General features: G+C 66.3%; 185 protein-coding genes, 1 tRNA gene and 3 pseudogenes (1 of these 189 cut by a window edge). 94 read left to right on the top strand and 95 right to left on the bottom strand.

Annotated features, from left to right (window positions below):
* A protein-coding gene (queG, locus tag ASF94_RS11600) for a tRNA epoxyqueuosine(34) reductase QueG (RefSeq protein WP_056666151.1) crosses the window boundary here: on the top strand, positions 1-659 show its 3' portion. The gene continues 403 nt to the left of window position 1, outside the view; 659 of the gene's 1,062 nt are visible here — the last part of the coding sequence; the start codon falls outside the window, past its left edge; its stop codon occupies positions 657-659.
* 70 nt (positions 660-729) lie between these two features.
* Here queG and ASF94_RS11595 read toward each other — a convergent pair whose 3' ends face one another.
* Positions 730-1,641 (bottom strand): AEC family transporter, encoded by a 912-nt coding sequence (locus ASF94_RS11595; protein ID WP_056666148.1) that lies wholly within the window; start codon positions 1,639-1,641, stop codon positions 730-732.
* A gap of 181 nt (positions 1,642-1,822) precedes the next feature.
* On the opposite strand from ASF94_RS11595, the gene ASF94_RS11590 reads away from it, so the two are divergent.
* The 4 genes from ASF94_RS11590 (at position 1,823) to ASF94_RS11575 (ending at position 6,063) form a co-directional block, all read left to right on the top strand.
* Positions 1,823-2,785, top strand: a complete 963-nt coding sequence (locus ASF94_RS11590) for a tripartite tricarboxylate transporter substrate binding protein BugE (RefSeq protein WP_056666145.1) — start codon at positions 1,823-1,825, stop codon at positions 2,783-2,785.
* Positions 2,786-2,860: 75 nt separating this feature from the next.
* Positions 2,861-3,760: a site-specific tyrosine recombinase XerD gene (gene xerD / locus ASF94_RS11585; RefSeq protein ID WP_056666142.1), complete on the top strand. Its 900-nt coding sequence runs from the start codon at positions 2,861-2,863 to the stop codon at positions 3,758-3,760.
* 180 nt (positions 3,761-3,940) lie between these two features.
* A complete protein-coding gene (locus ASF94_RS11580) occupies positions 3,941-4,918 on the top strand; it encodes a tripartite tricarboxylate transporter substrate binding protein (RefSeq protein WP_056666139.1) in 978 nt (325 codons plus the stop codon).
* Positions 4,919-5,079: 161 nt separating this feature from the next.
* Complete coding sequence (locus ASF94_RS11575) at positions 5,080-6,063, top strand: tripartite tricarboxylate transporter substrate binding protein (protein WP_056666136.1); 984 nt, start codon at positions 5,080-5,082, stop codon at positions 6,061-6,063.
* 156 nt (positions 6,064-6,219) lie between these two features.
* Here the strand turns inward: ASF94_RS11575 and ASF94_RS11570 are convergent, their stop codons facing one another.
* From ASF94_RS11570 to ASF94_RS11560, 3 genes are all read right to left on the bottom strand, one after another.
* Positions 6,220-7,530, bottom strand: a complete 1,311-nt coding sequence (locus ASF94_RS11570) for an EAL and HDOD domain-containing protein (RefSeq protein WP_056666134.1) — start codon at positions 7,528-7,530, stop codon at positions 6,220-6,222.
* Between the two features lie 121 nt (positions 7,531-7,651).
* A complete protein-coding gene (locus tag ASF94_RS11565) occupies positions 7,652-8,929 on the bottom strand; it encodes an EAL and HDOD domain-containing protein (protein ID WP_056666130.1) in 1,278 nt (425 codons plus the stop codon).
* Positions 8,930-9,094: 165 nt separating this feature from the next.
* Positions 9,095-9,898, bottom strand: a complete 804-nt coding sequence (locus ASF94_RS11560; protein ID WP_056666127.1) for a ferritin-like domain-containing protein — start codon at positions 9,896-9,898, stop codon at positions 9,095-9,097.
* Between the two features lie 362 nt (positions 9,899-10,260).
* On the opposite strand from ASF94_RS11560, the gene ASF94_RS11555 reads away from it, so the two are divergent.
* On the top strand, positions 10,261-10,785 hold the full coding sequence (locus ASF94_RS11555; RefSeq protein ID WP_056666118.1) for a gamma carbonic anhydrase family protein: 525 nt from the start codon (positions 10,261-10,263) through the stop codon (positions 10,783-10,785).
* Positions 10,786-10,882: 97 nt separating this feature from the next.
* Positions 10,883-11,872 carry an Hsp33 family molecular chaperone HslO gene (locus ASF94_RS11550; protein WP_056666114.1) on the top strand — a complete coding sequence of 330 codons (990 nt, stop codon included), beginning with the start codon at positions 10,883-10,885 and terminating at the stop codon, positions 11,870-11,872.
* Between the two features lie 69 nt (positions 11,873-11,941).
* Here the strand turns inward: ASF94_RS11550 and ASF94_RS11545 are convergent, their stop codons facing one another.
* From ASF94_RS11545 to ASF94_RS11520, 6 genes are all read right to left on the bottom strand, one after another.
* Positions 11,942-12,553, bottom strand: coding sequence for a hypothetical protein (locus ASF94_RS11545; RefSeq protein ID WP_056666111.1), 612 nt, complete (start codon positions 12,551-12,553; stop codon positions 11,942-11,944).
* A gap of 185 nt (positions 12,554-12,738) precedes the next feature.
* Complete coding sequence (locus ASF94_RS11540; protein WP_056666108.1) at positions 12,739-13,023, bottom strand: septum formation initiator family protein; 285 nt, start codon at positions 13,021-13,023, stop codon at positions 12,739-12,741.
* A gap of 193 nt (positions 13,024-13,216) precedes the next feature.
* Positions 13,217-14,503, bottom strand: a complete 1,287-nt coding sequence (gene eno, locus ASF94_RS11535; protein WP_056666101.1) for a phosphopyruvate hydratase — start codon at positions 14,501-14,503, stop codon at positions 13,217-13,219.
* 125 nt (positions 14,504-14,628) lie between these two features.
* Complete coding sequence (locus ASF94_RS11530) at positions 14,629-14,919, bottom strand: DUF1330 domain-containing protein (protein WP_056666098.1); 291 nt, start codon at positions 14,917-14,919, stop codon at positions 14,629-14,631.
* A 66-nt stretch (positions 14,920-14,985) separates the two neighbouring features.
* Positions 14,986-15,843 carry a 3-deoxy-8-phosphooctulonate synthase gene (kdsA, locus tag ASF94_RS11525; protein ID WP_056666095.1) on the bottom strand — a complete coding sequence of 286 codons (858 nt, stop codon included), beginning with the start codon at positions 15,841-15,843 and terminating at the stop codon, positions 14,986-14,988.
* A gap of 20 nt (positions 15,844-15,863) precedes the next feature.
* Positions 15,864-17,567 carry a CTP synthase gene (locus tag ASF94_RS11520; protein WP_056666094.1) on the bottom strand — a complete coding sequence of 568 codons (1,704 nt, stop codon included), beginning with the start codon at positions 17,565-17,567 and terminating at the stop codon, positions 15,864-15,866.
* Between the two features lie 103 nt (positions 17,568-17,670).
* On the opposite strand from ASF94_RS11520, the gene coaBC reads away from it, so the two are divergent.
* The 4 genes from coaBC to ASF94_RS11505 all read left to right on the top strand — a co-directional run bounded on the left by coaBC (position 17,671) and on the right by ASF94_RS11505 (position 20,453).
* The gene (gene coaBC, locus ASF94_RS11515) at positions 17,671-18,891 is read left to right on the top strand and encodes a bifunctional phosphopantothenoylcysteine decarboxylase/phosphopantothenate--cysteine ligase CoaBC (protein WP_056666091.1); all 1,221 of its coding nucleotides are present in this window, start codon (positions 17,671-17,673) and stop codon (positions 18,889-18,891) included.
* 66 nt (positions 18,892-18,957) lie between these two features.
* The gene (locus ASF94_RS21295; protein ID WP_156382513.1) at positions 18,958-19,230 is read left to right on the top strand and encodes a hypothetical protein; all 273 of its coding nucleotides are present in this window, start codon (positions 18,958-18,960) and stop codon (positions 19,228-19,230) included.
* An 11-nt stretch (positions 19,231-19,241) separates the two neighbouring features.
* Positions 19,242-19,691: a dUTP diphosphatase gene (dut, locus tag ASF94_RS11510; RefSeq protein ID WP_056666086.1), complete on the top strand. Its 450-nt coding sequence runs from the start codon at positions 19,242-19,244 to the stop codon at positions 19,689-19,691.
* A gap of 252 nt (positions 19,692-19,943) precedes the next feature.
* Entirely contained in the window at positions 19,944-20,453 is a 510-nt protein-coding gene (locus ASF94_RS11505; protein WP_056666082.1) for a glycine zipper 2TM domain-containing protein, read from the top strand.
* 149 nt (positions 20,454-20,602) lie between these two features.
* Here the strand turns inward: ASF94_RS11505 and ASF94_RS11500 are convergent, their stop codons facing one another.
* Positions 20,603-21,124, bottom strand: a complete 522-nt coding sequence (locus tag ASF94_RS11500) for a peptidylprolyl isomerase (protein ID WP_056666079.1) — start codon at positions 21,122-21,124, stop codon at positions 20,603-20,605.
* Between the two features lie 52 nt (positions 21,125-21,176).
* Between ASF94_RS11500 and ASF94_RS11495 the strand changes: the two genes are divergently transcribed.
* The 3 genes from ASF94_RS11495 (at position 21,177) to ASF94_RS20855 (ending at position 23,436) form a co-directional block, all read left to right on the top strand.
* A complete protein-coding gene (locus tag ASF94_RS11495) occupies positions 21,177-22,307 on the top strand; it encodes a cupin domain-containing protein (protein ID WP_056666078.1) in 1,131 nt (376 codons plus the stop codon).
* Positions 22,308-22,323: 16 nt separating this feature from the next.
* Entirely contained in the window at positions 22,324-22,848 is a 525-nt protein-coding gene (locus ASF94_RS11490; protein ID WP_056666074.1) for a hypothetical protein, read from the top strand.
* 339 nt (positions 22,849-23,187) lie between these two features.
* A complete protein-coding gene (locus tag ASF94_RS20855) occupies positions 23,188-23,436 on the top strand; it encodes a hypothetical protein (protein WP_082493207.1) in 249 nt (82 codons plus the stop codon).
* Between the two features lie 175 nt (positions 23,437-23,611).
* Here the strand turns inward: ASF94_RS20855 and ASF94_RS11485 are convergent, their stop codons facing one another.
* The 6 genes from ASF94_RS11485 to ASF94_RS11460 form a co-directional block, all read right to left on the bottom strand.
* Positions 23,612-24,406 carry an MBL fold metallo-hydrolase gene (locus tag ASF94_RS11485; protein WP_056666072.1) on the bottom strand — a complete coding sequence of 265 codons (795 nt, stop codon included), beginning with the start codon at positions 24,404-24,406 and terminating at the stop codon, positions 23,612-23,614.
* A gap of 11 nt (positions 24,407-24,417) precedes the next feature.
* Positions 24,418-25,506, bottom strand: coding sequence for an outer membrane protein assembly factor BamC (bamC, locus tag ASF94_RS11480; RefSeq protein WP_056666071.1), 1,089 nt, complete (start codon positions 25,504-25,506; stop codon positions 24,418-24,420).
* A gap of 62 nt (positions 25,507-25,568) precedes the next feature.
* Positions 25,569-26,465 (bottom strand): 4-hydroxy-tetrahydrodipicolinate synthase, encoded by an 897-nt coding sequence (gene dapA / locus ASF94_RS11475; protein WP_056666068.1) that lies wholly within the window; start codon positions 26,463-26,465, stop codon positions 25,569-25,571.
* A 34-nt stretch (positions 26,466-26,499) separates the two neighbouring features.
* The gene (locus ASF94_RS11470) at positions 26,500-27,141 is read right to left on the bottom strand and encodes a bifunctional 2-polyprenyl-6-hydroxyphenol methylase/3-demethylubiquinol 3-O-methyltransferase UbiG (protein WP_056666065.1); all 642 of its coding nucleotides are present in this window, start codon (positions 27,139-27,141) and stop codon (positions 26,500-26,502) included.
* 74 nt (positions 27,142-27,215) lie between these two features.
* Positions 27,216-27,386: a hypothetical protein gene (locus ASF94_RS11465; protein WP_156382512.1), complete on the bottom strand. Its 171-nt coding sequence runs from the start codon at positions 27,384-27,386 to the stop codon at positions 27,216-27,218.
* A 26-nt stretch (positions 27,387-27,412) separates the two neighbouring features.
* Complete coding sequence (locus ASF94_RS11460) at positions 27,413-28,639, bottom strand: MFS transporter (protein WP_056666059.1); 1,227 nt, start codon at positions 28,637-28,639, stop codon at positions 27,413-27,415.
* Positions 28,640-28,803: 164 nt separating this feature from the next.
* Here ASF94_RS11460 and ASF94_RS11455 point away from each other — a divergent pair, with 164 nt between their 5' ends.
* The 4 genes from ASF94_RS11455 to ASF94_RS11440 all read left to right on the top strand — a co-directional run bounded on the left by ASF94_RS11455 (position 28,804) and on the right by ASF94_RS11440 (position 36,298).
* Positions 28,804-30,789, top strand: a complete 1,986-nt coding sequence (locus ASF94_RS11455; RefSeq protein ID WP_056666057.1) for a DNA topoisomerase IV subunit B — start codon at positions 28,804-28,806, stop codon at positions 30,787-30,789.
* A 164-nt stretch (positions 30,790-30,953) separates the two neighbouring features.
* Positions 30,954-31,712, top strand: a complete 759-nt coding sequence (locus ASF94_RS11450) for a lytic transglycosylase domain-containing protein (protein ID WP_056667186.1) — start codon at positions 30,954-30,956, stop codon at positions 31,710-31,712.
* A gap of 129 nt (positions 31,713-31,841) precedes the next feature.
* A complete protein-coding gene (gene parC, locus ASF94_RS11445) occupies positions 31,842-34,199 on the top strand; it encodes a DNA topoisomerase IV subunit A (RefSeq protein ID WP_056666054.1) in 2,358 nt (785 codons plus the stop codon).
* 236 nt (positions 34,200-34,435) lie between these two features.
* Positions 34,436-36,298, top strand: coding sequence for a methyl-accepting chemotaxis protein (locus ASF94_RS11440; RefSeq protein ID WP_056666051.1), 1,863 nt, complete (start codon positions 34,436-34,438; stop codon positions 36,296-36,298).
* A gap of 138 nt (positions 36,299-36,436) precedes the next feature.
* Here ASF94_RS11440 and pdxY read toward each other — a convergent pair whose 3' ends face one another.
* Together pdxY and ASF94_RS11430 are read right to left on the bottom strand one after the other, a co-directional pair.
* Positions 36,437-37,324, bottom strand: a complete 888-nt coding sequence (pdxY, locus tag ASF94_RS11435; RefSeq protein ID WP_056666048.1) for a pyridoxal kinase PdxY — start codon at positions 37,322-37,324, stop codon at positions 36,437-36,439.
* 43 nt (positions 37,325-37,367) lie between these two features.
* Positions 37,368-37,826, bottom strand: coding sequence for a RidA family protein (locus tag ASF94_RS11430; protein ID WP_056666047.1), 459 nt, complete (start codon positions 37,824-37,826; stop codon positions 37,368-37,370).
* Between the two features lie 107 nt (positions 37,827-37,933).
* On the opposite strand from ASF94_RS11430, the gene ASF94_RS11425 reads away from it, so the two are divergent.
* From ASF94_RS11425 to ASF94_RS21290, 4 genes are all read left to right on the top strand, one after another.
* Positions 37,934-38,893 (top strand): ComEC/Rec2 family competence protein, encoded by a 960-nt coding sequence (locus ASF94_RS11425; protein WP_056666044.1) that lies wholly within the window; start codon positions 37,934-37,936, stop codon positions 38,891-38,893.
* A 296-nt stretch (positions 38,894-39,189) separates the two neighbouring features.
* Positions 39,190-41,325 carry a GTPase gene (locus tag ASF94_RS20850; RefSeq protein ID WP_082493204.1) on the top strand — a complete coding sequence of 712 codons (2,136 nt, stop codon included), beginning with the start codon at positions 39,190-39,192 and terminating at the stop codon, positions 41,323-41,325.
* Positions 41,291-42,997, top strand: coding sequence for a GTPase domain-containing protein (locus ASF94_RS11420; RefSeq protein ID WP_056666041.1), 1,707 nt, complete (start codon positions 41,291-41,293; stop codon positions 42,995-42,997). The genes ASF94_RS20850 and ASF94_RS11420 overlap by 35 nt, the downstream gene beginning before the upstream one ends.
* Positions 42,998-43,252: 255 nt before the next feature.
* Positions 43,253-44,677 (top strand): hypothetical protein, encoded by a 1,425-nt coding sequence (locus tag ASF94_RS21290; protein WP_156382511.1) that lies wholly within the window; start codon positions 43,253-43,255, stop codon positions 44,675-44,677.
* A gap of 111 nt (positions 44,678-44,788) precedes the next feature.
* On the opposite strand, the gene ASF94_RS21285 is transcribed toward ASF94_RS21290, so the two are convergent.
* The 8 genes from ASF94_RS21285 to ASF94_RS20840 all read right to left on the bottom strand — a co-directional run bounded on the left by ASF94_RS21285 (position 44,789) and on the right by ASF94_RS20840 (position 54,288).
* A complete protein-coding gene (locus ASF94_RS21285; protein ID WP_156382510.1) occupies positions 44,789-45,175 on the bottom strand; it encodes a hypothetical protein in 387 nt (128 codons plus the stop codon).
* A 53-nt stretch (positions 45,176-45,228) separates the two neighbouring features.
* Complete coding sequence (locus ASF94_RS20845) at positions 45,229-48,402, bottom strand: UvrD-helicase domain-containing protein (protein WP_162244640.1); 3,174 nt, start codon at positions 48,400-48,402, stop codon at positions 45,229-45,231.
* Positions 48,402-51,020, bottom strand: a complete 2,619-nt coding sequence (locus ASF94_RS11415; protein WP_056666039.1) for a PD-(D/E)XK nuclease family protein — start codon at positions 51,018-51,020, stop codon at positions 48,402-48,404. The genes ASF94_RS20845 and ASF94_RS11415 overlap by 1 nt, the downstream gene beginning before the upstream one ends.
* Positions 51,021-51,178: 158 nt before the next feature.
* The gene (locus ASF94_RS21585; RefSeq protein ID WP_156382509.1) at positions 51,179-51,355 is read right to left on the bottom strand and encodes a hypothetical protein; all 177 of its coding nucleotides are present in this window, start codon (positions 51,353-51,355) and stop codon (positions 51,179-51,181) included.
* A 17-nt stretch (positions 51,356-51,372) separates the two neighbouring features.
* Positions 51,373-51,651: a hypothetical protein gene (locus ASF94_RS11410; RefSeq protein ID WP_056666037.1), complete on the bottom strand. Its 279-nt coding sequence runs from the start codon at positions 51,649-51,651 to the stop codon at positions 51,373-51,375.
* Between the two features lie 71 nt (positions 51,652-51,722).
* Positions 51,723-52,715 (bottom strand): YafY family protein, encoded by a 993-nt coding sequence (locus ASF94_RS11405; protein WP_056666034.1) that lies wholly within the window; start codon positions 52,713-52,715, stop codon positions 51,723-51,725.
* Positions 52,716-52,987: 272 nt separating this feature from the next.
* Positions 52,988-53,200, bottom strand: a complete 213-nt coding sequence (locus ASF94_RS11400) for a hypothetical protein (protein ID WP_056666031.1) — start codon at positions 53,198-53,200, stop codon at positions 52,988-52,990.
* The gene (locus ASF94_RS20840) at positions 53,197-54,288 is read right to left on the bottom strand and encodes a transposase (RefSeq protein WP_082493201.1); all 1,092 of its coding nucleotides are present in this window, start codon (positions 54,286-54,288) and stop codon (positions 53,197-53,199) included. Before ASF94_RS20840 ends, ASF94_RS11400 begins: the two co-directional genes overlap by 4 nt.
* A gap of 134 nt (positions 54,289-54,422) precedes the next feature.
* Here ASF94_RS20840 and ASF94_RS21275 point away from each other — a divergent pair, with 134 nt between their 5' ends.
* On the top strand, positions 54,423-54,857 hold the full coding sequence (locus tag ASF94_RS21275) for a hypothetical protein (protein WP_156382508.1): 435 nt from the start codon (positions 54,423-54,425) through the stop codon (positions 54,855-54,857).
* On the opposite strand, the gene ASF94_RS21800 is transcribed toward ASF94_RS21275, so the two are convergent.
* The 5 genes and pseudogenes from ASF94_RS21800 to ASF94_RS11385 all read right to left on the bottom strand — a co-directional run bounded on the left by ASF94_RS21800 (position 54,838) and on the right by ASF94_RS11385 (position 60,959).
* The gene (locus ASF94_RS21800; protein WP_235505342.1) at positions 54,838-55,407 is read right to left on the bottom strand and encodes a hypothetical protein; all 570 of its coding nucleotides are present in this window, start codon (positions 55,405-55,407) and stop codon (positions 54,838-54,840) included. The two genes, ASF94_RS21275 and ASF94_RS21800, sit on opposite strands and share 20 nt — an antisense overlap.
* A gap of 255 nt (positions 55,408-55,662) precedes the next feature.
* Positions 55,663-56,106, bottom strand: a pseudogene (locus ASF94_RS22010) (TniQ family protein); the annotation flags it as partial.
* Between the two features lie 2 nt (positions 56,107-56,108).
* On the bottom strand, positions 56,109-57,806 hold the full coding sequence (locus tag ASF94_RS11395; protein ID WP_056666029.1) for an AAA family ATPase: 1,698 nt from the start codon (positions 57,804-57,806) through the stop codon (positions 56,109-56,111).
* Positions 57,803-60,112: a DDE-type integrase/transposase/recombinase gene (locus ASF94_RS11390; protein WP_156382507.1), complete on the bottom strand. Its 2,310-nt coding sequence runs from the start codon at positions 60,110-60,112 to the stop codon at positions 57,803-57,805. The genes ASF94_RS11395 and ASF94_RS11390 overlap by 4 nt, the downstream gene beginning before the upstream one ends.
* A gap of 1 nt (position 60,113) precedes the next feature.
* Positions 60,114-60,959 (bottom strand): TnsA endonuclease N-terminal domain-containing protein, encoded by an 846-nt coding sequence (locus tag ASF94_RS11385; RefSeq protein WP_082493198.1) that lies wholly within the window; start codon positions 60,957-60,959, stop codon positions 60,114-60,116.
* Positions 60,960-61,229: 270 nt separating this feature from the next.
* Between ASF94_RS11385 and ASF94_RS11380 the strand changes: the two genes are divergently transcribed.
* Positions 61,230-61,544, top strand: a complete 315-nt coding sequence (locus ASF94_RS11380) for a DUF6471 domain-containing protein (protein WP_235505341.1) — start codon at positions 61,230-61,232, stop codon at positions 61,542-61,544.
* Positions 61,545-62,024: 480 nt separating this feature from the next.
* Here ASF94_RS11380 and ASF94_RS21795 read toward each other — a convergent pair whose 3' ends face one another.
* The 7 genes from ASF94_RS21795 to ASF94_RS20815 form a co-directional block, all read right to left on the bottom strand.
* Positions 62,025-62,384 carry a CrcB family protein gene (locus ASF94_RS21795; RefSeq protein WP_369818664.1) on the bottom strand — a complete coding sequence of 120 codons (360 nt, stop codon included), beginning with the start codon at positions 62,382-62,384 and terminating at the stop codon, positions 62,025-62,027.
* A gap of 1,035 nt (positions 62,385-63,419) precedes the next feature.
* Positions 63,420-67,172: an SNF2-related protein gene (locus ASF94_RS11375; RefSeq protein WP_056666019.1), complete on the bottom strand. Its 3,753-nt coding sequence runs from the start codon at positions 67,170-67,172 to the stop codon at positions 63,420-63,422.
* 9 nt (positions 67,173-67,181) lie between these two features.
* Positions 67,182-68,876 carry an EH signature domain-containing protein gene (locus ASF94_RS11370; protein WP_082493195.1) on the bottom strand — a complete coding sequence of 565 codons (1,695 nt, stop codon included), beginning with the start codon at positions 68,874-68,876 and terminating at the stop codon, positions 67,182-67,184.
* Positions 68,873-69,583, bottom strand: a complete 711-nt coding sequence (locus ASF94_RS11365; RefSeq protein WP_056666013.1) for an OmpA family protein — start codon at positions 69,581-69,583, stop codon at positions 68,873-68,875. The genes ASF94_RS11370 and ASF94_RS11365 overlap by 4 nt, the downstream gene beginning before the upstream one ends.
* A gap of 3 nt (positions 69,584-69,586) precedes the next feature.
* Complete coding sequence (gene zorA, locus ASF94_RS11360) at positions 69,587-71,644, bottom strand: anti-phage ZorAB system protein ZorA (RefSeq protein WP_056666010.1); 2,058 nt, start codon at positions 71,642-71,644, stop codon at positions 69,587-69,589.
* The gene (locus ASF94_RS20820; protein WP_082493264.1) at positions 71,641-71,844 is read right to left on the bottom strand and encodes a hypothetical protein; all 204 of its coding nucleotides are present in this window, start codon (positions 71,842-71,844) and stop codon (positions 71,641-71,643) included. The genes zorA and ASF94_RS20820 overlap by 4 nt, the downstream gene beginning before the upstream one ends.
* Positions 71,845-71,924: 80 nt before the next feature.
* A complete protein-coding gene (locus ASF94_RS20815) occupies positions 71,925-72,755 on the bottom strand; it encodes a YafY family protein (RefSeq protein WP_235505340.1) in 831 nt (276 codons plus the stop codon).
* Between the two features lie 232 nt (positions 72,756-72,987).
* On the opposite strand from ASF94_RS20815, the gene ASF94_RS11355 reads away from it, so the two are divergent.
* From ASF94_RS11355 to ASF94_RS21270, 5 genes are read left to right on the top strand one after another with little or no spacing between them, the layout of a single operon-like run.
* Positions 72,988-74,451 carry a DUF3375 domain-containing protein gene (locus ASF94_RS11355; protein ID WP_056666007.1) on the top strand — a complete coding sequence of 488 codons (1,464 nt, stop codon included), beginning with the start codon at positions 72,988-72,990 and terminating at the stop codon, positions 74,449-74,451.
* Positions 74,435-75,163, top strand: coding sequence for a DUF4194 domain-containing protein (locus tag ASF94_RS11350; RefSeq protein WP_235505339.1), 729 nt, complete (start codon positions 74,435-74,437; stop codon positions 75,161-75,163). Before ASF94_RS11355 ends, ASF94_RS11350 begins: the two co-directional genes overlap by 17 nt.
* The gene (locus tag ASF94_RS11345; protein WP_056666003.1) at positions 75,160-78,516 is read left to right on the top strand and encodes an ATP-binding protein; all 3,357 of its coding nucleotides are present in this window, start codon (positions 75,160-75,162) and stop codon (positions 78,514-78,516) included. Before ASF94_RS11350 ends, ASF94_RS11345 begins: the two co-directional genes overlap by 4 nt.
* Complete coding sequence (locus tag ASF94_RS11340) at positions 78,491-79,732, top strand: Wadjet anti-phage system protein JetD domain-containing protein (RefSeq protein ID WP_082493192.1); 1,242 nt, start codon at positions 78,491-78,493, stop codon at positions 79,730-79,732. Before ASF94_RS11345 ends, ASF94_RS11340 begins: the two co-directional genes overlap by 26 nt.
* A 25-nt stretch (positions 79,733-79,757) precedes the next feature.
* Positions 79,758-80,702 carry a hypothetical protein gene (locus ASF94_RS21270; RefSeq protein ID WP_156382506.1) on the top strand — a complete coding sequence of 315 codons (945 nt, stop codon included), beginning with the start codon at positions 79,758-79,760 and terminating at the stop codon, positions 80,700-80,702.
* A gap of 196 nt (positions 80,703-80,898) precedes the next feature.
* Here the strand turns inward: ASF94_RS21270 and ASF94_RS11335 are convergent, their stop codons facing one another.
* The 4 genes from ASF94_RS11335 to ASF94_RS11320 form a co-directional block, all read right to left on the bottom strand.
* The gene (locus ASF94_RS11335) at positions 80,899-82,821 is read right to left on the bottom strand and encodes a UvrD-helicase domain-containing protein (protein WP_056666000.1); all 1,923 of its coding nucleotides are present in this window, start codon (positions 82,819-82,821) and stop codon (positions 80,899-80,901) included.
* Complete coding sequence (locus ASF94_RS11330) at positions 82,818-85,034, bottom strand: AAA family ATPase (RefSeq protein ID WP_200933065.1); 2,217 nt, start codon at positions 85,032-85,034, stop codon at positions 82,818-82,820. The genes ASF94_RS11335 and ASF94_RS11330 overlap by 4 nt, the downstream gene beginning before the upstream one ends.
* 166 nt (positions 85,035-85,200) lie before the next feature.
* Positions 85,201-85,716, bottom strand: coding sequence for an HAD domain-containing protein (locus ASF94_RS11325; protein WP_056665997.1), 516 nt, complete (start codon positions 85,714-85,716; stop codon positions 85,201-85,203).
* A gap of 8 nt (positions 85,717-85,724) precedes the next feature.
* Entirely contained in the window at positions 85,725-86,513 is a 789-nt protein-coding gene (locus ASF94_RS11320; RefSeq protein WP_056665994.1) for a hypothetical protein, read from the bottom strand.
* A gap of 593 nt (positions 86,514-87,106) precedes the next feature.
* Here ASF94_RS11320 and ASF94_RS11315 point away from each other — a divergent pair.
* The 4 genes and pseudogenes from ASF94_RS11315 (at position 87,107) to ASF94_RS11300 (ending at position 92,279) form a co-directional block, all read left to right on the top strand.
* Complete coding sequence (locus ASF94_RS11315) at positions 87,107-87,472, top strand: helix-turn-helix domain-containing protein (protein ID WP_162244638.1); 366 nt, start codon at positions 87,107-87,109, stop codon at positions 87,470-87,472.
* A 399-nt stretch (positions 87,473-87,871) separates the two neighbouring features.
* A pseudogene (locus ASF94_RS11310) lies at positions 87,872-89,572 on the top strand (DNA internalization-related competence protein ComEC/Rec2); the annotation flags it as partial.
* A gap of 186 nt (positions 89,573-89,758) precedes the next feature.
* Positions 89,759-91,309: a circularly permuted type 2 ATP-grasp protein gene (locus tag ASF94_RS11305; RefSeq protein ID WP_056665987.1), complete on the top strand. Its 1,551-nt coding sequence runs from the start codon at positions 89,759-89,761 to the stop codon at positions 91,307-91,309.
* A 1-nt stretch (position 91,310) separates the two neighbouring features.
* Positions 91,311-92,279 (top strand): alpha-E domain-containing protein, encoded by a 969-nt coding sequence (locus ASF94_RS11300; protein WP_056665984.1) that lies wholly within the window; start codon positions 91,311-91,313, stop codon positions 92,277-92,279.
* A gap of 100 nt (positions 92,280-92,379) precedes the next feature.
* Here the strand turns inward: ASF94_RS11300 and ASF94_RS11295 are convergent, their stop codons facing one another.
* From ASF94_RS11295 to ASF94_RS11285, 3 genes are all read right to left on the bottom strand, one after another.
* Positions 92,380-92,778, bottom strand: a complete 399-nt coding sequence (locus ASF94_RS11295) for a hypothetical protein (RefSeq protein WP_056665978.1) — start codon at positions 92,776-92,778, stop codon at positions 92,380-92,382.
* Positions 92,779-93,020: 242 nt separating this feature from the next.
* Positions 93,021-93,365 (bottom strand): VF530 family DNA-binding protein, encoded by a 345-nt coding sequence (locus tag ASF94_RS20810; protein WP_082493190.1) that lies wholly within the window; start codon positions 93,363-93,365, stop codon positions 93,021-93,023.
* 223 nt (positions 93,366-93,588) lie between these two features.
* A complete protein-coding gene (locus ASF94_RS11285; protein ID WP_056665972.1) occupies positions 93,589-94,524 on the bottom strand; it encodes a LysR family transcriptional regulator in 936 nt (311 codons plus the stop codon).
* Between the two features lie 165 nt (positions 94,525-94,689).
* On the opposite strand from ASF94_RS11285, the gene ASF94_RS11280 reads away from it, so the two are divergent.
* From ASF94_RS11280 to ASF94_RS11265, 4 genes are all read left to right on the top strand, one after another.
* Positions 94,690-95,559, top strand: coding sequence for an alpha/beta hydrolase (locus ASF94_RS11280; protein WP_056665969.1), 870 nt, complete (start codon positions 94,690-94,692; stop codon positions 95,557-95,559).
* 260 nt (positions 95,560-95,819) lie between these two features.
* Positions 95,820-97,130 carry an efflux RND transporter periplasmic adaptor subunit gene (locus ASF94_RS11275; protein WP_082493189.1) on the top strand — a complete coding sequence of 437 codons (1,311 nt, stop codon included), beginning with the start codon at positions 95,820-95,822 and terminating at the stop codon, positions 97,128-97,130.
* 30 nt (positions 97,131-97,160) lie between these two features.
* Positions 97,161-100,400 (top strand): efflux RND transporter permease subunit, encoded by a 3,240-nt coding sequence (locus ASF94_RS11270; RefSeq protein ID WP_056665963.1) that lies wholly within the window; start codon positions 97,161-97,163, stop codon positions 100,398-100,400.
* 62 nt (positions 100,401-100,462) lie between these two features.
* Positions 100,463-101,983, top strand: a complete 1,521-nt coding sequence (locus ASF94_RS11265; protein ID WP_082493187.1) for an efflux transporter outer membrane subunit — start codon at positions 100,463-100,465, stop codon at positions 101,981-101,983.
* A gap of 90 nt (positions 101,984-102,073) precedes the next feature.
* On the opposite strand, the gene ASF94_RS11260 is transcribed toward ASF94_RS11265, so the two are convergent.
* Entirely contained in the window at positions 102,074-104,236 is a 2,163-nt protein-coding gene (locus ASF94_RS11260) for a TonB-dependent siderophore receptor (RefSeq protein ID WP_056665960.1), read from the bottom strand.
* 375 nt (positions 104,237-104,611) lie between these two features.
* Here ASF94_RS11260 and ASF94_RS11255 point away from each other — a divergent pair, with 375 nt between their 5' ends.
* The 3 genes from ASF94_RS11255 to ASF94_RS11245 all read left to right on the top strand — a co-directional run bounded on the left by ASF94_RS11255 (position 104,612) and on the right by ASF94_RS11245 (position 109,163).
* Complete coding sequence (locus ASF94_RS11255; RefSeq protein WP_056665957.1) at positions 104,612-106,051, top strand: NAD-dependent succinate-semialdehyde dehydrogenase; 1,440 nt, start codon at positions 104,612-104,614, stop codon at positions 106,049-106,051.
* Between the two features lie 147 nt (positions 106,052-106,198).
* Positions 106,199-106,828, top strand: a complete 630-nt coding sequence (locus ASF94_RS11250) for a LysE family translocator (protein WP_056665954.1) — start codon at positions 106,199-106,201, stop codon at positions 106,826-106,828.
* A gap of 139 nt (positions 106,829-106,967) precedes the next feature.
* A complete protein-coding gene (locus ASF94_RS11245; RefSeq protein WP_082493262.1) occupies positions 106,968-109,163 on the top strand; it encodes a TonB-dependent siderophore receptor in 2,196 nt (731 codons plus the stop codon).
* A 50-nt stretch (positions 109,164-109,213) separates the two neighbouring features.
* Here the strand turns inward: ASF94_RS11245 and ASF94_RS11240 are convergent, their stop codons facing one another.
* On the bottom strand, positions 109,214-110,119 hold the full coding sequence (locus ASF94_RS11240; RefSeq protein WP_056665951.1) for a LysR family transcriptional regulator: 906 nt from the start codon (positions 110,117-110,119) through the stop codon (positions 109,214-109,216).
* A gap of 73 nt (positions 110,120-110,192) precedes the next feature.
* Here ASF94_RS11240 and ASF94_RS11235 point away from each other — a divergent pair, with 73 nt between their 5' ends.
* The gene (locus tag ASF94_RS11235) at positions 110,193-111,236 is read left to right on the top strand and encodes a sodium-dependent bicarbonate transport family permease (RefSeq protein ID WP_056665948.1); all 1,044 of its coding nucleotides are present in this window, start codon (positions 110,193-110,195) and stop codon (positions 111,234-111,236) included.
* A 149-nt stretch (positions 111,237-111,385) separates the two neighbouring features.
* Here ASF94_RS11235 and ASF94_RS11230 read toward each other — a convergent pair whose 3' ends face one another.
* The gene (locus tag ASF94_RS11230) at positions 111,386-112,108 is read right to left on the bottom strand and encodes a DUF4198 domain-containing protein (RefSeq protein ID WP_056665945.1); all 723 of its coding nucleotides are present in this window, start codon (positions 112,106-112,108) and stop codon (positions 111,386-111,388) included.
* A 375-nt stretch (positions 112,109-112,483) separates the two neighbouring features.
* On the opposite strand from ASF94_RS11230, the gene ASF94_RS11225 reads away from it, so the two are divergent.
* Positions 112,484-112,924 carry a DUF4174 domain-containing protein gene (locus ASF94_RS11225; protein ID WP_082493185.1) on the top strand — a complete coding sequence of 147 codons (441 nt, stop codon included), beginning with the start codon at positions 112,484-112,486 and terminating at the stop codon, positions 112,922-112,924.
* A gap of 86 nt (positions 112,925-113,010) precedes the next feature.
* Here the strand turns inward: ASF94_RS11225 and ASF94_RS11220 are convergent, their stop codons facing one another.
* The 4 genes from ASF94_RS11220 to ASF94_RS11205 all read right to left on the bottom strand — a co-directional run bounded on the left by ASF94_RS11220 (position 113,011) and on the right by ASF94_RS11205 (position 117,391).
* Positions 113,011-114,141 (bottom strand): BLUF domain-containing protein, encoded by a 1,131-nt coding sequence (locus ASF94_RS11220; protein ID WP_056665942.1) that lies wholly within the window; start codon positions 114,139-114,141, stop codon positions 113,011-113,013.
* A 76-nt stretch (positions 114,142-114,217) separates the two neighbouring features.
* Complete coding sequence (locus ASF94_RS11215) at positions 114,218-115,123, bottom strand: sulfurtransferase (RefSeq protein ID WP_056665939.1); 906 nt, start codon at positions 115,121-115,123, stop codon at positions 114,218-114,220.
* Between the two features lie 126 nt (positions 115,124-115,249).
* Entirely contained in the window at positions 115,250-116,161 is a 912-nt protein-coding gene (locus ASF94_RS11210) for a DMT family transporter (RefSeq protein WP_056665937.1), read from the bottom strand.
* 90 nt (positions 116,162-116,251) lie between these two features.
* Positions 116,252-117,391 (bottom strand): aromatic ring-hydroxylating dioxygenase subunit alpha, encoded by a 1,140-nt coding sequence (locus tag ASF94_RS11205; RefSeq protein ID WP_056665934.1) that lies wholly within the window; start codon positions 117,389-117,391, stop codon positions 116,252-116,254.
* A gap of 309 nt (positions 117,392-117,700) precedes the next feature.
* Here ASF94_RS11205 and xseB point away from each other — a divergent pair, with 309 nt between their 5' ends.
* The 4 genes from xseB to ASF94_RS11185 all read left to right on the top strand — a co-directional run bounded on the left by xseB (position 117,701) and on the right by ASF94_RS11185 (position 122,162).
* On the top strand, positions 117,701-117,952 hold the full coding sequence (xseB, locus tag ASF94_RS11200) for an exodeoxyribonuclease VII small subunit (protein WP_056667174.1): 252 nt from the start codon (positions 117,701-117,703) through the stop codon (positions 117,950-117,952).
* An 11-nt stretch (positions 117,953-117,963) separates the two neighbouring features.
* Entirely contained in the window at positions 117,964-118,881 is a 918-nt protein-coding gene (locus ASF94_RS11195; protein ID WP_056667171.1) for a polyprenyl synthetase family protein, read from the top strand.
* 112 nt (positions 118,882-118,993) lie between these two features.
* On the top strand, positions 118,994-120,871 hold the full coding sequence (gene dxs, locus ASF94_RS11190) for a 1-deoxy-D-xylulose-5-phosphate synthase (RefSeq protein WP_056665931.1): 1,878 nt from the start codon (positions 118,994-118,996) through the stop codon (positions 120,869-120,871).
* Between the two features lie 211 nt (positions 120,872-121,082).
* Positions 121,083-122,162, top strand: coding sequence for a TRAP transporter substrate-binding protein (locus tag ASF94_RS11185; protein ID WP_056665928.1), 1,080 nt, complete (start codon positions 121,083-121,085; stop codon positions 122,160-122,162).
* 103 nt (positions 122,163-122,265) lie between these two features.
* On the opposite strand, the gene ASF94_RS11180 is transcribed toward ASF94_RS11185, so the two are convergent.
* The 5 genes from ASF94_RS11180 to ASF94_RS11160 form a co-directional block, all read right to left on the bottom strand.
* Entirely contained in the window at positions 122,266-124,194 is a 1,929-nt protein-coding gene (locus tag ASF94_RS11180; RefSeq protein ID WP_056665925.1) for a BCCT family transporter, read from the bottom strand.
* Between the two features lie 364 nt (positions 124,195-124,558).
* Positions 124,559-125,086, bottom strand: a complete 528-nt coding sequence (locus ASF94_RS11175) for a hypothetical protein (RefSeq protein WP_235505337.1) — start codon at positions 125,084-125,086, stop codon at positions 124,559-124,561.
* Positions 125,083-126,594 (bottom strand): TRAP transporter large permease subunit, encoded by a 1,512-nt coding sequence (locus ASF94_RS11170; protein ID WP_056665922.1) that lies wholly within the window; start codon positions 126,592-126,594, stop codon positions 125,083-125,085. The genes ASF94_RS11175 and ASF94_RS11170 overlap by 4 nt, the downstream gene beginning before the upstream one ends.
* A 70-nt stretch (positions 126,595-126,664) precedes the next feature.
* A complete protein-coding gene (locus ASF94_RS11165; protein WP_056665919.1) occupies positions 126,665-127,204 on the bottom strand; it encodes a TRAP transporter small permease subunit in 540 nt (179 codons plus the stop codon).
* A 258-nt stretch (positions 127,205-127,462) separates the two neighbouring features.
* Positions 127,463-128,644, bottom strand: a complete 1,182-nt coding sequence (locus ASF94_RS11160; protein WP_056665916.1) for a substrate-binding domain-containing protein — start codon at positions 128,642-128,644, stop codon at positions 127,463-127,465.
* Between the two features lie 52 nt (positions 128,645-128,696).
* On the opposite strand from ASF94_RS11160, the gene ASF94_RS11155 reads away from it, so the two are divergent.
* From ASF94_RS11155 to ASF94_RS11145, 3 genes are read left to right on the top strand one after another with little or no spacing between them, the layout of a single operon-like run.
* Entirely contained in the window at positions 128,697-129,434 is a 738-nt protein-coding gene (locus ASF94_RS11155) for an ABC transporter permease (RefSeq protein WP_056665913.1), read from the top strand.
* The gene (locus ASF94_RS11150) at positions 129,431-130,204 is read left to right on the top strand and encodes an ATP-binding cassette domain-containing protein (RefSeq protein WP_056665909.1); all 774 of its coding nucleotides are present in this window, start codon (positions 129,431-129,433) and stop codon (positions 130,202-130,204) included. The genes ASF94_RS11155 and ASF94_RS11150 overlap by 4 nt, the downstream gene beginning before the upstream one ends.
* Positions 130,201-131,040 (top strand): extracellular solute-binding protein, encoded by an 840-nt coding sequence (locus ASF94_RS11145; protein ID WP_056665906.1) that lies wholly within the window; start codon positions 130,201-130,203, stop codon positions 131,038-131,040. Before ASF94_RS11150 ends, ASF94_RS11145 begins: the two co-directional genes overlap by 4 nt.
* Positions 131,041-131,069: 29 nt before the next feature.
* Here the strand turns inward: ASF94_RS11145 and ASF94_RS11140 are convergent, their stop codons facing one another.
* From ASF94_RS11140 to modA, 8 genes are all read right to left on the bottom strand, one after another.
* Positions 131,070-132,821 carry a bifunctional protein-serine/threonine kinase/phosphatase gene (locus ASF94_RS11140; RefSeq protein ID WP_056665903.1) on the bottom strand — a complete coding sequence of 584 codons (1,752 nt, stop codon included), beginning with the start codon at positions 132,819-132,821 and terminating at the stop codon, positions 131,070-131,072.
* Positions 132,822-132,841: 20 nt separating this feature from the next.
* Entirely contained in the window at positions 132,842-133,654 is an 813-nt protein-coding gene (locus tag ASF94_RS11135; protein WP_056665900.1) for a formate/nitrite transporter family protein, read from the bottom strand.
* A gap of 64 nt (positions 133,655-133,718) precedes the next feature.
* Positions 133,719-134,060, bottom strand: a complete 342-nt coding sequence (gene nirD, locus ASF94_RS11130) for a nitrite reductase small subunit NirD (RefSeq protein WP_056667165.1) — start codon at positions 134,058-134,060, stop codon at positions 133,719-133,721.
* 59 nt (positions 134,061-134,119) lie between these two features.
* Positions 134,120-136,651, bottom strand: a complete 2,532-nt coding sequence (gene nirB, locus ASF94_RS11125; protein WP_056665897.1) for a nitrite reductase large subunit NirB — start codon at positions 136,649-136,651, stop codon at positions 134,120-134,122.
* Positions 136,652-137,598: 947 nt separating this feature from the next.
* Entirely contained in the window at positions 137,599-140,133 is a 2,535-nt protein-coding gene (locus tag ASF94_RS11120) for a DUF11 domain-containing protein (RefSeq protein WP_082493183.1), read from the bottom strand.
* A 609-nt stretch (positions 140,134-140,742) separates the two neighbouring features.
* Positions 140,743-141,837, bottom strand: a complete 1,095-nt coding sequence (gene modC, locus ASF94_RS11115) for a molybdenum ABC transporter ATP-binding protein (protein WP_200933063.1) — start codon at positions 141,835-141,837, stop codon at positions 140,743-140,745.
* Positions 141,834-142,511: a molybdate ABC transporter permease subunit gene (gene modB, locus ASF94_RS11110; protein ID WP_056665888.1), complete on the bottom strand. Its 678-nt coding sequence runs from the start codon at positions 142,509-142,511 to the stop codon at positions 141,834-141,836. Before modB ends, modC begins: the two co-directional genes overlap by 4 nt.
* A 36-nt stretch (positions 142,512-142,547) precedes the next feature.
* Positions 142,548-143,321 (bottom strand): molybdate ABC transporter substrate-binding protein, encoded by a 774-nt coding sequence (gene modA / locus ASF94_RS11105; protein ID WP_056665885.1) that lies wholly within the window; start codon positions 143,319-143,321, stop codon positions 142,548-142,550.
* Positions 143,322-143,483: 162 nt separating this feature from the next.
* Between modA and ASF94_RS11100 the strand changes: the two genes are divergently transcribed.
* The 7 genes from ASF94_RS11100 (at position 143,484) to ASF94_RS11070 (ending at position 150,588) form a co-directional block, all read left to right on the top strand.
* Positions 143,484-144,302, top strand: coding sequence for a TOBE domain-containing protein (locus ASF94_RS11100; protein ID WP_056665882.1), 819 nt, complete (start codon positions 143,484-143,486; stop codon positions 144,300-144,302).
* A 124-nt stretch (positions 144,303-144,426) separates the two neighbouring features.
* Positions 144,427-145,197, top strand: a complete 771-nt coding sequence (locus ASF94_RS11095) for an ABC transporter ATP-binding protein (protein WP_056665879.1) — start codon at positions 144,427-144,429, stop codon at positions 145,195-145,197.
* Positions 145,197-145,928 carry an ABC transporter ATP-binding protein gene (locus ASF94_RS11090; protein WP_056665876.1) on the top strand — a complete coding sequence of 244 codons (732 nt, stop codon included), beginning with the start codon at positions 145,197-145,199 and terminating at the stop codon, positions 145,926-145,928. Before ASF94_RS11095 ends, ASF94_RS11090 begins: the two co-directional genes overlap by 1 nt.
* A gap of 55 nt (positions 145,929-145,983) precedes the next feature.
* Positions 145,984-147,180 (top strand): ABC transporter substrate-binding protein, encoded by a 1,197-nt coding sequence (locus ASF94_RS11085; RefSeq protein WP_056665874.1) that lies wholly within the window; start codon positions 145,984-145,986, stop codon positions 147,178-147,180.
* 109 nt (positions 147,181-147,289) lie between these two features.
* Positions 147,290-148,498 carry an ABC transporter substrate-binding protein gene (locus ASF94_RS11080; protein ID WP_056665871.1) on the top strand — a complete coding sequence of 403 codons (1,209 nt, stop codon included), beginning with the start codon at positions 147,290-147,292 and terminating at the stop codon, positions 148,496-148,498.
* Between the two features lie 169 nt (positions 148,499-148,667).
* Positions 148,668-149,552 carry a branched-chain amino acid ABC transporter permease gene (locus ASF94_RS11075; RefSeq protein WP_056665868.1) on the top strand — a complete coding sequence of 295 codons (885 nt, stop codon included), beginning with the start codon at positions 148,668-148,670 and terminating at the stop codon, positions 149,550-149,552.
* Between the two features lie 19 nt (positions 149,553-149,571).
* Positions 149,572-150,588, top strand: coding sequence for a branched-chain amino acid ABC transporter permease (locus ASF94_RS11070; RefSeq protein WP_056665865.1), 1,017 nt, complete (start codon positions 149,572-149,574; stop codon positions 150,586-150,588).
* 168 nt (positions 150,589-150,756) lie between these two features.
* On the opposite strand, the gene ASF94_RS11065 is transcribed toward ASF94_RS11070, so the two are convergent.
* From ASF94_RS11065 to ASF94_RS11035, 7 genes are all read right to left on the bottom strand, one after another.
* Entirely contained in the window at positions 150,757-151,929 is a 1,173-nt protein-coding gene (locus ASF94_RS11065; RefSeq protein WP_082493182.1) for a carotenoid 1,2-hydratase, read from the bottom strand.
* Positions 151,930-151,940: 11 nt separating this feature from the next.
* The gene (locus ASF94_RS11060) at positions 151,941-152,996 is read right to left on the bottom strand and encodes a PLP-dependent cysteine synthase family protein (RefSeq protein ID WP_056665862.1); all 1,056 of its coding nucleotides are present in this window, start codon (positions 152,994-152,996) and stop codon (positions 151,941-151,943) included.
* Positions 152,997-153,132: 136 nt separating this feature from the next.
* Positions 153,133-155,919, bottom strand: a complete 2,787-nt coding sequence (locus ASF94_RS11055; protein ID WP_056665859.1) for an ABC transporter permease — start codon at positions 155,917-155,919, stop codon at positions 153,133-153,135.
* A 65-nt stretch (positions 155,920-155,984) separates the two neighbouring features.
* Complete coding sequence (locus tag ASF94_RS11050) at positions 155,985-156,686, bottom strand: ABC transporter ATP-binding protein (protein WP_056665856.1); 702 nt, start codon at positions 156,684-156,686, stop codon at positions 155,985-155,987.
* The gene (gene miaA, locus ASF94_RS11045) at positions 156,683-157,678 is read right to left on the bottom strand and encodes a tRNA (adenosine(37)-N6)-dimethylallyltransferase MiaA (protein ID WP_056665854.1); all 996 of its coding nucleotides are present in this window, start codon (positions 157,676-157,678) and stop codon (positions 156,683-156,685) included. The genes ASF94_RS11050 and miaA overlap by 4 nt, the downstream gene beginning before the upstream one ends.
* Positions 157,665-158,912 (bottom strand): multidrug effflux MFS transporter, encoded by a 1,248-nt coding sequence (locus ASF94_RS11040; protein ID WP_056665851.1) that lies wholly within the window; start codon positions 158,910-158,912, stop codon positions 157,665-157,667. Before ASF94_RS11040 ends, miaA begins: the two co-directional genes overlap by 14 nt.
* Positions 158,913-159,094: 182 nt before the next feature.
* Positions 159,095-159,988, bottom strand: coding sequence for an alpha/beta hydrolase (locus tag ASF94_RS11035; protein ID WP_056667159.1), 894 nt, complete (start codon positions 159,986-159,988; stop codon positions 159,095-159,097).
* A 292-nt stretch (positions 159,989-160,280) separates the two neighbouring features.
* On the opposite strand from ASF94_RS11035, the gene ASF94_RS11030 reads away from it, so the two are divergent.
* Positions 160,281-161,222, top strand: a complete 942-nt coding sequence (locus ASF94_RS11030) for a 2-hydroxyacid dehydrogenase (protein ID WP_082493181.1) — start codon at positions 160,281-160,283, stop codon at positions 161,220-161,222.
* 163 nt (positions 161,223-161,385) lie between these two features.
* Here the strand turns inward: ASF94_RS11030 and ASF94_RS11025 are convergent, their stop codons facing one another.
* On the bottom strand, positions 161,386-161,697 hold the full coding sequence (locus ASF94_RS11025) for a hypothetical protein (RefSeq protein ID WP_235505336.1): 312 nt from the start codon (positions 161,695-161,697) through the stop codon (positions 161,386-161,388).
* Between the two features lie 121 nt (positions 161,698-161,818).
* On the opposite strand from ASF94_RS11025, the gene ASF94_RS11020 reads away from it, so the two are divergent.
* The 23 genes from ASF94_RS11020 (at position 161,819) to ASF94_RS10910 (ending at position 183,838) form a co-directional block, all read left to right on the top strand.
* Complete coding sequence (locus tag ASF94_RS11020; RefSeq protein WP_056665850.1) at positions 161,819-162,976, top strand: pyridoxal phosphate-dependent aminotransferase; 1,158 nt, start codon at positions 161,819-161,821, stop codon at positions 162,974-162,976.
* A gap of 142 nt (positions 162,977-163,118) precedes the next feature.
* Positions 163,119-163,385 (top strand): 30S ribosomal protein S15, encoded by a 267-nt coding sequence (gene rpsO / locus ASF94_RS11015; protein ID WP_056665847.1) that lies wholly within the window; start codon positions 163,119-163,121, stop codon positions 163,383-163,385.
* A 217-nt stretch (positions 163,386-163,602) separates the two neighbouring features.
* Positions 163,603-165,831 carry a polyribonucleotide nucleotidyltransferase gene (pnp, locus tag ASF94_RS11010; RefSeq protein ID WP_056665845.1) on the top strand — a complete coding sequence of 743 codons (2,229 nt, stop codon included), beginning with the start codon at positions 163,603-163,605 and terminating at the stop codon, positions 165,829-165,831.
* Positions 165,832-165,910: 79 nt separating this feature from the next.
* Positions 165,911-166,915: an NAD(P)H-quinone oxidoreductase gene (locus tag ASF94_RS11005; RefSeq protein ID WP_056665843.1), complete on the top strand. Its 1,005-nt coding sequence runs from the start codon at positions 165,911-165,913 to the stop codon at positions 166,913-166,915.
* Positions 166,912-167,658 carry a triose-phosphate isomerase gene (tpiA, locus tag ASF94_RS11000; protein ID WP_056667151.1) on the top strand — a complete coding sequence of 249 codons (747 nt, stop codon included), beginning with the start codon at positions 166,912-166,914 and terminating at the stop codon, positions 167,656-167,658. Before ASF94_RS11005 ends, tpiA begins: the two co-directional genes overlap by 4 nt.
* Positions 167,659-167,698: 40 nt before the next feature.
* Positions 167,699-168,082: a preprotein translocase subunit SecG gene (secG, locus tag ASF94_RS10995; protein WP_056665839.1), complete on the top strand. Its 384-nt coding sequence runs from the start codon at positions 167,699-167,701 to the stop codon at positions 168,080-168,082.
* A 115-nt stretch (positions 168,083-168,197) separates the two neighbouring features.
* Positions 168,198-168,282: transfer RNA gene (locus ASF94_RS10990), tRNA-Leu, on the top strand.
* 73 nt (positions 168,283-168,355) lie between these two features.
* A complete protein-coding gene (locus ASF94_RS10985) occupies positions 168,356-168,715 on the top strand; it encodes an NADH-quinone oxidoreductase subunit A (RefSeq protein WP_056665836.1) in 360 nt (119 codons plus the stop codon).
* A 24-nt stretch (positions 168,716-168,739) separates the two neighbouring features.
* The gene (locus ASF94_RS10980) at positions 168,740-169,219 is read left to right on the top strand and encodes an NADH-quinone oxidoreductase subunit B family protein (RefSeq protein WP_007849129.1); all 480 of its coding nucleotides are present in this window, start codon (positions 168,740-168,742) and stop codon (positions 169,217-169,219) included.
* A gap of 10 nt (positions 169,220-169,229) precedes the next feature.
* Entirely contained in the window at positions 169,230-169,838 is a 609-nt protein-coding gene (locus ASF94_RS10975; protein ID WP_056665833.1) for an NADH-quinone oxidoreductase subunit C, read from the top strand.
* A 26-nt stretch (positions 169,839-169,864) separates the two neighbouring features.
* The gene (locus tag ASF94_RS10970; protein ID WP_056665831.1) at positions 169,865-171,118 is read left to right on the top strand and encodes an NADH-quinone oxidoreductase subunit D; all 1,254 of its coding nucleotides are present in this window, start codon (positions 169,865-169,867) and stop codon (positions 171,116-171,118) included.
* Positions 171,115-171,630 carry an NADH-quinone oxidoreductase subunit NuoE gene (gene nuoE, locus ASF94_RS10965; RefSeq protein ID WP_056665828.1) on the top strand — a complete coding sequence of 172 codons (516 nt, stop codon included), beginning with the start codon at positions 171,115-171,117 and terminating at the stop codon, positions 171,628-171,630. Before ASF94_RS10970 ends, nuoE begins: the two co-directional genes overlap by 4 nt.
* Positions 171,627-172,982, top strand: a complete 1,356-nt coding sequence (nuoF, locus tag ASF94_RS10960; protein WP_056665826.1) for an NADH-quinone oxidoreductase subunit NuoF — start codon at positions 171,627-171,629, stop codon at positions 172,980-172,982. The genes nuoE and nuoF overlap by 4 nt, the downstream gene beginning before the upstream one ends.
* A gap of 14 nt (positions 172,983-172,996) precedes the next feature.
* On the top strand, positions 172,997-175,141 hold the full coding sequence (nuoG, locus tag ASF94_RS10955) for an NADH-quinone oxidoreductase subunit NuoG (protein WP_056665824.1): 2,145 nt from the start codon (positions 172,997-172,999) through the stop codon (positions 175,139-175,141).
* Positions 175,138-176,214: an NADH-quinone oxidoreductase subunit NuoH gene (nuoH, locus tag ASF94_RS10950; RefSeq protein WP_056665820.1), complete on the top strand. Its 1,077-nt coding sequence runs from the start codon at positions 175,138-175,140 to the stop codon at positions 176,212-176,214. Before nuoG ends, nuoH begins: the two co-directional genes overlap by 4 nt.
* Before the next feature lie 12 nt (positions 176,215-176,226).
* Positions 176,227-176,739, top strand: a complete 513-nt coding sequence (nuoI, locus tag ASF94_RS10945; protein WP_056665818.1) for an NADH-quinone oxidoreductase subunit NuoI — start codon at positions 176,227-176,229, stop codon at positions 176,737-176,739.
* A gap of 40 nt (positions 176,740-176,779) precedes the next feature.
* Positions 176,780-177,448 (top strand): NADH-quinone oxidoreductase subunit J, encoded by a 669-nt coding sequence (locus ASF94_RS10940; RefSeq protein WP_056665815.1) that lies wholly within the window; start codon positions 176,780-176,782, stop codon positions 177,446-177,448.
* A complete protein-coding gene (gene nuoK / locus ASF94_RS10935) occupies positions 177,445-177,753 on the top strand; it encodes an NADH-quinone oxidoreductase subunit NuoK (protein ID WP_056665810.1) in 309 nt (102 codons plus the stop codon). Before ASF94_RS10940 ends, nuoK begins: the two co-directional genes overlap by 4 nt.
* Positions 177,754-177,784: 31 nt before the next feature.
* A complete protein-coding gene (gene nuoL / locus ASF94_RS10930) occupies positions 177,785-179,830 on the top strand; it encodes an NADH-quinone oxidoreductase subunit L (protein ID WP_200933062.1) in 2,046 nt (681 codons plus the stop codon).
* Between the two features lie 13 nt (positions 179,831-179,843).
* Positions 179,844-181,319, top strand: coding sequence for an NADH-quinone oxidoreductase subunit M (locus ASF94_RS10925; protein WP_056665804.1), 1,476 nt, complete (start codon positions 179,844-179,846; stop codon positions 181,317-181,319).
* A gap of 28 nt (positions 181,320-181,347) precedes the next feature.
* Entirely contained in the window at positions 181,348-182,841 is a 1,494-nt protein-coding gene (gene nuoN, locus ASF94_RS10920) for an NADH-quinone oxidoreductase subunit NuoN (protein ID WP_056665801.1), read from the top strand.
* A 73-nt stretch (positions 182,842-182,914) separates the two neighbouring features.
* A complete protein-coding gene (locus ASF94_RS10915; RefSeq protein WP_056665799.1) occupies positions 182,915-183,253 on the top strand; it encodes a DUF2818 family protein in 339 nt (112 codons plus the stop codon).
* A gap of 42 nt (positions 183,254-183,295) precedes the next feature.
* Positions 183,296-183,838 carry a DUF1178 family protein gene (locus ASF94_RS10910; RefSeq protein WP_056665797.1) on the top strand — a complete coding sequence of 181 codons (543 nt, stop codon included), beginning with the start codon at positions 183,296-183,298 and terminating at the stop codon, positions 183,836-183,838.
* Positions 183,839-183,986: 148 nt separating this feature from the next.
* Here ASF94_RS10910 and ASF94_RS21790 read toward each other — a convergent pair whose 3' ends face one another.
* Together ASF94_RS21790 and ASF94_RS10900 are read right to left on the bottom strand one after the other, a co-directional pair.
* A complete protein-coding gene (locus ASF94_RS21790) occupies positions 183,987-185,978 on the bottom strand; it encodes an ABC transporter transmembrane domain-containing protein (RefSeq protein WP_056665794.1) in 1,992 nt (663 codons plus the stop codon).
* 3 nt (positions 185,979-185,981) lie between these two features.
* Complete coding sequence (locus tag ASF94_RS10900) at positions 185,982-186,353, bottom strand: hypothetical protein (protein ID WP_056667148.1); 372 nt, start codon at positions 186,351-186,353, stop codon at positions 185,982-185,984.
* 164 nt (positions 186,354-186,517) lie between these two features.
* Between ASF94_RS10900 and ASF94_RS10895 the strand changes: the two genes are divergently transcribed.
* Positions 186,518-187,153, top strand: coding sequence for an ATP-binding cassette domain-containing protein (locus ASF94_RS10895; RefSeq protein ID WP_056665792.1), 636 nt, complete (start codon positions 186,518-186,520; stop codon positions 187,151-187,153).
* Positions 187,154-187,306: 153 nt separating this feature from the next.
* On the top strand, positions 187,307-187,939 hold the full coding sequence (locus ASF94_RS10890) for a LysE family translocator (RefSeq protein ID WP_056665789.1): 633 nt from the start codon (positions 187,307-187,309) through the stop codon (positions 187,937-187,939).
* A gap of 126 nt (positions 187,940-188,065) precedes the next feature.
* Here the strand turns inward: ASF94_RS10890 and gdhA are convergent, their stop codons facing one another.
* Positions 188,066-189,409, bottom strand: a complete 1,344-nt coding sequence (gene gdhA, locus ASF94_RS10885; RefSeq protein WP_056665786.1) for an NADP-specific glutamate dehydrogenase — start codon at positions 189,407-189,409, stop codon at positions 188,066-188,068.
* 310 nt (positions 189,410-189,719) lie between these two features.
* Between gdhA and ASF94_RS10880 the strand changes: the two genes are divergently transcribed.
* Positions 189,720-190,886: a glycerophosphodiester phosphodiesterase gene (locus ASF94_RS10880; RefSeq protein ID WP_056665782.1), complete on the top strand. Its 1,167-nt coding sequence runs from the start codon at positions 189,720-189,722 to the stop codon at positions 190,884-190,886.
* 257 nt (positions 190,887-191,143) lie between these two features.
* Here ASF94_RS10880 and mutL read toward each other — a convergent pair whose 3' ends face one another.
* From mutL to ASF94_RS10865, 3 genes are all read right to left on the bottom strand, one after another.
* Positions 191,144-193,186: a DNA mismatch repair endonuclease MutL gene (gene mutL / locus ASF94_RS10875; protein WP_200933061.1), complete on the bottom strand. Its 2,043-nt coding sequence runs from the start codon at positions 193,184-193,186 to the stop codon at positions 191,144-191,146.
* 10 nt (positions 193,187-193,196) lie between these two features.
* Positions 193,197-195,017, bottom strand: coding sequence for a phosphodiesterase (locus tag ASF94_RS10870; RefSeq protein WP_156382537.1), 1,821 nt, complete (start codon positions 195,015-195,017; stop codon positions 193,197-193,199).
* A 403-nt stretch (positions 195,018-195,420) separates the two neighbouring features.
* Positions 195,421-196,443, bottom strand: coding sequence for a porin (locus tag ASF94_RS10865; protein WP_056665777.1), 1,023 nt, complete (start codon positions 196,441-196,443; stop codon positions 195,421-195,423).
* 292 nt (positions 196,444-196,735) lie between these two features.
* Here ASF94_RS10865 and ASF94_RS10860 point away from each other — a divergent pair, with 292 nt between their 5' ends.
* Together ASF94_RS10860 and ASF94_RS10855 are read left to right on the top strand one after the other, a co-directional pair.
* Positions 196,736-197,386 (top strand): Crp/Fnr family transcriptional regulator, encoded by a 651-nt coding sequence (locus tag ASF94_RS10860; protein ID WP_056665774.1) that lies wholly within the window; start codon positions 196,736-196,738, stop codon positions 197,384-197,386.
* A gap of 204 nt (positions 197,387-197,590) precedes the next feature.
* Positions 197,591-199,744, top strand: coding sequence for a diguanylate cyclase domain-containing protein (locus ASF94_RS10855; protein ID WP_082493179.1), 2,154 nt, complete (start codon positions 197,591-197,593; stop codon positions 199,742-199,744).
* 101 nt (positions 199,745-199,845) lie between these two features.
* Here the strand turns inward: ASF94_RS10855 and ASF94_RS10850 are convergent, their stop codons facing one another.
* The gene (locus ASF94_RS10850) at positions 199,846-201,015 is read right to left on the bottom strand and encodes a PQQ-dependent sugar dehydrogenase (RefSeq protein WP_235505335.1); all 1,170 of its coding nucleotides are present in this window, start codon (positions 201,013-201,015) and stop codon (positions 199,846-199,848) included.
* Between the two features lie 35 nt (positions 201,016-201,050).
* Between ASF94_RS10850 and ASF94_RS10845 the strand changes: the two genes are divergently transcribed.
* A complete protein-coding gene (locus tag ASF94_RS10845) occupies positions 201,051-201,527 on the top strand; it encodes a hypothetical protein (protein ID WP_056665771.1) in 477 nt (158 codons plus the stop codon).
* A gap of 151 nt (positions 201,528-201,678) precedes the next feature.
* Here the strand turns inward: ASF94_RS10845 and xdhB are convergent, their stop codons facing one another.
* The gene (xdhB, locus tag ASF94_RS10840) at positions 201,679-204,087 is read right to left on the bottom strand and encodes a xanthine dehydrogenase molybdopterin binding subunit (RefSeq protein WP_056665769.1); all 2,409 of its coding nucleotides are present in this window, start codon (positions 204,085-204,087) and stop codon (positions 201,679-201,681) included.
* The gene (xdhA, locus tag ASF94_RS10835) at positions 204,084-205,676 is read right to left on the bottom strand and encodes a xanthine dehydrogenase small subunit (RefSeq protein ID WP_056665766.1); all 1,593 of its coding nucleotides are present in this window, start codon (positions 205,674-205,676) and stop codon (positions 204,084-204,086) included. Before xdhA ends, xdhB begins: the two co-directional genes overlap by 4 nt.
* Before the next feature lie 293 nt (positions 205,677-205,969).
* Between xdhA and ASF94_RS10830 the strand changes: the two genes are divergently transcribed.
* The 5 genes from ASF94_RS10830 to ASF94_RS10810 all read left to right on the top strand — a co-directional run bounded on the left by ASF94_RS10830 (position 205,970) and on the right by ASF94_RS10810 (position 211,804).
* Entirely contained in the window at positions 205,970-206,902 is a 933-nt protein-coding gene (locus tag ASF94_RS10830; RefSeq protein WP_056665762.1) for a LysR family transcriptional regulator, read from the top strand.
* Between the two features lie 80 nt (positions 206,903-206,982).
* Positions 206,983-208,581 (top strand): ABC transporter ATP-binding protein, encoded by a 1,599-nt coding sequence (locus ASF94_RS10825; protein WP_056665759.1) that lies wholly within the window; start codon positions 206,983-206,985, stop codon positions 208,579-208,581.
* On the top strand, positions 208,574-209,653 hold the full coding sequence (locus tag ASF94_RS10820; RefSeq protein WP_056665756.1) for an ABC transporter permease: 1,080 nt from the start codon (positions 208,574-208,576) through the stop codon (positions 209,651-209,653). The genes ASF94_RS10825 and ASF94_RS10820 overlap by 8 nt, the downstream gene beginning before the upstream one ends.
* The gene (locus tag ASF94_RS10815; RefSeq protein ID WP_056665754.1) at positions 209,653-210,573 is read left to right on the top strand and encodes an ABC transporter permease; all 921 of its coding nucleotides are present in this window, start codon (positions 209,653-209,655) and stop codon (positions 210,571-210,573) included. The genes ASF94_RS10820 and ASF94_RS10815 overlap by 1 nt, the downstream gene beginning before the upstream one ends.
* Before the next feature lie 64 nt (positions 210,574-210,637).
* The gene (locus ASF94_RS10810) at positions 210,638-211,804 is read left to right on the top strand and encodes a BMP family ABC transporter substrate-binding protein (RefSeq protein ID WP_056665751.1); all 1,167 of its coding nucleotides are present in this window, start codon (positions 210,638-210,640) and stop codon (positions 211,802-211,804) included.
* A 220-nt stretch (positions 211,805-212,024) separates the two neighbouring features.
* Here the strand turns inward: ASF94_RS10810 and ASF94_RS10805 are convergent, their stop codons facing one another.
* From ASF94_RS10805 to ASF94_RS10765, 9 genes and pseudogenes are all read right to left on the bottom strand, one after another.
* Positions 212,025-213,110 carry an asparaginase gene (locus tag ASF94_RS10805; RefSeq protein ID WP_082493178.1) on the bottom strand — a complete coding sequence of 362 codons (1,086 nt, stop codon included), beginning with the start codon at positions 213,108-213,110 and terminating at the stop codon, positions 212,025-212,027.
* Positions 213,111-213,164: 54 nt separating this feature from the next.
* On the bottom strand, positions 213,165-214,634 hold the full coding sequence (locus ASF94_RS10800) for an amidohydrolase family protein (protein ID WP_056665748.1): 1,470 nt from the start codon (positions 214,632-214,634) through the stop codon (positions 213,165-213,167).
* A complete protein-coding gene (locus tag ASF94_RS10795) occupies positions 214,634-215,620 on the bottom strand; it encodes a tripartite tricarboxylate transporter substrate binding protein (protein ID WP_056665745.1) in 987 nt (328 codons plus the stop codon). Before ASF94_RS10795 ends, ASF94_RS10800 begins: the two co-directional genes overlap by 1 nt.
* Positions 215,621-215,663: 43 nt before the next feature.
* Positions 215,664-216,614, bottom strand: coding sequence for an N-carbamoyl-D-amino-acid hydrolase (locus tag ASF94_RS10790; protein WP_056667133.1), 951 nt, complete (start codon positions 216,612-216,614; stop codon positions 215,664-215,666).
* A 223-nt stretch (positions 216,615-216,837) separates the two neighbouring features.
* Positions 216,838-217,761, bottom strand: coding sequence for a LysR family transcriptional regulator (locus ASF94_RS10785; RefSeq protein WP_056665742.1), 924 nt, complete (start codon positions 217,759-217,761; stop codon positions 216,838-216,840).
* 68 nt (positions 217,762-217,829) lie between these two features.
* On the bottom strand, positions 217,830-219,140 hold the full coding sequence (locus tag ASF94_RS10780) for an FAD-binding oxidoreductase (protein ID WP_056665740.1): 1,311 nt from the start codon (positions 219,138-219,140) through the stop codon (positions 217,830-217,832).
* A complete protein-coding gene (locus ASF94_RS10775; protein WP_056665737.1) occupies positions 219,137-219,883 on the bottom strand; it encodes an amino acid ABC transporter ATP-binding protein in 747 nt (248 codons plus the stop codon). Before ASF94_RS10775 ends, ASF94_RS10780 begins: the two co-directional genes overlap by 4 nt.
* Positions 219,880-220,543: pseudogene (gene ehuD / locus ASF94_RS10770) on the bottom strand (ectoine/hydroxyectoine ABC transporter permease subunit EhuD). Before ehuD ends, ASF94_RS10775 begins: the two are co-directional and overlap by 4 nt.
* Positions 220,544-220,547: 4 nt before the next feature.
* Positions 220,548-221,258 (bottom strand): ABC transporter substrate-binding protein, encoded by a 711-nt coding sequence (locus ASF94_RS10765; protein WP_235505360.1) that lies wholly within the window; start codon positions 221,256-221,258, stop codon positions 220,548-220,550.
* Positions 221,259-221,541: 283 nt separating this feature from the next.
* Between ASF94_RS10765 and ASF94_RS10760 the strand changes: the two genes are divergently transcribed.
* Together ASF94_RS10760 and ASF94_RS10755 are read left to right on the top strand one after the other, a co-directional pair.
* Positions 221,542-222,336: an IclR family transcriptional regulator gene (locus tag ASF94_RS10760; RefSeq protein WP_056665730.1), complete on the top strand. Its 795-nt coding sequence runs from the start codon at positions 221,542-221,544 to the stop codon at positions 222,334-222,336.
* Between the two features lie 147 nt (positions 222,337-222,483).
* Complete coding sequence (locus ASF94_RS10755; RefSeq protein ID WP_056665727.1) at positions 222,484-223,536, top strand: adenosine deaminase; 1,053 nt, start codon at positions 222,484-222,486, stop codon at positions 223,534-223,536.
* A 201-nt stretch (positions 223,537-223,737) separates the two neighbouring features.
* On the opposite strand, the gene ASF94_RS22005 is transcribed toward ASF94_RS10755, so the two are convergent.
* Complete coding sequence (locus tag ASF94_RS22005) at positions 223,738-224,970, bottom strand: glyoxalase superfamily protein (RefSeq protein ID WP_369818661.1); 1,233 nt, start codon at positions 224,968-224,970, stop codon at positions 223,738-223,740.
* Positions 224,971-225,236: 266 nt separating this feature from the next.
* On the opposite strand from ASF94_RS22005, the gene ASF94_RS10745 reads away from it, so the two are divergent.
* Positions 225,237-227,753: a penicillin acylase family protein gene (locus tag ASF94_RS10745; RefSeq protein WP_056665725.1), complete on the top strand. Its 2,517-nt coding sequence runs from the start codon at positions 225,237-225,239 to the stop codon at positions 227,751-227,753.
* 412 nt (positions 227,754-228,165) lie between these two features.
* Here the strand turns inward: ASF94_RS10745 and ASF94_RS10740 are convergent, their stop codons facing one another.
* Positions 228,166-229,116, bottom strand: a complete 951-nt coding sequence (locus tag ASF94_RS10740) for an IS5 family transposase (RefSeq protein WP_056665723.1) — start codon at positions 229,114-229,116, stop codon at positions 228,166-228,168.
* 410 nt (positions 229,117-229,526) lie between these two features.
* Positions 229,527-230,618: an IS5 family transposase gene (locus ASF94_RS10735; RefSeq protein WP_056667130.1), complete on the bottom strand. Its 1,092-nt coding sequence runs from the start codon at positions 230,616-230,618 to the stop codon at positions 229,527-229,529.
* Between the last annotated feature and the right edge of the window lie 68 nt (positions 230,619-230,686).

Here is a 230,686-nt window from a genome sequence, read left to right as displayed (position 1 = left end):
TGTTCACCGATTCGGCGCCGGTGCTGGAAGCGGAGCTGGCCAGCCGCAGCGGGCAGGGCTGGCGCGGCAAGCACACGCTGGTGCTCAACCGCGAGGCGGGCTCGATGTTCTTTCTGGGCGAGATCTATGTCGATATGGCGCTGGCCCCCAGCGCGCCCGTCACGGCGCACTGCGGCAGCTGCCAGGCCTGCATCGACGTGTGCCCCACGCAGGCCATCGTGGCGCCGCACCGGGTCGATGCGCGGCGCTGCATTTCGTATCTGACCATCGAGCATGCGGGTGCCATTCCCGAGGCGCTGCGTCCGCTGATGGGCAACCGCATCTACGGCTGTGACGACTGCCAGCTGGTCTGCCCCTGGAACAAGTTCGCGCAGGCCAGCCGGCTCCCCGATTTCGATGCGCGGGCCGGGCTGGCAGGCCAGCAGCTGGTGCATCTGTTCGGCTGGGACGAAGCCACGTTTCTGCGCCTGACCGAGGGCGGCCCGATCCGGCGCATCGGCCACGAACGCTGGCTGCGCAACGTGGCCGTGGCTCTGGGCAATGCGTTGCGGCAGACCGGCGACGCCGGCATCCGCGCAGCGCTGGGCACACGCGTGGACGACCCCAGTGCCCTGGTGCGCGAGCACGTCGCGTGGGCGCTGAAGCAGGAATTGCAGTGAAAAAGGGCCTGGGCGCTTGCAGATAGAGGTTTTTTTGCTATAAATAATATAGCATCAGCGACCAGGGCGGCTAGAGCCGCCGCAGCACCCCCAGCGCGAATGGCAGGCTGGCCATGCCCAGCACGGTCGACAGGGTCACCAGCCCCGCCACGTACGGCCCGTTGTAGCCCATGCGCGCCGCCAGCACGTAGCAGGTCGATGCCGTGGGCAGGGCCGAGAACGCCAGCAGCACGGTGGTCTGCACGGCGTCCAGCCCCAGCAGCCGCGCCAGGCACCAGGCCAGCAGGGGCAGCACCAGATGGCGGACCATCAGCACCGACACGGCCAGCAGCTTGCCGCGCGCGAGGGTGCCGAACTGCATGCCGGCGCCCGCGGCCATCAGGCCCAGCGCCAGCGACGAAGCGCTGATGCGGCTGACGGTGGGCTCGATCCAGCCCGGAATCCGAAAGCCCAGCAGGTTGGCCACCAGGCCGGTGGCGGTGGCGACGATCAGCGGGTTGCGCACCAGCTCGCGCAGGAAGCCGGTCTGCGCGCCGCGCGCCATCGGCCACACGGCGGCCACGTTGAAGAGCGGCACGCACACGCCGATCAGCACCGCGATCAGCAGCAGGCCCTGGGGCCCTGCCAACCGGTCGGCCAGCGCCAGGGCGATGAAGGAATTGAAGCGGAAGGCGACCTGCGCGCTGGCGGCGTGGTCGCGCGGATCGATGCGGCCGCGCAGGCCGGGCAGGCGCGGCATCAGGTACGCGAGCGCGATTCCCGCCAGGCCGACCAGCACGCCCGCCACGATCAGCCCGGATGCCTCGCCGACCTGGATGGGACTCTTCACGATGGACTGGAAGAGCAGTACCGGAAAGAGCAGGAAATAGACCAGCGTCTCCACCGGCTGCCACACCGCGCGGCCCAGCGGCGTGAACCGGCACAGCACGTACCCCAGCAAGATGAGGGAGAAATCGGGCAGCAGCAACTGGGCGTAGTTCACCCGGCAAGCATACCTGCCGCCCCTGCTTTCGAAGCCTTGCGGCACGCTGACAGTTAGCCGGGCTTCGAGGGAAACCCCTCATCGAAACCCGGCACGGCGGCCACGACGTGCGCACGGTCAACGTTTAGGATGCGGCCTCACGGTTGTCACCGGTGCTACACGAACAAAAGGATTTTTGACTATGCAACGCAGAACTTGGATCGCAGTGGCTGTGGCGCTGTCCGCCGGCACGGCCATGGCGCAGAGCTATCCCAACAAGCCCGTGCGCCTGGTGGTGCCCTTCGCTCCCGGCGGCACGACCGACATCATCGCCCGCGTGATCTCGGAGCCGCTCGGCAAGGCCCTCGGGCAGTCGGTGATCGTGGAGAACAAGCCCGGCGGCGGCGGCATCGTGGGTGCGGCGGAAACCGCCCGCGCCACGCCTGACGGCTATGCGCTCGGCATCGCCACGGTGTCGTCGACGGCCGCCAACCCGGCCATCAACCCCAAGACGCCGTACAACCCGCTGACCGACTTCACGCCGATCATCAACATCGCGGCCACGCCGAACATCATCGCGGTCAACCCCAGCTTCCCCGCCAAGGACTACAAGGCGTTCGTGGCCGAGCTGAAGAAGTCGCCGGGCAAGTATTCGTATTCCTCCTCCGGCACGGGCGGCATCGGCCACCTGCAGATGGAGCTCTACAAGAGCCTGAGCGACACGTTCGTCACGCACATCCCCTACCGCGGCGCCGGTCCGGCCCTGAACGACACGGTGGCCGGCCAGGTCCCGATGATCTTCGACAACCTGCCCTCGGCGCTGCCTTTCATCAAGGAAGGCCGCCTGGTGCCCATCGTGGTGGCCGCGCCCCAGCGCGTGGCGGCGCTGCCCAACGTGCCCACCTTCAAGGAAGTGGGCCTGGAGCCGGTGAACCGCATGGCCTACTACGGCATCCTCGGCCCCAAGGGCCTGCCGAAGGAAGTGGTCGACAAGATCAACGCCGGCGTGCGCAAGGCGCTGGAAGACCCGGCCGTGCGCAAGCGCATCGAAGACACCGGCTCGATCGTCATCGCCAACACGCCCGAGCAGTTCGCCGAGCAGATCAAGGCCGAGTTCGCCATCTACAAGCAAGTCGTGCAAAAGCAGAAGCTGGCGCTGGACTGACCGCTTAAGCCCCCGCTGCCAAGCCAAGCCAGGCCGCCCCGCATACGGGGCGGCTTTTTTTTGCTATGGTTTTCCATGCTCGCCGACAGCCAGACCGCCATTGACACCTTCATCGACGCCCTGTGGCTGGAAGACGGCCTCTCGCGCAACACCCTGGCCGCCTACCGGCAGGACCTGAGGCTTTATGCCGGGTGGCTCGCAGAACGCACGCCCCCGCTGGCGCTGGACGCCACCGCCGAGGACGACCTGAGCGGCTACTTCGCCGCCCGGCACGCCGGCACCAAGGCCACGTCCGCCAACCGCCGGCTGACGGTGCTGCGCCGCTACTTCCACTGGGCGCTGCGCGAAGGGCGCATCACCGCCGACCCCACCGCCCGGCTGCAGGCGGCGCGCCAGCCGCTGCGGGTGCCCAAGACGCTGACGCAGGCCCAGGTCGAGGCCCTGCTGCATGCGCCCGACACGGCCACGCCGCTCGGCCTGCGCGACCGCGCGATGCTGGAGCTGATGTACGCGAGCGGCCTGCGCGTGACCGAGCTGGTCACGCTCAAGACCTTCCACGCCGGGCTGCAGGAGGGCGTGCTGCGCGTGCTGGGCAAGGGCGGCAAGGAGCGGCTGGTGCCGTTCGGCGAGGAAGCCGGCCGCTGGCTGGAACGCTACCTGGCCGAAGCGCGGCCTGCCATCCTGGCCGGCCAGCAGACCGACGATTTGTTCGTCACCCAGCGCGGCGCTGCCATGACGCGCGCCATGTTCTGGGTCATTGTGAAGAAGAACGCGCAGCAGGCCGGCATCGGTGCGCCGCCGTCGCCTCACACGCTGCGCCACGCCTTCGCCACGCACCTGCTCAACCACGGCGCCGACCTGCGCGTGGTGCAGCTGCTGCTGGGCCACGCCGACATCTCCACCACCACCATCTACACCCACGTCGCGCGCGAGCGGCTGAAGCAGTTGCACGCCCGGCACCATCCGCGCGGGTGAGCCGCGGCGGGCGCATCGGCGGCGCGGCGTTCGGAATCAAGTCGATGCTGGCAGCGGTCGCTGCGGAACTGGCGGATTCCTCTGCGCGGTGCGCCGCATTTCGATAATGGTGCCCGGCGCGCCCTCGGCAGCTCTTCCTCTCTTGCGCGTTTTCTTCTTCACCACCCGGAGACCCGACCCATGGCCATCACCTTCAAGCATTGGGCGGGCGCCTGCGCGCTCGCACTGTTGTCCACCGTCGCCTCGGCGCAGGCCTGGCCTGCGGCCAAGCCGATCCGGCTGATCGTGGGCTACCCGCCCGGCGGGGGCATCGACTTCGCCGCGCGCACCGTGCAGGTGCCGCTGCAGCAGGCGCTGGGCCAGCAGATCGTGATGGACTACAAGCCCGGCGCCAGCGGCATGATCGCCGCCACCGAGCTGACCCGCGCCGCGCCCGACGGCTACACGCTGCTGCTGGCCAACACCGGCCCGTTCGCCATCGCGCCCTATCTGCAGAAGAAGATGCCCTATGACCCGGTTCGCCAGTTCACCTACATCGGGCAGATCAGCCAGGGCAGCTACATCGCCGTGACGCGGCCCGACCATCCCGCCAAGGACCTGCGCGCCTGGGTGGAGTGGGCGCGCAGCCACAAGGCCGAGGCCAACTTCGCCTCCGGCGGCGCGGGCACCTCGACCCACCTGAACGGCGAGCTGATGAACCAGGCCACCGGCATGAACGTGACGCACGTTCCGTACAAGGGCAGCGCGCCCGCCATCCAGGATCTGATCGGCGGGCAGACGCAACTGCTCATCGACGCCGGCACCGTGCTGCTGCCGCAGATCCGCGGCGGCAAGCTGCGGGCCCTGGCCGTGACCGGCCCGAAGCGTGACCCGCAGCTGCCCGACGTGCCCACCGTGCGCGAACTGGGTCTGGGCGCGATGGAGTCCGTGGGCTTCCAGGGCCTGGTCGGCCCGGCCGGCATGCCGCGCGAGGTGACCGAGCGGCTGTCGCAGGAGCTGGCCCGCGTGCTGGCCCAGCCGGACGTGCAGGCCAAGTTCGTCGCTGCGGGCGCCGAAGTGCATTCGCTGGGCTCGGCCGATTTCGCGGCCTTCGTGAAGGGCGACAACGAGAAGTGGTCGCGCCTGATCCGCGACCGACAATTGCAACTGGCCGATTGACCTGCGGCTACTCCCCTTGCGCGCCGGGCAGCGGACTGTCCGGCGCGCCGCCGCCCCGCGCAGAGCCGACCCCGTCGCGCGCCGCCCTCAACAGGCGGCCCAGCCCAGCCCCGCTGCGCCAGCTGCGTTTCTTTTTTTGTTCTGACTCACCAAGGTATCGCATGTCTCCCATCTCCCGCCGCCTGGCGCTCTGCATTTCCGGCCTGACGGCCGCAGCGGCCTGCTGGCCCGCACTCGCGCAAACCGCCTGGCCGGCCAAGCCGATCCGCATCGTGGTGGCCTACCCGGCCGGCGGTGTGAGCGACGTGGTCGCCCGCGCGCTCGGCGACAAGCTCGCGGCCCAGTTGAACACCCCTGTGGTGGTGGACAACAAGGCCGGTGCGGGTGGCAGCATCGGCATGGACGCCGTCGCCAAGGCCGCGCCGGACGGCTACACGCTGGGCTTCTCCGCCATCAGCCCGCTGGTGCTGAACCCGCATCTGGGCAAGTCGCCGTTCGACCCGGTGCGGGACATCGCGCCGGTCGCGAGCGTCATGTATTCGCCGGTGCTGCTGATGGGCACCTCGGCCACGCAGGCGAAGGACTTCCGCCAGCTGATGGCGGCGGCCAAGGCTCGCCCGGGCGAAGTACGGTGGGCCACGTCGGGGCTGGCATCGCTCGGCCACATCATGCTCGAGCAGATCATGCTGGCCAGCCAGGCGCAGATCACGCACGTGCCCTACAAGGGCGGCGGCCAGCAGCTCAACGACGCCCTGAGCGGGCAGTTCGAGGTACTGTCCACCAACGCGGGGCCGGCCGTCATGCAGCAGATGAAGGCAGGCAAGCTGCACGCCCTGGCGGTGGGTGCGCCACGCCGCCTGGAGACGCTTCCTGAGGTGCCCACCCTGGCCGAGCTGGGCTTTCCCGCCGCCAACCTCACCTCGCTCTTCGGCATCTTCGCGCCGGCACAGACTCCGGCGCCGGTGCTGGAGCGGCTCAACGCGGAGATCAACAAGGCGCTGGCCCAGCCCGACCTGCGCGCGCGGCTGGAGGCTTCGGACAACGTGCCCACCGGCGGCAAGGCCGCCGACTTCGCGCGCCAGATCGCGGCGGAATCGGAGAGCAACCTGAAGGTGATCCGGGCGGCGAACATTCGCGCGCAGTAAGGCCTTCGGCCAGCGGCGTCTGGGCGGAAAAATCAGGGTCGAAAAGGCCGTGGGCGCTTGAACAGCAAGCGCTTAGTGCTCATGAATCGATAGCAAAAAAGGCGCCTGCTGCTGCCCAGCCCATCTGATGGGCCGGTAGGCCGGAGCCTGCTGCCATCACTCCGCCGTCAGGCTTTCGGCCCAGGTCAGTGCCTGCAGGTGGGCCCAGTTGATCTGGCGGTTGGACAGGTGCAGCGTCTCGGCCGCACGGGCAAAGGCCACGTCGTCGCCGCTCTCGCAGGCCTTCGTCAGCTCCAGGAAGGGCGCGAAGACGCCCGTGTTGTGCAGCAGCGCATCGGTCACCGGCTGCGGCAGGGCGACGGTCTCCAACGCCTTTTCCAGCGGCACGCCCAGCATGGTGTCCAGCAGCGAGAACACGCCCACGACGAACGCGTTGTCGCATTCCTCGGGCGGCAGCAGCTCGGCGGCCAGCAGCTCCATCAACCGGCCGCGCACCACGGCAGTCTGGCCCACTGCGGGGGGCGATCCGCCCGCGCGCGAGGTGGTCATCAGCAGCGCCGCCCAGCGGAACAGCTTCTTGAGTCCCAGGATCATCACGGCGTGGCGGAAGGACGTGATCTCGCACGACAGCCCGAAACCCGAGGAATTGATGAAGCGCAGCAGGTTGAAGGACAGGGTCGGGTCCTTCTTGAGCAGGTCTTCGATCTCGGACGTCGATGCCTGCCGGCGCACCAGGTTGATGAGCTGCAGGATGGTGGCTTGCGACGGGCGGATGGTCTGCGCCTTGACCAGTGCGGGGTGGGCGAACCAGTAGCCCTGGAACAGCTTCACGCCCAGCCCGGCCATGCGCTCGTGCTGTTCGGCGGTCTCCACCTTCTCGGCGACCAGCGTCGCCTGCGTATGGGTGCGTGCGAACTTCACCAGCGGCTCCGACATTTCGGGCCGGAAGGCCTGGATGTCGAGCTTGATGAACGCGGCCAGGGGCAGCCATTGCGCGTAGGCGCGGCGCAGCACCTTCTGATTGAACGCCAGCCGGAAGCCGCGGGCGCGCAGCGCCTCCAGTGCCGGAATGCGGCCTTCGATCTCCTCGGGGGTGGCCGTGTCCGGCAAGGTGGGCACTTCGAGCACCACCTTTTCCGGGTGGATCAGCTCCAGGTGGCCGCCGGCCAAACTTTCATGCGTGCAGTTGATGAACACCGTCTTGCGGCCCACCAGCGCTTCGGTGCCGGCATAGGAGAGGGCGTTGAAGAGCAGGGCGGCGTCGCTGGCGGCGGTGTGCGCGTTCAGGGCGGTGGAGCGGTCGAACAGCTCGTAGCCGTAGACGGCACGGTTCTCGTCCAGGATGGCCTGCCGTGCGATGACGATATGTTCGCCCGCTTCGTCGGCAGCGATGACGTCCGCTGGCTCCAGCCCGGCAGGTGCGGTGGGCTGGAAGTCGGCAGAAGGAGAGGAAAGGGGGCTCGACATGGCGTAGGCGGCTGGCAGTATGAGTGAGCCACATTCTAGGAGCAGCGGGCTCGTTCCCATGTCGTCCGGTACGCCGTTCCGGCGGCTCCCTGCGCTGCGCGGCGCGCAAGCCGCAGCCGGATCAGCCTTCGTCGCCCAGATGGTCGGCCCAGGCCAGCGCCTGCAGGTGCGCCCAGTTGATCTGCTGGCTGGTCAGGCCCAGCTGCTGCGCGGCCTGGTCGAACGCGGCGTCGTCGTGCGACTCGCACGCTTCGGCCAGGATGAGCAGCTGGCCCAGCGTGCCGGTGCGTTGCAGCAGCGCTTCGGCCACCGGCTGCGGAACATGCAGCAGGCCCACGGCCGATGCCAGCGGCATGCCCAGCATGGCGTCCAGCAGCGAGAAGATGCCGACGACGAAGGCCTGGTCGGCTTCTTCGGCGGGCAGGATCTCCAGCGCCAGCAGCTCCATCAGGCGGCCCCGCACCACCGCCGTCTGGCCCACCGCCGAAGGGGGCCCGCCGCTGCGCGAGGCCGTGAGCAGCAGCGCCGCCCAGCGGAACAGCTTCTTCAGCCCCATCAGCATGACGGCCTGGCGGAACGACGTGATCTCGCGCGCCAGTCCGAAGCCGGTGGAATTGATGAGGCGCATCAGGTTGAAGGCCAGGCCCGCATCCTTTTTCAGCACTTCCTCGATCTCGTCCGTGCTGGCCTGGTTGCGCACCAGGTTGATGAGCTGGACGATGCTGTGCTGCCCGGGGTTGAGCAGCTTGGCCTCGACCAGCGCCGGCCGGGAGAACCAGAAGCCCTGGAACAGCTGCACGCCCTTGCTGGCCGCCATTTCGTACTGCTGGGCGGTTTCCACCTTCTCGGCGATCAGTTCGGCGTGGGACTGGCGGCCCGCATAGTTGATCAGCACCGCCAGCTGGTCCGGCGCCAGCACCGACAGGTCGAGCTTGATGTAGTCGGCCAGCGGCAGCCAGGGCGCGTAGGCCGACTGCAGCACCGTGTGATTGAAGGCGAGATGAAAGCCCCGTTCCCGCAGCTCGGTCAGGATGGGCAGGCGGGTGGATACCTCTTCCGCCGCGGCGTGGCCCAGCGGGGGAATCTCCAGCACCACCTTCTCCGGGTCCACCAGCTCCAGGTGGCCGCCCGCAAGGCTTTCATGCGTGCAGTTCACGAAGATGAGCTTCTTGCCGACCAGGTCCTCGGTGCCTGCATGCGAGAGCGCGGTGAACACCAGGATGACGTCGCTGGCCGCCGTATGGTCCACCGCAGCGCGTGAGCGGTTGAACAGCTCATAGCCGATCACGGCCTGCTGGTCGTTCACGATGGCCTGCCGAGCAATCATCGCCCCGGTCGTGGAGCCATGGGCGGCAGGGGAGGGAGGCGCGGCTGCGGCGGAGGGCTGGATGGTGGGCATGGACGATGTGGGGAAGGCGCCGCGGCCCGCAGCGTGGTGCGGCACCACGCGGGCAGGGCGACTCGGAGTGTCGACGCATTGTAGAAAAGAACCGCATGCCGGCCCAGCAGGGAGACGCCCCACCGCCGGCGCGCAAAGACGGCGGCTCGGCCGGGCAACACCGGACTAGCCGTTTTGCAGCCAGCCCATTTCCACGTCGCTGAAGCCCGCCGCCCGGCGCGCCGCCGCGTTGAAGGGCGGTTTCAGGCGGGGCGCCTCGTACTGGCGCACCAGCACGCCGTAGTGCGTTACGGGATCGATGCTGTCACGGTCGCACACGAATCGATACCAGTGGTTACCAATCGCCACATGGCCGATCTCCTCCCGCAGGATCACGTCGAGGATGGCGACGGCGGCGAGGGCATCCGGCGTACCCACCTGCCGCAGCTTCTTCTGGATCTGCGGCGTCGCGTCCAGCCCGCGGGCCTCCAGCGTGCGCGGCACCAGTGCCATCCGGGCGACGATGTCGTGCGCCGTCTTCTCGCACATGGTCCACAAGCCCTGGTGGGCAGGAAAGTCGCCGTAGCCGTGGCCGAGTGTCTGCAGATGGGCCTGCAGCAGCCGGAAATGCCGGGCTTCCTCGGCGGCGACCTGCAGCCAGTCACGGTAATAGGCCGGTGGCATGCCCGGAAAGCGCCAGACGGCGTCGAGCGCCAGATTGATCGCGTTGAATTCGATGTGCGCGATGGCATGCATCAGCACGGCCCGCCCGGGCAGGGTGGCCGGGGACCTGCGCGCCATTTCCGTGTGGCGGCGCAGCTCGGGCCGCGCCGGGCGGCCGGGCAGGTCCACGTCCGGCGGTGCGTCCAGCCGCGCATCTGCTGCTATGGGAAACGTAGCTGCCTGCGCATGCAGTTCGAGCGCTGCGGTCGTTTTTTGTTCAGGGTCTGCAATGCACAAGACCTGCAGGGCACGTTGGCGAAGCTCCATCCCTACAATTCTAGGCAGCCTCTGCGCGGATCGAGCGGCGAAGGAGGACCGGCAGCGGCATTGCGGCGGCACCGGGCGGCGGCCCGGCGATGCGTGTGCCTGTGCCGCGGGAGGGTGCATCGCAACCTTGCAGGCTGCCCGATTCCGTGGGCGCCGGGCGGCGCCATCGCACGGCCCCGCACGGCCCCGACATGGCGGTGCGGGCCGGCATGTCGGCCGCGCGCTTGCCGGCGACGCGGCTGGCGGAGCACACTGTCGGCACGCTACGGCCGGGCAGGGCGGTTCCGCATCCGTGCGGGCGCGCTTTCCCGCGTCCACCGTTTTTTCTGTCTTTCACCGACCCACATCACAGGAGACTCCCGATGGCAATCTACGAACTCGATGGCATGACCCCGCAACTGGCGGAGTCTTCCTGGGTGGCGGACAGCGCGGAGGTCATGGGCAACGTGCATCTAGCGGAAGACACCAGCATCTGGTTCGGGGCGGTACTGCGCGGAGACAACGACCCGATCACCATCGGCGCAGGCACCAACGTGCAGGACGGCAGCGTGCTGCATTCCGACTTCGGCCAGCCGCTGACGCTGGGCGAGCGGGTCACCGTGGGTCACAAGGTGATGCTGCACGGCTGCACCGTGGGCGACGAATCGCTGATCGGTATCGGTGCGGTGGTCTTGAATGGCGCGCGCATCGGCCGCAACTGTCTGGTCGGTGCGGGCGCGCTCGTCACGGAAGGCAAAGAATTTCCGGATGGCTCGATGATCATCGGCAGCCCGGCCAAGGCCGTGCGGCAGTTGACGCCCGAGCAGATCGAAGGCCTGCGCCGCAGTGCAGAAGGCTATGTCGAGAACGCCCGCCGTTTCCGCGCGGGCCTGCACCGCATCGGGTGAAGACGGCGGCTCGCCGGGGCGTGCGGCCCTGGCCGGTCCGCAGTTCCGCTTCTCCTCTCCTTTCCTTTCCTCTCTTTTTTCTCCAGGAAGTCCCAGGGTGTCTGAACTCCACAAGTTTCTTTTCGATGGCCTGCCCGTGCGCGGCATGCTGGTGCGGTTGACCGATGCGTGGACGGACATCCTCGCGCGCCGTGCGAACAACACCACCACCGGCCCGTACCCGGCGCCGGTGCGCGATCTGCTCGGCGAGATGGCGGCTGCGGCCGTGTTGATGCAGTCCAACATCAAGTTCAACGGCGCCCTGGTGCTGCAGGTGTTCGGCGACGGGCCCGTGAAGCTGGCCGTGGCCGAGGTGCAGTCCGACCTCAGCCTGCGCGCCACCGCGTCGGTCCCCGGCGAGATCGATGACTCAGCGAAGCTGTCCGACCTGGTGAACGTGGGCGGCGGCGGGCGTTGCGCCATCACGCTCGACCCGAAGAACCGGCTGCCCGGCCAGCAGGCCTACCAGGGCGTGGTGCCGCTGCATGGCGACCACCACGAGAAGCTCGACAAGCTCAGCGACGTGCTGCAGCACTACATGCTCCAGTCGGAGCAGCTGGATACCACGCTGGTCCTGGCGGCCGACGGCAACGTGGCGGCCGGCCTGCTGATCCAGCGCATGCCGATCAAGGGCGAGGGCAACCTGGCTGCGGAGATGAGCCACCGCGAGAACGAAGACCAGATCGGCCACAACGAGGACTACAACCGCATCGCCACGCTGGCCGCCAGCCTGACCCGCGACGAGCTGCTGACCCTGGACACCGACACCATCCTGCGTCGCCTCTTCTGGGAAGAGAAGCTGCTGCGCTTCGTGCCGCAGCAGGGGGTGGACGGCCCGCGTTTCGCCTGCACCTGCAGCCGCGAACGCGTGAGCAACATGCTGCGCAGCCTGGGCACCGAAGAGGTGGAGAGCATCATCGCCGAGCGAGGCGACATCGAGGTGGCCTGCGAGTTCTGTGGCCAGCAGTACCACTACGACGCGGTGGATGCGGCGCAGATCTTCACCGGAGCGGGGCAATTGCCGCCGGGGACGGACGCGGTTCAGTAAAGCCTTCGAGGGGCGCCGGCGGCTGAGGCGCCGGCCGCCGCAGGCGTAAGCAGTGCTCGCAGCGGGGCGCTACCGCGCCGCCAGCAGCTGCTGGAACAGCTGGTGTTCGCATTCCGGATCGCTGCACTTCTCGCAGCCGTAGGCGCGCATGCGGGCACGGCGTTCGCGGGCCTGGGCCCCGGCCGCCGAGTTGGGCGCTGCGGGTGGGGAGGGTGGCAGCGCCTGCCCGGCATGCTGCGGGCCGGTGCCGCACAGGGACTGCATCGCTGCCAGCGCCTGCAGCCGCCGCGCCTGGGGATCACCGTACAGCACCTGGTACGCAATGCCGGCTTCGCTCAAGGCCTGGCGCAACCGGGCCTGCAGGGCTTCCATGCTGGCTTGCTGCCCAGGCCCCGCTGCCGCGTTCCCTGTGCCACCCGGAACCGCCAGCACATCCTCCAGGCCGCAGAGCAGCGTCAGCTGGTAGGTCTGCGCATGCGTGCCTGCCGCTTCATCGATCGGACTGCTGGCGGCATGCCCAAGGGGTGGCTCTGGCTGCCGGCATGCAGCCAGCAGGGTCGGCTGGCCATCGACGCTCCATGCGGCCATCGCCGCCCTGTCCGCGCGCGCCTCGGTACCCGCTGCCATGGCGCCGTCGATAGGCCATGGGCAGATGCCGGCAAGATCGTGGGCCAGGGCCATGGCCTCCGCCGGGCAGGCAGAAAGCACGGCGACCCTGAGGGGGGTGGCCACTTGCCTGGCTGGCGGCGTCATGGGGAGGTCGGCATGCGCCCGATCGGGCGATGCGGTTCGTGCGGTGACTGCATGTCGTGGGGCCTGCGGCCTGGAGTCCGTGGGCTGCGCCGGGGCAGCCGGTGCCGACGGCATCAGCGACGCGGGCTGGTGATCTGCACGTAGATCTCGTTGGGCTTGACCATGCCCAGCTCGCTGCGCGCCTTCTCCTCGACCATGTCCAGCCCCTCTCGCAGGTCGTGCACCTCGGAGGCGAGCAGCTCATTGGCCTGGCGGGCCTGGGCATTGGCGGCCTTCTGGGCGGCGATCTTGTCCTGCATCTCCTGCACGTGGGCGATGCTGCCGCGGCCCGTCCACAGCTGTGCGTGCACGCCGGCCAGCAGCAGCAGCAGGACGAGAGGAACGATGCGCTGCGTCATGCGCGGGCCTCGGGCGCGATGCGCCACGGGGTCGGCAGGGCCGCCCGGCGGCGAAACCCGCAGCCTGCCGTCGCACGGCCCGAAGCCGCTGCGGGTGCGGCCGCGCCGCGCGCATGCGCGCGGCGCGGGGCTTCGCCCGCGACAGGGGCCTGAAGGGCGGCAGGAAAAACAGCCCGCATGGCGCCGGAAGTGCTCAACGCAGGTTGTAGAACGCAGCGCGGCCGGGGTAGTGGGCGATGTCGCCCAGGTCTTCCTCGATGCGCAGCAGTTGGTTGTACTTGGCGATCCGGTCCGAGCGCGACAGCGAGCCCGTCTTGATCTGGCCGGCGTTGGTGCCCACGGCGATGTCGGCAATGGTGGAGTCTTCGGTTTCGCCCGAGCGGTGCGAGATCACGGCGGTGTAGCCGGCGCGCTTGGCCATCTCGATGGCGGCGAAGGTCTCGGTCAGCGTGCCGATCTGGTTGATCTTGATCAGGATCGAGTTGCCGATGCCCTTGTCGATGCCTTCCTTCAGGATCTTGGTGTTGGTGACGAACAGGTCGTCGCCCACCAGCTGCACGTTCTTGCCCAGGCGCTCGGTCAGGTGCTTCCAGCCGTCCCAGTCGCCTTCGGCCATGCCGTCCTCGATGGAGATGATGGGGTACTTGTCCACCCAGTTGGCCAGCATGTCGGTCCATTGCTGGGCCGTCAGGCGGATGCCGCCTTCGCCTTCCAGCACGTAGTGGCCGTCCTTGTAGAACTCGCTCGCGGCGCAGTCCAGGCCCAGGGCGATCTGCTCGCCTGCGGTGTAGCCGGCGGCGTCGATGGCCTGCAGGATCAGCTGGATGGCCGCTTCGTGGTTCTCGACGCTGGGTGCGAAGCCGCCCTCGTCGCCCACGGCGGTGCTCATGCCCTTGTCGTTGATGATCTTCTTGAGGGCGTGGAACACCTCGGCGCCCCAGCGCATGGCTTCGCGGAAGCTCGGCGCGCCGACGGGGATGATCATGAATTCCTGCAGGTCCAGGCTGTTGTTGGCGTGCGCGCCGCCGTTGATGACGTTCATCATCGGCACGGGCAGCTGCATGCCGCCCATGCCGCCGAGGTAGCGGTAGAGCGGCAGGCCGGATTCCTCGGCGGCGGCGCGGGCCACGGCCATGGAGACGGCCAGCATGGCGTTGGCGCCCAGGCGGCCCTTGTTGTCGGTGCCGTCCAGGTCGATCAGGGTCTTGTCCAGGAAGGCCTGCTCGGAGGCGTCCAGGCCCAGCACGGCTTCGGAGATCTCGGTGTTGATGTGCTCGACGGCCTTGAGCACGCCCTTGCCCAGGTAGCGGCTCTTGTCGCCGTCGCGCAGCTCGATGGCTTCACGGCTGCCCGTGGACGCGCCCGAGGGCACGGCGGCGCGGCCCATCACGCCCGATTCGAGCAGCACGTCGCATTCGACGGTGGGGTTGCCACGGCTGTCCAGCACTTCGCGGCCGACGATATCAACAATCGCACTCATGGGTTTCCTTCAGGGAGAGTTTCAAAACCGGGTGGCCAGGGCGATCCTTGGAGTCGAATCGGCCTCAAGCGCTTGATTCATCTGGGCACTGCGCTATTAAATTAATAGCAAAGGCAGGGAGGCGTTCACAGGCCTTCGACGCACACCATGCGCATCACGGCGGCGCCTTCGCGGGCCGCCTTGGCCTTCTGGTATTCGGGCGTGGCGTAGAAGGCCTGGGCGGCCTCGAACGAAGGGAACTTCAGCACCACCATGCGGCCAGGGTTCCAGTCGCCTTCCAGCACCTCGACCTTGCCGCCGCGCACGCACACCTCGGCACCATGCACCTGCATGGCGTGGGTGCTCCACTTCTTGTACTCCTCGTACTGCTCGGGCTGGGTGACGTTGACGCTGGCGATGACGTATCCGCTGGGCATGTGCTGGTCTCCGGTGGTCGTGTGAGGGTTCGTTGTGCGTGACTGCGCGCCTGCGCAGCGGGCCGTTCAGGCCTCGAAGTGGTCTTCCAGAAAGCCGTTCTGCTTGGTGACCGCGTCCAGCGCCACCAGGTTCTCCAGCAGCGCCTTCATGTGCCTGAGGGGCACGGCGTTGGGGCCGTCCGACCAAGCCTCTGCCGGCCGGGGGTGCGTTTCCATGAACAGGCCCGCCACGCCCACGGCCACGCCGGCGCGCGCCAGCACCGGCACCATGTCGCGCGCACCACCGCTGGTCGCGCCCTGGCCGCCGGGCTTCTGGACCGAATGGGTCACGTCGAACACCACGGGCGCGCCGGACTTGCGCATCTCGGCCAGGCTGGTCATGTCGGCCACCAGGTTGTTGTAGCCGAAGCTCACGCCCCGCTCGCAGGCCAGGAACCGGTCGGGCGACAGGCCGGCCTCTTCGGCTGCTGCACGGGCCTTGTCGATGACGTTCTTCATGTCCCAGGGCGCGAGGAACTGGCCCTTCTTGATGTTCACCGGCTTGCCCGACTGCGCCACGGCGCGGATGAAGTCGGTCTGGCGGCAGAGGAACGCCGGCGTCTGCAGCACATCGACCACGCTGGCCACCTCGGCCACGTGGGAGGCGTCGTGCACGTCGGTCAGGATGGGCAGCTGCAGCTGGCGGCGGACCTCGTCCAGGATCTTCAGGCCCGCTTCCAGGCCCACGCCGCGCTTGCTGGTGCCCGACGAACGGTTGGCCTTGTCGAACGAGCCCTTGTAGATCAGCGGGATGCCCAGGGGCGCGCAGATCCCCTTGAGCTGGCCGGCGACGTCGAGTGACATCTGCTGGCCCTCGATGGAGCAGGTTCCCGCGATCAGGAAAAAGCGTTGGCCGAGGCCGACGTCGAAACCGCACAGTTGCATGGCTGGTGTCTCCCGCCCTGTCAGAGGGCTGCAGGCGCTGCCGCTGCGGCGGCGGTGGCCGAAGCCAGAGCCGGGGCGCGGGCCGCCTGGTGCTCGACCGCCGCCTTGATGAAGGCGTTGAACAGCGGGTGGCCGTTCCAGGGGGTCGACTTGAACTCGGGGTGGAACTGCACGCCGATGTACCACGGGTGCACGCTCTGCGGCAGCTCGACGATCTCGGTGAGCTGTTCGCGCTGCGTGAGCGCCGAGATCACGAGGCCCGCCTTGCGCAGCTGGTCCAGGTAGTTCACGTTGGCTTCGTAACGGTGGCGATGGCGCTCGGTCACCACGTTGCCGTAGATCTGGTGGGCCAGCGTGCCGGGGGCCACGTCGGAGCTTTGCGCGCCCAGGCGCATGGTGCCGCCCAGGTCGGAATTGGCGTCGCGCTTCTTGATCGTACCGTCCTCGTCCTTCCACTCGGTGATAAGGGCGATGACGGGGTGCGGCGTGGCGGCTTCGAATTCGGTGCTGTTGGCGTCCTTCAGGCCGGCCATGTTGCGGGCGTATTCGATGGTGGCCACCTGCATCCCCAGGCAGATGCCCAGGTAGGGCACCTTGTGCTCACGGGCGAATTGCGCGGTGCTGATCTTGCCTTCCACGCCCCGCGCGCCGAAGCCGCCCGGCACCAGGATGGCGTCGTACTTCTCCAGCTTCCCGGCGGCGTCGGCCGCGCCGATGGTCTCGGAATCGATGTGCTCGATCTTGACGCGCACATGGTTCTTCATGCCGGCGTGGCGCAGCGCCTCGTTCACCGACTTGTAGCTGTCGGACAGATCGACGTACTTGCCGACCATGGCGATGGTGACCTCGCCCTGCGGATGCGTCGTTTCATAGACCAACTGGTCCCAGCGCTTCAGGCTGGTGGGCGGCGTGTTCAGGCGCAGCTTGTCGCAGATCAGGCCGTCCAGGCCCTGCTCGTGCAGCATGCGGGGCACCTTGTAGATGGTGTCCACGTCCCACATGCTGATCACGCCCCATTCGGCCACGTTGGTGAAGAGCGAGATCTTGGCGCGTTCCTCGTCGGGAATGCGGCGGTCGGCGCGGCACAGCAGCGCGTCGGGCTGGATGCCGATCTTGCGCAGCTCCTGCACGGTGTGCTGCGTGGGCTTGGTTTTCAGTTCGCCGGCAGCGGCGATCCAGGGCAGGTAAGTGAGGTGGACGAAGGCCGCGTTGTTGGGGCCCAGCTTCAGGCTCAGCTGGCGCACGGCTTCGAGGAACGGCAGCGACTCGATGTCGCCCACGGTGCCACCGATCTCGACGATGGCCACATCGACCGCGTCGTCGGTGCCGACGCCGGCGCCGCGCTTGATGTATTCCTGGATCTCGTTGGTGACGTGCGGGATCACCTGCACCGTCTTGCCGAGATAGTCGCCACGGCGTTCCTTCTCCAGCACCGACTGGTAGATCCGGCCGGTGGTGAAGTTGTTGGTCTTTTTCATGCGCGTTTCGATGAAACGCTCATAGTGGCCGAGGTCGAGGTCGGTTTCGGCACCGTCGTCGGTGACGAACACTTCACCGTGCTGGAACGGGGACATGGTGCCCGGGTCCACGTTGATGTACGGGTCGAGCTTGATGAGGGTGACTTTGAGGCCGCGCGATTCGAGGATCGCAGCAAGGGAGGCTGAGGCGATTCCCTTGCCCAGGGAAGACACCACACCGCCGGTGACGAAGACAAATTTGGTCATGTCTTTTTTGGTGGTGGGAAATTGGGATTATAGAGGGCGGCCAGGAGTCTCCCTGTGGCTCGGCAGGCCGCTGGCAGCTCACCCGTCTGCTAAATTGCGCTCCATGACTGAGCTTGCTGGCAAACACATCGTTCTCGGCCTGAGTGGGGGCGTGGCCTGCTACAAGGCGGCCGAGCTGACCCGGCTGCTCATCAAGGCCGGCGCGAGCGTGCAGGTGGTGATGACCGAGGCCGCCGGCCAGTTCATCACTGCCGTGACCATGCAGGCGCTGAGCGGTCGCACGGTGTACGGCTCGCAGTGGGATGCGCGCGAGCCCAACAACATGCCGCACATCAACCTGAGCCGCGAGGCCGATGCGATTCTGATCGCGCCCTGCAGCGCCGACTTCATCGCCCGCCTGGTGCAGGGCCGGTCCGACGAACTGCTGAGCCTGCTGTGCCTGGCGCGGCCTGCCGACCGGGTGCCCCTGCTGCTGGCCCCGGCCATGAACCGCGAGATGTGGGCGCACCCGGCCACGCAGCGCAATCTGGCGCAGGTGGCGGCCGACGGCGCCACGGTGCTGGGCGTGGGCACGGGCGACCAGGCCTGTGGAGAAACCGGTGACGGCCGCATGCTGGAGCCGTCCGAGATCATGGACGAGCTGTCGGCGTTCTTCACCCCGAAGCGGCTCGCCGGCCAGCGGGTGCTGGTCACCGCTGGCCCCACCTTCGAGGCCATCGACCCGGTACGCGGCATCACGAATCTCTCCAGCGGCAAGATGGGCTTTGCCATCGCCCGCGCCGCGCGCGAGGCCGGGGCGGAGGTCACGCTGGTGTCCGGGCCGGTGCATCTGCCCACGCCGCGCGGCGTGCGGCGCATCCCGGTGCAGTCCGCCCAGGAAATGCTGCAGGCGGTGGTCGGCCAAACGCAGGACGCTACCGTCTTCATAGCGACTGCCGCAGTGGCCGACTGGCGTCCGGCGCAGCCGAGCGGGCAGAAGATCAAGAAAGACGGCTCGGGCGCCGTGCCCGCTCTGGCCTTCGTGGAGAACGAAGACATCCTGGCCACCGTGGCCCGGTCGGAGCGCGCCCGGTCCAAGGCCCTGTTCTGCGTGGGTTTCGCTGCGGAGAGCGAGAACCTGCTGGAACACGCCAGCGCCAAGCGGCTGCGCAAGGGCGTGCCGCTACTGGTCGGCAACATCGGCCCGGCCACCTTCGGGCAGGACGACAACGCGCTGGTGTTGATCGACGATCACGGCCACCGCACGCTGCCCCGGGCCTCCAAGCACGCCCTGGCGCGCGAACTGGTGGCCGACATCGCCGCTCGCCTTGCGGCACCCCGCTGATCGCGGCCCAGGTCTCCCGTCCTGCGGCCGGCGGCCTGCTCGAAAATCACCCGTTCCGGAGCCCCCATGCTTCCCCATCCCTCTCGCATCGATGCAGACACGCCGCCGGATGGCGACTTCGCCAGCTATGTCGAACGCCTGACCCGCCAGCCTGCGCCGGCGCGCCCGCCGGGCGACGCGGCCGTGCGGGGTGCGCAGAAGCCGCCGGGCGCCGTCCGGCCGTTGCCGCGCCCGCCCGGCGCTGCGGCAAGGCCTTCGCCGGCTGCGCCAGCATCGTTCTGGCAGCGCGTCTGGCATGCGCTGCAACAGGCCGCCGCAGCATCATCAAAAAGAAAGTAAGTGGTTATTCCGTGAAGATCGACGTCAAGATTCTCGACCCCCGCATGGCAGAGCAACTGCCGGCCTATGCCACCCCGGGCAGTGCCGGCCTGGACCTGCGCGCCTGCATCGATGCGCCGCTGACGCTGGAGGCGAACGCGTGGCAGCTGGTGCCCACCGGCATCGCCATCCACCTGCAGGACCCGGGCTATGCCGCGCTGATCCTGCCGCGCTCGGGGCTGGGCCACAAGCACGGCATCGTGCTGGGCAATCTGGTCGGGCTGATCGACAGCGACTACCAGGGCCAGCTCATGGTGAGCGCGTGGAACCGCAGCGACACGGCCTTCACGCTGCAGCCCATGGAGCGGTTGGCGCAACTGGTCATCGTCCCCGTGGTGCAGGCGCAATTCAATGTGGTGAGCGACTTCGGGGCTGCGTCGGCGCGGGGCGAGGGCGGCTACGGCTCCACCGGCAAACAGTAGCAGCCGCAGGGGCGCGGGCTGGTGTGCCCCAGCGGGCGGATCACCGCCACCTGATGGCAGTCCTCATGGCGGCCCTCGTGGCGGCCCTCATGGCGGCACCGCTTCGCTGTCAGCGCAGGACTGACGTGCCGGTCTGGCTTCGACCGGCACGCCACAAAGAATTCCACCCGCATCGTTGCAAGTGTGTGCAATGGTGCAATCGGTCAACGTTCCGGCGCCGCCGGCCATTGCATCGACAAAGGAGTTCTAACCATGCGTTCTTCCACCCGTCTCGCTTCCCTGGCTGCTTCCATTGTCGTTGCAGGCTCGCTGGCTGCATGCGCCCAGCAACCCCGCTACAACGACTATCCGTCGCAGCCCGTCTACAGCAATGCGCCGGTGTCCAACAACCAGTACGGCAACCAATACGGAAACCAGTACGGCAACGAATTCGGCACCGTGGCCCAGATCGAAACGCTGCGCGACAAGCCCCGCACCAGCGGCGCCGGCGCCGTGCTGGGCGCAGTGGTAGGCGGCGTGCTGGGCAACCAGATCGGCGGCGGCAGCGGCCGTGCGGCAGCCACCGTGCTGGGCGCGGTGGGTGGCGGCGTGGCCGGCAATGCCATCGAAGGCCGCGGCGGCAACAATGGGGCAGTCGAAGGCTATCGTCTGGTCATCAACCTGGACCAGGGCGGCCAGCGTATCTACGAAGTCGCCTCGCCCGGCGATCTGCGCACCGGCGACCGCGTTCGTCTCAATGGCGGCCAAATTTCCCGCATGTGACCTTCCGCATGTGACCTACCGCGTGTGACGCCTGGGGCTGCCTTCTCTCCGTGGACGGCAGAGCCCTCAACAAAAAACGGGCCCGAGAGGCCCGTTTTGCATTGTTGCGCCAGCCGTCGCTGACGGCTCGCCTTCCCGATCCGGAACGGTCAATGGAGCGTGTCGCCCGATCCGGTCGGCTGGATGCGGAAGAAGCCGGTGCCGGCCGTGCCGCGTTCCAGTTCCTCATCGGTTGCCTCGCGAACGCCCTGCACCACCAGATGCAGCCGCAGCGCGATGCCGGCCAGCGGATGGTTGCCGTCGAGCACGATGTGCTCCGGGTAGATCTGCGCCACCGTGTAGAGCGCGTCGCGCGGCGCTTCGGGGTTCGTGCCCGCGGGCAAGGCGGCTCCTTCGAACGTCATGCCTTCCTCGATGTCCGCCGGGAACAGCGTGCGGGGCTCGAGGAACAGCAGCTGCTCCTGGTAATCACCGAAGGCCTCCTCCGGCTCCAGGTGCAGGTCGAGTTTCGCGCCCGTCGAATGGCCTTGCAGGGCTTCTTCCACGCGCTCCAGCAGGTCGTCGCCACCCACCAGGAACTCCACCGGCTCGTCGAGGACGTCCAGTTCTTCGCCCAGCGTGTCTTTCAAGACCCAGGTCAGGGCGACCACACATTGTTGTTTGATTTCCATAGGAGAATTGTCGCAGCTTGACCACCGCCGTGAACACGGCCGCTTCGATCCCATGGATGTCCATTCGCCCCTGCCCCTGCTTGGAGGCCTCACGCCCGCGCAATTCATGCGCACCCACTGGCACAAGAAGCCTCTGCTGGTGCGACAGGCCGTGCCCGGCTTCGCGCCCACGGTCAGTCGCGCCGACCTGTTTGCGCTGGCCGGCGACGAAGGCGTGGAATCGCGCCTGGTGCAGCAAAAGGACGGCCAATGGCGGCTGCGCCACGGACCTTTCGCCCGCCGCTCGCTGCCGTCGTTGCAGGCCCCTGACTGGACCCTGCTGGTGCAGGGCGCGGACCTGCATGACGACGCCACGCACGCTTTGCTGCAGCAGTTCCGCTTCGTGCCCGAGGCGCGGCTGGACGACCTCATGATTAGCTACGCCAGCAACGGCGGCGGCGTCGGGCCACACTTCGACAGCTACGACGTGTTCTTGCTGCAGGCGCACGGCCGACGCCGCTGGCGCATCGGGCGGCAGAAGGACCTGACGCTGCGCGAAGGCATTCCGCTCAAGGTGCTGGAGCACTTCGAGCCGGAAGAGGAATTCGTGCTCGAGCCCGGCGACATGCTGTATCTGCCTCCCCGGTGGGCCCACGACGGTGTGGCCGAAGGCGAATGCATGACGTATTCGATCGGCTTCCGATCACCGCGCCGCGCCGACATCGCCCAGAGCATTCTGCTGCGACTGGCCGACGAGGCTACCGACGACGACGACACGCCCATCTACCGCGATCCGAAGCAGGAGGCTGTGGCGCTGCCGGGCGCCATTCCTGCTGCGCTGCAGGAGTTCGCGCGCGATGCGGTGCGCCGGGCCCTGGCCGATCCGCTGTCGGTGGAGCGTGCGCTCGGCGAATGGCTGACCGAGCCCAAGTCCAACGTGTGGTTCGACCCCGCGCCCGCCAGTGGCCTGCTGGAGGGCGTTGCGCTCGACCGGCGCACGCGCATGATGTATGACGACAAACACGTGTACATCAACGGCGAGAGTTACCGCGCCGCCGGCCGCGACGCCACGCTGATGCGCCGGCTGGCCGACGAGCGAGGCCTCACCGCGAAGGACCTGGCGCGGGCGAGCGACGATGCCCTTGAGCTGCTGTCATCCTGGTGCGACAGCGGCTGGGCGCACGCCCGGGCGCCGCAGGACTGACCAGGCCAATGCACCGATGAGCGACGATCCACGGGCTGCTGCATCGGGCTCCTTGACCGGCCTGGCCGAAGGGCGCTTCACCGGTCGGGAAGAATTTCGCCAACGGGTGCGCGATGCGTTGGCATGCGCCGCGCGCGAAGGCTGGCGCGAGATCATCGTCAGTGACACGGACTTCCACGACTGGCCCCTCGGCGAACGGGCGGTAGCGGAGTCGCTGCAGACCTGGTCGAAGTCGGGCCACAGCTTCACCATGCTGGCGGCCGACTTCGGCCCGGTGATGCGCCAGCACGCGCGTTTCGTGCAGTGGCGAAGCACCTGGGGCCACATCGTCACGGCGCGCAAGGCAGGTACCGCGCAGGCGCAGGAGGTGCCCAGCATGCTCTGGTCGCCCGGCTGGCATCTCCACCGGCTCGACCGGGAGCGATGCGTGGGCCTTTGCGGGCACCAGCCCGAGCGGCGCGCGCTGCTGCGAGAGGCGCTGAACGAATGGCTGGTGCGCCGCAGCGGGCCCGGCTTTCCGGCCACGACGCTGGGACTGTGAGCCGTCAGGGGCGTGCCTCCTGCCATGTGTCTCGGAGGGGCCCTGGGTCCGCTGCAGATCCTGGCAATCGCCGGTCCAGTGCTGCGGTTTGCGCCTGGTGGCTTGCACTCGCATGGGTCCGCAGCGCACACGGCCGCTCCCATTCCTGCAGCGGTTCCCCCTGATGGAAGCCCCGTCAGTGTTAGTCAGTATTGACGAAATTCCCTATAATTTACTGTTGGCATCAAATACCGCACGCGCTCTTTTTTTTGGTGCGCGCTGCCGGCCAACCGGACCGCTGCAAGAGTCGGACGTGGTGTCCATTCAAAAGAATCCCGTTTGTCCAAGAGGAAACCTGAAATGAAGAATTCCGTCGTTCTGGCCGCTTTGATCGCTGCTGCTGCCCTGTCCGCCTGCGGCAAGAAGGAAGAAGCTGCTCCTGCACCAGCTCCTGCCGTGGCACCGGCTCCTGTGGTGACGCCTGCTGCTTCCGCTCCCGTGGCTCCTGCCTCGGCTGCCGTGACGCCTGCCGCTCCTGCTTCCGACGCCGCCAAGGCTGCTGCCGACGCAGCTGCCGCTGCCGCGACCGGCGCTTCGGCTGCCAAATAAGCGACCAGATTCCGCGCCGGGTTCCCACCCGGCGCCGACTCCGAGCCCCGCACGACGTGTCGGGGCTTTTTTTTGCCTGCTGCCTTAACGCTGGTGGTTGTTTCTGGCAGATGGAACGGCCTGCTCGACCTCTGTGCCAGCGGCGCACGGCCCAAGGCACATGGCAGCCGGCCCTTCAGCCGACGTCGATCCAGCCGGTTCCTTCGCGGGGGTGTGCCACGTCGATGGCTTCTAGCGGCCAGCCCAGGGCATCGGCCAGTGCTGCGCGCGCCAGATCGGGATGGTTGTTCTGCGCGCTGAGGTGGGCCGCCACCACGCGGCGCAAGCCGGTGTGGCGCACGGTGCGCAATATGTCTGCCGACACCTGGTTCGGCAGATGGCCGAAGCGGCCGCTGATGCGGCGCTTGAGGAAGGCAGGGTAGGCGGATGCCTGCAGCATGTCCGGATCGTGGTTCGACTCCAGCAGCAGCGCATGGCAGTCGCGCAACTGCTCCAGCACATGCTCCGAGGCGTGTCCCAGGTCGGTCAGCAGGCCGACGTGGGTGGCGCCATCGCTGCAGCGCAGGTGCAGGGGTTCGCGGGCATCGTGCGGAACGGTGAAGGGGCGGGCCTCGAACGCGCCCAGGTCGATGGCCTCGCCGTCGCGGGCGATGCGCAGCAGGCCGTCGAAGTCGGGCGCGCCCAGGGCTTCATGCGTGCCCTGGCTCATCCACACCGGCACGCGGTGGCGCAGCACCAGTTTCTGGACGCAGCCGATGTGGTCGGAATGCTCGTGGGTGATGAAGACTGCGTCGAGCTGCGCGGGCGTGATGCCCGCCGCGGCCAGCTTGCCTTCCAGGATGCGGATGCCGAGTCCGCAGTCCATCAGCAGGCGGCGCCGCGGGCCGCCACCGCCCAGGCCGTCGCTGCCGCCTTCGATCAGCGTGGCATTGCCGGTGCTGCCGCTGGCCAGGTTGCGAAACCGCAGCACCGATCTGGGGCTTACTTCAGGTCGTCCGCCAGCACGCGCACGATGCGCTGGGCGTTGTCGGACGATTCGGGCGCGCCGGCAGCGTTGAGTACGGAAACCGTGCTCTTGTTGCCTTCGCTGCGCACCACGATGCGGTACTTGAGCGGCGGCACCGCGTCGGGCGAGCGGTTGAAGAGCTTGCCGAAGAAGCCGGGCTCCTTCTTGTCGGTGGGCGCCACGTAGCGGACGAAATAGACGCCCTGGCTGCGGTCGCGGTCTTCCACGGTGAAGCCGGTGCGGTCCAGCGACAGGCCGACGCGGCGCCATGCGCGGTCGAACGGCTCGTCGATCTGCACGGCCGGGGCGCCACCGACGTTGGCGATGCGGGCAACCGGCACCACTTGTGCGGGTGCGGCAGCGACGGCGCGGGATTGCTCCTCGCTCACGCCGAGCTTGACCATGATGCGGCGCAGGAACTCGGTTTCCAGCTCGGGATCGGCCGGGCGCGGTTGCCACACGGTCGTGTCCTTCTGGGTGTTGGAATACACCTCGATCATGCCGCGGTGGCTGACGAAGATCTCCGTCGTGCCGTTGGCCCCGCGCTCCAGGCGGGTGCGGAACTTGTCACGCTCGCCGGTGGAATACACCGAGTCGAAGATCTTGCCGATGGTCGAGCGGATGATGTCCTGCGGCAGCTTGGCGCGGTTCTCGGCCCAGTCCGTTTCCAGCAGGCCCAGGTTGGCCTGCTCGGTGGTGTAGACGAAGCCGTTTTCCAGCCAGAAGTCGCGCACCGGCTCCCACAGCTGGTCGGCCGGGCGGTTGACGACCAGCCAGCGCTGGTTACCGTCGCGCTCGATGCGCACGTCGCCGATGGTCTGCGGCGCGGCGTTGGCCTTGCCCACGGGGCGCTGGGCCTGGCCTGCCTCGAAAGCGGCGGCCGACACGGAGCCACCGGGCACGACGTAGCGGGAGTCGGTGGAGAGCTGGCGCAGATCGGGTGGCACCTCCAGCGTCGCGCCCTTGGTGGCGCTCTTGTAGTCGATCTTGTCGTTCTCCAGAACGGAGCAGGCGGACAGGGCCATGGCGAGGCCGAGCAGGCCCAGGCGGGTGGTAGCGTTCACGCGGAAATCCTCAGGTGATCTGGAAGTGCCGAAGCGGCAGGTTCGTGCTGCGGCGGACCGGATTAAAGCAGACCGCCGGCGCGCAGGGCGCCTTCGACGACGGCTTCGTTGGACGTGCCGAGCGGCGTCATCGGCAGGCGCAGCGTGCCGCCGCAGCGGCCCATGCGTTGCAGGGCCCACTTGACCGGGATGGGGTTGGCTTCGACGAACAGGTGCTTGTGCACGGGCATCAGCTGGCGCTGGATCTCCATGGCGCGGCGCGCATCGCCCGCCAGGGCGGCCACGCACAGCTCATGCATCAGGCGGGGTGCGACGTTGGCCGTCACGCTGATGTTGCCCTGGCCGCCGCAGAGCATCAGCGCCACGGCGGTCGGGTCGTCGCCCGAATAGACGGCGAAGCCCTGGGGCACGTCGCGGATCAGCCACTGGGCACGCTCGATGTTGCCGGTGGCTTCCTTGATGCCGATGATGCCGGGCACCTGCGCCAGGCGCAGCACGGTGTCGTGCAGCATGTCCGCGACGGTGCGGCCGGGCACGTTGTAGAGCACAATGGGCAGGTCGCCCACGGCTTCGGCGATCGCCTTGAAGTGCTGGTACTGGCCCTCTTGCGTGGGCTTGTTGTAGTAGGGCACGACCTGCAGCTGCGTGTCGGCGCCCACCTTCTTGGCGAAGCGCGCGAGCTCGATGGCTTCCGCCGTGGAATTGGCGCCGCAGCCGGCCATGATCGGCACGCGGCCGGCAGCCTGCTCGACGGCCACGCGGATGATCTCGCAGTGCTCTTCGACGTTCACGGTGGGCGATTCGCCCGTGGTGCCCACGACGCCGATGCAGTCGGTGCCCTCCGCGACATGCCAGTCGATCAGTTGGCGCAGGGTGGGGTAGTCCACGCTGCCGTCCTCGTGCATGGGAGTGACGAGGGCGACGATGCTGCCGGTGAGAGGAGCGCTGGAAAGGGTCATGTCCGCGTGGTGAAACGGTAAAAGAGCATTCTAACTAGGGATGATTCGATGCAACGCGCACCCCGGGGGCGGGCGTTGACGCTGCCGCTGCGGGCGCGAGCGCATGGCGCGCCGGAACGCTGCCCGGCAGTTCCCGCACGGCGGCGATACGCTGGACGAATCGCTCGGGCGCCGGCAGCCAGCCGTCTTCGAACGCCACGATACGTAGACCCTGGCAGACGGCCAGCAGTTCCCCGGGCGCGAGCAGAAAGTCCGGCCGCGAAGGACGGCCGACCGTCTCGTTGCCGGCGGCGAAGGTCTCATACAGCAGCACGCCGCCGGGCGCCACGCTGGCGACCAGCGTGGGCAGCAGCGGGCGCCAGAGGTAGTGGGTGACCACGACCGCGCCGAACTCGCGGCCGGTGAAGGGCCAGGGGCCGGATTCGATGTCGGCACAGACGGTTTCGACCGCCGGGGCTCCTGCGGGCGACCCAGCGCCCGATGCGGGGGACGTCAGCAGCGCCAGCTCCTCCAGTGCCTCGGCGGACCGGTCCACGCCGGTCACCGCATGGCCGAGTCCGTGCAGCCAGCGCACATGGCGGCCCCGTCCGCAGGCCACGTCCAGCACGCTGCTGCGCGCTGGCAGCAGGTGCGACCAGCGCCGGATCCAGTCGGAAGGAGGTTCGCTGCCGTGCATTGTCATGCTATTAAAATGATAGCTATCGGCCCTTGCATTCAGGGCGCAAACAGGTGTTTTGATTCAAAATTCGCTCAGAAGCACGACCAGACCTGGTCGGCCATCATCACCACGAAGTCGGGCTGGGTGTAGAGCAGGAACACCACCGCCAGCAGGGCGGCGCCCGCCGCCCACGCCAGGCCGGTGGCCCAGCGGCCGGCACGGCGGCGGCGCCCGGGGTGGGTGGAAGCGGCAGGGGAGGGCATGGCGGGGCGCAGGCGGTTGGCCGGCTTCAAGCCGGCTGCGGCTGACGGCTGATGGCGGTCTCGCGCACCGGCAGGTTGACCAGGCCGGCGAACACGCCGAGGGCGATGGAGAGATACCACACCACGTCATAGCTGCCCGTGCGGTCATACAGGTAGCCGCCCAGCCACACGCCCAGGAAGCTGCCGATCTGGTGGCTGAAGAACACGAAGCCGCTCAGCATCGACAGATGCTGCACGCCGAAGATCTGCGCCACCGTGGCGTTGGTCACCGGCACGGTGGAGAGCCACAGCGCGCCCATCACGGCCGAGAAGATGTAGACCGACATGGGCGTGAGCGGCGCCAGCAGGAAGATGCTTATGGCCACCGCCCGCGCGAAGTAGATGAAGGCCAGGATGTAGCGCTTGGGCATGCGCTGGCCCAGCGTGCCGGCGATGTAGGTGCCGAAGATGTTGAAGAGCCCGATCAGCGCCAGCGCGTAGCTGGCCACCTGGGGCGACAGGCCGTGGTCCTTCAGGTAGCTGGGCATGTGCACGCCGATGAACACCACCTGGAAGCCGCAGACGAAGTAGCCGGCCGTCAGCAGCAGGAAGCTCGGGTGGTGCAGCGCTTCGGACACGGCGTGGCCGATGGACTGCTTGCGCGGCGCCGGGGCAGCACCGCGAGCGGCGGGCCCGAAGCCCGGCTCGCGCAGGCCGAAGGCGAGCGGCACGATCAGCAGCACCATCAGCGACAGCGCCAGCAGCGCGGTCTGCCAGCCCAGCTGCGCGATCAGCTGGCCCTCGACCGGCACCATCAGGAACTGGCCGAACGAGCCTGCCGCCGCCGCCACACCCATGGCCCAGGAGCGTCGCTCCGGCGCGATCTGCCGCCCGAGCACGCCGTAGATCACGGCATAGGTCGTGCCCGCCTGGGCTGCACCGATCAGCACGCCCGCCGTCAGCGCGAAAGAGAGCGGCGTGGGCGACAGCGCCATGCCGGCCAGGCCCGCGGCATACAGCACCGCTCCGCCCATCAGCACGCGGAAGGCGCCGAACCGGTCGGCCGCCATGCCGGCGAAGATGCCGAAAACACCCCAGGCGATGTTCTGCACCGCGATCGCCAGGGCGAAGGTCTGCCGCGTCCAGCCCATCTCCTGCGTGATGGGCTGCAGCCACAGGCCGAAGCCGTGGCGGATGCCCATCGACAGCGTGACGATGGCGGCCCCGCACAGCAGCACCTGTGCCATGGACAGTTTTCTTGTTTCTTGATGCATCTGGCGAATGTAGCCAAATCCGCCCGTGGGCGCTGGTGCCCACCCGTCAGGGAACGGCCCGGGGGCGTCGCGTGGGAGACGCAGGCTGGATCGCCCGGGGCGTTCGGCGGGGCAATGTGGACAGCAGTGGGCTGTGGTTATATCCAGCACTACAATCCGCCGCCATGGCAGTCAAACCCGCATCCTCCTCCGCAAGCAGCGAATATTCCGAAGGCTCGATCCGCGTCCTCAAGGGCCTGGAGCCCGTCAAGCAGCGCCCGGGCATGTACACCCGCACCGACAACCCGCTGCACATCATCCAGGAAGTGCTGGACAACGCGGCCGACGAGGCGTTGGCCGGCCACGGCAAGAAGATCAAGGTCACGCTGCATGCCGACGGCTCGGTCAGCGTGGAAGACGACGGCCGGGGCATTCCCTTCGGCCTGCACCCGGAAGAGAAGGCGCCGGTGATCGAGCTGGTGTTCACCCGCCTGCATGCGGGCGGCAAGTTCGACAAGGGCAAGGGCGGCGCCTACAGCTTCTCGGGCGGCCTGCACGGCGTGGGCGTTTCGGTGACCAACGCGCTGGCCCTGCGGCTGGAGGCCTACACCCACCGTGAGGGGAAGATCGCGCAACTGGTGTTCCAGGGCGGCGATGTGACCGAGCCGCTGACCTCGCGCCCTCTGGCGGCTGGCGAGCGCAAGCAGGGCACCACGGTGCGCGTGTGGCCCGACCCCAAGTATTTCGAGACCGCCGCGCTGCCCATGGGCGAGCTCACCCACCTGCTGCGCAGCAAGGCCGTGCTGATGCCCGGCGTGACCGTGACGCTGGTCAACGAGAAGTCGAAGGAAACCCAGACCTGGCAATACAAGGGCGGCCTGCGCGACTACCTGGCGCAGACGCTGCACGCCGACCCGGTGATCCCGCTTTTCGAAGGCGAGGGCTTTGCCGACCGCCACAGCGAGAGCTTTGCCGAGGGCGAGGGCGCGTCGTGGTGCGTGGGCTTCACCGACGAGGGCGCGCCGGTGCGCGAGAGCTACGTCAACCTGATTCCCACCAGCGCGGGCGGCACGCACGACGCCGGTCTGCGCGATGGGCTTTTCAACGCGGTCAAGAGCTTCATCGAGCTGCATTCGCTGTTGCCGAAGGGCGTGAAGCTGCTGCCCGAGGACGTGTTCGCCCGCGCCAGCTACGTGCTGTCGGCCAAGGTGCTGGATCCGCAGTTCCAGGGCCAGGTGAAGGAAAAACTCAATTCGCGCGACGCGGTGCGGCTGGTGTCCAGCTTCGTGCGTCCGGCGCTGGAGCTGTGGCTGCACCAGCACGTCGAATACGGCAAGAAGCTGGCGGAACTCGCCATCAAGGCGGCGCAGACGCGCCAGAAGGCCGGCCAGAAGGTCGAGAAGAAGAAGGGCTCCGGCGTGGCCGTGCTGCCCGGCAAGCTCACCGACTGCGAGAGCCGCGACCTGTCGCACAACGAAGTCTTCCTGGTGGAGGGCGATTCCGCCGGCGGCAGCGCCAAGATGGGCCGCGACAAGGAATGCCAGGCCGTGCTGCCGCTGCGCGGCAAGGTGCTCAACACCTGGGAGGTGGACCGCGACCGCCTGTTCGCCAACAACGAGATCCACGACATCTCGGTGGCGCTGGGCGTCGATCCGCACGGCCCGGGCGACACCCCCGACCTGTCCGGCCTGCGCTACGGCAAGGTCTGCATCCTCTCGGATGCCGACGTGGACGGCTCGCACATCCAGGTGCTGCTGCTCACCCTGTTTTTCCGCCACTTCCCCAAGCTCATCGAAGCCGGCCACATCTACGTCGCCCGGCCGCCGCTCTTCCGGGTGGACGTGCCCGCGCGCGGCAAGAAGCCGGCCTCCAAGGTGTATGCGCTGGATGAGGGCGAGCTCGAAGCCATCCTCGACAAATGCGCCAAGGACGGCGTGGCGCGCGAGAAGTGCCAGATCAGCCGCTTCAAGGGCCTGGGCGAGATGAACGCCGAGCAGTTGTGGGAGACCACCCTCAATCCCGACACGCGCCGCCTGCTGCCAGTGCAGCTGGGTGCGCTGGACTTCGCGGCCACGGCCAGCCTCATCACCAAGCTGATGGGCAAGGGCGAGGCGGCCGCACGGCGCGAGCTGATGGAGCTGCACGGCGACGCCGTGGACGTGGACATCTGATGAGCCGACACCTTCGCGCGGCGCTGCACGCCCTGACCCCGCTGCTGCCGCTGATGCCGTTGCGCCGCGCGCCTGGCGCAGCGCGCAGCCGGGAGCGCGGCGGCCCGGCTGCCTGCGCGGAGTTTCGAAGCGTTTTTGGCCTCCGGCGCTTGATCTGCCTGGGCATGGTGCTATGGTTTTCGCAGCAGCCGGCGCATGCCGATCTGTGGGCGCATGTCGATGAACGGGGCGTGACGCACTTCGCGGCCGAGCGCATCGACGAGCGCTACACGCTGTATTTCCTTGGCGATGTGTTCGATTCCACCATCGACGGCAACGCCGCCGGCACCGGCATCGTTCCGCCCGGCACCGCGCCCGAGGCCACGGCGGCGGGCGCGCGGCGGCTGGCGTATTTCGACATCGCCCCCGAGGTCAAGCGCGTCAAGCACCACCTGCGAGCGTCCGCCACCCAGCAGGGGCTCGACTACGAACTGCTGCAGGCCGTGATCGCCACCGAATCGGGTTTCGATGCGCAGGCGGTGTCGCCGCGCGGTGCCGTGGGGCTGATGCAGGTCATGCCGGCCACGGCCCAGCGCTTCGGGGTCGCCGGCGCGCCACGCCGCTCGGTGCAGCAGCAGCTGACCGACCCCGGCACCAACGTGGCTGCCGGCGCGCGCTACTTGCGGCACCTGCTCGACCTGTTCGAGGGTCGGCTCGACCTGGCCCTGGCGGCCTACAACGCCGGCGAGGGTGCCGTGCGCCGCGCGGGCGACCGCATTCCGGCCTACCGTGAAACCCAGAACTACGTGAAGAGCGTGATGGGGCTGTATGCCCTGCTCAAGCCCGTCGCAACGCTCCCGCCGGCCGCGCGCGCTGCCAGCGGCCGCGTGCGCATGGAACTCGCCAGCCCCGGCGGCGGTGCCGCAGCGCCCGACCCCCGCTGACCGGTGGGAGGGCGGGCCGGCAGCAGCGGCACCCCCGCAGCAGCCTCCGCCGCCCACCGCGTCTCAGCCACCGCGCCCCCGCTTTTCCTTTTACTTTTCCCTCATCTTCCTGCCTCCTGATTCCGACGCATGAGCGACAACGACCAATCCACCCTCGACCTTTCGCAGCCCGCACCCGACGACGGCCAGAGCCTGGCCGGCTACGCCCAGCGCGCCTATCTGGAATATGCGCTCTCCGTGGTCAAGGGCCGTGCGCTGCCCGACGTCTGCGACGGCATGAAGCCGGTGCAGCGGCGCATTCTTTTCGCCATGGAACGCATGGGCCTGGCCTACAGCGGCCCCAACCGCAACACCGCCGCCAAGCCGGTGAAAAGCGCCCGCGTTGTGGGCGACGTGCTGGGCCGCTTCCACCCGCACGGCGACCAGTCGGCCTACGACGCACTGGTGCGGCTGGCGCAGGATTTCAGCCAGCGCTATCCGCTGATCGACGGCCAGGGCAACTTCGGCAGCCGCGACGGCGACGGCGCGGCGGCCATGCGCTACACGGAAGCGCGGCTCACCCGCATCGCCGGCCTGCTGCTCGACGAGATCGACCAGGGCACGGTCGATTTCGTGCCCAACTACGACGGCTCGACCGAGGAGCCGCGCCAGCTGCCGTCGCGCCTGCCGTTCGCGGTGCTCAATGGCGCCAGCGGCATCGCGGTGGGCCTGGCCACCGAGATCCCCAGCCACAACCTGCGCGAGGTGGCCGACGCCTGCGTGGCGCTGGTCAAGAACCCCAAGCTCAGCGACGAAGAGCTGTTCGCCCTGATCCCCGGGCCCGACTACCCGGGCGGCGGCCAGATCATCAGCAGCACGGGCGACATCCAGGATGCCTACCGCACCGGGCGCGGCAGCCTGAAGGTGCGTGCGCGCTGGAAGATCGAAGACCTGGCGCGCGGCCAGTGGCAGCTGGTGGTCACCGAGCTGCCGCCGGGCGTCTCGACCCAGAAGGTGCTAGAAGAGATCGAGGAACTCACCAACCCCAAGGTCAAGGCGGGCAAGAAGGCGCTCGGCGCCGAACAGGTGCAGCTCAAGGCCACGCTGCTGGGCGTGCTGGACGTGGTGCGCGACGAGTCCAGCAAGGACGCGCCGGTGCGACTGGTGTTCGAGCCCAAGACGGGCCGCGTGCCGCAGCAGGAGCTGATCACCGCGCTGCTGGCGCACACCAGCCTGGAAACCTCGGCCCCCATCAACCTGACCATGGTGGGGCTGGACGGCAAGCCCATGCAGAAATCGCTGCGGCGCATGCTGCAGGAATGGGTGGATTTCCGCCAGCAAACCATCACGCGGCGCAGCCGGCACCGGCTCGACAAGGTGCTGGACCGCATCCACATCCTGGAGGGGCGGCAGACGGTGCTGCTCAACATCGACGAGGTGATCGCCATCATCCGCGCGGCCGAGGAGCCCAAGGCCGCGCTCATCGCCCGCTTCAACCTGTCCGACCGCCAGGCCGAGGACATCCTGGAAATCCGCCTGCGCCAGCTGGCGCGGCTGGAGGCCATCAAGATCGAGCAGGAATTGAAGGAGCTGCGCGAGGAGCAGGGCAAGCTCCAAGACATCCTGGACAACCCCGCCTCCCTGCGCCGCTTGATGGCCCGCGAGATCGAGTCGGATGCCAAGCAGTTCGCCGACGCGCGCCGCACCCTCATCCAGGCCGAGAAGAAGGCCGTCGCCGAGGTCAAGGTGGTGGACGAGCCGGTCACGGTGGTCGTCTCGCAGAAGGGCTGGGTGCGCGCACGCCAGGGGCATGGGCACGCTGCGGGCAGCTTCGCCTTCAAGTCGGGCGACGGGCTCTATTCCACGTTCGAGTGCCGCACCGTGGACACCCTCATCGTCTTCGGCAGCAATGGGCGCGTCTATTCGGTGGCGGTGGCGCAGCTGCCGGGCGCGCGCGGCGACGGCCAGCCCATCACCACGCTGATCGAGCTGGAAAGCGGCACGCAGCCGCTGCACTACTTCGCGGGCCCGGCCGGCGCGGCGCTGCTGCTGGCCAGCTCCGGCGGCTACGGTTTCATCGCGGCGGTGGAACACATGACGGCGCGCAACCGCAGCGGCAAGGCCTTCGTCACGCTGGCCGAGGGCGAGCAGCTGTGCAAGCCTTCGCACGCGGCCTTCACCAGCGGCGGGCAAGCGCTGGCGCCCGCAACGCACGTATGCTGTGCCTCCACCGGCGGGCGCATCCTGACCTTCGAGATCACCGAGCTCAAGCAGATGGCCAACGGTGGCCGGGGCCTGATGCTGATCGACCTGGACGACAAGGACACGCTGGCCGGCGCGGCGGCCTACACCCGCAGCGTGCGCATCTCGGGCGTGGGACGCGGCGGCAAGGAGCGGGACGAGACGCTGGAGATCCGCAGCCTCAACAACGCCCGCTTCCCTCGCGGGCGCAAGGGCAAGGCGGCCGACCTGGGCTTCAAGCCGAACGCCGTGCAGCGCGTAGAGTGAGCGCGGCGGGCGCCTGGCCGCAGCCCGGCACGCGCAATGAAGCAAGGCCGCCCGTCGCTGGCGGCTTTTTCTTGTCCGGCTGCTGCGTGGCTGCGGCTCGGGATGGGGGACCTGGGCTGGAGACTTGGTAAAAACGCCGACTGGCGTTTCGGTGGGTATCCAAGCACCATGCGGTCGTACCCCGTGAATCGATGTCCTTGCCGTTGCGTGCCGCTGTTTCCCCAGGAGCTCACCCTATGAAAGACTTGAAGATTTCCACCCGGCTCGCACTGGGGTTCGCGCTGATCCTGCTCGTCATGTTCCTGATGAACATGCTCGGGCTGACCAACATGGGCGCCATGGTCCGGGCCGTGAAGGGCGTCGGCTCGGAAGCGGTCGTGAAGGAGCGCCTGATCAGCGACTGGGCGCGCAACATCCACACCAGCGTGCAGCGGACCAAGGCCGTGGCAGTCAGTGCGGACGAGGCGCTGAGCGAACGGTTCGCCGAAGAGGCGGCGGCGTCCTCGCGCCAGTCGGGCGAGCTGCTCAAGCGTATCGATGCGCTGCTGCAGAGCGACGAGGAAAAGGCGCTGATGGCCGACATCCAGAAGACGCGCGCCGCCTACCTCGCCTCCCGTGACGCCCTCTACAAGGCCAAGCGCGAAGGCCGGCTCGACGAGGCCCAGCGCCTCTTCACGCAGGACTTCCAGCCGCTGACGATGCGCTACCTGCAGAGCGTGCAGCAGCTGCTCGATCTGCAGCGCAGCCACATCGACACGGCGCTCTGGCAGGTGGAATCCGGCTACCTGCAGACCCGCACCGCCGTGATCCTGTTCACCGTGCTGGCCGTCGCCCTGGGTGCCGCGATCGCCTACTGGATCACCCGTGGCATCACCCGGCCGCTGGGCGAGGCGGTGCGCGTGGCGCGCGCCGTGGCGGCCAACGACCTGACCAGCGCCATCGCCGTGACGACGCGCGACGAAACCGGCCAGTTGCTGGAAGCGCTGCGCCAGATGAACGACAACCTGGCACAGATCACCGGCCGGGTGCGCCAGGGCGCGGACAGCATCGCCGGCGCCGCTGGCGAGATCGATGCGGGCAACCAGGACCTGTCGGCCCGCACCGAGCGCCAGGCCAGCTCGCTGCAGCAGACGGCCGCGTCCATCGAACAGCTGACCAGCGCCGTGCGCCAGAACGCCGACAGCGCCCGCCAGGCCAACCAGCTCGCGGCCCAGGCCTCGCAGGTGGCGGGTGAGGGCGGCCAGGTCGTCGCCGGCGTGGTGCAGACCATGGGCGCCATCGATGCCTCCTCGCGCCGCATCGCCGACATCATCGGCGTGATCGACGGCATCGCCTTCCAGACCAACATCCTGGCGCTGAACGCGGCCGTGGAAGCCGCCCGCGCGGGCGAGCAGGGCCGGGGTTTCGCCGTCGTCGCGGGCGAGGTGCGGGCGCTGGCCGGGCGCAGCGCCGAAGCCGCGAAGGACATCAAGGCGCTGATCGGCGATTCGGTGGCCCGCGTGGACGAAGGCTCGCAACAGGTCGCCGAGGCCGGCCGCACCATGGAATCGGTGGTGGACAGCATCCGGCGCGTGGCTGACATCATGGGCGAGATCAGCGCCGCGAGCGCGGAGCAGAGCACCGGCATCGAGCAGGTCAGTCAGGCCATCGGGCAGATGGACCAGGTGACGCAGCAGAACGCGGCGCTGGTCGAGGAAGCCGCCGCAGCGGCCGGCTCGCTCAAGTCGCAGGCCGCAATGCTCTCCGAGCTGATGGCCGCTTTCCGGCTGCGGGATGGCGCCACGCAAGGCAAGCCGCCGGCCGTAGCGGCCGCAGCGGCCGCAGCGGCCGCCGCGCCGACGCCTCGGTCGGCCGCGCCCGTGCCGGCGCCCGCCGGGGTGCTGCAGGCCCCTGCAAGACCCGCGGCCCCGGTGCCATCGCGCGCAGCCGCCGTGGCGAAGCCGCAGGCGCGCACCGCGCCGGCGCTGGCAGGGCGGCCTGCACCGGCCCGCGCGGCGGTGCCTCGCGCTGCCACATCGTCACCATCGCCGGCCTCGCCGCCGCCGGCCGCCGCTGCGCGCAAGTCCAGCCAGAGCGACGACGATTGGGAAACCTTCTGACGCAACGCGGGACGTGACGGCCCGAAGGGCAGGGGACCGTGGGCCGCACTGGCGACTGCATGCACGGGCGGTGCGTCGGCCGGCGCCCGCGCATGCCGGGACTGCCCGCCGTGCCCCGCTGCGCCCGTGCGCTGCCCGCTACACCGCCTCGGCGCTGAATCTGTCCACCGGCGCTGCGATCTGCGCCTGGCAGGCCACCAGCGGCAGGTCGCGCTGGCCCGGGGAAGTGCGCGACACCAGTGCGTAGAGGCTGCTCACTGCGCCCGCCACTGCGTCCGGCGTTGGCTTTCCGCGCAGCAGGTGGCCCAGCAGCACGGCGGAAAACACGTCGCCCATGCCGTTGGGCAGCGGCTGCAGATCGACGTATGGCGTCTTCACCAGCCAGGCCGCATCGGCGGTGACGGCCAGCGTGGCCAGGCGATCGGCCGGCAGGTCCGGCGTGCGCAGGCTGGTCACCACGACCAGCGAGGGGCCCGTGCCGGGCGCAGCGCCCAGCAGGCTGCGGGCGGCGGCGATGGCCTCCGGCACCGACGCCAGCGGCGCGCCGTGCAGCAGTTCGAATTCGTAGTGATTGGGCGTGATGATGCTGGCCTGGGCGAGTGCCCGCCGCCGCAGGAACTCGGGAATGCCGGGGCGAACGAACAGGCCCCGGCCCACGTCGCCCATCACCGGGTCGCACAGGTAGTGCAGCCCGGGTCGGGCGGCGCGAATTTCCTGCACCGCCGCCAGGATCGCCTCGCCCACGCCGGCATCGCCCAGGTAGCCGGACAGCACCGCCGTGCAGCGCGCCAGCACGCCGCGCGCGCGCAGCCCGTCCAGCACGTCGGCGATGTGCGCGGGGGTGAACACCTGGCCCTTGAACTCGCCATAGCCCGTATGGTTCGAGAACTGCACCGTGTGCACCGCCACCGGCTGGATGCCCAGCAGCTGCAGCGGCAGCATGGCCGCGTCGTTGCCCACGTGCCCGAAGGCGACGTGCGACTGGATGGACAGGACCAGGGGAGTTTCGGTGGAGGGCGCAGTCATGGGCGTGGGCGTAGGCGTCCGGGGTCCGGCGTTCGGCGGGCCCTCAGGCCAGCTCGGCGATCAGTTCGATCTCGACGCAGGCGCCCATCGGGATCTGCGCCACGCCGAAGGCGCTGCGGGCGTGCACGCCCTTGTCGCCGAACACCTGGCCCAGCAATTCGCTGGCGCCATTGGTGACCAGATGCTGTTCGGTGAAGTCGCCGGTGGAATTGACCAGGCTCATCACCTTCACGATGCGTGCCACGCGGTTCAGGTCGCCCCCGGTGGCGGCATGCAGCGTGCCCAGCAGATCGATGGCCACCGCCCGTGCGGCTGCCTTGCCTTCCTCGGTGGCGATGTCGCGGCCGAACTGCGCGGCCCAGGGCTTGCCGTCCTTGCGGGCGATGTGGCCGGACAGGAAGACCAGGTTGCCGGTCTGCACATAGGGCACATAGGCGGCCGCGGGCACGGAGACCGGCGGCAGGGTGATCTGGAGTTCTTTCAGCTTGTCGTAAACGCTCATGGCAGTCCTTTCGGTGAGGGCAGATGGGTTGAATGCGGAACCTGCGCAAGTGTTACATAGCCAGGCCGGCGGTCCGGCATCGGCAGGTGCTGCCTTAGCATGCTGGCATGCCCGCCCATGGTCCCGTGCATGCCAGCGTTCGCCCCCCCGTTCCATCGGCCGGGCGGGCGCCCTGGCTGCTGCCCTCGCTGCTGCTGGGTGTCATCGCGGGCACGGCCTTGCAGCTGCAGCAGACCGCGTTGTGGCCTGCCTGGGGCTATGCGGCCCTGGCGGCCGGATCGCTGCTGGCGGGCGGTGTGCTCGGCGGGCGGCGGCGCGCCCATGGGCTGCGGCATGCCGGGGCGCTGGTGCTCGGTGCCGGCCTGGTGTTCGCCCTCTGCGGCCTGCGCGCGGGCGGGTTCCTGGCGCACGCGCTGGACCCGGCGCTGGAAGGTCGTGACGTGCGCATCACGGCCCTGGTGGCGGCCATGCCCCAGCCGCTCGAAGGTGCGCTGCGCCTGCCGCTCGAAGTCGAGTCCGCCCAGCTGAACGGCGCTGCGGTGCGGGTGCCGGAGCGGATCGACGTCTCCTGGTACTTCGGCCCGTTCATGCGGGACGGGGGTGCCGGCTCGCTGGCCGGGGCCGTGGCGGAGCTGCAGAGGCCGCCGCCGCCCACGGTGCGTGCGGGCGAACGCTGGGAGCTGACCGTGCGCCTGAAGGCGCCGCACGGTGCGCGCAACCCGCACGGCTTCGACTACGAACTGACGCTCTGGGAGCAGGGCGTGCAGGCCACAGGCTATGTGCGCGCCGGCCCGCGCGACGCACCGCCGCGGCTGCTGGCAGCCACCGCCCGCCATCCCGTCGAGCAGGCCCGCCAGCGGGTGCGCGACGCCATCCTGCAGCGTCTGGCCGGCCCTGCGGCAGCAGCCTCGCAGACAGGCGACGCGGACCGCGCCGCCCAGCGTGCGGCCGGCGTGGTGGCCGCGCTGGTCACGGGCGACCAGCGCGCCATCGACCGGTGGAGACCGACAATCAAGTTCTACTCGGAGCTTCTCTCTAGAGCCTGCTTTTTGGCGCTGGCTGCCTGACAATTAGTTCTACTTTGGTGCGTGGTCCTGCCTCCGCAGAATTTACAAAGGAGTTCTACGCTAGCGGCGACTTGTCGGCTACTTGGATAGGCTAGGTATTCGGCGGATAACCGTTACACGGGTGCGGACAATAGTCAACAGCTCACGCTCAACAGCGGTTGCCTACAACGGGCGATGGCGTGAGCGAAGCTGGCTAAGTAGCATTGTATTGACCATAAGAGCAGCCAACGTGGGCTATTCTTCCAAAGAAGAAGTCAGCCTGCTAAGGTGTCCAGATAACTACAACGACCAGGGAAATGTCGAACTTTAAGAAGTACCTTGCTTCATTGGAGCGCTGTAGAGAGATTGCCCGCCTAGAGCATCAGTTTGTCACGCATGCCTTCAGAGGCTGCGATAAGGTGGTAGAGAGGCTAGAACACGCCTATGCCACAGTCGTCAAGCGAGTTCCCAAGGAGGGCAATGCCGGGGCTAGCGCAAGCCTCGCGCAGCTACAAGACACGCTGAAGAGCTCGTATACCACCATGCGTGCGGCACGGCTTATAAATCTACAAGCAAAAGTTGAACAGAACGACTACTTCAATGTGATGTTGTTCGGTCGGACAATGTCAGGAAAGAGCACCCTTCGCGAGGCTCTGACTGGCGGCGATGGCTCCACCATCGGCACGGGCGCGCAACGGACAACACTTGATGTCAAACACTACGAGTGGAACGAGCTTAGGGTCGTAGACACACCCGGGTTCGGAGCCGTTGAAGGTGACGAGGACACCAAAAAGGCAAGAGAGACGCTTGAGCGAGTTGACCTTGTTCTTTTTCTTCTGAGCAGTGACAGCATCCAGGAGTGTGCATTTAACGAGCTGAAGCACATAGCGGAGCGGAATACGCCGCTTATCTTCGTGCTGAATATGAAGAAGAACCTGGAAAGCGAAGGGAATCGCCGCCGCGCGTTGAGGTCGCCAGAAAAGGTCATTTACAAGCCTGACGAGATTCAAGGACATGAGGAGCGACTTCGGTTCTTGGCGGGGGAGGCGGGCCTAAACCCTTCGCAAGTACGTGTCATCCCAATTCATGCCCAAGCCGCGTTTCTCGGCACGCAAGCCTCAGGCCTTGAGTCTGAGGAGCTCCGAGAACTCGGAAGGCTTGACCAGCTACTCGGCACCATCTGCCAAGATGTCCAGGCAAATGGACCGATTCGGCGCATACAAAGCTTCTTGGACTCAGCCTTGCTGCACGTGGTCCAACAGCTAGCACTCTTCACCGCTCAGCGCGACAGGCTTGAAAAGCTGAAACCCGAATGTGAATCGGGTGCAGAGCGAATCGCTACGTGGCGCAGGCAGCTATCAACCTCGGCCCCGAAAAAGGTTCGAGCATCCGTAGACGCAATTTACAAGGAGCTTGAAGATTCGATTCCTGACTTCGTAGATGCGAATGCTGAAAGAAGCGATGTTGCTGACCTATGGAAGGTGCATGTCAATCGGCTCAATGTACAAAAGAGAATCGAGGCTACGGCTCAATCTTTGGCTATGGAAGTGAAGGAGGGACTCCAGAGTTTCTCTGACGAGATGCATGAAGGTTTGGAATTTTCTGCATCTCATGAAAATTCCCCGGAGGTGAAGGGCTTCGATGAGTGGGACTACAAGCGCATAAACGGCTGGACTTCGGCAATCGTTGGTGGGCTTGGCGCTATTGCTTTCGCCATGTCGTGGAACCCTATCGGGTGGGCTGCCGCAGGCATTTCACTTGCGTTCTCTTTTTTTGGCTACCTTTCGGATAGTAGAACTTCAAAGCTAAGTGCAGCTAAACGGAAGATGGAGGAACGACTTCGTGAGAGCGTGGAGGAGACGAAGAAAGGGTGCCGAAAGGCCCTATCCGCATGGATTCTATCGGACCTTCTAGATGGCATGGTCGGATTTGCGGAGCGTCGGCTAAATGCCATTTTAGAGGGAATTCGAGAATTCGAAAATGCGCTTGAAGAAGCTCAGTATCAAATCGATGAAGTTCAAGCGGATATTAACCTTCGCTTGCTACAGCGTGTTGCGACGGTGATATCGGGGCGGAACAACTCACTTCCGCCGGCTCGCAGGCTCGTTCGAACGCCGGGCTATGCAAGCTACTTACTCACGACCGAGCGCTTCCGGGACGTTGAGTTGCTTAGGCGGATGGGCTCAGTCTTGAACGAGCGCATTGAGGTAATCCAGGAAACTTCGAAGCAAGACGTTTTAATGTATTTGTTTCGGGGGCTCGTTCAATACGTCGAAGTCAAGAGTATCAAGGAGGCGGTGCTCTACGCCCCCGCTGCGAACATTGGAAAAATCACAGGAAACCGCGGTCGACGGATTCGTCTCGCCGCAGCACTCACCGCTTGTCAATTAAAGATTCAGGCAATCAAGGGAGATACGCATGCAGGACTTCATCTACAACCAACTCAAGGCTAAAGCCGCTGAGCTCGAAAAGGCTTGCCGTCTTCAGGTTGACCCAAATTACGTTTGCAATAACTCTGAAGAGTCGAAGTTGAGGATTGCATTTGTCGGGCAATACAATGCCGGGAAGTCATCCTTGGTGAAGATGCTCACTGGCATAGAAAGCATTGCCATCGGCGCTAACGTTACCACAGATAGCTCCAGAGACTACAACTACAAGGGCCTTCATATCGTAGATACGCCCGGAATTCGAGCGGGCTACAGTGTTGCACATGATGAAGCGGCCTTCACAGCGATTGCGAAAGCCGACCTGCTCGTCTTTGTTATCACTAATGAATTGTTCGACGAAGTTCTCAAGGTCGAGTTTAAGAGGTTGTGCTTCGAACTTCATCGTGAGAAGGAGATTCTTCTTGTTATTAACAAGTCTCAGAACGATGCTGGCACTAAACAAACCAAACTCGATGGTATCGCTTCGGTTCTTCAGCCGCTTATTCCTGAAAGCTTTCCCATCATTTTCACCGACGCAGCGTCCTACTTCGAAGCTCTTGACGAAGACGATGAGGGGGAGAAATGGGAACTGCTTGAGCTTTCAAATCGCAGCGGCCTGATGGCAGCTATTGACAACTTCTCCGCAGAACGTGGTCTCTACGCGCGCCTGACAACCCCGCTGCAGGGAGCTTTGGAGGACCTACAAACCGCTCTTGAGAAATTGCAGCCAACAAGTCCCCTTGAAGGCGGCGCCATTTCATTGATGAGGCAAGTAAAGCGTCTACTCCTAGAAAGTCGTCGCAGCTTTGAAAAGAGCGCTACGGCCATCATCGAAACCACGCACAGCAAGATTATTCGAGAGGGGTCCGCGTTGGCCTCGCTCGTCGGCGGTTCCGCCGACGACTTCGAGCGCACGCAGGCCAGTGCGGCTGCAACTTGCAAACGTGCTGGCGATGACGCTAATACTGCAATCTCGGACCAGCTACAGGCGGATTTGAAAGACCTTGAAGATAATCTTGAAGTGCTTGCTAAATCCCCTATGGCCAAGCGAGTCATGGAGGCTTTGGGTGTGGTTGATTCTGATAACTATGCCTCCATGAAGGACTCAGGCCTTATCTCTCACAGTCCAGTTAACGACAAGCCTTTCGATGCTGCTTTCGGGAAGAGCATCACAGAGAACGCGCAGAAGGGTCTCGCCCTTATAGCGAAGAGCGCTGTCGGAAACTCTGCCAAGGAAGGGCTAAAGGGCGTCTCTGGCAGCGCGCTACACGAGACCGTTAAGAAAGTTGGGGAGCTAGTCGGTTACAAATTTAAAGCTTGGGAAGCAGTAAAGATTGCCGACTACATCGGGAAGGGGGCGAAGTTCTTAGGTCCGGTTATGGCCATCGCCGGCATAGGAATGCAGTTCTATTCTGACCGTCAGGAGGTAAACGCAGAAGGGAAGATGGTCGAGGCACGACGAGAGATTCGCCATGGCTTCTTAGCCTATGCTGAGGCTACGAAATCAAACCTTCAGTCTGCCGTCACGGAGTACCTTAAGACTGGGTACGACGTTCATATTGATTCAGTAGAAGTTGAGCTCAACGCCATTCTTCAGAGAGATGCGAGCCAGTCTCTTGAGAAGCAGGGGCTGGTGGACCGCATAAACAGCGTGACCGATTTCTTAAATGAGGTTCGAGAGAAGACACCTTGGAGGTGACTTTCTTGGACCAAGTAATTGGATTTGGCATAAAGCGGCTGCTCGGTCTAGTTCTCTGTAAATCTCGTCCTGAAGCTAGTTGCCGAGACGATGAGTCCGACTGAGCGCGCCTGAGGAGAGCCGGGAGGCGGGAACGGGCACCAGCTTTGGAGTTCACGTAGTGCTTCTGCTAGATTTTAATCATTTTTGGGGAGTATGCTTTGGAACGTCCCCGCTCTTGGAAAAAGGTTCATTGTGCCTCCAGCATCACCAAGGTTGAAAAAGACACTCCTCAAGCCGTTAAACAAAGGAAATGCTCTCCGGTACTACGTTCCTGCTGCCAAGAACACCAAGCCGGCGCCGCCTGTGCCGACGACGGGGGCTAAGAAGACCGTCAAGGCGTTCCAGTTTTTTAAAACCAAATTCAAAGAGGTCCGGCGGTCTCCATTCGGACCGATGTTTCCCCTGCCAGCTCGTAAAGTGGTACGGGACATTGAAGTAATTCAGGCAGCTCTAGAGTGCGGCTATGGAAAGCGTGTTGACTGGACTGCGATGCTTGTCCTGAATTCTAAGGAAGCACAAGAGCTGACTAACTATCTCGTTGCTCGTCTTGGGATGCTCCTCGCGTGCATTCGAGTGGATGGCAAAGATGCTCGAGCGTTGAGAGAGTTTTACAAGAAAATGGAAAGCTCGGAGAAGACCGCCATTTCTTTTCTCGCCGGCAGCATTGGGGCGTACATTGCTGCTCGGCTGTGGCTCAAAGCTGCGGGAGAGCGGATGGAAGCTTTTCTCCATGTTGGCATCTACACCAAGTCCATTGCAGGCAATGCTAGCCTTGTCAGCTATTTCTCGGCAGCTAACAAATGGCCAGACTACTTGGTTAAGTCCGCATCGGGGCAGTGGCATGTGTTTGAGAGCAAGGGCGGTGCTAAGCGAAGTCGCTGGCAGCGTCTCGCGGAGGGCTTGCATCAGCTTCAAGGAATGCCCCACATTGGGTGGGCGGGACAACCCGCAGTTCCCGCAACTTCAGTTGTCTGCGTGCATACGAGCGTCGATGCCGGAAAAGATATGCAGCTAACCGTTGTTGACCCCCCGCCCGACGATAACCTCCCCTCGGAGCGACAGCCCTTGGAAATCATCGCACCGGTAGCAACGTTGATGAAGTTTCTTGAAGCCGTTCAGCAGTTTCGCTCGCTTACAGATACTGCACTGGATAGTCAGGTGGACGGCAGTGATGTTTGGGTCGAGCAAGATAGCCGGCAATTCCAAGGTGTTCGCGTTGGTTTACCTCGAAAATTTCTCGTGTATGAAGAGAAAATCCGGGTACAACTAGGTTTGTTTATTGCAGTACGTGACGCGTTGGAGGCGGAGGATTCTGGTTCGGAACGGTTCAACGTCGCGTTAGACCGTCGACTTTCGGGGGCTGTGAAAGTCTCGCGTGGAACCCCGGAGAGAGATAATGTCGAGGCACTGGTTCTTCTTTCGAGGGACCGGGCGGCTATTCTAGATTCTGTGTGCAATATGCTTGGATTGGACCGATTGGCCGAGGATGTAAGGGAAATCGTCAAGGAAGCGGCAGAGACTTATTTTGAAGATGATGAGAATGCGGTGCTGACCACAGGCGGTCTTCGATTGCAATCCGCAGGATGGCGGGACAGCAGTCGTGAGCTAGACCAAAAGGGCGAGCGTCCGCGAGCTTAGAAAACCAGTTCAATACGGCGTATTAGCGAATACCAGCGCTGTAATGCAAGGGGGTATTGGAGCGCTTAAACCGCTGCCTCCTTAGGACTAGGAAGTCGGCACTAGCTTTGATTAGCCGCTAAGTGGGATTGCGTCCCCCTCGAGCGGCTGCGGCTCAGCCATGCATTCTGGTCGGATGACTGCACTCGGTCCGTGAATGTGTTTGGTATCACCCCGGTCAAACTTAATTTGCATCCGGAACTGGCCTAGCTTTCCCTCGGAGTAGAGGCTCTCAATGACACCCGCGCCAAATAGGCGGTGGACAAAACGGGAGCCAACCCCCAAATCACTTTCCCCGACCAAACTGAGGCTAACGTCTTGAACGGAAAAACCGGGCTCTTTCAGACGAGCTTGGGCCCTCGCCAGTTCTGCCGCGGCGGCTTCGGAGTCCGCAGCTACTTGGACATGAACGGTTCTTGTCTGAACCAATTGAACCTTGGCGTTGAAGTACTTGGTCATCAAAGCGATTCCCTTAAGTTGGTCAGGGTGCGGGGCGCGGCTATCGGGAAACTTCAAGCGAGGCGCAATGCACGAGCAGCGACCGGAAGGTATAGCCACTGCTCCGCTACCGGCGTCCCCGTGGCAACAACCAGAGCCTGCGCATATGCAGCGAGTTGAGGGCCGTGTGCCTGAACCAGTTGCTCATTCCGGTCGGCACTACCGGGGTTGGATTTGTGGTCGACAAGAATCCATCCATTGGCAGACTGCACCAGCAAGTCGATACGGCCCCTCACGCGCGTTCCATCTGGGCGATTCGCTTCAATCGGAACCTCGACGAAGGTAGGGCATCCTGGCCACCGCTCGGCGCACCACGTACGGAAGGCGTTGAGCTGAGCGACAACTGCGGCGTTGTCGACGGTGTTGCCTACGCCCCAATTGCTGAGAATGCTGCTGACATCGGCCTGCTTCACCGCTCCTCGTGCACCAGCCCGAGCGATGCAGTGATGGACTGCTGTCCCCAGGTCGGCCATGTCCGGTTTTCCCGTCAGCGCAATACGAATGCCGACGTCTGCGGTCTCCGCAATGGTGAACTGCCCGCCAACGGCACTACTCGGGCGATACCACAGGGGCGCTGCGGATGCGAGAGGCCGCCGCGTAAACCAATGACGGTCTTGCGGTGCTCGCGCTGGCGGCTCGGTTGCGCATTCGTCTTTGTTCCAGTCCTTGGATGTTCGTGAGCACCGCTGGCCATCAGCAAGCACCACCTCCTCGGTCGGGCCAAACAAAATCTGACTTGCGCCCGGTACCTCATCCACCCAACTGCGTACTGGCCCGGATTTCCTGGCGATGGACACCAGGACGTTCACATCTCTGGCACGGGTCAAGCCGACATAGAGCAGGCGCTTGTTTTCCACCTCGGCGTCTTTTTGCATGGAGACCCCGGTCGCACTTGCTTCCGCGTTGGCAACTGCTTGTGGGGCAGCTCGCTTACCCCAAGTCTTCGGCCAGCAGTGAATGAAGCGATTGCCCAGTGGCATCTGCGGGTCAAAGGCACCTTCAGTTCGCGCACGCACATTCCAAAGCGCACTTCTGGCGGTCTCGCCAAGCGCGGAAAGCACAACGACCGGCCATTCCAAGCCCTTGGACCCATGGTAGGTGAGGACCGTGACTGCGTTGTCTGCTGTCGCGGCCCGGCCATCGTCCTCCGCTTCCGCGGCTGCATCGAGCCACCTGAGCAGTCCACTGACCGTCGCAGGTCGCTTGGCCGCGATGCATTCGTCTTCGTAGGCTTTGCCGAGTTCCACCAGTGCTTCAACGTTGGCCAATCGGTTGTGGGCCTCATGCGGAGAGTTAGACCATTGGGCGACAAGCTGTGCAACGTGCGACTCTGAAGCGGACAGGCGTAGAGCTTCCAAAGGTGTCAAGGATGTGAAGGCCGAGCGCAGTTCTTCGAGACGTGCAAGTAGTGGATGTGCTGATTCACCGTGCGTCTTCCATTCATGAGCTTTGACATCGGGCTGCCCGAGGTAGTTGAGGCGGTCCGCCAGCCATGCGTCTACCGGGATGCCGTCTGCCAACGTCAGCACCAGAGCGGATGCAACCGTGTCACTGACGTCATGCATGCGGCGCAGACACGCCAAGACAAAGATGGCCTCCGCTGTTCCCAGCAGGCCGGCGCGAGGACTTGCGGAAGGGATGCCCCACTGGGTGAGAGAAGTGACTGCCAAGTCCACTTGGTCGTGTTTTCGGCAAAGGACCCCGATGTCACCTGGTTGGACTGCCCGAAGAGTTTTGGTCGCCTTGTCTTCCACCTGTATCCCGGAACCAAGTAGCTCCGCTACGGCTTGGCCCAATGCCAGGTAGTCCGTGCCGTTCTTGCTGCTCTCAAAGTTCCAGTTCAAAAGCGACGGCTGGTTGGGGAGGTCCTTGCGGTCGGGTTGCAGCTGAACGTCCTGAGGTGTCAGGTCCGGCAGGAAGGCGCCGCCGAACACTGCATTCGTGAGCGAGACCAAGGCTGGGGTCGACCGTCGCGAGGTAGTCAGGGGGGCACCAATAGTGCCGCCCCAACCCGGAATCGCTCCGATGATTCCAGAGATAAGGCTGGCATCGGTTCCGCGAAAGCCGTAAATCGCTTGCTTGGGGTCGCCAACCCAGATTGAACGCTTGGCCAGCTTGGCGAATTCCACGAACAGAGCAAGCTGGAGAGGGCTTGTGTCCTGGAATTCATCGACCATCACCAGGTCGAGTTCGTCAGCCAATATCTCACGGACGCTTGCGTTTTCTCGAATCGCGCGCAGCAACAGCACTTCCTGGTCACTGAAATCTACGGCGCCCAAGGTCTTCTTGGCCTCCGCATAGGCATCCAGGGCATCCGCTGCTAGATTGAATACTAGCTCCAGATACCGCCGCACGTCGGCGTGGAAGGCCGGATGGGATTCGTGCGCCTGAGCTGCAGCTTTCACGGGCTCTAGAAAGTGCTTCACCTTGGCACCGGCGTCGATACCCGCTGCACCAATCCAATCGGGCCACGACCATCGGTCTTCGCGGAACGCTCGCTCGAACTTCTGCAAGTCACCCAGCCCATCTTGGAGGTTCTTGGCCACTTTGGCGCCAGCCGCGACTTGCGCATCAACATAGGCGGCTACCTCTTGGCGTGCGGTTGCCACTGCTGCGGCTAAAACCGCCGTCGGGTCGCCACCAGCGGTCGGCGCAGGCCAGTTCGCAAGCATTTGGTCTGCGTTGCTTGGCCCCATCGTCCGCAGCACTGCGGGCGCAACGTCGTTGTCCAGGGCCGCCTTGACCACATCCTTGACGGTCTTGGCCCAGTCTTCCTGTTCGATTCCAAATCTACGCGTGAGCTGAACAAACTCGGACTGGCCCACAGGGGCCAGAGTCTCAGCAAGTGATGTTTCGAGCAGCCGTTTCGTCTGCCCTTCGCTGAGAACAGTCTGGTCAGGGGACAGCCCCAACTCAAAGCAAAACTGCTTGAGCATCTGGCCGCAGACACTGTTCACTGTTCCCAGCCGGGCTTGTCCGATAGCCGTGGCAAGGTCAACACGGCCTTTCTCCAGCAACCATGACCGAGCGCGTTCGCGCAGCTCCGTGGCGGCCTTCACCGTAAACGTCGTTGCCAAAATGGCATGGGGCCGGGCAGCACCGGACTCGAGGGCCTGAGCGAGGGTCTCAGTCAACTTGTAGGTCTTGCCGCTACCGGCGCCCGCGCTCACAAATTCGATGTTGTTCATCACTCCCATCCTCCCAGCAACACAAGGTAGTCCCGGTCCCATTGGCTGGGGCCTTTTACCGGCAGCGTGCCCTCGGGACCGTTGTAATCGTCAGCCGGCCCATGCGGAACGACTTCAATTTGCCCTGCGGTGAACTGGCCAGTTCTCCAGGACCAGGTCGCTTTTGCCCGGTCGAGCAGTGTGGCGACCGTAACGTCCTCGGGAGGAGGTGTGAATTGCGCCTGCGGGAAGAGGCCCGAATGCGAGATGAACAGCGCACCGCTTTCCAGGATGAAGAATCCCAGTGCCGCAGGTGCAGTTCCGGTCTTCTGCTCGACCAAGCTGGAGTACAGGGCCAGCTGGAGGTGGCCGCCCTCGCGCAGCATCCGAGCGTAGTGGTTGTCTCCGCGCCACTTCATGTCGAGCGCGACAACTTTGTTGGCAGGTAGTTCGACCAGAAGGTCAATTTTGCCGGTCAACGGGACTGGTCCGAGTACGCCATCGAATTCGGCCTCGGCTTGAACGCGGACTGCCTTGGCTGCACGCAGATGGTTCAAGAGTGAGCAAATAGCGCCTTCGCAGGTCATCTGGAAGCGCTGCAGTCTGATGCCAGCGCCTTGCATCAAGAGAACGGCACCTTCTGTGCGGAGAAGCTCATCGGCCTGAGCACGGAACCAGTCCTTGGCTTGCTGATTCGTCCAGTCCAAGACATCGGCTTGCGCAAAGAGCTTGTCGAAGACGCGGTGGGCGAGGATGCCGAGAAGGCGGTTGTCTTCTTCGACTGCAAGAATGGACGTTGGGTTCAACCGGGCAATCCGCTTGAGTGCGAAGAGAGCGGGCGCGTTGAACAACTCGTTGAGTGCCGTGTAAGACTGTGGATTGGTGGACAGCTTCAGCGGCTCGGGTAGTTGGATATGCCGTTGTACTTCCGGAAATTGGAGCGATGCCACCTGCTCGGTCAGGCTTCCGACAAGCTGGCTGCCACATGCAGTATCGAGGTCCAGGGCCTGCGCTTCAAAGTCTGGGATGAGTTGTTGAAGGAGTTGTCGTACCGGATGGACTTCCCGACCTGGAGGGGGCGACACCATCACAAAGCGCTTGCGGGCGGCCAACAGAGGACGTAGCCATTGCATTGCCAGGGCCGACAACTGCTTGACGGGGTCCCGCAGCTCGACGCCCAGCTCCTTCAATGCTTGGACTTCAGCGCTTGACCAAGGGAGCTGCTGCACCAGCATTGGAGTCGAAGGCATCCACCAGATAACCTCGTCAGCCGGCTCGATACAAGCTGCCGCACTGTTCGCAGAGCGCAGGCAGCCAACCTGTGAAACCGCGCCAGGGTTAGATGCGCCTTTTGGCGTTGCATGGGCCACAAGCTGTTCAATTTGCCTGGGCATCAGTGTCGCGACGCCTTGTCGGGAAAGTTCGCAGAGGCTGTCGAAAACAGCTGCGCACTGGCGATGCGCAGGTGCGAACGTGGCCGCTATCGAGGGGTCGCCAGATAACCTGCGGCGCATAGCTTCTTTGAGCCTGTCGACTCGCGCGAGCAGTGCATCCAAGGGCGCACCCTGATGGCGTGGCCAGCGTTCGCTTTCAAGCCAGAACTCGATATCGACCACCAGAGCTGCGCCATCTTTGTCCGCCGCAATCTTGTTCTTGGCCTCTACCCATGCTGCTCCCCCAATCCCCGGTTGTTCCGCGACGGCTTTCGCGAGCGTAGCGCGCACCTTGCGGCTAAACGGTCCAACTGGATGGGTTAGGAAGTCGACCAGGCGGCCGACGTCGAGAGGTGCCCAGCACATCTCTAAGGCCAGACTCAGGGCCTGTAGAGCCGGTCGAAGCTGGCTAGGGTTCTCAAAGCCACAATTGACTCCGCCGGTGGCGACCAAGGTGGTGTCGAGCGAGTCCCCATGGTTTTCCGCGAGAACCAGCCGGTCGACCGGGTGGGCTGCAGCGTGCGCACTGAGCCAGTGCTCAGCTGTCGAAAAAGAGAGTGTTCGAATGAGCTGCACGCTGCCGTCCGCAATGGGGGACATCTTGCTTGGTGGCTCTTGTCCCGACATGACGAGCATCGCTTTTTCCTGCAGGGCTCGCAATGCTCCTTCTCCATGAGGAACTGCAGGGTTGGCTTTCACATCTGGCAAGCACGACAGCACTCTGCGCCACAGGAGAGGAAACTCCTCGAGTGGGTCAACAAGTGAGACAGAGGTAATCGGGTTGGGGCCTGTCGCCTTGAGCGCCTGTTCAACCAACAACAGCCGGGTGGCTTCACCCGGTGGCATGTCCAAGGCGGTCGTTTCGACCATGGCCAGTTCTTGAAGCCGAGCAGGATGAGACGCCTGCGCTGTTCCCTGCCACCCCCCAAGAAGCCACTCATCGCGCCAGGACAGGAGCTTTACCGCTGTGCCAACGCTGTCGACTTTCATCGAGGCGCTGTAAAAGCGGGTTCCGTTGTCATGGCGCTGCAGATGCCCCATATAGACCGCCACACGCTGTGCTGCCGCGACCTCGGGTCTAGCCAAGCCAAGGTACGTTTCCAGCAATGACAGAAAGCCGAGTCGCCCAACAACAGGTGCGTTGAAGGAGCTCTGCGGCGAAGGGCCCTGTCGGGCATCAAGGTTCAAACCGAAGGTGACATGCATGGCGCGTGAAGCAAGTAGCGCAAGCACATCGGAGGATGCGCCTACGCGGTCTAAGCAAGGGGCAACATCAGCAAGTTCCGTATTCCACTCCCCGGAGCGTTAACCCGGCTGGTCTGATGAAAGGCGAACGCTGCCCGGTCTCCCGAGCAGCGTGTTGGCTACTTGTGCTCCTTGCGAACGCCCTTGAAGGGCTCGCCGTCCTTCTTTTGGTCCATGAAGCGGCCGTTGCCGGTGTCGCGCTTGGTCCAGGTCTGGTTGGTGGGATTGAACACCTGCGAACGGTCGCGTACAGCGCCGCGGCGGGCGTTGTCTCCAACGGGGTCGTTTTTGGCCATTTCAGTCTCCTGTGTGGTTACGCGTTGAGGGAATGGGTCCAGCCAGGGAGCCCGCTGCGAGAAAGGAAGTCCACCAGGGGCGGGCTTCCGAAGAACTGCAGCCGTCCGCCGGACATAAAGGCGAGGGCTGCCTGGTCGACGCGGAGGTTCGCACCCCGCGCTTTGGCCGTCAGTTGGGCCAGCAACTGGGAGTTGTCGTCCCGGGAGCCAGAGGACGAGCGGGCATCGAAGACGGCGAAGTTAATCCAGCCGCCGTTCTGTGCACGCTCCCGAATATGAGCGAAATTCACTTTCATCTTGCACTCCTAGCCCGGAAAACGTCGAGCATGGAGAGCATTCTTGCGAGCGCACTGGTTCAAATAACGACCTACTGAACAGCTGCGGGAAGATTTTTCGATGCTGCCGCGCACAATGCGGCATGCAGGCGCTGTCGTAGCTCAGGAGGCTCCAGAATTTCCACCTCCGGACTATGGCGTAGGAGGTCCATCAGCAGCTCTTGGTCGTTGGAGTATGGAATCTCAAGAATGTAGCTGCCGTCCTCAAGGAGCTCGCTTGACTGGTCGTGGTGCCAAGTCTCCTTGCTGACCCATTGAGCTCGCTCTGGGGTGAACTTCAAGCGTGCGCGGTGAGTCGCTTGGCCGGCAAAGATGCCGTAGCCGCTGCGGAAGTGCTCCTGCATCTCGTCCTGGCTGACTTCCTGCGCGGGCTCATCCACAACGCGGACGTCGGCAACGGCTTCCAGTGCAAAAGACCTGAGAGCATTGCGGGTGTGGCACCACGCGTCCAACATCCAGTTTTCGCGGTAGTGCACCAGCTGTTGAGGAGAAATGGTGCGCTCCGTGTGCTCTTTGCGGTCACGGTTCAGGTACCGCAGATGCAAGCGCTTGCTGTCCAGCAAGGCGCCCGCTATGAGTTGGAAGTGCTTGGATTCAACCTTCCTGGGTGCGAAATGGATGAGCTTGAGCTTGCGTTCAATGGGTTTGGCCGACTTTGTGCCCTCAGCAAGCAGGCCGCGGAATCGGGATTTCAGAGGGCCAACGTGTTCGTCCAGCAGGCCCGGCTGAACGCCCTCCACCAGATGAAGCATTGTCAGCAGAGCAAAGACCTCGGATGAGTTGAACCAAACGCCAGGAAGTTCGAACTGGCCGCCATCGGCCAACTCATCACGGATGACCCAGCCGCGCTGGCTGCGGTCCCAGTCAAGGGGGCACCCGAGTCGGTCTCGCAGGAAATCGAGGTCACGTTTCACAGAGGCTTTCGAGACCTCCAGCTCTGTCAGGAACGTATCCATCGGCACGGCACCATGCCGACGGATGAGGCGCACAATTTTGGTTATACGCTCGATGCTGACCTTCGACATGACTCCCCTTCAAGTGGTTTGCCCGGTGCGGGCTTGAAGGAAAAGCTCCCTTCTCACCAACTTCCAAGCGGTATCTCGATGCTCCTTTGAGGCATGAACTGCGTCGTACGATACATCTTAGCCAAAATTGCAACACTTATACACAATGGTTTATATGGGGCAGGCCCCGACCTGCAAAAGTAAATTTGCGGGTATGGCAGGGCTGGGCGCCGCTACTGACAGCTTTTTCAATTGCGGCCGTTACCGGCTTTCTGCGTCCGGTTGGCCCCGGCCTATTTGCGCGGCGCCGCCTGTTCGGAAATGCTTGTCGGGCTTGAGAAATGCCGAACCATCCGGCCCAATCTCGTAGCCTGCACGAGCAAGCTGAAGACGACCATGACGTAGGTGACACCCAGGACCATGTCGCGGCCCCGGAATTCAGGCAGCGAAAGCGCCAATGTGATGGAGATGCCGCCACGCAGCCCACCCCATGTCAGGATTTTCACGGCATGCGGGCTGACGCGTCGAAAGCGCCGCAACAGCCATCGGAGTCGGCACAGCACGTCAAAGCCGCCTCATATTTTTCTGCAGGTGTTCGCAGCTTCGTAAGATGCTCCACTACTAGAGCAAGTCGTCCGTCTGCTCGCCATCTGGCTAAGGCGCCCATGATGGTTTTCTGTGGAGCGCCATTCGAGGCAGCTATGTCATGCCAAGTAATGGTTGTGGACAGTCTCTGAAGAATGCAATTCAACAGTACTCGATTATTGCAACTGTCGTAACGGCGGCCATTGGTTGACCTCACAAGAATTGGTTGAACTGCACACCACTCCTCGTCAGATAGTGCTCGGCCTAGGCCAGAGGTAGTTTCTTCTGTTGCAAACTCTTTAAGCGCTCTTGTGTGGGTCAACGTAGTGAAGGAGCGCGTGTGACCTAAGGCAAAGTCAGCGGGGTCCTCGAGGGCTTCAAATTTGACTAGGCGTAGCGCCGTGACATAACGACAGCTCCCAACCCGATGATGACCACTGGCAAATGTTGCCATCGCATTGGGCAGCTCGAAATGCAAATGTCCTGCCTTCGCCGCGTAGTAAACGCTTGCCCAAGAGCGGCGTGCCGAGGGGAAACAAAAGAACCAAGAGAGGGGCCCCATGATGTCGCTCTCACGGGTTCTCTGAATCTTTCCTAGATTTCCATGTGTCTGCACATAGTAAGGGCTTCCTTTTGCAGCAAGGAAACAGATGTCGTCCAAGGATTGTGCTTTGAACAACTGGGGCAAGAGAGTTTTATTCGGCCGCACGAACGCTCGCAAAAGTGCTAAGGCTGGAATGACCAGCCGTGACCGCTCTAACTGTAGTGACCAAACGGAATGTCTTGGTTCGCGGCGCAGCTTCTGACCGAAAGCTTCTGCATATTCACAGAATGACGCCACCTGCAAATCTCGAAGGTTGAACGTAATTTGCCGAGCGTAGGTCTGGGCCTCGGGTAGACCTCGGTGGCCCAGGTCTGCAAGCTCAATCGACTGCTCGCCGCTTTCACCGCTGCTTGCAAGTGCCAGTGCCTTGCCATTCTTCCAATCAATGCCTGTGACTAGTTCCATGTCGCACTCCTTCTGTGGAATGTGTAGGAACCAAGACGTCGGATTTCGTTATAAGTCCAGTCTTAATAATCAGCGGTAATCTGCATCGCAGGATAGGTGCCTATACAAGAATTTAACCTATAGGTAGAAGCACAATGTCCCGCTATCTTTCCGCCTGCGTAGCAGTAGGCCTGACCGCATTCGTTTCTTTCGCCACGCATGCTCAGCCCGCCCAGAGTCCTCGCCAGTGTGTTTCCAAGCTGGCGACAACAAGCAGCGCATTTTTGCGCGCGGCAGGGACGCCTCCCTCGCTGGTGGTCGTGTCCAAAAATCTTGATTCCGCTTTTAAATATATGCAAGCGGCAGAATCTCTGGCGCGCTTGCTGCCGCCAAACTCAAAGAGCGCATTCGTCACTGACGAATCAGTGGTTTCCGCTAACTGGGATTCAATGGTGAGGGTCCGACATGAAATAGATGAGTGCGAGAAATGGGCAAAGCAGGTGTATGCTGAATTTTCCAGCAACGTTCGCGAAGAAATCTATGCGTCGGCGAAGGAGCGAGTGACCCAGCTCATTCCTCGAGCGGACTAGGTGGAGTATTGGCAGATTTCGCAGTAGACGAAGACCTATTGTGCGACCGATATGTGTAAACGAACGGTTTCTGTCGTCCCTCCTGGATTGCTAACAGCTTCTTTGCATGAGCTTCTCTGCCACCCGTCTTCCTCTGCGAGGCTTCCGACTTTTTAAAGGTTGCAATCTGCTCCAGCGTGAGAGGAAATGACGCCCTGTGATGCCGGAAGATTTGCCATTTTCCCGTGTCTTCCAGCAGGCTCTTGACAGTCACTATTTTCTTGCGTTGGATGGCTGCATCTGCCCGCTTTTTGATGGCTGTGGCAAGCCATCGGTCAACCCTCGCTGAATCGATAGGGGTCTTTCCCGGCTTTCGATAGGAGAACGAGGAGTTGGCGGACTGGTGGTGCGTGAAGAACGCTGACAAAAGAATATGTTTGGCAGGGGCAAAGGGAACACGACATCGCTCTCGAACCATCAGCGCGGGCCAGGCTCTCTCAATGGCGTTGTACCCGCATCCCGCATCTGAAAGATACTCAGCACCGAACGCCTCCTGTAGCTCGAATGCCATGCGTGTGCCTGCGACGAGACCACTGGGCAACGTCAGCTTCAGGGAAGTTGCTCGCGTACGGTAGTCGCTGAGCCATTTGTTATGGTGTGTCCAGGGGCCGTCGCAAATGGCGGCCGATGTCCGCGCGACTTGGTGGAGCAATGCCAAAGAACAGCTTGGAGACTCAGCGTGCCCTTGCTGTCGGTGCGGCAACGGCATTGACAAATTCTGAGCCAAAGTTGTTGGGCGCCTCATCGTGCCATGCAGCGGGTGCCCATGCTTGAGGCACATCCGGACGCCTGGTAGGCAGTGGGTGCGATGCCAATAACTTTCTCCCTTTTCGAGGAGCTCCTCCCGCGCACACCGAGGACAGTATCGAAACTCCGGGAGACCATGGGTCACTGACTTCACCAAGGAAGCTGTTGAGCCTTGGTCGGCTGTGCAGCCAATAAGAAGCTTTTTCTCAAGACGGTGCACCTCTGCCGTGGGCATGAAAGCCACGGCGTACGGAAAAACGGTGTGACCCCAGAGCAGTGTCTTGGCGTCGGTGCGAGTTTGGATTGCGAGGTCCGGCAGATTGGTGGGCAGAAACATTGAATAGTTGCTCCTGCCCGGTGTGCCTAGAAGATGTATGACCAACCGCTTCGGTGCCAGGCCATTGTGAATGACGGCCCGCGCCAGAACACTTCCAATGAGCTCGTCTGGATAGGGCGTCGGCAAGCTCAGGCAGCCCAAAGTGCATCCTCGGGTTCTCGTACGAGTTGCAGCGCGAACAACTGCTCAACGATAGAGGTGCGCTCTGTTGCGGCGCGCACGATTGCATGGCGGAAGTCGTCCGGACGATGTTCGATGCCCGGGAACGAAGGAATCGAGACCTGTGTCGAGTCGACTTTGGACGAAGCTTTGGGCTTGGAGTTTCCCTTTTTGACAGGTGCAGCCTTCTTCGCCAACTGCGCTGCTGCGTCGAACATGTTCCTCGCGGTGCCGTCTCGTTCAACCTCGACCGCCAACACCTTCGCGTCTTCAACCGGCATGCCCAACGCCGTGCCAGCATTGACAAGCCGCAACTGGAAGTCAGGAGACCCGGGGCGTGCAGAGGCGGCGCGGATACGGGTGAGCCGCTGCCGGCGTTCCAAGCCTTCCATGAGAGTTTCGACGTGCAGGGATTTCACGTCTTCGAACATCATCAAGGCTTCGCGGTCGTCATTGCGCAGGGCGGTGACCATCGGATGCACCAGCGTGAACTGGCTTTCATAGACGGACAAGACAAGCTGAACGCTCAGCGTGTCGAGGTCATCCAGAATAGCGCGGGCCTGAACGACGATAAACAGTTTGATGGCAAGGTCGATGATGCCCTGAGTGCAATCGTAGAAGGCATCGAGCAATTCAGGGGTGAGCCGGTGTGGCGTACTCATCCAGCAGTACCTCCATAGGCATTCCATGAAGTAAACCCACTCACCGTTGACTTCGACAAGCTGCATCGTCGTCTCGTCATGGACGACGTCATAGCGGGGCAGAGGTGCCCAGTTGCCCAGCCCCATACCCAGGCTTCTCCGTGCTTGTCGCATGTCCAAGCCCAACACTTTCTCCGCCTTTGGGGTACCGATGTAGAGGACCGGATTCCTCGATTTGTTGGCCAAGGTTGTGAGCTCGGTCATGACGACCTGGTCTGACTGACCTCGGGTATTGGCGGCGTTTTGCACCTCGTCCGGAATGAGGAGACCGACACAGTGCTTATTCAGCAGGATGCGAACGGATGTTTGTAGCGCCGCATCTGTGGCTCGCCCTTTCTTGAGGTAGTCCTCAATGTACGTGTTGTCGGGGATGAGCTCGGCAATGGCATGGATGATGGCTGATAGCAAGGCCTTCACGCCCTTGCCGTCCTTCGACATTTCAAAGTGCAGCCACGTAATCTGGTAGAGGTCCAGGTCCGGGTGATAGATGACTTGTGGGTATCTAGCCAAGCATCGCTGGATGGTGGTTGTCTTTCCCATACCAGACACGCCGATGATGGACGCCGAAAGCTTAGGCGCCACCGTGTCGTAGCTTTGTCGAAACTCCCTTGGCTTCTGGGCATCGTCGTGGATTTCTTGATAGATGCTCACGTGCTCGGGAGACATCGGACGTCGGCCGATGTAGCCCTCGCGCAGCATGTTGTCCAGCGTAAGCGCCAGTTCAACATGGGAGGTGAGCGGAACCATGACGTTGCTCAGGCTGAGCAATTCCCGCAGGCGGTCGTGGCGGGCCCATTGACGCGAGGATTCATCGAACTTCGGAAGGAATTCCAGCGATTCGATGACTTGCTCCTCGCTGAGTGGTAGCGGCAGCGCTTCAATGAGCTTGTTGCCAGAATAGCGTGCTTGCTTCTGCGGTTTGTAATTGGCGAGTTGGACGTGAGGTGGCAAATACGACTGCGTCATAGGACTCCTTGCATGCGCTGGCGAAGCTCGGCCATGCGCGCAGCCAGCGGTGGCTTGTGCGGACTGTTGGTGGCTGCGATGGTTGGCGTGCCTGGCTGCTCGTCGTTCGAGGACTTGGCCTGTTGTGCTTGCTTGATGTGTATGACTTGGGCCGTCGGTCTTGCCGCCTCCGCGGGTTGAGGCGCAGTCCGTGGGTCTTCCGTGATGGCTGCCTGCGTGGTGGAGATGTCGACCAGAGTGGCGCGTTCGCCCTTGAGTTCTTCCGCGCGGGCAGGTGCAACGTCTTTACGACGGCTAGAGCGCGATACACCCTTTGTGATGGACTTCATCTCCGTCACCGCTGCATCAATGACGGGCTTCGTCAATCTGTGGAAATCGTATTGCGCCTGCCGCTTCACCTCGACAGCGTCCGCCGTGAGTTCCTCCACGTCGTGGAAGTGCTGAGCCACCTCCTTAAAACTCATGCCTTCGAACTTGACACTATCCTTGGTCAGCTGCGCAACGAAGGACTCGCCACTGCCATTCGGGGAATAGAGGATGATTTCATCGACGAGCCGATAGTCGAACGCGACCTGGATAGGCATGCGCTTTTTCCGACCTTGAACGAGCCAGCCACGTTCTCTTGCCTCGGGGCAAGAAAAGAACATCTTCTTGAATGAGACACCGTTCGCTGTGACCACTGCTTCTCCTCGTGGGAGCAATTCCTCTCTCACCTTTTCGAAGTTCATGCGGTCGAGTGAGCCCATGCGGCGCTGGACGCTGTGTTCAAAGAGCTCGCGAGGAATCGGACGCTGACGGTCCGTCACCTGGTCGTCGGTCAACGGGTAGCCCTTTTGCATCGTCTTGTTGTGCGCGATGATGGCTGCGACGATGGTGGACGTGAACTCGGCGATGTTCAAAGCGACGTCTTTGTCGACATTGATGCTGCGGCGCTTGCGAGCTTCCGCATCTGGGGCGTACCCGGGCGTATCCGGCGCAATGATGGTGTGCATCATCTTGAAGCCACATTCAACAAGTGGCTTCCAATCTGGCCGCAGGCCTGGAACATTTGAGATGGTGCTGCGCAGAGACATTCCGATTCTGCGGGCCTCTGTGCTGACAAGCTCTCCTTGGTCCGCAAGGAACATTTCCGGCAAGACCCCGTGAGCCGGCCAATCCGCAGGGTCGTAGGGCAACCCGAGGCGCTCGCAAAGCGCCTCCTTGTCTTCGCCAATACTCAGAATGGCCTGCATGGCCGCGGTGTAGCAGGCGTTCTCAAAACCAAGGTAGTAGCCAACAATGAGTCGGCTGTGGCGGTCGATGATGAGGTACAGCGTCGGTTTGCCCACGATTTTCAACCTGTCCTTTGTCGAGACTAGCTTCACGTCAACGATGGTGGCGTCGAATTCGTAGATGTGGCCGGCACCATGGCACTCAATCTGAATGGACCCTTCAGTCGCACGGTCTTCTTGAGCAAACCGTTTTTCGCCCTTGCGTCGGGAAAGTCGAACGTGCAAGGGGTAATTGGTTTTCAGGAAGCGAGACAACTGTCGGTAGCTCGGGCACTCCCGCTCGGGACGTAGACATTCATCCCCGTTGCCATCAATGAATGTGTATCGTGTTTCATGGAGGTACTGAAGGGTCGCCGTCAACGTACGCTGCGTTCCTTCCTCGAAGTAGTACGCCTCGAGGGCCTCCCGCATGTTGTCCAGGTCATGTTGTTCCAACTGATAGGGCTGCAATGCAGCTTCTCCGGCGTCTACCAGGTCACCCTTTGCTTTGCGCTTGCGCCCACGCTTTGCAGTACCGACGACATCGAGGCGCCCGCACAAGCTGTACTTGCCGAAGAGCGCGTCCTGCGTTTGGCCTCCTTGCCACCAGTCGCGCAGGTCTTTCAGCATTGTCTTGGGTGTGCCACCCCCTGCCTGCTTTGAGCGCTGGATGAGCAGCGCATGCCTTGTCGTCGGGTTGAGGATGGCAGGATTGTCGACAAGAGGTGAAATGCGCTCGTATGCCCTCAGGCTGAGCGCGATGCTCGCAGCCGACGGAGCGCGCCGGAAGGCTTTTGTTTTTGGCTGGAACAGGTCAGAGGATTCGCGACGGTTGGCCGCCGGTTCGACGGCGTGTGCCTCGTACTCTGCAGACAACTGGTCAAGGCGCACTTCGAACGGGAGGGCCAATGGTTCTGTGAGATGGATGAGCCAGGCGCGTCCTATCAAGGCGCACGTTGAATTTTTAGCCTTGCCCACGACTTCAATATGGAGGATGCGATAGAGACTTCCATCCTTGGACGCTACGACATCGTTTCTGAGGTATGTGACACCCATATCAAGCTCCTCCCACTGCGCGAAGGCGTCCGGGGACAGCGGACAACTGAAAACTCGCAAGGGGCGCGCGCTCCGGGCGCGGATTGTTGAGGTCCATTGACAACGCGCGGTTGGCCAGCAGCATGCGTGCTACACGCATGCCTGTTCCTGCATCGACGCTGCAGCGCCTGTCGTAGTTCGTGCAATAGTCCACCAGTGAGCCGGAAAAGCTGGTCGCTGCGAGGTCTTGCACCATGCGCGACTGATGCTCTTCATAGAAGCCGGGGTAAGCCTCAGCCGCGTCTGGTTCGAGTTGAGCCTTCCGAATCCACAGAAGGTTTCTCACTTTGGCATGCGGCAGGCGCTCCTTGATGATGAGGTCGTAGGAAAGCCCCATTCCCGAGCAGATGGCATGTTCGATTTCAAGGCGCGCCACCACCTCTGGAGTGAGCGCTTTCTGCTCTTTGACGCTGTAAGCCTTCAAGACTTCTTGGCCATCGACAATTCTTGTGACCAGGAAGTCGAGTGTCATGACGCACGGAACGTTAGTGCCCGGGTAGTACGGATGCGGCACACCAATTTCGTGAGCGATTTCCAGCGAAATGTCGCGGTCGAGCGGGAACTGTTCACGGATGTCGGCGTTGTCCAGGCGCCATTCCAGCATCGCGAAGGTTTCGTTCTCACCGTCCGAAAGTAGGTCGTGGTTGCGGCCTGTTCGGTAGCTGTAGGGCGCATGCGTACGCCCTCGCGAATGGAAGTCCGTGATACGAACCCAGGGTTGATATGAGGCTCGGCGACCACTGCCGCGTCCTTCGTTCTGGAGCTCAGCGATGCGTTTTTCGCTCCATTTCCTGATACCGCGGCTCATCGGCGTTCTTCGATAGAACTACAAAAATGCGGCTGTGACGGGGTAGGAGGGAAAGGGCGATGCATAAGGTCTACTTCAATTGAGGAACTACGGGCCAAGCGAACGTCGCTTCGATGCATGGCCAAGGCGCATGCATGTTGTGTAGCTCTCAAGATGCGTGAATTTCTTTGGAGGTATCGCAATAGGTGTTTTCAACTTTCAATCGATGATTATGTATCGTATACGATGCATTTTATGCAGAAGACATCATAGACAAGAAAAATGCATCGAATGCAAGGAAAAAGCATTGATGCCGATGTACGGGTGCGGCCGAAGTCAGCGGTGGACAAAGAGTGGGAGGCCGAGGCCAAGCAACTGCTCAAGGCCGAACTCGCCCGCCAGGGGGTGACCTACCGTGAGCTGGTCAGCAAGTTGGAGGTCCTTGGAATCAAGGACGATGAAAAGGCCATCGGTAACCGCATCAGTCGGGGCAAGTTCACGCTGGTGTTCTTCCTGCAGTGCATGCGAGCCATAGGCGTGCAGCAGGTTGACCTACGTGACCGGACTAAGCGAGCAGACATCGGAGGCAGCCGCACCCCTTGGTGACGGCAGATAGCGGGTATCCGGATTAACGTGTGGAAAATTGCGGGCAGCTACCGGACGAGGCTTCCCGCAGAGCTAATCGTTTAGAAGACTTTGAACTCCCTGATTGACGCCCTGCACTGCAGGGCGTTTCTTTTGGTCATTCGAAGATGGCCAACTCAGGAGACTCAGGCCCGCTCGCGCGCAACCAGGGGTGCGCTTGTCGGGGGTAGACAGTAGCCGGGCGCACATGTGCGCACTCCACTGCCGCTTTGATGTGGCCTCCCTCTGTTCATTTAGCTACTCGCGAGTGCGGATATAGAGAAGCGTCTTGATGTTCGAATTGACGCAAGGTTAACTCCAGTCAAACCGCGGTTTGGACGCAAGGTCCGTTATTGGAAAGCCTAGAACGATGACAGCTACAGGGGCCTGTGAGGCTCCGATTCATTGGAGCCTGCAGGGACGATGTCGAGCATCTAGGATAAATCGAGCAATCTACACGGTTCATTGACCAATCCAAAGGTGACTTGCAATGAACACCAAACGCTTAACCCAGGTGCTTGACGAACCGGCCTTGACCGGACCTCGGACCAGTGAGCCTAGGCTACCGGCCCCCTTGTTCACCGTGTGACGCAAAGGCCCAGCATCAGCGCTGCGACACCCAGCATGACCGACGCCGAGGGCGTAGCCAACTGCTGCCAGCGTCGCCCCTCGTTCGTGCAGCAGCACGATTTCCAGCGCAAAGGTCGAGAACGTTGTAAATCCACCGATGATGCCCGTCGCCAGGAACAGCCGAAGTTCCGGGGCCAAGCCGGTGTACCGCACGAAAAAACCGGTGATGGCGCCTATCAGAAACGAGCCCACCACATTGATACAAAACGTGCCGAATGGTCAGCCCTGCGCGGCCCATTGCACTGCGGCCATGTTGACCGCGTGACGCGCCATAGTGCCCAGGCCACCGCCCGGAAAGACGAAGAGAGAGTTCAAGATGTGCCTCCACAGAAATCAAGAAGAGGCGCAAGAGCCTGCTGCAGGCTGGAGATGGATGCTTGCAGCGACAGGCGCAACGCGCGCATGCAGCAAGAGCCATCGGCCCCGTGAAGGGCGGTTGTCGGGAAGCTCCATACCATCAGGGCAACAGCATAGCAGGCGGGCATATGGGCTGCCATGGGAGGGCCCAGTGGCCTGGAAGGCCGATTCGGCGTGTGCGGTACGCCTGGGCGTTCTGCACATATTTATAGCGCGTTAGAGGTCTGCGCTGACAGTAGGTGTTGTTGTCCCGGGTTGACCTTTCCGTGATTTGTGACCATATGAGGATACAATAAAGCATGATTTGTGTGTATATATAGATATGACAAAGGCATCGAATGCTGTTAAACATCTACCTCAATCAACGCTTGAAGTCCTTCGCAAGCTCGGAACAAACTTGGCTATTGCTAGGCTGCGAAGGAAGGAGTCGCTTCGTGTTTGGGCGCAACGACTAGGTGTTACCGTCTTGACTCTCAGGCGGCTTGAGGCAGGTGACCCAACGGTTAGTCTTGGCATCCTTGCAACCGCGTTATGGCTTATCAATCAAGACCATGAGCTCGGTCGATTGGGTGCACCTGAGCATGACTTGGGGGCGTTGGAACTCGACGTCAGAGAGGCAATCGAATTGGGTAAAGCAAGGGCTCGGGCTGCGGATGCCCGACTTAACGCTTCTTGAACTCCCAAGTCCAGTGACTCAATTGGCGTCCGACCACGTAGGCTGCGGAATGGTTGGTTTCACGCACCAGAAATGGCGCGCTCACACCGTGGAGGGGTTTGGGGGCCGATTCTTGACCAGCGTGGTGGACCGGGGCATTCAAGCGGGGCTGGCAGGATTTCTGGCACTAGGTCAGAAATCGCAGGGCTTCATGGCTATTGATTCGAGGGGATATCGGACCACTCGGAATAGAGCATTCTCTCAACCTCCAGCATGGTCACTGTGTGACGGCCCAGGAGCTCCGCCAAATGAGTTTGGTCCAGCAGTTCTACGGAATTCAACGCAGCATTTTCATGAGCTTGCCTATTGAAGAACTGGTTGGTAATGCAAACCTTGTCGAAGTCCACCATTGGATGCCGCCGCCGGTAGAAGGCTTCTCCGGTCACCACTTCCTTCACGGCATCCCAGTTCAGTGAGGTGCCTTGGTTTCCACTGGTTTTGGCTTGTATCAATTTCCCCTTGGACGACGCCAGCGCGACGACGTCCACCCCGTTGTCTGCGGCGCCTGGAGTGCGATAGCAGTCGTATCCTTGCTTCATCCATAGAACACCAGTGAGACACTCGAAGTGCTGCCAGCTCATGCGCAGCGCCATATCCAGGGTGACACGCTCATCAATATCCAAACTATCGGCGACGGGAACGACATCCGCAATATTAAAGTCGCCAGGGTTCACATCGCCGGAGCCATTGAGCATGTCTTCGGCTAGACCACGTTTGTAGGTGAGTAGCCGGTCCAGTTTTACATCAAAAGTTGTGAAGTCTTCAGCCCAGACGACAGGGTAGTAGACATAAACGTCTTTCTTTTGTCCGATGCGGTATGCCCGGTCGGTGGCTTGGTCCTCTTTGGCTGGGTTCCAAGTCCGGGTGTAGTGGACCACGTGGTTCGCTGCCTGGATGTTCACTCCGAAGCCAACGGCCACTGGAGAAAGGACGAGGACACCGAATCCGGGCGCTTCTTGGAAGGCCTTGATGCGTTTTTGTCGGCTGGCGGTATGACTGGCCGAGGCGCTTGTGTCGCCATTGATGATGTCTGGTTTGAGACCGAACTCAGCCTCAATGTAGTGCTGTAAGAGTCTCTGAATCTCCCGGAACTCACAGAATACGATAGCCTTTTCTTGCTTCTTCTGTACTTGGCGTAGCTGCGCCAACAGCCAATCCAGCTTGGGAGCCTTTTCTCGGTACTGCTTGGTCGGCTCTGGCTTGAAGACATTCAGACCGTGCGGCCGCGGGTCGGTACAGACAAGGCGCAGGTAGTGCAGCAACCCCAGATGGTTTTTGAAAGGCGTGGGGTGGTCTGGGTCGCCACGTTTCTTGAAACTGTCGATGGCTTTGGCGTACAGGTTGCGCTGCGTGCTGGACAGCGACAGCTTGCGGCAGTCCTCGACAACAATCTTCTTGGGCAGTTCAGTTGCCACGTCCGCTTTCATCCGCCGCAGAATCTGCGGAGCAATGCGATTCCGTAGTTCCTCAACGCGGGCCTTCTCTTCATCCGTCTTGGCCTCAATTGGCTTGCGGTAGCGTTGCCCGAAGTCGTTGAGAGCACCGAGTAGGCCGGGCTGAACGAAGTCGAACAGGCACCACATGTCGGCAAGCGTGTTCTCCACGGGAGTCCCCGTACAGGCAATCTTGAAGGCCACGTTCTGCTTCTTCGCGGTTCGGGTAACCATTGCCGCAGGGTTCTTGATGCGCTGAGCCTCATCGCAGACCATCAATGACCACTTCTGCGCAGCGAACGAAAACTCTAGGTCACGCAGGGTTTCGTAGGTGGTTAGAACCACCTTGGCATCACCAACCCAGTTTGGTCGCAGGAACTTCACGAGCCCGTCGTCGGTCTGCAGTCGCTGCTCTACCTGGGCGCGCGGCACCCGCAAAGGCGCCAGTGCATCACCGTAGGCGGTCAGCAGCGGAAGTGAGCCTTCCCGGAAGAACTTGCGAGCTTCCTCTGCCCAGTTCTCCAGCAGAGACACAGGAGCGACCACGAGCATGGGCTCAATAGAAGGTTCTTTCTCAATGAGGTATGCCATCAAGGCAAGCAATTGGAAGGTCTTGCCCAGGCCCATGTCATCGGCAAGGACCGCACCGCGCACCTGGTAGTCGGTCTGGAGGCTGAACAAATGTTGCATCCAGGCCAGGCCATCCCGCTGATGCTTCATAAGGGGGTATTCTGCGCGAATCGCCTTCGGAACTTTGGGTTCGGACGGTACGGACTCCAGCGCATCACGACGGAGTTCTTCGTACTCCAGTGCTTGAATATTTGCTCGCAATACGAGCTGCTTTTTCTGCGCGCTTGGCGGTGGTGGCGGCAGTGTTGGGGGCGGGGCAGTCCTATTCTCGAGGTCTTTGAAGACTTCCTTGAACGTTTTGACGATGGCTGTCGCCTCATCCAGCGGAATATCCTGAGGCAGCCAAGACGCCTTTACGGTCGATGCCCCGGATTGCTGAGCCGCAGCTATCGCGTTCTCCAACCGGTCAATGGCCGCCTTGTTTGTCGGAACGGCTACTGGCTCCCCACCGTCTGCCGGTTGGTAAACGACGACGGGTAGTACGTTCTCGGGGAACCATCCTTCCCCTTCGTCCTTCTTCGTGATGTAAGGGGAGTAGTACGGCTTCTCGACACCGATGCCTTCCACGCGTGAGCTGTAGCCACTGAGGTCATGGACTTGGGCATACGAGACCAGGGTGGGCGGGGCGCTCCGCCGGGCGAGCGCTTCTTTCAGTTCTTCGAGATGGCGCTGAGTGTCGCCTTGCACCTCAAGGTCATATCCATGCCAGGCGACGAGCTGGTAGTTGCGGGTAAGCGCGGTGTGAAGGGTTCGAACGAACACGTCGAGTTGAGCATCGTCCAGCCATTCTGTCTGGGATGTCGTCGGACCGCTGGTGTTGGCTGTTTCGATGAGCAAGCCCACCTGCAGGGGGTACCCCGAAGCGTCACGCTCAAAAACGGGGGTGAATCGCTCGTATGCGAGTCCAGCGTCTTCACGGGCCTGCTCGAACTGAGACTCGACGATGACATCGACTGCGTCATCGCCCAACGTGGCGTATGGGTTGACCAGGAAGGCCTGGGCTCGGCTGCCTGCGACTCGCCGGCCGGGTAGTCGCTTGATTTCTTGCAAAACGGTGCGGACCTTGGGGGCCACCAGAATCTGGATGATTCCTTCCGGCGTGACGATGTCATAGCGGTCTCGAACGTCCTTGCTGCGGTCGAACGCGTCCAGCCAATTCGAAGGGGCTCCCTCGAATCCAGGCTCTATCTCCACCACATGGTCATCGTCGACCACATCAGAGCGCCGCAGCCCTATCTCCAGCTTTTCTGGGGTCAGCACCACTGACCGATAAAGAAAATCGTCGAGTTGCGCACCTGCTTGAAGTGCGAGCTTTCGGATGCCGCCCCAAGCTTGGCGATGTGCGATATCGGTGCGCTCTGAGGCCGGGCGTCGAGCAAAGGCAACAACCGCTTTGAACAGCTCCCACTGCTTGGGTTGCATCAATTCCGAGCAGTCTTCGCGCGCCATCAGCGGGCCTGTGAGCTCCCAGTCCTGGGGCGCTCCATCACGGTCTCGCCAACCTGCGAGAGCGATGGAGAAGTTTCCGTCGGTCAACGAGTTGCTGCTTTGGAGTACAGGTCGCGCCTTCGTGAAAGGAGGCGTCGACAGGACTTCGGGAAGCGAGGCATAGGCGGCATCGGCGATGGCGGCGTACAACGCATCCCATCCCAGAAGAAAACCATCTTCGACTTCGACCGCAAGGCCATCGTCGGCCAACTGAGTAAGGAACCCGCCAACCATGGGGTCGCGCAGGTGTACGCCGCCACCATGTCCGGGGCCACGAGCGATGACCAGGCCGGTCGGCGACCAGCGACGCGCCCATTCGGACGGAGGTGCTGCGTTCTTCTTGAATAACTGGAACATGTGTTCTTCTTATCTCCACCAGCCCTTGCCAGCCTTGTGTTGGAAGCCCCAGGTGGACAGAATTTCGGAGACCTGTCGGTCGGAGTCATCTGTAAGGACCCAGAGGCTGCCGCCCTTGGGCGTTCTGTCTTCGATGCGCAAACCAAGTCGATGGGACAGTTTGTTCAAAGCAAACCGGTTGTAGTGCCGGGGGACCTCCGCGCCTGCGCCTTCAGCAGCAGGTTGCTCTCGGAGCGGTGGGAGGTCTTCTGGAGTTCGAGTGGAATAGGGTTGTGAGGGCCGAGCTACGCGCGTCGCAGCGGTCTGGGGCTTGATGCCGAACTCCTCGCGCAACTTGGCGTCGAACATCTGTTCCCACTTGGACCAGCCGTTGATGCCATCTTGGTGGCTGAGCCACAGGATGCTGCGGTTCTTCTGTTTGAGCGAATTGTGGTCGTACTGCGGCAGGCGTAGCGGCTCAGCCGTGTCGAATGGAACGGTCCTGCGGGCGTCGTACCCGTACAGGGCGTTACCCATGCCACTGAACTCGACGGCGACCAGGTCGCCCATCCGCATGATGAAGGCGTTGTTGCTACCCGATGCATCGAGATGACAAATGAGCCCATCCATCTTCTTGCGCAGAGCAACAAAGTCCCGGTCTCGGGCATTCCTCGCCGTCGACCCAAGGGCGAATTCGATGTTGTCGATGGCCTTGACGTAGCGCTTCCAGAACTCCATGCGACGGCGGTCACCCAGGCCATCTTCAGCCAGTTTGGTGAAGAAGGTCTCGATGAACTCCAGTTTGAGCCAATCGGAGACCATGGACCGTGCTTCGGGCACGACGCCACCCCAACGGGTTTCATTGGAGGGGAGCCATGGATTTCCCCACCAAAGCACTGACCAGTCCCGCAGGTTCTGCTGCAGATGCATGCCGGGGACTTTCACGTACCTGTCTAGCAGCATGACGAGACCACGGTCTCGCAGCACATCGTTGTTTGCGAGGAGCTCCAGCATCCGGGGCAGCAGGCCTTTGAACTGGCTATCGCTCAGCTGCGTCGCTCCGCGGATTTGGGCGAGAACAAGTTCGCGCAAGAACCAGGAAGCCTTGGCGATGCCCAGTTCTGCGCAGAGATGGTCAATAGCACTGGCATCGCCCCGCAGCAACTCATCGATATAGGGAGCGCAGGGGCTCTCCCCGAACAGTTGCCTGTTGCCGGTAGCGGTGGCTACCCAGCCTGGATTGATGTGCTGGTCTTTGATGAGGCCGTTCTTGTCGTGCAGATATTCGCGCAGCAGCTTCCAGTTGTTGCGGGCCGTCGCGCGTACGTTGTCCCCGAACGCGTCGTAAGTGAAGTAGCTTTTAGCCAACCCCTGATAGCAGCGACGGAAGGCGCTCGGACGCTCGGACCAGTTATCGACTCCACTCAGCACCGCCTCCAGCCGAGGGCGGTCCTCCAGGACACAAGGCCCACTCGGCTTGTGCGGTAGGCAGAGCCCCCCAGATAGCAAGTAGGCGTCTCGGAAAGATGCGATTTCTTGGCTGTGCCAGAACCTTCTCACAGCATCAAGTTGCTGTTCTTCGGACGGGGGCTGCCGGGCAGGTCCCTTGGCGTTGTCTCGTATTCTTACTAGTACGCCGTCGATTTCGGTGGAAACCGCCAGCGCGCGTGAGCCTTCCTCGGTCCCGGTCCGTAGCAGCGAAGCCAGATGGTCGAGTGGGCTCATCGCAGGGCGCACTCTCCGAAGTTTCCGGACTCGACCGGCGCCGGCGCTCGGTGCTCGTTGATGCCCAGGAACTCCATCCGCATTTCTACCCGGCGGCTTTCTTCGTCGGTTTCCTTGGCCGCATTGAAGGAGTAGCCACCGACGAGAAAGAGGCTTCGGACGTCCTCCTTCTGCGGAGCCGACAGAACGTTAGTGCCGCTGGTCGCAAACATCGTGCACAGAACCCGTTGGCTGCGTTGCAGGCTGAGATTCAAGTTACTCAGATAGGAACCCGTTTTGTCCGTGTACCCTTCAACAACAACGCGCTTGAGCACGCGTTTGCCCAGGTCTTCATTGGCCAATGTGAGGATTTCCGGCACGAACTGTCTCAGGACGCTCTCCTGGTCCGACGTCAGCGTGGATTTACCGAAGGCAAACCGGGCGCGGTCGCCGAAGTCGATGACGCGACGCTCCTTGTCGACCTTGATGCCGTCATAGCGTTTCGCCGCTTCCGTGAACCGTTCGAGGATGCGCTCGATGTCCTTGCGATGCTGTTCTTCCGCCTTCTCGCGTTCGGTCACGTTCTTCGTCACGGCGAGCAGTGCAACGCCCATCACCACGAGGAACAAGACCATCAGCGCAGTCATGAGGTCCGCGAAGGAAATCCAAAATGGCTTCTCCGCCTCATCCCGGCCGCCGCGTTTGATGACAAGCTTGGCCCCTACCATGGCTTACACCCGCGCTGGTTTCATGTTGCCCATGGAGGCAAGCGTCACCTCCAGCTCTTGCACACCGGAGGACAGGAGGCCGACGGCTGCACCGAGCTTGTTGTGGAACTCTGTGTTGGCTTTCTCCAGGGTGCGCCGAACTTCAGTGGCGAAGGTCGTATGGGCTTCGCCGAGCACCCTGCTGACACCTTCCAAATATTCATCGGCCTGCTTCTGAGCGGTTCCCAATCGGGTCGCCGAACTCTCGATGCGTGCGAGGATGTCGGTTGTGAGAGAGGCCTCTTTCCTGGCGAGCTCGACGGTTTCTCGCAGTTCGGCGACCAATTGACCGACTGCATCACGTTGGACGCGATAGTCACGCAAGAGGTCTTGCAAAGTGGAGGCCCCGGCTGTAAGTGCACCAGATGTTTCGGCGAGCTTGGCAGTGACGCTTGCCGCTTGTCCGAGCACGCCGGTGACACGCTCGCCCGCCGCGGCGAAGTTTCGAGAGGCAGCTCCCAGTTGCTCAGCACCGGCATTCATTTTGTCGACCGAGGTGCTGGTGGTTTGGGTGAGGACCGCGACGTTCTGGGCCATCTGCGTGGACGCCACGCCGATTTCCTTGATGGCGGCCTCGACCGACTCGGACATGCTGTTGACGGCACTGGTTGTGCGGTCCGCCATGACTTGCTCACGAGCACGATTGCTTTCGAACACCGCAGCCTGGGAGTCGTTCAACGTGGCAAGCATGCCCGCCACCTGGGTTCCGATGGTTTCCAGTGTGGCCTGAAGCTTGGTGTTCGTCTCTGACTGCGACGATGCAACGAGTTGCCGAATTTGCTCGATGAAAGCCGCGGACTGGGCGTTCATCGCTTCTTGCCGTGCCTCCATCTTCTCAATCGCCTGGGCCATTCGCTCGGCCATCGTGTCCGTGGAACGGCGGCTGGATTCTTCAATGTTGGCGACGAGCGTCTGCAGGGTTCCGACGGCGTCCTGGATGCTCTTGGCTGTCTGCTGATTGAGGTCGCTCAGACCGCTAATCTGTCCACCGAACAGGTCATTCAAGCGCTGGCTGAAGCTGGCCATGACGTCCTGAAGCATGCGTGCAGCCGTAGCGCTTTGGTCGCCGCTCGCGGCCTTGACAGTGCTGGCGATGTCTTGCAGAGGACCTTGGAGACTCTGTTGGATGCTCTCTGCAATGGTGGCACCCAGTGCCTTGTTGTCTTCCCTGGACGCGTCGACTTGCTCTTTCGAGGTCTGGGTCAGGCGGTCGACCAGCTGCAATTGGGCGTCTTTCGATGCCGTGATTTGAGCGGAGGTCAGCTCTCGAAGCAGTTCACCCAGCTCCTTGACCAAGGCGTCTTTGAGAATCTTGGACTGGCTGGCGGAGTCCTCGGAGGCGCGTACGAGGCGCGACAGGTATTCCTCCCCTGCACCAGAGTCGAAGCTCGCATCGATGTCATGAGCGATTTCCTCGGTACGGCGATAGAGGGAGGCCAGGAGCAGTTTCTCGATGAACGTCACGAGCATTGCTGCGGCAATGGCTGCGGCCGAGACAAGAAACGCCTCACCCACGAGGTGCATGAGCGACTGCAAGCTATCCCGAACGGTGGCAGCGTTCTCGCTGACCTGGAACTGGCGCAGGCCTTCGATAAGCCCGCTGAAGGTGCCGATGATGCCGATGCCGGTGAACAGGCCAGGGAGGTGCTTGAAGAACTCCGTGCGAAGCCGGCTGTCGACTACGAACTGGCTGTTGAAGTACAACTCGGCGGGCGCTGTTGCACGGGTTGCGATGACGGTGAGTTGGCCATCGCGTTCCTCGCGCTGGATGTGCAAGGAGTCTTGGTACTCCTTCCAGAGGTGCGCCAGCCGCCGGTCTCGCGCAAAGACCTTCTTGAACTCCGAGGCGGAGTTCTTGGAGTCAAAACGCTGGATGTCCTTCTGGATAGCCCTCAGCCGATTCCAGTGGAGGACGCCCGGAACGAGAAAGACCGTCAGGAAGACCAAGATGAGGAATGCCAGCACGGCTCCCGTAGCCAGGACGGGCGTTGGAGCTGTCGCGAGAATGGATTGCAAGTTCACTTAGTCGGCCCTTCCACCGGCGTTCCGTTGACAGCCTTGAGTTCGGGAGCCTCGATGCCATGCGCATCGCAGTACTGGAACAAGAGCATCTCCAGCATGTTGGTTTGGGAGCGTCGTTCCCGTGCTGCTGCGGCTTCTAGCAACGCTTTGAAGCGCGCGGACACGCGAAAACTTACGGAGACGTTCTTTCCCTCGGACATGGTGGGCTCTTCCCGGCTGTATAGAGCTCCACCATACATGTATCCAATGGTTTCTGGAAGTGGTAAAAGCTGGGAAATTGCTATGTCTGTCGAACGAATCCTGGCATCAAGGCTTCGACTTCCGCACGGTTCCTAAGCGCGATTTGTTGTGCCTCGGGCTTGGCGGATTCAGCCAGTTCAAGCCGAAGGTGACGTAGCGCATAGAAGAGAAATGCTCGCCGGCAATGGAACTCCACCTGTCCATCTTCCATGCCGAAGTCGAGCTCAATTGCGCGCTTGTGGGATTCAGATAGTTTGGGGTGAGGAATCAGAACCAACGGGACGATGGTGTGCCATTCCGAGTCTTCTGCCGGATTGGCTATGCCTGGCTCGGTGCCAGTGACTTCGAGCATGCGTGCGATGACGAAGTCGCGAAACTCCTTGCGCGTATGACAGAACGCGCGCGCGTGCCAGCGAAACCCATCATGGGCTAGGGCATGCGGCGCAATTGTGCGCAAGGTCGGCTGTGGACGGGTCATGGACTGGTATTGCACGCGGATAGCCGTCCCTTCCCTGATGGCGCGCAATAGCGCGAGCAGAACGTCGGTCCGAAAATTCCGACTGGGTGCCGGTACGGTTGCCACTGGAGGGGCCCAGGCCAGAAAGCTGCTTTGTTCAGCCCGCAGTCCTGCGCTGTTTTCCAGGAGTTCGTTCAGAAAGCGACTCGCATCGCTGGAGGGATAGAGGGGCTGGAATTCAGGAGGCGCCGTGTAGACCCGAGAACTGCGGTCATACACGAGATTGCCTGGCGCCAGGCTGGTGTACTTGGCGATGTCCAGCGACGCTTGAGGTACGGATATACCGAAAAACTCCATGAGGTCGCTACGGTTGAGTCGGCCGTCCCAGCGCAGTCGGAAGTCTATGAATTCCAAGCGGCGGTCCTGGCTCCACCGGCCAGAGGAGCGACCGGGGGCTTGTTCCGCTTTGGTTGGCGGCTTGGCATCTGGCTGTGTCATCCCTCGAATTGTCTCATGGGTACAAAAACTAGACGAGAATAAAAAATAGACGCGAATAGTAAATAGATGTATGCTGGCGGCATTGGACATCAACCTTGGAGGTCTCTGTGGGAGAAGTCAGCAGGTTTGACGTTGCCAGGGACGTGGCATGAAAGCTCTACGCGGCGCGGCCGCCCTTCGTAATCTTCGTGAGCAACCCTTGTGGCGCCTGTTGGCCGCCAACAAGGGGCCGGTCGTGATTGCCATGTTGCAGTCCCTGTTCGTGGAATCCGGGCAAACGCTTCCAAGTTCGGTGCTTCATGAACGCTTGACCCGGGACATCGAAGCGCTGCGGGCTGTTGGGGAGGAGCTTCCGCAAACGCCGCAGGCATATGTCGCAGAGTGGCTCAGTCAGGGGTGGTTGACGCGTCGATTTCCTGCGGGGGCTTCCGAAGAGGAGTACGAGCTGTCGGCTGACGCGCTGACGGCACTGCGCTTTGTGACAGGGCTTTTGAAGCCTCGTACCACTGCGACGGAGAGCCGGCTGTCCGTCGTGATTCACCAGCTGTCACGGCTGGCGGAGGAGACCGATACCAATCCGCAATCGCGCCTGGCAGCCCTGCGTGCCGAGCGCGACCGCATTGACCGGGCGATTGCCGAGGTCGAACGCGGTGGGGTCAAAGCGCTTGCCCCGGACCGCGCAGTGGAACGGGCGCGCGAAGTCATCGCCTTGGCACAAGAACTCGCGGCCGACTTCCGAAGCGTTCGTGATGAATTCGAGAGGTTGAACAGAGGTCTTCGTCAGAGCTTGATGGAAAACGAAGGGAGCCGTGGTGATGTGCTGGAGCAGCTCTTTGCCGGAGTAGACCTCATTGGTGAAAGCGATGCTGGCAGAACTTTCCATGCGTTCTGGCGGCTGCTGACGGACAGCGAGCAGGCCGCGACGCTCCGCGAGTCGTTGGATGAGGTGACTGGTCGGCCCTTCGCGCGACAGCTAGAGTCGCAGGAGCGCAAATTCTTGTTGGGACTGACGGGGGCCTTGTTGAACGAAGGACGAGGGGTGCACGATGTCCTGCAGCATTTCGCGCGTAGCCTCAAAAGCTTTGTCCAGAGCCGGGAATTCCTGGAGCACCGCCGGCTACATGGCCTCCTCAAAGCGGCGACGCAGGCTGCGCTGAGCGCCAAGGACGACGTGCGGCCAAACGAACAGCTGGGCTTCGAACTCATGCAGTCCAGCAGCCGCATCAGGTCGGTGTCCCAGTGGGCGCTGTTTGACCCTGCGGAGCGCGTGACCGACTCCTCGATGCAGGCGGCCGAGCCGTCCGAACTGGACCTCGAAACGGTGAGCGAGCTGGTTCGGCAATCGGAAATCGACTTTCGAACGCTCAAAGCCCATGTGCGGGCCATCTTGGAGCGGCAGTCTCAGGTGTCTATCGCACAGGTCCTTGCTGAGTACCCCGCGGAACAGGGTTTGGGAAGTGTTGTTGGCTATGTCGCCCTGGGCTCAAAGCATGGGGAAGTGACCGACGGTACAGAACTGGTGGTCTGGGAAGGGGACGACGAGGTGCAGCGCCGCGCCAAGGTTCCCACTATTTATTTCATGAGGGAGCGCTATCTTGAACTCGTTGACTGACGCGATGGATGAGTCCTTCGCAGACGATGCGGCGGCAGTTTCTGCTGCTACCGAAGCTGCGACCTTCCAAGGGGATACGGGGGCATTGCCCATCGACACCCGACGGGTCCTGGTTCAACTCCTTCTCGGTCCCTCGGTAGACGCCCGGCGCCAGTCGAAGCTCTGGCCAGTCCTGCTGCGCGACGAGGTCGCCATCCGTTCGCGCATGCATGACCTCTTCCTTGAAGTCGTCATCGACCATGAGCAGAAGGTTGCCTTCACGAGGCAAGTCGTCTCTGAAGACCTGGATGTTCCTATCTTGTTGCGCAAGGCTTCGCTCACATTCCTGGAAACGGCGCTGCTGCTTTTCCTGCGGCAGCGGCTGACACAGGCCGATGCGCAGGGCGAGCGGGCGGTCGTGTCGCGCGAAGACATGCATGAACATCTGGCGGTGTTCGAGAAGGAGAACAACCCCGACCACGCCAAGTTCGCACGACAGGTCGTCAATGCGGTCGACAAGGCGAAGAAGTTGAGCCTGCTGCAGTCCATACGCGGGTCGGGGGAGCGCTACGAGGTCTCGCCAACACTCAAGCTCCTGTTCTCCGCCGAGGAAATTCAGGAGCTCACGCGCACGTATGCCACTTTGGCTGTCTCCCCTGGCAGAGTCGGTTCCAACGTGGAAGCTGATGGTGATGACGATGAACAGCCCGCAGATGAGGAGGAAGCCCAATGAACCCGTTTGCTCAAGCCGACCTGCTTGGCGGCAGCAGTGACCAATTCCGTCTCGCGCGGATTCAAACGTTCAACTGGGGAACGTTCTCAAATGTCTTCGACTTTCCCATTCCGAAAGAAGGCTATCTTTTTGTCGGCCCATCGGGTTCCGGCAAGTCGACGGTCCTGGATGCGCATGCTGCACTGCTGACGCCTCCGAAATGGGTGGACTTCAACGTTGCGGCGCGCGAGGCCGAGCGCAATGGCCGGGACCGCAGCGTCATGACGTACCTTCGAGGGGCTTGGGCGCAGCAGACCGGCGAGGCCGGTGAATATGTGTCGCAGTACCTGCGTAGCGGCACGACGTGGTCGGCCATCGCGGAAACCTACCGTGATGAACTGGGGCGTGTGGTGGTGCTTGCCCAAGTTCTGTGGGTGAAGGGAAACTCGACCGCCCCGGGTGATGCCAAGCGTGTGTACCTGACGCTTGAACGGGAGTTTGATGTTCAGGAACTGGAGTTCTTCGCGAAGAACGAGTTCGATGCTCGACGTTTCAAGCACGACTTGCCTGATGCAAAGGTGCATACGGAGTTCAGCGCCTACCAGGAGCGTTTTCGCCGGCTGCTGGGCATCGAGAACGAGCGTGCATTGCGCTTGCTGCACAAGACGCAGTCCGCCAAGAACTTGGGCGACCTCAACGTGTTCTTGCGGGACTTCATGTTGGATGAGCCCGAAACCTTCGGCATCGCCGCGAGCCTGGTCAATGAATTCGGTGAGCTCAACGAGGCGCACCAGGAGGTTGTTGCTGCACGCAAGCAAATTCAGACGCTGGTCCCGGCCCGTGAAGAACATGGGGAACTGGACCGGACAAAGTTTGAAAGCAATGGCTTGCTGGCCATACAGACCGCCATTGACCAATATCGAGAACACCGCCGCAAGCTTCTTCTCGATGAGCGCATTGCCGAACTCGAAGTGGACAGGGAGGGGTCGAGGCAGGAGGCGTTGCGCCTCGCGTCCATTGTCGAAAACGAGTTCCAGAAGCTGACGGACCTTCAACGGCAGAAGCTCAACATGGGGGCCGACGTCCTGGTCCGGCTCGAAGATGACATCAAGGCCGCTGAACTTGAAAAGCCCATCCGTATCGGTAAGCGCGACCAGGCCGCAGCGGCATGCGAAGCCATGGGCTGGGCTGTCCCGGATTCCGTGGTGTGGTTTGTTCAGCGTGTCGAAGCCGCCAAGCAGCGGGTGTTGAAGGCCCGCGACTTGAAGAACGAGGTCGAGGAACGGAAAGACGGTGTCAAGGATGAGTTGCGTAGGGCAAATGAGGGCTTCCTGAAGGTCGTCGCTGAGGTGAAGGCGCTTGAGCGCCAGAAATCGAACTTGCCGGCACGGCTGGTCGACCTGCGCGAGCGCATGGCTCGGGACCTGTCGATTCCCGAAGAGAAGCTGCCGTTTGTCGGCGAACTGGTCGAGGTGCGAGCCGAGGAAACGGCGTGGCGTGGTGCCATCGAGCGTGTCCTGGGTGGTTTTGCGCGGTCCATCCTCGTGGACGAGAAGCACTACTCTGCAGTGTCGGCTTATCTGAATGAGCGGAACATCGGTGAACGGCTGGTGTACTTCCGAACCATACCCCAGACCTCGGGGCGGTCCCCTGGACCCAATTCCTTGGTGCGCAAGCTCAACATGGCATCAGGTAGTTTCGGGGACTGGGTCCGGGAGGAGCTCAAGCATTCCTTCGACTTCGAGTGCGCCGACACCCTGCAGGCGTTCCGCAATGCTTCGCGTGCGGTCACCCGGGAGGGGCAGGTCAAGCACAGCACGATGCGGCATGAGAAGAATGACCGCCACTCGGTCAACGACCGAAATCAGTGGGTCTTGGGGTTCGACAACAAGGAAAAGCTGGCACTCTTCAAGCAGCAGGCTGCGGAAATCGGCGGTCGCATCAGTGAGTTGGAAGAGACCGTTCGCAAGATTGGGAAAGAGGAGGAAACCCAGCAAGCGCAGATGCTGCACTGCCAGAACTTGTCCAACCTGACTTGGAACGATGTGGATGTTGGGTCGCTGTTGACGCGCATCAACGACCTGACCAGCCGGTTGAAGGCTGAGCGTGAGGCTCGTCCGGACCTTGCAGCGCTGAATGACAGCATCGGGAAGCAAGAAGGCGTGCATTCCCTGGCTGTTGGTAAGAAGAACACGGAAGATAGCAAAGGGCAATCCATTGCCGCAGACATCAACCGTTTGAAAGGGAAGCTGGAAGAGCTTGCCCGGCTGTGGCCGACTTCAGACCGCCCGCCTGCGTTCGCCGAGCAGATTGGTGTCCGGTACGAGGCCACGGAGAAAGTGGTCACTTTGGAGAGTCTCGACCATGTGACCAACTTGGTTGAGCGCGGCCTGAACGCGGAACTCCGGGCACTGGAAAGCCGGTTGTCAGACCTTCGCAACTCAATCGTGCAGCGTTTTGCGGAGTTCAATAGGCTGTGGCCTGCGCTGGCTGGCGGCCTGGATGCCACGCTCGAGAGCGCCGAGGACTATCTGGCGAAGCTCAAGCGGTTGGAGGACGACAACCTGCCAGCGTTCGAGGACCGGTTCTTCAGTCTTTTGCGGGAGCAGAGCGACCAGAACCTCACGCTGCTCACCACGAAGCTGGACGAGGAGCGCTCGGCCATTCGGTCGCGCATGGAGCTCGTCAATGAAAGCCTGCAGACGGCGCCATTCAATCCGGGGACCCACCTCGTCATCGAGACGACGGACAAGGCTATCGAGGATGTGCGCCTGTTCCGGGCGAGCCTCAAGGAATCGCTCAGCCACTCGTTCTCTAACGACCGCGACCTGGCCGAGGAGCGCTTCAAGGCGTTGGCAGCCCTCGTAAAGCGCTTGGCGAGCCAGGAAACGGTAGACAAGAACTGGCGGAGTCTTGTGCTCGACGTGCGGCAACACGTGGAGTTCGTTGCCCGGGAGTTGGACGAGGCCGACCTGGAGGTTGAGGTCTACCGTAGTGGGGCCGGCAAGTCTGGTGGTCAGCGTCAAAAGCTGGCTGCAACCTGTTTGGCCGCAGCGCTTCGATACCAGCTTGGCGGCCAGGACAGGGCACTTCCCCGCTATTCCACCGTGGTGCTGGATGAGGCGTTCGACAAGGCGGATGCGGAGTTCACGGCCATGGCCATGAATATCTTCAAGACCTTCGGGTTCCAGATGATTGTGGCGACGCCGTTGAAGTCGGTGATGACGCTGGAGCCGTTCATCGGCGGCGCATGCTTTGTGCACATCAAGGACCGTAAGAAGTCGGCGGTCATTCCAATCGAATACGACAGTGAGTCTCATCGACTGAAACTGAGCCAGGACGTGCGCAATGTCGAAGAAGCTACTGTCTCCTGAAGCCGCACGCGATTTCCTGATTCGTCGCTTCAACAACCAGCATCAGAACTGGCTGGCCGGAGAAGGAGCCTGGCCGCTGGTCGTGACGCTGGGTGTCCCAACCGACAAGGACATCGCGGAGGACGCTTCTGCGGTCAGGGCGTGGGCGGCCGCTTGGCAGTCGCGGACTGGTCCAGGGGAGGTTCTGTTCGAAGAACGTCAGTTTGCGAGGTTCGGAAGGCACCGGCTCCCCAGTCGGCTGAGCTTTGAAAGCGCTGCCGTCGTGGCGGATGCGGTCGGTCAGTCCAGGCGTTGGGAACTTGCCTGCGAGCGATATCAACGCCTGTCGAGGCTGTGGCCGGTGCTTGCGCAGGGCAATGCCTTGGCTTCTCGATTCGATGTGCTTGCGGACTATTCTGCCGAGGACTTTGAACGCTTGGTGGGGCTGCTGGCGTGGTTGAACGCGAATCCGGCGTCGGGCCTGTATCTACGGCAACTTCCGGTGGAGGGGCTGGATACAAAGTGGTTGGAGAAGCGCACGGGGCTCGTGGCAGGTCTTCTTCGCGCGATACGCGGGACTGGAGATGAGGGCGGTGACTTTCATGCGTTGGTTGGCCTCAAGAAGCCTGCTCATCGAGTGCGCATCCGATTGCTCTGTCCGACGCTGCGCAGCCTCGTCGGGGGTCTGGGGGACATTGAGGCTCCGGTAGGGGAGCTTGGCAGATTGCCCATTTCTCCGGCAGCTGTCGTGATTGTCGAGAACCTCGAAACAGGGCTGGCGCTTCCAGATGTCGCGAACACCGTGCTCGTCATGAAGCTCGGAAATGCGGTGAGCGCTTTGGGAGCGCTTCCCTGGTTGCAGAGTGCTGACGTGGTCTATTGGGGAGATATCGACTCCCATGGCTTTGCAATCCTGGACCGCGCCCGCAAGGCTGCTCCTCAAATTCGGTCCGTTCTGATGGACGAAGCAACGCTTTTGGCACATCGGTCACTCTGGGTTCAAGAGTCGGCGTTGTGTGCCAATGGGGCTTTCGAAAGACTGACTGCAGAGGAAAAGTCTATCTATGAGCACTTGCGGGCTGGCACCTGGGGTGGTCGTGTGCGACTTGAGCAGGAGCGGTTGGAGTGGTGCGCCGCGCTGGCTACGTTGATGGAGGCAATCTCCGGACGCCAGCGTGAAGTCCGGGAGCCATTGGCCTCGGTTCCATCGCAACGAACGAAGATACAGACCGTCTGAATAAAACTAGCGGCTAGACCTTTGCATGAACACTTTGACCCTTGGCCCTGGCGCCACACTCATCTCCCGGGACTTTCATCCGCATGACGCCGACGAGCCTGTCGTACGCGATGTCACCGAAAGCGCGGTGGAGTATCTTTTTGAACCAGTAACACTACACCCGGACCTGAAGCTTGGCGATGTCTTCAAATTGTTCGAGGCATGCCCGGAATTGCATGCGGCTTTCCGCAGGAATTGGTCCATGAACCTTTGCGAGGAAGCACGGAAGGGCCCGGTGCCGCGGCAAAAACGAGGAGACCCTGCGGAAAATGCCGGTATCGAGTACATGGAACTTTATTGGTCTTGGGCGCTTGACACTGATACGAAGACTTACCATGCTGTGCATCGTCTGAACCTTCACGGCGTCGGGCGCGTTCTGGACGTGGACGACGCGACGTATGGCTACAAGGCTGGTACTCGCATCCGCTGGTCCGTGTCGCTGACACCCGTGCGTGAACTGCTGGAGCTACCTCTGCGCCTATGCGCAGAGCTCACTCTTACAGAGGATGACCTCGACGCAAAGGGTTACGGAGTTTCCATTGCAACAGTGCGATGTGCTGAGGTTTTGTTGGGGCAGGTTATTCAGGGAATATTCGATGAACTTGCGTTTCATGGCAGCCCTCAGGCACAGTTCGAAGTCATGGATGAACTCAAGGCACAGTTAGCAGAGGTGAAGGCTGGAACTGCTGCGATGACATCAGCCGATGACCTTTTCGAAGAATCCGACCGTCCAGGGTTTGACGCGCTTTTCGAGACGCTCGGTGGTGTTCGTACGACAGAGGTTAGCCGTGCAATGCGAGATATTGAGGATGACATGCCTGTCGGCGCTGCCCTGGACCGTGCGTTCGAAGGTAAGGTCGTAGTCAAGATGCAGTTCCGAGACCGCCCAGGCCGAGAATTTCGCAAGCTGTTTCGTGTTGCCGGTCGTTGAGCGACTCGCCGATGTAAGCAAAGAAGACCACGGTCGCACCGCAAGACCATGTTGAGCTGTACGAGGAGACAGCTCGGTTCCTATAAGGCAAGTCCCTCTTAATTTTTGAAGGACGGGTGTGAAAATGTAGATGAGGATTCGCAATGCCTCATTTAGACCGCCCTACGTGTGGGCGATATGCACGAAACCCAATGTGTCATGCCATTATCTCGATGTGCCAACCCTTGCCTGCAAGAGCGTCTCGTACTTTCTGTGGAACACGCCCCTCATTGGCGGCAAGACATAGTAATGTCGTTGGCCGGGACATCGCCACATAGAGGTTTCGCATTTGTGCTTGCTGAGTCTTAGGAAGTTTCTCCAGCGCTTTTGACGCTGTCCCCGCGATATACTCAAGCCCAAGAGCAACGTCGCACTTACGACTGACTCCTCCATAGGATTCAAGCACCAGGGAAGCTGAATGCGTTTCCCCTTTCATGCCAGCGACCGTTCCTAGACCAAACTGGAGAGTCCGGCCCCTGTCCGTTACATCGCATACGGTCGAGTGCGGAGTGCCTTTCGTTGGAGCCGCCTTCGATTCAATGAACACCTCCATCGCTTTGAATTCGTCGAAGGCAAGCGTATTAGGAAGGTATGGCTTGAGTTCTTCGTACAGCAGCTTAAAAAGCCCGGGACGCTGGTCGTTTGAACAGAGATGCTCGCCTGAAAGGGCCAACTCACGAGTCAGCGCATCTATTCGGCCGGTGGGTGCAAGCTCTCTGGCAGCTCTGGGTAGAGCACGACTATCCCGCAGGCCCTTCGACATGGATGCACCAGCATCACGAAGCACAAGCAACAAGGCCCTGCGTACATCGGAGACGCGCGCACTGAGTGATGTGTCCTCAAGAGTTTGACTCGTATCTCCAACAAGGCTCCAGAAGCTTTCCGAGCGCATGCCTGCGGTTGGTAGCCCGTCACCGTAGTTCGGCCAATAGTCGCGCAGATGGCGGCCAGCGTCAGCTCCCCCTTCGCCCGCCTTTCGTGCACACATCGTCTTTACTGCGCGCGAGCCAATATCCTCGTCGCTCAAGCGCTCAAGGACCATATGTCCAAAATGCGAGACGACCTTTGTCGCAGCGCTGGTGGAGTACAGCAATAGAACAGGGGCATGACTGTCGGCACCCTCACCGATTACAGCAGCACCGCTCATGCGGACGCTTCCAACCGCATGTGCAATCGCTCCACCAAACCGCTTGCTAGTGCTAATGCAACCATGATTTGGGCGAGGAAATGTCAATAATTCAACATTTTCCTCATCCGAAAGAATCTTTTGGTCGATGTCGCCGAAACGTTGCATTACGGACTTGCCGTCAAAGATGCGGTTTAGGAATGACTCTTGGTCCCACGATGTATCCTGCATCTCGTCGATGAACACCATCGGGAAGCGCCGATGCACCACGTCAACGAGGTGCGGACATGTCTGGAGCGCCAAGTCCGCAAATGCAAACATGTCTCGATGCCGAAAAACTCCTAGGCCGGTAAGTTGCGTTTTGAGATTGACAAGCGATTGATATGAGGGTGTGTGAGTCGCGGGAAGAGAACCGCTTTCTACGTTCACGTTCAGTGCGGCTGTCCTATAGAACAGCGACGTGGCGATGCCTTCACCATTGTTTTGGTTTGCCAAGTAGAAACGAAGCTTGGAAAACTGGCCAAGTTGCAATCGAGCAAGCGCTTTCTCAGCGAAGACTGCATCGTCAATGACGTCGACCTTCTGGTCCAGACTTCGCAACATTGGCATGGCGAAGAACTGATTGACGAAGCTATGTATGGTTCCTATGAAGTGAGGGTAGCTAAGCAGCTGTGCGCCTTCCGCTGTCTCCCCAAGGCGTCGAGAAATCTCGTCGCGGGCAACGTTTGTATGACTCAGTATGCAGATACCACGTCGCGCATGGGGCCACTTTTTGGCAAGCAGCAGCAATTTAGCTGCGAGTAATGATGTCTTGCCACTGCCTGGTACAGCATTGAAATCGCGAGAGCCGTTTTCTAGAAGCGCGCAGCGGCGCTCATCATCGTCGAAATTCAAGTCTTTGGTCAGCGATGCTAGCCCGGCAAGGTCCTCGAGTTGAAGGTCTACGACACTCATTTGCTTACTCCGTCGATTTCCGTCGCCGCTACCGTAACGGACGACGTTGCCGCCGAGGGCTGCGTTGCGACTACCTGTGCGGCTGCGGTGGTGGGGACTTGCGGAATCGACGGAATTGCCGAAGGTACAGATGGGGCTGTAGGTGGAGTGGGTGACAACGGCTGGGCAGGGAGGGTCGCGATAGAGGTGGCGCCAATTGGTGCTGGCGAATGGACAACTGTTGCGGCTCCGGGGACCACGAAGCCTGAGGGGACGGCTGCCGCCACACCGCCCAGCGCAGTAGGTGCAGGTTTTGCGACAGGGGCAATGGTCAGATGGTCAAAGGCAGTCTGCAGGTACGGAGGTAACTTCGTAAATAGAGCGTTGCCTTCGCCATGCGCCCCCGTGCAAACTAAATGAGCGGCATACTGTGCCGCAATAGCCTTCGAGGCCTCTTTCTCCTTGAGTGGCCGATAAATGATGGAAGCAAGCTCGTCAGGGGAGTGGCCGGCAGCATTCAGGGTGGTCCAGCTCGCTTTGGCCGCTGCGAGCGTATCGGCCTCATCCTGCTCATCAAGGCGCTCGTCGCGTGAATTGGCCTTTACGGCAAGAGAAATTGCAAGGTACATAAGCTCCGCGCACCCGTGCAAAGCCAAGTCGTACTCAAGTGTCCAGCGGTCAGATACACATACGATGGTTTTTCCACCTTCCGCACGGTCTTTCTTGTTCTGCACCAGTGTGGCAATCTCAGCGGAAGAGTAGTCCGAGTCAAAACGTTTTCCCTTGGCGGGCTTTGGCACGTAAGCCTTTGCAATGTCGGGAACGATGTCTCGGTCAGTCAAACAAACAACAGGAATAGGGATTTCTGCCCTGCTGTCTTCGCTTTGCAGAATACGGGCGTAGTGGTACAGCCCGGTGTGACCCACATTGACTATCGACACGCCGTGCTTGGAGAATGAGCGGCCACACATCTCTGCTATGGCAGGGAGCAAGATGGCTTCGGCGGGGCCCTCCACCATCATTACCCCTCGCGCAAAGAAGAGATTTGCTTTTGTGGCGTCGATGAACCGACGCAAGAAGGAGTAATCGGTACGTTTCAGCTTTGTTTTTCCCACTGCCAAAGGGAAGGCTTGAGCCTTATGTACAAGTGTCATGTCCTCGATGCGTGCAGTCGAGACCAGTGATGGGCTGTGAGTCGTCAGAATGACTTGCACTCTCTTCTCTGCTTGGCTTGCATCTGAGTGCTCTTTCAGGAGGTCCATGACTCGCTCCTGAAGCTGGGGGTGAAGATGTGCTTCAGGTTCTTCGACCAGCAGCAGTGCCAGTTCTTCGCCGTCGCGGAGTAGAACCAGTTCCGTCGCCATAAACAACGCGTTGTTGTAGCCCAGACCGCGGGCACACCGGGCATCAGGATGAATGTGAGGTCCCGGAAGTAGCGATAGCTCGAATTTCTCCAGGATTGGCGTAAGCGCGAGGTCGGGCGCAATGCGTATGCGGGACTGAAGGGCGTCGCCGGCGAACGCGAATTGGCTGAGGTAGTTGTCGTTGATGTCCTTTTCGACCCCCTTCACCACCTCGTGTTCGCCCAAGTGGTGCTGGGCAAAGGCCATAAGACCCGCCAACCGCTCTGGGATATTTTTAGGCGACGCCTCGTCGAAGTCATTCACTTCTTGTCCGGCAATGTCGTTGTGCGCCCCAAGAATTTGAGAAAGGCGCGATTGCCGGCCTGGGCGAAGCTCCGCTTCTGCGTCGCGCAATGGTCTCAAATAGGTCGCGCGCACCAGTTCTCGAACCGCGTAACCGACCTCTGGGCCAGTTCCGTTCTTTCCAGTCCGGATGACTGTGTCTACGCGAGCGCGTTTTGTCGCTTGGGGTGGGTGGTAGCGCGCTTCGAGATGAAGTATGAGCGAGCAGCTCCCATCTTTTTCCAATGTCAACCACTCGAGAACAGAGGCCTCTTGGTCAGGGCTCAGTCCACACAAGGTGGCTTCAATGGTGAGCGTTTGCGCACGGTCCGCACCACTAATGTGGAAATCCTGCTCAAAGAGCCGGACTGGCTCGTAGCTGGTGGTGAGAAGTACTTGGCGGATGGAGTCAACGATGCCGGTCTTGCCAGCATCGTTTTCACCTACCAAGATGTTGAGTCCCGGATTGAGCTCCAAATCGAGAGTAGGTGCAGACGTGCCGTCGCCAAATGCGCGATAGTTTTTCGCTCGAATACACTTCAGATACATTGCTCAGTCTCCGGGCTGACCTTGACATTAGTGACCCGTACAGCCCAGTTGGCCGTCCACGGATACTTCACTTGCATGATGCTAACGTCTTGTCGCGCCGGTTTCGGAAAAACACATCCGTGATGCGTGTGTTGAGCGATATGCCATGTTCAAAAGGCGATACAAGTCAACTGGTCAAGGCCTTGAGCAATTGAGGCACATGCACCTGGGAGAGACCCACATCAACCTCGCAGAGTACGAGCCGGCCAGACTTCTCATGACGTGACCGCCTAAGCCCTGTGCCGCTGAGCAGGTCGTCAATGATTGCGTATTTCCCGGTCCAAGCATGCCGCCGCAGCCAGGCGTCGATAGCCTCCAGCCGCGTCTGGCCGCGGAGTTGGGGCGCTTCGCCGTCAGGATGCAGGGCCTGCGACAGTTGCGCGAGCCCCGTCAGCTCGAAGAGCTGACGGGCTGCAGCGAGGTCCAGGAAGCTCAACCACGACGTCGTGAGAACCACCTGGGGCCTGGCCTCTCGCAGCACCTGCTGGAGAGCCTCGATGGCCGGGACGCTCCAGATACGTTGGTACAGGTCCGGTGGTCGGGGGGTAAGCTGCAGATGCCGACCACCGTAGGGTCTGTTCAGGCAGAGGACGTCGTCTAGGTCAAGGAACAGCAGGGGACTGTCTCTGTCGGTGTTCAGCATAACGTTCCTCAGCTCGCAATCTCCAGTAGCAAATCCGGGCGGTAGCCGTTGGACTTCTGCGCGAAGGAATAGGGGTAGCGATGGTCGGATGGTGCTCCTACAGGGTTGCAGATGACCCGGCAGTCGCGGATGCGGTAGTCGCAGGCTACGTGCACACTTCCATGGAACCAGTAGTCGACGAACGTCATGAGTGCCGTCAGTCTGGTCTGGCAGGGGGCCGCGAAGGGGTCGCCGGCTCCCTGCCGTGGAATGGATTTCGGGTGCGGGATGTGGTGGGAAATCACCACCGTGGGACCATCGAACGGTTCCGCAAGGCGCTGGCTTAGCCAGGCTACGGCGGCTTGATGACGCGCCCATAGCCCGCTGTACGTCATTGTTTTGCCGCCGTCTTGGACGGTACCGTAGCCTGTCATGGCAACTGCTATGCCGACTGACTCAGGCCCCTTGAGAAGGCTGGGGGGGCCAAAATTTGGCCACAGCGTCGTTCCCAGAAACCGGATGCCGTTGATGACTACAGCATCATTCTGTAAGACCCGGACCTTTGTGCGCGAGGAGTCCAGCTTCATCAGTGGTGCGGCCACTTCCGGCTCGAGTCCCGCGTGTTCGAGAACGCCTGGTACATACAACGTTGGCACGTCCAAAGTGCGTGCGAAGTCCATTCCTTGGAGACCGATGTCGATATCACCGGCGAGGATGAGCAGGTTCGCCTGAGGATGGACCCGAAACGGGATTTCCAAGCCCTCCGCCAGATACTCCCCGATATGAAGGTCCGAGGCCAGCTGGATGGTCGTTAGCATGGGAGGGAGTGCAGTTCTGACTTGGCCCCACGGCGCTCATAGACCAAGTCAAAGTCTCGTTCCAGATTCCGTAACTCGTGGGTCGTGACGCCGGATTCAGCTATTAGGTGGCCGGAAGCGAGGTGGTACCAGTGAGCTCCGGTGGCACGCGACCGATACGCAGCACTCAGTTCTTCGTAGGTGAGGTCTTGCTTTGCCAAGTCCCGAAATCGCAAGAAGAGCTGTACTCGGGACCAGCGGCATTCGGGCAAGCTCTTTTCGAGCCTATAGGCCTCTGCAACATCGGTCGTCAGGAACTGAACGATTTCGATGTCTTTGCGTTGGTCAACGCATGCTTCAAGGAGGAAGAATGTCCGTGAGGAAAACTGGGCGAATCGCCAGGCCTTCCGGCCGCGTTCTTTCTTCCAGGCAGGGGGCAGAACCTGCGCCCCACTGTGTGTGCGTATGAAGCTGTCCATGGAACTGTGATGAAGCCTTCGTCCTTGGGGTGCCGATGTAGACCGGCTGTAGCCCTGGAGAGAAGGCGTAGACTTAAAGTGGATGCATCATAAAGGATGCTTCATTTTATGTGCTTCATAAAATAGATGTCTTTTATGAAGTTCCTTAAAAGTGGCATGTGCTCAACACTGCTGGTCATGAGGAAAGATTTGACCGAGCAGGAGGCAGAGTGGGCGGTTGCCGTGGGGCTCGTCCTGCGCAAAGCAAGAAAGCAGGCGAACTTCGTGCAGGAGGAACTTGCCTACAAGTCGGGGATGGGCCGGTTGACCATGCAGCGCATCGAGTACGGTGCGACAAGCCCGAATTTGGTGACACTGGTACGACTCTGCGGAGCGTTGAACATCCCGCCGTCGACGTTGCTCTTGGAGGCCGAGAAGTTGATGCAGCAGCCTGAGCTGCTTCGCGAGGCTATCGCGGCAAGGGAGGCGGAACTACCTGCTGCACGTTCTGGCAGCAAGTAGCGGGAGTCCTTTGGGCGAGCGGGGGCCGTAGCGCCTTGGCGATTGTCTGGTCTAGGTGCTACACGACTTGCAGGACAGAAGTCGCGACTTGAGGTTGAACAAAGGCCAGAGTAAGACAATTTGTTCAAGGTCGGACTTGAGCGTAGGAGCTATTGTCGAAACAGGCAGAAAAGCGTGGATTCCTTCCGAGCCGCGTCAACTTCTGGCCCAAGGCTCGAGTAGACGTGGCCCCCAACGGGTGCCCTGAGGTGCGGGGATGCTTATCGCTTCCTTCGAGAGTAGAACCTTTTGTCTTGGCCTGCTGGCAGGGTTTCTATGCTTTGGCGTAGGACCTATTGATGAAAAGTCGCTGAAGTAGAACCTATTGTTCAGGAGTAGGACTTGTTTGTCCTTTTCCACCGTGCCGACTGGGATGTCTTCCGCGCGACCGGCGTGGCCCATCTGATGAGCATCTCGGGCCTGCACATCACCCTGTTCGCCTGGCTGGCCGCGCGGGTGGTGGGCGCGGGCTGGCGGCGGTCCGGGCGGCTGTGCCTGGCGGTGCCGGCGCCCACCGCCGCGCTGGCCTGCGGCGTGCTGCTGGCCGCCGGCTACGCGCTTTTCAGCGGCTGGGGCGTGCCGGCCCAGCGCACGGTGTGCATGCTCGCCGTGGTGGCGCTGCTGCGGCTGTCGGGCCGCCGCTGGCCCTGGCCGCAGGTGTGGCTGCTGGCCTGCGCCGCCGTGCTGCTGCTGGACCCCTGGGCGCTGCTGCAGGCGGGCTTCTGGCTGAGCTTCGTTGCGGTGGCGGTGCTTTTTGCCAGCAGTGCCGGGGTGGATAGCGCCGCCGATACCAGCGCGTGGGGGCGATCGGTCTCCCTGCTGCGCGAGCAGTGGGTGGTGACGCTGGCGCTCACGCCGCTCAGCTTGCTGCTCTTCGGGCAGGTGTCGGTCGTGGGGCTGCTGGCCAACCTGGTCGCCATTCCGTGGACCACGCTGGTCGTCACGCCGCTGGCGCTGGGCGGGGTGCTGTGGGCGCCGCTCTGGGACGCCGCCGCCTGGGCGGTGCGGCCCCTGTCCGCCGGACTGCAGTGGCTGGCGGGCTGGCCTGGGGCGCAGGTTTCCCTGGCCATCGCGTCGCTCTGGGCCGGCGCCGCCGCCGTGGCGGGCGGCACCTTCCTGGCGCTGCGTCTGCCGTGGATGGTGCGGCTGCTGGGCCTGCCGCTGCTGCTGCCCGCGTTGTGGTGGGTGCCGCCGCGGCCGGCGCCGGGCCACTTCGACCTGCTGGCTGCCGATGTGGGGCAGGGCCAGGCGGTGATCGTGCGCACGGCCCGCCACGCGCTGCTGTACGACGCCGGGCCGCGCTACCACCAGGACAGCGATGCCGGTGACCGCGTGCTGGTGCCGCTGCTGCGCGCCACGGGCGAGCGGCTGGACCGGCTGGTGTTGAGCCACCGCGACGTCGACCACACCGGCGGCGCGGCGGCGCTGCTGGGGCAGCAGCCGCAGGCCGATGTGCGCGGCTCGGTCGAGGCAGGCCACCCGCTGCACCAGGTGCGGCCCATCGGCCGGTGTGTGGCGGGCGAGGGATGGGACTGGGACGGCGTGCAATTCCAGTGGCTGCATCCGCCGCCTGACGACGATCTGGCCCGAGGCAAGCCCAACACCCACAGCTGCGTCCTGCGCATCGACGCCGCCTCTTCTGCGAACGCCCGGGAAGCGGGCGGCGGTCACCGGGCAGGCGCCTCTGCCTTGCTGGCGGGAGACATCGAGCGCGCCCAGGAAGCGGCCCTCGTCGCCAGTGGTGCGCCGCTGCGGGCCGACGTGCTGCTGGTGCCCCACCACGGCAGCCGCACGTCGTCGAGCCCGGCGTTCCTGCAGGCCGTGGCCCCGCGAACGGCCTGGGTGCAGGCGGGCTACCGCAACCGCTTCGGGCACCCGGCGCGCGATGTGGCAGCCCGCTATGCCGCCGAAGGCATCGAACTGGTGCGCACCGACCTGTGCGGTGCCATCTCTTGGTCTTCCGTGCGGCGGGAGCAGGTCGGATGCGAGCGTGACCGCACACGGCGGTACTGGCACCACGCTTCGCCCGAGGTGTTCCGCACGGAACGTGGATCGGAATAGGTCCGGCCCAGCTATCGAAATTTCCTGGCCATCGCGTCTGGCAATCACCCGGGCGGCGGCAGCAGCAGGGTGGATCGAGGCGCTCCGGGCTTCTCTCCTACAGGGTCTCGACGCAACTTCTCGCGAACTTCTTGCCAATCGCAGGCGCACAACTTGCTATGCTGGATGCAGGAGGCACCGCTTTTTATGCAGAAGTTCGACGAGATGTATGCGTCGCTCCCGTTCCAGGGCAGCGACGTGCGAGAGCATTACAAGCGCTACAGCCAATGGCTGGGCAAGCAGGCAGAAGAAGCGATGCAGGCGCGACGCGCCGAGGCTGAAATGATCTTTCGCCGCGTGGGCATCACCTTCGCGGTGTACGGCGCCAAGGACGAGGGCGGCGCCGGCACCGAGCGCTTGATCCCGTTCGATCTCATCCCGCGCATCATTCCCGCGCACGAATGGGCGCGCATGCAGCAGGGCCTGGTGCAGCGGGTGACGGCGCTCAACCGCTTCATCCACGACGTCTATCACGGCCAGGAAATCATCCGCGCCGGCATCGTCCCGTCCGACCTCATCATGCGCAACGCGCAGTTCCGTCCCGAGATGGTCGGCGTCGACGTGCCCCGCGACCTGTACGCCCACATCGCCGGCATCGACATCGTGCGCGCGGCCGACGCCAACGGCGACGGCGTCTACTACGTGCTGGAAGACAACCTGCGCGTCCCCTCCGGCGTGTCGTACATGCTGGAGAACCGCAAGATGATGATGCGGCTCTTTCCCGAGCTGTTCTCGCTGCACAAGGTCGCCCCCGTCGCCCACTATCCGGATCTGCTGCTCGACACCCTGCGTGCCAGCGCCCCGGCCGGCGCGGCCGAGCCCACGGTGGCGGTGCTGACGCCCGGCATGTACAACAGCGCCTACTTCGAACATGCCTTCCTGGCCCAGCAGATGGGCGTGGAACTGGTCGAGGGCCAGGATCTGGTGGTCAAGGACAACTTCGTCTACATGCGCACCACGCGCGGCCTGCAGCGGGTGGACGTGATCTACCGCCGCGTGGACGACGACTTCCTCGACCCGCAGGTGTTCCGCCCCACCTCCACCCTGGGCTGCGCGGGGCTGATGAACGCCTACCGCGCGGGCAACGTGGCGATATGCAACGCGGTGGGCACGGGCATCGCGGACGACAAGTCCGTCTACCCCTACGTCCCCGAGATGATCCGTTTCTACCTGGGCGAAGAACCCATCCTGGCCAACGTGCCGACCTGGATGTGCCGCAAGGAGGACGACCTGAAGTACGTGCTGGACCATCTGCACGAACTGGTGGTGAAGGAAGTGCACGGCGCCGGCGGCTACGGCATGCTGATCGGCCCGGCCGCGAGCAAGGCCGAGATCGAGGAATTTCGCGCCGCCCTGGTCGCCAACCCGGCCGGCTACATCGCGCAGCCCACGCTGTCGCTTTCGAGCTGCCCCACCTATGTCGAGTCGGGCATCGCCCCGCGCCACATCGACCTGCGGCCCTTCGTGCTGTCGGGCCAGAAGGTGCAGATGGCGGCCGGCGGGCTGACCCGCGTGGCGCTGAAGGAAGGCTCGCTGGTCGTCAATTCGTCGCAGGGCGGCGGCACCAAGGACACCTGGGTGCTGGGCGAGGACAGCACCGCGCCACCCGTCCCTTTCCCTGCGCCGGCGCAGACCATCGGCGGCATGACCCAGACCCAGACCATGGGCGGCATGACGCAAACCTTGGGAGGAGTCTGAGATGCTGAGTCGCACTGCCGATCATCTATTCTGGATGTCTCGATATACGGAGAGAGCAGAGAACACCGCCCGGATGCTAAACGTCAACTACGAGACGTCCTTGCTGCCGCAATCCGCCGCCGTCTCCGAAGAAGGCTGGCAAGGTCTGCTGTCGATCAGCGAGCTGATGCCCGCCTACACCGCCAAGCATGGCGAGGTCACTGCGGCAGGGGTGCTCAACTTCATGGTGCACGACGGCACCAACCCGTCGTCGATCGTCTCGTGCATCCGCGCGGCGCGCGAGAACGCACGGGCGGTGCGCGGTGCGCTCACCACCGAGGTATGGGAAACGCAGAACCAGACCTGGCTCGAACTGAGCCGGCAGCTGGACGGCGGCGTGTTCGAGCGCGATCCGGCGCAGTTCTTCGAGTGGGTGAAATACCGCTCGCACCTGTCGCGCGGCGTCACACTGGGCACCATGCTGCAGGACGAGGCCTTCCACTTCCTGCGCATGGGCACGTTCCTGGAGCGGGCCGACAACACGGCCAGGCTCCTCGACGTGAAGTTCCACGCGGTGCAGAGCGACTTCCACGGCTCGGTGCAGAACCCGCGGCGCGCCACGCCGGAGTTCGACTTCTATCACTGGAGCGCGATCCTGCGCAGCGTGTCGGCGTTCGAGGTGTACCGCAAGGCCTACCGCGACGTCATCACGCCGGAGCGGGTGGCCGACCTGCTCATCCTGCGCCGCGACATGCCGCGCTCGCTGCATGCCAGCCTGCACGAAGTGGCGGAGAACCTGGCGGTCGTGTCCAACGACCAGTCGGGCGAAACGCAGCGCAAGGCAGGGCGGTTGCTGGCCGACCTGCGCTACGGGCGCATCGACGAGATCCTGGCGACGGGCCTGCATGCCTATCTCACGCAGTTCCTCGACCGCGTGAACGAGCTGGGGGCTGGCATCAGCCGTGATTTCCTGGTGCCGGTGCCGCACTGAGGCCCCTGCGTCGCAGGGCGCGGCGCACTCCTGGTTCCTGCATCCGCGCCGCCCCGCCCGGATGGGCCGGGGCCGGGGCCGGGGCCTGTCCTGGCCTGGCTCAGCGATCGATGCCCCGCTGCCCGCAGCCGGCTGCGCTGGCGGGCCGCTGCGAAGTGGCGGCGCGAGGCGGCAGACCGTATGAATTCAACATCGCGGCGTCCAGCTCGCCCGAGGCCCGCGCGCACTCCAGTTCGGCGATCACCTGGGCGCGGCTGAGGCCGGCAGTGGGCGAGGCCGCAGCGATGGCCGGGGCTCGCTCGCCGGCCGACGTGGCGGACCCGGCCGCCGTCTCCGGCGCAGGCAGCGGCTGTTGCGCCCATGCGCTGGTCGTGCCAGCCGACACGGTCAGCAGCATCATCAGCAGCGCGGCTGCGGCAAACGCTGATCGCGGCGCGAGGCGCCGGCCGGCGGCAGCGGCGGATGGGAACTTCGGGAACGAGGGGAAGATGGCGTGCATGAAGGCTCTCCGGTAGGACAGGGCGGCGCGGGATGGCCGCCCGTGAAGTCACTGTGCCGGTGCCCTGGGGCCGAATCCAGCGGGCTGAGACGAGCGGTGCTCTGGCGCCCGTCAGCCGCTGTTGGCAGGCGCGAAACGATCAGCAAAGCCGTTCAGTTCCCGCAGCGCACGGTCGTTGCAGCCCGCTGCCACTGAGCCACACGCCAGTGCGAAGGCGGCGCCTTCGATGGCCTGCGCCAGAGTCAGCGCAGGCCCTGGCGGCGTTGCTCTCGCAGCATGAAGAGGTACAGGCTTTCGACCTTCTCGCGCGCCCAGGGCGTCTTGCGCAGGAACTTCAGGCTCGACGACACGCTGGGGTCGCTCTGGAAGCAGCGCACCGGAATCTGTTCCGCCAGGCCGCGCCAGCCGAAATGCCGCTCCAGCGCCACCACCATCGCTTCCAGCGTGATGCCGTGCAACGGGTCCTTGGAGCGCGCAGGGGCGGCAGGCGGAGCTGGCGGATCTGGCGGGGTCGCGGGCGGGGTGGCGGGCGCAGGGTGCGCCGGCGGTTCGGAGACCGATGGCGGCAGGGTCGGGTCGTCGTTCATGGCGAGCGAGCATACGCGCTACCGCCATTCCCGCCGTCATTGTGAAGAAAATGGCCTTTTGCACCCGTGCGGAAAGGGTCTGTAGCTATAAAAAGTATAGCATTGCGATCCGGGCTGGGCCCTCCTGCGCTCGTGCGGCCCGGGCCACGGCCAGCAGCGCAAGCGCCCACCCCTGGCTCACGCGGCGCGCTCCATGCGCGTCGCAGCGCTGCGGCGCGCTGCGCTAGGACGAGCCCGCAGGCGCCTGCAGCAGCCTGTCGCCCGCAAACAGCTCGGCCGCCCAGTCGACGAAGGCCCGCACCTTGGCGCTGAGGTGGCGGTTGGGCGGGTACACCACGTACACCGGCAGCAGAGGTTGCGTCCATTCCGGCAGCACGCGCACCAGCCGGCCTTCGGCGATCGGCTGCTCGGCCTGGAAGGTGGTGATCTGGCCCACGCCCTGCCCGGCCTGCAAGGCGCTCACGTAGGCGTTGCTGTCGTTCACCGCCAGCTGCGAAGGGCCGGTCAGTTCCAGCACTTCGCCGTCCTTGTGGAAGTCGAGCGGATAGCGCCGGCCGGACACCGGCGAGAAATAGATCACGCTGCGATGCAGGCCTTCGCCGCGCTCCAGATCCAGCGGGTGCTGGGGCGTGCCGTGCCGCGCCAGATACGCGGGTGACGCCACGGTGATGAATTCGAGGTTGCCGATGCGCCGCGCCACCAGGGATTGGTCGGCCAGCTCGCCCCCGCGGATCACGCAGTCCACGTTGTCGCCGATCAGATCGACGGTGCGGTCGCTCACCCCCAGGTCGATCTGGATGTCGGGGAAGCGCTCCTGAAACTGCGCCAGGCGCGGAATGATGAGCAGCCGGGCGACCGACGATCCCACATCCACGCGCAGCCGGCCGCGCGGGCTGGAACGGGCCTGCCCCATGCTGGCCTCGATGTCGTCGAAATCGGCCAGCAGCCGCACTGTGCGGTCGTAATAGGCGGCGCCGTCGGCGGTGACGGTGACGCGCCGGGTGGTGCGGTTGAGCAGCTTCACGCGCAGTCGTGCTTCCAGCGCCTGGACATGCTTGGTCACGCTGGCTTTGGGCAGTTGCAGCGAATCGGCCGCGCGCGTGAACGTGCCGGCTTCCACCACTCGCGCGAAGATGCGCATGGCCTGGATCTGATCCATGGCGGTTCCTTCCTCATCCCTGATCAGGGTGGAAGAATTCTCACATGCAGCGTGGCCGCGCATTGTTCCGCGTTTGGAAACAGAGCAACGCCGTTTCGCGGGTTTATCGCGCCTGCCGCTGCCGCTACATTGCTCATCACCCGGCCTTTCTGTCAGGTTGCCCACATGCCTTCTTCTTCGACCACCGCTCCATCGCCCGCCCACCCGCCGCTGCCCGCCTGCACCGACGCCACCATTGAGGTGGCCCGCGGCCGGCAGGTCGGTGTGCGGGTGTACGGCAAGAAGCCGAAGACCCGGGCGGGCAGCCAGCCGGGCGCGGCGCTGCCGCTGGTGGTGCACTTCCATGGCGGCGCGTTCGTGTCGGGCGACCTGGACAACGGCGGCACCGTCGCCACGCTGTTGCAGGGCGCGGGTGCGCTGGTGGTGTCGGTGGCCTATCCGCTCGCGCCGTTCCCGGAGCCGCTGGAGACGGGCTATGCCGTGCTGCAGTGGGCTTTCAAGCACCGCACGCGGCTGGCAGGCTCCGGCGCGCCGGTGTACCTGGCGGGCGAGGAAGCCGGCGGCAACCTGGCGGCCGGCGTCGGGCTGATGGCGCGCGACCAGTCGCACCCGCCGATCGCCGGGCAGATCCTGCTGTCGCCCATGCTCGACCCCTGCGTGGGCACGCCCTCGGTGCGTGCCGCCACGGGCGATTCCACGGCCTGCAAATGGTCGGTGGGTTGGACGAAATTCCTGAGCTGCACGCGCGATGCCGAGCATCCCTATGCGGTGCCCGCCGCCGCCCAGCGGCTGGCCGGCCTGCCACCCACGCTGGTGCTGGTGGGCAGCGACGACCCGATGCGCGACGAAGCCCTGGCCTACGCCGCACGGCTCGAAGCTGCCGGCCAGCCCGTCACCCGCCACATCTTCAACCAGGCCGCCGAGTGGCCCGAGGCCCTGCTGCAGCAAGGTGCCGGCACCTGCCCCTGCGCCCCCGAGGTGCAAGCGCAATTGCGCCAGTTCTTCGAGGCGACGCGATGTCGGCCACCGCTGTGAGCCCGTAGCCCTTGCGGCGCTGCGCGCCAGACCCACCGTACGGCGGCGCTGCCGCCGGCCACCGATTTGTCGCCCGCATGCCCCCCGCCGACGCTTGACCTCGACCCTGGTTGAGGTCTGAGACTACCCCCGCCTGCTGAACGCGAGGCGGTCCACCCCCCGTTTGTTTTTTCCGGCGCCGATGCGCCGGAGGGCACCGCTTTGCCCGCGTTCTGTTCTCGCATCGATTGCACGGATCTGGATCACAAGGAGGAATCACCATGACACACCCATCTCATCCCTCGCAGCCGGCTTCGGAAGCCGCTGGCGCGCCGCAAGCGTCATCCGCAGCGGCCCCCGTTCCTGCGACCACGCGCCGCTGGTGGACCGCCGCGGGTGCCGCCGTGGCGCTGGCCGCCGCAGGCGGTGCCGTCTTCGGGCTCGGCACGTCGCACGCCGAAGCGCCGGCAGCCGCCAGTCCGCCACCTGCCGTGCCGGTGTCGGTGGCGGCGGTGGTGCAGCAGGAGGTGTCACTGTGGGACGAGTTCTCCGGGCGACTGGAAGCCGTCCAGCGGGTGGACGTGCGCCCGCGCGTGGCGGGCGCCTTGCAGTCCGTGCATTTCCGCGAAGGCGCGCTGGTCCGGCAGGGAGACCTGCTGTTCACCGTGGACCCGGCGCCTTTCGTCGCCGAGGTGGACCGCGCTGCCGCGCAGGTCGCCGCAGCGCAGGCCCGCGTGTCGTACACCCGCAGCGAAATGGAGCGCGCCACCCGCCTCTGGGAAGAGCGGGCCATCGCCCAGCGCGAGCATGACGAGCGCATGAACGCTCAGCGCGAGGCCGATGCCAACCTGCACGCCGCCCAGGCCGCGCTGCAGGCCGCGCGCCTGAACCTGGGCTACACCCAGGTGCGCGCGCCGGTCTCGGGGCGCGTGGGCCGCATCGAGGTCACCCAGGGCAATCTGGTGGCCGCAGGCGCCGGCGCGCCGGTGCTCACCACGCTGGTGTCGGTGAGCCCCATCTACGCCAGCTTCGACACCGACGAACAGATCGTCGCCCGCGCGCTCGACGGCCTGCGCAGCGGCCAGAGCGCCCGCGCGCAGATCGAACGCATTCCCGTGCAGATGGGCACCGGCACGGCCGGCAGCACGCCGCACACCGGCCACCTGCAGCTCATCGACAACCAGGTGGACGCGCGCAGTGGCACGGTGCGCGTGCGTGCCGTGTTCGACAACGCCGATGGCGCGCTCATGCCGGGCCAGTTCGCCCGCATCCGCATGGGCCAGGCCAGGAGCGCGCAGGCCGTGCTGATCAACGAACGCGCCGTCGGCACGGACCAGAGCAAGAAGTTCGTGATGGTGGTGGGCGAGGGCAACAAGGCCGAATACCGCGAGGTGCAGCTGGGCGCGCCGGTGGATGGCCTGCGTGTCGTCACCTCGGGCCTGAAGGCCGGCGAGCGCATCGTCGTCAACGGCCTGCAGCGCGTGCGCCCCGGGGCCGCCATCGCCCCGCAGGACGTGCCCATGGCCACCAAGGCCGAGTTGGCGGGCGAGGGCCGTCAGGCGCGGACGCCGAACCAGCAGCCCGCGGCCTGATCGCGTGCCTGGAAGAAAGACAGGAACATCATGAACCTTTCCCGATTTTTCATCGACCGCCCCATCTTCGCCGGGGTGCTGTCGGTGCTCATCTTCCTGGCGGGGCTGATCGCCCTGCGCGCGCTGCCCATCTCGGAATACCCCGAGGTGGCGCCGCCCTCCGTGGTGGTGCGCGCCACCTATCCCGGCGCCAATCCGAAGGTGATCGCCGAGACCGTGGCGACGCCGCTGGAGGAATCGATCAACGGCGTGGAGGGCATGCTCTACATGGGCAGCCAGGCCACGACCGACGGCGTGATGACGCTCACCGTGACCTTCGCGCTCGGCACCGACCCCGACAAGGCGCAGCAGCTGGTGCAGAACCGCGTCTCGCAGGCCGAGCCGCGCCTGCCCGAGGAAGTGCGCCGCCTGGGCATCACCACCGTCAAGAGCGCGCCGGACCTGACCATGGTCGTGCACATGGTCTCGCCCAACGGCCGCTACGACATCGACTACCTGCGCAACTACGCCGTGCTGAACGTCAAGGACCGGCTGGCGCGCATTCCCGGCGTCGGACAGGTGCAGATCTTCGGCGGCGGCGACTATTCGATGCGCGCCTGGCTCGACCCGCAGAAGGTCGCGCAGCGGGGCCTGTCGGCCGCCGACGTGGTGGCCGCCATCCGCGGCCAGAACGTGCAGGCCGCAGCCGGCGTCGTCGGGCAGTCGCCCGGCCTGCGGGGCGTGGACATGCAGCTGTCGATCAACGCGCAGGGGCGCCTGGCGACGGTGGAGGAATTCGGCGACATCATCGTCAAGACGGGCGCTGACGGCGCGGTGACGCGGCTGCGCGACGTGGCCCGGCTGGAGCTGGGTGCGGCCGACTATTCGCTGCGCTCGCTGCTCAACAACGACCCGGCCGTGGGCATGGGCGTGTTCCAGGCGCCGGGCTCCAACGCGCTCGACATCTCGTCCAACGTACGCGCCACCATGGCCGAGCTGCAAAAGCACATGCCCGAGGGCGTGGAATTCCGCATCGCCTACGACCCCACGCAGTTCGTGCGCGCCTCCATCCATTCGGTGATCCAGACGCTGCTGGAAGCCATCGCGCTGGTGGTGGTCGTGGTGATCCTGTTCCTGCAGACCTGGCGCGCCTCCATCATTCCGCTGCTCGCGGTGCCGGTGTCGGTGGTGGGCACGTTCGCCGTGCTGCACCTGCTGGGCTTCTCGATCAACGCGCTGTCGCTCTTCGGGCTGGTGCTGGCCATCGGCATCGTGGTGGACGACGCGATCGTGGTGGTGGAGAACGTCGAGCGCAACATCGAAGCGGGCCTGTCGCCGCGCGAGGCCACCTACCAGGCCATGCGCGAGGTGAGCGGCCCCATCATCGCCATCGCGCTGGTGCTGGTGGCCGTGTTCGTGCCGCTGGCCTTCATCAGCGGCCTCACGGGGCAGTTCTACCGGCAGTTCGCGGTCACCATCGCCATCTCCACGGTGATCTCGGCGATCAATTCGCTGACCCTGTCGCCGGCACTGAGCGCACTGCTGCTCAAGGGCCACCACGAGCCCAAGGACGCCCTGACGCGCGGCATGGACCGCGTGCTGGGCGGGTTCTTCCGCCGCTTCAACCGCGTGTTCCACCGGGGCTCGCAGGCCTACAGCGGCGGCGTGCAGCGCGTCATCGGGCGCAAGGCGCTCATGCTGGTTGTCTACGCTGCGCTGGTGTTCGTCACCTGGGGGCTGTTCAAGGCCGTCCCCGGGGGCTTCGTGCCCGCGCAGGACAAGCAGTACCTGGTGGGCTTCGCGCAGCTGCCGGACGGCGCTACGCTGGACCGCACGGACGACGTGATCCGCCGCATGGGCGAGATCGTGAAGAAGAACCCCAACGTGGAAGACGCCATCGCCTTCCCGGGGCTGTCGATCAACGGCTTCACCAACAGCTCCAACTCGGGCATCGTCTTCGTCACGCTCAAGCCCTTTGCCGAGCGCCAGCGCGCCGACCAGAGCGGCGGCGCCGTCGCAGGCCAGCTGAACCAGGCCTTCGGCAGCATCGAGGAGGCGTTCATCGCCATGTTCCCGCCTCCGCCGGTGGCCGGGCTGGGCACCACGGGCGGCTTCAAGCTGCAGATCGAAGACCGCGCCTCGCTGGGGTACGAGGCCATGGACGCGGCGGTGAAGGCCTTCATGGCCAAGGCCTACCAGACGCCCGAGCTGGCCGGCCTCTTCACCAGCTGGCAGGTCAACGTGCCGCAGCTCTACGCGAACATCGACCGCACCAAGGCGCGCCAGCTGGGCGTGCCGGTGACCGACATCTTCGAGACGCTGCAGATCTACCTGGGCAGCCTCTACGCCAACGACTTCAACCAGTTCGGCCGCACCTACAGCGTGCGCGTGCAGGCCGACGCGGCCTACCGTGCGCGGGCCGAAGACGTGGGCCTGCTCAAGGTGCGCTCGACCACGGGCGAGATGGTGCCGTTGTCGGCGCTGATGAAGATCGAGAACAGCTTCGGCCCCGAGCGCGCCATGCGCTACAACGGCTTTCTGGCCGCCGACGTGAACGGCGGGCCCGCGCCCGGCTATTCCTCGGGCCAGGCCCAGGCCGCCATCGAACGCATCGCCGCCGAGAGCCTGCCGCAGGGCATCGGCTTCGAGTGGACCGAACTCACCTACCAGGAGATCCTGGCCGGCAACTCCGCCGTGCTGGTGTTCCCCATCGCCATCCTGCTGGTGTTCCTGGTGCTGGCCGCGCAGTACGAGAGCCTGACCTTGCCCATCGCCATCATCCTGATCGTTCCCATGGGCCTGCTGGCCGCCATGGCGGGCGTTTGGCTGACCGGCGGCGACAACAACGTGTTCACGCAGATCGGGCTCATCGTGCTGGTGGGGCTGTCGGCCAAGAACGCCATCCTGATCGTGGAGTTCGCGCGCGAACTGGAGTTCGCCGGCCGCACGCCGGTGCAGGCCGCCATCGAGGCGAGCCGCCTGCGGCTGCGGCCCATCCTGATGACTTCGCTGGCATTCGTGATGGGCGTGCTGCCGCTGGTGCTGTCCACGGGCGCGGGTGCCGAAATGCGCAGCGCCATGGGCGTGGCGGTGTTCGCCGGAATGATCGGGGTGACGGCCTTCGGCCTCTTTCTCACGCCGGTGTTCTACGTGGTGCTGCGCCGCATGGCCGGCAACCGGCCGCTGCAGCAGCACGGCAGCCACGCGGCGCCGATCAGCCCGCCCGACGCCGGCAGCCTGGGCGCCAACGCCCAGCCGGTGCTGGCCGCACCGCGCGGCCAGCACGAATGAACCGCCGCCAGCCAAGCAAACCGACCAAGCAAGGACCTTTGACCATGTCTGCTGATTCCCTGATGGCTTCCTTCGACAGTTCTACCGTCCACGTGCGCCGGGCGGTGCGGCTGCTGCCGCTCGCCGCAGCCCTGGTGCTGGCCGGCTGCATGGGCACGCCCACCCTGCCGCATCCCGCGCACGCCGGTGTGGCCGTGCCCACCCGCTTCAGCACGGAAAGAACCTCGCCTCTCTGGACGACGGCCGCGCCCGCTGAAGCGCAACCGCGCGGCGCCTGGTGGCAGAGCTTCGCCGACCCGGTGATGAATGACCTGGTGGAGCGCGCCGGCACCGGCAACACCAGCCTGCAGGAAGCAGCTGCGCGCCTGGCCGAAGCCCGCGCGCTGCTGCGTTCCGCCGACGCCAACCGGGCACCCCAGGTGGGCGCATCGACGGGCGTGGCCCGGCAGGCAGGCGCGAACACCGCTTCCGGCGGACCGGTGCCCGCCACCCTGGCCACCGCGAGCCTGAATGTCTCGTATGAGCTCGACCTGTTCGGCCGCCTGTCGCAAGCCAGCGACGCGGCGCGGCTGGACGCGCAGGCACGCGACGCCCTGCTGCAGAGCACCCGGCTGATGGTGCAGGCCGACGTGGCGCAGACCTATCTGCAACTGCGCGCGGTGCAGGCCGAGCGCGCCCTGGTGCAGGAAAGCCTGGAGGCCTACCAGGGCACGCTGCGCCTCACGCAGCGGCGCTATCAGGCGGGCGACGTGGCCGAGCTGGACCTGGCCCGGGTGCAGACCGAAGTGGCGGCGACCGAATCCGAGGCGCTGGCGCTGGAACGGCAGCAGGTGCTGCTGCGCAATGCGCTGGCCGTGCTGCTGGGCGAGGTCGCCACCGGCTTCACCGTGCCCGCTCCGGCAGACGGCGGCGCCGTGCTGCCGGTCATCCCGGCCGGCGTGCCGGGCACGGTGCTGGCGCGCCGGCCCGACGTGTCGGCGGCGCAGGCGGCGGTGCTGGCTGCGCAGGCCCGCGTGGGCGTGGCGCAGGCAGCCTGGTTCCCGGCCGTCACGCTCACTGGCAACGGCGGCTTCGCGTCGCCCGAGCTGGGCGATCTCTTCAAGTGGTCGGCCCGGTCGTGGGGCATCGGCGCGCTGCTGTCGCTGCCGATCTTCGACGGCGGCCAGCGGGCCGCGCAGGAAGAGGGCGCCCGCGCCCGGCTGGAGGGGGCGATGGCCGCGCACAAGGGCCAGGTGCTGACCGCGTTCCGCGAAGTGGAGGACCAGCTGGGCGCCCTGCGCCTGCTGGCGGGCCAGGCCGAAGCGCAGGAGCGGGCCGTGCAGTCGGCCCGGCGCGCCACGCAGCTGTCCGACTCGCGCTACCGCAACGGCCTGGTCAGCCAGCTGGAACTGCTGGACGCCCGCCGCAGCGAGCTGCGCAACCGCCGGCAGGCGCTGCAGGTACGCACCGCGCAGCAGACGGCGACGGTCGGCCTGGTCCGCGCGCTGGGAGGGGGCTGGGGCGAAAGCGACATCGGTGCGCTGACGTCCGCCGAACCGGTCGTCTGCGGCGGCTTGTTGACGGCAGCCGCACCGGTTCGGTGACGCTGCGCGGAAAGGCTGCACCGGCCGCCTGGGGCCGGCGTTCGCCCGAATCGCCCCGCCAGCCGCGTGGCAACCTGGCGAGGCGCTCGCTCAGAAGCGGTACGTTCCCGTCAGCGTGACGGTGCGCCGCTGGCCGTAGAAGCAGTCACCGCGCGCCAGGCACTGCGTGATCTGCACCTTGTCGGTCAGGTTGGTCACGTTCAGCGCCAGCCGCCAGTCGCCTGCGTCGTAGGCCGCCAGGGCATCGGCGAGCAACGCCGAGGGCGTCGTGATGGCGCTGGTGCCACTCCACTGCGAGCCGGTGTAGCGCAGGCCCGCGCCCACCGACCAGCCGCCGCGGCCTTGGCTGGCGAAGCGGTGCATCAGCCAGCTGGACGCCGTGTGCCGGGGCACGCTGGCCACCGGGTCGCCCTGGTCGCCCGCATTGCTCCGGGAGATCACGGCGTCCGTGTACGCATAGCCCACGGTCCAGTCCCAGTGGCGGGCCAGACTGGCCGTCATCTCGGTCTCGAATCCCTTGGTCTTCACTTCGCCGATCTGCAGGCTGTTGAGCGGGTTGCCGGGGTCGGTGGTCTTGCGGTTCTTCTCGCGCAGCTGGTAGATGGACGCGAAGGCCGAGATTCCCTGGTCTGCGGGCTGCCACTTCACGCCCGCTTCCCACTGCTCGCCGCGCTGCGGCTTGAACGGGGTGCCGTAGAAGTCGGCCCCGCCGAGCGGCTGGAACGATTCGGAGTAGCCCACATAGGGCGCCCAGCCGCCGTCCAGCTGGTAGGTCACTCCGGCGCGCTTGGTCCAGGCCTTGTCGTCGCCGGCGGCGGCAGGTCGGCCCTGCGTCTCGCTCTTGGCCTGGTCGTGGCGCAGGCCCACGGTGGCCGTGAGCCGACCCCACTTGATCTGGTCTTGCGCGTAGAAGCCCAGCTGCCGCTGCTGCACGTCGGGCTGGCGGACGAGGGCCGTGTCGGGTGGCTCGGCGAAGTTGCCGTAGACGGGCGCATACACGTCGATGGACGGTGCCAGCGCGCGCCAGGTGCGCTGGCCCCAGTGGTTGCGCTGCACATCCATGCCTGCCAGCACGGTGTGCTCGGCATCGCCCGAGCGCAGCTTGCCTTCGAGCTGGGTGTCCACCAGCAGCATGCGCGAGCTGCCCATCGTCCAGGAAGCGTCGCGCACCACGGTGCGGCCGTCGGCGTTGAACACCGGCCTCGCAGGGCGGCCGCGCGCTGCGTTGGCAGCGAAGCTGGTGTAGAGCGTGCGGTAGTCCACCTCTCCCAGGCTGCGACGCAGGTTCTGCCGCAGCGTCCAATCGTTGCCCAGCTGGTGGCTGAACAGATAGCCCCAGGTGGTGCTCTCGGAGTCGTAGCGGTCCCAGCCGGGCTCGCTGATGAAGGTGGACGTGGGGATCTGGCCGTAGCGGCTCGGCAGCTGCGTGCCCTGCCAAGGGAAGAAGCCGATGAGCGAGCCGCTTTGGTCCTTCTGGTGGGTGAGCTGCAGCGTGAGCGACGTGGCGGCGCTGGGCCGCCAGGTCAGCGTGGGGGCGAAGACCCGGCGGTCGTCGCTCACATGGTCCACCTGCGTGTCGCTGTCGCGGCCTATCGCCACCAGGCGGTAGAGCCACTGGCCGTCTTCCGTGAGCTTGCCGGTCAGGTCGGTGGCGATCTGCTTGCGGCCATGGCTGCCGACCTGTACCTGCACTTCGCGCAGGGTCTCGGCCTGTGGGCGCTTGGAGGTGAGGTTGAGCACGCCGCCTACGCTGCCCTGCCCGTACAGCACCGACGAGGGTCCGCGCAGGAACTCCACCCGCTCCAGCGTGTATGGGTCCGGGCGCGTGTCGTTCCAGTAGCCGACGAAGCGCACCATGCCGTCCAGATACTGCGTCACGTCGCCGCCACGGGCCTTGAAGGTGTCCTGCCGGCTGTCGAAGTAGTTGGACACGACACCCGCTGAGTAGGCGGTCGCCTGGCGCAGCGTCTGCACGCCCTGCGCTTCCATCTGGTCGCGCGTGATGACGCTGATGGCCTGCGGGGTTTCGATGATCGGCGTGTCGGTCTTGGTGGCCGACAGTGCGCGTTTGGCGACGAAGCCGCTGACAGGCGCGGTCGGGTTTTCGGCCTCTGCGTTGGCATTGACCGTGACGGGCGCGAGCGTGGCGGCGGGCGCCGGGGCCGGGGACTGGGCGCGTGCCGGCGCAGCGGCGTGGGCCAGCAGCGCGGCTGCGGCGATGGCGTGGGGTGGGGGCAGTCGCTTGAAGCGCATGGAAGCCTTTCCGTCGATGAAGGGGGCACCGTGTGGCGGAGTTGGCTTCCCGGATGCGCGGACGGCAGCGGGTGGCTGGGACAGGGGCGCGGTACCGGGCGACTGCGAGGCAGTGGCGCCGGACGGCCAGTCGGGCATTCTAGATGCCATCGAGAACCATTCTTATCTTGCTGCGGCGGCGCGGCGGCTCGGCGAGGCCGGTGCACACCCGATGGCACAAGGTTGTCATGGACGAGCCTGCAGGACTGCGGCAGCCGACCTATAGTGCTTGGTTGCTGCCGCGCCCACCGGCCTGCGGGCCTGGGTGCCCCTACCGGGCCAGCGGCGTCGGAAGTGCAACCGCATCCCCTTCAAACCCTGCTAGGAGCTATTTGAATGACCTATCCCAACACGCAACTCTTCATCGCCGGCCAGTGGCAGGACGCCGCAGACGGCAAGACGATCGCCGTGCACAACCCGTCCACGGGCCAGGAGATCGGCCGGGTCGCGCATGCCGGCCGTGCCGACCTGGACCGCGCGCTGGAAGCGGCGCAGAAGGGTTTCGAGGCCTGGCGCGACCTGCCCGCCATCGAGCGTGCCAAGATCATGCGCCGCGCCGCCGGCCTGATGCGTGAACGCGCCGAGGCCATCGGCCGCATCCTGACGCAGGAGCAGGGCAAGCCGCTGGCCGAAGCCAAGGTCGAGGCCATGGCGGCGGCCGACATCATCGAATGGTTCGCCGACGAAGGCATGCGCATCTATGGCCGCATCGTGCCCTCGCGCGGCAACCTGAACGTGCGCCAGCTGGTGCTGAAGGACCCGGTGGGCCCGGTGGCCGCGTTCACGCCCTGGAACTTCCCCATCAACCAGGTGGTGCGCAAGCTGGGCGCCGCGCTGGGTGCGGGTTGTTCCATCCTCGTCAAGGCGCCGGAAGAGACCCCGGCCAGCCCGGCCGAGTTGATCCGTGCCTTCGCCGATGCGGGCGTACCGGCCGGCACCGTGGGCCTGATCTACGGCGATCCGGCCGAAATCTCCAGCTACCTCATTCCGCACCCCATCATCCGCAAGGTCACGTTCACCGGCTCCACCGCCGTGGGCAAGCAGCTGGCTGCGCTGGCGGGCAAGCACATGAAGCGCGTGACGATGGAGCTGGGCGGCCACGCGCCCGTGATCGTCGCGGACGACGCCGACGTCGAGCTGGCGGTGAAGGCCTCCGGCGGCGCCAAGTTCCGCAACGCCGGACAGGTCTGCATCTCGCCCACGCGCTTTCTGGTGCACGAGAGCATCCGCAAGGATTTCGTCGCAGCGCTCACCCGCCATGCGCAGAGCCTGAAGGTAGGCGATGGCCTGGCGGACGGCACGCAGATGGGCCCGCTGGCCAATCCCCGCCGCGTGACTGCCATGGCCGAGCTGATGGAGGACGCGGTGAAAAACGGCGCCGAGGTCACCGCCGGTGGCGAGCGCATCGGCAGCGAGGGCAACTACTTCCAGCCCACGGTGCTGGACAACGTGCCCCTCAGCGCCCGCATCTTCAATGAAGAGCCCTTCGGCCCCGTGGCTGCCGTGCGCGGTTTCGAGAAGATCGAAGACGCCATTGCCGAAGCCAACCGCCTGCCGTACGGCCTGGCGGGCTACGCCTTCACCCGCTCGCTCAAGCACGCCCACCTGCTGTCGCAACGGGTGGAAGTGGGCATGCTCTGGATCAACCAGCCGGCCACGCCTTCGGCAGAACTGCCTTTCGGCGGCCTGAAGGATTCGGGCTATGGCTCGGAAGGCGGACCCGAAGCCATCGAAGCGCATCTGAACACCCGCGCGGTGTCGATCACCAACGTGTGACGCAGGCCCGGCCGGCTGCCCGCGAGGGCAGGCGGGGCCAGGTCCAGGGGCTGCGCCGGAGGGCGCGGCCTTTTTCGTTTCTGGGGGCGCCAGCCGGTCCGGCATGCAGCGGGCGGGGCGGGCGGTTGGACTGCGTATCATCCGCCGATGCTCACCGCTGCCCAACTCCTCGGCTTTCTCGTCGCTGCCATTTTGATCACCGCCACGCCGGGCCCGGACAACCTCATGGTGCTGGGCATGGGCATGTCGCGCGGCCGCCGCCAGGGCATCGCTTTCGGGCTGGGCTGCGGGCTCGGCTGCCTGAGCCACACGCTGCTGGCGGTGGTGGGGGTGAGCGCGCTGGTCGCCGCATCCCCGGTGGCCTTCACCGCCCTCAAGTGGGTGGGCGGCGCCTACCTGATCTGGCTCGGCATCCAGGCGCTGCGCAGCACCGGCACCGGCGGCGTCGCTGCCACCCACGCAGCTCCTGCGCAGTCGCTGCTCAGCCTGTTCTTCAAGGGCATGTTCGCCAACGCCATCAATCCCAAGGTGGTGCTGTTCTTCCTGTCGTTCCTGCCGCAGTTCGTCGTGCCGGCGCAGGGCCAGGTGGCGCTGCAGTTGGGCTTGCTGGGCCTGGCGTTCACCGTGCAGGCCGCGCTGCTGTTCGGACTGCTGGGGTACTTCGCCGGCTCCATCGGCGCATGGCTGAGCCGCCGCCCGCGCGCCGGCCTCTGGCTCGACCGCATTGCCGGCGCGGTGTTCGTCGGGCTGGGGCTGAAGATGCTGAGCGGACGCTGACGCCGCAGCCGCGGCGACCCTGCGATCCCGGCGGCCCGGCGGCCCCCGCTGGGGGTCACCACGTGGAATTTGCCCAACCAGCTCGTTACGCAGGGTAACTTGTCATGATAATTGGAGTGATTCCCATTTACCAATGACCATGAACGATCGCAGTCTCCCCCGCTCCACCGGCCTCGCCCTGTCCCCTGTGGCCCACTTCATCCGCCACGCCCTGGCCACCAGCCTGGTCGCTGCGACTGCCGGGGCCGTGGCGCAACCGGCAGTCAACAAGACGCTCTCCCAGGTGGAGGTGACCGACCAGGCCGAGGCCATCGGCGGGTTGCAGAAGACGTATTCGGGCGGGCAGCTGGCCCGGGGCGGCGACCTCGGGCTGCTCGGCCGGGTCGATCTGATGGACGTGCCCTTCAGCACCACCAACTACACCTCCGAGCTGATCGAGAACCAGCAGGCGCAGAGCGTGTCGGACGTGGTGATGAACGATGCGTCGGTGCGCCCGCTGGCGGCACGGGGCGGCTTCGGTGACGAATTTCAGATCCGCGGCCTCACCATGCCCAACGGCGACCTGGCGATCAACGGCCTGTACGGCCTTGCCCCGTCCACGCGCATTCCGCTGGAAATGATCGAGCGTGTGGAAGTGCTGAAGGGCCCCGGTGCGCTCACCAGCGGCGTGGGCCCGAACGGCAGCGTGGGCGGCAGCATCAACACCGTGCTCAAGCGGGCGGGAGACGCGCCCCTGACGCGCCTGACCACCACCTACATGAGCAAAGCCAACTTCGCCGCCCACCTGGACGTGGGCCGCCGCTTCGGCGAAGACAACGAGTGGGGCGTGCGCGTCAACGGCCTGGTGCGCGGAGGCGAGGGCACCATCGACGGTGGCAAGCAGAACCTGAACCTGGGCTCCATCGCGCTGGACTATGCCGGTGTCCGCACCCGCTGGTCGCTCGACGCCACCGCGACGCGCGGGCAGACCGACGACTTCCGCAACCACATCACCTTGCCGACGACTGGCGGCATTCCGGCCGTGCCCGACACGCGCACGGCCCTGTATCCGAACACCGAGCTGAAGGACAACTTCAAGCTGGTGACCTCGCGCCTGGAGCATGACATCAGCAGCAGCACCACGGTGTACGGCAGCGTGGGCTGGTCCAAGCTCGACTACCGGCAGGACTTTCCGGGCGGCTCAGGCCTGGACGCCAACGGCAACTTCACGGTGCGCAATGCCTGGTACGACCAGTACACCGACTCCAAGGCCGCCGACGTGGGGCTGCGCACCCGCTTCGTCACCGGCCCCGTCAAGCACACCGTGGCCCTGGGGCTGAACTACATGGAGCAGGAGACCGGCTACTTCTATGCCACCGGCGGAAGCGCGCGCTCCAGCCTCTACAACCCGGTGCCGGCTCCGGCGATGACGGGTGTGCGCGGCGAACCCGCCAAGAGCGTGGAGAACCACCAGCACAGCATCGCCATCGCCGACACGCTGGGCCTGCTGAACGACAGCCTGCTGGTGACCGTGGGCCTGCGCCGCCAGACGATGGACTACGAGGGTTTCAGCGTGGCGAACGGGGCCTCCACCAGCCAGTACAAGGCGAGCAGCACCACGCCGCTGGCCGGCGTGGTGTTCAAGCCCGCGAAGAACACGTCGATCTATGCCAACTACACGTCCGGCCTGTCGCGGGGCAGCAAGGTGTCCGAAACGGCCACCCCTGCCTATGACAACGCGGGCGAAACCATTCCGCCCTTCAAGTCCAGGCAGGTGGAGTTGGGCGTGAAGGTGGATTGGGGCCGCATCACCACGCAGGCCGCCATCTACCAGATCAAGCGGCCAAGCGCCTATACCTCCGTCTCGACCATCGACCCGAGCCTGAACCACTATGGCTTCGATGGCGAGCAGCGCAACCGCGGCCTGGAGCTGACGGCATACGGCGAGGTACAGCGCGGCCTGCGCCTGATGGCGAGCGTGGCCTTCAACCAAGCCAAGCTGACCCGCACCCAGAATGGCGTGAACCAGGGCAACACGGCGACCGGCGTGCCCAAGGTGAACTACAACCTGGGCGTGGATTGGGACACCCCGTGGCTGCAGGGCCTGAGCTTCAATGGCCGCGTGGTCAGTTCGTCGGCCGTGTACCGCGACATCGCCAACACGCTGCGCACGCCTTCCTGGACACGGCTGGACCTGGGCGCGCGCTACGCGACCAAGCTGTCCGGCAAGCCGGTGGTGTTCCGTGCCAACCTTGAAAACGCCTCTGACAAGGCCTACTGGATCACGGGCCTCAACAGCTATTCCACCACCGGCCTGCCGCGCACGCTGACCGTGTCGGCGCAGTTCGACTTCTAGGCTCGGCGGGTGCAGCGCGCGGCCGGTGGCCAGCCGCCGCCCGCGCTGCATCAGGAGTGCACTTCCCAGTCCCGCGCCTGTTCCAGCAGCTGACGCAGAAAGTTCTCTGCGATGGGCGACAGGCGCTTGCCCTGCGGCCACAGCACGTACCACGACGACGGCACCGGCATGTGCTCGGCCCGCAGGATCGCCACGCCCTCGCTGGCCGGATCGGCCGCCAGGGCGTGGCGCGACACCAACCCCAGGCCCATGCGCGCAGCCACCGATTGCTTGATGGCTTCGTTGCTGCCCAGCTCCAGCCGCACGCGCGGCGCGAAGCCCAGCGCCTTGAAATGCTCGTCGGTCGCCAGCCGTGTGCCCGAGCCGGTCTCGCGCAGGATGAACGGCTCCTTCAACAACTGCTCCGGCCGCACCCGGCGGCGCGTGGCCAAGGGGTGGTCGTGCGCGGCGATCACCACCAGCGGATTGCCCAGCAGCACCTGCCGGTCGTGCGGCACGTTGCGCGGCGGGATGGAAAGGATGTAGAGATCGTCCTCATTGGCCAGCAGGCGCTGCACCACGCCGTCGCGGTTCAGCACCTGCAGCGAGACGTCCACCGCAGGGTGTTCGGCGCAGAAGCGCCCCAGCATGCGCGGTATGAAGTATTTGGCCGTGCTGGCCAGCGCGATGCGCAATCGACCCTGGCTGACGCCCTTCAGAGCGGCCACGCGCTGCTCCAGCGTTTCCCATTCGGCGGCGATGGCCCGCGCGGTCTGCGCGGCGGCCTCGCCCGCCTGGGTCAGGTGCAGGCGCTTGCCGACGCGTTCGTAGAGCGGCAGGCCGATGGCGTCGGCCAGCTCCTTGAGCTGCATCGACGCGGTCGGCTGGGTCACATGGCAGTGGTGGGCGGCCCCGGTGACGGAGCCGGTTTCGGCCAGGGCCAGCATCAGCTGCATCTGACGAAAAGTGGCATGCATAGAGGAATCTCGATGAAGAGGATCGATAGTATCGATTTTCCAAGATCGGCTCGGCAGCCTAGCATCGCGGCCCATGAACCACCTCCTCGATCCCGCGATTCTTTTCTTCGTGCTCGGCCTCGCGGCCGGGCTGCTGCGCTCCAATCTGGAGGTCCCCGCGCCGCTGTCGCGCTTCCTGTCGCTCTACCTGCTGATGGCGCTGGGTCTCAAGGGCGGCTTCGCGCTGGCCCAGTCGGGCTGGACGGCGCAGGTCTCCGCTGCGATGGGCTGTGCGCTGGTGCTGGCCATTGCCGTGCCCGCCATCGCCTGGGTCGTGCTGCGGCGGCTGCTGCCCCCCTTCGACGCGGCTGCGGTGGCCGCCACGTACGGCAGCGTCAGCGCCGTGACCTTCGTGACAGCGGCCCATCTGCTGGAGCAGCAGGGCACCCCGGCCGGCGGCTACATGGCGGCGGCCATGGCGCTGATGGAGTCGCCCGCCATCGTGCTGGCCGTGGTGATGGCGCAGTGGCTGCGGCAGCCGGCAACGGCCCCGGCGACGTCGTTCGCGGCCCTGCCCGCGGGTGGCCAAGCCGTGCTGGCCAGTGCGGGTGCTGCCCATGCGCCGACGGGCGGCGGGCAGCGGCTCGGCACCGTGCTGCGTGAAGCCCTGACGGACGGCGGCGCCGTGCTGCTGCTCGGTGCGTTGCTGGTGGGGATCATCACGGGCGAGCGTGGCGAAGCCGCCATGCACCCCTTCACCGTCGATCTGTTCAAGGGCCTGCTCGCGTTCTTCCTGCTCGACATGGGGCTGCTCACGGCCCGCAACCTGGCCGGCCTGGGCGGGCTGGGCGCGCAACGCCTGCCGCTGGCGCTGTTTGCTGTCGTGGGCCCGGTGGTGCACGGGTTGCTGGCCCTGGCCCTCGCCTGGATCGCCGGGCTCGCCGTGCCCGAAGCCACGCTGCTGGCCGTGCTGGGCGCAAGCGCCTCGTATATCGCCGTGCCGGCCGTGTTGCGCCACGCCATGCCCGAAGCGCGGCCGGCGCTCTATGTGGGCCTGTCGCTGGGCATCACCTTCCCGTTCAATCTCGTGTTGGGAATACCGCTCTACGGCGCGCTGGCGCAGTGGTGGCTGGGTTAGGCAAACCCCGGCGGTCGGTAAGCCGATGCCCGGCGCCGTGGGACCGCAGGGCGGGGCAGCGCCGGCGGGGGCCAGCGGCGCGGCGAAGGGCATGCCGCTGACTGCCGCTGACTGCCGCTGACTGCCGCTGACTGCGGCGGGCAGCGTGGTCAGTGCTTGTGCGGGGCCGGCAGGGCTGGCGATTCCATGCCGTCGGCCTGGGCGAAGGTCAGTGTGGTGATGTAGCTGGTCTCCCCGAACTTGGCGCCATTGCGCTCGCCGGCCGTGGGGTCGGAATGCTTCACTTCGGCGACGTACTGTCCTTTCCAGGGCAGGGCGAACTGCACCGTGCCATCGGCGCCGGTTTGCGCTTCACGCGCCCAGCCGGACGGCGCCACCAGCGTCACCTGCGTCTTGGGCAGCGGCTGGCCGTTGAAGACCACGCGCAGCTCGCCCGCCCGGCCCGTGGGCACCACGTCGAGGGGCGCGGTGGCGGCCACGGGCTTGCCCAGGCCTGCCACCCAGCGTGCGGCAGGGCGCCACAGCAGCGCCGGCTTGCCGCCCTTGCTGCGGTCGATGAGCGGGTACGGCGCTTCGGCGAACAACGTGTCGCCAGCGCCAGCGCCCGCTGGCAGCTGGTAGACGAAGGCATTGGCCGTGCGCTGACCGGAAACCTGTTGCGTCTGGCCCGCGCTTTGTTGCGCGAGCACTGGCACCCCTTCGAACTTGTCGAGCGAGCCCGGAGAGGTTTCGCGCAGGTTGTCGGCGTACTCCCCGAAGTGCAGCTGTGCCTGGGTGCCGCTGGCCTCGATCCACACCTGATGGGCCTGGGCGGTGCCGGCGAGCGCAGCGAGCACCAGTCCGGAAAAGAGCGGGTGGAAGTGTCGGGTCATGAGGAAAACTCCAAGGTTGAGAATCGAGAGATTCGATGATTGCTATTGAAAAGATAGCAAATGAAGCCCGTCGAATGGGCGATGCAGCCCAATCGAGGCACGAAAAGGGCCCTCTGGCCCGGGGTGGGCCAGTGGCGCTGGCAGCAGCCCTCAGGAGCTGTGCGGCAGCAGGCATGACGGGTCCGCCCGCTGTCTCCACGCCGGCAGAGCAAGCTGGTGCATTCTAGCGGTTGAGAATAAATCTCATTCTGGAATTTGGGGAATTACCTCCTTGCGATGGCACGGTGCCGTGATGGGCAACGCCCGCTGCCCGTGTGGCAACGTTCGCGCTGCCGTCCGACGCGCTGCGCCACCGCCGGCGCCGACACTCCCGTGATGAGCCCCACCTTCATGACCCACGCCGCCATGGCCTTTGGCTTGGCACTGCCTGCGGCCTCCGCCGTCGCCGACGCCAACCCGCTGGTTGCCGAGCGCTGGAAGACCCGGCCGGTCGTGGTCGTGGTGCCCACGGCGGGCGATGCGTTGCTCCAGCGGGTGCATGCTGCGTTGCAGGAGCCTGCCATGCGCGAGGGTTTTCGCGAGCGCGACATGGCGCTCTACACGGTGGTGGCCGGGCAGGGCCGTCGCAATGGCAAGGACTTGCCGGCGAGCAGCACCACCGCCTTGCTGGCGGCGCTGGATCTTCCGCCCGAAGGGCCGGCGACGTTCGTGCTGGTCGGCAAGGATGGCGGCGTGAAGATGAAGGAGGGCGCCGACGTGGACCTGCGCGCCGTCTTTGCCGAGATCGACCGCATGCCGATGCGCCAGCAGCGCTGAAGCCGCGGCCCGCCGCGCGGTGACCTGCGCACAAGCGCATCGCACTCTTGGCGTGTGCAGCGCCGGTCAGTGGGCGGCGCTGACCGTCATGCGGCCTGCGGCGTGCCCGGCCAGGGCTGGGACAGGTCGATGTCCAGCACGATGCGGGGCCTGGCAGGGGGCCTGGCCTGCATGGCCGCAAGCCGCGACTGCATGGCTTCCCAGATGGGGCCGCCCGCCAGCACCGAACCGGCCGTTTCGGACGCCTTGAGCCCGGCATCACGGGCCAGCGCGTGCAGGTTGTCCGACAGCTCGGGACGGCCCGGTGGGGTGATGAACAGCACCTCCGGCCCGGCCTGCCGCACCATCGGGTGGGACAGCGCGCGGGCGACGAAGTCGGTGTCGCTGCCGTGGCCGCTGCGGCGCATCAGGAACACCATCAGATCGACGTTGCGCAGCAGGGGCGACGCGAGGGTCGAGCCCAGCAGGTTCTCGCTGATGCCTACGAGCCGAACGGCGCCGGCCTGGGGATCGGCGACGTCGGCATAGTCCAGCGGAAAGGTGTCGGCGTCGCGGCCGGTGTCGGAGATCTTCAGCGAGCAGGCCGGCGTGCCGAAACGTTCGGTCAGGTGGCTGAAGATGGGGTGGAACCACAGCACCGAGTTGCTGAACACGGCGGCCTGCTTGACCGCGCCCGCGCCCCCTGAGGCACCGGAAGCGCTTGAAGCGCTTGAAGCGCCTGCCGGCGCAGCGCCGGCTGGGCCGGCGGGCATGCCCCCGGGTCCGCCTCCGGGTGACGGCTCCGATGGGGCCGCGGCGCGGCGCGGCATGCGGTTGGGCGTGAGGAAGTAGCGGAACGCATCGGTCACGGCGGCCAGCCGCTGCGCGGCGAGGAAGCCCCGGATGGTCGCCAGGCGCTCGCTGGTCTGGCTGGCCGTGGAAGGCGATGACTGCACCAGCGCCACGCTCCACTGGGCATGGCTGCGCTCGGCGATCCGCTGGTTGAAGAGCACCGTGGGCCTGTCGTGGTTCCAGAAGGCGGTCGTGCGGGCCAGCAGACCGCGCAGGGCGGCGTCTTCGCCTTCGATGAAATGCAGGAAATACCCGTCCGCCACCGCCAGCAGGCCGGTCACGTCGTTGCGCCGGGCGTAGTCGGCGCAGGTGGCCAGCAAGCTCTCCGGCGGCACCGCCAGGTCGCCGTTGCGGCGGGCGGGGCCGAAATAGCAGACGGCGCGCATGGAGCTTCGGCGGGCGGGTTGGATTGGGGGCGTAGGGCGGTCTGCGGGCGGCTTGGCTACGGTCGGGGCGGCCGCTTCAGCCGCGCTCCACCGGGCGGCTGGCATCGCTGCACCATTCGCTCCAGCTGCCGGCAAAAAGGCCGCTGGTGCCCAGGCCGGCGACTTCCATCGCCAGCAGATTGGGAACCGCGCTGACGCCGCTGCCGCACTGATGCACCACGCTGTGCGCCGGCCGGCCCTGCAGCAGGGCGTCGAATTCGGCGCGCAGCTGGTCGGCCGGCTTGAAGCGGCCGTCCGGCCCCAGGTTCTGGGCGAACGGGCGGTTGAGCGCTCCGGGGATATGGCCCGCGACGGGGTCGAGCGGCTCCACCTCGCCGCGAAAGCGCGGCGTGGCACGCGCATCGACGATGGTCTGGCCGGGCTGGCCCAGCCGGGCCTGCACCTGCTCGGCGGTGACCAGTTCGCGCAGCGGCGTGCCGAGGCGGAAGTTGGACTGGAAGTGCGCCGGCTCCTCGCCGCTCGCCACCGGCAGGCCGGCGGCCTGCCAGGCCTGCAGGCCGCCGTCCAGCACCGCGACCGCGTCGTGGCCGGCCCACTTGAGCATCCACCAGAGCCGGCCGCAGTAGTTGGCGCCGTTGCGGTCATACACCACGGCCTGCATGTCGTTGGCAAAGCCGATGCTGGAAAGCCAGCTGGCGAACCGCTCGCGGTGGGGCAGGGGGTGGCGGCCCCCGGAGGCAGGCTCGTCGCCTTCGGCGGCCACGATCACGCCGCCGGCGCCGGGGGCGCCGTGCTTCGCGCTCAGGTCGCGGTCGAGATCGGCATGGACGGCACCCGGGATGTGCGCTTCGAGGTACTGCACGCTGCCGGACGATGGGTGCATCAGGTCGAAGCTGCAGTCGAAGACCATGCGCGGTCGGCCACTGTCCATCAGCGCCTGCAGTTCAGGAACGGAAATCAGCGTGGTGTAGGCAGAAGACATGGCGGATCAACGGTGAGGAGTGACCCGAACATTGTGTCACCCGCACGGCTTCGCACATGCCGGACGACGCCGACTGTGGGGCCTGCGCGCGCGTGCGCGCTCCCCGGGCCCAGTCGCGGAATGGGGTCAGTGCTCTTCGGCCGGGGCACCCGGTGCAGCGCGCGCCCGCAGGGCGGTGGCGACGATGCCACTGACGACGATCAGCGCCATGCCCAGCCAGCCGATGGGTGGGATCACGTCGCCGAAGAGCGCGATGCTGAAGAAGGCCGCGAAAACGATGCCGGAGTACTGGAGGTTGGCGACAATCAGGGTGCCACGCGGCGTGGCGGCGCGCGCATAGGCCCGTGTCATGCAGAGCTGGCCGGCGGCGGCCAGCACGCCGATGGGCAGCAGCCAGAGTGCGGGCCAGCCCGGCCAGGTCGAGGTGCCCGTCACCAGCAGGGCCGCGCCGCCCGCCACTGCCGAGCCGACGGCGAAGTAGAAGACGGTGCGGGTCTCGGGCTCGCCCAGGCGCGACAGGGCCATGACCTGCATGTACGCGAATGCCGCCGTCAGGCCCGACAGCAGGCCCACCATGCCGGCGAACCCCTGGTTGTCGCCGATGCTGGGGCGCAGCATCATGACCACGCCGGCAAAGCCCGCCAGCACCGTGAGCACCAGCGTGGCCTGCAGCGGCGGGCGGGGCTGGGCACCGCTGGGACGCCAGGTCAGCAGCGCGCCGCCCACCAGGAAGGCCGCGATCCAGACGCTGCTCATGTAGTTGAGCGTCATGGCCGTGGCCAGCGGCAGGTGCGCGATGGCATAGAACCACGAGCCCAGCGAGGTCACGCCGATCAGGCTGCGCCAGGCATGCATGCCCGGATAGCGCGTGCCCAGCGAAACCCGCTGCGTACGGGCCAGCCCCCAGAGGATCGCCATGCCGATCAGGCCGCGGTAGAAGACCAGCTCGGCCGAGTTGAAGTGCGCCGATGCGAACTTCACGCACACGCCCATGCTGGCAAAGATGAAAGCGGCCAGAACCATCCAGAGGGCGTGCATGGGCAGAGCGTCGTGTCTAGGAATGAAAAAAGCCGCCAGCGCCTGAAATACCAGCGCTGGCAGCTATGCTTTTGGTAGCGGTGGGCAGGATCACCGCTGAGGTATGGCGTCGCCCATCTGCGCGCGGTACCACTCGTGGAAGTGCTGCATGCCGTCTTCCATCGGGCTCTGGTAGGGGCCGACCTCGTTGTCGCCGCGCTCGTACAGAGCCCTTCGGCCTGCGTCCATGCGCTCGCCGATCTCGTCGTCCTCGATGCAGGTCTCCATATAGGCGGCCTGCTGCGCCTCGACGAATTCACGCTCGAAGGCGGTGATCTCCTCGGGGTAGTAGAACTCCACCATGTTCAGCGTCTTGGTGGGGCTGACCGGATGCAGCGTGGAGACGGTGAGCACGTGCGGGTACCACTCCACCATGATGTGCGGGTAGTAGGTCAGCCAGATCGCACCGCGCTCGGGCAGCTTGCCTTCGCGGTAGTTCAACAGCACTTCGTGCCACTTCCTGTACACGTCGGAGCCGGGCTTGCCGAAGGTGGAAGCCACGCCCACGGTCTGCACCGAATAGTGCTTGCCGAACTCCCAGTTCAGGTCTTCGCAGGTGACGAAGTTGCCCAGGCCGGGGTGGAACGGGCCGACGTGGTAGTCCTCCAGGTAGACCTCGATGAAGGTCTTCCAGTTGTAGTTGCACTCGTGCAGTTCCACCCGGTCGAGCGTGAAGCCTTCGAACGACAGCTCGCCCAGCGGGCCCATCCGGCCCAGGTCGGCCTGGATGTCGCGGCCGTTGTCCTCGAACAGCAGGCCGTTCCACTCGCGCAGGCCGTAGTTGTTGAGGTTCAGGCACGGGTCGTGCGAGAAATGCGGCGCGCCCAGCAGTTCGCCCGAGGGGGCGTAGGTCCAGCGGTGCAGCGGGCAGACGATGTTGCCGCCCGCGTGGCCCTTGCCCTGGCCCTGCAGCGTGCCGCGTCCCTTGAGCATCACGGCCTGCCGGTGGCGGCAGACGTTGGAGATCAGCTCGACCCCGCCCTGGGCATTGCGTACCAGCGCCCGGCCCTCCTTTTCCTGGGGCAGCGCATGGTAGTCACCGGGATGGGGCACGGACAGCTGGTGCCCCACGTAGCGGGGGCCGCGCTGGAAGACGGTCTCCAGCTCGCGCTGGAAGAGCGTTTCGTCGAAGTAGCTTGAAACTGGTAGTTGGCTTGCGGCCTGCTGCAGTTGAAGACTTAAATCAGACATGAAGACCTGACCTAAAGACTCCCCACAGGGAGGTGCGGGTGCGCACGTGGAAAAAACGAAACCGGCCGAGCAAAACACCCACAGCCGGTTCGATGGAAGGAATGGGATTGTAGCCGGTGGGGTTATTTCCGCCCGACGGGTATGTGTATTGCACCAGGGGTTGGCGGTGGCCGTGGCGCGCGGGCGCGGCGCGGGCCGCAGCCCGTGGCCGGGGTGTCGCCACGGCGCGCGCCGCTGCGGGGCGGCCCACGATGCAACGCCTAGAATCGCAGCTTTTTGACAGTGCGCCGCCAGGCCGCGCCCACCCCCATGCCCAAGGCCTCCGCCACCACCGTCCAGCCCGCCCCTCCTGCCGAACCCGTCAGCTACGAAGCTGCGCTGGAGGAGCTGGAGCAGCTCGTGGGCCGCATCGAGTCGGGCCAGCTGCCGCTCGACCAGATGCTGGCCGGCTACCAGCGGGGCGCCGCCCTGCTGGAATTCTGCCGGGGCCGGCTGGAGGCGGTGCAGGACCAGATCAAGGTGCTGGACGAAGGCACGCTGCAGCCGTGGACGCAGGAATGAGCGGCGGCCCGATGACCAACACCTCAGCCGCCAGCACCTCGGCACCCGCTTTCGACCTCGAGCGCTGGGCCACGGCCCAGCTGCAGCGTGTGGAAGCGGCGCTGTCGCAGTGGGTTCGTGCCGACGCGCCGGCCGGCCTGGGCACCGCCATGCGCTACGCCGTGCTGGACGGGGGCAAGCGCCTGCGTCCGCTGCTGGTGCTGGCCGCCAGCGACGCGGCTGGCGGGCTGCCCGAGGCGGCCCTGCGCGCGGCCTGCTCGGTGGAACTGATCCACGCCTATTCCCTGGTGCACGACGACATGCCCTGCATGGACAACGACGTGCTGCGCCGGGGCAAGCCCACCGTGCACGTGCAGTTCGGCGAGGCGCCGGCCCTGCTGGCCGGCGACGCGCTGCAGGCCCTGGCTTTTGAATTGCTGACCCCGGAAGAAGGCGTGCCGCCCGCCATGCAGGCGCGGCTGTGCCGGCTGCTGGCGCGCGCCGCCGGCGCGGACGGCATGGCCGGGGGCCAGGCCATCGACCTGGCCAGCGTCGGCGTCGGCCTGGACGAAGCCCAGTTGCGCCGCATGCACCGCCTCAAGACCGGTGCGCTGCTGCAGGCCAGCGTGGCCATGGGCGCGGCCTGCGCGGATGCGGCGCCCGATGTCACCGAGCCGCTGCTGCGCTACGGCGCCGCCATCGGGCTGGCCTTCCAGGTGGTGGACGATATCCTCGACGTCACCGCCGATTCGGCCACGTTGGGCAAGACCGCCGGCAAGGACGCGGCGAGCGACAAGCCCACCTACGTCTCGCTGCTGGGACTGGACCGGGCCCGGGCGCATGCGGACGAACTGCTGGCCGAAGCGCACGCCGCCCTGCAAGATAGCGGCCTGCCCGACACCCGCGCCCTGGCCGCACTGGCGGGCATGGTGGTCAACCGGTCGCACTGATCGCGGCCCGGGCCACCGGGCGAACACCCGGCGCCCTGGCGTCTGGATTTTGAATCGAATCGGCCGCTGGCGCTCATCCATCAAGCGCTGGCTGCTATTAAAAAAGTAGCGTATGCCCACGAACTCCTATCCCCTGCTGCAGACGGTGAACGACCCCGCGGACCTGCGCCGCCTGTCGCGTGCCGAGCTCAAGGAGCTGGCCTCCGAGCTGCGCGCCTTCGTGCTGCACAGCGTGTCGCAGACCGGCGGCCACCTCAGCTCCAACCTGGGCACGGTGGAACTGACGGTGGCGCTGCATGCGGTGTTCGACACGCCGCGCGACCGGCTGGTGTGGGATGTGGGCCACCAGACCTATCCGCACAAGATCCTGACCGGCCGGCGTGACCGCATGGGCTCGCTGCGGCAGATGGGCGGCCTGTCGGGCTTCCCGCAGCGGGCCGAGAGCGAGTACGACACCTTCGGCACGGCGCATTCCAGCACCAGCATCTCGGCAGCGCTGGGCATGGCGCTGGCGGCCAACCAGCGCGGCGAAGACCGCCGGGCGGTCGCCATCATCGGCGACGGCGCGATGACGGCGGGCATGGCGTTCGAGGCGCTGAACAACGCGGGCGTGGCCGACGCCAACCTGCTGGTCATCCTGAACGACAACGACATGAGCATCAGCCCGCCGGTGGGCGCGCTCAACCGCTATCTGGCGCAGCTGATGAGCGGCCAGTTCTACGCCAAGGCGCGCGATGTGGGCAAAAGCGTGCTGAAGAACGCGCCGCCTCTGCTGGAGCTGGCCAAGCGCCTGGAGCAGCAGGCCAAGGGCATGGTGGTGCCTGCCACGCTGTTCGAGAAGTTCGGCTTCAACTACATCGGTCCCATCGATGGGCACGACCTGGATTCGCTCATTCCCACGCTGGAGAACATCAAGGGCCTGAAGGGCCCGCAGTTCCTGCACGTGGTGACCAAGAAGGGCCAGGGCTACAAGCTGGCCGAGGCCGACCCGGTGGCCTACCACGGCCCGGGCAAGTTCGACCCCAGCGTCGGCATCGTCAAGCCCGCCACGCCAGCCAAGCAGACCTTCACGCAGGTCTTCGGCCAGTGGCTGTGCGACATGGCGGAAAAGGACGACCGCCTGGTGGGCATCACGCCCGCCATGCGCGAGGGCTCCGGCATGGTCGAGTTCGAGCGGCGCTTTCCCGGCCGTTATTACGACGTGGGCATCGCCGAACAGCACGCCGTCACCTTCGCCGCCGGCATGGCCTGCGAGGGCGTCAAGCCGGTGGTGGCCATCTATTCCACCTTCCTGCAGCGCGGCTATGACCAGCTCATCCACGACGTGGCCCTGCAGAAGCTGCCGGTGGTGTTCGCGCTCGACCGCGCGGGCCTGGTGGGCGCGGACGGCGCCACGCATGCCGGCGCCTACGACATCCCCTTCGTGCGCTGCATTCCGCACATGAGCATGGCCTGCCCGGCCGACGAGCGCGAGTGCCGCCAGCTGCTCACCACCGCTTTCGAGCAGGACCATCCCGTCGCCGTGCGCTATCCGCGCGGCAGCGGCGCCGGCGTGGCACCGCTCGCCAGCCTGGAGGGCCTGCCGTTCGGCCGCGGCGAGGTGCGCCGCACGGGCGGTGGCAGCGCGCCCCGGCGCATCGCCATCCTGGCGTTCGGCACGCTGCTCTATCCGGCGCTGCAGGCCGCCGAGGCGCTGGACGCCACGGTCGCCAACATGCGCTGGGCCAAGCCGCTGGACACGGCCTTGCTGCTGGAGCTGGCCGCCAGCCACGACGCGCTGGTGACGGTGGAAGAGGGCGCCATCATGGGCGGCGCCGGCAGCGCGGTCGGCGAGGCGCTGAACGCCGCGGGCCTCGCCGTGCCGCTGCTGCAGCTGGGCCTGGCCGATGTGTTCATCGAACACGGCGACCCCGCCGCCCTGCTGGCGTTGCAGGGACTGGATGCCGCCGGCATCGAGGCGTCCATCCGCGCGCGATTCCTGCCCGGTTGATCGCGACGCGGGGCGGCAGTGCGCGCGCCCGATGCGAGAAGGCTTGCAGAAAGCTGAATCCGGCACGGCCGGGGCGGGGCGGCGCGGGAAAACCCCCAACGGTGCGTGAGAAGGCGCTTCCTACAATCGTTTCCGGCTGAAACAGCCAGGGGCGAGCGCAATGCCTGCAAGGCCGGCCGCCCCGGTTTCGCAATCACATCGGAGATCTTCCATGGACCGTCGTTCCATCCTCAAGCACGCGGGCGTTGCCGGCGTACTCGCCGCCGGGGCCGCCCCGGCCGTGCACGCGCAGGCCACCATCCGCTGGCGCCTGGCGTCGAGCTTTCCCAAGTCGCTGGACACCATCTACGGCACGGCCGAAGTGTTCTCCAAGAAGGTCAGCGAATGCACGGGCGGCAAGTTCCAGATCTCGGTGCATGCCGGTGGCGAGCTGATGCCCGCTTTCGGCGTGGTCGACGGCGTGCAGAGCGCCTCGGTCGAAATGGCGCACACGGCCCCCTACTATTTCTATGGCAAGGACCCGACGTTCTGCCTGGGCTGCGCAGTGCCCTTCGGCCTGAACGCCCGCCAGATGAACGCCTGGATGTACGAAGGCAACGGCTTGAAGCTGATGCGTGAGTTCTATGCCAAGTACAACATCATCAACTTCCCGGGCGGCAACACCGGCGCGCAGATGGGCGGCTGGTTCCGCAAGGAAATCAAGTCGGTCGCCGATCTGAAGGGCCTGAAGTTCCGCACCAATCCGTTCGCTGGCCGCGTGCTGGAACCGTTCGGCGTGATCCCGCAATCCATTCCCGGGGCCGACCTGTACCCCGCGCTGGAAAAGGGCACCATCGACGCGCTGGAATGGGTTGGCCCGTACGACGACCAGAAGCTGGGCTTCAACAAGGTCGCGCCGTTCTACTACTACCCCGGCTGGTGGGAAGGCGGCCCGCAGCTGGACTTCTACATCAACACCAAGGCCTGGGAAGGCCTGCCCGCCGAGTACAAGGCCGTGGTGGAAGCCGCAGCCTCGCACGCCAACATCTCCATGCTGGCCAAGTACGACGCCCGCAACCCGGTGGCCATCAAGCAACTGGTGGGTTCCGGCACCAAGCTGCGCCCCTTCACGCAGGACGTGATGAACGCCGCGTTCAAGTCGGCCCAGCAGATCTATGCCGACCTGAACAACAGCAACCCCGAGTGGAAGAAGATCTACCCCGACTACTCGAAATTCCTGGCCGACCAGAACGCCTGGTTCCGCTTCACCGAAGGCACCTTCGACCGCTTCATGCAGGCGCAGAAGCTGTAAGGTCTGCTGCAGCCACCGAAAACCAAGCCCGCTTCGGCGGGCTTTTTCCATGGGCGCTCTGGCCGGTGCGGCCGGCCATGCGCTGTCGCGCACGGCCGCGGGTTCAGGGGATGCGGCGCGCCGCGCGGAACCGGCCGTAGCGCACCAGGAAGTCGTGGATGAGCTGCTCCTGCGTGAACCCGGTCACGTCGTGGGCCGACTCGGCATCGGTCGTGCGGGCCACGGCGCGGAAGTGCCGGCGCGCAGTGTCGCTCTTGCCGTCGGCCCAGGCGAAACTCGGCATGCGGTAGTCGCGCTCGCGCACGAGGAACTCGAACGGGCCACGCTCGCCGTGCTGCACCACCAGCGACACCCGGCTGTCGGACTGCTCCACGGCAGCCTCCAGCCCCCGCTCGCGCACCTGGGCGGCCACCGCCTCCAGTGCCGGGGCGGCGGTGTCCTTCAGGTAGCCCAGGATCTCGGCGCGCGGGTGGTAGCGCACGATGGAGTCCAGCCGCTGCTCCCAGGTCATGCCGGCGTCGTCGTCTTCGGTCGCCACGATCGGCAGCCCGCCGGGCATGGCGTTCTCCGTCTGCAGAGCGCGCAGCAGGCCGTAGCACATCAGGATCATGACGATCACGAACGGCAGGGCGCTGGCGATGGCGGCCGTCTGCAGTGCCTGCAGGCCGCCGGTCGCGAGCAGCACGGCGGCCACCACGCCGGCCGTGACCGCCCAGAAGATCCGCTGCCACACGGGCGACGGCGTTTCCGCACCGGAGGTGATCATGTCGATCACCAGCGCGCCCGAGTCCGCCGAGGTCACGAAGAACAGCATGACCAACAGCGTGGCAAGGCCTGACGAGATGGTGGCCCAGGGCAGATGCTCCAGCATGGCGAAGAGCGCCACCGAGATGTTCTCGTCGACCACCCGGGCGATGGGCGCCACGCCGGTCATCTCCATCTGCAGCGCGGTGTTGCCGAACACGGTCATCCAGAGGAAGGTGAACAGCACCGGCACCAGCAGCACGCCGGAGATGAACTGGCGGATCGTGCGGCCCCGCGAGATGCGCGCGATGAACATGCCCACAAAGGGCGACCAGGCGATCCACCAGCCCCAGTAGAACAGCGTCCATTCGCCGAACCAGGGGTTGGGCTCGTAGGCATAGAGGGAGAAGGTTCGCGGGATCACGTCGCCGAGGTAGGCGCCGATGTTCTGCACGAAGGCCTTGAGCAGGAACACGGTGGAGCCCGTGACCAGCACGAACAGCAGCAGGGCCAGGGCGATGCCGATGTTCAGCTCGCTGAGCCGGCGGATGCCCTTGTCGAGCCCGGACACGACCGAGCCGGTGGCCATGGCCGTGATGACGGCGATCAGCGCGACCTGCACCCAGAGCGATGACGGAATCCCGAAGAGATAGCTGAAGCCGGCGTTCACCTGCAGCACCCCCAGCCCCAGCGAGGTGGCGATGCCGAACATCGTGCCCAGCACGGCGAAGATGTCCACCGCGTGGCCGATGGGGCCGTTGATGCGCTTGCCGATCAGCGGATAGAGGGCCGAGCGGATGGTGAGCGGCAGGCCACGGCGGAAGGAAAAGTAGGCCAGGGCCAGGCCGACCACGATGTAGATCGCCCAGGCATGCAGGCCCCAGTGGAAGAAGGTGAGCGTCATGGCCCGGCGCGCCGCCAGCACGGTGCCGCCTTCGCCCGTGGGGGGCGACGTGAAATGCTGGATGGGCTCGGCCACGCCGAAGAAGATGATGCCGATGCCCATGCCGGCGCTGAACAGCATGGCGAACCACGACGCATAGTTGTATTCGGGCTCGGAGTCGTCGGGGCCGAGCTTGATGTCGCCGTAGCGGCTGCCCATCAGGAACAGGGCGAAGAACAGGAACCCGGCAGTACTGGCCACGTAGAGCCAGCTGAAGTCGGCCACGATGTAGGCCTGGATGGTGTTGAACACCTGGGCCGCGTTCTGCGTGAACACCGCGCCGTACACCGCGAAGGCCAGCACCAGCGCGGCCGAGAGGTAGAACACGGGCGGATTGATCTGCATCCGTGGCGGGCGGGTCGCTGGGGTGGAAGGATCGGAGGGCGGTGCTGGAGTGGACATGGTCGGATCGATCCGTGCGAGGGGGAGAGGACAGACGTCTGCTCGGCGAAAGCGCGTGCTGCGCGCAGGCTGGCACAGTCTGGTGACCAGACGGACGCTGCGGCAGGGGGGCGCGGATCTGCTGGAAACCACAGCCGCGCCTGACCTTCGCAACGACCGCCTGCCAGGCGGTGCCTGCTTGGGCGCAGGAGGGGCTATTACGCCATCGTCAGGGCGGGGTTCCAGCCAGCGGTGGATAAGGCCTGCTGTAGGAGGAATGCCCGTTCGCGCGTTCCGGACTGCGGGTGGGGCGGCCGGGCCGCCGATGTCAGCGCGGTGTGGGAGGGGTGGGAGGGGTGGGAGGGGCGGGAGGGGTGGGCACCATGCCCTGCCGCACCACGGCGTGGCCGAACGCCACGAGCAGCGCCGGGTCGGCCGAGTGGATCCAGGTGATGCTGCCGCCACGGCGGCGCAGCAGCATGCGGGGCGCGATGATGGCCTGAACCCAGGGCCAGTGCACGATCTTGAAGGTGGCGACGTCCGAGGCGTGCACCTCCTTGTCCCAGAGCCAGGTCTGCACGACGGTGTCGCCCGCCAGGCGCGTGCGGCTGAACACCATCCACCAGCCGACCCAGCCGATCACCACGGCCGCCAGCCCGAAGGTGGAAAGAGCGGTGAAGTTCCAGTCGGCCTCGCTCAGCGTGGGCAGCGACCAGGCCGCCAGCGCCGCGAGGCTGGCGACGATCAGCACCGCCAGGGCCCGCACCAGCGGCGGAAAGGCGGCGCTTTCCATCGCCGGGGGCGCGGTCGGCGCTGCGGAGCCGGTCACGGCATCGTGGGCGGCGTCCGTGTTCACTGCGGGGTGCTGGCCGCGCCTTCAGGCGCCGCGGCAGGAGCATTGCCGAAGGGGTTTTCCATGTCGATGGTGCCTTCCTGCTGCGGCTGGCTGTCCGCAGGCATTTCCAGCTGCACCTTGTCCACGTCCACGACGACTTCCTTGTCGAGGAACACGGTCACGGTCTGCGGGAAGAAGATCACGATCGCCACCAGCAGCACCTGCATGACCACCCAGGGGATGGAGCCCATGTAGATGTCGCTCGACTTGACCGGCCTGTCGATGCGCTTTTCCTTGAAGAGCGTGTCCGAGATGCCGCGCAGGTAGAACAGGGCGAAGCCGAAGGGCGGGTGCATGAAGCTGGTCTGCATGTTCACGCACAGCAGCACGCCGAACCACACTAGGTCGATGCCCAGCTTGTGGGCGACCGGGCCGAGCAGCGGCAGGATGATGAAGGCGATCTCGAAGAAGTCGAGGAAGAACGCTAGGAAGAAGATGAAGATGTTCACCACGATCAGGAAGCCGATCTGGCCGCCCGGCAGGTCGGTGAGCATGTGCTCGATCCAGATCGCGCCGTCCACGCCCTGGAACACCAGCGAGAAGACGCGCGAGCCGATCAGGATGAACACCACCATGGCCGTGAGGCGCATCGTGCCGTCCATGGCCTCCTTGATGAGCTTCCAGCTCAGCCGCTTGTGGATGGCCGCGAGGATCAGCGAGCCCACGGCGCCCATGGCGCCGGCCTCGGTGGGCGTGGCGATGGCGTGGTCCATGAACGGCAGGCCGCCCATCGAGCCCAGCACCGCGAAGATCAGGATGGCGGAAGGGATGATGCCGCGCAGGCACTTGCCCCAGAGGGCCCAGCCATGCAGCGTGCGCGCCGTCTTGGGCAGGCCGGGCACGAAGTCGGGGCGGAAGCGGCCCAGGATGAAGGTGTAGATCGCGAAGATCAGCACCTGCAGGATGGCCGGGCCCCAGGCGCCCTTGTACATGTCTCCCACCGAGCGGCCGAGCTGGTCGGCCATGACGATCAGCACCAGCGAGGGCGGCACCAGCTGCGTGATGGTGCCCGAGGCCGCCAGCACGCCGGTGGCGTAACGCATGTTGTAGCCGTAGCGCATCATCACGGGCAGCGAGATCATGGCCATGGCGATCACCTGGCCGGCGACGGTGCCGGTGATGGCGCCCAGGATGAAGCCCACGATGATGACCGAGTAGCCCAGCCCGCCGCGCACGGGGCCGAAGAGCTGGCCCATCGAGTCGAGCATGTCTTCGGCCAGGCCGCATTTCTCGAGCACCGCGCCCATCAGCGTGAAGAACGGAATGGCCAGCAGCAGGTCGTTCGACAGGATGCCGAACATGTTGATCGGCAGGTTGGCCATGAAGTTGGCCGGGAACCAGCCCATCTCGATGGCGAAGAAGCCGCAGAACAGACCCAGCGCCGACAGCGAGAAGGCGACCGGGAAGCCGATCAGCATGATCGCGATGAGCCCCGCGAACATGATCGGGGCGAAATTTTCCATGTGCATGCTGAAATCTCTTGCGCTGAGGAATCGGGTGGGCGAGGAGTGGGGTCGATGCGGGCCGCGGCAGAGCGGCTTACTGCACCGGCTTTTCGTAGTGGGTGGTCATCGTGAGGTCGCCGGTCAGCACCGCCACGCGCTTGATGATCTCCGCCACGCCCTGCAGGAACATCGCGCCGAAGCCCAGGGGCAGCAGCAGCCCGGCGGGCCAGCGGATGAGCCCGCCGATGTTGCCGGACATCTCCTGCGTGACGAACATGTTCCAGAAGAACGGCACCGTGAGCCAGGTCAGCAGGCCCATCACCGGCAGCAGGAAGAAGATGAGGCCGAACAGGTCGATCAGCACTTGCCCGCGCGCGCGCAGCTTGCCGTAGATGATGTCCACGCGCACGTGTTCGTTGAGCTTGAGCACCACCGGCGCGCCCAGCATGACCGTGGTGCCGAACAGGTACCACTGGATCTCGAGCCAGGCGTTGGAACTCAGGTCGAGCCCGTAGCGCACGACGGCATTGGTGGCCGAGATGAGCGCGGCGGCCAGCACGGCCCAGCCGGCCAGTTTGCTGAGCTTGGTGGAGAACCAGTCGATGCCCAACGCCAGTTTGAGAAGCCCTGACATGGTGTGCGTCCTGTAGAGAAATGGGGTGGCGGGCCGGCGTCTGGCAGGCCCGTGGTGCGGGGTCGGGCGATTACAGCGCATCCTAAGGCTCGCCTCCTTAAAAAAGGCTGACGCAATAGGCTGGGGTTTTCCATAGGTAACGGCCCCGGCGTCGGGGTTTTCGCGGGGGGTGCAGCCGCCGCGTGCAGGCCGCGTGCAGGCCGTGCGCACGCCGCTCGTGCGACGGTGGCGGCGGGGCGCCGCGGCGTGCGCCCGGCGCTACTGCGCCCCGGCGGACGGCACGCGCCGGCGCCGCGCCGCCGGGAAGTTCCACCAGGGCAGCACGCGGCTCATGGACAGCACCTCGCCGCAGCGCATGGGCGCGTAGCCGGGCATGGCGGCCATGCGCTCCTGCCAGGCGGGCGTCTGCAGCAGCTCGCGCAGCGCCCGCGTGGCGGGCTGCTCCAGCGACGACTTCAGGCAGGCGAGGTGGTAGCACTCGTGCACCAGGGGCACGAAGTCCAGCCCGCGCGCCCGCGCAGCCAGCTCGATGCCCATGCCCGCGTCGGCCGCGCCCGAGGCGATGGCCTGCGCCAGCGCGCCGTGCGAGGGCTCGATGCGGCCGCTGCCGGCCGCGTCGATGTCGCCGGGCTGCAGGCCCGCCTGGGTCAGCAGGTCGCCCAGCAGCACGCGGGTGCCGGTGCCGATGGGCCGGTGGATGAAGCGCGCGCCGGTGCGTGCCACGTCGGCCAGCGATTGCAGGCCCAGCGGGTTGCCGCGCGCCACGATCAACCCCTGCGTGCGGCGGGCGAAGCCGATCACCTTGTGCAGGCCCGGCTGCAGCAGCGGCTGGTAGGTGCGCGCCGCCAGCGAATCGGCGGCCGGCTGCTCCAGCGTGTGGAAGCCGGCGATCGTGCATCGGCCCTCGTTGAGCGCGCGGATGGCATCCACGCTGCCGGTGAAGCGGATGTCCAGATGCAGCCCGCCGCCCGCCGCGTGGCCGGCGGCATCGTCGCCGCCGGACGCGGGCGCCGCCGACGCATGCGCCGCCGCGTGCGCGCGCAGCACCGACAGCGCATCGTCGTGGCTGGCGTAGAGCGTGAGCACGTGGCTGCGGTCGTCGAAGGCCACGGCGAAGGCGCGCTCCAGGTCGGCGCGCAGGGCTTCGATCTGCGGGGCGAGCCGGGCCTGCGCCTGGCGCTCGGCCCAGAGCAGCTTGGTGCCGAATTCGCTGAGCTGCGCCGATTGGCCCTTGCCCCAGATGATGAGCTCGCCGCCCAGCTCGTCCTCCCAGCGCTTGAGCGCGCCCCACACATGGCGGTACGACAGCGCCAGCGACCGGGCGGCGGCGGAGATGGAGCCGTGCTGTGCCACGGCCTGCAGCGTGTCGAGCAACGGGTTGCGGATGAGCGCGTCGCCCGCGTCGCGGCTGAGCGTGTAGTGGAACTGGACCCTATGCACGAGTTTTCATATCGCTGGACATTGATGTGCTGCATACGATAGCCCACAACCCATGTCCACGATGACCCAGAGCGCGGCCACGGCGCTCGATCTCCTGACCTCCGCAGATGCCGCCCTGTGGACCATCGTCGCCCGCTCCCTCGCCGTGAGCGCGACGGCCTGCGCGCTGGCGTGCGGCGCCGGCCTGGTGCTGGGCGCCTGGCTGGGCGTGGCGCGCTTCGCCGGGCGCGGCGCCGTCCTGGCGGTGCTGAACACGCTGCTCGCCGTGCCATCGGTGGTGGTGGGGCTGGCGGTCTATCTGCTGCTGTCGCGCAGCGGGCCGCTGGGCAGCTGGGGCTGGCTCTTTTCCTTCAAGGCGATGGTGCTGGCGCAGACCATCCTGGTGCTGCCCGTGGTGACGGCGCTGACCCGGCAGCTGGTGGAGGACGCCGATCGCGCCCATGGCGAGCAGTTGCAGTCGCTGGGTGCAGGCCCCTTGCTGCGCAGCCTGCTGCTGGCCTGGGACGAACGCTACGCCCTGCTCACCGTGCTGATCGCGGCCTTCGGCCGTGCCATTTCCGAAGTGGGCGCGGTGATGATCGTGGGCGGCAACATCGACGGCTTCACCCGCGTCATGACCACCGCCATCGCGCTGGAGACCAGCAAGGGCGACCTGCCCCTCGCGCTGGCGCTCGGCTTCGTGCTGCTGGCCGTGGTGCTGGCGTTGAACGTGTGCATCGCGCTGCTGCGCCGCTGGCGTGAACGGGTCGATGGCGCGGCGGCGGGCCCCGCCATCGGGGTGGCTGCATGAGCGCGCGCCGGGTCGACGAAGCCCTGCCCGCGACCCGTACCGGCGAGGCATGCGCCCAGGCGCCCCTGTTCGAGCTGCAGCGCGTCGATGTGCGGTACGGCCGCGTGCAGGCGCTGTCCGCCGTCGACTTGCGCGTGGTGCCCGGCGAGCGCCTGGCGCTGGTGGGCGCGAACGGCAGCGGCAAGAGCACCTTGCTGCGCGTGCTCAACGGCCTGGCCGTGCACACCGCCGGCCAGCTGGTGCGCGATGCCGCCAGCCGTCAGGCGATGCTGTTCCAGCGGCCTTTCATGCTGCGCGCCAGCGCCTTGAACAACGTGGCGCTGGGCTTGTGGCTGGGTGGCGTGCCGTGGCAGGCGGCGCGGCTGCAGGCGCTGGGCGCGCTGCGCCGCGTCGGCCTGCTGGACGCCGCGGCGCAGAACGCCCGCACGCTCTCCGGCGGGCAGCAGCAGCGCCTGGCGCTGGCCCGTGCCTGGGCCCGCCGCCCCGACGTGCTGCTGCTCGACGAGCCCACCGCCAGTCTGGACCCGCATGCCAAGCGCGAGGTGGAAACGCTGATGGCCGACTTCGCAGCCGGCCACGGCGCGGGCGGCCCGGCGCATCCCGTCACCATGGTGTTCAGCAGCCACAACCTGGGGCAGGTCAAGCGCCTGGCCAGCCGCGTGGTGTACCTGGAGCACGGCCGCGTCATGGCCGACTTGCCGGTACACGACTTCTTTCATGGGCCGCTGCCGGAGGCGGCCCGCCTGTTCGTCAAAGGAGAAATGGTATGAATCGAAGCCTGAATTTGAAGTCTTTTCGGCCTGCGGCGCTTGTCAATAAAGGGCTTGCAGCTATTATTTTAATAGCATTTGTCGGCGGGGCATCGGCACAGTCCATCACCATGGCGTCCACCACGTCCACGGAGCAGTCGGGTCTCTTCAGCCACCTGCTGCCGGCTTTCAAGCAGGCCAGCGGGCTGGACGTGAAGGTGGTGGCGGTGGGCACCGGCCAGGCGCTGGACATGGCGCGGCGCGGCGATGCCGACGTGCTCTTCGTGCACGACCAGGCGGCCGAGCAGAAATTCCTCGCCGACGGCTGGGCCACCCAGCGCTACCCGGTCATGTACAACGACTTCGTGCTGATCGGCCCGCCCGCCGACCCGGCCGGCACGCGCGGCAAGGACATCGTCGCCGCCTTGGGCAAGATCGCTGCAGCGAATGCCGAATTCATCTCGCGCGGCGACAAGAGCGGCACGCACGCGGCCGAACTGCGCTACTGGAAGATGGCGGTGGGCGAGGGCGGCAAGGGGGGCGCCTACAAGGAATGCGGCTGCGGCATGGGGCCGGCGCTCAACATCGCAGCCTCCAGCGGCGCCTATGTGCTGGCCGACCGGGGCACCTGGCTCAACTTCAAGAACCGCGCCGCGCTGGCGGTGCTGGTCGAAGGCGACACCCGGCTCTTCAACCAGTACGGCGTGATGGTGGTCAACCCTGCCCGCCATCCGCACGTGAAGGCGGGCGATGCGCAGAAGTTCGTGGACTGGGTGATCTCGCCGTCGGGCCAGACCACCATCGCGCAATACAAGGTGGGCGGCGAGCAGCTCTTCTTCCCGAACGCCAAGCCCTGAGCGCGCGGGCCGCCGGGCCAACCGCTGGCTCAACGGCCCAGCGCCTGCCATCCCGGCACATACCAGCCCAGCACGGCCACCAGCAACAGCGCCAGCAGCAGGCTCAGGCCCTGCCAGAACCGCACCGGGTCGCGTTCGATGAGCGGCGTGCTGCGGCGGCGCCCGAATGACCGGGCGGGCGAGCGCAGGTCGTGTGCCAGTTCCGAGGCGGCTTCCTGCCGCCGCAGCGGGTCCGGATCCAAGGCCTTGGACAGCACGCCGTCCACCCACTCGGGCAGGTCGGGCCGCAGATGGCGAACGGGCGTGTAGCGCAGCCGCCGTACGTCCTGGGGCGTGCGCACGCGGGAGGCGTTCAGGCCGTAGGGCAACTGGCCCGTCAGCATCTGGTAGGCGATGGCCGCCAGCGCGAACATGTCGGACTGCGGGCTGCCGCCACGGCCCAGCAGGTATTCGGGCGCCATGTACTGCAGCGTGCCGGGGGGCTGTGCGGCGGTTTCGCTGGTGGCGCTTTCCGCCAGGCCGGCCACATGGGTCGCGGCCAGGTCGATCAGCCGTACCGTGCCGTGGGCGTCGATCATCACGTTGTCCGGCCGCAGGTCCTGGTGCAGCATCTCGCGGCTGTGCAGTGCATGCAGGCCCAGCGCCATCTGCTCGACCAGCGCCCGCACGGCGGCCAGCGCGGGCCGGGGGTGGTCCACCATCCACTGCGACAGGGTCTGGCCCTCGATGTACTCCAGCGCCACGAAGAGGTGGCTGCGCGGCCGCTCGCCGGCCCAGGCTTTCACGACATGGGGGCTGTCGATGCGCCGCGCCACCCATTCTTCCAGCACGAAGGCGTCCAGATAGGCCGGCTGTTCGCGCAGGTCGACCGACGGGGTCTTCAACACCACCGCCTGGCCGCTCGCATCGTCGGTGGCCAGGTGCACGTGGCTGCGCGCGCTCACCTGCAGCGCGCGCACGATGGTGAAGCCCTCGAAGCGGTCGCGCGGGGCCAGCAGCGGGGGCAGAGCCAGGCGTTCGCGCGCGGCATGCGGCAAGGGCGCGTCGGCTGCGGGCAGCGCCTCCACCCGCAGCAGCTGCACGGTGGCGTCGTCCGTGCCGCCGCGTTCCCGGGACAGGGTCGCCAGCGCGGCGGCTGCCGCATCGAAATCGTGCGCATGGGCGCGCAGCGCAGCATGCACGTCGGCGGCTTCCAGTCCTTCGTAGGCGCCATCGGTCGCCAGCAAGTAGATGTCGCCCGCTTCGGCATCCCAGTGGCGGTAGTCGATCTCGACATGCGCGCCGATGCCCAGGGCACGGCCCAGGTACGACTCTGCGGACGAGACGCGCACCCGGTGGTCGTCGGTCAGCTGCTCCAGCGCCTGCGGGTGCAGGCGGTAGGCGCGGGCGTCGCCCACATGCAGCAAGTGCGCCTGCCGCCCCTTGAGGATGAGCGCGGTGAAGGTGCAGACATGGCCGCGGTCCTTGTCGAACCGTCCCTCGCCGCGTTGCGTCTGCGCGTGCAGCCACGAGTTGGTTGCGTTCAGCACGCGCTGCGCCGCGCGCCGTACCGACCAGGCTTCGGAAGTGGCGTAGTAGTCGTCCAGGAACGACCGAACCGCCGCCTGCGCCGCGACCTGGCTCACGGCGCTGGAGCTGATGCCGTCGGCCAGCGCCAGGGCGATGCCCTTGCTGGCGAGCAGGTGCCCGGTCGGCAGCAGCGCGCCGTGGAAGTCCTGGTTGGCACCGTGCGCCCCCGCCAGCGAGTGCTGGCCGAGCGTCACGCGCAGGCCGTGGGCCATGGCGTTGCAGGCGCCTGGGTTCAGTTCACGCGGCGCTTGGGCGCGGTCTTGTAGTGGGTCGAGTAGAGCGCGGCGCCGACGAAGGTCAGGCCCCCCACCAGGTTGCCCAGCACGGTCGGGATCTCGTTCCAGATCAGGTAGTCCATGAACGTGAACTGGCCGCCCAGCATCAGGCCGATGGGAAAGAGGAACATGTTCACGATGGAGTGTTCGAAGCCCATGTAGAAGAACACCATGACCGGCATCCACATGCCGATGGCCTTGCCCGAGACGGTGGTGGACATCATGGCCGCCACCACGCCGGTAGAGACCATCCAGTTGCACAGCACGCCCCGGATGAAGAGCGTCAGCATGCCCGCCGCGCCGTGCGCCGCGTAGCCCACCGTGCGGCCTTCGCCGATGTGGCCGATCTTCTGGCCGATGGCGTTGGGTGCCTCGGAGAAACCGAAGGTGAAGATGATGGCCATGAACACGGCCACCGTGAACGCGCCGGCGAAGTTGCCGCAGAACACCAGCCCCCAGTTGCGCAGCACGCCGGCCCAGGTGGCGCCCGGGCGCTTGTCGAAGACGGCCAGCGGCGCCAGCGTGAAGACGCCGGTGAGCAGATCGAACCCCAGCAGGTACAGCATGATGAAGCCGACCGGGAACAGCATGGCGCCCACCAGCGCGTTGCCGGTGTTCACGGTGACCGACACGGCGAAGGCCGCGGCCAGCGCCAGGATGGCGCCCGCCATGTAGGAGCGGATCAGGGTGTCGCGCGTGGACATCAGCAGCTTGGATTCGCCGGAGTCCACCATCTTGGTGACGAATTCGGAGGGAGCGAGGTAGGCCATGGTGTGTGCAGTCGAAGGTTCGATGAAATCTTGGATGGGGTGGGTCGCTGGCGGCTGCAGCGGTTCAGCGGGACAGCGCGAGCAGCACCCGCTCGCCCTCGATGCGCACGGTGTGCGCCCGCACCGAGTTCTGCGGTGCTTCCACGCATTCGCCCGTGCGCAGGTCGAAGTGGTTCTTGTAGAGCGGCGACGCCACCACGACGCGGTCGCCCAGGCTGCCGACGAGCCCGCGAGAGAGCACGCTGGCGCCGGACTGCGGATCGACGTTGTCGATGGCGTGGAACTGCCCCTGGCCCACGCGGAAGACTGCGACATGGCGGCCCTCCACCAAGGCGCAGACCCCGGTGGCGGGAACGATGTCGCTGACGGCGCAGATGTCGTGGAAGTGAGAGGTTTCGGTGCTCATGGCGGCGTGGCTGTCGGTGGCGATGTCGATGGCTTCGTGCAATGCGGCGGTCGAGAGCGTCATGCGGCCGCCTCCGCTTCGGCCACGGCGGGACCGCGTTCGTCGGCGCGGGCCGGGCGGATCTGGCCGCGCTCGTTCACGAACACGATGTGCTCGTCCGGCTGGCTGCTGTTGACGAAGGTGCGGAAGCGCTGGCGCACGGCGGGGTCGGTCACGGCGGTCTTCCATTCGCACTGGTAGGTGTCGACCACATGCTGCATCTGGGCCTCCAGTTCGGCAGCCAGGCCCAGCGTGTCGTTCACCACCACGCCCTTCAGGTAGTCCAGCCCGCCCTCCAGGTTGTCGCGCCAGGTGCTGGTGCGCTGCAGGCGGTCGGCCGTGCGCACGTAGAACATCAGGAAGCGGTCCACCAGCTGCACCAGCTGCTCCTTGGACAGGTCGGACGCCAGCAGCTCGGCGTGGCGCGGCTTCATGCCGCCGTTGCCGCAGACGTAGAGGTTCCAGCCCTTCTCGGTGGCGATGATGCCCACGTCCTTGCCCTGCGCCTCGGCGCATTCGCGGGTACAGCCCGAGACGCCGAACTTGATCTTGTGCGGTGCGCGCAGGCCCTTGTAGCGGTTCTCCAGCTCCACGGCCAGCCCCACGCTGTCGCCCACGCCGTAACGGCACCAGGTCGATCCGACGCAGCTCTTCACGGTGCGCAGCGACTTGCCGTAGGCGTGGCCCGACTCGAAGCCGGCGGCGATGAGTTCTTCCCAGATCAGCGGCAGTTGCTCGACGCGTGCGCCGAACAGGTCCACGCGCTGGCCGCCCGTCACCTTGGTGTAGAGGCCGTACTTCTTGGCCACCTGGCCCACGGCGATCAGGCCGTCGGGCGTGACTTCGCCGCCCGCCATGCGCGGCACGACGGAATAGGTGCCGTCCTTCTGGATGTTGCCGAGGAAGTAGTCGTTGCTGTCCTGCAGGCTGGCGAGTTGGGGCTTCAGCACGAACTCGTTCCAGACCGACGCGAAGATGTTGGCCGCGACCGGCTTGCACACGTCGCAGCCCAGGCCACGGCCATGCCGGGCCAGCAGGTCGTCGAAGGTCTTGATCTCGCCCACGCGAACGAGGTGGAAGAGTTCCTGGCGCGAATACGGGAAGTGCTCGCACAGGTGGTTGTTCACCGCCATGCCGCGTTTGGCCATCTCGGCCTTCATCACCTGGGTGACCAGCGGCACGCAGCCGCCGCAGGTGGCGCCGGCCTTGGTGCAGGCCTTCATCTCGGCGATGGTGCAGGCGCCGTCGCCCACGGCCGAGCAGATCTGGCCCTTGCTCACGTTGTTGCACGAGCAGATCTGGGCGGTGTCGGGCAGCGCCTCCACGCCCAGGCCCGGCTTGGCCTTGCCGTCGCTGGAAGGGAGGATCAGGAATTCGGGCTCGTCGGGCAGGGCAATGCCGTTGAGCGCCATCTGCAGCAGCGTGCCGTACTCGTCGGCATTGCCCACCAGCACGGCGCCCAGCAGCGTCTTGCCGTCTTCGCTCACCACGATCTTCTTGTAGATCTGCTTGCGCTCGTCGATGTACTGGTAGCTGCGGCAGTGCGGCGTCTTGCCTTGCGCGTCGCCGATGCTGGCCACGTCCACGCCCATCAGCTTGAGCTTGGTGCTCATGTCGGCGCCGGCAAAGGCCGCATCGCCCTGGCCGGCGATGTGGCGCGCCACCACGCGGGCCATGTCGTAGCCCGGTGCCACCAGGCCGAAGAGCTGTTCGTTCCACGACGCGCATTCGCCGATGGCGTAGATGTCGCGGTCGCTGCTGCGGCAGTGGTCGTCCACCGCCACGCCGCCGCGCGGCCCCAGGGCCAGCGCACACTGGCGGGCCAGCTCGTCACGCGGGCGGATACCGGCGGAGAACACGATCATGTCGGTCTCCAGATGGGTGCCGTCGGCAAACACCATGCGGTGGCGCGCCATGGCGCCGTCGGTGATCTCCACCGTGTTGCGGCTGGTGTGCACGTGCACGCCCAGCGCCTCGATCTTGCTGCGCAGCACCCGGCCGCCGCCGTCGTCCACCTGAACGGTCATCAGCCGCGGCGCGAACTCGACCACATGCGTCTCCAGGCCCAGGTCGCGCAGCGCCTTGGCGCATTCCAGGCCCAGCAGGCCGCCGCCCACCACCACGCCGGTCTTGGAATGGGCGCCGCTGGCCTGCATGCCTTCCAGGTCTTCGATGGTGCGGTAGACGAAGCAATGCGGCCGGTCCCGCCCCGGCACCTGCGGCACGAACGGCACCGAGCCGGTGGCCAGGATCAGCTTGTCGTAGTGCAGCACCTCGCCGTCCAGCGTGGTGACGGTGTTGTTGCGCCGCTCGATGGAGGCGGCCCGTGCGGCGAGCCGCAGCGTGAAGCCGCTGCGCTCGAAGAAGCCAGGCTCCACCACCGACAGCTGGTCCGCCGTCTTGCCGGAGAAGAATTCGGACAGGTGCACCCGGTCGTAGGCCGGACGCCGCTCTTCGCACAGCACAGTCACCTCTGCGGCAACCTTCAACTGCTCCAGTTCTTCCAGGAGCTTGTGGCCGACCATGCCATGGCCTACAACGATGATTTTCATGGGTTGATCCTGCAATTCCACGGCGGGCGGGGGAGTGCAGGTCTGCGTGCCGCGCATCGATGAGTGGATGCGGCGCGTGACATGGGCCCCCGCGAGACGCGGGCGTAAGTCGGTTGGGAACGGCCGATGGCGGGTGCGGCTGGGCTGCCGCAAGGCCATCGGGTTCCGCCGTCGTTGGCGGAGGCTGTTGAGCCGGCGGCGGCACTGCCGCAGGCGTCGTCGTGGACTGAGCACGATCCGTGCCTGGGCTTCGGTGCCGCAGTCCCAGCGTAGGTCAGGCAGAGCGCGCCCCAGTCCGGGGCGCAGAGTGCAGCAATGCACCAATTGGGGGTGCGGCGTGCCCTGTCGCCGCAGCGTGCCGGTGACGCCGCGTTGCGCCCCGCAGTGCTGTGTCGTCCGTCCTACCGACAACGATGTGGCTCGCTGCAGTCGGTGCCTCGCCCCGCAGGGAAGCCGGCCTGCCCGCTGGCGCACGGTTTCTGCGGGGCAGCATCCTCACGTGGGCGTCGTGACCCTGACCTGGGGGAATGGCGCGCCCGAAGTCGCTTTCGGTGACGCGGCTTGCAGGGTGGACTGCAGAGCGACTGTGTCGTTCACAAAGGGCTTCGGGTCAGATCGCGTAAATGGGGCCGGTGTGCCCCAAGCGGGTCTCACCGGCGCGGTCCATCATGGTGCAAAGCGCTCCCCCGGCGCGGGCCAGGGGGTGTACGGAAAACAGAGGGGCGTGCTTGTGGGGCCGGTGCGACGGGCTTGGCGCGTTCTTTCCCAACGTCTCCGCCCGCGGCACCCGTCAGGCGATTCCACGATGCCTGTGCCCGACCCGAGGAGAAGCCCCACGGCAGCCGGTCGGGCTCAGGTGCCACGGGGGAAGCTGCGCTTGCTTCTCCCCGGGCACCGCGCTTTAGGGCCTTGCGGGCCTACCGCAAGGCAGGCGAGCTGCCCGGAACTCAGCTGTCCTTGCGCGCGTTGCGGCGGCGGGCAAAGAAAGCGCCCAGCGCACCGAGCGCACCCGACGCGATCAGCAGGCCAGTGCCCTCCAGTGCAGGGACTTGCTTGATATCGGTCGGAACCCGTGCGGTCAGGGTCGCCGTGGCTTGCTTGCCGGTGCCGGAGTAGGTGGAAGTCGACTCGAAACCGACCTTCGCGGTGTTGGTCACCGTTTGCCCATCCGTCACCTTGTCGGACAACTTTCCGGACACCGTGAACACCACCGTGGCACCGGCAGCCATCGCACCTCGGTTGACTGCCTGGATGCTGCCGGTCCCGCTGGCCGCAGGACATCCGGCCCCAGCGCAGGTCCAGCTGACGTTGGTGATGTCGGCGGGTACGGTGTCTTCGAACCGGACGTTGCCGGCAGGAACTTCGAAGGCCGAGCGGTTGGTGTAGGTGATTTTGTAAGACACGTCAGAGCCACGTTCGGCCGGCGTGGGGCTCTGCAAGGTCTTGGCCACGTCCATATCGGCAGTCACCCGCGCAGTCACGGTGGCGGTGGATTGCTTCTCGGCGCCAGAGTAGGAGGAAGTGGGTTCGAAGCTGACCTTTGCGGTGTTGGCAATGGTCTGCCCATCCGTCACGTTCCGGGACAACTGGCCGGACACCGTGAACACCACGGTGCCACCGGCAGCTATCGGGCCAGCGTTGACTGTCTGGATGCTGCCGTTTCCGCTGGCGGCAGGGCACCCCGTCCCGGCGCAGGTCCAGCCGACGTTCGTGATCTCGGCGGGTACGGTGTCTTCGAACCGGATGTTGCCCGCAGGCATTTCGAAGCCCGAGCGGTTGGTGTAGGTGATTCTGAAAGAGACATTGGAGCCACGCGCGGCCGGGGTCGGGCTTTGCAAGGTCTTGGCCACGTCCATCTCGGCAGTTACCCGCGCAGTCACGGTGGCGGTGGATTGCTTCTCGGTGCCAGAGTAGGAGGAAGCGGGTTCGAAGCTGACCTTTGCGGTATTGGCGATGGTCTGCCCATCCGTCACGTTCCTGGACAACTGGCCGGACACCGTGAACACCACGGTGCCACCGGCAGCTATCGGGCCAGCGTTGACTCTCTGGATGCTGCCGTTTCCGCTGGCGGCAGGGCACCCCGTCCCGGCGCAAGTCCAGCTGACGTTCGTGATCTCTGCGGGTACGGCGTCTTCGAACCGGATGTTGCCCGCAGGCATTTCGAAGGCCGAGCGGTTGGTGTAGGTGATCTCAAAAGACACATTGGAGCCACGCGCGGCCGGGGTGGGGGTCTGCAAGGTCTTGGCCACGTCCATATCGGCAGTCACCTGCGTGGAGAAGCTGACGCTGGATTCCTTCTCGGGGCCGGAGTAGGGCGAATTGGGTACGAAGCTGACCTTCGCGGTATTTGTGATCGTTTGCCCATCCGCCACGTTCCGGGACAGCCGCCCGGTAATGTCGAAGCGGATAAGTTCACCGGCCTGCAGGGAGCCCTGGTTGACTCCCTGGATGTTGCCGTTTCCGCTGGGGGCAGGGCACGCGTTCCCGCTACACGTCCAACTGACGTTCTCGATCTCCGCAGGCACGATATCCTCATACTGGATGTTCCCTGCAGTGATCTCGAAGTTCGAGACGTTGGCGTAGCTGACGGAGTAAGACACGGTCGAGCCACGCGCGGCCGGGTCGGAGGACGTCAACCGCTTGGCCACGTCAACTTCGGTCAGTACGTCCAGCACCTGACCCCGCACCTCGTGGACATTGGTGTCAAGCCCGGTCGCTGAACCGAAACCCACGCGGACGTTGTTGGGAGCCGCGTAGGGGAAGGACACGTTGTCGAACATCTTGGTGGCCACGCCGTTGCGGATCAACGTGACCGTGATGTTGTAGCCCACCGTAGCCGGCTGTAACGACACCTGCACCTTGGTGGCCGCAGGGCGGGCGGTGGCCCGGGGAAAGTCGATGCCGGAGGCGTATTTCTTGGTGGCAACCATCGGGTAGTTGCTGCCCTCCGGCCCGCGGATCACGACGCTGTCGACGTACTGGGAACGGGTGTTTGCTTGGTCATTGAATCTGCAGACCTTCACGTCTCGGTCGTAAGGGCCTGAAAAGTTGCCGTATTCATCCAGACCGATGGCCAGGTAGGCCCCGGAACCTCCGCAGTAACCCAGCGAGCCTCCGCTCCGCGCGCCGGCCATGTCCTTGTCGGCGTCGTACAGGAAAGCCACGAGGCCGTCGGCGCCGGTTCCGCCCCAGGACACGTATTCGAATTCGAAATACACCGGTACGTTGGAGGCCAAGGCCTGCGACGATCCGGTCAGCAGTGCCCGGCCGGTCTGGCTGGTGGCCAAGGGATTGAGCCGAAGCCAACCTTGTCCTTCGGGATCGATATTGGGTGCCGTCAGCCGCGAATTGCCCGTGATGGTCCAATTCGGAGCGGTGCTGTTGTTGAAACCTTCGCGAACGGCTGAATGCCCGATCGACGCGGTTAGCGCCAGGGAGAGAGCGCCGAGCTTGATTAATCGGCGTAGTGAAAATTGGAACATTCGATTCCTCGGTGGTTGACGCTGCGTGCGGGAGGGGCGTTGGTCATAGCGACAAACTCACCGAAAATTTTATTGAGTAACTTTATCTATCGTTAGTGAACAATTGTTAACTGGAGATATTTCTTCGCCGTGCTGTGGGTGGGGGATCTCACGGCTGAAAGCGAATTTTTTGTCAATGGGAAAAATGCGAATTCACTGCCTGATCGTGTGGCTATTGGTTGTGGGATAAGGATTTTTAAAGTGACCAGTCAGGCACATGAAAACCAGGCGCTGAAACAAAAACGCGATAAAGCAATAAGGCTAAGAAGCGATAAAGAGATATTGAGATAAAGACATAACCAAGGGCCGGCGAGGCAGGAGCCAGGGATGACGGCATGGAAGTGGAGAAGCCGAAGAGCGAAGCAGCCTGGGCCTGTAGCCGCCCCGGCAGTGGCACGGCGCAACCGCGATTCCTGGGTGGTTGGAACGGGCTGCATCCGCCGCCCAGTCGCCTGCGCTCGTGGTTCGCCCTGAACCCCAGACGGGGCCTCAGGGCTGGTCGCCCGGTGTCGTGTGCAGGCGCCTGCCGGGCTTCTCCCCTGGGGCCGAACCTGCGTCAGCACACCGCGCTCAGCCCAGTACCGCCACACCCTTCACCTGCGCCCACAGCGTTCGCCCGGGCGCCAGCTCCAACGTACGCGCGGAGCGGAGCGTGATCCGGGCCAGCAGCGATGTGCCTGAAGCGTCGAGCGCCACCATCACCTGGCCCGGGCCGTCCTCCTGCAACGCGGTGACCCGAACCGCCACGGCATTCAGGATGCTGCTGCCCTGCGGCAGGGCCAGCGCCAGGCTGACGTCGCGGGCCTGCACCCTCAGCCGAAGCGACTGGCCGGGCTGCCGGTGCCCTGCCGAGGCAAACTGCAGCTGCCCGCCTGAAAAGCCCACGGTGATCAGCTGGTCTGTGGCGTCGTGCGACAGCACCGTGCCGGCGACCACGGTCGCCGCTGTGTCGCCGTGGGCCAGCGGCAGGTCCAGCCGTGCCAGCAGGTCGGCCGTGGGCCCGGCGGCTTCTACCCTTCCGGCGCGCAGCAGCACCAGGTGGGCCGCCAGCCGGGCCACTTCATCCTGCGCATGGCTGACATAGATCACGGGAATGTCGAGCCCGCGCTGCAATGCCTCCAGGTACGGCATCACTTCGGCTTTGCGCTGGGCGTCCAGGGCGGCCAGCGGTTCGTCCATCAGCAGCACGCGTGGGCTGGCGGCAAGGGCCCGCGCGATGGCAACGCGCTGCCGCTCGCCACCCGACAGGGTCTCTGGCCGGCGCTCCATCAGGGCACCGATCCCGAGCAGCGCAACGGCCTGGTCCAGCGCGACGGCGCGGCGCGCCGCAGGCAGCCGGCGCAGGCCGTAGTCGATGTTGCCGCGCACGGTCAGGTGCGGAAAGAGGCTGGCTTCCTGGAAGACGTAGCCCAGGCCGCGCCGGTGGGTGGGCAGCCAGAGGCCACGGGCATCGTCCTGCCACACTTCGCCATTGACCACGACGAGGCCCTGCGCCCGGTCCAGCCCGGCCAGGGATCGCAGGCAGCTGGTCTTGCCGCAACCCGACGGGCCGAACAGCGCAGTGATGCCGCGACCGGGCAGCGCCAGCGTCACGTCCAGCGTGAAGTCGGCGCGCTCAAGCCGTAGCTGCGCATCGATCGAGGGGGCCGCCTGCGATGGACTCATGGGCTTTTGCGCTCCGGCTGCCACCATTGCAGCGCCAGCAGCACGGTGAACGAGAACGCCACCATGCCACCGGCCAGCCAGTGGGCCTGCGCATATTCAAGGGCTTCGACATGGTCGTAGATCTGCACCGACACCACCCGTGTGACACCGGGGATGTTGCCCCCCAGCATCAACACGACGCCGAACTCGCCCACGGTGTGCGCAAAGCTCAGGATGCCGGCGGTGATGAAGCCCGGCCGGGCCAGCGGCAGCACGATGGTGAAGAACCGGTCCACCGGGCCTGCACCGAGGGTGGCCGCCACCTCCAGCGGGCGTGCGCCCAGCGTTTCGAAGGCCCGTTGCAGGGGTTGCACGGCAAAAGGCAGCGAGTAGGCCACCGAGCCCACGACCAGCCCCGCGAAGGTGAACGGCAGGGTGCCCAGGCCCATCGACTGGGTGAGCGCGCCCAGCGGCCCCGCCGGCCCCATCAGGACCAGCAGGTAGAAGCCCAATACCGTGGGGGGCAGCACCAGCGGCAACGCCACCACCGCCGATATCGGACCGCGCCAGCGCGACCGGGTGTGGGCCAGCCACCACGCGAGCGGGGTGCACAGTACCAGCAGCAGCGCGGTCGTCAGGCCCGCCAGCTTCAGCGTCAGGCCGATGGCCGTCCAGCCTTCAGCCGACAGGTGCATGTGCAGGCATGTGAGGGAGGGTGAGCGGCCGCCCGCTCAGAAGGCGTACCCATAGGCGCGGATCACCGCTCGCGCGGGCTCCGAGCGCAGGTAGCCCAGCAACGCGCGGGCCGCGGCATGGCCCTGGCCCTTGTTCAGCAGCACCGCGTCCTGGCGGATCGGCTCGTGCATGTCGGCCGGCACCTGCCACGCCGAGCCGCGTGCGATACGGCCGTTCTCCATCACTTGCGACAGCGCCACGAAACCGAGCGGCGCATTGCCGGTGGCGACGAACTGGTAGGTCTGCGCGATGTTCTCGCCCGTGACCCAGCGGGGTTTGAGCCGGTCGGCGATGCTCATCTTCTCCAGCGTCTGCTGGGCCGCCTTTCCGTACGGCGCGAGCTTCGGGTTGGCGACCGCCAGATGGGCGAAGTCGCCGGTGCGCAGAACCTGGCCCTGTGCGTCGACGTAGCCGGGCTGGGCACTCCAGAGCACCAGCCGGCCCACGGCATAGGTGAAGCGCGAACCCGCCACCGCGCGGCCCTCCTGCTCCAGCCGCTGGGGCGTGGTGTCGTCGGCGGCCAGCAGCACATGGAAGGGCGCGCCGTGGGTGATCTGCGCATAGAACTTGCCGGTGGCGCCCGAAGACAGCGTGACCTGGTGGCCGCTTTCGCGCTCGAAGGCCGCAGCGATCTGCTGCATGGGCGCGATGAAGTTCGCCGCGACCGCGACCGATACCTCGTCCGCATCGGCAGGTGCCGAGAGACAGGCGAGCAGCGCCAGGCCGAGGAGGCCGGAGCGGGCTGTGGAGGGCGGGGGAGCAAAGTGCATGGCTGGCCTGTCGCTATTCCAATGATGAATAGCGAAGTATAGCCAGCGTGCTTTTCGCCAGCGGTTGTGCGCCAGCGGCTGTGCGCCGGGAGACGGTGCCGCCGGGCGACCGGCCGACCGGCCGACCGGGCGACCGGGGGCTGGCAGCGGCATGATCGGGCCATGCAAGAACCACGACTGGCTTTCTCCGAAGCACTCGGCCACGGCATGACCGACCGGCGCATCGACATCCTGCGCCATATCGGCGAGGGCGGCTCCATCTCGCAGGCCGCGCGGCAGGTGGGCGTGAGCTACAAGGCTGCCTGGCAGGCGGTGGACACGCTCACCAACCTGGCGGGTGTGCCCTTGGTCGAGAAGGTGGTGGGCGGATCGGGCGGTGGCGGTGCGCGGCTGACCGATGCGGGCCGCCAGCTGCTGGCCGCAGCCGAGGCGGTGGAGCAGGCCCGGCGAACGGCGCTCGCCCAGGTCGGCTCCGGCCTCCCGCAGGGCAGCCAGGCCGTCGCCCGGCTGGCCGTGCGCACCAGCATGCGCAACCAGTGGCCCTGCGTGGTGGCGTCGATCGAGCGCCACGGCCCGCTGGTGCTGGTGCAGTTGGCGGGCGATGGGCCCGCCAGCCAGGCGCTGGTCGCCCGGGCGCGCATCACGCGCGAGAGCGCCGAGCTGCTGGGCCTGGTGCCCGGCTTGCCGGTGCAGGCCTTGTGCAAGGCCACCGCCGTGCGGGTGGCCGGTGCGGGCGCGGCGGTGGTGCCCGGGGCCAATGCCTGGCCGGGCCGGGTGACGCGCGTGTCTCGCGGCACGGCAGGCGACGAGGTTTCCGCGCAGCTCGACGCAGGCGTGCAGATGGTCGGCTTCGCGCCGCCGGGCAGCGGCCTGCGCAGCCGGGCGCGGGTGGTGTTGCAGGCCGACGAGGCCGCGATGGTGCTGGCCGTGGGGCCTGCGGCGCCGACTGACAGGGTTGGCCCGCATAGCGTTTCTACATAGGCATTTGCCCCATGTCGCGGGCTTGCAGCCCCGACTTACGATGCGCTGCAACATTCCTTCGGGGACTGCGCCCGGGCCCTGCGCCAGGCCGCGGTCACCCCCACCACGGAGCCGCCCCAAGCGCATGAGCGACGTCATTCTCGAAACCCACAGCCTGACCAAAGAGTTCAAGGGCTTTACGGCAGTCAGCGATGTCAACCTGGCCGTGCGGCGGGGTTCGATCCACGCGCTGATCGGGCCCAACGGCGCGGGCAAGACCACCTGCTTCAACCTGCTGACCAAGTTCCTCGAACCCACGTCCGGCACCATCCTCTTCAACGGCCACGACATTACGCGCGAACACCCCGCGCAGATCGCGCGGCGCGGCGTGATCCGCTCGTTCCAGATCTCGGCCGTCTTCCCGCACCTGACGCTGATGGAAAACGTGCGCCTGGGCCTGCAGCGCCAGCTGGGCACCTCGTTCCATTTCTGGCGCAGCGCCAGCACCCTCAGGCAGCTGGACGACCGGGCGATGCAGCTGCTGGCCGAAGTCGGGCTGGAAGACCTGGCCGGCGAGATGACCGTGAACCTGCCCTACGGCCGCAAGCGCGCGCTGGAGATCGCCACCACGCTGGCGATGGAGCCCGAGCTGATGCTGCTCGACGAGCCCACCCAGGGCATGGGCCACGAAGACGTGGACCGTGTCACGCAGCTCATCAAGAAGGTGTCGGCGGGGCGCACCATTCTGATGGTCGAACACAACATGAAAGTCATCTCCACCATCGCCGACTGCATCACGGTGCTGCAGCGCGGCGCCGTGCTGGCAGAAGGTCCGTATGAAGAAGTCTCCCGCAATCCGCAGGTGATGGAAGCCTACATGGGTACCACCGACGGCCAGCTGCAAGGAGCGCACTGATGGCCGCCCCGCGAACCTCTGCCGGCCAGCCCGCCCTGGAAATCCGCAACCTCGAAGCCTGGTATGGCGAGTCGCACGTGCTGCACGGCGTCGACATCGTCGTGCAGCCGGGCGAAGTCGTCACCCTGCTGGGCCGCAACGGCGCCGGCCGCACGTCCACCATGCGGGCGGTGATGGGCCTGACCGGCGCACGCAAGGGCTCGGTGAAGATCGGCGGCGTCGAGACCATCGGCATGCCTACCCACCGCATCGCCCACCTGGGCGTGGGCTACTGCCCGGAAGAGCGCGGCATCTTCTCCAGCCTCTCGTGCGAAGAGAACCTGCTGCTGCCGCCGGTGCTGAAGACCGGCACGCCGGGCATGCCGGTCGAAGAGATCTACGCCATGTTCCCCAACCTGGCCGAGCGCCGCCACAGCCAGGGCACCCGCCTGTCGGGCGGCGAGCAGCAGATGCTGGCCGTGGCGCGCATCCTGCGCACCGGCGCCAAGCTGCTGCTGCTGGACGAGATTTCCGAAGGCCTGGCGCCGGTCATCGTGCAGGCCCTGGCCCGCATGATCATCACGCTGCGCCAGAAGGGCTACACGGTGGTGATGGTGGAGCAGAACTTCCGCTTCGCCGCGCCGCTGGCCGACCGCTTCTACGTCATGGAGCACGGCCGGATCGCCCTGCAGTTCGGCGCGTCCGAGCTGGAAGCGCGCATGCCGGTGCTGAACGAGCTGCTCGGCGTCTGAGCCCGGCGGCCGCGTCATTGATCGAGATACCCCCCGTTCCACAGGAGACAACCCCATGAAGGCACAACTTACCCCACTGGCCCTGGCCCTCGGCATCCTGGGTCTGGCAGCTTCCGGCGCGCAGGCGCAAGACAAGGTCAAGATCGGCTTCATCACCGACATGTCGAGCCTCTATGCCGACGTGGAAGGCAAGAACGGCGCCGTCGCCATCCAGATGGCCATCGATGACTTCGGCGGCAAGGTGCTGGGCATGCCCGTCGAACTCGTCACGGCCGACCACCAGAACAAGGCCGACATCGCCGCCAGCAAAGCCCGCGAGTGGATCGACACGCAGAACCTGACCATGCTGTTCGGCGGAACCAACTCGGGCACGGGCCTGGCCATGGCCAAGGTCGCGCAGGAGAAAAAGCGCGTCTTCGTGGTCAACGGCGCCGGTACCTCGGCCCTGACCAACGAACAGTGCAGCCCCTACACCGTGCACTACGCCTACGACACCGTGGCCCTGGCCAAGGGCACCGGCGGCGCGGTGGTGCAGCAGGGCGGCAAGGACTGGTTCTTCCTGACGGCCGACTACGCCTTCGGCGCGGCGCTGGAAGCCGATACCGCCAAGGTGGTGAAGGAAAAGGGCGGCCGTGTGGTCGGCAGCGTGAAGCACCCGATCAACGCATCGGACTTCTCCTCCTTCCTGCTGCAGGCGCAGAACTCCAAGGCGCAGATCCTGGGCCTGGCCAACGCGGGTGGCGACACCATCAACGCCATCAAGGCCGCCAAGGAATTCGGCATCAACAAGACGATGAAGATGGCGGGCCTGCTGGTGTTCCTCACCGACATCCACAGCCTGGGCCTGAAGAACACCGAGGGCCTGCTGCTGACCACCAGCTGGGACTGGAACCTGGACGACAAGACGCGCGAGTTCGGCCGCAAGTTCTTCGCCAAGACCAAACGCATGCCCACCGACATCCAGGCGGCCGACTACTCCGCCACCATGACCTACCTGAAGGCCGTCGATGCCGCCAAGACGGTCGATGCCGACAAGGTGATGGAAAAGCTGAAGTCCATGCCGATCAACGACTTCTACGCCAAGGGCAGCATCCGCCCCGACGGCCGCTTCGCCCACGACATGTACCTGATGCAGGTCAAGTCGCAGGCCGAATCCAAGGAGCCATGGGACTACTACAAGGTCGTCGCCAAGCTGCCGGCCGACCAGGTCTGGACCACCAAGGCCGAGAGCAAGTGCGCGCTCTGGAAGTAATCCGGGCCGCCACAGAGTAGGCCGTCAAAGAGCAGGCCGGCCGGCGGCATCGCCGGCTGGGCCCCGCGTCGTTCCATCACACCCACCACAAGGCAGGAGACAAGACACCATGCAGAACCCACGCAACCGGCAGTTCAAGCAATTGGCCCTCGCGGCCGCCCTGGGCCTGGCCGCAGCCGGCGCAGCCCAGGCGCAGGACAAGGTGAAGATCGGTTTCATCACCGACATGTCGAGCCTCTATGCCGACGTGGAGGGCAAGAACGGTGCCGTCGCCATCCAGATGGCCATCGACGACTTCGGCGGCAAGGTGCTGGGCATGCCGATCGAACTGCTGACGGCCGACCACCAGAACAAGGCGGACATCGCCGCCAGCAAGGCGCGCGAGTGGATCGACACGCAGGGCCTGACCATGGTCTTCGGCGGCACCAACTCGGGCACCGCGCTGGCCACGGCCAAGGTCGCGCAGGAGAAGAAGCGCGTCTACATCAACAACGGCGCGGCCACGTCGGCCCTGACCAACGAGCAGTGCAGCCCCTACACCGTGCACTACGCCTACGACACCGTCGCGCTGGCCAAGGGCACGGGCGCGGCCATCGTCGACAGCGGCGGCAAGAGCTGGTTCTTCCTGACCGCCGACTACGCCTTCGGCCATGCGCTGGAGGCCGACACCAGCGCGGTGGTGAAGGAGAAGGGCGGCACGGTCGTGGGCTCGGTACGCCACCCGCTCAATGCGTCGGACTTCTCCTCCTTCCTGCTGCAGGCGCAGAACTCCAAGGCCCAGGTGCTGGGCCTGGCCAACGCCGGCGGCGACACGGTCAACTCCATCAAGGCCGCCAAGGAATTCGGCATCGGCAAGAGCATGAAGCTCGCCGGCCTGCTGATCTTCTTCAGCGACATCCACAGCCTGGGCCTGCGCAACACCGAAGGCCTGCAGTTCACCACCAGCTGGTACTGGGACATGAACGACGAGACGCGCAAGTTCGCCGACCGCTTCATGGAAAAGACCAAGCGCCGCCCGACCGAGATCCAGGCGGCCGACTACTCGGCCACCATGAACTACCTGAAGGCGGTGGAAGCCGCCAAGTCCATCGAGGCCGACAAGGTCATGGAAACCTGGCGCGGCATGAAGATGAACGACTTCTTCAGCTCCGGCACGCTGCGCGCCGACGGCCGGTACGTCCACGACATGTACCTGATGCAGGTCAAGTCGCCCAGCGAGTCCAAGGGCGCGTGGGACTACTACAAGCTCATCAAGAAGCTGCCGGGCGAACAGGTCTTCACCACCAAGGCCGAAAGCAAGTGCGCACTGTGGAAGTGAACGCGGCTGGCAGCGCCTGCCAGCGGGGCGCGCGCACGGGCTGCCGTGCGGCACCTCGCCGGCGCGGCGCCTGCCGCCGCTGATGCCTCCGCTGCCAGCGCCCCGCGCTGCCTCGCTCTCCGTTTCGCCCACCTGACCTGACCTCTCTCCTCACCACGCGCGTCACCCCATGGAAATCTTCGGTGTCTCCCTGCCGGCCTTGCTGAGCCAGCTCCTGCTGGGGCTGGTCAACGGCTCGTTCTACGCCATCCTCAGCCTGGGGCTGGCGGTGATCTTCGGCCTGCTCAACGTGATCAACTTCGCGCACGGAGCGCTGTTCATGCTGGGCGCCTTGCTCACCTGGATGGGCATGACCTACCTGGGGCTGAACTACTGGGTGATGCTGGTGGCGGCGCCCCTGGTGGTGGGGCTGCTGGGCGTGGTCATCGAGCGGCTGCTGCTGCGCTGGATCTACAAGCTCGACCATCTCTACGGCCTGCTGCTCACCCTCGGGCTCACGCTGCTGATCGAAGGCGTGTTCCGCTCCATCTACGGCGTCTCCGGCCTGGGCTACGACACGCCCGAGCTGCTGGAAGGTGCCACCAACCTCGGCTTCATGATCCTGCCCAACTACCGCGCCTGGGTGGTGGTGGCCTCCATCGTGGTGTGCGTTGCCACCTGGTACGTCATCGAGAAGACCAAGCTCGGCGCCTACCTGCGCGCCGGCACCGAGAACCCGCGCCTGGTCGAAGCCTTCGGCATCAACGTGCCGGTGATGATCACGCTCACCTACGCCTTCGGCGCGGCGCTGGCCGCCTTCGCCGGTGTGCTGGCGGCGCCCGTCTACCAGGTCACGCCGCTCATGGGCCAGAACCTCATCATCGTGGTGTTCGCGGTGGTGGTGATCGGCGGCATGGGCTCGATCATGGGCTCCATCCTCACCGGCCTCGGCCTGGGTGTGATCGAGGGGTTCACCAAGGTCTTCTATCCGGAGGCGTCTTCCACCGTGGTGTTCGTCATCATGGTCATCGTCCTGCTCATCCGTCCCGCCGGCCTCTTCGGCAAAGAGAAGTGAAAAGAACAGAGGCCATCGCATGAACCAAAAGAACCTCACCACCATCGGCTACGGCCTGCTGCTCGTCGGCCTCGTGGCCGCCCCCTTCTTCGGCGCGTACCCCGTCTTCGTGATGAAGCTCATGTGCTTCGCGCTGTTCGCATCCGCCTTCAACCTGCTGCTGGGCTACACGGGCATGCTGTCTTTCGGGCATGCCGCCTTCCTGGGCGGCTCCGCCTACGTCACCGGCCACGTGGTCAAGGCCTGGGGCGCCACGCCGGAGCTGGGCCTGCTGGCGGGCCTGCTGTCCGGCGCGCTGCTGGGCCTGGTGATGGGCTTCTTCGCCATCCGCCGCCAGGGCATCTACTCCACGATGATCACCCTGGCGCTGGCGCAGATGCTGTTCTTCGCCTGCCTGCAGGCGCCCTTCACGGGCGGCGAGGACGGCCTGCAGGGCGTGCCGCGCGGCAAGCTCTTCGGCGTGATCGACCTGGCCAGCGACCTGACCATGTATTACGTGGCGCTGGTGGTCGTGGTCGTGGCCTTCCTGGTCATCGTGCGCACCATCCACTCGCCCTTCGGCCAGGTGCTCAAGGGCATCAAGGAAAACGAGCCGCGCGCCATTTCGCTGGGCTACGACACCAACCGCTTTAAGCTGCTGGCCTTCGTCATCTCGGCGGCCATCGCCGGCCTGGCCGGTGCGCTCAAGACGCTGGTGCTGGGTTTTGCCACGCTGTCCGACGTGCACTGGTCGTCGTCCGGCCACGTGGTGCTGATGACGCTGGTGGGGGGCTTGGGCACGCTCAGCGGCCCGCTGGTGGGCTCGGCCGTGGTGGTGCTGCTGGAAAACAAGATCGGCGAGCTGGGCAACCTGCTGGCTGCGCTCAGCGGGGTCGAATGGTTCCGCACGCTGGGCGAGTCGGTCACCATCGTCACCGGGCTGATCTTCGTGGTCTGCGTGCTGGCCTTCCGCCGCGGCATCATGGGCGAGATCATCGCGTGGCTGGACCGCCGCCGTGCGGCCCGCAGCCAGCGGCCCGGGCCGGGGGCGCACTGACCGCGTCACCCTGAATTCAGGGTCAAAAAGGCCTCTGGCGCTTGATGTGACTGGGTATGTTGCTATAAAAAACATAGCATAGAAGGCGCTGCGGCAAGGCCCCGCAGGCGCCGGACGGCTGTCTCGAACGCCTTCCGCCTGGGCGCAATGCCTTCGCGGATGGGCAGTTCAACCCAGTTCCAGCCGCCGCGCGTAGCCCGTCATCTCCAGGTAGCCCTGGCCGACCGCATGGCCGCTGGCGTCCGACAGCCGGCTCAGGCCCTCCCAGTACACGGCCCCGGTGGAACCCCGGCTGTCCAGTTCCTGGTCGTCCAGCACTGCCTGCACGGTGAAGCGCCCGCGCGGCGTGGCCACCTGCCATTCGACCGGATAGCGTGCGCCGGTCACGCCGCTTTGCCAGTGGCGCAGCGGCGTGAAGCTCACGTCGCCTGCGCCGAAGACCGTGGGCGCTGCATCCCCCGCCGCCCGCCACGAACCGCCGGCCCAGAGCGCGCTGCCGTCGGCACGCCGCAGCCGGAAGGCCGTGAGCGCGGCGCCGCTCTGAAGGTTCATGCCGATCCAGTCCCAGCCTACGGCGTCGGGATGCATCAGCGCCTCGCTCCATTCATGGTCGAGCCAGGCGCTGCGGTCCTGCGGCGCACTGCGCTCGTCCACCGCCATGCGCCGGCCGTCCAGCGTGATGTGTCCGCCCACCGCCAGCTGCGGCTGGCTGTAGTAGTGGCTCGCCTGCGAAGGCTCGGGCCCCTTGCGCGACAGGCCGGCGCTGCCTTGCAGCAGCAGCGGCTGGGTGGTGTCGAACGTCAGGTCCAGCGCGAACTGCGCGCCCTGCACGCGGGCGGTGTAGCGGCTGGTGCCCGGCGCGCTGCCATCCGCACGCACCAGCGACCAGTCGCGCAGCCGCACGTCGGTGTCCCGCTCCGCCGCCTCGGCAATGCCGAAGCCGGTCCGGGCGATGCGCTGGTCGTGGTGCAGCTTGCGGCCCTGCACATCGGTCAGTGCCGCATGCCCGAACACCAGCTGCCGCGCGGCAAAGGCGGACTGCATGCCCTGCGCCGCATCCACGCGCGAGCGGAAGAACGTCACCTGGAAACCCCAGCGCCGCCCGCCCGCCAAGGCCTGGCCGGTGATGTACCACCACTCCGTGCGCAGATCCGGGTGGCTGCCGTGGTCGCGCGGGAAGGCCAGCGGCCGCGGTGCCAAGGCCCAGGCGTTCCGCAACGGCTGCATCCAGCCCGTCGCGCTGCCGCCCGCACCCAGCGCGGCCAGCAGCCAGCGTCGCCGGTCGGTCCCGGCGGGCGTTGCACCGGGCAGGTGCTTGGGCAGCAAGAATGGGCCAGGCATCGCCAGACGCCTCAGGCCAGCAGGGCCTGCACGCGCGCACCCGCTGCCGCGCAGCAGCCCATGCGCGCCTGCACCCAGGCCTCGTCGTAATACGTCGGCAGGTAGCGCTCGCCGGAATCGCACAGCAGCGACAGGATCGAGCCTGCCCGCCCCTCTTCGCGCATCTCGCGCGCCAGCCGCAGCATCGCCAAGAAATTGGTGCCCGTGGACGGGCCCACGCGCCGCCCCAGCAGCTGCGACAGCGCGCGCATGGCGGCGATCGAATCGTCGTCCGCCACTTCTTCCATGCGGTCCACCAGCGTGCGGATGAAGCTCGGCTCCACCCGGGGCCGGCCGATGCCCTCGATGCGCGAGCCCGGCGCGGTCAGGGTGTCCACGCCCGTGCGGTGGTAGGCACTGAACACCGAGCCCGCCGGGTCGGCCACGCACACCTGCGTGGCGTGGCGCTGGTAGCGCACATAGCGGCCGATGGTCGCGCTGGTGCCACCGGTGCCTGCACCGACGACGATCCAGCGCGGCACGGCATGCCGCTCATGCGCCATCTGCGTGAACATGCTCTCGGCGATGTTGTTGTTGCCCCGCCAGTCGGTCGCGCGCTCGGCATAGGTGAACTGGTCCATGTAGTGACCCCCCGTCTCCGCCGCCACGGCGCGAGCCGCCTCGTACACCTCGCCTGCACTGTCCACGAAGTGGCAGCGCCCGCCGTAGAACTCGATCAGCGCGATCTTCTCGGCCGAGGTGCTGCGCGGCATCACCGCGACGAAGGGCAGCCCCAGCAGGCGGGCGAAGTAGGCTTCGCTCACCGCCGTGGAGCCGCTCGACGACTCCACAATGGTCGAGCCCTCGTTGATCCAGCCATTGCACAGCGCATAGAGGAACAGCGAGCGCGCCAGCCGGTGCTTGAGGCTGCCGGTGGGGTGGGTGGATTCGTCCTTCAGGTACAGGTCGATGCCGGCAGCGGCGTAACCGGGCAGGGGCAGCGGGATCAGGTGCGTGTCGGCGCTGCGGTGGTAGTCGGCTTCGATGCGGGCGATGGCGCAGGGGAGCCACGGGCTGGATGAGGTCATGCGTGGATTGTCGTGCGGGGCGATGGGTTGCACCGGGTGCGTCGCCGGGAATCGTCATTCCCGGGCACGCACCCCCATCGGTGCCCTGGGGACTGTCGTGCGTGGGGGCGGCGGCTGCAGCGTTCCTGCGGCACGGCTACCAATCTTCCTTCACGGCCATCACCGCATCCTTGCCCGCAGCGGCCCGGCCGGCCAGCCAGGCGGTCACCGTACCCGCCATCACCACCGCGGCCGCCAATGCCAGCAACCGTTCTGCCGGCAGCCGCATCTCCATCGTCCAGTGAAAGCTCTGCGGATTCACCACATGCACCAGCACCAGGGACACGGCCAGGCCCAGCAGGGTGCCGGCCACGGCGCCGATGGCCGTCCAGGCGGCGCCTTCGCCCGCCACCACGGCCAGCACCTGCCTGCGAGTCAGGCCCAGGTGGGCCAGCAGTCCGAACTCCTTGCGCCGCGCCAGCACCTGCGCGCTGAAGCTGGCGGCCACGCCGAAGAGGCCGATGCCGATGGCCACGGCCTGCAGCCAGTAGGTGACGGCAAAGCTGCGGTCGAAGATGCCGAGGGACCGTTCGCGGATGGTGGCGGCAGAGCTGAATTCGAGTGCAGCATGGCCCTCTGCCGCGTCCGCCGCTGCACTGCCGGCAGGGCGTCGATCAGCGGCGGCGGAATCGGGCTGCCGCGCCAACGCCGTGATCGCGTCCCGCAACGCCGCCTCGCTGGCGCCAGGCGACGGCCAGAGGGCCAGGTCGGTGGTGCGCGCGTCGCCCGTCAGCCGGATGAAGTCGGCCCGGTCGAGCGTGACCGCGCCGAACTGGCGCACATAGTCGCGCCACACGCCTGCTATGAAAAATGGAGCTGCCTGTGCTGAATCCACCTGCGCCAACGGCCTGAAAGCCTTGGAAAGCGCAGGCCAGTCCATGCCGGGCTGCACGCCGTAGAGCTGCACGATGGCCTCGCTCACGTAGACCCCCACGCGCCCGGCGGGCACGGGCAGGGCGGCGCCGACCAGCGGCAGGGCCTGCGCCGCATCGGCGCCCGTGCCCAGGCCCTGGCGGGCCAGCAGCGCGACGGCCGGACGGGTCGGCTCCAGCAGCAGGCTGGCCACGCGCAGCGGCTGCACGCGCTCCACGCCGGGCAGTCGGGCGACGGACTCGGCAAAGCCGGCGGGGAAGGTCGCCGTGGCGTCGTCGCCCGCCGAGCCGGGGCTGGCGAGGCGCACATAGAGCGGCGCGGGCAGCACGGCGTCCAGCCATTCGATCACCGAGCCGCGAAAGCTTGACACCATCACCGTCAGCGCGACGGCCAGGCTGAGGGATGCGACCACGCCGCCCACGGCGACGGCGGCGGTGCCACGCATGCGGCGGGCACGCTCCAGCGCCAGCAGCGGCAGCGGGTGGCTGAACGCGCGGCGCTGCACCAGCGGCTGCAGGGCGTCGAGCAGCACTTGCACCGTCCACGGCAGCAGGGCGATGCCGCCCACCAGCAGCAGGCCCACGGCGGCATAGGCGGCCAGCGGCATGCCGAAGACCGGGGGCGCATAGGCCAGCACCGCCGCGCCGCCGATCAGCCCCAGGCCGATGGCGCCGCCCCGGCCGCCCGGACTGCCCTGGCCGCCCAGGCCCTTGAGCGTCTGCGCGGGCGGCAGCTGCTGCGCCTGCCGCGCCGGCCACCAGCCGCCGGCCAGCGCGGCGGCCACGCCCAGCGCGCCGTACACGGCAGCGGCCGTGGCGCTCCACTGCAGCGTGGGCTGCACGCCCGCAAAATAGCCGCCGCCCAGGTCGCCGCCCAGCACCCGCAATGCCAGGGCGGCCAGCCCCGTGCCCAGCGCCAGGCCGCATACGCTGCCCAAGACGCCCAGCGCGGCCGACTCGGTCAGCACCAGCGCCAGCCGCTGGCGCGGTGTGGCGCCCAGCACGGCCAGCAGGGCGAACTGCGGCGCGCGCTGCGCCACGCTGAGGGCCAGCACCGAGAACACGAGGAACGCGCCGGTGAAGAGCGCCACCAGCGCCAGCACGGTCAGGTTGACGCGATAGGCGCGCGACAGGTTGCTCACCCGCTGCGCGGCGTCGCCCGGCTCGGCCACGACCACGCCGGCCGGCCATCCAGGGAGGGCCTGCAGCTCCCGCTCCACCGCGCTGCGCTGCGCGCCGGGGCGCAGTTGCAGGTCGATGCGGCTGAGCTGTCCGCCGCGCCCGAACAGGTCTTGCGCGGCGCCGATGTCCATCACCGCCAGCGGCGCGCCGGCGGCTGCGACCGTGCCGGCCACCTGCACGGTGTAGGTCTGCAGGCCGGCTTGCAGCGTGAGTGTGTGCAATGGGCGCGGCGCAGTGGCCGGGTCGGGGCCCGCAGGCGCGGTGGCGGGATCGGCCAGGCCCAGCGCCTGCAGCGCGGCGGCATTCAGGAAGACGGTGGCTGGCGACAGCATGGCGAGCCGTGGCGCGTCGGCGGCGGGGCGCGGCATCAGGGCCGGGGCCACGGCGGGCAGCGTGAGTGCGTCCGCCCCGACGATGCGCAGCGTGACCGGGGTGACCGGGGCCACCGGGGTGACAGGGGTGACAGGGGTGACCGGGCCGGTCGCCTGGCCCTGGGCGCCATCGCCCGGGCGCCTCCGGACTGACTGCGCGCCCTGCACGGCCTGCACGGTCAGCTCCAGCCAGGGGCTGGCCAGCGCCACCTGCGGGTGCGCGGCGGCGGTGGCGTAGAGCGCCTCGGACAGCGGGCCCTGGGCGGCGCGCAGTTCCAGGTCGGGCTGGCCGTTGACCGTCCGCACGGCCTGGGAAAATTCGTCCAGTGCCGACGCGTTGATGACGTGTACCGCGAAGCCCAGCGCCACGCCCAGCATCACTGCGACCACGGCGGCGGCGCTGCGCCAGGGGTGGTGGCGCAGCTCACGCCAGGAGAAAGTGCGCAGCAGGGCAAGCATGCGGTCATTGTGACCGGCCGGCGCGGTGCGAACGGGCAGGGCCGCGGGATGGCCGCCGCCGCTTGTCAGGCGCGCGGTTCGACCGATGCGCCGTCAGCGCTCAAACGCAGCACCCGGTCGGCCAGCGCGGCGGCCGTTTGCGAATGCGTCACCAGCACCAGCGCCGCGCCTTGCTCGCGGGTCTGCGCCAGCAGCAGCTCCATGACGCGCGCGGCGGTGCCCGGGTCCAGGTTGCCGGTGGGCTCGTCGGCCAGCAGCAGGGCGGGGCGGTGTACCAGCGCGCGGGCGATGGCCACGCGCTGCAGCTGCCCGCCGCTCAGTTGCTGCGGCAGGCGCGACCCGAGGCCTTGCAGGCCGACGGCGTCCAGCATCTGGCCCACGCGGGCGGGGTCGTCCTGGCCGAGCAGCATCAGCGGCAGGGCCACGTTCTGGGCCACGTCCAGGTGCGGCAGCACATGGAAGGCCTGGAACACGAAGCCCACCTGCCGGCGCCGCCACAGCGCGCGCCGGGTGTCGTCCAGCAGGCTCAGGTCGGTGTCGCCCTGGAGGATGCGGCCCTCGTCCCAGGTGTCCAGCCCCGCCAGGCAGTTGAGCAGCGTGGATTTGCCCACGCCCGAATCGCCCACGATGGCGACGAACTCGCCGCGCTGCACCTGCAGATCGACCTGGCGGAAGACGGATGCGTCGCCATAGCGTTTGCCCAGGCCGCTCACGCGGAGGACGGGGGTGCCGGCAGGATCGCGCGGCAGGGGGGCGGCACCGGTCATGTCGCGGGCCCTTCCGCGAGCAGCGCCCGCACCCGGCGCACCAGCGTGGCCGTGGCGTCGGGCGCATCGCAGGCCACGGCCTGGCGCTGCGGCATGCTGCGCAGCCAGGTGATCTGCCGCTTGGCCAACTGCCGGGTGGCGGCCACGCCGCGTTCGCGCAGGTCGGCGGCGGGCAGCTGTCCGGTGGCGGCTTCCACGTCCAGCGCCTCCCAGGCCTGGCGGTAGCCCACGCAGCGCATCGACGGCAGGTCGGGGTGCAGGTCGCCACGGGCGCGCAGACCGCGCACCTCGTCGATGAAACCGGCCTGCAGCATGGCGTCGAAGCGCTGGGCGATGCGGGCATGGAGCCAGGCGCGGTCCTCCGGTTCCAAGGAAAAGAGCGTGATCGCGCCCGATCCGTCTGGGCCTGTTGCTATCTTTTTGGTAGTGTGAAAGTGCGAAAGCGGCAGGCCCGAGACATGCCACACCTCCAATGCGCGCTGGATGCGCTGGCTGTCGGCCGGTGCCAGGCGGGCCGCGGTGGCAGGGTCGACGCGGGCCAGCTCGGCATGCATGCCGGGCCAGCCGATCTCGGCGGCCTGGGCTTCCAGCCGGGCGCGCACGGCGGGGTCGGCGGGCGGCATGTCGTCGATGCCGTCGATGAGCGCCTTGAAGTACAGCATGGTGCCGCCCACCAGCAGCGGCAGGGCGCCGCGGGCGCGGATCTCGCCGATCAGGCGCTGCGCGTCGGCCACGAATTCGGCCGCGCTGTAGGCCTGCAGCGGGTCGCGGATGTCGATCAGGTGGTGCGGCACGCTGGCCTGTTCGGCGGTGCTGGGCTTGGCGGTGCCGATGTCCATGCCGCGATAGACCAGCGCCGAATCGACGCTGATGATCTCCACCGGCAGGGCGGGTGCCAGCGCCTGGGCGATGGCGAGCGCGCCGGCCGTCTTGCCCGAGGCGGTGGGGCCGGCGAGGGCGAGGGCGGGGAGCGTGGCGTCAGCGCGCTGCATGCAGGCCTCCGGCGAAGCGCGGCACCAGCGTCCACGCGATGGCGGCCAGCAGCGCCGCCCAGAAGGCAATGCCCTGCACCAGCGGCCAGACGCTGCCGCCCGGTTGTGCGCCCAGCCAGGCGCCCACCCCGAAGGCGGCCAGCATCATCATGAAACCATTGAGTGCCGAGGCCACGCCCGCGGCCTGCGGGAACGGCCCCACGGCGCCGCTCTGTCCGCAGGGCTGGTGGATGCCGTGGCCCAGCATGAAGAGATAGAACGGCAGCAGCAGCGCCCAGGGCGACGGCCAGCCCGCCAGCGCGTAGAGCAGCAGTCCGCAGCCGCCGGCGGCGCTCAGCGCCCCGGCCAGTGCCACGGTGCGCACCAGCCCCAGGCGCGCCAGCAGCCGCCGGCACAGCAGCGTGCCCAGCAAGTAGGCCAGCGCGGTGGAGAGCAGCGCCATGCCATAGGCCGTGCGGGACAGCCCCAGCACGTCGATGAAGGCAAACGACGAGGCCGCCAGAAAGGTGAACAGCCCGCCGTAGCTGGCGGTGGTCAGCAGCGAGAACGCCCAGAACGTGGGCGTGCCGAGAACGTGGGCCCAGGTGCGGGCCAGGGTTAGCGGATGCAGCGCGCGCGGGTTGCGCCGCTGCAGGGTCTCGGGCAGGCGCAGCGCGATCAGGGCGAGCGTGCCGATGGCATAGACGGTCAGCACCAGCAGCGCGGCGCGCCAGCCCAGCCATTCGGTCAACAGGCCGCCCAGCGGCGCGCACAGGCAGGCGACCAGGCCCAGCCCGGTCAGCGCCTTCGACATGGCGCGGGCGCCGGCCAGCGGCGCGTAAAGGTCGCGCACGATGGCGCGGGCGCACATCACCACCGCGCCCATGGCCGCGCCCTGCGCGGTGCGCCAGACCACCAGCAGGTCCATGGAGGGCGCGAAGGCGCTGCCCACCGAAGCGACCGTGTAGGCCGCCAGACCGGCCAGCAGAACGGGACGGCGGCCGAACCGGTCCGACAGCGGCCCCCACACCAGCTGCGAGATGCCGAAGGCCAGCAGCAGCGCGCTCAAGGTGAGGTGGGCGGAGGAGACGCTCGCGCCCAGGCTGCGCGTGAGCGCGGGCAGGGCGGGCAGGTACAGGTCGGTGGTGACGGGCTGAATGCTCAGCAGCAGGGCCAGCACGACGACGGCCAGGCCGGGTGACAGGGCCGTGCTCGGCAAGGGCTCCGACCCGGGGGCGGCGGAGGATGCGGACATGGTGCGGTCGAGGGTAACAGAGAGCGGCGCAGCGGGAGAGCACGGGAGCGCCGGCCCCTGGCGGCAGCACGCGCCGCCGAGGGCGGGCCACGGCACCGGCCCGCCGCGCCAACCGCCTGGCGACCGGTCAACCACCTGCCAGCTCAGTCAGGCGGTCAGCCGACCCGCCCGAAGCCCTCTGCTCAGATGTGCTGCGTGGGCACCGAAGCCGTCTGCTGCGCGCCGCTGTCGCCGCCGCCGGGCAGGCGCAGCTTGAACAAGTCGGCCAACGCCTCGCGGTACTGATCCTGGCCCAGGTCGTTCGTGTTGTGGTGCGTGCCGCCTTCCACGATCACGAAACGCTTGGGCTCCTGCGCCGCCTCGTAGAGCTTGCGGCCCAGGGACGGCAGGATCAGCCGGTCGTCGCTGCCATGCACCACCAGCAGGGGGGAGCCGATGTGCGCCACCTTCTGTGCCGACTCGAAGCGCTGGGTGATCAGCCCCGAGATCGGCAGCCAGCCCCACTTGAAGGTGCTCACCACCTCGGCGATGTTGGTGAAGGTGCCTTCGACGATGGTGCCTTTCTCGTCGGGCACCTGCGCAGCCAGGTCGATGGCGATGGCACCGCCCAGCGAGTGGCCGAAGATGTAGCGGTCGCTGCGCGGCGCCTTGTCGGCCAGCCAGCGCCAGGCGGCGTGGGCGTCTTCCAGCGCGGTGGATTCCGAGGGCAGGCCCGCGCTGCTGCGGCCGAAGCCGCGGTAGTCCACCGCCAGCACCGAGAAGCCCATCTCGTTCATGCGTCGGATGCGCGGCGCCGAGCCGGTGACGTTCCAGCGGGCGCCGTGCAGGTACAGCAGCACCGGCGCGTCGGCCTGCTCGGCCGGCATCCAGAGGCCGTGCAGCTTCTCGGCGCGTGCCGTCACGGTGGACTGGAAATCGATCCACACGTCCTGCATGCCATCGGTCATCTGCATGCCGCCCCAGGCCCGGTCGCTGGGCTGGAAGATCCATTCACGCTGCTTGGTGTCGAGCGTGGCGCAGCCCGCCGTGACAGCCATGGCCAATGCGAGGCAGGAAAAAACGGACCAGCGTTTCATCATGGATGGGACAGAGTGGGGAAGCGGTGGAAAGTTCAGCTAACGGCTGTGGACGTTGCGCGGATGACAGCCCGGATGCGCTCGGGGGGAACGATTCGGCGTGGAAAGCCGCCCTGGGCGCGCCCGGGGCGCCTGCGGAAAGGGCCGAGCAAGTTTCGTGCATGGTTACCATCGACACCATGGGGGTTCCACCGCATGCCCCGCATCTGGTTTCTGGACTTTTTGGGCTGTAGCGCCCACCAGGTCTTGGCGCTATGCTATAAAAAGCATAGCAAATTATGGAGTTGATGTTGTGACCGATCCGAAGATTCCCCTGCTCGTCATCCACACCCTGTCGCCGGGCCATCAGGCGCAGATCGCCGAGCGTTACGACCTGCACTACGCCCCGACGGCGGCGGAGCGCACCGCCGCCATCGCCACGCAGGGCGAGCGCTTTCGCGCAGTGCTGACGATCGGCTCCACCGGCCTCACCGGCCAGGAGATGGCGGCCATGCCGTCGCTGGAACTGGTGTGCGCGCTGGGCGCGGGCTTTGAAAACATCGACGTGGAGGCGGCGCGCGCACGGGGCATCACCGTGGCGACCGGCGCCGGCACCAATGACGATTGCGTCGCCGACCATGCTTTCGGCCTGCTGCTCGGCGTCGTCCGCGGCCTGCGCCCGCTGGACCGGCTGGTCCGTGAGGGCGTCTGGCGCACGGCGATCCCGCTGCCGCCCAACGTCTCGGGCAAGCGGCTGGGCATCTTCGGCCTGGGTGCCATCGGCCAGAAGATCGCGCGCCGCGCCGCGGGGTTCGACATGCCCGTGGGCTACCACAACCGCCAGCCGCGCCCGGGCGTGGAACACCGCTACTTTGACAGCCTGGAAGCCCTGGCCGACTGGTGCGACGTGCTGGTCTGCGCCACGCCGGGTGGCGCTGCTACGCGCCACCGCATCAATGCCGGCGTGCTGAATGCGCTGGGCGCGCAGGGGTACCTCGTCAACATCTCCCGCGGCAGCGTGGTGGACACCGACGCCCTCGCGGCCGCGCTGCGCGAGCACCGCATCGCCGGCGCAGGGCTGGATGTGTATGAAAGCGAGCCGGCGCCGCCCGAGGCGCTGACCGGGCTGGACAACGTCCTGCTGACCCCGCACGTGGCCGGCTGGTCGCCCGAGGCGGTGCAGAGCAGCGTCGATCAATTCCTGGCCAACGCCGACGGGCACTTCTCCGGCCGTGGCGTGGTCGCGCCGGCCTGAGGGCCTGAGGGCCTGAGGGCGGGCTGAGCCGGCGGGCATGCACGTTCCACGCGTCTGCCGACCGATCGCTGGCCCATCGCTGACCCATCACTGACCGAGAGCGGCCGACCGAACGGGCGATGGGGCGGCGACGGGGCAGCGACAGGGCGGCTGACGGGGGGCGTCAGGGCTGCGCGTAGCCCCGGCACGCCCCCGCATTGGGCAGGCCCCGGCATTCGCGCAGCAACCGGCGGTCGCGCTCGGCGCTGCTCTCGCCCGAATGGTTCTGCGAAGGCTGGATGCGCACACCGCCTTGCTTCGCTGCCTTGGCGGCCTTAGGCGCCCGGGGCGCCCTGGGTGTCCTGGCGGCCCGTTCCTCCTGGGCGGCGCTGCGGGCTGCTGATGGGGCCGCTGCCGTCGCGTCGGCAGGGGCCCAGCCCGGCAGCGCGATGAACGCAGCCAGGGCGACCGTGTGGAGCAGTGGGTTTCGGGTCATGATCGTTTTCTTCCTCCCTCGCTGCAATATAGGCGGTGCCCGCACAGCCGCGCAGGTTGGCGTGAGCGTTTGACCTTCCGCTACATTCCCGGGCTTCCCTCCGTTCTCATTCGTTCGATCCATGCGCGCCACCCTCGCCACCCTGCAGGAATCCCGTATCCGTGAAGTTGCCAACGCCGGCATGGGCCGCAGCGACGTGCTGCCCTTCTGGTTCGGCGAAAGCGACGAAACCACGCCGCAGGTCATCCGCGATGCCGCAGTCGCATCGTTGCAGCGCGGCGAAACCTTCTACTCCCACAACCTGGGCCTGGCTGAGCTGCGCGAACAGGTCGCCGCCTATGCCAGCCGGCTGCACGGCGCCGTGGGCATGGACCGCATCGCCATCACCTCGGGCGGCGTGAATGCGCTCATGCTGGCCATGCAGGCGCTGCTCGATGCGGGCGACGAAGTGGTTGCGGTCACCCCGGTCTGGCCCAATCTGACGGCCCAACCCCTGGTGATGGGCGCGCGCCTGCGCTGCGTGCCGCTCATTCCGCAGGCCGACGGCGCCTGGGCGCTGGACATGGCTGCACTGCTGGCCGCCATCACTCCAGCCACCCGCCTGCTGGTGCTGAATGCACCCAACAACCCGACCGGCTGGACGCTGTCGGCCGAAGAACAGCGCACCCTCCTGCAGCACTGCCGCGGCACGGGCACCTGGATCCTGGCCGATGAGGTCTACGAACGCCTCTATTACGAGCCGACGCCCAACGCCTGCGCTCCCAGCTTCCTCGACATCGCCACGCCGGACGACCGGCTGGTGGTGGTGCAAAGCTTTTCCAAGAGCTTCCTCATGACGGGCTGGCGCCTGGGCTGGCTGGTGATGCCGCCGACGCTCACACCCCAGATGGGCAAGCTGGTGGAGTTCAACACTTCCTGCGTCAGCGTCTTCACCCAGCGCGCCGGCCTGGCCGCGCTCGCGCACGAGGCCGACATCACGCCCCGCGTGGTGGCCCACCTGCGCAACTGCCGCGACACGCTGGTGCCGCTTCTGCAGGCGCTGCCCGGGGTTTCCGTCGCGCCGGCCAAGGGCGGCATGTACGCGTTCTTCCGGCTGGAAGGCCAGGCCGACTCGCTGGCGCTGGCCAAGCGGCTGGTGGCCGAAGCCGGCCTGGGCCTGGCGCCGGGCGTGGCTTTCGCCGATGAAGCCGAGGGCTGGCTGCGCTGGTGCTTCGCCTCGCAGGACACGGGCCGCCTGGTGGAAGGGGTGGGGCGCCTGAAAAAATGGCTCGGGTTATAATCGGCCGGTTTTGCATGGTGCAAGACGCACGCCGGTGGCCGTTCCAGCCGCCAGCGCAAGTAAACCGGGGGTGCCAGCCGCCACTGCGATTCGCTCTTTCAGGTGCGAATCGGGCGGCCCGCCTCCATACAAAGGAAATCCAATGATCGCATCCTCCGTCAAGGCCGAAGTCGTCAAGGCCAACGCCCGCGCCGCCAACGACACCGGCAGCCCAGAAGTGCAAGTCGCACTGCTGACCGCCCGTATCAACGAGCTGACCCCCCACTTCAAGCAACACGCCAAGGACCACCACGGTCGCCGCGGCCTGCTGCGCATGGTGAGCCGCCGCCGCAAGCTGCTGGACTACCTGAAGGCCAAGGACGCTGACCGTTACACGGCGCTGATCGCCAAGCTGGGTCTGCGCAAGTAAGCGCATACGCATGCCGAAACGCCTGGGTTAGCACGCTAGCTCAGGCGTTTTTTACTTCGGAGTCGCCATAAGCAGAGCGAAGCTGTGTCATTCCAATGGTCCTGGGTTCCGTGCCCGGGCCCCAGGCCCACTGGAATGGCATCGTGTTCTGATTTGGTCTCCGGCCCTTGCTGGCTCTACGCAGCCAGCTATCAAAACCGAAGCATAGGAAATACGCATGACCATCTTCAACAAAGTCACCAAGTCCTTCCAGTGGGGCGACAAGACCGTCGTCATGGAAACCGGCGAAATCGCCCGCCAGGCCAACGGCGCCGTGCTGGTCGAGATCGACGGCACCGTCATCCTCGCCACCGTGGCAGCCTCCAAGTCGGCCAAGCCCGGCCAGGACTTCTTCCCGCTGACCGTGGACTACATCGAGAAGACCTACGCCGCCGGCAAGATCCCCGGCAGCTTCTTCAAGCGTGAAGCCAAGCCCAGCGAACACGAAACCCTGACCAGCCGCCTGATCGACCGCCCGATCCGCCCGCTGTTCCCCGAAGGCTTCCTGAACGAAGTGCACGTGGTGATCCACACCGTGTCGCTCAACCCTGAAGTCGATGCCGACATCGCCGCCATGATCGGCGTGAGCGCTGCGCTGGCCATCTCCGGCATCCCGTTCGCCGGCCCCATCGGCGCCGCGCGCGTGGGCTACATCAACGGCGAATACGTGCTGAACCCGGGCCAGACCGCCCGCAAGAATTCGCAGATGGACCTGGTCGTCGCCGGCACCGAAGCGGCCGTGTTGATGGTCGAATCCGAAGCCCAGCAACTCAGCGAAGAAATCATGCTGGGTGGCGTGGTGTTCGGCCACGAGCAAGCCAACATCGCCATCAACGCCATCCATGAACTGGTGCGCGACGCCGGCAAGCCCGTGTGGGACTGGCAAGCGCCCGCCGAAGACGAAGCCTTCGTCGCCAAGGTCAAGGGCCTGGCCGAAGAAAAGCTGCGCGCCGTCTACCAGATCCGCAGCAAGCAGGCCCGCACGCAAGCCCTGCGCGAAGCCAACGCCAGCGTGATGGCCGCGCTGAAGGAAAGCGGCGAGCCGTTCGATGCCGGCAAGGTGGGTGACCTGCTGTTCGCCATCGAATCGAAGATCGTCCGCAGCCAGATCCTGGCCGGCGAGCCCCGCATCGACGGCCGCGACACCCGCACCGTGCGCCCCATCGAGATCCGCAACTCCGTGCTGCCCCGCACGCACGGCTCGGCCCTGTTCACGCGCGGCGAAACCCAGGCGCTGGTGATCTCCACGCTGGGCACCGAGCGCGACGCGCAGCGCATCGACGCGCTGGCCGGCGAGTTCGAAGACCGCTTCATGTTCCACTACAACATGCCTCCCTTTGCCACCGGCGAAGTGGGCCGCATGGGTTCCACCAAGCGCCGCGAAATCGGCCACGGTCGCCTGGCCAAGCGCGCGCTCGTCGCCGTGCTGCCGACGAAGGAAGAATTCCCCTACACCATCCGCGTGGTGTCGGAAATCACCGAATCGAACGGCTCCTCGTCCATGGCTTCGGTCTGCGGCGGCTGCCTGTCGATGATGGACGCCGGCGTGCCGATGAAGGCCCACGTGGCCGGCATCGCCATGGGCCTGATCAAGGAAGACAACCGCTTCGCCGTGCTGACCGACATCCTGGGCGATGAAGATCACCTGGGCGACATGGACTTCAAGGTGGCCGGCACCACCACCGGCATCACCGCGCTGCAGATGGACATCAAGATCCAGGGCATCACCAAGGAAATCATGCAGGTCGCCCTGGCCCAGGCCAAGGAAGCGCGCATGCACATCCTGGGCAAGATGCAGGAAGCCATGGGCGAAGCCAAGACCGAAGTGTCCGATTTCGCGCCCAAGCTCTACACGATGAAGATCAACCCCGAGAAGATCCGTGACGTGATCGGCAAGGGTGGATCCGTGATCCGCGCACTGACCGAAGAAACCGGCTGCCAGATCAACATCGACGAAGACGGCACCATCACCATCGCCGCCACCGACGGCGACAAGGCCGAAGCCGCGAAGAAGCGCATCGAGCAGATCACGGCCGAAGTCGAGATCGGCAAGATCTACGAAGGCCCGATCGTCAAGATCCTGGACTTCGGCGCGCTGATCAACCTGCTGCCCGGCAAGGACGGCCTGCTGCACATCAGCCAGATCGCCCACGAGCGCGTGGAAAAGGTCACCGACTACCTGACCGAAGGCCAGATCGTCAAGGTCAAGGTGCTGGAGACGGACGAGAAGGGTCGCGTCAAGCTGTCCATGAAGGCGCTGCTGGACCGCCCCGCAGGCGACCAGGGCGGCCGTCCCGAGCGTGCCGAGCGCCAGGACCGCGGCGAGCGCCGTGATGGCGGCCGTGCCGAGGCGCAGCAGCAGCAACACGCCGCGCCAGGCGCCGACAGCGGCCAGTTCAACGGCTGATTGCTCCTGAAATGATGGCATCCGGCGCTTGTTTGACAAGCGCCGGAGCTGTTTTTCGATCCTCTACAAGGTCATCCCGATGAACCGAGTCATGCGCGCCGTGGAAATCACGGCTTTCGGTCCGCCTGAAGGACTGAAACTGGGCGAGCGGCCCGTGCCTACGCCGGGTCCGGGCGAGCTGCTGATCCGCGTGGCGGCCAGCGGCATCAATCGCCCGGACGTGCTGCAGCGCAAGGGCCACTACGCACCGCCGCCGGGCAGTTCGGACCTTCCCGGTCTGGAAGTGGCCGGTGTGGTCGAGGGCGGCGAAGCCGAGACGCTGGCGCAAGCCGGCCTGCGCATCGGCGACCGCGTCTGCGCGCTGCTGGCGGGCGGCGGCTATGCCGAGTGGTGCGTGGCGCCGGTCGAGCAGTGCCTGCCCGTGCCTGCCAACCTGAGCGACGTCGAGGCGGCATCGCTGCCGGAAACGTTCTTCACCGTGTGGAGCAACGTCTTCGACCGCGGCCGCCTGCAGGCGGGCGAGGTGCTGCTCATCCAGGGCGGCAGCAGCGGCATCGGGGTGACGGCCATCCAGCTTGCGCGGGCGCGTGGCGCCACGGTGGTGGTGACCGCCGGCAGCGACGACAAATGCGCCGCTTGCCTGGCGCTGGGCGCCCACCATGCCATCAATTACAAGACGCACGACTTCGTCGCCGAGATCCAGCGCATCACGCAGGGCCGCGGCGTCGACGTGATCCTGGACATGGTGGCGGGCGACTATGTCCAGCGCGAGGTGGAATGCCTGGCCGAAGACGGCCGGCTGGTCATCATCGCTGTGCAGGGTGGCGTGAAGGCCGAGTTCAACGCCAGCCTGGTGCTGCGCAAGCGGCTCACCATCACCGGATCGACACTGCGTCCCCGCTCGGTGGAATTCAAGGGTGCGATCGCCCGCGCGCTGCGCAAGGAAGTCTGGCCGCTGCTCGAATCCGGTGCCGTGCGCCCCGTGATCCACAGCACGCTGGACGCTGGCGATGCCGCGCAGGCCCACACCTTGATGGAATCGAATCAACACATCGGCAAGATTGTCTTGACGTGGACCGCATGAAAAAGAAGCTCATTGCCGGCAATTGGAAGATGAACGGCGGCCTCGCCGCGAACGAGGCCCTGCTGAAGGCGTTGCGCGACGGGCTGGCATCGCAGCCGGGCTGCGACGTGGCGGTGGCGGTTCCGGCGGCGTATCTGGCGCAGGTGCAGTCGCTGACGGCAGGGTCCGGCATCGCCTTGGCGGCGCAGGATGTGTCGGAGCACGAGTCAGGTGCCTTCACGGGAGAGATCTCGGCAGCCATGCTGCGCGACTTCGGCGCGCGCTATGCACTGGTGGGCCATTCGGAGCGCCGTCAGTACCACGGCGAAACCGACGCGGTCGTGGCGGCCAAGGCCCAGCGTGCCCTGGCAGCGGGCATCACGCCCATCGTCTGCGTGGGCGAAACGCTGGCCGAGCGCGAAGCAGGGCAGACCGAGGCGGTCGTCAAGCGGCAGCTGGCCGCCGTGATCCACGTCAACGGGCACTGCATCAGCGAGATCCTCGTGGCGTACGAGCCGGTCTGGGCCATCGGCACGGGCCGCACGGCCACGCCGGCGCAGGCCCAGGAAGTGCACGCCGTGCTGCGCGCGCAGCTGGCTGCCGCCACCGACAAGGCGGACCGCATTCCGCTGCTGTACGGCGGCAGCATGAACGCGGCCAACGCCGCCCAGCTGCTGGCTGAACACGACATCGACGGTGGGCTGGTGGGCGGAGCCTCGCTCAAGGCCCCCGATTTTCTGCAAATCATTGCTGCAGCGCGCTGAAGTCCGGCGCCGTCTGCTATCAAAACAGGAGTATTGAAGAATGAATGTATTGGTCAACGTCATCCTCGCCATCCAGATGCTCACGGCGCTGGGCATGATCGGGCTCATCCTGATCCAGCACGGCAAGGGCGCCGACATGGGCGCGGCTTTCGGCAGCGGCGGCTCGGGCAGCCTGTTCGGCGCCAGCGGCAGTGCCAACTTCCTGTCGCGCACCACCTCGGTGCTGGCTGCGGTTTTCTTCGTCTCCACGCTGGCGCTGGCGTATTTCAGCAACGCGCGTCCCGCCACCACGGGCAGCGTGCTGGAAGGCGGCCCTGCCGCTGCCGTGCCCGCAGGTGCCCGTCCAGCAGCGTCGGCGCCTTCGGCCGTGCCTGCCGTACCGGCCACGCCCGCGTCTGGCGCAGGCCAGATTCCGACCAAATAATCTGCTTTCCGTGAACTCTTGTCACTGAGGTAAGGGAATTTCCGGAGTAGAATCACGGATTGCCTGGACAAGCCAAAACCGAAAGGTTCCTCATGCCATCCAGGTGCATACATCAGCCGTCGTGGTGAAATTGGTAGACACGCTATCTTGAGGGGGTAGTGGCGAAAGCTGTGCGAGTTCGAGTCTCGCCGACGGCACCAATCAAAAGGCCCCCTCGCATGCTCTGCAACGGAGTGTGTGTGGGGAGTCCTCAGCGGTGAGCAAATCCTCCAGATGAACCTCGATCAGTACCTCCCCGTTCTTCTGTTCATTTTGGTCGGCATCGGCGTAGGCGCCGTCCCGCTGATCCTGGGCTATGTGCTCGGCCCCAATCGCCCCGATGCGGCGAAAAACTCCCCCTACGAATGCGGCTTCGAAGCTTTCGAAGACGCCCGCATGAAGTTCGACGTCCGGTACTACCTCGTCGCCATCCTCTTCATTCTTTTCGATCTGGAAATCGCATTCCTCTTCCCATGGGCCGTCGCCCTGCACGATGTGGGTTTGACGGGATTCATCGCCGTGGTGATCTTTCTGGCCATCCTCGTCGTGGGCTTCGCTTACGAATGGAAAAAGGGTGCGCTGGATTGGGAATGAACGGCCAGAACAAAGGACAACACGATGATTGAAGGCGTGATGAAGGAAGGCTTCATCACCACGAGCTACGACTCCGTGGTGAACTGGGCCAAGACCGGCTCGCTGTGGCCCATGACCTTTGGTCTGGCCTGCTGCGCTGTCGAGATGATGCACGCGGCCGCTGCGCGTTACGACATCGGCCGCTTCGGTGCCGAAGTGTTCCGTGCCAGCCCCCGCCAGTCCGACCTGATGATCGTGGCCGGCACGCTGTGCAACAAGATGGCGCCGGCGCTGCGCAAGGTGTACGACCAGATGTCCGAGCCCCGCTGGGTGCTCTCCATGGGTTCCTGCGCCAACGGCGGCGGCTACTACCACTACAGCTACTCGGTGGTGCGCGGCTGCGACCGCATCGTGCCGGTCGACGTCTACGTGCCGGGCTGCCCGCCCACGGCCGAAGCGCTGATCTACGGGATCATCCAGCTGCAGCAGAAGATCCGCCGCACCAACACCATCGCGCGCGTCTGAGGGCTCGAACATGACTGCTATTGCCATTCGCCCCGAAGTGCTTCGGGATGTGATCGCTGGCGCCCTGGGCGACAAGCTGCGTTCGATCACCGTCCAGCTGGAAGAAGTGACCGCCGTGGTTTCCGCGGCCGATTACCTGGCCGCCATGCAGATCCTGCGCGACGCGCCCGGCTGCCAGTTCGAGCAGCTGGTCGATCTGTGCGGCGTGGACTATTCCGCCTACCGCGAAGTCGGTGTGGAAGGTGCGCGCTACGGCGTGGTGTCGCACCTGCTGTCGGTCAGCCTGAACCAGCGCGTGCGCGTCAAGGTGTTCTGCCCCGATGACGACCTGCCGGTGGTCCCCTCGGTGGCCGACCTGTGGAACTCCGCCAACTGGTATGAGCGCGAGGCGTTCGACCTCTACGGCATCGTGTTCGACGGCCACAACGACCTGCGCCGCATCCTGACCGACTACGGTTTCATCGGCCACCCGTTCCGCAAGGACTTCCCGCTGACGGGTCACGTCGAGATGCGCTACGACGCCGACCAGCGCCGCGTGGTGTACGAGCCCGTGACCATCGAGCCGCGCGAGGTAACGCCGCGCATCATCCGCGAAGACAATTACGGAGGCCTGCATTGAGGCGCTCTGGCGCCCAGTGATCCACCATGGCTGAAATCAAGAACTACTCCCTGAACTTCGGGCCCCAGCATCCGGCCGCGCACGGCGTGCTGCGCCTGGTGCTCGAGCTGGACGGCGAAGTCGTCCAGCGCGCCGACCCGCACATCGGCCTGCTGCACCGCGCCACCGAGAAGCTGGCCGAGCACAAGACCTTCATCCAGTCGCTTCCCTACATGGACCGGCTGGACTATGTCTCGATGATGTGCAACGAGCATGCGTATTGCCTGGCCATCGAGAAGCTGCTGGGCCTCGACGTGCCGCTGCGCGCGCAGTACATCCGCGTGATGTTCTCCGAGATCACCCGTCTGCTGAACCACCTGATGTGGCTGGGTTCGCACGGCAACGATTGCGGCAGCTCCACGATCCTGATCTACACCTTCCGCGAGCGCGAAGACCTGTTCGACATCTACGAAGCGGTGTCGGGCGCGCGCATGCACGCGGCCTACTTCCGTCCGGGCGGCGTCTACCGCGACCTGCCCGACTCGATGCCGCAGTACAAGGTCAACAAGATCCGCAATGCGAAGGCCATCGACGCGCTGAACCAGAACCGCCAGGGTTCGATGCTCGACTTCATCGACGATTTCACCAAGCGCTTCCCCAAGTGCGTGGACGAATACGAAACCCTGCTGACCGACAACCGCATCTGGAAGCAGCGTACGGTGGGCATCGGCGTGGTGACGCCGGAGCGCGCGCTCAACCTGGGCATGACCGGCCCGATGCTGCGCGGTTCGGGCATCGCCTGGGATCTGCGCAAGAAGCAGCCCTACGACGCCTATGACCGCGTCGATTTCGACGTGCCGGTCGGCAAGACGGGCGACTGCTATGACCGCTACCTGGTGCGCGTGCAGGAAATGCGCGAGTCCAATCGCATCATCAAGCAGTGCGTGGACTGGCTGCGTGCCAATCCCGGCCCGGTCATCACGGACAACCACAAGGTGGCGCCGCCATCGCGTGAGTCCATGAAGTCCAACATGGAAGAGCTGATCCACCACTTCAAGCTCTTCACCGAAGGCTTCCGCGTGCCCGAAGGCGAGGCTTATGCCGCCGTCGAGCACCCCAAGGGCGAGTTCGGCATCTATCTGGTGAGCGATGGTGCCAACAAGCCATACCGTTTGAAGATCCGTGCCCCGGGATTCGCCCACCTGGCGACCCTGGACGAAATGGCGCGGGGTCACATGATTGCCGACGCGGTGGCCATCATCGGCACCATGGATATCGTGTTCGGGGAGATTGATCGATGATTACCGAAGCGACCAAGGCGCGGTTCGCGCGCGAAGTGGCGAAGTACCCGCCCGAGCAGAAGCAGTCGGCCGTGATGGCCTGCCTGGCCATCGTCCAGCAGGAACAGGGCTGGGTGAGCACCGAGAGCGAAGCCGTCATCGCCGAGTACCTGGGCATGCCGCAGATCGCCGTGCACGAAGTCACGACGTTCTACAACATGTACAACCAGCAGCCGACCGGCAAGTTCAAGCTGAACGTCTGCACCAACCTGCCGTGCCAGCTGCGCGACGGCCAGAAGGCGCTGCACCACCTGGAAAAGAAGCTGGGCATCGCCATGGGCGAGACCACGCCCGATGGCCTGTTCACGCTGCAGCAATCCGAGTGCCTGGGTGCCTGCGCCGACTCCCCCGTCATGCTGGTCAACGACCGCACGATGTGCAGCTTCATGGACAACGACAAGCTCGACCAGCTGGTGGACGGACTCCGGCAGGCCGAAGGTGCGGCCCCGGGCCGCGTGGAGGAGCGCGCATGACCTCCGCCGCACAAATCCTCTCGCAGTTCCAGGCCACGGGCGTCCAGACCTGCTTCCACGACCGCCACATCGAGCCGCAGATCTACGCGGGCCTCGATGGCACGAACTGGAGCCTCAAGGACTATGAGGCGCGCGGCGGCTACCAGGCCCTGCGCAAGATCCTGGGCACCGACGGCGGCGAGCCGCTGACGCAGGACCAGGTCATCGCCACGGTCAAGGAATCGGGCCTGCGCGGCCGCGGCGGCGCCGGCTTCCCCACCGGCCTGAAGTGGAGCTTCATGCCCCGCTCGTTCCCCGGCCAGAAGTACCTCGTCTGCAATTCCGACGAGGGCGAGCCGGGCACGTGCAAGGACCGCGACATCCTGCAGTTCAACCCGCACATTGTCATCGAGGGCATGATCATCGCGGCCTATGCGATGGGCATCTCTGTGGGCTACAACTACATCCACGGCGAGATCTTCCAGACGTACGATCGTTTCGAAGAGGCGCTGGAAGAGGCGCGCGCCGCCGGCTACCTGGGCGACAAGATCCTGGGCAGCAACTACAGCTTCCAGCTGCACGCGGCCCACGGCTTCGGCGCATACATCTGCGGCGAAGAGACGGCTCTCCTCGAGTCGCTGGAAGGCAAGAAGGGCCAGCCGCGCTTCAAGCCGCCGTTCCCTGCGAGCTTCGGCCTGTACGGCAAGCCCACCACGATCAACAACACCGAAACCTTCGCGGCGGTGCCCTGGATCATCCGCAACGGCGGCGCGGCCTACCTGGCTTGCGGCAAGCCGAACAACGGCGGCACCAAGATCTTCTCGGTGTCCGGCGACGTGGAAAAGCCCGGCAACTACGAAGTGCCCATGGGCACGCCCTTCGCCAAGCTGCTCGAGCTGGCCGGCGGCGTGCGCAAGGGCCGTCAGCTGAAAGCGGTGATTCCGGGAGGCTCGTCGTCGCCCGTGCTGCCCGCGTCCATCATCATGGAATGCACGATGGACTACGACTCCATCGCCAAGGCAGGCTCCATGCTGGGCTCGGGTGCCGTCATCGTGATGGACGACTCCCGCAGCATGGTGGAAAGCCTGCTGCGCCTGTCGTACTTCTATTCGCACGAATCCTGTGGCCAGTGCACGCCCTGCCGTGAGGGCACGGGCTGGATGTGGCGCGTGATCGACCGCATCCAGCACAGCGAAGGGCGCGTGGGCGACCTGGACCTGCTGAATTCGGTGGCGGACAACATCCAGGGCCGCACGATCTGCGCCCTGGGCGATGCAGCGGCGATGCCCGTGCGCGCCATGATCAAGCACTTCCGCCCCGAGTTCGAAGCGCTGATCCGACAACAGACTCCCCAGGCGCCTGCCTCTGCCTGACCTCGAGAACGCATATGGTTGAAATCGAACTGGACGGGCAGAAGGTAGAAGTCGCCGAAGGCAGCATGGTGATGCATGCTGCCGAAAAGGCCGGCACCTACATTCCCCATTTCTGCTATCACAAGAAGCTTTCCATCGCCGCCAACTGCCGCATGTGCCTGGTGGACGTGGAGAAGGCGCCCAAGCCCATGCCCGCCTGCGCCACGCCCGTGACGCAGGGCATGATCGTGCGCACCAAGAGCGACAAGGCCATCAAGGCCCAGCAGTCGGTGATGGAGTTTCTGCTCATCAATCACCCGCTGGACTGCCCGATCTGCGATCAGGGCGGCGAATGCCAGCTGCAGGATCTGGCCGTGGGCTACGGCGGTTCTTCGTCGCGCTACGACGAAGAAAAGCGCGTGGTGTTCCACAAGGATGTCGGCCCGCTGATCTCGATGGAAGAGATGAGCCGCTGCATCCACTGCACCCGTTGCGTGCGCTTCGGCCAGGAAGTGGCCGGCGTGATGGAGCTCGGCATGATCCACCGTGGTGAACATTCCGAGATCACCACGGTCGTGGGCGACACGGTCGACTCTGAGCTGTCGGGCAACATGATCGACATCTGCCCCGTGGGCGCATTGACCAGCAAGCCGTTCCGCTACAGCGCCCGCACCTGGGAGCTGTCGCGCCGCAAGTCGGTCAGCCCGCACGACTCGACCGGTGCCAACCTGATCGTTCAGGTCAAGAACCACCGCGTGATGCGCGTCGTGCCGCTGGAAAACGAAGACGTCAACGAGTGCTGGATCGCCGACCGCGACCGCTTCTCGTACGAGGCCCTCAACAGCGACGATCGCCTGACCCGCCCCATGCTGAAGCAGGGCGGCCAATGGCAGGAAGTCGACTGGCAGACCGCTTTGGAATATGTGGCCAACGGCTTGCAGAGCGTCCGCAACGACCACGGCGCCAGCCGCATCGGTGCCCTGGTGAGCCCGCACAGCACGCTGGAAGAGCTGTACCTGGCCGGTGCGCTGGTGCGCGGCCTGGGCAGCGACAACATCGATTACCGCCTGCGCAATGCCGAGTTCACGGCGTTTGAAGGCGTGCGCTGGCTCGGAACGTCGGTGGCATCGCTGTCCACCCTGCAGTCCGTGCTGGTCGTGGGTTCCAACCTGCGCAAGGACCACCCGCTGTTCGCACAGCGCATCCGCCAGGCCGCCCGACGGGGTTGCCGTGTGGCCGCCGTCAACAGCCAGGCGTACGACTGGGCCATGCCCGTCGAGCATTCCGTGGTGGCGCCAGCCGCTGACTGGCTGGGCGCGCTCGGTGCCATCGCGGCCGCCATCGCACAGGAAAAGAACGTCGCCGCTCCCCACGTCGTGGGCGAGGTCAGCGAAGAGGCCCGCGGCATCGCCCAGGCGCTGCTGTCGGGCGAGCGCCGGGCCATCCTGTTGGGCAATGGCGCCGCGCACCACGCGCAGGCGTCCCAACTGCTCGCCATAGCGCAGTGGATCGGCACGCACACCGATGCCACGGTCGGCTACCTGACGGAGGCTGCCAACACCGTTGGCGCACAGTTCGTCGGTGCCCAACCGCAGTCGAACGGTCTCCATGCCGGCCAGATGCTCTCGGGTGGCCTGAAGGCCGCACTGCTGCTCAATACCGAGCCGGTGCACGATTCCGCCTATGGCGTCGATGCCGGCCGCGCGCTGGCGCAAGCCGAGATGGTCGTCACGCTCAGCCCGTTCAAGGCCAACATGGAATTCAGCGATGTGCTGCTGCCGATCGCGCCGTTCTCGGAAACCTCCGGCACGTTCGTGAATGCGGAAGGCCGCCTGCAGAGCTTCCATGCGGTGGTGAAGCCGCAGGGCGACGCGCGTCCAGCCTGGAAGGTGCTGCGCGTGCTCGGCAACCTGATGGGTGTGCAGGGCCTCGACTTCGAGACCTCGCAGCAAGTGCTGGCGCAGGCCACCGGCGTGGCGCCGGGTGCAGTGGCGCTCGAATCGCTGCCCGCCGAAAGCCTGAGCAACCACACCAAGGCCGCAGCGGGAGCGCCAGCCGACGCTGCAGTGCGCGAGCCGGTCGTGGCCAGCATCTACCAGCTCGATGGCCTGGTGCGCCGTGCCACGTCGCTGCAATTGACGGCCGATGCCCGGCACGCCGCTGAAGGAGTCGCAGCATGATCGACGCGCTGTACAACGGCGGGCTGCATCTGCTGCCCTACACCTGGTGGACGGCGGCAGCCTGGCCCGTGCTCTGGATCCTGCTGAAGATCGTCGCCATCGTGGCCCCGCTGATGGGCGCGGTTGCCTACCTGACGCTCTGGGAGCGCAAGCTGCTGGGCTTCATGCAGGTGCGCCATGGCCCCAACCGGGTCGGTCCGTTCGGTTTGCTGCAGCCGCTGGCTGACGGCCTGAAGCTGATGACCAAGGAAATCATCCAGCCCGCGGCCGCGAGCAAGGGTCTCTTCGTGCTCGGCCCGCTGATGGCGATCATGCCGGCGCTGGCTGCCTGGGTGGCGATTCCTTTCGGTCCCGAAACCGTGCTGGCCAACGTCAATGCGGGCCTGCTGCTGATCATGGCAATCACCTCCATCGAGGTCTACGGCGTGATCATCGCCGGCTGGGCATCGAACTCCAAGTACGCCTTCCTGGGGGCGCTGCGTGCGTCCGCCCAGATGGTGAGCTATGAAATCGCCATGGGCTTCTGCTTCCTGGTGGTGATCATGGTGTCGGGCAGCATGAACCTGATCGACGTGGTCGCGAGCCAGAGCCGCGGCACCATGGCCGGCATGGGTCTCACCTTCCTGTCCTGGAACTGGCTGCCCCTGCTGCCCATCTTCATCGTCTACCTGATCTCGGGCGTGGCCGAAACCAACCGCCACCCCTTCGACGTGGTGGAAGGCGAAGCGGAAATCGTGGCCGGCCACATGGTCGAGTACTCGGGCATGGGCTTCGCGGTGTTCTTCCTGGCCGAATACGCCAGCATGTGGCTGGTGTCGATCCTCGGCGTGCTGATGTTCATGGGCGGCTGGCTGCCACCCGTCGAGGCGCTGGGCTTCATCCCGGGCTGGATCTGGCTGGGTCTGAAGACGTTCGTGGTGGTGTCCATGTTCATCTGGATCCGCGCGACCTTCCCGCGATTCCGTTATGACCAGATCATGCGTCTGGGTTGGAAGATCTTCATTCCGGTCACCCTGGTGTGGCTGCTTATCGTGGGCGCTTGGCTGCATTCGCCCTGGAACATCTGGAACTAGGCGGGGACAACCATGACTGCTGTTGCTTCTGCATCACCTTTCTCGATCAAGGATTTCTTCAAGAGCTTCATGCTGGTGGAGCTGGTCAAGGGCATGGCGCTGACCGGCCGCTACGCCTTCCGCCGCAAGGTGACGGTGCAGTTTCCTGAAGAAAAGACGCCGCTGTCGCCGCGCTTCCGTGGCCTGCACGCGCTGCGCCGCTATGAAAACGGCGAAGAGCGCTGCATTGCCTGCAAGCTGTGCGAAGCGGTGTGCCCGGCGCTGGCCATCACCATCGAGTCCGATGTGCGCGCGGACGGATCCCGGCGCACCACGCGCTACGACATCGACCTGACCAAGTGCATCTTCTGCGGCTTCTGCGAGGAAAGCTGCCCGGTCGACTCCATCGTGGAAACCCAGATCCTGGAATACCACGGCGAAAAGCGCGGCGATCTGTACTTCACGAAGGAAATGCTGCTGGCCGTCGGCGACCGCTACGAGCCCGAGATTGCCGCAGCGAAGGCCGCGGACGCCAAGTACCGCTGAGCGGCACTGCTCCCGCCTGATCTTTACAAAGACTCGATCCATGGACGCCAAGACTGGTTTCTTCTATCTGTTCTCGGTCGTGCTGCTTTACGCGGCCTTCCGGGTCATCACTGCGCGCAATCCCGTGCACGCCGTGCTGCATCTGATCCTCGCCTTCTCCCAAGCTGCGGCCATCTGGCTGTTGCTCAAGGCCGAATTTCTCGCCATCGCGCTGGTGCTCGTCTACCTGGGCGCGGTGATGGTGCTGTTCCTGTTCGTGGTGATGATGCTGGACATCCACATCGACCAGGTCCGCCGGGGCTTCTGGCGGCACTTCCCGCTGGCCGCGTTCATCGGCGCGCTGATCGCACTGGAAATGGGCGCTGTGCTGATGTCGGGCTTCCGCGGCATGGACGAGCCCAAGGCCGTCGCCATGATGGTGGACGCGGCAGGGCAGGCCATTCCCTATTCCAACACCCGCGCACTGGGCAAGCTGCTCTATACCGAATACCTCTATCCGGTCGAGATCGCGGCAGTCATCCTGCTGGTGGCCATGATTGCCGCCATCGCGCTCACCCTGCGCCAGCGCAAGGACAACAAGACCATCAGCCCATCCGAGCAGATCCGCGTGCGCGCCAGCGACCGTGTGGCGATGGTGCAGGTGCCTGCCACGCGCAAGGCTGAAGAACCGGCACCCGTGGCCGCCGCCGTCGAGGAGAAGAAGGCATGACGTTGACCCTGGGGCACTTTCTGACGCTGGGGGCCATGCTGTTCGCCATGGCCGTGATCGGCATCTTCCTGAATCGCCGCAACCTGATCGTGCTGCTGATGGCGATCGAGCTGATGCTGCTGGCGGTGAACATGAACTTCGTGGCCTTCTCCCACTATCTGGGCGACATGCACGGCCAGGTGTTCGTGTTCTTCATCCTGACCGTGGCCGCCGCCGAGTCCGCCATCGGCCTCGCCATCCTGGTTCTGCTCTTCCGCAACAAATCCAGCATCAACGCGGAAGACCTCAACACCCTCAAGGGTTGATGGTCGCCGGACACAAGCAAGGTTCTCAAGAATGAGTCAAACCCTCTCTGCATCCATGCTCCTGGCGGTGCCCCTGGCGCCGCTGGTGGGTTCCGCGCTCGCGGGTATCTGGGGCACAGCCTTCGGCGGCAACAAGATCGGCCGCGGCGGCAGCCATACGCTGACGATCCTGGGCGTGCTGATCGCCTTCATCCTGTCGGCACTCACCTTCAACAGCGTCGTCTCCGATGGCGCGCGCTTCGACCAGTCCATCTACACCTGGATGGTGGTGGGCGGCCTGAAGATGGAAGTCGGCTTCCTCATCGACAGCATCACCGCCATGATGATGTGCGTGGTGACCTTCGTGTCGCTGATGGTGCACATCTACACCATCGGCTACATGCAGGAGGACGACGGCTACAACCGCTTCTTCTCGTACATCTCGCTGTTCACGTTCTCCATGTTGATGCTCGTCATGAGCAACAACCTGCTGCAGCTGTTCTTCGGCTGGGAGGCGGTGGGCCTGGTATCGTATCTGCTGATCGGCTTCTACTACAACCGTCCTTCCGCCATCTTCGCCAACATGAAGGCGTTCCTGGTCAACCGCGTGGGCGACTTCGGCTTCATCCTGGGCATCGGCCTGATCGCGGCCTTCACCGGCACGCTGAACTACGGCGAGATCTTCGCCAAGCTGCCTGAGCTGCAGAGCACGCTGCTGCCCGGCACGGGCTGGCTGCTGGTCACGGTGATCGCCATCTGCCTGTTCATCGGTGCCATGGGCAAATCGGCCCAGTTCCCCCTGCACGCCTGGCTGCCCGATTCGATGGAAGGCCCGACCCCTATCTCCGCGCTGATCCACGCCGCCACGATGGTGACGGCCGGCATCTTCATGGTGTCGCGCATGTCGCCGCTCTACGAGATGTCGGACGCGGCGCTCAACTTCATCCTGGTGATCGGCTCCATCACGGCGCTCTTCATGGGCGTGCTGGGCATCATCCAGAACGACATCAAGCGCGTGATCGCGTATTCCACGCTGTCGCAGCTGGGCTACATGACCGTGGCGCTGGGCGCCTCGGCCTATTCGGTGGCCGTGTTCCACCTGATGACGCACGCGTTCTTCAAGGCGCTGCTGTTCCTGGGTGCCGGCTCGGTCATCATGGGCATGCACCACAACCAGGACATCCGCTGGATGGGCGGCGTGCGCAAGTACATGCCGATCACCTGGATCACCTTCCTGCTGGGCAACCTGGCGCTGATCGGCACCCCGTTCTTCTCTGGTTTCTATTCCAAGGACGCGATCATCGAGGCGGTGCATGCCACGCACCTGCCTGGCGCCGGCTTCGCCAACTTCGCCGTCCTGGCGGGCGTGTTCATCACCGCGTTCTATTCGTTCCGGCTGTACTTCCTGGTCTTCCACGGCAAGGAGCGCTACGACCAGAACCCCGACGCGCACCATGACGACCACCATCACCACGACGACCACCACGGCCACGGCCATGGCCATGACGCCAAGCCGCACGAATCGCCGCTGGTGGTGACCGGTCCGCTGATGCTGCTCGCCATCCCGTCGGTGGTGATCGGTGCGATCGCCCTGATGCCCATGCTGTTCGGCGACTTCTTCAAGGGTGTGATCTACGTGGACGGTGCCAAGCACGGTGCCATGGCCGAGCTGGCCGAGACCATCCACGGCTGGGTGCCCATGGCCTTGCACGGCTTCACCGCTGCGCCGTTCTGGCTGGCGCTGGCCGGGGTGGTGGTGTCGTATGTCTTCTACATGGTCATGCCCGCCTGGCCCGCCGCCATCAAGTCCGCCATGCAGAAGATCGGTGTCTACCAGGCACTGGAAGGCAAATACGGCGTGGACTGGGTGTACGAGAACGTGTTCGCCCGCGGCAGCCGCGCGCTGGGCACCGGTCTCTGGAAGGGCGGCGACCAGGTACTGATCGACGGCCTGGTGGTGAACGGCTCCTGGAAGCTGGTCGGCCGCATCGCCTCGGTGGTGCGCTGGTTCCAGTCCGGCTACATCTATCACTATGCGCTGGTGATGATCCTGGGCGTGTTCGCGCTCATGACGTACTTCGTCTGGCTCAACAAGTAGGAGAACAATAAAAATGGGTTGGTTGAGTCTTGCGATCTGGGTGCCGATTGCGTTCGGCATTCTCCTGCTCGCCTTCGGGCGTGAAGAACAGGCGCCGCTGGTGCGCTGGCTGGCGCTGGTCGGCGCCCTGGTCGGCCTGGCGGTGACGGTGCCGCTCTATGTGGGTTTCGACAATGCGAGCGCCGCGGCGCAGTTCGTCGAGAAAGCCATGTGGATCGAGCGTTTCAACGTGCAGTACCACCTGGGTGTGGACGGCATCTCGTTCTGGTTCGTGCCGCTGACGGCCTTCATCACCGTGATCGTCGTGATCGCGTCGTGGGAAGCCATCACCGAGCGGGTGAACCAGTACATGGGCGCCTTCCTGATCCTCTCCGGTCTGATGATCGGCGTGTTCAGCGCACTGGACGGCATGCTGTTCTACGTGTTCTTCGAAGCCACGCTGATCCCGATGTATTTGATCATCGGTGTCTGGGGCGGGCCGAACAAGATCTACGCGGCGTTCAAGTTCTTCCTCTACACGCTGCTCGGCTCGCTGCTGATGCTGATCGCGCTGATCTACCTGTACAACCAGTCGGGTGGCAGCTTCGACATCGCCACGTGGCACCAGCTGCCGCTGTCGCGCACCGCGCAGACGCTGCTGTTCTTCGCCTTCTTCGCAGCGTTTGCGGTGAAGGTGCCGATGTGGCCGGTGCACACCTGGCTGCCCGACGTGCACGTGGAAGCGCCCACCGGCGGTTCCGCCGTGCTGGCGGCCATCATGCTGAAGCTCGGTGCCTACGGCTTCCTGCGCTTTTCCATGCCCATCGCTCCCGATGCCGCCCGCGAGTGGGCCTGGCTGATGATCGCGCTGTCGCTCGTCGCCGTGATCTACGTCGGCCTGGTCGCGCTGGTGCAGAAGGACATGAAGAAGCTGGTGGCCTATTCGTCGGTGGCCCACATGGGCTTCGTCACGCTGGGCTTCTTCATCTTCAACGACCTCGGTGTCTCCGGCGGCATCGTGCAGATGATTGCCCACGGCTTCGTGTCCGGCGCGATGTTCCTGTCGATCGGCGTGCTGTACGACCGCGTGCATTCGCGTGAGATCGCGGCCTATGGCGGCGTGGTCAACACCATGCCCAAGTTCGCCGCCTTCGCGCTGCTGTTCGCCATGGCCAATTGCGGCCTGCCGGGCACTGCCGGTTTCGTGGGCGAGTGGATGGTCATCCTGGGCGCCGTGAAGTTCAATTTCTGGGTGGGTCTGGCATCCGCCACCGCCCTCATCCTGGGCGCGGCCTACACCCTGTGGATGTACAAGCGCGTCTATCTGGGCCCCGTCGCCAACGACCATGTCCGCGAACTCAAGGACATCAACGCCCGTGAATTCCTGGTGATGGCCGTGCTGGCGATCGCGGTGCTGTACATGGGCCTGTACCCACGTCCGTTCACCGACGTCATGGACGTGTCCGTCGCGCAGTTGCTCAAGCACGTGGCGCTGTCCAAGCTCAACTGACCCACCAGACTGAACCGAGAGAGACGAGATGATTGACAACATCAGCTGGCTGGCGATCTACCCCGAGATCGTTCTTCTGGTCATGGCCTGCGTGATCGCGCTGGTGGACCTGAGCGTTACCAGCGCCCGGCGCACCGGCACCTACGTGCTCACCATGCTCACGCTGGCCGTGGTGGCCGCACTGCAGGCCATGTACGCAACCGGTGGCGGCACCTTCTACGGCTTCGGCAACATGGTCGTCAGCGACGCCATGGGCAACTGGCTCAAGTGCTTCGCGACCATCGCGATGATGGTGACCCTGGTCTATGGCCGCCCCTATGCGGCGGACCGCGGCATGCTGCGCGGCGGCGAGATGTTCACGCTGTCGATGTTCCTGCTGCTGGGCATCTTCGTGATGATCTCGGGCAACAACTTCCTGGTGATCTATCTGGGCCTGGAACTGCTCACCCTGTCCAGCTACGCGCTGGTGGCGCTGCGCCGTGACCACGCCGTCTCGACCGAAGCGGCCATGAAGTATTTCGTGCTGGGCGCGATGGCCAGCGGCTTCCTGCTCTACGGCCTGTCGATGATCTACGGTGCCACGGGCTCGCTGGACATCGGCCAGGTGTTCAAGGCGGTCAATTCCGGCCAGATCCGCCACCAGGTGCTGGTCTTCGGCCTGGTGTTCGTGGTGGCCGGCCTCGGCTTCAAGCTGGGCGCCGTTCCATTCCACATGTGGGTGCCCGACGTCTATCAGGGTGCCCCGACGGCGGTGACGCTGGTCATCGGCGGCGCACCCAAGCTGGCCGCTTTCGCCATCACCATCCGCCTGCTGGTGGACGGCCTGCTGCCCCTGGCCATCGACTGGCAGCAGATGCTGGCGGTGCTGGCGATCGGCTCGCTGCTGGTCGGCAACCTGGCCGCCATCATGCAGACCAACCTCAAGCGCATGCTGGCCTATTCGACCATCTCGCAGATGGGCTTCGTGCTGCTGGGCCTGCTGTCGGGCGTGATCAACGGCAACGTCGATGCCACGGCCGTCGAGAACGCCTACAGCTCGGCCATGTTCTACGTGGTGACCTATGTGCTGACCACGTTGGCGGCCTTCGGCGTCATCCTGCTGCTGGCGCGTGAGGGTTTCGAAAGCGAGGAAGTGGCCGACCTGTCGGGCCTCAACCAGCGCAGCCCGTTCTATGCCGGCGTGATGGCGATCTGCCTATTCTCTTTCGCGGGTCTGCCCCCGCTGGTGGGTTTCTACGCCAAGCTGGCCGTGCTGCAGGCGCTGGTGGCTTCGGGCCAGACCCTCTACATCGCCTTGGCCGTGTTCGCCGTGATCATGTCGCTGATCGGCGCCTTCTACTACCTGCGCGTCGTGAAGGTGATGTACTTCGATGCACCGCTGACCGCGACCCGCGTGTCCGCCCCGATGGACGTGCGCGTGGTGCTGGCGCTCAACGGCGCCCTGATCGTGGCGCTGGGCCTGCTGCCCGGCGGTTTGATGGCCCTCTGCGCCGACGCCGTCGTGCGCGCGCTGGCTACCTGAAGCAGGGCACGGGCGCCACGCGCCCGCCCTGTCTTCCTGATCATTTCCCTCCCCGCCGTCCGACCTCCTCGCCATGTCACAAACCGGTGCCGTCTGGCTGGTGATCGTGGCTGCCTTGCTGGCGGCGAACCTGCCTTTCGTCAACGAGCGTTGGCTGGCCGTGGGGCCCCGCGCGGCCGCTCGCAAGCCACTGGGCGGGCGGCTTGCCGAGATGGTGCTGCTGTATGCCGTGGTCGGGGGCCTGGCGCTGCTGCTCGAACGGCGCGCGGGGCAGATCGCGCCCCAGGGCTGGGAGTTCTACGCCATCACGGCCACCCTGTTCGTGACACTGGCATTTCCCGGTTTCGTCTACCGCTACCTGCTGCGCCGCCGCGATGGAGGCGACGGCGCGCCGCCCCGTTCCGCCCTCTGATCCGCCCATCCATCCACCCCTTCATCTCCTGGTCCTGATGCTTTGAAAGTCCTCGATCTGTTCTGCGAGCACGGGCATGGTTTCGAGGGATGGTTCGGCTCGGAGGACGACTATCAGTCACAGCAGCAGCGCGGTCTGGTGCAGTGCCCGCTGTGCGGCAGCAGCCAGGTGCGCAAGGGACTGAGCGCGCCCCGGCTGAACTTCGGCGCGCGGCCCGCCACAGGCAGTGCACGCCACCACGATGACGCCCAGGCTCCCGCAGCACAGGCCACCACGGCTTCGTCCCCGCAGCGGCTGCCTGCGGCGGCAGAACCTCAGCCCGCGTCCGCAGACGGCGAGGCGCACCGGCGCCTGCAGGTGCAACTGCAGGCCGCCTGGCTCAAGTTGTCGCGCGAGATCGCCGCGCGCACCGAGGATGTCGGAAGCCGCTTTGCCGACGAGGCCCGGCGCATGCACCACGGCGACATCGCCGAGCGTCCCATCCGGGGCGAAGCCACGCGCGAGCAGGCGCTGGAGCTGCTGGAGGAGGGCGTGCCCGTCATGCCGCTGGCGCTGCCCGTGGGCGCAAAGGAAACCCTGCAGTAGGCCGGCGGTGCCTGGGGAGGCCAGCGCGGCGCAAGCAGCCGCAGGGCCGGCTGCCGGGTTCGCCCATGGGGGTGTGTACGTCCCCCGGCCGACCGGCCTGGCGCTTTGCCTTCACAGCGCCGATCCCTGCCCACCCGTGCAGCTCCGCCTACGCCGGTGGCCGACCATCCCCCGCGAACTGCAGCGCCGCCAGCCGCGCGTACGCGCCGCCCTGGCGCACCAGCGCCTCGTGCCGGCCTTCCTCCACGATGCGGCCGTGCTCCAGCACCACGATCCGGTCCACGTTCTGCACGGTGGCCAGGCGGTGGGCTATCACCAGCGTCGTGCGGCGCCCGGCATGCCGGTGCATCGCGGCTTCCAGGGCGGCCTGCACCACGCGCTCGCTCTCGGCGTCCAGCGCGCTGGTGGCTTCGTCCAGCAACAGCACGGGGGCATCCTTCAGCAGCGCGCGGGCGATGGCCATGCGCTGGCGCTGCCCGCCGGACAGCCGCACCCCGCGCTCGCCCAGGAAGGTGTCGTACCCCTCGGGCAGGGCCTCGATGAAGCCGTGGGCGTAGGCCGCGCGTGCAGCGGCCTCCACCTCTGCGTCGCTCGCGTCGGGCCGGCCGTAGCGGATGTTCTCGCGGGCCGAGCGGGAGAAGATGACGGCGTCCTGCGGCACGATGCCGATCTGGCCACGCAGCGTGTGCAGCGGCAGCGTGCGGATGTCGACGCCCGTCAGCGTGATGCAGCCGCCGTCCAGCGGACCGGCGCCCACGTCGTAGAAGCGCTGCAACAGCTGGAACACGGTGCTTTTGCCGGCCCCGCTGGCACCGACCAGGGCCACCGTCTCGCCTGTGCGCAGCGCGAGGTTGAAAGACTGCAGCGCGGGCAGCCCGGGCCGTGATGGATAGGCAAAGCTGACGTTGTCGAACGCCAGAGCGATGGCACCGGCATTTTCCGAAGCAGCAGTGCGCGGCACGGCAGCACCCGGGATGGCGGGGCGTGTGTCGACGCCGCCATGCCCCGCGCCGGGCGCGATGGGCAAGGGAACCGCCGCAGGGGCGCCAGCCCCGGCCGGAGCCGTCGCAGCCGCTGCCCCGCTGGGCGCGAGCGGGCGAGCCTGCCGGTCATCCGCGGCAACCGGAGACGTGATCGCCGACTCGGTGGCGAGCAGTTCCATCAGCCGTTCGGTCGCTCCCGCCGCGCGCAGCAGGTCGCCATACACCTCGCCCAGCACGGCCACCGCCCCGGCGAGGAACATCACGTAGACGACCGTCTGGCCCAGGTTGCCGGCGCTCATGGTGCCGGCGATGACGGCCTGGGTTCCCTGGTGCAGTCCCCACAGCAGCAGCGCAGCGTTGGTGATGATGATGAAAGCCACCAGCGCGGCGCGTGCCCCGCTGCGCCGCACGGCGGCCTGGAAGGCGGTGTCGGTGGCGGCCTCGAACCGGCGCGCCTCGCGCGGCTCGGCCGTGAAGCTTTGCACCACGGGGATGGCGTTCAGCACTTCGGCCGCCATGGCGCTGGCATCGGCCACGCGGTCCTGGCTGGCGCGTGAGAGCCGGCGCACGCGCCGCCCGATCCACAGCGTGGGCAGCACCACCACGGCGATCGCCACCAGCACCAGCACCATCACGTAGGGGTGCGTCCAGACCAGCATGACCAGGGCGCCCAGGCCCAGCACGGCGTTGCGCAGCCCCATCGACAGCGACGAGCCGACAACAGTCTGCACCAGGGTAGTGTCCACCGTCAGCCGGGACAGCACTTCGCCGGTCTGGGTGGTTTCGAAGAACTCCGGGCTTTGCTGCAGCACGTGGCGGTACACCGCATTGCGCAGGTCGGCCGTGACGCGTTCGCCCAGCCAGCTGACCATGTAGAACCGGGCCGCCGAGAAAACCCCCAGCGCCATGGCCACGCCGGACAGCAGCACGAAGTGCCCGCGCAGCGCCATGGCCTGCGTGGCCTTGTCCGCGCCGACCAGGCCGCCGTCGATGAGCTGCCGCAGCGCCCAGGGAAAGGCCAGCGTGGCCAGTGCCGCCAGCACCAGGAAGACGCCGGCCAGCGCGATGCGCCCGGCATAGGGCCGCAGGAACGGCAACAGCCCCAACAGGGACCGGGGGGCGCCGCGCGCGGCTGCCGGGGCTTCGCTGCGGGCCACCGGTCAGTCCAGCCCGAAGGCCGCCTGCAGTGCTTCGGCAAACGCGCGGTTGCCGCTCAGCGACAGGGTGAACGTGTGGCGCCGGCCGGCGCGGTGCGCCACCTCCGGGCGCAGCTGGCGGGCCGCGGCGTCGTAGTGCAGGGTCTGCAGCGGCGCGCCGTCGGGCTCGCTGTGCAGGTCGTAGTCCCAGGCCCCGCCTTCTTCGATGGGGCCGCGCGGGCCGGGGAAGTCGTGCGTGGCCCAGGCCAGCATCTGCACGATCTCGGCCTGCAGCGCCAGCAGGCGGGCGTCGGTCACGCTGGCGATGGCGTCCCAGGTGCCGGTGCCTTCGTCGTCTTCGCTGTAGTCAAATTCAAGGTAGTTCAAAGAGGTCATGGGGCGGGGAGGCAGGCAGTTGCGTGCATTCTCCGGCATGGTGCAATCGGCTGCACGGCGTGCCGAAAGCACCCGGCCGCGTCCGTCTCTTGTGCGGTCCTGGTCGGAGGCCGGCCTCCCTATGAACGCTGTCCGCCATCCATCCCGCGCCTTCCATCCAAGCCATGACCCCCAGCGAAGAACCCATCATCCTGAACGTGCAAGGCTGGAGCTTTGCCTACCCCGGCCGCTCGCTGCTGCAAGGCTGGAGCGCGCAAATCCGGGCAGGCGCTTCGCTGTTGCTGGGCGGCGACGGCGCCGGCAAGACCACGCTGCTGCGCCTGCTGGCGGGCGCGCTGCCGGCCCAGGCCGGTTCGGCCCGGCTGCTTGGTCACCCGCTGCCCCTCTGGCGGTCACCTGGTGCACCACATGTCTTCTGGGTGGAACCGCGGGCCTCCGGGCTCGATGCCATCACCCCGGCACAGTGGTTCGCACAGTTGCCTGCGCTCTACCCGCGTTGGGATGGCGATGCCCTGGTCCGCCACGTGCAGGGCTTCGGCCTGCCGCCGCACCTACACAAGCCCATGGAACAGTTGTCCACCGGCTCGCAACGCAAGGTGCTCTTCGCTGCGGGCCTGGCCAGCGGCGCTGAACTCACGCTTTTCGACGAGCCGGTCGCCGGACTCGACAGGCCGTCCATCCACCACTTGCAGGACGCGCTGGCCGCCTGCGCGCATGAGGGCCAGCGGGCCCTTGTGGTGGCCCATTACGAGGCGCTGCCCGGCGTGCCTTGGCGTGACAGCTGGACGCTTCCGGATTGAACGGAGATGGGGGCGGTGTCTTGGACAGGTGCTGGTCCTAAAGCGGGGGCTGCAAGTGTGCTCGCAACGGTGGCAGCGGTGGCAGCGGTGGCTGCAGCGTGCTGCGACCGCTCTACACTCTACGAACCTTGGTTTTTTGACGCGGAACATGCAATGGATGCCGTTCTCTTTGCCCCAGTAGCCGTGGCCATCGCGCTGACACCCGGTCCCAACAATTTCTGCAGTCTCAACAACGGCATTCGTGCCGGCGTGGGCAGGGCCATGGTCGCCACCATCGGCCGAGTTGTGGCGTTCGCGATATTTCTGACGATCTCGGCAGTGGGCCTGGGTGCGATGCTGCTGGCGTCCGAAGGCGCCTTCACGGCGGTGAAATGGATGGGCGCGGCCTACCTGTTCTGGCTGGGCTGGCGTGCCTGGCGGAGTCGAGAGTTCGGCGGACTGGAACTGATCGAGGGCGTTGAACCCGTGACTACGCGGGAACCCGTCAAGCTGCGCAGCCTGATTGCGCAGGAGTTTCTGTTGGGGATCACCAACCCGAAGGCCATCATCCTGTTCGCAGCGGTCTTCCCGCAATTCATCGACCCGGCGCAGCCTGCGGCACACCAGTTCATGGTGTTGGGCTCGGTCTATCTGCTGGCGGAATTCGTGGCTACTGCGGTGTACGCCACCTGCGGCCGGCAGATCCGGCGCCTCATTCGCACACAGCGCGGCGTGGTGCGCTTGAACAAGGCGACCGGCGGGTTCTTCATGGGCGCTGGAGGGCTGTTGCTGGCAGCCAACCGCTGAACGGTACCCCCTCCCGGGCGATGACGCCAATGTGGGGAGGATTTCAGCGAGACAAGCGCCTTCAGCGGTCCATGCTCCTGATGTGTCACCAGACAGCCCAGGCGTGGCCGGCGGTGGCGCCCCAAATCAAACCACGCCCTGCGCCAGCATCGCGTCGGCCACCTTGACGAAGCCGGCGATGTTCGCGCCGTCCACGTAGCTCACGCTGCCGTCCGCGCGCTGGCCGTGCTCCACGCAGGCCGCGTGGATGCCCTGCATGATCTTCAGCAGCCGCGCATCGACTTCCTCGCGCGTCCACGCGAGGCGCGCCGCGTTCTGGCTCATCTCCAGCCCGGACGTGGCCACGCCGCCTGCGTTGCTGGCCTTGCCCGGCGCATACAGCACGCCCGCGGCTTCGAAGGCCTTGGCCGCTTCGATGGTGGACGGCATGTTGGCACCCTCGGCCACGCACAGCACGCCGTTCTCGATGAGGCGGGCGGCGTCCTCTGCCTGCAGCTCGTTCTGGGTGGCGCAGGGCAGGGCGACGTCCACCGGCACCTGCCAGGGATTGGCGCCGGCCTCGAATCGCGCGCCGATGGCTTCGGCGTAGTCGCTGGCGCGGCCGTAGCGCTGGTTCTTCACCTCCATCAGCCGGGCGAGCTTCTCGGGGGTGAAGCCGGCCTCGTCGATCACCGTGCCACCGGAGTCGGAAACGGTGACCACCTTGGCGCCCAGCTGCATCGCCTTTTCGACCGCGTACTGGGCCACGTTGCCCGAGCCCGAAACCGACACCCGCATGCCGGCCATCGACCGGCCGCGCGTCTTCAGCATTTCTTCGGCGAAGTACACCGTGCCGTAGCCGGTCGCCTCCGGGCGCACCAGCGAGCCGCCGAACGACAGGCCCTTGCCTGTGAATACGCAATCGGCCCGATTGGTCAGCTTCTTGACCATGCCGGCCATGAAGCCCACTTCGCGCCCGCCCACGCCGATGTCGCCGGCCGGCACGTCGGTATCGGCCCCCACATGGCGGTACAGCTCCGCCGCGAAGGCCTGACAGAACCGCATCACCTCGCCCTGGCTCTTGCCCTTGGGGTCGAAGTCCGACCCACCCTTGCCGCCGCCCATCGGCAGCGTGGTGAGAGCGTTCTTGAAGGTCTGCTCGAACGCGAGGAATTTGAGCACCGACAGATTGACCGAGGGGTGGAAGCGCAGACCGCCCTTGTACGGCCCGATCGCCATGCTGTGCTGGATGCGGTAGCCCCGGTTGACCTGCACGCGGCCCGCGTCGTCCGTCCAGCACACCCGGAACATGACGATGCGCTCGGGTTCCACCAGGCGCTCCAGCAGCGCCTGTTCGGCATAGCGGGGGTTCCTCGCAATGAACGGCCAGAGGCTCTCCATCACCTCGGTCACGGCCTGCAGGAATTCGGGCTGGCCCGGGTTGCGCTGAGCCACCTGTTCGAGAAACTGGCCGACGGAGTCATGGGACATGGAGAGCACTTTCTGTCAAAAAAGGGAGGAGGGAAGTTGGCAGGCAGCCGCAGGGCCGGCCTCGCGCCGCATGCCGGCGCCGCGCCGGTGGCCGCAGCTATGGCCGCCACATTATGGGTAGCTCGCCAGCCGGCATGCACCATTCAAGGGATTCCACCAGTCTGCCGGGTGCCTTCGAACCTTCTTGGTGCAGCCCCTGTGCCGATCTGGTGCTTTCCGGACTTGTGCCTGTCATCAAAGCGCAGCACAGTGCAGGCGGGCTGCACACAGTCCCGAACCTTCCTTCCTGATCCGAGAAAGAGACGACCACATGACAAGAAGAATCCTGGGAAAGACGGCCCTGGCTGCGGCCGTGGCCACGGCCCTCCTGGCGGGCTGCGGCGGTGACGACAACGACCCCACCCTTGACGGCAAGAAGGCGCTGGTGATCGGCCATCGCGGCGCCGCCGGATACCTGCCCGACCACACGCTGGAGGGCTACCGCCGCGGCATCGAAATGGGCGCCGACTTCATCGAGCCCGACCTGGTGGCCACCAAGGACGGCGTGCTGATTGCCCGCCACGAGCCCAACATCACCGGCACGACCGACGTGTCGACCCGACCGGAGTTCGCCAACCGCAAGACCAAGAAAGTCGTGGACGGCGTCACCGAAGAGGGCTGGTTCGCCTCCGACTTCACCTTGGCCGAGATCAAGACCCTGCGCGCCGTGCAGCCGCTGCCCGAGCGCGACCAGTCGTTCAACGGCCGCTTCCAGATCCCCACGCTGACCGAAGTGCTCGACCTCGCCCGCAGCGAGGGCCAGCGCCTGAACCGCAGCGTGGGCGTGTACATCGAGACCAAGCACCCGACCTACCACGCCCGCCTGGGTCTGCCGCTCGAAGACCGCCTGCTCGGCACGCTTTCGCAATATGGCTACACCGCGAAGGACTCCCCCGTCATCCTGCAGTCGTTCGAGGTGTCCAACCTGAAGTACCTGCGCAGCAAGAGCCAGGTGCGGCTGGTCCAGCTGGTGGACGCGAACGACGTCAATGCCGACGGCAGCATCGATCTGACCGCGCCGTATGACAAGCCCTACGACTTCGCGGTCGCGGGCGACCGCCGCACCTTCGCCAGCCTGCTCACCCCCGAAGGCCTGAAGGAAGTGAAGACCTATGCGGACGGCATCGGGCCATGGAAGCCCTACCTCATCCCGTCCCGCCAGGTGGACGCCAACCGCGATGGCAAGCCCGATGACCTGAACGGCGACGGCGTCATCGACGAGCGCGACCGCGTGCTGATGGAGCCCACCCGCGTGGTCGAGTACGCGCACGACGCCGGGCTGTTCGTGCACCCCTACACCTTCCGCAGCGAAGCCAAGCGCCTGACGTCCGACTACAAGGGCGACCCGAAGGCGGAATACCGCCGGTTTTTCCGGCTGGGTGTGGACGGCGTGTTCTCGGACTTCCCGGACCAGGCCAAGGCGGCGCGGGACGACTGAAGGGCATCCCCCTGGAGAGGCCTGGCTGCGTGCCTTCGGCTTGCCGGGCCGAGGCCGCGCCGCGGTGACGGCCCTTCGAGAGGCTCAGACGCAGAGAATGGGGTCGCTGACTGTCGGCCGAGAGCCGCTGAGACTGAGGCTAAGACTTGAGCAGCGAGCCTTCCGCTGCCCCCGCCCGTTCGGGCGGGGCCTGTCGAAGCCAGGTCCCGCAGCCCATCCCGGCCGAATGCCCGTCTCGGCGCATCGGCCTGGATACGTCACCGCCCCCGCAGGAACAACGCATCCAGCTCCTTCATCGACAGCTGGCGCCAGGTCGGACGGCCATGGTTGCACTGGTCGGACCGGTCGGTGGTTTCCATCTGGCGCAGCAGGGCGTTCATCTCGTCCAGCGTCAACCGGCGATTGGCACGCACCGCGCCGTGGCAGGCCATGGTGCCCAGGATCTCGTTGCGGGCGCGCTGCACCACCGTGCTGGCGTCGTGCGCCGCCAGTTCGGCCAGCACGCTGCGCGCCAGCTCGACCGGGTTGCCGTGGGCCAGCGTGGTGGGCACGGCCCGCACCGCCAGCGTGCGCGGCGAGAAGGGCGAGATCGCCAGGCCCAGCATCTCCAGCGTGCCTTCCTGCGACTCAGCCGTCGCCACCTCCTCGGGGGTGGCGGCGAAGGTCGCTGGGATCAGCAGCGGCTGGCTGGCGATGCGCGCCCCGCCATCCACCTGGGCCTTGAGCCGCTCATAGACGATGCGTTCGTGGGCGGCATGCATGTCCACCACGATCAGGCCCTGGGCGTTCTCGGCCAGGATGTAGACGCCGTGGATCTGCGCCACGGCGCGGCCCAGCGGCCAGGTGGGGGTGTCGGCGACGGAGGTGGCGGGGGCTGTGGCCGTGGCCGTTGCGGCCGCGAGGGGAGGGGCGGGCATCGCCCAGTTCATCGCCTGCGGCCGGGCCACCGGGTCGGCTCCCTGCGTGTCCCGTGGCTCGGAGGACTGCGTGGCGGCCAGGAGCGCGGCAGGTTCGGTGGCCGTCGATGGCGAGCCCCACAGCGCCTGCAGGTCGGACACCTTGTGGCCGGGTCTTTCATCAAATTTGATAGCACTCTGCACTGATGGATAAAGCGCTGAAGGCCGATTTGTTGCTTGAAAACGGCTGGCCACTGCAGCCGGGGCGCTGTCAGTGCCCGATGGCTCCGCACCGCCGTCGCCGCCCGCACCCCCAGCGGCAGCGGCAGCCGCAGCCGCCTGTGCCAAGGCCTGCGCGCGCGGCGCGGCCAGGGCGTTCTCCACCGCGTGGCGCACGGCCTGATGCACCTCGCGGCTGTCCCGGAAGCGCACCTCGATCTTGGTCGGGTGCACGTTCACGTCCACCCGCAGCGGATCGATCTCCACGTAGAGCGCATAGACGGGCTGCTTGTGGCCATGCAGCACGTCTTCGTACGCGCTGCGCGCCGCATGGGTCAGCACCTTGTCGCGCACGAAGCGGCCGTTGACGTAGCAGAACTGCTGGTCGGCGCGCGAGCGGGCGGCATCGGGCAGGCCTGCGCGGCCGGTGACGGTGACGGCGCCCGAGCGGTGCCGCACGGCCACCGATTCGGCGAGGAAGTCCTCGCCCAGCACATCGGCCAGGCGGCGGCCCAGTGCCTGCTGCAGCGCATCCGCGTCGCGGGGGCCGTCGCCCGCTGCCAGCGTGGCGCGCCATTGCTCGACCAGCTTGCCCTCATGCCAGATGGCGAAGCCCACGTCGGGCCGGGCCAGCGCATGGCGACGCACGGCCTCCACGCAGTGGGCCAGCTCGGTGGCGTCGGTCTTCAAGAACTTGCGCCGGGCAGGCGTCGAAAAGAAGAGTTCCTTCACTTCCACCGTGGTGCCGGTGCTGCGCGCCGCGGGCCGCAGCTCGCCGCTGCGCGCGTCCAGCAGGAAGGCGCTGGCCTGGTGCGCCGGGCGCGACAGCAGCGCCATTTCAGACACCGAGGCGATGGCAGCCAGCGCCTCGCCGCGAAAGCCCATGGTGGCGACCGATTCGAGGTCGTGCAGGTTGGTGATCTTGCTGGTGGCGTGCCTGCGCAGCGCGACGGGCAGCTCGTCGTGCGGAATGCCGGCGCCGTCGTCTTCCACGGCGATCAGCCGCACACCGCCGGCCAGCAGGCGCACGGTGATCTGCGTGGCGCCGGCGTCGAGCGCGTTGTCCACCAGTTCGCGCACGGCGGAGGCAGGGCGTTCGACCACTTCGCCCGCGGCGATCTGGCTGATCAGCTCGTCGGGCAGGTCGCGGATGGGGCGGCGGGGTGGGGAAAGGGGGGCGTTCACCCGGCCGATTTTAGGTGGCTGCCCTCGCCGGCGCCGCAGCGGGCATGGCGTGCAGCACCTGCGGCACCCCGCCCTTGCCGGCCAGCGCCGCAGCCATGCACGCGATCCCGCTGGGCGACAGCTTGGCGTCGTGCTTGGCGAGTGCCGCCAGGTTGGCCACTTCCTCGGCGCGCTGGATGCGGCCCGGTGCCACGCGCACCGCGCCGATGGACAACGTCGTGCAGTCGAAGAAGCGCTTCACGCCGTGGCGGTCTTCCGCCCAGATGCCGCCAGCGCGCTGCGCTTCGTCGTCGAACAGGGTGCGGGCCTCGGCAGCGAAGGCTGCCACCAGGTCGCGGCAGCGCTGCAGCCAGTTGCCGCTCTGGAAGAGAAGCATGAAGTCGTCGCCGCCCACATGGCCGACGAAGTCGCGCTGGGCGTCGCAATGCGCCACCGAGAGGCGCGCCAGCAGGCGGATCATCTGGTCGCCACGCCAGTAGCCGTAGTAGTCGTTGAACGGCTTGAAGTGATTCATGTCGGCGTAGCAGGCGACGAACTCGGTGCCGCTGTCCAGCAGCCGCTGCATGTGCAGGCTGATCGGGATGTTGCCCGGCAGGAAGGTGAGCGGGTTGGCGTGGCGTGCGGCCTCGATGCGCGCCTCCGTCACGCCCCGCACCAGCTGGTCGCCGGTGCCCAGCCCGATGTAGCGGCCGTTGTCGGTCACGATGAAGCCGTCGTTCAGGTAGCGCTGGTCCTGCGAGGTGAGGATGCCCACCAGCTGGTCGACGTCGCAGTCCAGCTCGACCACGCGCGGCGCATGGTTGGCGAAGCTGCTGCAGGGCCTGCGGCCGTGCACCTCGCGAAAGAAGAGCGTGGCGTAGTGGTTCATGAACTGCTGGCGGTTGATCAGCGCCACCGGGCGCGTGCCCTCCAGCACGGCCACCGCATGCAGTTCGGCATGGGTCTTGAAGAGCTGCGCCACCGCGTCGTTGTGGGTGTCGGGCTCCACCGTGGGGGCCTGCAGCACCAACAGGTTGCGCAAGATGCCCGGGCGCGCGTGCTGCCCCTGGTGCGGCAGCACGGCCACCCGCCGGTCCAGCAGCGTCTCCCGTGCGACGGGCTCGATGGACTCGAACGGCAACCGTGCCGGACGCCCGAGCAGGTAGCCCTGGCCGTAGGGAATGTCCAGGTCGCGCAGCGCGCGCAGCTCTTCGCGCGTCTCGATGCCCTCGGCCACCAGGGTGGTGCCGAACACTTCCGCAATGCCCTTGATGGCCTGCAGCATCTGCAGCTTTTCAGGATGCTCGGCGATGTCGCGGATGAAGTACTTGTCGATCTTCACGAAGTCCGGCTTCACCTCGGACCAGAGCCGCAGGCTCGAATGTCCGTCGCCGAAGTCGTCCAGCGCCAGGCGGGCGCCGCTGGCATGCACCTCGCGCACTGCCGCGCGCAGCGAAGCCATGTCCGAGACACGCTCATGCTCGGTGATCTCCAGCACCACCATGCGCGCGGACACGCCCAGCTCGCCCACGGTGCGGCCCAGCAGGCCCGCGCCGCACATCGCCACGCCCGACACCAGCGCATCGGCGCTGATGTTCACGAACACCCTGCCGCCCCGTCCCTCGCGGCCCCACTGCCAGAGCGCGATCACCACGCACAGCAGCTCGAAGTCCTGCAGGATGTGCTCCTGCCGGGCCATCTCCAGCAGGGCATCGGGCCGGTGCAGCGCAGTGCCTTCGGGCCCGCGGATCAGCGCCTCGTGCGCGTAGATCGAGCCCTCGGACAGATCGGCCAGCGGCTGGAACACGCAGTACAGGCCGCCGCCGCGCATCAGCCGGGCGAGCGGCCCCATCCCCTGCCGCGCCTGCGGCGACAGCAGGTCGAGAACGGAGGCGGGCGGAGGGGGCGGGGGCAGCAGCGACGCGGGCAGGGCTGCGGGTGCCGGCGCCTGAAGCGGCACGGGCACAGTCGCGGTGGCGAGTGAGGACACCATGATGACCAGATGAAACGATGGGCCACGTTAGAGTCTGGCAGTGACAGCCGCATGACACCACCGCCGCCGGCGGTGTGGCGTCCCGTGGTGCGGAAACGGCGGCGGGCGATGGCAACGGATGGCCGTGCCATGGGCGCCACGGCGTCCACGCCGCGCCGCGGCACGCGGAAAAAAAGGCACGACGGATGGCTCCGCCGCGCCTTGGGTCAGGTGTGCCGCGCCGCTGGGCGCCCTACAGGGGGCCAGCGGCGATGGGCTCCGATCAGAACCGGTGGCGGATGCCCACGCCGGCGCTGTTGCCGCTGCGCTGGTTGGTGATCTTGTCGTTCATCACCACGGCATAGACGTCGGTGCGCTTGGACAGGAAGTAGTCGTAGCCGATCGAGAACGTCTTGCGGTTCACGTCGGGCGAGGACCAGTCGGTCTTGACCCATTCGGCCAGCAGCTTGCCGTTGCCGATGGGGGCGGATGCGCCCACCTGCAGGGTCTTGCCCTTGGTGTCGGCGGTGTCGCTGATCTTCTTCTCGCCGTAGCTCAGGAAGGGCTTGACCATGCCGAAGTCGTAGGCGCCCAGCAGCATCCAGTACTTCTGGTTGTTGGCCAGCAGGGTGTTGGTGGGGTTGGCGATGTCGGTGTTTTCGTAGAAGCCAGTCAGGGTCAGCGGGCCGCCGAAGTAGAAGAAGTTGGCGCCGAAGTTGTTCTTGCCGCCCTGGCCCGGTTGCTCGCCGAACTGGTACTGCACGTTGGCCGACAGGCCGCCGAACTTGGGCGTGCTGTAGACCACCTGGTTCGACCAGCCCGTGTCGGACGGGGTCATCGCGCGCCAGCCGCTGCCGTTGAAGAGCGGCACGTCCTTGTGCAGCACCAGCGGCGAGAAGGTGAACGAATCACCGAAGGGGTTGCCCACCACCGACGGCAGGAAGTTGGGTGCCATCCAGCGGCCCAGCAGCACGGAGCCGAAGTTGCCCGACAGGCTGACGTTCGCATCGCGCGAGAAGAACGGGTCGTTGGCGAACCGGCCTTGCGTGCCGGTGTCCACCTTGATGAACGAAGTCAGCTGGAAGCTGGCCTTCAGGCCGCCGCCCAGGTCTTCCGTGCCCTTGAAGCCGATCCACGAGGTGGTCAGGCCGCCACTGTCCACCACCGAGCGGCGATTGGCGTCGCCTGCCATCTTGATCGAGCCGACGAACGCGTCGGTCAGGCCGGAGATCTCGACGGTGCTCTGCGCGTGGGCAGCCGTGCCGCACAGCAAAGCGGCTCCGAGGGCGGTCAGGGTTTTTTTCATGGTGTTTCCTGCAGGTGGATGAAAGGGGAATCGGTGGAGGCGAAAAACGAATGCCAGGCGGATGCGCGTCGGCGTCGCGACGCAAACGGTTGGAATATGCGGCAAACGTATCCAGCTGCAAAGCCGAAGCAAGGAGCGTGCCGCCGGGCTGCGCGCTTGCGTGGGACGCGGTGGCGGCTGCCTGAACGGGCGCGCCGGGCGCCGCAACGCCCCAGACGCACGACGCGGCCCCCCGCTTTCCCCTTTGACCTGGCTCAAAACGCGCCCGTAGCGGCGCCGGCACAGTGCGGGCATGTTCTCGCATGCCTCCTTCGCCCCCTTCGCCGAACCCGAGCTGATCGCCGCCGGAGAAGTGTTGCGCCAGCGCCACCAACGGCCCGCCCACGTGCTCCACCTGGACAGTGGCCGCGTGCTGCTGGGCGTGCGCGAGGACGGGCAGATGCGCCACCAGCTCGGCGTCGTCCAGGGCCCGTTCTGGCTGGACGCGGCTGCTGCGCTGCTGGGCCAGCCCTGCGCGGTGGACATGGTTGCCGACACCCGCATCTACCTGCGCCGCATGCCGATCGAGGCGTTCCAGCGCGGCGTGCAGGCGCTCTCGCCCGGCGTGCAGGGGCTGGTGCGCAGCCTGGCCAGCGGCTACTGCCGCCAGACCGAGCTGGCCGTGAGCCGGCTGGCGCAGGACGCCGAGGCGCGCTGCGCGCAGTGGCTGCTGGAGCACGCCCAGCCTGAAGGCGGAGACGGCTTGGCCGGCGCTGGCGACGCCGGCCTGCTGCGCGTCACCCTGCAGCAGCGCAAGCGACTGATTGCAGCGCAGCTGGGTATCGCGCCCGAAACCTTCTCGCGCGTGCTGCGGCAGTTGCGCGAACAGGGCCTGGTCGCCGGCACCGGCAGCGTGCTCCACCTGCCCCGGCCGCAGGCGCTGCGGGCCGTCGCCGAAGTCTGAACTGGGGGCGCGGCGCTCGGGCCACATGCCCTGCGGCGGCCGGTCCGGGGCAGGGTTTTCCTGCCCGCCATTGAGGGTTGCCCCGAACCCGGCGCGCGCGGGGCGCTGCGTATATTGGGGCACGACCACCCCGTTTTGCCCGCCTTCCATGTCCCGCGCCCCATTGCCGCTGCTCATCCAAGGTGCCTCCTGCGCGGAGGCGGCATGACACCGCCAGCGGCTGCATCCCCGGCGCTGACCGGGCTGGGACCCGACTCCTCGAACCCCTTCCTCGACTCCGTTGCGGATTCCGCCGCCGCCGACGAGCCCGCCGGCTGGCTGCTGCCCGGCGCGCTCGTCGTCAAGCTGGTGGCGGTGGCGCTGCTGGCCGTGCTGCTGGCCGGCAGCACCGCCGCCTGGCTGGTGTCGTATGCCTCCACGCAGGCGGCGATGCGCCGGCTGGTGAGCCAGCAGAACGACGAGGTGGAGGTGGTGGCCCGCCTGCTGGCCAGCAAGATCGAGCAGAGCCAGCGGGTGCTCTCCACCGTGGCCGACGGCATCGCCCCCGGCGTGCTGGAGAACGCCCAGTCGGTGGAATGGCTGGTGCAGCAGGGACTGCCGGCGGTGCGGTTCTTCGACGCCATGCAGGTGGCGCGCAAGGACGGGCAGCTCAGCGTCAACCTGCAGTCCGGCAAGCTGCAGCAGCCTGCGGCGCTGGACCCGGCCGAGCGCGACTACCTGCTGCGCACCATCGTGGAGGGCAAGCCCCTCGTCTCGGACCTGATCGGCACGGCCGCGGGCGATGCCCGCGTGATGCTCACCATGCCGCTGCGCCAGGGCGATGGCCCGGTCAGCGGTGCGGTGGCCGGCGTCCTGCGGCTGCAGTCGCAGGGGCTGCTGCCGCAGTCCATGGCCATGCCGGCGCGCGAAGAATCCCGGCTGATCGTCTTCACGCGCGAGGGCGTGATCCTGTCGCATCCGCAGCGCGAACGCGTGCTGGGCCACGTGCGTGACGAGCCGGGCCTGGCCGCCGTCTACGCCCGCTGGCAGCAGCAGGAGCAGGCCCTCAAGGGCCAGGGCTTCACCGACCGCGTGGCGGGCCATGTGGTCAGCATGGCCGGCGTGCCGCTGCCGCAGTGGATGGTCGCCCGGGTGAGCGACGCGCAGGCGCTGATGGCGCCGGCCGAGGGCGCGCAGCGCGCGGCCTGGTGGATGGCTGGCGGCGGCGTGCTGGCGGTTGCCGGGCTGGCGGCGCTGGCGATGCTGTGGATCGCCCGGCCGCTGGCGCAACTGGGCGCCCGCGCCCGGCGCATGCTGCGCGCGCAGGCAGGCGAGGCCGGCGCGGGCGACGGCTGGCCGCGTTCGCGTGGCGAGGTGGATGCGCTGGTGAGCGTCTGCACGCAGATGGCGTCGCAGCGCGCGCGGGAACAGCGCCAGGCCCACATCACGGCAGCGCGGCTGGGCACGCTGCTGGCGCATGCGCCGGTCGGCATCGTCATCACGCAGGGTGAGGTGCTGGAGGTGGCGGGCGTGCAGGCGGCGCGCATGCTGGGCTATTCGCCGGCCGAGCTGCAGGGCCTGCCGGCGCGGGCCATGCACGCCAGCCAGGGCGACTACGACCAGTGGCGCAAGCGCGTGCGGCAGGCCTTCGCGGCGCACGGCAGCTTCGACGGCGACGTACGCTTTCGCCGCAAGGAGGGCAGCTCCGTCTGGGCGCGCGTGCTGGCGTATCGCGCCGGCTCGGCCACGCCGGGGCCGGCGTCCGCCGGCACCGTGTGGCTGCTGGAGGACATCACCGCCGAGCGAGGCTCGCGCCAACTGCGCGGCTGGGCGGCCGGGCACGATCCGCTCACGCGGCTGCTGAACCGGGGCGCCTTCATGGAGCGGCTGGCCGAGCTGATGAGCGTGCGCGCCCAGGGCGGGCCCACGGCGCCCGCGCCACTGCCGGGCGCCGAGGCCGACGCGCTGGCGGTGCTGTTCATGGACCTGGACCACTTCACCGTCATCAATGACGTCGCCGGGCACGATGCCGGCGACGAGGTGCTGCGCCATGTCGCCCGGCTCATCGAAGAGCAGGTGCGCCACGTGGGCTGGGCGGCGCGGCTGGGCGGCGACGAATTCGCGGTGGTGTTGCCGGCCTGCTCGCCCTCGCGCGGCAACGAGATCGCCGAGCTCATCCGCCTGGCCATCGCCGCGTGGGAGCCTTCCTTCGGTGGCCGCAGCTTCCTCGTCAGCACCAGCGTGGGCCTGGTGGTGCTGGAAGACAGCGTCACCGGCGAGGAACACGTCAACCACCTGCTGCGTGCGGCCGACATGGCGTGCTATGAAGCCAAGCGCCGGGGCCGCAACCAGGTGCACACGATGCGGCTGCGGCCGTGATGGCTGCAGCTCCGCCGCTCGTGACGACCGGCCGCTGACCCACGCGCTCGGCGGTATGGTCCCCTGCAGCGCGGTGCTTCAGCCGCCCGGCCGGCGGCGCCTCAGTGGGGCACGACGCGCAGCACGCGGCCCGGCGCGCTGTCGGTGAGCAGGTAGAGCGCGCCCTCCGGCCCGGTGCGCACATCGCGCATTCGCTCCCCCAACTCCCGGAACAAGGTCTCCTGCGCGCCCGGCGCGCCGCCCTGCAGCGGCACGCGGCGCACCGATCGTTCCTTCAGCGCCGCCACGAAGAGGCTGCCGCGCCAGGCGGGGAACAGGGCTCCGTCGTAGTAGCTCATGCCGGCCGGCGCGATGGACGGTGTCCACTCCGCCAGCGGCGGCTGCACGCCCGGCAGCGTGCGGTAGGGCGTGATGCGCGCGCCGGTGTAGTCCACGCCGCTGGTGGTCATCGGCCAGCCGTAGTTGCCGCCGGGCACGATGCGGTTGAGTTCGTCGCCACCCTTGGAGCCGTGCTCGTGCTGGTAGAGCGTATTCAGTGCCGGCACCCAGGCCAGGCCCTGCGGGTTGCGGTGACCCAGGCTGTAGATTTCGGGCAGCACGCCGGCCCGGCCGACGAACGGGTTGTCGGCCGGCACGCTGCCGTCGCGCGTCACGCGCACGGTCTTGCCCACGTGCGAATCCATGCGCTGCGCATCGGTGCGCTCGACATTGCCGTCGCCCAGCGTGACCACCAGCGTGCCGTCGCCCAGCAGCGCCATGCGGGCGCCGAAATGCTGGTCGTGCGGCTTGGCGGGCTGCGAAGTGAAGAGCGTCCGCAGGTCCTGCAGGCGGTTGCCGTCCAGGCGCCCGCGCACCACGCGCAGGTGGTTGGCCTGGGGCGTGCCGTGCGCGAACGACAGGTAGATCCAGCCGTTGCGGGCGAAGTCCGGGTCGACCAGCACGTCGAAGAGCCCCGCCTGTCCGGCGACCAGCACGGGCGGCAGTCCCTCCACGGGCTGCGGCTGCAACAGGAGCCGGCCGTCCGCATCGCGTGCGATCACCCGCAGGCGCCCGGCCCGCTCGGTCACCAGCAGCCGGCCGTCGGGCAGGAAGGCGGCGGCCCACGGAAATTCCAGCCCGCTCGCGACCGCCTCGACCCGGTAGCCGGCGGCCTGGGCCGGCACCGGCGGCCAGCCCGCGACGAGGGCCAGCGCCGCAGTGCCGACCCAGCGCCAGGCAGTGCCCCTTCGCGGTCCGGGGTGTTGGTGGCTGCGGCGCGCGAGGGGCATCATGGCGGAAGTATCGACCAGCTCCCCGTCTCCCCGCCATGCCCCTTGTTGCCGCCGGTTTTCCTCCCGCACCCGTCGCCTGGCCACGGCGGCTCGCGGCGTTCGGCCTGGCCCTGCTGTTCGCCACTGTGTGGGGCACGCTGGTGCAGACGCAGTTCAATCTGGCGGCCGTGACCGGGCTGGGCGTGGAGCTTCCATTGGCCACGCGTGCACTCACCACGGCGCAGGATCTGGCGGGCTTCGGCCCGGTCTATGCCGGCATCGTGCTGGCCGGCTGGCTGCCCGCATTCGCGGTGGCCGCCTGGCTGTCGGCGCGAAGGCCGGCCTGGCGCACCGCGCTGTACGCGCTGGCCGCCACGGCCGGGCTCGTCGCCGCCGTCCGGATGGTCGATGCCGTGGCGCCCATGCCGGTGCTGATCTATGCCACACGCACGTGGGTGGGGCTGGGGTGCATGGCCATCGGCAGCGGACTGGGCGGGGCGCTGTTCGCGGCGTGGAGCCGGCAACGGCGCTAGGGGTGGGCGGGGCGGGCTTCGCTGGGCCGGGCAGCAGGCCGCCGGGGCGGCTGGCGCTCCAGCGCCGCAGCCGCCCTCACAGCGCAGGGTGAAGGGCGCGGGCAGGCCGACCGGAGCGGAGCGGTTCCCGTCACCGCCCCAGCCCGAAGCGTCATCCCAGCCGGCCCAATGCACGCAGCACGTTCTCTGCCGTGGCAGGGGCCTGCAGCTGCACCGGCGCGTCGCCGCCGCGCGCTGCTGCCACGGCATTGCGCAGGGCCTCGTACACGCTGATGGCCAGCATGAAGGGCGGCTCGCCCACGGCCTTGCTGCCGCCCACGTTGTCTTCGCGGTTGGCCTCGTGCCACAGGTCCACCTTGAAGCGGGCGGGAACGTCGCCGGTGGCCGGTATCTTGTACGTGCTGGGCGCGTGGGTGGACAGCACGCCCTTGTCGTTCCACACCAGCTGCTCGGTGGTGAGCCAGCCCATGCCCTGCACGAAGCCGCCCTCGATCTGGCCGATGTCGATGGCCGGGTTGATGCTGCGGCCCACGTCGTGGAGGATATCCACCGCCAGCACGCGCGATTCGCCGGTCAGCGTGTCGATGGCGACCTCGGTGCAGGCCGCGCCGTAGGCGAAGTAGTAGAAGGGCCGGCCGGTCAGCGTGGCCTTGTCGTAGTGGATCTTCGGCGTGCGGTAGAAGCCATCGCTCCAGAGCTGGATGCGGTTGGCGTAGGCCGCCTTGACCACCTCGTCCCAGTCGCGCTCCTGGGTGGGCGAGATGACGCGCCCGCCCGCGAAGCGGATGGAGCCCGCGCCGCAGCCGTCCAGCCCGCAGACGAACGCGGCCAGGTTGTCGCGCACGTGCCGCGCGGCGAACTGCGCGGCGCGGCCGTTCAGGTCGGTGCCGCTGGAGGCGGCCGTGGCGCTGGCGTTGGGCACCTTGGCCGTGTCGCTGGCGGTGACCAGCACCCGCGCCATCGGCACGCCTAGCTCGTCGGCCACGATCTGCGCCACCTTGGTGTGCAGGCCCTGGCCCATCTCGGTGCCGCCGTGGTTCACCTGCACGCTGCCGTCGGTATAGACGTGCACCAGCGCCCCGGCCTGGTTGAACAGCGTGGCAGTGAAGCTGATGCCGAACTTGACCGGCGTGAGGGCCAGGCCCCGTTTCAGCACGGGGCTGTCCGCATTCCATGCCGAAATGGCCGCCTGCCTTTGCCGGTATTGCGCCGTCTGCTCCAGTTCTGGTAGCAGGTCGTGCAGGATGTTGTCCTCCACCGGCATCTGGTAGTGGGTGACGTTGCGATCGGTGGTGCCGTAGAGGTTGGCCAGGCGCACGTCCAGCGCGTCGCGGCCCAGGGCACGGGCGATGTCGCCCAGGATGGCCTCGATGACGATCACGCCCTGCGGCCCGCCGAAGCCCCGGAAGGCCGTGTGGCTCTGCGTGTTCGTCTTGCAGCGGTACGAGGCGATCTCCACGTCTTCGAGGAAGTAGGCGTTGTCCGCGTGGAACACGGCGCGGTCGGCCACCGGCCCCGAGAGGTCGGCCGAGAAGCCGCAGTTGGCGGCCATCTGCAGCTTCAGGCCGGTGATGCGCCCATCGTCGCCATAGCCCACGTCGTATTCGTAGGCGAAGGGGTGGCGCTTGCCGGTGACCATGAAGTCGTCTTCGCGGTCCAGCCGCAGCTTGACCGGCCGGCCCAGCTTGTGCGCGGCCACCGCCGCCCACACGGCCAGGTGGCCGGCCTGCGTCTCCTTGCCGCCGAAGCCGCCGCCCATGCGCCGGCATTCGACCCGCACGGCATGGTTGTCCAGGCCCAGCGCGTGAGCCACCCAGTGCTGCACCTCGCCTGGGTGCTGGGTGCTGGAATGGATGGACCACTGCCGCTGCTCCAGCGGCACGGCATAGGCGATCTGGCCTTCCAGGTAGAAATGTTCCTGCCCGCCGACCTCGAAGGCGCCCTGCAGGCGATGCGGGGCGCGGGCCAGCGCGGCGGGCGCGTCGCCGCGCCGCACGAAGACGGGCGGCAGCACATAGCTTGCCTGCGCCAGCGCGTCCTGCACCGTCAGCACGGCGGGCAGGGGCGTGATGTCGAGCGTGACCAGGCGGGCCGCGCGGCGCGCCTGCATCACCGATTCGGCCACCACCAGGCCCACCACCTGGCCCACGTGCTGCACGGTATCGATGGCGAAGACGGGTTCGTCGTGCGCGAAGGCGGCCAGCAGCTTGTCGCCCGGCACATCGGCGGCCAGCACCACGCCGCGCACGCCGGGCAGCGACAGGGCCGCGTCGGTGCGCACCGCGTTCAGGCGGCCGTGCGCCACCGGCGACAGGATGGGCGCGGCGTAGAGCGTGCCCTTCAGCTCGGGCAGGTCGTCGATGTAATGCGCCAGGCCGGCGACCTGGGCGCGCGCGCTTTCGTGCGGGTGCGAGCGGCCCATGGCGTTTTCCTGCGCTGGTGCGCTGGCCGGAACCGGGGGCTGGGCGGCCATCGGGCCGGCAGCGCCTTGTGCGTCGGCGCGCGCGGCGACGGGGTCGTCGCCCGCGTCGCGGCTCAGGGGGGTGGCGTGGGGTTTCATGCTGCCACCTCCGGGGTGCGGGCGGGCGCGGACGCTGCCAGCAGGCCGGGGCGCTGCGCGTGCAGTTGCTCCAGCGATATCGGGTGCGCGCTGTCCTTCGCGCCTTCCGGGCTTTCGCGCCAGAAGCGCTCCATCAACGCGCCCAGCACCGTGCGGCGGTATTCGCCGCTGGCCCGCATGTCGGAGATGGGGCTGAATTCGGCCTGCAGCACGCCAGCCGCCTGCTGCAGGGTGGCGGCCGTCCACGGCTGGCCCACCAGGGCGGCTTCGGTCTGGCGCGCCCGTGCCGGCGTGGCCGCCACACCGCCCGCGCCGATGCGGGCCGCGGTCACGCGGCCGTCTGCCACCTGCAGATGCAGCACCAGGCAGACCGCGGAGATGTCGTCGTCGAAGCGTTTGGACACCTTGTAGGCCGCCAGCCGCGCACCGGCCTCAGGCAGCGGCACGTCGATGCGCACGAGCAATTCGTCGGCGGCCATCAAGTTCTGGCGGTAGCCGGTGTAGAGGTCTTCCAGCGCCAGCGTGCGTTCGCCCTGCACGCTGGCCAGCACCACCTGGGCGCCCAGCGCGATCAGCAGCGGCATCGAGTCGCCGATGGGCGAGCCGTTGGCGACGTTGCCGCCCAGCGTGCCGGAATTGCGCACCGGCAGCCCGGCGAAGCGCGTGGCGAAGCCGTGCAGCTGCGGCCAGTGGGTGCAGAGCGCCTTGAAGGCATCGGCCAGCGAGGCCGCCGCGCCGATGCGCAGCATGCCGCCTGCCTCGTCGATGCGGCGCAGCGGCGCGGCCCGGGTCACGTCCAGTACCTGCGCGAACTGGCGATGCTGCTTGGTGACCCAGAGGCCGACGTCCGTGGTGCCGGCCACGACCTGCGCGCCGGGGCAGGCGGCCCGGGCGGCCAGCAGTTCTTCGAGCGTCGTCGGGGCGATGTAGGTCGAATGGGCTTCCGGCGCCGATCCCTCCAGGGCCAGCTGCTCCAGTTTTTGTAGCAAAAGCGGGGCATCGACCTGCACGCCGGGCAGCGACTGCATCTGCTCGGCCGCATCCAGGATGGGCCGGTAGCCGGTGCAGCGGCACAGGTTGCCGGACAGCTCCTCGGCCGCCAGCGCGCGGGTGATCGTGCGTCCTTCGCACACATGGTTCTGGTACATGCCGAAGAGGCTCATCACGAAGCCGGGGGTGCAGAACCCGCACTGCGAGCCGTGGCACTGCACCAGTGCCTCCTGGGCCGGGTGCAGGGTGCCGGCGGCGGGGTCGGCGGCCGGCGTGCTGGCGCCACCGGTCGGCGCGGCCGGCTGGATCAGCGGGTCGGCCGTCAGGTCTTCGACCGTCCACAGCGCCATGCCGTCGATGGAGTGCGCCAGCCGGATGCAGCTGTTGATGGCCTGGTAGTGCACCCGGCCGTCGCGCGCCTCGCCCAGCACCACCGTGCAGGCGCCGCAGTCGCCTTCGCCGCAGCCTTCCTTGGTGCCGGTGGCGCCCAGGTCTTCGCGCAGCACCTCCAGCAGCGTGCGGTCGGGCGGCACGCCGTGCAGCACCTGGGGCTGGCCGCGGCGGATGAAGCGGATGGGGCGGGTGGGTAGGGGGGTCATGCGGGGTGGGCGCCTGGTTGTGTCGTGATGGCCATGGGTTGCGCGGGCCGGGTTCTTCGTGATTGTGGCCTGCGGCGGGCAAAAGAAAAGCACGGCGCGTGCCGGCCGTCCCGGTCGCCGCGGCCGGCGGGGTGCGAGGTGCGGACAGGTGCGGTGTACAGTCGCTGCCACCCACTTTCGACACGCCGTGACGGCCCGCCGCCGGCGCGCGCCACGCGCAGGCCCCGCCATGCTGCGGCAAACGACGCCGGGCGGCATACGCGCCGCCGTATGACAGGAATGCATCTGCCGGTATGCGAGACCAAGCCCTCTTCGACAAGATCGACCTTCATCTCATCAGGGTGTTGCATACCGTGCTAACCGAACGCAGCGTTTCCCGGGCGGCCGTCAGGCTGGGCATGCACCAGCCGGCGGTGTCGGCCGCGCTGCGCCGCCTGCGCGGGCTGGCGGGCGATCCGCTGCTGGTGCGCTCGGGCACCGGCATGCAGCCCACCGACGCGGCGCTGCGCATGGTGGCGCCGGCCGGGGCCATCCTGCGTTCCGCCGAGGCGCTCTTTTCCGACGCGCGCGGCTTCGATGCCCGCACCGCCACCCGCACCTTCCGCATCGCCGCCAGCGACTACCTCGACCCGCTCTTCCTGCCGCGCCTGGTGGCCCACATCAAGGCCGAAGCGCCGCTTTGCCCGGTCGAGGTGCTGCCCCTGTCGGCCGACGCGCACTACCACGCGCACCTGGAGCAGGGCGAGGTGGACGTGGTCATCGGCAACTGGCCCCAGCCGCCCGAAGACCTGCACATGGCGCGCCTCTTCGGCGACGAGGTGGTCTGCCTGGTGGCTGCCGGGCACCCGGCCGTGCGGCGCGGCTGGACGGCCGAGGAATGGCTGGCCGCCGAGCACATCGCGCCCACGCCGACCCACCCGGGCGCGCGCGGCGTGATCGACGCCCACCTCGACGCCCAAGGGCTCAGCCGGCGCATCGCCGCCCGCTGCGCGCATTTCAGCCTGATCCCGGACATGGTGGCATCCAGCTTGCTTGTGCTGACCACCGGCCGGCAGTTCTGCGAGCGGTTCACCGAGCGCCTGCCGCTGGCCGTGCTGCCGCCGCCGATCGCCTTTCCCCGCCTGATGTACTACCAGCTCTGGCATGCCCGTTCGCACCATTCGGCGGCGGCGCTGTGGCTGCGCGAAAGCGTCAAGGCGGTGGCTGCATCGCTACGAAAAACATAGCTGGCCGTGCCCGTTCCGCCAGCGCGGAATGCGGGTTCGGCCGCACGGATCCCCGCAGAACTTAAGCCACAATCGCCCCCATGAATCCTTCTGCTTCCACCCCCGCCACGGCCGCTGGCGCCGCCGGTGCGGCCGGCGCCGCGCCGCCGCGCCTGCAGCTCGCGGGCATCACCAAGCGCTACCCGGCAGTGGTGGCCAACAGCGGCGTGTCGCTCACCGTGCAGCCGGGCGAGGTGCATGCGGTGCTGGGCGAGAACGGCGCCGGCAAATCGACGCTGATGAAGATCATCTACGGCGCCGTGAAGCCCGACGAAGGCGCCATCCATTTCAACGGCCAGCCGGTGCACATCCGCAACCCGCAGGAAGCGCGGGCCCTGGGCATCGCCATGGTGTTCCAGCACTTCAGCCTGTTCGACACGCTGACCGTGGCCGAGAACGTGTGGCTGGGGCTGGACAAGCACCTGACGCTGGCCGAAGTCACTCAGCGCATCACCGCCACCGCGGCCGAATACGGCCTGGACATCGACCCCCAGCGCCCCGTGCACACGCTGAGCGTGGGCGAGATGCAGCGGGTGGAGATCATCCGCGCGCTGCTCACCCAGCCGCAGCTGCTAATCCTGGACGAGCCGACCTCGGTGCTGACGCCCCAGGCGGTCGAGAAGCTCTTCGTGGTGCTGCGCAAGCTGGCCAGCGAGGGCTGCAGCATCCTCTACATCAGCCACAAGCTGCATGAGATCCGCGCCCTGTGCACCGCCTGCACGGTGCTGCGCGGCGGCAAGGTGACGGGCGTGTGCAACCCGGCCGAGGAATCGAACGCTTCGCTCTCGCGCCTGATGATCGGCGCCGAGCCGCCGGCGCTCACCCACCGCCCGGCGAAGCGGGGCGACACGGTGCTGCGCGTGCAGTCCCTCTCCCTGCCGCGCACCGACGCCTTCGGCGTGGACCTGGTCGGCCTCGACTTCAAAGTGCGGGCGGGCGAGGTGGTGGGCATCGCCGGGGTGTCCGGCAACGGCCAGAAGGAACTGCTCTACGCGCTGTCCGGGGAAGACCAGCGCGCCCAGCCGGCCATGGTGCAGGTGGCGGGCCGGCCCGCCGGCCGGCTGAACCCGCGCCAGCGCCGCGCCCTGGGCCTGCACTTCGTGCCCGAGGAACGCCTGGGCCGGGGCGCCGTGCCCACCATGGGCCTGGCGCACAACCTGCTGCTGACGCGCGGCAACTGCGTGGGCGCCGGGGGCTGGCTGCGCACCGGCGCGCTGGCCGACCATGCCCGCGCCATCATCGAGCGCTTCCATGTCAAGGCGGGCGGGCCGCAGGCGGCCGCCAAGTCGCTGTCGGGCGGCAACCTGCAGAAGTTCATCGTCGGCCGCGAGATCGACGCGAACCCCAAGCTGCTGATCGTCTCGCAGCCCACCTGGGGCGTGGACGTGGGCGCTGCCGCGCAGATCCGCGGCGAGATATTGGCGCTGCGCGATGCGGGCTGCGCCGTGCTGGTGCTGAGCGAAGAACTGGACGAGCTGTTCGAGATCTGCGACCGCCTGCTGGTCGTAGCCAAGGGCCACCTGTCGCCGTCCATCGACCGGCAGGACGCCACGGTCGAGCGCATCGGCGAATGGATGAGCGGGCTGTGGGAACAGCCGCGCACATCGGCGGTGGTGGCGAAGGAGCTGGCCCATGCTTAAGCTCGAACCCCGTCCGCAGGCGTCGCGCTGGTGGACCTACGGCTCGCCGCTGCTGGCGCTGGTCGTCACGGTGCTGATCGGCGTGGCACTCTTCGCCGCGCTGGGCAAGGACCCGGTGCGCGGCCTGCAGATCTTCTTCTGGGAGCCCATCAAGTCGCCGTATGCCATCGGCGAACTGATGGTCAAGGCCACGCCGCTCTTGCTCATCGCGCTGGGGCTGGCCGTGTGCTTCCGCTCCAACGTCTGGAACATCGGCGCCGAAGGGCAGTTCGTCATCGGCGCGGTGGCGGCAGGCGGCATCGCCCTGATGGCCGACAAGACCACCGGCCCGTGGATCGTCCTGGCCATCCTCTTGGCCGGCGTGCTGGGCGGCATGTTCTGGGCCGGCATCACGGCGCTGTTGCGCGACCGGTTCAACGCCAACGAGATCCTGGTCAGCCTGATGCTGGTCTACGTCGCCACGCTGCTGCTGGGCTACCTGGTCTACGGCCCGTGGAAGGACCCGATGGGCTACAACTTCCCGCAGACCAAGACCTTCGAGCGCGTGACGCAGATCCCCCGTCTGATGCAGGGCTCGCGGCTGAGCATCGGGCTGCCGATCGCGCTGGCGGCGGCGGCGGCGCTCTGGGTGTTCCTGTTCCGCACCCGCGCCGGCTTCGCGCTGCAGGTCGGGGGGCTCGCGCCCGCGGCAGCACGCTACGCGGGCTTCTCGTCGCGGCGGGCGCTCTGGACGGCGCTGCTGATCTCCGGCGGCGCTGCCGGCCTGGCGGGCGCCCTGGAAGTGGCCGGCCCGATCGGCCAGCTCACGCCCTACGTGCCGGCCGGCTACGGTTTTGCCGCCATCATCGTCGCCTTCGTCGGGCGGCTGCATCCGGTCGGCATGGTGTTCTCGGCCATCCTGATGAGCATGTTCTACATCGGCGGAGAGCTGGCGCAGTCACGCCTGGGGCTGCCCAAGTCGCTCACCGGCGTCTTCCAGGGCCTGCTTCTATTCACGCTGCTGGCCTGCGACACGCTCATCGCCTACCGCGTCCGCTGGGTCGGCGCATCCCCCCAACCAGGAGCCCGCTGATGGAGTCCTACGCATTGCTGCTGGGCTCCACGCTCAGCGCCGGCACCGTGCTGGCCATCGCCGCGCTCGGCCTGCTGATCAACGAGAAGGCCGGCATCGTCAACCTGGGGGCCGAGGGCATGATGCTCTGCGCCGCCATCGCCGGCTTCGCCACCGTGGTGCACACCGGCAACACCTGGCTGGGCTTTGCGGCCGGCATGGCGGTGGGGGCCTTGCTGGCGGCCGTGTTCGGCGTGCTGGTGATCTGGCTGAACACCAACCAGTACGCCACCGGCCTGGCGCTCAGCCTGTTCGGCGTGGGTTTCTCGGCTTTCGCCGGCATCAGCTACGTGCAGGCCAAGCTGCCCGAGCTGCCGCGCTACGCCATTCCCGTGCTGGGCGACATTCCGCTCGCCGGGCCGGCGCTCTTTCGCCAGCACCCCCTGGTCTACCTGACGATGCTGCTGGTGGCGGCGCTGGTGTGGTTCCTCTACCGCTCGCGCGCCGGACTGGTGCTGCGCTCGGTGGGCGAATCGCCCGAATCGGCCCATGCGCTGGGCTATCCAGTGCGGCGTATCCGCCTGCTGGCGGTGATGGCGGGCGGCGCGCTCTGCGGGCTGGCGGGGGCCTACATCTCCACGGTCTACACGCCGCTCTGGGTGGAAGGCATGGTGGCAGGCCGCGGCTGGATCGCGCTGGCGCTCACCACTTTCGCCACCTGGCGGCCGGCACGGGTATTGCTGGGTGCCTATCTGTTCGGCGGCGTGACGATGCTGCAGTTCCACCTGCAGGCATCCGGCGTGCAGGTGGCCAGCCAGTTGCTCAGCATGCTGCCGTATGTGGCCACCATCGTGGTGCTGGCGCTGATCTCGCGCAACCCGGCCTGGATCCGCGCCAACATGCCGGCCTCGCTGGGCAAGCCGTTCTATGCCGGCTCATAATCCGCCGCCCCGTTTCGCCGTTTTTTGTTTCGTTTCGATTGAGATCTTCCCAGAAAGACAAGCCATGACCCAACTGACCAAACGATCCTTCCTGCAGGCCGCGACCCTGTCCGCCGTGGCTGCCGCCGCCCTGGTGGGCTGCGGCAAGAAGGAGGAGCCCGCTGCCGCGGCCCCCGCCGCCGCGCCCGCCGCCGCTGCCGCGCCCGCTGCGGCCAACACGCCGCTGAAGATCGCATTCGCCTACGTCGGCCCGGTCGGCGACGGCGGCTGGTCGTTCGCCCACGACAACGGCCGCAAGGCGCTCGAAAAGGAATTCGGCGACAAGGTCGTCACCAGCTTCGTGGAAAGCGTGCCCGAGTCCGCCGACGCCGAACGCGTGCTGCGCGACATGGCCGGCCAGGGCAACAAGCTGATCTTCGGCACCACGTTCGGCTACATGGAATCGATCCAGAAGATCGCCCCCGACTTCGCCGACGTGAAGTTCGAGCACGCCACCGGCTACAAGACCGCGGCCAACGTGCGCACCTACGACAGCCGCACCTATGAAGGCGCCTACATGGCCGGCGTGATCGCTGGCGCCATGACCAAGACCAACACGCTGGGCGTGGTGGGTTCGGTGCCGATCCCCGAGGTGATCCGCAACATCAACAGCTTCACGCTGGGCGCGCAGTCGGTCAACCCGAACATCAAGACCAAGGTCGTGTGGGTGAACGAATGGTTCAGCCCACCGAAGGAAACCGAAGCCGCCACCTCGCTGATCAACGGCGGCGCCGACGTGCTGTTCCAGAACACCGATTCGCCCGCCGTGCTGAAGACCGCGCAGGAAAAGGGCAAGCGCGCCTTCGGCTGGGACAGCGACATGACCGCCTACGGCCCCAAGGCCCACCTGGCATCGGCCATCATCAACTGGGGCCCGTACTACATCAAGGCCACCCGCGACGTGCTGGACGGCAAGTGGACCACCGGCCAGAGCTGGTGGGGCGTGAAGGAAGGCGCGATCGATCTCGTCTCCATCGCCGACGACGTGCCTGCCGACACCAAGGCCAAGGTCGAAGCCGTGAAGAACGGCCTGAAGGACGGCAGCTTCGTGATCTGGAAGGGCCCCATCGTCGGCCAGGACGGCAAGGAAGTGCTGGCCAAGGACGCCGTGGCGGACGACAAGTTCCTGGGCGGCCTGAACTTCTACGTCAAGGGCGTGGAAGGCAACGTGCCTGGCGGCGACAAGAAGTGAGGCGGTCTCCATCGCCGGCTTGATGTTGGCGATGTAGGACACGAAAGCAAAAAGGGCTGCCCGAGGGCAGCCCTTTTTCTTGGCGCAACGTACTGGCCTGCGTTCGCGCCGCCTCATACGGATTCGCCTTCAACCGTCTAACGCAAGTTGGTTCGCCTCGCCGTGCTTCAGCACTGTCTTCGGCTTCCCGCCTCGTTATCCGATGGAAGGCAAACCCGTATCAATACTCATCGAAGATGCGCTGGATCTCGCGGGGGTCGGTGGTGCGGGTCAGCGCCAGCATCAACAGGATGCGTGCCTTCTGCGGCGTATGCATCATCGACGACACGAAGCCCTCCTGCGCGAACTGGCCCACCGGCGTGACCATGCCGCTGGGAACGCGGGAGGCCACGACCACCGCCAGGCCCTTCTGCCGTGCGGCCTTCAGGCTCTCGAAAGTGGTGTTGGGCATGTTGGCATGGCCCACGCCCGCGTTCACGATGCCCCGCGCACCCAGCGCGGCGATGGCATCGACGATGGCGCCGTCCGAACCCAGCGTGGTGTAGTTGATGTCCACGCGCGGCAGCGTCTTCAGTGCGGAGACGTCGAATTCGCTGCGCACCGTGTGGCGCTTGAGCGGCTGCGCGACGAAGTAGGGCACCGCGTTCTGCATGTACCCGAGGTCGCCGCCGTCCAGGGTCCTGAAGGTGGCGACGTTGGTGGCGTTCGTCTTCGTGACGCCGAAGGCGCCGCTGATCGTATCGTTCATGGCCACCGTTACGCCTTTGTCACGCGCCTGCGGACTGGCGGCCAGTGCCACGGCATTGGCCAGGTTCAGGGGGCCGTCCGCGCTCATGCCGGTGCTGGGGCGCATCGAGCCGACCAGCACCACTGGCTTGGCGCTCTTGACGACGAGGTTCAGAAAATAGGCGGTTTCTTCCAGCGTGTCGGTGCCGTGGGTGATGACCACGCCATCCACGTCGCCCGCCGCGAGGATCTCGTTGGTGCGCCGCGCCAGCGTGAGCCAATTGTCGATGCCGAGCTTGGAACTGCCGACGTTGAAGACCTGCTCGCCGGTGATGGTGGCGAACTTCTCGATCTCCGGCACCGCCGCGACCAGGGCTTCGACGCCCACGGGCTTGAGCCCGCTGGAGAGCCCGTAGTCGGTCAGGGCCAGGCTGTTGGCGCCCCGGCTGGCGATGGTGCCGCCCGTGGCCAGGATGGCAACGTGGGGCTTGAGCGCGGCCTGCTGTGCCAGCGTCTGGCCGGCGGCCCCGAGCAGGCCGGCGGCCGTCAGCAGCGTGAAGAGAAAGCTTCTTTTGTTCATGGTGCGATGTGGTGGTGGTGGTGAAAAAACGAGGGGGGTGGTGTACGGCCCGGGTCAGCGCTCCAGCACCCGGCCCGGCCGCTGCCCCGTCGGCTGCCGGCCGTCCCAGACCTGCTGGCCGTTGACCCACACGCCCTCGATGCCGCGGCTCGCCTGCACCGGCCGGTCGAAGGTGGCCAAGTCCTGGACCTGCGCTGCGTCGAACACCACGAGGTCGGCCTTCCAGCCGGCGCGCAGCAGGCCGCGGTCGGCGAGGCCATAGTTCTCCGCGGCCATGCCGGTCATCTTGTGGACGGCCGCCTCCAGCGTCAGCAGCCCTTTTTCGCGCACCAGCCGCGACAGGACGCGCGTGAAGGTGCCCCACTGGCGCGGGTGCGGATGCGGATCGAAGGGCAGGCCGTCGGAGCCGACCATGGTGCGCGGGTGCGCCAGGATGCGCTCCACGTCGCGCTCGTCCATCAGGAAGTAGATGGCGCCCGCGGGCGCGAGCCGCTGCAGCATGGCCTCGTCGTCCAGCCCCCATTCGCGCTGCAGGTCGGCGTAGTCGCGGCCCTGGGCCGAGGGGTCGCCTTTCGACCAGGCGATGAGCGTGCGCCGTGCCAACCGCACACGGTCCAGGCGCAGCATCGTGGAGGTGGCGGGGTACGGGTGGCAATCGAGGCACACGGGCTGCAGCAGGCCGGCCCGGTCGATGCGCGCGAGCGTCTCCAGCGAGCGGCCGTGGTTGCGCTCGCCGGCCAGCTTGTGGTGCGAGAACACGACGCGGGCGCCGAGCGCTCGGCCGATGTCCAAGGCTTCTTCGATGGCTTCGTCGATGTGGTCTGCTTCGTCGCGCAGGTGGGTGGCATAGACCATGCCCGCGCGGCCGCGCATGGCCGCGCCGATGTCGATGATCTCTTGCGTGGTGGCGTGCTGCGCGGGCGGGTAGAAGGTGCCGGTGGAGAGGCCGAACGCGCCGGCTTGCAGCGCTTCTTCCAGCAGCCGCGCCATGCGCTCGCATTCCTCCGGCGTCGCGGTGCGCTGCAGGTCGTCCATCGCGCTGACGCGAAGGCTGGCGTGGCCCACCAGGGGAATCACGTTGACCGCCGCAGGCGCATCGCGCAGCGCCTGCATCCATGCATGGAAATCGGGGTAGCGGAAGAGGTCGGGCGGGCCCAGCAGGTCGAGCGGCTGGGGCAGGCTGCGGCCGGGCGGCACGGGCGCAAGGCTGATGCCGCAGTTGCCGGTCACCACCGTGGTCACGCCCTGCGAGACCTTGGGCACCATGTCGGGGTGGGCGAGCAGGTAGCCGTCGTCGTGGGTATGCGAATCGATGAAGCCGGGCGCGAGCACCCGGCCGGCGATGTCGATCACCGCGTGGGCGCCATCGACGCCGGTGCCCGACTCCAGCACGGCGGCGATCGTGTCGCCTTCGACCAGCAGGTCCGCAGCCCGGGGCGCCGCGCCGCTGCCGTCGATGAGGAGGCCGCCGCGCAGCAGCCATCGTTCGGATGCCGTCGCGTGGTGAGTGACAGGCTGGGCCATCAGTCGAGCTTCTCGATCTTGTTGCGTTCGATCACCTCGCCCCAGCGCTTCGTCTCACGGTCGATGGTGCGCTGGAAGTCGGCGGGCGTGCCGCCGGCCGGCACCGCGCCGAGCTTGGCCAGGCCCTCGCGCACGGCCGGCGTGGCCAGCGCGGCGTTGATTGCGGCGTTCAGCTTGGCGACTATCTCGGGCGGCGTGCCGTGCGGCGCCACCACGCCGCCCCAGGCCACCGTCTCGTAGCCCTTCACGCCGGACTCGTCGAGCGTGGGCACGGTCGGCAGCAGCGCGATGCGTTTGGCGCTGCTCACGGCCAGGGCGCGTACCTTGCCGGCGGCGACCAGCGGGCCCACTTCGGACGAGTTGGCGAAGAGGTAGTCGATGCGCCCGCCCATCAGGTCCTGCAGCGCGGCCGGGCCGCCGTTATAGGGCACGAAGAGCACGTCGATGGCCGCCATGCTGCGGAACAGTTCGCCGCCCATGTGGCCGGTGGTGCCCACGCCGGGCGCGCCGAACGACAGCTTGCCGGGCGCCTTGCGCGCCGTGGCGATGAGCCCGGCCACGTCCTGGATCGGGGAATCCTTGGGCACGATCAGCACGTTGTAGAGGTCGAACGCATGGGCCACCGGCACCAGGTCGCGGTCCACGTCGTATGGCAGCTTCTTGAACAGGCTGCGGTTCACGGCCAGCGTGTTCACGTTGCCGTAGCCGATGGTGTAGCCATCCGCCGGCCGGCTCTTGATCTGCAGGATGCCGATGTTGCCGGCGGCGCCGGGCCGGTTGTCGATCACCACCGGCACGCCGAGCGATTTGGAAAGCTCGTTGGTCACGAGCCGCGACAACACGTCGGGCGAGCCGCCGGCGGCCGACGGCACGACGAAGGTGATGGGCTTCTCGGGCCAGGCGGCCTGCGCGGGCAGGGAGGCTGCCGACAGGCAGGCGGCCGAGGCGAGGAGCGCGAGGGAGCGGGACAGCATGCGGTGGATCATGGTGGGCTTTCTCTGGAAGGGGAGGAGACTGCGATGGGGGGGCTCAGGGCAGCGGATCGCCCGCGCCCGTGCGCTCGACGATCAGCCGGTAGTGCTCGGGGCGGCGGTGCTTGGCGAAGTTGAAGACGTGCTCGCGGAAGTGCTCGCCGAGCGACAGGTCGGCGCGCACGCAGATCACCTCGTCCTCTTCGCTGGTGGTGCGCGCAACGATTTCGCCGCTGGGCGCGACGATGACCGAACTGCCGATCATGTGGTGCCCGTCTTCCGCGCCGCATTTGGCGGCTGCCGCGACCCAGATGCCGTTCTGGTAGGCGTTGGCCTGCAGCGAGATCAGGTGCGTGGTGGTGCGCAGGTGGGCCGGCTCGTCCCAGTGGATGTTGACCGAGGGCGTGTTGTAGCCCAGCACCACCACCTCGGCCCCCTGCAGCGCCATCACGCGGTAGGTTTCGGGCCAGCGGCGGTCGTTGCACAGGCACATGCCCATGCGCACGCCGTCGGTGTCGAACGCGCGGAAGCCCAGGTCGCCGACCTCGAAGAACTTCTTCTCCAGGTGCTGGAAGGGCGCCTCGGGCTTGTGGTCCGCATGGCCGGGCAGGTGGATCTTGCGGTAGCGGCCGCGGATGGCGCCGTCCTGCCCCACGATCACGGCCGAATTGAAGCCGCGGCCCTCATGGGTCAGCTCCGCATAGCCAAGGTAGAACCCGACGCCGAGCTGGCGCGCCACATCGAACAGCGGCTGCGTCTGCGGCCCCGGCAAGCTGCGCTCAAAGAAGCGCTCGTGCGCCTCCGCCTCCGGCATCCAGTAGCGCGGGAAGAACGTGGTCAGCGCCAGTTCGGGAAACACCACGAACCGCGCGCCGCGGCCGTGCGCCTCGCGCAGCATCGCCACCAGCCGCGCGACCACGGAGGGCCGGCTGTCGGCGAGGTGCACGGGGCCCATCTGGGCAACGGCCAAGTCGAGGAACCGGCGGGTGTTGGCGGGGCGCGATGTCATGGAAACCTTCTTCTCTTCGGTGCAGCAGGGGCGATGCAACCGATTATTCGAAGCGGTGTCCGGTGCGTCGAATGACGCTTTGTCGCGCAGGTTTAACCCGGTGTTAAACCTTCGCATCCTCCCGGTGCGTGCGGGCGCGTCCTGCACCGGCAGGGGGCGGGCTGCCCGGGCCGCACGCCACCGTGGTGCGCCCCCGCTGCCTGCCTGCCTTGCGTGGCGGAACTCAGCCGATCGCTTGGCCTTCCGCGAACGGCAGCGCCAGACCGCACTGCAGCAGCACGCTGTGCAGCGCGTGCAGCAGCGCATGGGCCGCCGGCGAGAGCGGCGCGCTCTGCAGATGCACCAGATCGGCCACGATGGGCTGCGCACCCCGTACCGGGATCACCTTGAAGCGCGATTCCAGCCAGCCCTGCAGCGAATACTCGTCCACCAGCGCGGCGCCCGCGCCCGCATGCACCAGCGCGCAGGCATAGTGGGGCGAGGTGACCTCGACGTGGAAGCGCGGAGCCATCTCGCGGTCCGCGAACATCTGGTCGATGCGCAGACCCAGCGGGGAGCCGTGCGGATAGCCGATGAGTTCGTGGGGCAGCAGATCGTCGGTGCCTACCTCCTCGCATGCGGCCAGTGGATGACTGCGCGGGCAGATGAAGAGCAGCCGGGCCGCAGCGAGCGGGCGGGTGACGAGGTTCGGGTGATCGACCGGGAAGGTGGAAATGCCCAGGTCGGCCCGCTGCTGCAGGATGCGCTCCTTCAGCGCGTCGTGGTTCAGGCAATGGAAGTGCACCTGCAGGTCCGGCAGGGTCGTGCGCAGCTGGGCGATTGCCAGCGGCACGATCATCTGCCCGAGGCTGGGGCTCGACAGGATGCTCACGAAACCCCGGGCCCGCGCCGCCAGCTCGCGCGTCAGGCTGCCGATGCGTTGCACGCCGCCGTGCACCTGCTCGACTTCCACGTACAGCCGCCGGGCCTCCGCCGTGGGATGTAGCCGCCCCTTGACGCGTTCGAACAGCGCGAAGCCCAGCCGGCTCTCGGTGTGCGACAGCAGCCGGCTGATCGCGGGCACGGACACGTGGAGCAGGCGTGCCGCCCCGCTGACGGACCCTGTCACCATGACGGCCCGGAAGGCTTCGATCTGTCGCAGATTCATGGACTCGATTCTGCAGGGTGCGCGCCGGTGCGATGCGCGGCAGCGCAGGAGGTCCGCTGAGCGAGCGGTCAGGCGCTCAACCGGTCGAGCAGGCTGTACCACGCCACGCCCGCCGCCACGTAGAACCGCTGCAGGCCATGCAAAGGAATGGGCTGGATGGGCGTGATGGGGTAGGGGCAGCGCTCCGGCACGCCGCCGCCCACAAGGGCTGCGGCCTCCCGGCCCATGCTCGTGGCGAGTGCGATGCCGCGGCCGTTGTAGCCGAGCGCCATGGTGATTCCCGGGGCGGGCTGGTGCAGGTGGGGCATGAAGTCGCGCGTCACCGCGATACGGCCCGCCCAGCGGTGCGCGTATTCCAGCGGGCCCAGGTCCGGGAACATGAGCGCCGTCGCCCGCTCCAGGTGGGCGAAATCGCTCGCGCCGGCCGGGTCGGTGAAGTGGCCGCGCCCGCCCATCAGCAGCCGGCCTTCGGCATCCTTGCGGAAGTACAGCAGCAGGCGCTGCGAGGTGGAGCCGGTTTCCCCGCCCGGCAGGATCGTGTCGCCGCGCGCGCCGAGAGGCCGCGTGGCAACGATGAAGCTGTTGGCCGCCAGCACCGTGCGGGCCAGGCCTGGCCACAGGCCGTCGGTATAGCCGTTGGTGGCCAGCACCACCTGGCCTGCCTCCACGGTATGGCCGCCGGCGGTGCTGGCCACCCAGCGTGCACCCTGCCGCACGAGCTTTGCCACCGGCGAGCCGCCATGCAATCGCACGCCCAGCGCCTGCGCCGCGCGCGCCAGCCCCCGCGCATAGGCAAGCGGCTGCACGGCGCCGGCCCGCCCATCCCACCAGCCGCCCGCGAACGCCGTGCTGCCGATGCGCGCCGCCACTTCGGCGCGGTCGAGCAGAGCGGCAGGAACGCCGTGGCGCTTCCACTGCCGGGCGCGCGCATGCATGCCCGCGACCGCCTGCTCGGTGTAGCCCACTTGCAGCCAGCCCGCGCGCACCGGCGCGCAGTCGATGCCGTGCCGCGCGATGAGGTCGAACACCAGGTCCGCCGATCCGGACACGGCCTGTATGAGCAGCTCGGCGCGGGCTGCGCCGTAGCGGCGCACCAGCTCGTCGGGGTCGTGTTTGAGGCTGGGATTCACCTGCCCGCCATTGCGGCCCGAGGCGCCCCAGCCAATGCCGTGGGCATCGAGCACGCACACCCGCGCGCCGCTCGCGGCCAGGTGCAGCGCGGTCGAGAGGCCGGTGTAGCCCGCGCCCACCACCAGCACGTCCGCCGTCTGCCGGCCCTGTAGCGGCTGCGCGTCGGGTGCCGCTGGCGCAGTGGCAGCCCAGAGGGAGTCCGCAGCGGGATGGGTTCCGATGGCGCGGGCCGAAGCACCGCCGCTCATGCCGTGCCTCCACCGGGCGCGTGCAGCACCCGACGCAGGAAGTCCTGCGTGCGTGCATGCCGCGGCGCTCCCAGCACCTGCGCTGCGGCGCCTTCCTCCACGATGGTGCCGCCATGCAGGAAGCACACGCGGTCGGCCACCTCGCGGGCAAAGCCCATCTCGTGCGTCACCACCACCATCGTCATGCCTTCATCCGCCAGGGTGCGCATCACGGCAAGCACGTCGCCAACCAGTTCCGGGTCCAGCGCCGAAGTGGGTTCGTCGAAGAGCATGGCCTCGGGCTTGAGCGCCAGGGCGCGGGCGATCGCCACGCGCTGCTGCTGGCCGCCCGACAACTGGGCGGGGTAGTGCCCGCCCTTGTCGGCCAGGCCCACTTTTTCCAGCAATGCCAACGCCTCGGCGCGGGCTTGCGCGGCGGGCACGCCCAGTACGTGCACGGGGCCTTCCATCACGTTCTCCAGCGCGGTGCGGTGGGGAAAGAGGTTGAAGCGCTGGAACACCATGCCCATGCGGCGGCGCAGCAGGTGGATGCCGGTGCCGCGCTGATCCACGCGCTCGCCGAAGGCGCGCACCTCGCCGCCCTGGTAGGACTCCAGCCCGTTGATGCAACGCAGCACGGTGGACTTGCCCGAGCCCGAGGGGCCGATAAGGCACACCACCTCGCCGCGTGCGACGCGCAGGCTCACGCCCTGGAGCACGCGGTGCGCGCCGTAGGATTTCTGCAGGCCTTCGATCTCGATCATCGGCGGCTCCCCGCGCCCAGCCGGCGCTCCAGCCGCCGCAGGCAGGCCACGAGCGGCAGGCTCATCGCCAGGTAGAGCAATGCCACCAGCGTGTAGACGGTCATGTTCTGGAAGGTGGAGGAGGCGATGAGCTGGCCCGCCCGCGTCATCTCGGCCACCGTGATGGTGGAGACCAGCGACGAATCCTTGAGCATCATCACCAGCGTGTTGCCGTAGGGTGGCAGCGCGATGCGGAAGGCCTGCGGCAGGATCACGCGCCGCATCAGCAGGGCGGGGCGCATGCCCATGGCCAGCGCCGCTTCGCGCTGGCCCGAGTCCAACGGCCTCGATGCCGGCGCGGAAGTTCTCGGCCTGGTAGGCGGAATAGGCAATGCCCAGCCCGATCACGCCGGCCTGGAAGGCTGTCAACTGCACGCCGAAATCCGGCAGCACGAAATAGATGTAGAAGAGCTGCACGATGATCGGCAGCCCCCGGATCACGTTGATCAGCGTGGACGCGGCGATCGATATCGCGCGCACCGGTGAGAGCTTGCCGAGCGCGAGCAGCAGCCCGAGCACGCTGCTGAGCAGGAAGGCAAGCACGGTGACCTGCACCGTGACCACTGCCCCCTGCAGCAGGATGGGAAGGAAATCCCGCGCATGCTGAAGGAATGGGGACATGACCTCAGATGCCCCACTTCTTGGTGATCTGGGCGAGTGTTCCGTCGGCCTTGATCGACGCGATGGCCTTGTTCAGGCGCTGCAGCGTCTCCGCATCGCCCTTGCGCACGACCAGGCACACGTCGCCCACGTTCGACGGCTTGTAGCCCTCGGCCAGCTTGACGCCCTGGAAGGTGTTCTGCCGGATCTGGTAGGCCAGGATGGGCTGGTCCGCCAGGCCTGCCTTGATGCGGCCCAGCGCCAGGTCGCGCGTCAGGTCGGCCACCGAGTCGTAGCTGCGCACCTCCTTGAAGATGCCCTTTTTCTGCAGCATGTCCAGGAACACCGTGCCCACCTGCGCGCCCACCACCTCGCCCTTCAGGTCGTCGAGCGAGGCATAGGCGCGGGCGTCGTCGGCCTTGACGATCAAGCCTTCGCCGTACGAGTACACCGGGTCGCTGAAGTCCACCACCTGCTGGCGCGCGGGGGTCTTCAGCATGGCGGCCGAGACGATGTCGATCTTGCTGGCGGTGAGCGAGGGGATCAGCGCCGCGAACGTCGTCTGCTGGACGTTGGCGGTGAAGCCGCCCGCCTTTCCGACCGCTTGCACCGTGTCGACCATCATGCCCTGGATGCTGTTGGTCTTGATATCGAGGAAGGTGAAGGGAATGCCCGTCGCCGTCGCTCCCACGTTGTAGCTGGCAGGCGCGGCACCCTGCGCACCGGCGGTGTGCATGGCGACCGCGGCGAGCAGGCCGAGGGACAGGTGGCGGAGGTGGCGAGAGAGAGCGTGCATGACAGGACTCCTTGGTTGCGGGCAGGTAAAGCGTGGGTACGGGGAGATACCCCCTCGGCGAGGCAGTCGGGTGGACACGGCAGTCCAAAACCGGCAGCGGCACAAGTGCAAGATCAATGCCATCTTCGATTCAATTGGAGCGATATGAAATTGGTGAAAACTACTAGTCGCTTTATATGAATCGCTATGCGATTTTTTTGCGGCTGGTCGGTATACTTCGTTCATGCCTTCCGAGCCCACCGATGACGACGTCAGCCGCCTTTTCAACCAGTCGCTGGAGAAAGGGTTGGACGTGCTCTGTGCCTTCCGCGCGCAGCGCGGGGGCATGACCTTTGCCGAGGTGGCCCAGGCTGCCGGCATCAGCCGCAGCTCTGCGCAGCGCATGATCTACACGCTGGAGCAACTGGGCTACGTACGCAAACACCCGCAGACCCGGCGCTATGAGCTCACGTCCAGGGTGCTGCGCATCGGGTTCAACTACCTGGCGGGCAATCCGCTCATCGATCTGGCGAACCCTTTTCTTTCAGAACTGACCAATGTCACCACCGAAACCACCTGCCTGACCGAGGCCGACGGCGCGGAGATGGTGTACGTGGCGCGTTTCGTCAGTGCCCAGTTCGTGCCGGTGCACATGCCCATCGGCAGCCGCATTCCGATGTACTGCACGGCGTCGGGGCGGGCGTTCCTCAGTGCGCTGCCCGAGGCGGAGGCTGCGGCCTTGATCGGGCAGTCCGAGCGGGTTGCGCACACCCGCCACACCCTGACGGATGAGCGGGCGTTGCAGGAAGAGTTGCGAGTCACCCGGCAGCGCGGTTATGCGGTCAACCGGGAAGAGCTGTTTCTGGGCGACATGACACTGGCAGCCCCCATCGTGGGCGGCCAAGGTCGGCCCGTGGCGGCGGTGCACGTCGTGGCGCCTACCAGTAGGTGGACATTGGAAGAGGCCGAGAAGCGCCTCGCGCCCGCGTTGCTGGCCTGCGCTAGGTCGCTGAGCAATTCGGTGCGCGCGCTGGCCTGACCGTCCGGGGTGCGCTTCGGGGCTGCATGCCGCGGCGGGCGACGGGCGGCGTTGCCGCGCGCTACGCGTCCGTCCCCTCGTCGGGCTGGAGGCCGTACAGTCACCGGCAAGGCATCATTCGCCTCGACGCATTTACGGAGCCGCCCCATGAAAATCCCCGTCATTTCCCAGAAGCGCCTGCCCGAGCTGCTGCGCGCCATGCCCAAGGCCGAGCTGCACATCCATATCGAGGGCTCGCTTGAGCCCGAGCTGATCTTTGCGCTGGCCGAGCGCAACGGCGTGCCGCTGCCGTATGCCGATGTCGAGGCGCTGCGCAACGCCTATGCGTTTTCCGATCTGCAGAGTTTTCTCGACATCTACTACGCCGGCGCCAGCGTGTTGCTGAAGGAGCAGGACTTCTACGACATGACGCGCGCCTACCTGGCGCGGGCCGCTGCCGACAACGTGGTGCATGCGGAAATCTTCTTCGACCCGCAGACGCACACTGCGCGCGGCGTGCCGATGGAGGTGGTGGTGGCTGGGCTGCACCGCGCTTGTGCCGACGCGCGGGCGGAGCTGGGCATATCGAGCGCGCTGATCCTTTGCTTCCTGCGCCACCTGAGCGAGGAGGACGCGCTCCAGACGTTGGAGCAGGCGCTGCCGTTCCGGGACCGCTTCGTCGGCGTGGGGCTGGACAGCAGCGAGGTGGGCCATCCGCCGGAGAAGTTCGCGCGGGTTTTCACCCGCTGCCGCGAGCTGGGCCTGCGCCTGGTGGCCCATGCGGGCGAGGAGGGGCCGCCTGCCTACATCTGGAGCGCGCTCGACGTGCTGAAGGTCGAGCGCATCGACCACGGCGTGCAGGCGGTGCACGACGCGGCGCTGATGCGCCGGCTGGCGGACGAACGCATCGCGCTGACCGTGTGCCCGCTGTCGAACCAGAAGCTCAAGGTGTTCCCCGACCTGGCGGACCACAACCTTAAGCAACTGCTGGACGCGGGCCTGGCGGTGACGGTGAATTCGGACGACCCGGCCTATTTCGGCGGCTATATCAACGAGAACTTTCTGCAGCTGTTCCAGGCGGTGCCCGCGCTGACCGCCAAGGATGCCTACCACCTGGCCTTCAACAGCTTCGAAGCCAGCTTCGTGCCGCAGCCCGACAAGCACCACTGGCAGCATGCGCTGAAGGCGTGCTTCGAGCGGTTCGCCGATCACCAGGGTTGAATTCAGGGTCAAAACGGGCCTGGGCGATTATCCTATAAGCGCCTGATGCTATAAAAAACATAGCATTCCGGCGCAGGCCTGCGCCGCAGCGCAGCCTGCATCAGTCAGCGCGCGTGTTCCGGGGCCAGCGCAGGGCCGACGGCGCGGCCGAAGGCTTTGGCGCGGCGGGTTCGCCGGGAAGCGGCCCCGATATTCACGGCTTCAATCCTCCACGAACCTGAGCCGGTTACCGAAGGGGTCGGTCAGCGTCATCAGATCCCCGCCCCACGGCGCTTTCTCCACGCCCGGCCGGCGGGTGGCGTATCCGCGCGCGGTGAGTTCGGCGTGGAACGCCACCAGGCCCTCGCAGCGCAGCACCACCGTGGCGCCCGGCGTGCCGTCACGTTCGTCCTCCGACAGGTGCAGCACGCAGCCGGCGCGCGAGACCTGCAGATAGCGCGGCGGTCCGGAAGCGGCCAACAGCGTTGCGGGCTCTGCCGCAACATCTGCTTGGGTTGCAGCGTGTTGCGTGTCGGGCAACCGCCAGTTCACCGAGAAACCCAGCAGCCCGACGTAGAAGCGCAAGGCTTCGTCGACGCCATCGATGGGCAGCACCGGCACGCTCTGGCGGACCTGGAGGCTCTGCACATCCGAGGCCGCATCGGCGGCAGGACGTTCGGCGCCGGAGCGGGGCGCGGGCTGGGGGGCGACCTCTGCTGCGGGGCTGGCAGTCCTTGCCGGCTGGCGGACGGGCCGCTCCGCCCGGGCGCGGGTGCCGGTGGCGCCTGCCGGGGACTGCGCGGGGGTAGCGGCGTCTGCTGCGCCTGGCACATCCATCAGCGGGCGGGTCGGCGATGCCGCTTGCAGCGCCTCGTACACGCGCAGCGCCGCATACGCGTCGTTGGCTGCGTAGCGCTGCTGCGCATCGGTGAGCTGCGGCTGCGCCCAGTTCGATGTGCCGATCTTCTTGGACTTGACGAAGCGCTGGCCGAACAGCAATGCGATCGCGGTTTTGACGCCCATCGACCGGGGGTGGCCCAGGCGCCGCAGCACGTTGTCGAGGTCGAGCAGCGCATGCACCGGCCCGCCCAGCGACCGCGCCAGCTGGCTGCGGTCGTTGTCCAGCCCGAAGCCGGCCTTCACCAGGTGCGGCGCGGCCAGCAGGGCCTGGACGGCGCGGCGGCAGCCGGGCGTGTTCAGCTGGAACAGCCAGCCCTGCTCCAGGGTGGCGAACTGCACCAAGTGCGGGCCATCCGACACGTCGCCGCGCACGAACGTGGGCTTGGATTCGGTGTCGAAGCCCAGCACGGGCAGATCGATCAACGCCTGCAGCGCGGCAGCCGCGTCGGCGTCGGTGCGGATCAGGCGGATGCGGTCGAGATCCAGCCCCTCGAACAGCGGCAGCAGCGCGATCTGTTCCTTGGTGGGCAGCGGTGGGTGGGAAGAAGGGGGCATGGGTGCGATGTGGGGCCCGGCTGCGGTTCGGGGGCGGGCCGATCAGAGGAACCGCTACGCGGCGAAAAAGCGGGAAGTGCAGCCAAGAATACCCTCGGGCGTGAACCGATGGACAGAACGCCGCGATCGGCCCATGCTGGCAAGGCCCCGACGGCAGCGTGCCGGCATCAGAGGGCGACGAACCCCGCGAGCGGGCAACGACAAGACCCGCGCCAGGCCGCTGCGGCGCCACCCCGGCGCACCGGCCCCCTCACCGGAGACACACCATGCATTCCATCGTCCGCAGCGGCACCCGGCCGCTTTCCTTGCTGGCCCTGGCAGCGCTTGCCGCCTGCGGCGGTGGCAGCGACAACGGCGGTGGGGGAGGCGGTGGCGGCGGGGGGGGAGGTGGTTCGGGCACGGCGCTCAATGCGGAGATCCGGCGCACCAGCATGGGCGTTCCGCACATCAAGGCCGCCAACTGGCAGGGTGCGGGCTATGGCTACGGCTATGTCCAGGCGCAGGACAACCTCTGCACCCTGGCCGACGGCTTTCTCACCTACCGCGGCGAGCGGTCGCGCTATCTGGGCGGCGACACGCAGGTGCTCTACGACAGCACGCTGGGGCGGCCGAGCAATATCGATTCCGACTTCTTCCATCGCCACGTCATCTCAGCCGACGTGGTCGATCGCATGGTCGCCGCGCAGCCCGAGAACCTGCGCCAGATGGTGCAGGGCTTCACGGCCGGCTACAACCGCTACGTGCGCAGCGTGAAGGCCGGCGGCAGCGACGTGGGCGCCACGGCGCATGCGGCCTGCCGCAACGAGGACTGGGTCGCGCCCGTGACCGAGGGGGACGTGTGGCGGCGCATGATCGCCGCCAACCTGGCAGGCGGCTACAGCAACTTTGCCGCGGCCATCGCCAACGCGACGGCGCCGGCCGCCGGCAAGGCCGGGCCGGTGGCGCAGGCTGCTGCTGCCACCACCAAGGCGCCAGGCGCCGCCGCGCTGCAGGTGGCCGCCATCGACCCGGCCCGCACCCGCACGCCCGACCTGCAGGTAGGCGGCACCCTGGGCATCGGCAGCAACATGTACGGCTTCGGCGCGGCGGTGACGGGCGAGGGCAGCTCGGTGCTGTTCGGCAACCCGCACTGGTTCTGGAAGGGGCCCGATCGCTTCTACCAGGCGCAGATCACCATCCCCGGCGAGCTGAACGTGAGCGGCGTGTCCTTCCTGGGCATACCCGTGGTGCTGATCGGCTTCAACGACAACGTGGCGTGGAGCCACACCGTGTCCACCGCGCGGCGCTTCGGCTTCTACCAGCTGAGCCTGGCCTCGGGCGACCCCACCAGCTACCTGCGCGATGGCCGCCCGGTCAAGATGACGGCCAGCACCATCACCGTGCCCACGCGCACCGCGTCGGGCGGCACGGCCGACGTGACGCGGACCCTCTACCGCTCCGAATACGGCCCGATGGTGAACCTCTCCGCGCTGAACCCGGCGCTGGGCTGGAACCAGACCACGGCCTATGCGATCCGCGACATCAATGGCGACAACCTGCGCACCTTCCGCAACTGGATGCGCTGGAATCAGGCCAAGTCGCTGGACGAATTCATCGCCATCCAGCGGGAAGAGTCCGCCATTCCGTGGGTCAACACCGTGGCGGTGGGCCGGGGAGATGGCCGCACCTGGTATGCCGACATCGGCGCCGTGCCCAACGTCTCGCCCGACCAGGTGGCGTCGTGCACCACCGCCGCCGGCCGCGCCGTGGCTGCCGCGCTGCCCAACGTGCCGTTCTTCGACGGCTCGCGCAGCGCCTGCGATTGGCAGACCGACACCGATTCCGTCCAGAAAGGCGCCGTGGGGCCTGCGCGCATGCCGCGCCTGCTGCGCGGCGACTACGTGGCCAACATGAACGACAGCTATTGGCTGGCCAACCCTGGCGCACCGCTCACGGGCTACCCGGCCATCTTCGGCGCCACCGGCACGCCGCAGACCCTGCGCACGCGCCTGGGCCACACCATGGCGCAGCAGCGCCTGGCGGGCACCGACGGCTATGCGGGCACGCAGGCTTCCAGCGCCATCGTCCGCCAGATGGTGCTGAACAGCCGTGTGTACAGCGCCGAGCGGTTCAAGGACCAGGCGCTGGACATGGTGTGCACGGGCAGTGCCGGCACCGACGCGGCGGCCGCCTGCGCCGCCCTGCGCTCCTGGGACAACACCGGCAACACCACCGCCCGCGGCTCGCACGTGTGGGACGCCTTCTGGCGCCGCGCCCAGGCCGCCGTGCCCGCCGCCCAGCTCTACGCCGTGCCGTTCAGTGCCAGCGACCCGCTGAACACGCCGCGCGACCTGAGCCCGAGCGCCGCCCCCGCGCTACGCACCGCCTTCGCGGGCGCGGTCGCCCAGGTGGTGCAAAGCGGCTTCGCCATGGACGCGCAGCGCGGCGACCTGCTCTTCGCCACGCGCGGCGGCCAGCGCATCGCCCTCTATGGCGGCTGCGGCGATGTGGGCTACTTCACCATCACCTGCTCGGAAAACCCGCTCGAGCGCGGCGGCTACACCATGGACGGCCAGCCGCACGGCAACAGCTACATGCAGGTGGTGAGCTTCCCGCAGGGCGGCGTGCAGGCGCACACCTTCCTCACCTTCTCGCTCTCCGACGACCCGGCCTCGGCGCACTACGGCGACTACACCCGCGCCTACGGCGCCAAGCAGTGGCTACGCGTGCCGTTCGCAGAGTCGGAGATCACCGGGGACAAGGATTACCGTACGGTGACGATCAGCGAGGCGGTTGGGCAGTAGGGGGCAAGCCCATCCAACTGGCGCTAGAGGTGCCCTGCACGAACTGCGCGGAACGGGCGCCATGGACGGGGCGGGCTGCAGGGCGCACGCCCCGGCAGCGGCTGCGCCAAAGGCGAGGGTGTCCAACGCTGCAGACCGTTCGAGTCCGCAGTTGCGCTCAACGGAGAGATTCATGCAAGGGCTGCCTGATGCACTTGCATGCCCGTTGATGCGACTCGGTCAACTCGCCGCACGCTGACTGCCCGCACCGCACCGCACCGCACCGCACCGCACACTATCGATTCAGCGGTTCGTGTGCGGGTGGGTATGAGGGGAAAGATTCCCGAGTTTGATGAAGACTACGGTGCTCGGTCTGTGCGGCTCTGTTGCACAAATCCATTTTCGGACGGCATGACCCCCACCCCGGACGGACCTATGCCACAGCAGCCACCGGCACGGTTTGCGCACGCCCGATCTGGCTGAAGCGATTGAGCAAGGCCACGCGGACATGCAGTTCCACCACTTGGCGCTCGAAAGTGCGAGCAGTCACCCTCTCGCCCAGTCGCTTGAAGCAGTGCATCTTTGTCTCCACAAGGCTGCGCCGGTGGTAGCCGCTCCACTGCTTCCAGATGCTGCGGCCCAGGCGCTTGCACGCCCGGATGGCTTCGTTGCGCTGCGCCGAGCCTGGACTGGACTTCTTCCAGTGACTGGCGTTCTTGCGCGGCGGGATCACTGCCATCGCCTGCCGCTGCGCAATGGCGTCCAGGCAGTCTCGCGTGTCGTAGGCGCCATCGGCACAGACGCTTCCGATGGGTTCGTCGGTAGGAATCTGAGCCAGCAACTCGGGCAGCATCGGCGCATCGCCAATGGCGTTGCTGGTCACCTCGATGGCGCGGATTTCCAGCGTCTGCGCGTCGATGCCCAGATGGACCTTGCGCCATTCACGCCGGTACTCGGCGCCATGCTTTTTGCGTTTCCACTCGCCTTCGCCCAGGAACTTGATGCCTGTGCTGTCGACCAGCAGATTCAGCGCCGACTTGCTCGCCTGGTAGCTCAGTTGGACCTGCAAAGTCTTCTGGCGCCGGCAGACCGTGCTGAAGTCCGGCACGGGCCAGTCCAGCTTGGCCAGGCGCAGCAGGCTGTGCACCATGCCCAGCGCCTGCCGCAAGGGCTGGCCGAACAGGCACTTGATGCCCAGGCAGAACTGGATGGCTGCGTCCGAGAAGGTCGGGCTGCGCCCGCGCTTGCCGCTGGGCGTGGCGAGCCACGGCATCTCCTGATCCAGCCACATCGTCAGCGAGCCCCGCGCCTTCAGCGCCGCGTTGTACGCCTTCCAGTTCGTCGTACGGTACTTGCTGCGCTGCCTGTTCTTTGCTTCTGCCACGCCGTCAGTCTACGGGCGCCGGTCAGGCGGGCCGATTTGTGCAACAAAGCCAGTGGGTGCACGACAACATCCACTACTTTCCCAGCCACGGCAGCGTGCAAGGTGCGCAAGACACGCTCGACAAGAAACGCGGCAACGCCTTCGACACCAATAGGGAGCCTCTCACAATCCCTGATCCGAGCAAAGCATCAAGACTATCCGCACACATTCACCTGCTTCGGGAGCGCGATAGCGACTCCCCTGGGGGCGCCCCCGTGCTCAGCTGACGCGCTTCGTCCCNGGGAGCCTCTCACAATCCCTGATCCGAGCAAAGCATCAAGACTATCCGCACACATTCACCTGCTTCGGGAGCGCGATAGCGACTCCCCTGGGGGCGCCCCCGTGCTCAGGGGCCTTTCGGCCCCGGCGACTCATGCGTTCGCCGTGCGCGGGCGCACCTGTGCCTTGCAGGCGCCGCTTTGGGGTTTGAAGAATGCATCCACTCCCCGCTCCAGCAAGGACGCCAGCCGCTTCATGTTGTAGCAGGCGGCCATCATCGTCATGCCCACCGTGGCGCGGGTCTGCCCGATCGTGCGAACGAACTTGCCGCCCAGGTGACGGAGACCGGCAAACACATGCTCCACCTTGGCACGCTTCTTTGCGATACGCTGGTTGCGCCTTTGCTGGCACTCGCTCAGCGGCTTGCCCGGCCGGGCCCTGCGTTGCATCGCGTCTACCAAGCCCAGCACCTTGAGTAGCTGCTGGCGCTGCCGGCTCGCGTAGGCCTTGTCCGCATGTACTGCACGCCCGGTGTTGTGCATGTCCAGCACCTCATCGAAGTGGTGCCCGTCGTGCTCGCTGGCCGTGCCCGTGCAGATCCGGCGGATGAAGCCGTGCTTGAGATCCACGCTCACGCTCAGCTTGTAGCCGAAGTAGCTCTTGCCGTGCTTCTTCGTGTGCGTGGCGTCCACATCCTTTTGCCGGCGCTCGGCCTCGCTCCAATCGGGCGTTCTGCCTTCGGCCAGCGCCTCGCGTTCCTGCCTGTCCAGGCGCTGGCGGGGCGCGGGCACCAGCGTGGCATCGATGGCCTGTCCGCCCCGGGCGATATAGCCATGGCGGTGCAGTTGCGCATCCACACCCTGGAACAACGCCGTCGCCCCGTCAACGCCCAGCCGCTCGCCGAAGCGCCAGATCGTGTTGCGGTCCGGCACGTTCATCGCGTCTTGCAGCAGACAAAAGCGCTGATAGCTCGCCCGGTCCAGCAACTGGTACTCCATCTGCTCGTCCGACAGGTTGTACAGGCGCTTCAAGACCAGGATGCGCACCATCACCTCGATGGGATAGGCCGGCCGACCACCCTTGCGGCCATCGCCGCGCTCGATGAGTGCATCCACCAGCCGCGCCAGCTCGGCGAAGTCGATGTGCCGCGCGATCACCTGCAACGGATCGCCCACTTCATCTCTCTTATGCTGGCGCGACGCCTCGGCAAACAGATCGAACTTCAAGGCGCTGCGAGGAGAGATCATGGCAAGGAGGACGGCTCAGGTCTTGTCGGTGAACAAGGGAGTGGCAGGGTTTTGAGAGGTTCCCA

Origin of the sequence: Acidovorax sp. Leaf160 (genome assembly GCF_001424265.1) — a bacterium.
Classification (GTDB): Bacteria; Pseudomonadota; Gammaproteobacteria; order Burkholderiales; family Burkholderiaceae_C; genus Paracidovorax.
This window is presented reverse-complemented; position numbering and strand designations above follow the sequence as displayed.

Coding starts and splice junctions, on each gene's coding strand:
- ASF94_RS11590 (WP_056666145.1), top strand. CDS start 1,823: ATGCAACGCAGAACTTGGATCGCAGTGGCTGTGGCGCTGTCCGCCGGC.
- xerD (WP_056666142.1), top strand. CDS start 2,861: ATGCTCGCCGACAGCCAGACCGCCATTGACACCTTCATCGACGCCCTG.
- ASF94_RS11580 (WP_056666139.1), top strand. CDS start 3,941: ATGGCCATCACCTTCAAGCATTGGGCGGGCGCCTGCGCGCTCGCACTG.
- ASF94_RS11575 (WP_056666136.1), top strand. CDS start 5,080: ATGTCTCCCATCTCCCGCCGCCTGGCGCTCTGCATTTCCGGCCTGACG.
- ASF94_RS11570 (WP_056666134.1), bottom strand. CDS start 7,530: ATGTCGAGCCCCCTTTCCTCTCCTTCTGCCGACTTCCAGCCCACCGCA.
- ASF94_RS11565 (WP_056666130.1), bottom strand. CDS start 8,929: ATGCCCACCATCCAGCCCTCCGCCGCAGCCGCGCCTCCCTCCCCTGCC.
- ASF94_RS11560 (WP_056666127.1), bottom strand. CDS start 9,898: ATGGAGCTTCGCCAACGTGCCCTGCAGGTCTTGTGCATTGCAGACCCT.
- ASF94_RS11555 (WP_056666118.1), top strand. CDS start 10,261: ATGGCAATCTACGAACTCGATGGCATGACCCCGCAACTGGCGGAGTCT.
- ASF94_RS11545 (WP_056666111.1), bottom strand. CDS start 12,553: ATGGCCCTGGCCCACGATCTTGCCGGCATCTGCCCATGGCCTATCGAC.
- ASF94_RS11540 (WP_056666108.1), bottom strand. CDS start 13,023: ATGACGCAGCGCATCGTTCCTCTCGTCCTGCTGCTGCTGCTGGCCGGC.
- eno (WP_056666101.1), bottom strand. CDS start 14,503: ATGAGTGCGATTGTTGATATCGTCGGCCGCGAAGTGCTGGACAGCCGT.
- ASF94_RS11530 (WP_056666098.1), bottom strand. CDS start 14,919: ATGCCCAGCGGATACGTCATCGCCAGCGTCAACGTCACCCAGCCCGAG.
- kdsA (WP_056666095.1), bottom strand. CDS start 15,843: ATGCAACTGTGCGGTTTCGACGTCGGCCTCGGCCAACGCTTTTTCCTG.
- ASF94_RS11520 (WP_056666094.1), bottom strand. CDS start 17,567: ATGACCAAATTTGTCTTCGTCACCGGCGGTGTGGTGTCTTCCCTGGGC.
- coaBC (WP_056666091.1), top strand. CDS start 17,671: ATGACTGAGCTTGCTGGCAAACACATCGTTCTCGGCCTGAGTGGGGGC.
- ASF94_RS21295 (WP_156382513.1), top strand. CDS start 18,958: ATGCTTCCCCATCCCTCTCGCATCGATGCAGACACGCCGCCGGATGGC.
- ASF94_RS11505 (WP_056666082.1), top strand. CDS start 19,944: ATGCGTTCTTCCACCCGTCTCGCTTCCCTGGCTGCTTCCATTGTCGTT.
- ASF94_RS11500 (WP_056666079.1), bottom strand. CDS start 21,124: ATGGAAATCAAACAACAATGTGTGGTCGCCCTGACCTGGGTCTTGAAA.
- ASF94_RS11495 (WP_056666078.1), top strand. CDS start 21,177: ATGGATGTCCATTCGCCCCTGCCCCTGCTTGGAGGCCTCACGCCCGCG.
- ASF94_RS11490 (WP_056666074.1), top strand. CDS start 22,324: ATGAGCGACGATCCACGGGCTGCTGCATCGGGCTCCTTGACCGGCCTG.
- ASF94_RS20855 (WP_082493207.1), top strand. CDS start 23,188: ATGAAGAATTCCGTCGTTCTGGCCGCTTTGATCGCTGCTGCTGCCCTG.
- dapA (WP_056666068.1), bottom strand. CDS start 26,465: ATGACCCTTTCCAGCGCTCCTCTCACCGGCAGCATCGTCGCCCTCGTC.
- ASF94_RS11470 (WP_056666065.1), bottom strand. CDS start 27,141: ATGCACGGCAGCGAACCTCCTTCCGACTGGATCCGGCGCTGGTCGCAC.
- ASF94_RS11465 (WP_156382512.1), bottom strand. CDS start 27,386: ATGCCCTCCCCTGCCGCTTCCACCCACCCCGGGCGCCGCCGCCGTGCC.
- ASF94_RS11460 (WP_056666059.1), bottom strand. CDS start 28,639: ATGCATCAAGAAACAAGAAAACTGTCCATGGCACAGGTGCTGCTGTGC.
- ASF94_RS11455 (WP_056666057.1), top strand. CDS start 28,804: ATGGCAGTCAAACCCGCATCCTCCTCCGCAAGCAGCGAATATTCCGAA.
- ASF94_RS11450 (WP_056667186.1), top strand. CDS start 30,954: ATGGTGCTATGGTTTTCGCAGCAGCCGGCGCATGCCGATCTGTGGGCG.
- parC (WP_056666054.1), top strand. CDS start 31,842: ATGAGCGACAACGACCAATCCACCCTCGACCTTTCGCAGCCCGCACCC.
- ASF94_RS11440 (WP_056666051.1), top strand. CDS start 34,436: ATGAAAGACTTGAAGATTTCCACCCGGCTCGCACTGGGGTTCGCGCTG.
- pdxY (WP_056666048.1), bottom strand. CDS start 37,324: ATGACTGCGCCCTCCACCGAAACTCCCCTGGTCCTGTCCATCCAGTCG.
- ASF94_RS11430 (WP_056666047.1), bottom strand. CDS start 37,826: ATGAGCGTTTACGACAAGCTGAAAGAACTCCAGATCACCCTGCCGCCG.
- ASF94_RS11425 (WP_056666044.1), top strand. CDS start 37,934: ATGCCCGCCCATGGTCCCGTGCATGCCAGCGTTCGCCCCCCCGTTCCA.
- ASF94_RS20850 (WP_082493204.1), top strand. CDS start 39,190: ATGTCGAACTTTAAGAAGTACCTTGCTTCATTGGAGCGCTGTAGAGAG.
- ASF94_RS11420 (WP_056666041.1), top strand. CDS start 41,291: ATGCAGGACTTCATCTACAACCAACTCAAGGCTAAAGCCGCTGAGCTC.
- ASF94_RS21285 (WP_156382510.1), bottom strand. CDS start 45,175: ATGACCAAGTACTTCAACGCCAAGGTTCAATTGGTTCAGACAAGAACC.
- ASF94_RS20845 (WP_162244640.1), bottom strand. CDS start 48,402: ATGAACAACATCGAATTTGTGAGCGCGGGCGCCGGTAGCGGCAAGACC.
- ASF94_RS11415 (WP_056666039.1), bottom strand. CDS start 51,020: ATGCATGTCACCTTCGGTTTGAACCTTGATGCCCGACAGGGCCCTTCG.
- ASF94_RS21585 (WP_156382509.1), bottom strand. CDS start 51,355: ATGGCCAAAAACGACCCCGTTGGAGACAACGCCCGCCGCGGCGCTGTA.
- ASF94_RS11410 (WP_056666037.1), bottom strand. CDS start 51,651: ATGAAAGTGAATTTCGCTCATATTCGGGAGCGTGCACAGAACGGCGGC.
- ASF94_RS11405 (WP_056666034.1), bottom strand. CDS start 52,715: ATGTCGAAGGTCAGCATCGAGCGTATAACCAAAATTGTGCGCCTCATC.
- ASF94_RS20840 (WP_082493201.1), bottom strand. CDS start 54,288: ATGGAACTAGTCACAGGCATTGATTGGAAGAATGGCAAGGCACTGGCA.
- ASF94_RS21275 (WP_156382508.1), top strand. CDS start 54,423: ATGTCCCGCTATCTTTCCGCCTGCGTAGCAGTAGGCCTGACCGCATTC.
- ASF94_RS21800 (WP_235505342.1), bottom strand. CDS start 55,407: ATGGCATTCGAGCTACAGGAGGCGTTCGGTGCTGAGTATCTTTCAGAT.
- ASF94_RS11395 (WP_056666029.1), bottom strand. CDS start 57,806: ATGACGCAGTCGTATTTGCCACCTCACGTCCAACTCGCCAATTACAAA.
- ASF94_RS11390 (WP_156382507.1), bottom strand. CDS start 60,112: ATGGGTGTCACATACCTCAGAAACGATGTCGTAGCGTCCAAGGATGGA.
- ASF94_RS11385 (WP_082493198.1), bottom strand. CDS start 60,959: ATGAGCCGCGGTATCAGGAAATGGAGCGAAAAACGCATCGCTGAGCTC.
- ASF94_RS11380 (WP_235505341.1), top strand. CDS start 61,230: ATGCAAGGAAAAAGCATTGATGCCGATGTACGGGTGCGGCCGAAGTCA.
- ASF94_RS11375 (WP_056666019.1), bottom strand. CDS start 67,172: ATGTTCCAGTTATTCAAGAAGAACGCAGCACCTCCGTCCGAATGGGCG.
- ASF94_RS11370 (WP_082493195.1), bottom strand. CDS start 68,876: ATGAGCCCACTCGACCATCTGGCTTCGCTGCTACGGACCGGGACCGAG.
- ASF94_RS11365 (WP_056666013.1), bottom strand. CDS start 69,583: ATGGTAGGGGCCAAGCTTGTCATCAAACGCGGCGGCCGGGATGAGGCG.
- ASF94_RS20820 (WP_082493264.1), bottom strand. CDS start 71,844: ATGTCCGAGGGAAAGAACGTCTCCGTAAGTTTTCGCGTGTCCGCGCGC.
- ASF94_RS11355 (WP_056666007.1), top strand. CDS start 72,988: ATGAAAGCTCTACGCGGCGCGGCCGCCCTTCGTAATCTTCGTGAGCAA.
- ASF94_RS11345 (WP_056666003.1), top strand. CDS start 75,160: ATGAACCCGTTTGCTCAAGCCGACCTGCTTGGCGGCAGCAGTGACCAA.
- ASF94_RS11340 (WP_082493192.1), top strand. CDS start 78,491: ATGTCGAAGAAGCTACTGTCTCCTGAAGCCGCACGCGATTTCCTGATT.
- ASF94_RS21270 (WP_156382506.1), top strand. CDS start 79,758: ATGAACACTTTGACCCTTGGCCCTGGCGCCACACTCATCTCCCGGGAC.
- ASF94_RS11335 (WP_056666000.1), bottom strand. CDS start 82,821: ATGAGTGTCGTAGACCTTCAACTCGAGGACCTTGCCGGGCTAGCATCG.
- ASF94_RS11330 (WP_200933065.1), bottom strand. CDS start 85,034: ATGTATCTGAAGTGTATTCGAGCGAAAAACTATCGCGCATTTGGCGAC.
- ASF94_RS11325 (WP_056665997.1), bottom strand. CDS start 85,716: ATGCTGAACACCGACAGAGACAGTCCCCTGCTGTTCCTTGACCTAGAC.
- ASF94_RS11320 (WP_056665994.1), bottom strand. CDS start 86,513: ATGCTAACGACCATCCAGCTGGCCTCGGACCTTCATATCGGGGAGTAT.
- ASF94_RS11315 (WP_162244638.1), top strand. CDS start 87,107: ATGAAGTTCCTTAAAAGTGGCATGTGCTCAACACTGCTGGTCATGAGG.
- ASF94_RS11305 (WP_056665987.1), top strand. CDS start 89,759: ATGCAGAAGTTCGACGAGATGTATGCGTCGCTCCCGTTCCAGGGCAGC.
- ASF94_RS11300 (WP_056665984.1), top strand. CDS start 91,311: ATGCTGAGTCGCACTGCCGATCATCTATTCTGGATGTCTCGATATACG.
- ASF94_RS11295 (WP_056665978.1), bottom strand. CDS start 92,778: ATGCACGCCATCTTCCCCTCGTTCCCGAAGTTCCCATCCGCCGCTGCC.
- ASF94_RS20810 (WP_082493190.1), bottom strand. CDS start 93,365: ATGAACGACGACCCGACCCTGCCGCCATCGGTCTCCGAACCGCCGGCG.
- ASF94_RS11285 (WP_056665972.1), bottom strand. CDS start 94,524: ATGGATCAGATCCAGGCCATGCGCATCTTCGCGCGAGTGGTGGAAGCC.
- ASF94_RS11280 (WP_056665969.1), top strand. CDS start 94,690: ATGCCTTCTTCTTCGACCACCGCTCCATCGCCCGCCCACCCGCCGCTG.
- ASF94_RS11275 (WP_082493189.1), top strand. CDS start 95,820: ATGACACACCCATCTCATCCCTCGCAGCCGGCTTCGGAAGCCGCTGGC.
- ASF94_RS11270 (WP_056665963.1), top strand. CDS start 97,161: ATGAACCTTTCCCGATTTTTCATCGACCGCCCCATCTTCGCCGGGGTG.
- ASF94_RS11265 (WP_082493187.1), top strand. CDS start 100,463: ATGGCTTCCTTCGACAGTTCTACCGTCCACGTGCGCCGGGCGGTGCGG.
- ASF94_RS11260 (WP_056665960.1), bottom strand. CDS start 104,236: ATGCGCTTCAAGCGACTGCCCCCACCCCACGCCATCGCCGCAGCCGCG.
- ASF94_RS11255 (WP_056665957.1), top strand. CDS start 104,612: ATGACCTATCCCAACACGCAACTCTTCATCGCCGGCCAGTGGCAGGAC.
- ASF94_RS11250 (WP_056665954.1), top strand. CDS start 106,199: ATGCTCACCGCTGCCCAACTCCTCGGCTTTCTCGTCGCTGCCATTTTG.
- ASF94_RS11245 (WP_082493262.1), top strand. CDS start 106,968: ATGAACGATCGCAGTCTCCCCCGCTCCACCGGCCTCGCCCTGTCCCCT.
- ASF94_RS11240 (WP_056665951.1), bottom strand. CDS start 110,119: ATGCATGCCACTTTTCGTCAGATGCAGCTGATGCTGGCCCTGGCCGAA.
- ASF94_RS11235 (WP_056665948.1), top strand. CDS start 110,193: ATGAACCACCTCCTCGATCCCGCGATTCTTTTCTTCGTGCTCGGCCTC.
- ASF94_RS11230 (WP_056665945.1), bottom strand. CDS start 112,108: ATGACCCGACACTTCCACCCGCTCTTTTCCGGACTGGTGCTCGCTGCG.
- ASF94_RS11225 (WP_082493185.1), top strand. CDS start 112,484: ATGAGCCCCACCTTCATGACCCACGCCGCCATGGCCTTTGGCTTGGCA.
- ASF94_RS11220 (WP_056665942.1), bottom strand. CDS start 114,141: ATGCGCGCCGTCTGCTATTTCGGCCCCGCCCGCCGCAACGGCGACCTG.
- ASF94_RS11215 (WP_056665939.1), bottom strand. CDS start 115,123: ATGTCTTCTGCCTACACCACGCTGATTTCCGTTCCTGAACTGCAGGCG.
- ASF94_RS11210 (WP_056665937.1), bottom strand. CDS start 116,161: ATGCACGCCCTCTGGATGGTTCTGGCCGCTTTCATCTTTGCCAGCATG.
- ASF94_RS11205 (WP_056665934.1), bottom strand. CDS start 117,391: ATGTCTGATTTAAGTCTTCAACTGCAGCAGGCCGCAAGCCAACTACCA.
- xseB (WP_056667174.1), top strand. CDS start 117,701: ATGCCCAAGGCCTCCGCCACCACCGTCCAGCCCGCCCCTCCTGCCGAA.
- ASF94_RS11195 (WP_056667171.1), top strand. CDS start 117,964: ATGACCAACACCTCAGCCGCCAGCACCTCGGCACCCGCTTTCGACCTC.
- dxs (WP_056665931.1), top strand. CDS start 118,994: ATGCCCACGAACTCCTATCCCCTGCTGCAGACGGTGAACGACCCCGCG.
- ASF94_RS11185 (WP_056665928.1), top strand. CDS start 121,083: ATGGACCGTCGTTCCATCCTCAAGCACGCGGGCGTTGCCGGCGTACTC.
- ASF94_RS11180 (WP_056665925.1), bottom strand. CDS start 124,194: ATGCAGATCAATCCGCCCGTGTTCTACCTCTCGGCCGCGCTGGTGCTG.
- ASF94_RS11170 (WP_056665922.1), bottom strand. CDS start 126,594: ATGCACATGGAAAATTTCGCCCCGATCATGTTCGCGGGGCTCATCGCG.
- ASF94_RS11165 (WP_056665919.1), bottom strand. CDS start 127,204: ATGTCAGGGCTTCTCAAACTGGCGTTGGGCATCGACTGGTTCTCCACC.
- ASF94_RS11155 (WP_056665913.1), top strand. CDS start 128,697: ATGTCCACGATGACCCAGAGCGCGGCCACGGCGCTCGATCTCCTGACC.
- ASF94_RS11150 (WP_056665909.1), top strand. CDS start 129,431: ATGAGCGCGCGCCGGGTCGACGAAGCCCTGCCCGCGACCCGTACCGGC.
- ASF94_RS11145 (WP_056665906.1), top strand. CDS start 130,201: ATGAATCGAAGCCTGAATTTGAAGTCTTTTCGGCCTGCGGCGCTTGTC.
- ASF94_RS11140 (WP_056665903.1), bottom strand. CDS start 132,821: ATGGCCCACGGCCTGCGCGTGACGCTCGGCCAGCACTCGCTGGCGGGG.
- ASF94_RS11135 (WP_056665900.1), bottom strand. CDS start 133,654: ATGGCCTACCTCGCTCCCTCCGAATTCGTCACCAAGATGGTGGACTCC.
- nirD (WP_056667165.1), bottom strand. CDS start 134,060: ATGAGCACCGAAACCTCTCACTTCCACGACATCTGCGCCGTCAGCGAC.
- nirB (WP_056665897.1), bottom strand. CDS start 136,651: ATGAAAATCATCGTTGTAGGCCATGGCATGGTCGGCCACAAGCTCCTG.
- ASF94_RS11120 (WP_082493183.1), bottom strand. CDS start 140,133: ATGTTCCAATTTTCACTACGCCGATTAATCAAGCTCGGCGCTCTCTCC.
- modC (WP_200933063.1), bottom strand. CDS start 141,837: ATGAGTCCATCGCAGGCGGCCCCCTCGATCGATGCGCAGCTACGGCTT.
- modB (WP_056665888.1), bottom strand. CDS start 142,511: ATGCACCTGTCGGCTGAAGGCTGGACGGCCATCGGCCTGACGCTGAAG.
- modA (WP_056665885.1), bottom strand. CDS start 143,321: ATGCACTTTGCTCCCCCGCCCTCCACAGCCCGCTCCGGCCTCCTCGGC.
- ASF94_RS11100 (WP_056665882.1), top strand. CDS start 143,484: ATGCAAGAACCACGACTGGCTTTCTCCGAAGCACTCGGCCACGGCATG.
- ASF94_RS11095 (WP_056665879.1), top strand. CDS start 144,427: ATGAGCGACGTCATTCTCGAAACCCACAGCCTGACCAAAGAGTTCAAG.
- ASF94_RS11090 (WP_056665876.1), top strand. CDS start 145,197: ATGGCCGCCCCGCGAACCTCTGCCGGCCAGCCCGCCCTGGAAATCCGC.
- ASF94_RS11085 (WP_056665874.1), top strand. CDS start 145,984: ATGAAGGCACAACTTACCCCACTGGCCCTGGCCCTCGGCATCCTGGGT.
- ASF94_RS11080 (WP_056665871.1), top strand. CDS start 147,290: ATGCAGAACCCACGCAACCGGCAGTTCAAGCAATTGGCCCTCGCGGCC.
- ASF94_RS11075 (WP_056665868.1), top strand. CDS start 148,668: ATGGAAATCTTCGGTGTCTCCCTGCCGGCCTTGCTGAGCCAGCTCCTG.
- ASF94_RS11070 (WP_056665865.1), top strand. CDS start 149,572: ATGAACCAAAAGAACCTCACCACCATCGGCTACGGCCTGCTGCTCGTC.
- ASF94_RS11065 (WP_082493182.1), bottom strand. CDS start 151,929: ATGCCTGGCCCATTCTTGCTGCCCAAGCACCTGCCCGGTGCAACGCCC.
- ASF94_RS11060 (WP_056665862.1), bottom strand. CDS start 152,996: ATGACCTCATCCAGCCCGTGGCTCCCCTGCGCCATCGCCCGCATCGAA.
- ASF94_RS11055 (WP_056665859.1), bottom strand. CDS start 155,919: ATGCTTGCCCTGCTGCGCACTTTCTCCTGGCGTGAGCTGCGCCACCAC.
- ASF94_RS11050 (WP_056665856.1), bottom strand. CDS start 156,686: ATGACCGGTGCCGCCCCCCTGCCGCGCGATCCTGCCGGCACCCCCGTC.
- miaA (WP_056665854.1), bottom strand. CDS start 157,678: ATGCAGCGCGCTGACGCCACGCTCCCCGCCCTCGCCCTCGCCGGCCCC.
- ASF94_RS11040 (WP_056665851.1), bottom strand. CDS start 158,912: ATGTCCGCATCCTCCGCCGCCCCCGGGTCGGAGCCCTTGCCGAGCACG.
- ASF94_RS11035 (WP_056667159.1), bottom strand. CDS start 159,988: ATGAAACGCTGGTCCGTTTTTTCCTGCCTCGCATTGGCCATGGCTGTC.
- ASF94_RS11025 (WP_235505336.1), bottom strand. CDS start 161,697: ATGACCCGAAACCCACTGCTCCACACGGTCGCCCTGGCTGCGTTCATC.
- ASF94_RS11020 (WP_056665850.1), top strand. CDS start 161,819: ATGCGCGCCACCCTCGCCACCCTGCAGGAATCCCGTATCCGTGAAGTT.
- rpsO (WP_056665847.1), top strand. CDS start 163,119: ATGATCGCATCCTCCGTCAAGGCCGAAGTCGTCAAGGCCAACGCCCGC.
- pnp (WP_056665845.1), top strand. CDS start 163,603: ATGACCATCTTCAACAAAGTCACCAAGTCCTTCCAGTGGGGCGACAAG.
- ASF94_RS11005 (WP_056665843.1), top strand. CDS start 165,911: ATGAACCGAGTCATGCGCGCCGTGGAAATCACGGCTTTCGGTCCGCCT.
- tpiA (WP_056667151.1), top strand. CDS start 166,912: ATGAAAAAGAAGCTCATTGCCGGCAATTGGAAGATGAACGGCGGCCTC.
- secG (WP_056665839.1), top strand. CDS start 167,699: ATGAATGTATTGGTCAACGTCATCCTCGCCATCCAGATGCTCACGGCG.
- ASF94_RS10985 (WP_056665836.1), top strand. CDS start 168,356: ATGAACCTCGATCAGTACCTCCCCGTTCTTCTGTTCATTTTGGTCGGC.
- ASF94_RS10980 (WP_007849129.1), top strand. CDS start 168,740: ATGATTGAAGGCGTGATGAAGGAAGGCTTCATCACCACGAGCTACGAC.
- ASF94_RS10975 (WP_056665833.1), top strand. CDS start 169,230: ATGACTGCTATTGCCATTCGCCCCGAAGTGCTTCGGGATGTGATCGCT.
- ASF94_RS10970 (WP_056665831.1), top strand. CDS start 169,865: ATGGCTGAAATCAAGAACTACTCCCTGAACTTCGGGCCCCAGCATCCG.
- nuoE (WP_056665828.1), top strand. CDS start 171,115: ATGATTACCGAAGCGACCAAGGCGCGGTTCGCGCGCGAAGTGGCGAAG.
- nuoF (WP_056665826.1), top strand. CDS start 171,627: ATGACCTCCGCCGCACAAATCCTCTCGCAGTTCCAGGCCACGGGCGTC.
- nuoG (WP_056665824.1), top strand. CDS start 172,997: ATGGTTGAAATCGAACTGGACGGGCAGAAGGTAGAAGTCGCCGAAGGC.
- nuoH (WP_056665820.1), top strand. CDS start 175,138: ATGATCGACGCGCTGTACAACGGCGGGCTGCATCTGCTGCCCTACACC.
- nuoI (WP_056665818.1), top strand. CDS start 176,227: ATGACTGCTGTTGCTTCTGCATCACCTTTCTCGATCAAGGATTTCTTC.
- ASF94_RS10940 (WP_056665815.1), top strand. CDS start 176,780: ATGGACGCCAAGACTGGTTTCTTCTATCTGTTCTCGGTCGTGCTGCTT.
- nuoK (WP_056665810.1), top strand. CDS start 177,445: ATGACGTTGACCCTGGGGCACTTTCTGACGCTGGGGGCCATGCTGTTC.
- nuoL (WP_200933062.1), top strand. CDS start 177,785: ATGAGTCAAACCCTCTCTGCATCCATGCTCCTGGCGGTGCCCCTGGCG.
- ASF94_RS10925 (WP_056665804.1), top strand. CDS start 179,844: ATGGGTTGGTTGAGTCTTGCGATCTGGGTGCCGATTGCGTTCGGCATT.
- nuoN (WP_056665801.1), top strand. CDS start 181,348: ATGATTGACAACATCAGCTGGCTGGCGATCTACCCCGAGATCGTTCTT.
- ASF94_RS10915 (WP_056665799.1), top strand. CDS start 182,915: ATGTCACAAACCGGTGCCGTCTGGCTGGTGATCGTGGCTGCCTTGCTG.
- ASF94_RS10900 (WP_056667148.1), bottom strand. CDS start 186,353: ATGACCTCTTTGAACTACCTTGAATTTGACTACAGCGAAGACGACGAA.
- ASF94_RS10895 (WP_056665792.1), top strand. CDS start 186,518: ATGACCCCCAGCGAAGAACCCATCATCCTGAACGTGCAAGGCTGGAGC.
- ASF94_RS10890 (WP_056665789.1), top strand. CDS start 187,307: ATGGATGCCGTTCTCTTTGCCCCAGTAGCCGTGGCCATCGCGCTGACA.
- gdhA (WP_056665786.1), bottom strand. CDS start 189,409: ATGTCCCATGACTCCGTCGGCCAGTTTCTCGAACAGGTGGCTCAGCGC.
- ASF94_RS10880 (WP_056665782.1), top strand. CDS start 189,720: ATGACAAGAAGAATCCTGGGAAAGACGGCCCTGGCTGCGGCCGTGGCC.
- ASF94_RS10870 (WP_156382537.1), bottom strand. CDS start 195,017: ATGGGGCCGCTCGCCCGGCTGATGCGCGGCGGCGGCCTGTACTGCGTG.
- ASF94_RS10865 (WP_056665777.1), bottom strand. CDS start 196,443: ATGAAAAAAACCCTGACCGCCCTCGGAGCCGCTTTGCTGTGCGGCACG.
- ASF94_RS10860 (WP_056665774.1), top strand. CDS start 196,736: ATGTTCTCGCATGCCTCCTTCGCCCCCTTCGCCGAACCCGAGCTGATC.
- ASF94_RS10855 (WP_082493179.1), top strand. CDS start 197,591: ATGACACCGCCAGCGGCTGCATCCCCGGCGCTGACCGGGCTGGGACCC.
- ASF94_RS10850 (WP_235505335.1), bottom strand. CDS start 201,015: ATGATGCCCCTCGCGCGCCGCAGCCACCAACACCCCGGACCGCGAAGG.
- ASF94_RS10845 (WP_056665771.1), top strand. CDS start 201,051: ATGCCCCTTGTTGCCGCCGGTTTTCCTCCCGCACCCGTCGCCTGGCCA.
- xdhB (WP_056665769.1), bottom strand. CDS start 204,087: ATGAAACCCCACGCCACCCCCCTGAGCCGCGACGCGGGCGACGACCCC.
- xdhA (WP_056665766.1), bottom strand. CDS start 205,676: ATGACCCCCCTACCCACCCGCCCCATCCGCTTCATCCGCCGCGGCCAG.
- ASF94_RS10830 (WP_056665762.1), top strand. CDS start 205,970: ATGCGAGACCAAGCCCTCTTCGACAAGATCGACCTTCATCTCATCAGG.
- ASF94_RS10825 (WP_056665759.1), top strand. CDS start 206,983: ATGAATCCTTCTGCTTCCACCCCCGCCACGGCCGCTGGCGCCGCCGGT.
- ASF94_RS10820 (WP_056665756.1), top strand. CDS start 208,574: ATGCTTAAGCTCGAACCCCGTCCGCAGGCGTCGCGCTGGTGGACCTAC.
- ASF94_RS10815 (WP_056665754.1), top strand. CDS start 209,653: ATGGAGTCCTACGCATTGCTGCTGGGCTCCACGCTCAGCGCCGGCACC.
- ASF94_RS10810 (WP_056665751.1), top strand. CDS start 210,638: ATGACCCAACTGACCAAACGATCCTTCCTGCAGGCCGCGACCCTGTCC.
- ASF94_RS10805 (WP_082493178.1), bottom strand. CDS start 213,110: ATGAACAAAAGAAGCTTTCTCTTCACGCTGCTGACGGCCGCCGGCCTG.
- ASF94_RS10800 (WP_056665748.1), bottom strand. CDS start 214,634: ATGGCCCAGCCTGTCACTCACCACGCGACGGCATCCGAACGATGGCTG.
- ASF94_RS10795 (WP_056665745.1), bottom strand. CDS start 215,620: ATGATCCACCGCATGCTGTCCCGCTCCCTCGCGCTCCTCGCCTCGGCC.
- ASF94_RS10790 (WP_056667133.1), bottom strand. CDS start 216,614: ATGACATCGCGCCCCGCCAACACCCGCCGGTTCCTCGACTTGGCCGTT.
- ASF94_RS10785 (WP_056665742.1), bottom strand. CDS start 217,761: ATGAATCTGCGACAGATCGAAGCCTTCCGGGCCGTCATGGTGACAGGG.
- ASF94_RS10780 (WP_056665740.1), bottom strand. CDS start 219,140: ATGAGCGGCGGTGCTTCGGCCCGCGCCATCGGAACCCATCCCGCTGCG.
- ASF94_RS10775 (WP_056665737.1), bottom strand. CDS start 219,883: ATGATCGAGATCGAAGGCCTGCAGAAATCCTACGGCGCGCACCGCGTG.
- ASF94_RS10765 (WP_235505360.1), bottom strand. CDS start 221,258: ATGCACACCGCCGGTGCGCAGGGTGCCGCGCCTGCCAGCTACAACGTG.
- ASF94_RS10760 (WP_056665730.1), top strand. CDS start 221,542: ATGCCTTCCGAGCCCACCGATGACGACGTCAGCCGCCTTTTCAACCAG.
- ASF94_RS10755 (WP_056665727.1), top strand. CDS start 222,484: ATGAAAATCCCCGTCATTTCCCAGAAGCGCCTGCCCGAGCTGCTGCGC.
- ASF94_RS22005 (WP_369818661.1), bottom strand. CDS start 224,970: ATGCCCCCTTCTTCCCACCCACCGCTGCCCACCAAGGAACAGATCGCG.
- ASF94_RS10745 (WP_056665725.1), top strand. CDS start 225,237: ATGCATTCCATCGTCCGCAGCGGCACCCGGCCGCTTTCCTTGCTGGCC.